The sequence below is a fragment of the Pedococcus bigeumensis genome, from assembly GCF_039531795.1.
GTDB lineage: Bacteria > Actinomycetota > Actinomycetes > Actinomycetales > Dermatophilaceae > Pedococcus > Pedococcus bigeumensis.
In genome coordinates this window covers 56,191-283,586 of sequence record NZ_BAAAQS010000001.1, presented here as the reverse complement: position 1 = coordinate 283,586, position 227,396 = coordinate 56,191, and the positions used below count along the sequence as shown (strand labels likewise).

Below are 227,396 nucleotides of genomic sequence, written 5' to 3'. Positions count from 1 at the left end.
CGCGGACGAGCTCGATCACGGCCATGGGGGCGTTGTCACCCTTGCGGGCGCCGATCTTGGTGATGCGGGTGTAGCCGCCGGGACGCTCGGCCATGTCGGGCGCGATCTCGGTGAAGAGACGGTGCACGACGCCCTTGTCGGAGATGACCGACAGGACGCGACGACGGGCGTGGAGGTCACCGCGCTTCGCGAACGTCACGAGACGCTCGGCCAGCGGGCGCAGGCGCTTGGCCTTGGCCTCGGTGGTGGTGATCGAGTCGTGCTCGAACAGCGAGCTGGCCAGGTTGGCCAGGATCAGGCGCTCGTGAGCCGGACCGCCGCCGAGACGGGGACCCTTGGTGGGGGTAGGCATGGTTCAGGTTCTCCTTGGTGTGTGACCTGCCGGCACCGCGGACGGTGCCGGCTGGTCAGCGGCGGTTGGTCAGAGCTGCTCGTCTTCGGCCAGGGCGCGGCCGTCGTCAGCGAAGTCGTCGTCGTAGTCGCCGTAGTTGTCGGCGATCGCGGACGGGTCGAACCCGGGCGGGCTGTCCTTGAGGGCCAGGCCCATGCCGACGAGCTTGGCCTTGACCTCGTCGATCGACTTCGCACCGAAGTTGCGGATGTCGAGCAGGTCGGCCTCGCTGCGCCCGACGAGCTCACCCACGGTGTGGATGCCCTCGCGCTTGAGGCAGTTGTAGGACCGGACGGTGAGGTCGAGGTCCTCGATCGGCAGCGCCAGGTCGGCGGCCAGGGCGGCGTCGGTCGGCGACGGGCCCATGTCGATGCCCTCGGCCTCGACGTTGAGCTCGCGGGCCAGGCCGAACAGCTCGACCAGGGTCTTGCCGGCCGAGGCCATCGCGTCACGGGGGGCCATCGAGTTCTTGGTCTCGACGTCGACGATCAGCTTGTCGAAGTCGGTGCGCTGCTCGACACGGGTCGCCTCGACCTTGTAGGTCACGGCGAGCACCGGCGAGTAGATGGAGTCGACCGGGATGCGGCCGATCTCCTGGTCACCGGACTTGTTCTGGTTGGCCGAGACGTAGCCGCGACCGCGCTCGACGGTCAGCTCCATCTCGATCTTGCCCTTGCCGTTGAGCGTGGCGATGTGCAGGTCGGGGTTGTGCACCTCGACACCCGCCGGCGGAGCGATGTCCGCGGCGGTGACGGCGCCCGCACCCTGCTTGCGCAGGTACATGACAACCGGCTCGTCGTGCTCCGAGGAGACGACCAGGCCCTTGATGTTGAGGATGATCTCGGTGACGTCCTCCTTGACCCCGGGGATCGTGGAGAACTCGTGCAGCACACCGTCGATGCGGATGCTGGTCACGGCTGCGCCGGGGATGCTCGAGAGGAGCGTGCGGCGCATGGAGTTGCCGAGCGTGTAGCCGAAGCCGGGCTCGAGGGGCTCGATGACGAAGCGGCTGCGGTTGTCCGCAACGACCTCTTCGCTGAGGGAGGGGCGCTGTGCAATGAGCACGGGTGTTTCCTTTCTCTTCGGCGACCGCTATATGACGCCGATGAATGTCGGACCAGTTGGTCCAGGCCGTACGTCGCCTCTGTCTGCGACCACGGCCGAAAGCGGGGTATGCCGCGTGGTCACCCACGCGGCATACCCGCTGCCGTCAGTTCTTCGAGTAGAGCTCGACGATCAGCTGCTCCGTGAGGATCGTGTCGATCTGCGCACGCTCCGGGAGCTGGTGGATCATGATCTGCAGCGTGCCCGGGACGACCTGGAGCCAGGCCGGGGTGGGGCGCTCGCCGAAGGTCTGGCGAGCCAGCTCGATCGGGAACGTGTTCACGGACTGCTTGCGAACGGTGATGATGTCGTACTGCTCGACGCGGTAGGACGGGACGTCCACGCGCACGCCGTTGACCTCGAAGTGGCCGTGCGTGACGAGCTGGCGGGCCGCACGACGGGTGCGGGCCAGGCCGGCGCGGTAGACCACGTTGTCCAGGCGGGACTCGAGGATCTGCAGCAGGGTCTCACCGGTCTTGCCAGAGCGGCGCGAGGCCTCCTGGTAGTAGCCGCGGAACTGCTTCTCCATGACGCCGTAGGTGAAGCGGGCCTTCTGCTTCTCCTGCAGCTGGGTGAGGTACTCCTTCTCCTGCATCCGGCGACGGCCGTGCTGGCCGGGCGGGAAGGGACGGAGCTCGAAGTTCTTGTCGCCGCCGACGAGGTCGACCTTGAGGCGACGCGACTTCTTGGTGATGGGGCCGGTGTAACGAGCCATGAGTTTTCTCTATCTCCCTGTTCTTTACCGACGGCTCAGACGCGACGGCGCTTGGGCGGACGGACACCGTTGTGCGGCGAGGGGGTGACGTCGCTGATGGCGCCGACCTCCAGGCCGGTCGCGGTCAGGGAACGGATGGCGGTCTCACGACCGGAGCCGGGGCCCTTGACGAAGACATCGACCTTGCGCATGCCGTGCTCCATCGCGCGACGGGCGGCAGCCTCGGCGGCCATCTGCGCGGCGAACGGGGTGGACTTGCGCGAACCCTTGAAGCCCACCTGGCCGGCAGAGGCCCAGGCGATGACGGCACCAGCGGGGTCCGTGATCGAGATGATCGTGTTGTTGAAGGTGCTCTTGATGTGAGCGTGCCCGTGGGCGATGTTCTTCTTTTCCTTGCGGCGCACCTTCTTGGCGCCGGCAGTGCGAGCCTTGGGAGGCATTACTTACCAACCTTCTTCTTGCCGGCGACGGTGCGCTTGGGGCCCTTGCGGGTGCGCGCGTTGGTCTTGGTGCGCTGACCGCGCACGGGCAGGCCACGGCGGTGGCGCAGGCCCTCGTAGGAGCCGATCTCGACCTTGCGGCGGATGTCGGCGGCGATCTCGCGACGGAGGTCACCCTCGATCTTGACGTTCGTCTCGAGGTAGTCGCGCAGCGCGACGAGCTCGGTGTCGGACAGGTCGCGGACGCGCGTGTTCGGGTTGACACCCGTCGCGGCCAAGGCCTGCTGGGAGCGGGTACGACCCACTCCGAAGATGTAGGTGAGAGCGATCTCGACGCGCTTTTCGCGCGGGAGATCAACACCGACAAGACGTGCCATCTTGTGTGTTTCCTTTGTTTCACCGGAGGTCTGGAGCAGTACCGTTCCGGGCTGCTTCCCGAAGCTTTCCTCGGGGCACCGGTCCTCGGCCTCCGGGCCGGGGGTGACGTCCTGGGCTGCGTCGACGACGCTGCTCTCAGGGGCCGGGTACTGCGGTCGATTCACTTGTCTGCGCTTCTCGAAGAGATGCGAGTCGTGCTGGGCGAGTCCCGCGTGGGGGCTCAGGTGGAGCTGGTCAGCCCTGGCGCTGCTTGTGGCGCAGGTTCTCGCAGATCACCATGACCCGGCCGTGACGGCGGATCACCTTGCACTTGTCGCAGATCTTCTTGACGCTCGGCTGAACCTTCATAGCCTCTGCTTCAGTCGATCTGGCACTGTCGATCCGGGCGGACCGGCAGGTCTAACGGGGTGGTGCTGGGTGCTGGTCGTGCAGATCAGCGGTAGCGGAAGACGATCCGGCCACGGGTCAGGTCGTACGGGCTGAGCTCCACCACCACGCGGTCCTCGGGGAGGATCCGGATGTAGTGCTGACGCATCTTGCCCGAGATGTGAGCGAGAACCTTGTGACCGTTCGTGAGCTCGACCCTGAACATCGCGTTCGGGAGAGCCTCGACGATCGTGCCCTCGATCTCGATGACACCGTCCTTCTTGGCCATGTCCTCCACAATCTGTCGTCGTGGCACCCCCGGCTGGGGCGCACACACGAATACGGCACGCGAGGTCGCGCACCGACAGACCAGTCTACGCCAGGACTGCCTGAGCACGAAATCGTGCTCCATGGGGCTGGCCGGACAGGGATGCGACCGGTCGGGGACGTGCTCAGGCGAGGGGGGCGTATGCCGCGCCGGCGGCTGCCAGCCGCTCCCGGCCGCCGTCGAGGGCGGTCAGCACCCACAACCCGGCGTCGGTGACGGCCACGGTGTTCTCCCAGTGGGCCGCCCTGGACCGGTCGTTGGTCACGACCGTCCAGTCGTCCTCCAGCACGGTCGTGTCGGCGCTGCCGAGGGTCACCATCGGCTCGATCGCCACGGTCACCCCCGAGCGCACGGTCGGACCCCGGTCGCGGACGCGATAGTTGGGCACCTGCGGGTCCATGTGCATCTCGGTGCCGATGCCGTGGCCGACGTAGTCCTCGATGATCCCGTAGTCGTGGCCGTCGCGCTCGCCCGAGGCGACGATGCTGTCCTCGACACCGGCGCCCACGGCATACAGCGACTCCCCCACGCTGAGCGCGGCGATGCCGGCCCACATGGAGTCCTCGGTGGCGTCGATCAGCGCGAGGTCCTCGGGACGGCCCGCGTCGCGGCCGCCCACGATCACGGAGATGGCGGCGTCGCCGTGCCAGCCGTCGACGATGGCGCCGCAGTCGATCGAGATCAGGTCACCCTCGGCCAGCACCCGCGGGCCGGGGATGCCATGGACGACCTCGTCGTTGACCGACGTGCAGAGCGAGCCGGTGAAGCCGTGGTAGCCGAGGAACGACGGCGTCGCCCCGCAGCCGCGGATGTGCTCCTCCGCGAGCTCGTCGAGCTGCTTGGTGGTCATCCCCGGACGGACCGTCTGGGCCATCAGCTGGAGGGTCTGACCGACCACCAGGCCAGCCTTGCGCATGCGCAGGATCTGGTCGGGGGTCTTGGTCTCGATGCGGGACCTGCCGAACATCAGGATCGAGCAACCCCTTCGAGGGCCGCGGAGATGCGGGTGAAGACGTCGTCGACCGACCCCATGCCGTCGACCTGCACCAGCAGGCCGCGGGCGGAGTAGACCTCGGTCAGCGGAGCCGTCTCGCGACGGTAGATCGCCTGACGCTCGCGGATCACCGCTTCGGTGTCGTCCTCGCGTCCCTCGATCTCGGCCCGCTTGAGCAGCCGCTGCACCACCGCCTCGCTGTCGACGGTGAGCTCGAGGACCGCCTCGAGCGCGTGGCCGTGCTCGGCCAGGATCGCGTCGAGCGTCTCGACCTGGGCGGCCGTGCGCGGGAAGCCGTCGAGCAGGAACCCCTGCTCGGCGTCGTCCTCGAACAGCCGGTCGCGCACGATCGCGTTGGTGATCTCGTCGGTGACGTAGCCACCGGACGCGAGCACCTCCTTGACCTGCAGGCCGAGGGGGGTCTCGTTCTTGATGTTGGCGCGGAAGATGTCGCCCGTCGAGATCGCGGGGATGCCGAACTTCTCGGCGATCTTGGCCGCCTGGGTGCCCTTACCTGCACCGGGCGGCCCGAGGATGATCAGACGCATTACCGAAGGAACCCTTCGTAGTGCCGCTGCTGCAGCTGCGACTCGATCTGCTTCACCGTCTCGAGGCCGACGCCGACGATGATGAGGATGGAGGTGCCACCGAACGGGAAGTTCTGGTTGGCCCCGACGAGTACCAGTGCGATGAGCGGGATCAGCGAGACGAGACCGAGGTAGATGGCCCCTGGAACGGTGATGCGGGTGAGCACGTAGTCGAGGTACTCGGCCGTGGGTCGCCCGGCGCGGATACCTGGGATGAAGCCGCCGTAGCGCTTCATGTTGTCGGCCACCTCCACCGGGTTGAACGTGATCGACACGTAGAAGAACGTGAAGAACAGGATCAACGCGATGTAGATGACCATGTAGATCGGGTGGTCACCACGGACCAGGTGGGCATCCACCCAGTTCACCCAGCCCGCCGAGGTTCCGTCCGACTTACGGTTGAACTGTGCCAGCAAAGAGGGCAGTGCGAGCAGCGACGAGGCGAAGATCACGGGGATGACGCCGGCCATGTTGACCTTGAGCGGGATGTAGGTCGAGGTCCCGCCGTACATCTGGCGCCCGACCTGGCGCTTGGCGTACTGCACCGGGATGCGGCGCTGGCTCTGCTCGACGAAGACGACGAGCGCGATGATGAGGAAGCCGAGCAGGATCACGCCGATGAAGACGTCCCAGCGGCCGTCCTGCTGCTGGATCGCCCAGAGCGAGCTCGGGAACGAGCTGGCGATCGAGGTGAAGATCAGCAGGGACATGCCGTTGCCGATGCCCTTGTCGGTGACCAGCTCACCGAGCCACATGACGACACCGGTGCCGGCGGTCATGGTGAGCACCATGATGACCAGGGTCGGGATCGACTCGTCGGGCAGGATGCTCGTGCAGTTCGGGCCGAACAGCGCCGAGGGGTTCTGGGCGAAGGTGATCAGCGTGGAGGACTGCAGCACGGCCAGACCGATGGTCAGGTACCGGGTGTACTGGGTCATCTTCGTCTGACCCTGCTGGCCCTCCTTCTTGAGGGCCTCGAACCGCGGGATGACCACGGTGAGGAGCTGCACGATGATGCTCGCCGTGATGTAGGGCATGATCCCGAGCGCGAAGATCGACAGCTGGAGGAGCGCCCCGCCACTGAAGAGGTTGGCCAGGCCGAGCACACCCGTGGTCGAGTCGGCGCCCTTGATGCACGCCTGGACGGCCGTGTAGCTCACGCCCGGGACGGGCACGTGCGAGCCGAGCCGGAAGATGACGACGATCGCGAGGGTGAACAGCAGCTTCCTGCGCAGGTCCGGCGTCTTGAACGCACGGGTGAAGGCGGTGAGCACAGGTCCTCCTGGTGACGCGGGCCGGTGGGGGCCCGCGGTGATGACGGTCAGGCAATCCTACGAAGGCTACCCCGACAGAAGGTCGGGGACAGCAAACGGGGTATGCCGCGCGCTCACCTTGAGCGGTGAGCCCGCGGCATACCCTGTCGTTCTGGCTTGGTCAGGCGGAGGTGACCGAGCCGCCGGCGGCTTCGATCTTCTCCTTGGCGGTCGCCGAGAACTTGTCAGCGGTCACGTTGACCTTGACGGTGATCTCGCCGGTGCCGAGAACCTTGACCGGGGAGTTGTCGCGGACCGCACCCTTGGCCACGAGGTCGGCGATGGTCACATCGCCACCCTCGGGGAACAGGGCGGACAGCTTGTCCAGGTTGACGACCTGGAACTCCACGCGGAAGGGGTTCTTGAAGCCACGCAGCTTCGGCAGACGCATGTGGAGCGGCATGGCGCCACCCTCGAAGCGCTCCGGAACCTGGTAGCGGGCCTTGGTGCCCTTGGTGCCACGGCCTGCGGTCTTGCCCTTGGAGCCCTCACCGCGGCCCACGCGGGTCTTGGCGGTCTTGGCACCCGGGGCGGGACGCAGGTGGTGCACCTTGAGGGCAGTGCCCTCAGGCGCGGCAGCGGCCTTGGCGGCCTTCTTGTCTGCCATGGTCAGTCAACCTCCTCGACAGCGACCAGGTGGGTCACCGTCTTGACCATCCCGCGGATCTCGGGACGGTCCTCCTTGACGACGACGTCGCCAATGCGCTTCAGACCGAGGCTGCGCAGCGTGTCACGCTGGTTCTGCTTGCCACCGATCTCGGAACGGGTCTGGGTCACCTTGAGACGCATCAGGCACCTGCCTTCGCAGCTTCGCGACCGGCAGCCTGCGCGCGCAGCATGGCGGCCGGGGCGACCTGGTCGACCGGGAGGCCGCGGCGGGCAGCCACTTCCTCCGGACGCTCGAGACCCCGGAGGGCCGCGACGGTCGCGTGGACGACGTTGATGGCGTTGTCCGAGCCGAGCGACTTGCTCAGCACGTCGTGGATGCCGGCGCACTCCAGGACCGCGCGCACCGGACCACCGGCGATGACACCGGTACCGGGAGCGGCGGGACGGAGCATGACGACACCGGCAGCGGCCTCACCCTGCACGGGGTGCGGGATGGTGCCCTGGATGCGCGGGACCTTGAAGAACTCCTTCTTGGCCTCCTCGACACCCTTGGCGATCGCCGCGGGGACTTCCTTGGCCTTGCCGTAGCCGACGCCGACGGTGCCGTCGCCGTCGCCCACGACCACGAGGGCGGTGAAGCTGAAGCGACGACCACCCTTGACGACCTTGGACACGCGGTTGATGGTCACGACGCGCTCGACGTAGGCGCTCTTCTCGGCCTGGTCACGGCCACCGTCGCGACGGTTGTCGCGGCCACCACGGCGGTCGCCGCGCTCGCCACGAGCGTTGTCGCCGCCAGCAGCGGCACCAGTGCCTCGACGCTGGGGTCCGGGCATCAGATGTTCCTCATCTCAATAACAGTTTCGGTCACGGTGCTCACAGGGCCAGTCCACCCTCGCGGGCGCCCTCGGCGATGGCCGCGACGCGGCCGTGGTACTTGTTGCCACCACGGTCGAACACGACGGCCTCGACGCCGGCGCTCTTGGCGCGCTCGGCGAGCAGCTCGCCCACCTTGCGGGCCTTGGCGGTCTTGTCACCCTCGAACGAGCGCAGGTCCGCCTCCATGGTGGAGGCCGACGCCACGGTCTTGCCGATGGTGTCGTCGACGATCTGCACGAAGACGTGGCGCGTGGAGCGCGACACGACCAGGCGCGGACGCACGGTCGTACCGGTCACCTTCTTGCGCAGGCGCAGGTGGCGGCGTCCGCGTGCAGCGGACTTGCCCTTGGCGCGCTTGACGATCATTGCCATGGCTTACTTACCGGCCTTTCCGACCTTGCGACGGATGTGCTCGCCCGCGTAGCGAACGCCCTTGCCCTTGTACGGGTCGGGCTTGCGCAGCTTGCGGATGTTTGCAGCAACCTCGCCAACGAGCTGCTTGTCGATGCCCTGGACCGCGAAGCGGGTCGGGTTCTCGACGGCGAAGGAGATGCCCTCGGGGGCCTTGACGGTGATCGAGTGGCTGTAGCCGAGCGCGAACTCGAGGTCGCCGCCCTTGTTGGCCACGCGGTAACCCGTGCCGTGGATCTCCATCTTCTTCTCATAGCCCTCGGTCACACCGAGCACCATGTTGTTGATGAGCGAGCGGGTCAGGCCGTGCAGGGCACGGGACTGGCGCTCGTCGTTGGGGCGCTTGACCTCGAGGTCAGCGTCGCCCTTCTCGACCGTGATCGGCTCGGCCACGATGTGGCTGAGCTCGCCCTTGGGGCCCTTCACCTTGACGGTCTGGCCGTCGATGGTGACCTCGACACCGCTAGGGATGGAGACCGGGAGTCGTCCGATACGCGACATGTCGAATCCCCTTACCAGACGTAGGCGAGGACTTCCCCGCCCACACCCTTGGTCGCGGCCTGGCGGTCCGTGAGGAGACCAGACGAGGTGGAAATGATGGCCACACCGAGGCCGCCGAGCACCTTGGGCAGGTTCGTCGACTTGGCGTAGACGCGCAGACCGGGCTTGGAGACACGGCGCACGCCAGCGATGGAACGCTCACGGTTGGGGCCGTACTTCAGCTCGATGGTCAGCGTCTTGCCGACCTCGGCGTCCTCGACCTTCCAGGAGGCGATGTAGCCCTCGGCCTGGAGGATCTCGGCGATGTGGGACTTCAGCTTGGAAAACGGCATGGAGACTGCGTCGTGGTGCGCCGAGTTGGCGTTCCGGACGCGGGTCAACATGTCCGCAATCGGGTCAGTCATGGTCATGGGCTTCTCCGGCCCTCTCTCACCGTGGTTTCACTGCGTCTGCAGCGACCTGCGATGTAAGGATGAAAACGGTGGGGTATTACCAGGAGCTCTTGGTGACGCCGGGCAGCTCGCCGCGGTGTGCCATCTCGCGAAGGCAGATGCGGCAGAGCCCGAACTTGCGGTAGACCGAGTGCGGTCGGCCGCAGCGCTGGCAACGGGTGTAGCCACGCACCTTGAACTTCGGCTTCTTGTTGGCCTTGTTGACCAGGGCGGTCTTCGCCATGTCAGTTCTCCTTGAAGGGGAAGCCGAGCGCCTTGAGCAGTGCGCGGCCCTCGTCGTCGTTGGTGGCAGTCGTCACGACGGTGATGTCCATGCCACGCACGCGGTCGATCCGGTCCTGGTCGATCTCGTGGAACATCGACTGCTCCGTGAGGCCGAAGGTGTAGTTGCCCTTGCCGTCGAACTGCTTGGGCGACAGGCCGCGGAAGTCACGGATACGGGGCAGGCCCACCGACACGAGACGGTCGAGGAACTCCCACATGCGGTCGCCGCGCAGCGTGGTGTGCGCACCGATCGGCATACCCTCGCGCAGCTTGAACTGCGCGATCGACTTGCGGGCCTTGGTGACCAGAGGCTTCTGGCCGGTGATGGCCGAGAGGTCCCTGATCGCGCCCTCGATGAGCTTGGCGTCCTTGGCGGCGTCACCAACACCCATGTTGACGACGACCTTGACCACGCCAGGCACCTGCATGACGTTCTCGTAGCCGAACTGCTTGAACAGCTCGCCCTTGATCTCGTCCGCGTAGCGCTGCTTGAGCCGCGGGGTCACCGCTGCGGAAACTTCGGTACGGGTTTCTGTTTCGGTCATGTCTCTCACAGGTCCTTGCCCGAGCGCACCGCGACACGGGTGCGGACGGTCTTGGTGCGGCCATCGCGCTCGACGGTCTCGACGCGGGTCTTGATCCGGGTGCCGACCTTCTTGTCGTCCGGGTCGACGACCGCGACGTTGCTGACGTGGATCGCAGCTTCCTGGACGACCAGGCCACCGGTGCGGCTGCCGCGAGCGGTCTGGCCGGCCTTGGTGTGGCGGGTCACGCGGTTGACACCCTCGACGAGCACGCGCTCGGTCTCGGGGTAGACAGCGATGACCTTGCCGATGCTGTTGCGGTCCTTGCCGGTGAGCACCTTGACGGTGTCACCCTTCTTGATCTTCATCTTCTTCTTGTCAGCCATGGGTCAGAGCACCTCCGGCGCCAACGAGATGATCTTCATGAACTTCTTCTCACGCAGCTCGCGACCCACCGGGCCGAAGATGCGGGTGCCACGGGGGTCCCCGTCGGCCTTGAGGATGACGGCGGCGTTCTCGTCGAACTTGATGTACGACCCGTCACCGCGACGGCGCTCCTTGGTGGTGCGCACGATGACGGCCTTGACGACGTCGCCCTTCTTGACGTTGCCGCCAGGGATGGCGTCCTTGACTGCGGCGACGATGACGTCACCGATGCCGGCGTAACGACGACCCGAGCCACCGAGGACACGGATGCAGAGGATTTCCTTTGCACCAGTGTTGTCGGCGACGCGCAGTCGCGACTCCTGCTGGATCACTTCTAACTCCTACTCGTCGTGCTGGTTCTCACCCGTGCGGGCGAGCCTGGCCGAACTTGACTGTCTGATGACAGATGGGCTTGCCGAGGTGGCAGGTGGCTTACTTGGCCTTCTCGAGGATCTCCACCACGCGCCAGCGCTTGGTGGCCGAGAGGGGACGGGTCTCCATGATCGCGACGCGGTCGCCGATACCGGCAGCGTTGTCCTCGTCGTGGGCCTTGACCTTGCTCGAGCGCCGCAGGACCTTGCCGTAGAGCGCGTGCTTCACGCGGTCCTCGACCTCGACCACGACGGTCTTGTCCATCTTGTCGCTCACCACGTAACCCTGGCGGGTCTTGCGGTAGTTGCGGTCCTGAGCCGTCACGGCGTCATCCACGGTCTTGTCCTTGGTGTTCTTGGTCATGCCGACTCCTCCTTGGCCGGTGCACTCGGGCTCTGCCCGATACCCAGCTCACGCTCACGGAGCTCGGTGTAGATGCGGGCGATGTCCTTGCGGACGGCGCGCAGGCGGCCGTGGTTGTCCAGCTGGCCGGTGGCCGACTGGAAACGGAGGTTGAACAGCTCCTCCTTGGCCTTGCGGAGCTCGTCGACCAGACGGTCGTCGTCGAGACCACGCAGGTTCTCGGACACCAGGTCCTTGGATCCGACTGCCATCAGATGTCACCACCCTCACGCCGAACGAAGCGGCACTTCATGGGGAGCTTGTGCATCGCCAGACGCATGGCCTCACGGGCGACCTCTTCGGACACACCGGACACCTCGAACATCACGCGACCAGGCTTGATGTTGGCGATCCACCACTCGGGGGAGCCCTTACCGGAACCCATGCGGGTCTCGGCAGGCTTCTTGGTCAGCGGGCGGTCGGGGTAGATGTTGATCCACACCTTTCCACCACGCTTCATGTAACGCGTCATCGCAATACGAGCGGACTCGATCTGACGGTTGGTGACGTAGGCGGGCTCGAGGGCCTGGATGCCGTAGTCGCCGAACGCGATCTTGGTGCCACCCTTCGCAGCGCCCGAGCGACCCGGGTGGTGCTGCTTGCGGTGCTTGACTCGACGAGGAATCAACATGTCAGGACTGCTCTCCCTCAGTGCTGGCCGCGGTCGCCTCGGGGGCGGGAGCCTCAGCAGCGGTCTCGGTGGCGGCGGCCTCCGGACGCTCGCGACGAGCGCGGGCCGGACGGTCGGCGCCGTCACGACGGGGGCCACGGCTCGGGCGCGGCGCAGCAGCCTGCTGCTGGGCCAGCTCACGAGCGGTGACGTCACCCTTGTAGATCCACACCTTGACGCCGATGCGACCAAAGGTGGTGCGGGCCTCGTAGAAGCCGTAGTCGATCTGCGCACGCAGCGTGTGCAGCGGGACGCGACCCTCGCGGTAGAACTCGGTGCGAGACATCTCGGCGCCGCCGAGGCGACCGGAGACCTGGACACGGATGCCCTTGGCGCCGGCGCGGGTGGCGGACTGCATGCCCTTGCGCATCGCGCGACGGAACGACACGCGAGCAGAGAGCTGCTCGGCGATGCCCTGCGCGACGAGCTGGCTGTCGACCTCGGGGTTCTTGACCTCGAGGATGTTCAGCTGGACCTGCTTGCCGGTGAGCTTCTCGAGCTCGCCACGGATGCGGTCGGCCTCGGCGCCGCGGCGACCGATGACGATGCCGGGACGCGCGGTGTGGATGTCCACACGGACGCGGTCACGGGTGCGCTCGATCTCGACGCGGGAGATGCCGGCCCGCTCCATGCCCTCGGACATGAGCTTGCGGATGGCGACGTCTTCCTTGACGTAGTCGCGGTACCGCTGACCCTCCTTGGTGGAGTCAGCGAACCAGCGGCTCTTGTGCTCGGTGGTGATACCGAGGCGGAAGCCGTGCGGGTTGACCTTCTGACCCATTAGCGGGTGCCTCCCTTGGTGGTCTTCGGCGTGACGACCACGGTGATGTGGCTGGTCCGCTTGTTGATGCGTGCGGCGCGGCCCTGGGCCCGCGGGCGGAAACGCTTCATGGTCGGACCCTCGTCGACGAAGGCGGCGCTGATGACCAGGTCGCGCTCGTCGAAGGCCTCGGAGGCCTTGTCAGCCTTGACCCGTGCGTTGGCGATGGCGCTCTCGAGCACCTTCTGGACCGGGTCGGATGCGGACTGCGGGGCGAACCGCAGCACGGCAATCGCCTCGACGGCCTGCTTCCCGCGGATCAGGTCCACGATGCGGCGGGCCTTCTGGGGCGTGACGCGGACGTTGCGCCCGCTCGCCTTGGCTTCCATCACGTTGTCCTTGTTGTCGGTGGAGGCAGCCATCAGCGACGCCGCCCCTTCTTGTCGTCCTTCACGTGACCCTTGAACGTGCGGGTCGGCGCGAACTCACCGAGCTTGTGGCCGACCATCGACTCGGTGACGAACACCGGGACGTGCTTGCGGCCGTCGTGCACGGCGAGGGTGTGACCCAGCATGTCCGGGCTCACGACCGAACGACGTGACCAGGTCTTGATGACGTTCTTGGTGCCCGCTTCGTTCTGGACGTCGACCTTCTTCTGAAGGTGGCCGTCGATGAAGGGGCCCTTCTTCAAGCTACGAGGCATGGTTTCTCAGGCTCCTTCTCAGCGCTTCTTGCCAGTACGGCGGCGGCGAACGATCATCTTGTCGCTCGGCTTGCCGGGGCGACGGGTGCGGCCCTCGGCCTGACCCCAGGGGCTGACGGGGTGACGTCCACCGGACGTCTTGCCCTCGCCACCACCGTGCGGGTGGTCGACCGGGTTCATGGCGACACCACGGACGGTCGGGCGCTTGCCCTTCCAGCGCATGCGGCCGGCCTTGCCCCAGTTGATGTTGGACTGCTCGGCGTTGCCCACCTCGCCGACCGTGGCGCGGCAGCGCAGGTCGACGTTGCGGATCTCACCGGACGGCATACGCAGCTGGGCGTAGGGGCCGTCCTTGGCGACGAGCTGCACGCGCACACCGGCCGAACGGGCGATCTTCGCGCCACCGCCGGGCTTGAGCTCGACGGCGTGGATGACCGTACCGGTCGGGATGTTGCGCAGCGGCAGGCTGTTGCCGGGCTTGATGTCGGCCGAGGGGCCGTTCTCGATGTTGGCGCCCTGCTCCAGGCCCTTGGGGGCCAGGATGTAGCGCTTCTCACCATCGGCGTAGTGCAGCAGCGCGATGCGCGCCGTGCGGTTGGGGTCGTACTCGATGTGAGCGACCTTGGCCGGCACGCCGTCCTTGTCATGACGACGGAAGTCGATGACGCGGTAGGCGCGCTTGTGTCCACCACCGATGTGACGGGTGGTGATCCGGCCGTTGCTGTTGCGGCCACCGGACTTCGTGAGGGGGCGCACCAGCGACTTCTCAGGCGTGGAGCGCGTGACCTCGACGAAGTCGGCGACGCTGGAGCCTCGGCGGCCAGGCGTGGTCGGCTTGTACTTGCGGATACCCATTGTTCGTAATCCCTTACGTCTCTTCAGCGATTCCGTCAGGCGCCGGCACCGAAGATGTCGATCGAGCCCTCGCGGAGGGTGACGATCGCACGCTTGGTGTCCTTGCGCTTGCCGATGCCGAACCGGGTGCGGCGGGTCTTGCCGACACGGTTGAGGGTGTGGACGGAGTCAACCTTGACGTTGAAGACGCGCTCGACGGCGATCTTGATCTCCGTCTTGTTCGCCCGCGGGTCGACGATGAAGGTGTACTTGCCCTGGTCGAGCAGCGAGTACGACTTCTCGGAAACGACCGGTGCGATCAGGATGTCGCGCGGGTCCTTGCCTGCAGCGAGGGTGCTCACTTGGTCTCCTCCTCGTCCGCGCTGGCCTTGGCGGCCTTGGCCGTCTTGGCGGCCTTCGCGGGCTTGTCGGCCTTCTCAGCCTTCTCGGGCTTCTCAGCCTTGGCGGGCTTCTCGGCCTTGTCGGCGGTCTTGTCGGCCTTCGCCGGCTTGTCGGCCTTCGCAGCCTTGGCCGGCTTCTCGGCCGGGGCGGCCTCGACAGCCGTCTCGTCGACGAGCTTGACCTCGACGCCACCCACCGGCTGGGCCTTGGAGACGAAAGCCTCCAGGGCGGCCTTGGTGAAGACGACATCGTCCGAGCACAGCACGTCGTACGTGTTGAGCTGGTCGGCGGCGAGCACGTGCACGCCCTCGAGGTTGCGGACCGACTTCAGCGACACGAGGTCGCTGCGGTCGAGCACGACGAGCAGGTTGGGACGGTCGGTCAGACCGGCGAGCAGGGCGAGCGCGTCCTTGGTGGACGGGGCGGTGCCCGTCACCAGCGACTCGACGACGTGCACGCGGTCGTGGCGGGCCCGGTCGGAGAGGGCACCACGCAGGGCGGCGGCCTTCATCTTCTTGGGGGTCCGCTGGGCGTAGTCACGCGGCTGCGGGCCGTGGACGACGCCACCACCGGCGAACTGCGGGGCGCGGGTCGAGCCCTGACGGGCGCGGCCGGTGCCCTTCTGGCGGTAGGGCTTGCGGCCACCACCGCGGACTTCGCCGCGGGTCTTGGTGGAGTGCGTGCCCTGACGCGCAGCAGCCAGCTGGGCCACGACGACCTGGTGGATCAGCGGGACGTTGACCTGGACGTCGAAGATCTCGGCGGGCAGGTCGGCAACGACAGTCTTGGTAGCCATGTGGGTCAGGCTCCCTTCGCGGCCGTGCGGACGAGGACCGTGCCGTTGCGGGGGCCGGGAACGGCACCCTTCACGAGCAGCAGGCCCCGCTCCACGTCCACGGCGTGGATCGTGAGGTTCTGGGTGGTCTGACGCACGCCGCCCATCCGGCCGGCCATGCGCATGCCCTTGAAGACGCGACCCGGGGTGGCGCAGCCACCGATCGAGCCCGGCTTGCGGTGGTTCTTGTGGGAACCGTGGGAGGAGCTGACGCCGTGGAAGCCGTGACGCTTCATGACGCCGGCGAAGCCCTTGCCCTTGGTGGTCCCGGTGACGTCGATGTCCTGGCCGGCCTCGAAGGTCTCGACCGTGACTTCCTGGCCGAGCGTGTACTCGGCGGCGTCAGCGGTACGGAGCTCCACGAGGTGGCGACGCGGGGTCACGCCGGCCTTCTCGAAGTGTCCGGTCAGGGGCTTGGTCACCTTGCGGGGGTCGATGGCGCCGAACGCGATCTGGACGGCGTCGTAGCCGTCCGTCGCGGCGTCGCGCACCTGCGTGACGACGCAGGGGCCCGCCTCGATGACGGTGACGGGGATGAGCCGGTTCTCGGCATCCCACACCTGGGTCATGCCGAGCTTCTTGCCCAGCACACCCTTCACGGTCTTGGTAGCAGTGGTGGTCATTTCGCCAGCCTCAGAGCTTGATCTCGATGTTGACGTCAGCCGGCAGGTCGAGACGCATCAGCGAGTCGACGGCCTTCGGCGTCGGGTCGATGATGTCGATCAAGCGCTTGTGGGTGCGCATCTCGAAGTGCTCGCGGCTGTCCTTGTACTTGTGGGGCGAACGGATGACCACGAAGACGTTCTTCTCCGTGGGCAGCGGCACAGGGCCGACCACCGTCGCGCCAGCACGGGTCACCGTGTCGACAATCTTGCGCGCCGAGTTGTCGATGACCTCGTGGTCATACGACTTCAAGCGGATGCGGATCTTCTGTCCCGCCATCTCCGTTACGTCTCTCTCTCGCCGAACATCTAGCTTGGCCGGCTCTTGGCCATCTCCGACCCCCGCGGTCGGGTGTGTCGCACCCGCTTCGCGGCCGGACGACACGCGTTTTCACGCAGTCGTGCGGATCGGATTGACCGGCAGAGCCGGGGCTTGCGCTTCCCTGGAGTGTCGCCCCGTGCTGAAGCACGGTTCGAGGTGTGTCACCGGGGGTGGCGGCGTCGACATGGGTCAACGGCGCGCGTCAAGCAACCGGTCCAGTGTGCCAGAGCGGGCGGCGACCTACCAAATCGAGGCCGTGGCACCCGGCATACCCGCACTGGTGGCGCGTCGCCCCCGGCGTCCACGCGAGCCAAGACCGAGCCTCCACGCGAGCCTCCACCCGAGCCTCCACCCGAGCCGCCCCCGGGCGCCGGGGCGACCGTGGTGGTGCGCAGCGATGCACGCCGGCCATCCGCGCTGCCGGGAGTGGGCCCGGTGTTCACCGCCACGGCGGTCGGGCGAATGGCAGGATCGAGCCCATGCCGGCCACCTCCGAAGTCCCACCCGCCGAAGGCCCCGGCCGCACCCGTCAGGGGCTGGTCTACCGCGCCGGTGTGCTCGGCCACCGGCCGACCGTGCCCACCGACTCCGCCGAGCTCGAGCGGCGTGCCCAGGCCGCCATGTCGCCCCGCGCGTGGGCCTACGTCGCGGGCGCCGCCGGCGAGGGCGCCACCGCCCGCGCCAACCGGGCGGCGTTCGACCGGCACCGGATCGTCCCCCGGATGCTGCCCGGGCGAGCCAGCCGCGACCTGTCCACCGAGCTGCTCGGGCGCCGGCTGCCCGCGCCCGTGCTGCTGGCACCGGTGGGCGCGGTCGGGTTGGTCCGCCGCGACAGCGACCTCGAGATCGGCGCTGCGGCAGCCGAGCTGGGGCTGCCCTACATCCTGTCGAACCAGGGCTGCTCCCCCATGGAGGACGTCGCGGCGGCGATGGGCTCGGCTCCACGCTGGTTCCAGCTCTACTGGTCGACGGACGAGCTGCTGGTCGACAGCCTGCTGGCCCGGGCCGAGGCCAGCGGCGCCGAGGCGGTGGTGGTCACGCTGGACACCACGATGCTCGGCTGGCGACCGCAGGACCTCAACCTGGGGTCGCTGCCGTTCTCGCAGGGGATCGGGATCGCGCAGTACACCTCGGACCCCCGTTTCCAGCAGGTCGTCGCCGAGCGGGTGGCGGCCCGGGCCGAGCAGGGCTCCGACGACGTCAAGGTCACCCTCGGGGCGCTGCGCTCCCTGCTGTCGATCAGCCGTGAGCACCCCGGCGACCTGCGCGCCAACCTGCGCTCCCCCACTCCCCGCGCTGCCGTCGAGACCTTCCTCGACATCTACTCCAACCCGGGCCTCACGTGGGAGCAGCTCGCGACCCTGCGCGACCGCACCTCGCTGCCGTTCCTCGTCAAGGGCGTCCTCCACCCCGACGACGCCCGGCGGGCCGTGCAGGTCGGGGCGAGCGGCATCGTGGTCAGCAACCACGGCGGACGCCAGGTCGACGGCGCCATCGCCTCCCTCGACGCGCTGCCCGCCGTCCGGGCTGCGGTCGGGCCCGAGCTGCCCCTCGTGCTCGACAGCGGTGTCCGCACCGGGAGCGACGTCGTGAAGGCGATCGCCCTCGGCGCCGACGCCGTGGCCGTCGGTCGCCCCTACGTCTACGGGTTGGCCCTGGGGGGCCGCGACGGGGTGCGTGACGTGCTGTCCAACATCGTCGCCGAGCTCGACCTGACGATGGGCCTGTCCGGGGTGGGGTCGGTCGCGGAGATCGGGCCGGGGCTGCTGGCGGCTGCGCCCTGATGGCGCGGCCGCACCTGACGACGACCCGGCTCGGGCTCAGACCCCTCACTGCCGACGACAACGCCCTGCTCGTCGAGCTCGACGGCGACCCGGCCGTCATGGAGTACCTCACGGGTCGGGCCACGGCCCCGGATGAGGTGATCGAGATCTGGATGCCCCAGCGCACCGATCCGGCGCACGACGAGCTCGGGCTCGGCTACTGGTCGGGCTACGAGCGCGGCGAGTTCGTCGGGTGGTTCTGCCTGACCCCGACCGGTGACGGCGCTGCCGAGCTGGGCTACCGGCTGCGCCAGCGGGCCTGGGGGCGCGGGCTCGCCAGCGAGGGCGCGGCCTGCCTCGTGGAGCACGGCTTCGTCACCGTGGGTCTGCGGCGGATCTGGGCCGAGACGATGGCGGTGAACACGCGTTCCCGAGCCGTCCTCGAGCGGCTCGGCCTGCGCCACCTGCGCACCGAGGTGCGCACGTGGGACGACCCGCTCCCGGGAGCGGAGCTCGGCGAGGTGGTCTACGAGCTGACGGCGCAGGAGTACGAGCAGGCGAGGGGCGGCCCGGTCAGGGCGCCGGGACTGCCCTGAGGTCGTCGACCGAGACCGTGACCGGCGCGTTGGTCGCGCTGCCCGACAGGTAGAGGAAGAGGCCGACCCCACCCGTCGCCTGGAAGCCTGCGGTCGAGTCCGTCACCGTCTTCTGCCACGTCGTCGGCTCGGTGGTCCCGGCCTTCCACACCCGCGCGCGGATGGTCGTCGGCGAGGTGCCGGTGACCTGGACGCGCGCAAGCAGCTGCTGGCCGGCCGCCATCGTGATCCCCGAGACCTGCGACTCGGCCACCAGGGCGGTCTCGGTGTTCGCAGCGGTGGCCCGCTGCAGCGACAGCCACACCGCACCGTTGGAGGTGTAGTGCACCTTGGCGCGGTAGTCACCGACACCGGCCACCCGCCGGCCGTTCAGCGAGATGTAGGCGCCGCTGCCGGTGGGCACCTTGTCGAGGGCGATGGTGGCGACGAGGTCGGTCGCAGAGGAGGACACCCCGGCCAGCGCGAGCCACGGCCCCGAGCCCGCGGCGAGGCGCACCTGGCCGACACCCGAGCCGACGGACAGGGCCGTCGCCGAGCCGCTGAAGGTCCATGGCCCGCCGGTGTCGGCACTCCCCCAGCCCGAGGCGACGGTGCGGCCGAAGGCGTCCGACGCCAGGACCGTCACCTGGGGGGCGGTGACCGTGACCGAGGTCGTCGTGGTCCCGGTGGCGCCGTCGTCGTCGGTCACGGTGAGCCGGACCGTGTAGGTGCCGGCCGCGGCATACGTGTGGTTGGGCGTGGCGCCACTGCCGTTGGCCGTGCCGTCCCCCCAGTTCCACGCATAGGACGCGATGGTGCCGTCGGGGTCGCTGGAGCCCGCGCCGTTGAAGGTGCAGGCGAGGTCGGTGCAGCTGTTCGTGAAGCTCGCCGTCGGGGGCTGGTTGGGAGTCGGTGCCACGGTGACCGACTGCGTGGTGGTGTCGGTGGCGCCGCCGTCGTCGGTCACGGTGAGGGTGATCGTGTAGGTGCCCGCCGCGGCATACGTCCGGCTCGACGTGACGCCGGTGCCGGTGCTGCCGTCACCGAACTGCCAGGCGTAGGAGCTGATCGTGCCGTCGGGGTCGCTGCTGGCCGCGGCGTCCACGGTGCAGGCGAGCTGCGTGCAGGTCGGTGTGAAGGCGGCCACCGGCGGCTGGTTGGCCGGTGGGGCGCCGCGCGTGATGGTGAAGGCGTCGGTGAAGCTGCCGCCCGAGGCCCGGCGGAAGTTCGCCGTGAGCACGTCGGCCGTGGCGGAGATGTCGAGCACGCCGAAGGTGCTGTTGATGTTGGCCCCCGCGTAGGCGGCGAAGTAGCCGGCTTCGGGGTCGGTCGTGTTGACGTCGCGCTGGTTGATCCCGCCGGTGCCGACCGTGGCGAAGACGGTGCCCGCTCCGGCGGCGAGGTCGTTGTCGGAGTCCACGACGCACGAGGCGTTGAACGTGCCGGGGACGAGCTGGGTGCACCCGGTGCGGGTGGTGAGCTGCTTGGTGCGCTGGTAGAGGTGCTCGTGGCCGCCGAGGACGAGGTCGACCTTCTTGGTCAGCAGCAGGTTGGCCAGGTCGGAGCCCATCTCGCAGGCGTACTGCCCCAGGCTCAGGCACGGTGTGTGGTTGCCGACGACGACCCACGGGATGCCGGCCGTGCGGGCGGAGTCGATCGCCGCCGCGGTCCAGGTGTACTGCGGGGTGCCCACCGCATAGCTCAGGGTGCCCGTGGTGAACGGGATGCCTGCCGAGACCGCGATGTAGCGCACCAGGGGGGCCGACGCGGGCACGTCGACGTAGTACTGGCGCCCGTAGGTGCCCCGCAGGCCGGGCAGCTGGTTGGGCAGGCACGCCGAGAAGTCGTTGATGTTCCCGTTCTGGCCGTTGCTCTCATGGTTGCCCGAGACCAGCTCGAAGGGATAGCCCTCTCCCACTCCGGCCTTGACCGCGCTGCACCAGGCCTCCTCGGCGCCCGCGGTGCCGTAGGACATGTCACCGAGGGCGGCGTGGAAGTCGTTGTCGAGCGAGCCGATCAGGTTGAACACGCTGGTCGCGGCGGTCGACGCCGAGAAGTCCCCGGCGGCACTGAACCGCACCGTCGGGTCGCCCGGCGCGGAGGCCACCGGGCCCGCGAGCACGGTGAGCAGTACCGCAGTTGCCAGGGCCACGCGACGGAACCGACCGGTCATGGCCTCGAAACTAGCCGCGCCCGGCCACGCCCACCTCCCCCACGAGCCGTACCCGGGAACCGGGCAGATCCGGCATACCAGAGCAAAGCCCCCAGGCGGCTGGCGTTGTCGCCGGGGACAGCAGAGGACCCCGCAGCCGAAGCTGCGGGCCCCTCTGGAGGTGCTGGTGCGTCAGATCGCGCGAACTACTTCGTGATCTTGGTGACGCGGCCGGCGCCGACGGTACGGCCGCCCTCGCGGATGGCGAAGCGCAGGCCCTCCTCCATGGCGATCGGCTGGATGAGCTCGACGTTCATCTCCGTGTTGTCACCGGGCATGACCATCTCGGTGCCCTCGGGGAGGTGCACGACGCCGGTCACGTCGGTGGTACGGAAGTAGAACTGCGGGCGGTAGTTGTCGTAGAACGGCGTGTGACGGCCGCCCTCGTCCTTCGAGAGGATGTAGACGTTCGCCTCGAAGTCCGTGTGCGGGGTGATCGAGCCCGGCTTGCAGATGACCTGCCCGCGCTCGACGTCCTCGCGCTTGGTGCCACGCAGCAGCAGGCCGACGTTCTCGCCCGCACGACCCTCGTCGAGGAGCTTGCGGAACATCTCGATGCCGGTGACCGTGGTCTTGGTGGGCGGACCCTCGTGGATGCCGACGATCTCGATCTCCTCGTTGACGTTGAGGATGCCGCGCTCGATACGACCGGTGACGACGGTGCCACGACCGGTGATCGTGAAGACGTCCTCGACGGGCATGAGGAACGGCTTGTCGACCTCGCGCTCCGGCTCCGGGATGGCGCTGTCAACGGCGTCCATCAGCTCCAGGACCGACTTGCCCCACTCAGCGTCGCCCTCGAGCGCCTTCAGCGCCGAGACCTTGACGACCGGCAGGTCGTCGCCCGGGAACTCGTAGTCGGACAGCAGCTCACGGACCTCCATCTCGACGAGCTCGAGGATCTCCTCGTCGTCGACCATGTCGGCCTTGTTGAGCGCCACGACGATGTAGGGGACGCCGACCTGGCGGGCCAGGAGGACGTGCTCCTTCGTCTGGGGCATCGGACCGTCGGTGGCCGCGACAACCAGGATCGCACCGTCCATCTGCGCCGCACCCGTGATCATGTTCTTCACGTAGTCAGCGTGTCCGGGGCAGTCGACGTGGGCGTAGTGACGGCTCTCCGTCTGGTACTCGATGTGCGCGATCGAGATCGTGATACCGCGCTGCTTCTCTTCGGGTGCCTTGTCGATGTCGTCGAACGCGAACTGCGGGTTCAGGTCCGGGTACTTGTCGTGCAGGACCTTGGAAATCGCAGCCGTCAGCGTCGTCTTACCGTGGTCGATGTGACCAATGGTGCCGATGTTGACGTGCGGCTTAGTCCGCTCGAACTTTGCCTTCGCCACTTGATGTCCTCCTCAGGACTCTTCTTTGGTTGAACGCCGTGTTCCCAGGCGGGACGTGGCGCGGATTGGGGGTTGTGGAGCTCTGCAGTCCGTGGTGCGACCGGTAATGCTACCGGTCACTCACCACGGGTCTTCTTGATGATCTCCTCGGCAACAGCCTTGGGGACCTCGGCGTAGGAGTCAAACTCCATCGAGTAGTTCGCCCGACCCTGGGTCTTGGAACGCAGGTCTCCGACGTAGCCGAACATCTCCGACAGCGGGACCAGGCCGCGAACGACCTTGGCACCACTGATGTCCTCCATGGCCTGGATCTGGCCACGGCGGGAGTTGATGTCACCGATGACGTCGCCCATGTAGTCCTCGGGCGTGCGCACCTCGACGGCCATCATCGGCTCGAGGAGCACGGGGTCGGCCTTGCGGACGGCCTCCTTCAGCGCCATGGAGCCGGCGATCTTGAACGCCATCTCGGAGGAGTCGACGTCGTGGTAGGCGCCATCGAGCAGCGTCGCCTTGATGCCGACCAGCGGGTACCCCGCGAGCACGCCGTACTGCATGGCGTCCTGGATACCGGCGTCGACCGAGGGGATGTACTCGCGCGGGACGCGGCCACCGGTGACCTTGTTCTCGAACTCGTACAGCTCGCCGGACTCGGTGGTGTCGAGGGGCTCGATGCTGATCTGGATCTTGGCGAACTGGCCGGAGCCACCCGTCTGCTTCTTGTGGGTGTAGTCGAACTTCTCCACGGTGCGGCGGATGGTCTCGCGGTAGGCCACCTGCGGCTTGCCGACGTTGGCCTCGACCTTGAACTCGCGCTTCATCCGGTCCACGAGGATGTCGAGGTGGAGCTCGCCCATCCCGGCGATGATCGTCTGGCCGGTCTCCTCGTCGTGGTGGACCTGGAAGGTCGGGTCCTCGGCGGAGAGCTTCTGGATGGCGGTGGAGAGCTTCTCCTGGTCACCCTTGGTCTTGGGCTCGATGGCCACCTGGATGACCGGGTCCGGGAACGTCATCGACTCCAGCACGATCTGGTCGTTCGGGTCGCTGAGGGTGTCACCGGTCGTGGTGTCCTTCAGGCCGATCGCCGCGTAGATGTGACCCGCGAGGGCCTCGTCCACGGGGTTCTCCTTGTTGGCGTGCATCTGGAAGAGCTTGCCGATGCGCTCCTTGCGGCCCTTGGTCGTGTTGACGACCGCGGAGCCGGAGGAGATCTGGCCGGAGTAGACCCGGATGAAGGTCAGCGTGCCGAAGAACGGGTGCGTGGCGACCTTGAAGGCCAGCGCCGAGAACGGCTCGCTGGTGTCGGGCTTGCGCGTCATCTCGACCTCCTCGTGGTTCGGCTTGTGGCCGACCATCGGGGGGACGTCGAGCGGCGACGGCAGGTAGTCGACGACTGCGTCGAGCATCGGCTGCACACCGCGGTTCTTGAACGCGGAGCCACACAGGATCGGGTAGAGCTCGGAGTTGACCGTGAGCTTGCGGATCGCGCCCTTGATCTCCTCGGGCGTCAGCTCCTCGCCACCGAGGTACTTCTCCATGAGGACGTCGTCGGACTCGGCGACGCGCTCGACGAGGGCGTGGCGGTACTCCTCCACCTTCTCGAGCATGTCGGCCGGGATCTCCTGGATCTCGTACTTGGCACCCATGGTGACGTCACCCTTGGCGTCACCGGGCCACACGAGGGCGCGACGGTAGATGAGGTCGACGACTCCGACGAACTCGCTCTCGGAGCCGATCGGCAGCTGGAGCACGAGGGGCTCCGCACCGAGGCGGTCCTTGATGGTGTCGACGGTGAAGTAGAAGTCCGCGCCGAGCTTGTCCATCTTGTTGACGAACGCGATGCGGGGGACGTCGTACTTGTCGGCCTGACGCCACACGGTCTCCGACTGGGGCTCGACGCCCTCCTTGCCGTCGAACACGGCGACGGCACCGTCGAGGACGCGCAGCGAGCGCTCCACCTCGACCGTGAAGTCCACGTGACCGGGGGTGTCGATGATGTTGATCTGGGTGCCCTCCCAGAAGGAGGTCACGGCGGCAGACGTGATCGTGATGCCGCGCTCCTTCTCCTGCTCCATCCAGTCGGTGGTCGACGCACCGTCGTGGGTCTCACCGATCTTGTGGTTGACACCGGTGTAGAAGAGGATGCGCTCAGTCGTCGTCGTCTTGCCGGCGTCGATGTGCGCCATGATCCCGATGTTGCGGACCTTGGTCAGGTCCGTCAGGACGTCGAGTGCCAATGTGATCGTCTCATCTCGCTCGTTAGAAAAAGTTCGTGGTGGTGCGTGGTGGGCGGGGCCGCGACCACGCACCCCCGGTATGCCGCGTGCACGCGGTGGCCCGCGGCATACCGGTCGCTGTTACCAGCGGTAGTGCGCGAAGGCCTTGTTGGACTCGGCCATCTTGTGGGTGTCCTCGCGACGCTTCACTGCGGCGCCGAGGCCGTTGGACGCGTCGAGGATCTCGTTCATCAGCCGCTCGGTCATGGTCTTCTCACGACGCTGCCGCGAGTAGCCGACCATCCAGCGCAGGGCGAGGGTGGTCGCGCGGTTGGGCTTGACCTCGATCGGCACCTGGTAGGTGGCGCCACCGACACGACGCGACTTGACCTCGAGCGTCGGACGGATGTTGTCCAGCGCGCGCTTGAGGGTCACGACGGGGTCGGAGCCGGTCTTCTCCTTGACGCCCTCGAGGGCGCCGTAGACGATCGTCTCGGCGATGGACTTCTTGCCATCGAGGAGGATCTTGTTGACCAGCTGGGTCACCAACGGGGAGTTGTGGACCGGGTCGACGACGAGGGGGCGCTTGGGCGCGGGTCCCTTGCGAGGCATTACTTCTTCTCCATCTTCGCGCCGTAACGGGAGCGGGCCTGCTTGCGGTTCTTGACACCCTGGGTGTCGAGCGAGCCGCGCACGATCTTGTAACGGACACCCGGGAGGTCCTTCACACGACCGCCACGCACGAGCACGATCGAGTGCTCCTGCAGGTTGTGGCCGACGCCCGGGATGTAGGCCGTGACCTCGATGCCGCTGGTGAGGCGCACACGGGCGACCTTGCGCAGGGCAGAGTTCGGCTTCTTGGGGGTGGTGGTGTACACACGCGTGCACACGCCACGGCGCTGGGGCGAGCCCTTGAGGGCAGGAGTCTTGGTCTTGGTGACCTTGTCCTGACGCCCCTTGCGCACAAGCTGGTTGATCGTAGGCAACCTGTTCTCCGTACGTAGTTGATGTTCTGTGCCGCCGGGCCGCGGCTGCGGTCCTGCTGGCACTCCTTGGTGTGGTGCCTTGCCCGACCCCCGCACTCGGGTGTGTCGTGCTCGGCGCTCTCCCCTGCACCCTCCACGCACGAACCATGGCGGTTCGGTTGCGGAGTGCCCGGCGAGAGGGGTGCTGGCCCAGCGGCCGACAGTGGTCACGGTGTTGGTCGTGAGGTGGTCGGCACCGACTCCAGCGCATGACTGAGGCAGACCTCAGGCACAGTGTTCAAAGATACCGCCTGCGTGGTACCCGACCAAATCGGTTACCCGACCTCCGGCCCCGATGGCCGCCGCCACTTCACGCTGCGGCGACTTGATGCGCGCAGATCGTCACCGAACCCTCAAATCGGGGGCCTCGTGACCACCAGCCGGCAACAAGGCCGGGGACTCGCCGACTTGTTGCGCGCAGATCGTCACCGAACCCTCAAATCGGGGGCCTCGTGACCACCAGCCGGCAACAAGTCCCGGGCCGGCAAGGCAAAGCGCGGGTATGCCGCGTGGTGACCACGCGGCATACGGTCCAACGCGGGCGACCAGCCGTGGTGCCGCGGGCTGCCCCGGGGACCACCCCGGACCCCTCCCCCCACTGCTGGCCCCCTGTGGGGCACCAGACCCGCCAGACCGGGGTCACGTGCAGCACCCCACCCCTGGCCAGCAGCGCGGGGGCGGGACGCCGGGAGTCGCCCGACCCGTGCACGCAAGGACCGAGGGGGTCGGCCCGGAGAAACCGGGCCGACCCCCTCGGGTCGTGCAGTGAATCGAGCCCAGGGCTCAGTCGAGACCGAGCTCGGCGTCGTCGAGCCGGATGGCCTCGCCGGAGCCGGGGCCGAACACCGGGTAGTCGTACTCGTAGCTGGGCATCGAGTACATCGCAGCCTTGGCCTCTTCCGTGGCTTCGACCTTGACGTTCCGGTAGCGCGGGAGACCCGTGCCGGCCGGGATGAGCTTTCCGAGGATGACGTTCTCCTTCAGACCCAGCAGCGGGTCCGACTTGGCGTTCATCGCGGCCTCGGTGAGCACGCGGGTCGTCTCCTGGAAGGAGGCGGCCGAGAGCCAGGAGTCCGTGGCCAGCGACGCCTTGGTGATACCCATGAGCTCGGGGCGACCCGAGGCCGGGCGGCCACCTTCGGCGACGACGCGACGGTTCTCGGTCTCGAACCGACCACGCTCGGCCAGCTCACCGGGGAGCAGGTCGGCGTCGGCGGACTCGATGATCGTGATCCGGCGCAGCATCTGGCGGACGATGACCTCGATGTGCTTGTCGTGGATCGACACACCCTGCTGGCGGTAGACGTGCTGCACCTCGTCGACGAGGTGCATCTGCACCGCACGCGGGCCGAGGATGCGAAGGACCTGCTTGGGGTCGATCGAACCCTGCGTCATCCGGTGGCCGACCTCGACGTGGTCGCCGTCGGCGATCAGCAGACGCGCTCGCTTGCTCACCGGGTAGGCGTGCTCCTCGGAGCCGTCATCCGGGGTGAGCATGATGCGACGGGTCTTGTCGGTGTCCTCGATGGAGACCCGACCGGACGCCTCGGCGATCGGGGCGACACCCTTGGGGGTGCGCGCCTCGAACAGCTCGACGACACGGGGCAGACCCTGCGTGATGTCGTCACCAGCCACACCACCGGTGTGGAAGGTACGCATCGTCAGCTGGGTGCCGGGCTCACCGATCGACTGGGCCGCGATGATGCCGACGGCCTCGCCGATGTCGACCAGCTTGCCGGTCGCGAGCGACCGGCCGTAGCAGGCGGCACAGGTGCCGACGTGCGACTCGCAGGTGAGGACCGAGCGGACCTTGACCTCCTCGACGCCAGCGGCGACGAGGGCGTCGATGACCACGTCACCGAGGTCGATACCGGCCTCGGCGAGGACGGAACCGTCCTTCTCGACGTCGGCGGCGAGCGTCCGCGCGTAGACCGAGGTCTCCACGTCGTCGTGCTCGACCAGGGCGCCGGCCGCGTTCTTCTGCGCGATCGGCATGGTCAGGCCACGCTCGGTGCCACAGTCGTCCTCGCGGATGATGACGTCCTGCGACACGTCCACCAGACGACGGGTCAGGTAACCCGAGTCGGCGGTGCGCAGCGCGGTGTCGGCAAGACCCTTACGCGAACCGTGCGTGGAGATGAAGAACTCGAGCACGGACAGGCCCTCGCGGAAGTTCGCGCGGATCGGTCGCGGGATGATGTCGCCCTTCGGGTTGGACACCAGACCACGCATACCGGCGATCTGCCGCAGCTGCATCCAGTTACCACGCGCACCCGACGACACCATCTTGTAGATGGTGTTGGTCTTCGGGAGGTTGGCCTCCATCTCCTTGGCGACCTCGTTGGTGGCCTGGGTCCAGATCTCGATGAGCTCCTGGCGACGCTCGTCGTCGGTGATCAGACCGCGCTCGTACTGGACCTGGACCTTGGTGGCCTTGGTCTCGTAGCCCTCGAGGATCTCGAGCTTGCGCGGCGGGGTCACGACGTCGGAGATGGCCACCGTGGTGCCCGAGCGGGTCGCCCAGTGGAAGCCGTACTCCTTGAGCGCGTCGAGGGACGCAGCCACCTGGACCTTGCTGTAGCGCTCGGCCAGGTCGTTGACGATGGTCGAGAGGCGCTTCTTGTCGACGACCGCGTCCACGAACGGGTAGTCGACCGGCAGGGTCTGGTTGAACAGCGCCCGCCCGAGGCTGGTCTCGACGGTGAGCGAGGCCACCTGGCCCAGCTCGTTCGGCTCGACACCCTCGCCCAGCTCCGTGCCGGGGATCGGCACGACGTCGAGCAGGCGGATCTTGACCTTGCTGCCGAGCTCCAGCTCGCCGGCGTCGAACGCCATGCGGGCCTCGGAGACCGACGAGAACGCGCGGCCGGAGCCCTTGCCGTTCTCCACCTCGGAGGTGAGGTGGTAGAGCCCGATGATCATGTCCTGGGTGGGCATGGTCACCGGACGGCCGTCGGCCGGCTTGAGGATGTTGTTGCTCGAGAGCATGAGGATGCGGGCCTCGGCCTGCGCCTCGGTGCTCAGCGGCACGTGCACGGCCATCTGGTCACCGTCGAAGTCGGCGTTGAAGGCCGAGCAGACGAGCGGGTGGATCTGGATGGCCTTGCCCTCGACCAGCTGGGGCTCGAAGGCCTGGATGCCGAGGCGGTGCAGGGTGGGTGCGCGGTTGAGCAGCACGGGGTGCTCGGTGATGACCTCTTCGAGGACGTCCCACACCACCGGACGAGCCCGCTCCACCATGCGCTTGGCCGACTTGATGTTCTGGGCGTGGTCGAGGTCGACCAGACGCTTCATCACGAACGGCTTGAAGAGCTCGAGCGCCATCTGCTTGGGCAGACCACACTGGTGCAGCTTGAGCTGCGGGCCGACGACGATGACCGAACGGCCGGAGTAGTCGACGCGCTTGCCGAGCAGGTTCTGGCGGAACCGGCCCTGCTTGCCCTTGAGCATGTCGGACAGGGACTTGAGCGGACGGTTGCCGGGGCCCGTGACCGGGCGGCCACGACGGCCGTTGTCGAAGAGGCTGTCGACAGCCTCCTGGAGCATCCGCTTCTCGTTGTTGACGATGATCTCCGGCGCACCGAGGTCGAGCAGGCGCTTGAGCCGGTTGTTGCGGTTGATCACCCGGCGGTAGAGGTCGTTCAGGTCGGAGGTCGCGAAGCGGCCACCGTCGAGCTGCACCATCGGGCGCAGGTCCGGCGGGATGACCGGGACGGCGTCGAGGACCATGCCGGACGGCTTGTTGGTCGTCGCCTGGAAGGCGGTCACGACCTTGAGCCGCTTCAGCGCACGGGTCTTCTTCTGGCCCTTGCCGGTGGCGATGATCTCGCGCAGCAGCTCGGCCTCGGCGACCAGGTCGAAGTCCTCGAGGCGCTTCTGGATCGCCGCGGCGCCCATGCCACCCTCGAAGTACAGACCGAAGCGGTCACGCATCTCGCGGTAGAGGATCTCGTCGCCCTCGAGGTCCTGGACCTTGAGGTTCTTGAACCGGTCCCAGACCTGCTCGATGCGCTCGATCTGCATGTCGGCGCGCTTGCGGATCTGGTTCATCTCGCGCTCGGCGGACTCGCGGACCTTGCGGCGGGCGTCAGCCTTGGCGCCCTCGGCCTCGAGCTCGGCGATGTCGGACTCGAGCCGCTTGGCACGGGTGTCGACCTCGGAGTCGCGCTTGTTCTCGTACTCCTTCTTCTCCACCTCGATCTGTGCCTCGAGCGAGGGCAGGTCCTTGTGACGCTGCTCCTCGTCGACGGACGTGATCATGTAGGCCGCGAAGTAGATGACCTTCTCGAGGTCCTTCGGGGCGAGGTCGAGCAGGTAGCCCAGCCGCGACGGGACGCCCTTGAAGTACCAGATGTGGGTGACGGGTGCGGCGAGCTCGATGTGGCCCATCCGCTCGCGACGCACCTTGGCGCGGGTGACCTCGACGCCGCAGCGCTCACAGATGATGCCCTTGAAGCGGACCCGCTTGTACTTGCCGCAGTTGCACTCCCAGTCCCGGGTGGGGCCGAAGATGCGCTCGCAGAACAGGCCCTCCTTCTCGGGCTTGAGCGTGCGGTAGTTGATCGTCTCGGGCTTCTTCACCTCGCCGTGGCTCCACTGGCGGATGTCGTCCGCCGTGGCCAGGCCGATGCGCAGTTCGTCAAAGAAGTTGACGTCGAGCACGTGGTTCCTTCTTCCGTGTCTCTTGCTTGAAACTAGGGGGTTGGTCGTGAGGGGAGGTAGGCCGCGTGGTCACCGTGGCGGTGACCACGCGGCATACCGTCAGACCTCTTCGACCGAACTGGGCTCGCGCCGGGACAGGTCGATGCCGAGCTCCTCCGCCGCGCGGAAGACGTCCTCGTCGGACTCCTTCAGCTCGATGGAGGTGCCTTCGCTGTTGAGCACCTCGACGTTCAGGCACAGCGACTGCATCTCCTTGATGAGCACCTTGAAGGACTCGGGGATGCCGGGCTCCGGGATGTTGTCGCCCTTGACGATGGCCTCGTAGACCTTCACGCGGCCCTGGACGTCGTCGGACTTGATCGTGAGCAGCTCCTGCAGCGCGTAGGCGGCGCCGTAGGCCTCGAGTGCCCACACCTCCATCTCACCGAAGCGCTGGCCACCGAACTGAGCCTTACCACCCAGCGGCTGCTGCGTGATCATGCTGTAGGGGCCGGTGCTGCGGGCGTGGATCTTGTCGTCCACGAGGTGGTGCAGCTTGAGGATGTACATGTAGCCCACGGACACCGGCTCGGGGAACGGCTCGCCGGAGCGACCGTCGAAGAGCCGGGACTTGCCGGAGCCGTCGATGAGCCGGACGTCGTCGCGGGTCTTGGTCGTGGAGTCGAGCAGACCCACGATCTCGTCCTCGCGCACACCGTCGAACACCGGCGAGGCGACCCGCGTGCCGGCCGGGGCCGAACGGGCGTCCTCGGGGATGAGCTTGGCCCAGTCCGGGTTGCCCGCGATCTCCCAACCACGGGAGGCGGCCCAGCCGAGGTGCAGCTCGAGGATCTGTCCGACGTTCATTCGACCGGGGACGCCGAGCGGGTTGAGCACGACGTCGACGGGGGTGCCGTCCTCGAGGAACGGCATGTCCTCGACGGGCAGGATCTTGGAGATGACGCCCTTGTTGCCGTGGCGGCCGGCGAGCTTGTCACCGTCGGTGATCTTGCGCTTGTTGGCGACGTAGACGCGGACGAGCTGGTTGACGCCCGGGGGCAGGTCGTCGCCTTCGTCCTTGTCGAACACCTTGACGCCGATGACCGTGCCGGTCTCGCCGTGGGGCACCTTGAGCGACGTGTCGCGGACCTCGCGAGCCTTCTCACCGAAGATGGCGCGCAGCAGGCGCTCCTCCGGGGTCAGCTCGGTCTCACCCTTGGGCGTGACCTTGCCGACGAGCAGGTCGCCGTCGCGGACCTCGGCGCCGATGCGGATGATGCCGCGCTCGTCGAGGTCGGCCAGGACCTCCTCGGAGACGTTCGGGATGTCCCGGGTGATCTCCTCCGGCCCGAGCTTGGTGTCGCGGGCGTCGACCTCGTGCTCCTCGATGTGGATCGAGGAGAGGACGTCGTCCTGCACCAGACGCTGGCTGAGGATGATCGCGTCCTCGTAGTTGTGGCCCTCCCACGGCATGAACGCCACGAGCAGGTTGCGGCCCAGGGCCATCTCGCCACCGTCGGTCGCGGGACCGTCGGCGATGACGCCGCCGGCCTCGACCCGGTCACCCTCGTTGACGACGACGACCTGGTTGTAGGACGTGCCCTGGTTGGAGCGCGCGAACTTGGCGATCCGGTAGGTGCGCGTCGAGCCGTCGTCACCGGCGACGGTGACGAGGTCGGCGGACACCTCGGTGACCACACCGGCGGTCTCGGCCCGGACGACGTCGCCCGAGTCGAGGGCGGCGCGGTACTCCATGCCGGTGCCGACGAGCGGCGCCTCGGACTTGACCAGCGGCACCGCCTGGCGCTGCATGTTCGAGCCCATCAGGGCGCGGTTGGCGTCGTCGTGCTCGAGGAACGGGATCAGGGCGGTCGCGGCAGACACCATCTGGCGCGGCGAGACGTCCATGTAGTCGACGTCGGCGCCGGGGATGTAGTCGACCTCGCCGCCCTTGGTGCGGACGAGGACGCGGTCCTCGGTGAACAGTCCCTCGGCGTTGATGACGGCGTTGGCCTGCGCGATGACGTGACGGTCCTCCTCGTCGGCGGACAGGTAGTGGATCTCGTCCGTGACCGTGCCGTTGACGACCTTGCGGTACGGCGTCTCGATGAAGCCGAACGCGTTGATCCGCCCGTAGGACGCGAGCGAGCCGATCAGGCCGATGTTCGGGCCCTCAGGGGTCTCGATCGGGCACATGCGGCCGTAGTGCGACGGGTGGACGTCACGGACCTCCATGCCGGCGCGGTCACGGGACAGACCACCCGGGCCGAGGGCCGACAGGCGCCGCTTGTGCGTCAGGCCCGCGAGCGGGTTGTTCTGGTCCATGAACTGCGACAGCTGGGAGGTGCCGAAGAACTCCTTGATCGAGGCCACCACGGGGCGGATGTTGATCAGGGTCTGCGGCGTGATCGCCTCGACGTCCTGCGTGGTCATGCGCTCGCGGACGACGCGCTCCATGCGGGACAGGCCGGTGCGTACCTGGTTCTGGATCAGCTCACCCACGTTGCGCAGGCGACGGTTGCCGAAGTGGTCGATGTCGTCGACCTCGACGGGCACCTCGTCGCCGTTCTTGCCGGCCAGGGTGGACTCGCCGGCGTGCAGCGCGACGATGTACTTGATCGTGGCGACGATGTCGTCCACGGACAGCACGGACGCACTGAGGTCGGCGGCGACGCCCAGCTTGCGGTCGATCTTGTAGCGACCGACCTTGGCCAGGTCGTAGCGCTTGGGGTTGAAGTAGAGGTTGTCCAGGAGGGTCTGGGCAGCCTCACGGGTCGGCGGTTCGCCCGGGCGCAGCTTGCGGTAGATGTCGAGCAGCGCGTCGTCCTGGCCGGCCGTGTGGTCCTTCTCCAGGGTGAGCCGCATCGACTCGAAGTCGCCGAACTCCTCGAGGATGTCGGCCTCGGACATGCCGAGGGCCTTCAGGAGCACCGTGACCGACTGCTTGCGCTTGCGGTCGACGCGGACGCCGACCATGTCGCGCTTGTCGATCTCGAACTCCAGCCAGGCACCGCGGCTCGGGATGACCTTGGCGGTGTAGATGTCCTTGTCGGACGTCTTGTCGGGCGTGCGCTCGAAGTAGACGCCCGGGCTGCGGACCAGCTGCGACACGACGACACGCTCGGTGCCGTTGATCACGAAGGTGCCGCGCTCGGTCATGAGCGGGAAGTCGCCCATGAAGACCGTCTGGCTCTTGATCTCGCCAGTCGTGGTGTTCATGAACTCCGCGGTGACGAACAGGGGCGCCGAGTAGGTCTGGTCGCGCTCCTTGCAGTCCTCGATGGAGTACTTGACCTCCTCGAAGCGGTGGTCACGGAACGACAGCGACATCGAGCCGCTGAAGTCCTCGATGGGCGAGATTTCCTCGAAGATCTCCTCGAGGCCGGAGCGATCCGGCACATCCCCACGGCCTTCGGCCTTGGCCTCTGCGACACGGGCCTGCCAGCGCTCGTTACCGAGCAGCCAGTCGAAGCTTTCCGTTTGCAGCGCCAGGAGGTCTGGGACCTCGAGGGGTTCGCGGATCTTCGCGAACGACAGACGGCCGGAAGCCGTCCGTGCGGTGGACACAGTCTGAGTCGCGTTGCGCGAGGCAGCCAAGGAGGGGTCCTTCCACGGGCCTTGTCTTAAAACTGATGGTTCGAAACCGGTGCAGCGCCGGCCGCCATCCGGACCACGCAGGAGACTGGGCCACGAATCCGTGCCGCAGGGCACGACGAAGGGCTGAGGTCTGAGGTGAGGTCAGGAAGAGGGCAGCGCAAAGGGTTACCATACACGAAAGAGGGCAGCCTCGTCCAACCGTGTCCAGCGGGCTCGCGCCACGATCTGTCGACGGGGGTCAGGCCCGGGCCACAAGCCACGGGCTGATCCGACGCAGACGAGGATGACGCGCCAAACCGCCCACGTCAAGACAATCTCGGCGCGCGTCGCCGAACGGACGACGGCGATGCACCCCGGATGGGGTGCATCGCCGCAGGTCAGGAGGACCGTCCGGGGGCCCGTCCAGGCTCCGGCGGGTCGCCGTCAGAGGTGCCCTGGACGGCCTCGGGGATGCTCTAGAACGCCTCGACCTTGCTGATCAGCCACCGGTCGCCGACCTTCGACATCGTCGCGATGACGCGGTTCTGGTCGACCACGGGCTGCTTCTGGTCGGTGCCGACCCGCGCCTGGTTGACGAACGCCAGCACCTTGACGGTGGTGGCGGAGGAGCTCATGACGCCGATGTCGGAGACCTTGGCCTGCACGACGGTCTGGTTCTTGACCGCGAGCGGGATGATGTCCTTGGCCATGGCGGCGCTGAACTCGCCCTTGAACGGCCCGGTCAGCAGGGCCTCGATCTGGGCCGCCTGGGCGTCGATGGTCTTGTAGTTGTAGCTGAGCATCTGCTCGATCGAAGTGCGGGCCTGGCTGGCCGCCGCCCGGTCGGTGCGCGCCTGCGCGGCGGGGTTGCGCAGGCTGACGCCGGCGACCGTGCCCAGGAGGGCGAGCACCACCACCAGCGCGACGACCGGCACCAGCCAGCGTCGACGGCCGGCCGGGCCCGACCCGGTGGAGACGGTCGTGCGACCGGCGGGGCCGACCCGGTCAGGTGCGAACCGGACCGTGGGGGACGCGCTGGGCGCACCGGAGGCTGTGGGGGTGGCCGTCGCGCCGCCGGTGACCCGGCGAGGGCGCGGCGGGCTGGCCACCTGGCTGGCGGGAGCACTGGTGCTGCGGGACCGAGCCCGCTCCCCCGCGACCGGGCGACGGGTCTTGCTAGCCGACGAACTCAAGGTTCTCCACCTTCCACGCGTCGCCAACCATCCGCAGGTCAAGCCGCATCCGGTAGGTCTTGGTCTCGCCGTTCGGGACGGCGGTGTTCTTGGTCGGCGCGACCACCCCGACGAGGGCGACCGCCGAGTCCTGGTCACCCGAGACCAGGGCGGCCTCCGTGCGCGCGACGGTCGAGACCGTCTTGTTCGCGACCAGCACCTTGCTGAGGTCGGCGGCCGAGGTCGAGTAGCTCTTGAGGAACTCCCCCGTCGCACCCGCCTTCACCCGAGCCACGTCCGCGTCGACCTTGGTGTAGTCGACGGTGACGAAGTTGATGGCCAGCTGCTTGGCGGCGGCCACGGCGGCCGCGTTGGCCGCCTCGGTCTGCCGCGCGGCATACCAGTCGCGGCCACGGGTCGCGCCCAGCGCCAGGCTGGCCACGAGGGCCACCGCCACCACGGCCCACACCATGCGTGGGGTGAGGCGCAGGGCCTTGACGCGGTCGCCCCGCGTGAGGGGCGCCGACATCGGGTCGGCGGTGGTGGTGATGGTGCTCATCGAGCAGCCTCCTTCATGATCCACAACCACGAGGACTCGCTGCTCTCACCTCCGGACGGAGGCAGGGGCACCGACACCTGTGGCGTTGTCATGCCCAACGAGGCAGCCATGCCCGGGGATACGGGTTGGTCGCCGAAAGCGAACGGAACGGTCGAGTTCGTGCTGGACGACGGCCCGGGGGCGTTCTGCGCGCCACGCACGCTGGTGGCCGAGCCGCGGGGTGCGCTGCACCGGGCGGCGGTGTTCGCCTTGGTGTCGGTGGTGACGCTCGGGCTGCGCCGCTTGGTGCCCTGGTAGCCCTGGGTGCACACCGGCGGGTCCTGCGCGAGCGCCAGCCCGAAGTGCGCGGAGCCGTCGCCGGGCACGACCGTGTAGCCGCCCGCGACGACGTCGGGATAGGTGACCAGCAGCTGCTGGATCCCGTCGACCCGCGAGGTCGTCACCTGGCCGATGGTGATCAGGTTGGCGAGCAGGGCGGCGAGGTTGCCCCGGTTGTCCCTGACCAGGGTGTCGAGCTCCTTGGAGGCCACCGCACCCCGGTCGAGGATCAGCCGCAGGTCGCCGTCGGAGGCCTTGAGGGTCTCGGACAGGTCGGCGAAGTTGCTCGCGAACACCTTGACGTCGCCGGCCGTGTCGCGCTGGGTGTCCAGCACGATCCGGCCGTCGTCGATCAGCTTGATGGTCTCGGGCAGCGCCTCGGTGGCCGACTTGGTCAGGGCGTCGCCGCTGTCCAGCAGGCGCTGGAGGTCCTCGCCACCGTCGGCGAAGCCCTTGCCCAGCTCGTCGACGACGGTCGACAGGTCCTGCTTGTCCACCGAGTTCACGGTCTGGTCGAGGTCCAGGAGGAGCGTGTCCACCCGCAACGGGTATGCCGTGTCCTTGCGCGGGATCGCGTCGCCGTCGGCGAGGTCGGGTCCCCGGTCGCTGCGCGGCTGGAAGTCGAGGTACTGCTCCCCGACCGCCGAGCGGTTCTCCACCACCACCTTGGTGTCCTTGGGGATCTTCACCCCGCGCTCGATCTTCGCGTCGACGATGACGCCGTCCTTCGACAGCCGCAGGTCGTCGACGCGCCCCACCGTGACGCCGCGGTAGGAGACCTCGGACCCGACGAAGATGCCGCCGGACTGCTCGAAGTCAGCCGTCACGTGGAACTGGCCACCGGCGACCCGGTCGTACAGGCCGACGTAGCGCGCCGACAGGAGCGAGACGGTGAACAGGGTGATCAGCAGGAACGCGGCCAGCTGCACCTTCACGCCGCGGCGGATCATGCCGTCCCTCCGTAGAGCGTGCGCCAGGACTGGTCGGATCCCGCGGACCCCGACTGCTGGGCCGGAGCGCCCAGCGGGCAGCCGATGACCGGCGGACAGCTGGTGCTGCTGCTCGACGTGCTGGTGGGCACGGGCAGGCCGGGCAGGGACGGGACTGGCGGCAGGGTGGGCAGGGTCGGCAGCGACGGCAGGCTGGGGGTGGTGGTCGGCAGGCCGCCGCCACCGGGCGGCGTGGTCGGCACGCCGAGGTTGCCGGCGAGGTTCGTCAGGTTCAGGTCGAGGTCGGCCGACAGGTTGGTGAAGTCGCCCTTCATCGCCCCGGTCGTCGCGTCGGAGAACGGGTAGGTGAGCAGCAGCTGGAGCGACTTGGGCAGGTCGTCGCCCGCCTTGGTGAGCTGGGCCAGGATCGGGGCGAGGGCCTTGAGGTTCGCCGCCGTGTCGGCCTTGCTCTGCTGGATGACCTGGGTGCCGACGGCGCCGAGCCGGCTGAGCGCCTGGAGCATCTGGACCAGCTGGGTGCGCTGGTCGGCCAGCACCTTCAGCCCCTGCGGCAGCGCCTCGAGGGCGGCGGCGATGTCGTCCTTCTGGGCCGCGAGCTTGCCGGCGAGCTTGTCGATGTTGTCGATCGCGCGCACGATCTCGGCCTTCTGGTCGTCCAGCCCACCGACGAAGACGTCGAGCTGCTTGATGACGTCCTTGATCTGCGCCTGGTTGCCCCGCATGGCGTTGTTGAGCTCGGACTCGATCACCTTGAGCTGCGCGACCCCGCCCCCGTTGAGCAGCAGCGAGAGCGCGCTCAGGACCTCCTCGACCTCGGGGTTGCGGCCGGTGCGCGCGAGGGGGATGTTGTCGCCGTCGCCGAGGTGGCCCTCGGGCGCCGTCGAGGGAGGCGGCGAGAGCTGGACGTACTTCTCGCCGAGCAGCGAGGTCTGCTTGAGCTCGGCGACCGCGTTGTCCGGGAGGTCGACGTTCTTGGGCAGCCGCAGCGTCACCCGTGCCGTCCAGCCGTTCAGCTCGATCTTCTCGACCGACCCGACCGTCACCTGGTCGACCTTGACCGACGACTGGGGCACGAGGTCGAGCACGTCGGCGAACTCCGCCGTGACGCGGAAGATGTCGCCACGGTTCGCGGCCCCGCCGGGCAGCGGGAGGTCGAAGGCGCCCTGGCAGCCGGAGACCCCGAGGAGCGTCGCGAGCACGACCACGGCGGACAGCAGGCGGCGGGCCCGCGGCATACCGCGAGCTCCGAGAGCTCCGAGAGCTCCGGCGTCGCGGCTGGTCGGGCTCGTCATCAGGGTCCTCATCGGGTGCTTCCCTCCAGCAGACCGCCGAGCGTGGGGTCGGCGCCGCGCATCAGCACCGTGCCCGCCCCGGCGTCCGTGGTCATCGAGGTGGTCGAGGTGGTCGTCGAGCTGGTCGAGCTGGTCGACGCCGTGCCGGCCGGCGACTGCGGCAGCGCCGACAGCAGGTCGAGCGGCAGCTTCACGCCGAGCTTGTCGGCCTGGGCGAGCAGGTCCTCGATCGGCTTGAGCGCGCCGTTGACCGTCTTGCACAGGGTCGCCGGCTGGCCACCCGCGGTGATCAGGCCGCACAGCAGGTTCCGGAGCTTGAGGTTCTCGTTGACGTTGGCGCGGGTGTCGAGGGTGCCCGTGTCGGGGTTGTAGGCGTTCTGCAGGTTGCTGACGGCGACCGGGGCGTTGGTCAGGGTCTCGGCGAGCGCGTCACGCTGCTCGGCGATCGTGCCGGTCACCGCCGCGAGCTGCTTGAGGTTCGTGGTCAGGCCGGCGCGGTTGTCGTGGACGAACGAGCTGACCTCGCTCAGCGCGACCGCCAGGTTCTTCAGGGCTGCCGCGAGGTCGTCGCGCTCCCCGTCGAGCTGCTCGGAGACGTTCGCGAGGTGGCTGTTGAGGCGGCGCACCTGGTCGTCGTTGGTGGCGAGCATCGTCGTGAAGGCCTGGAGGTTCTTCACCGTGCCGAACAGGTCGTTGCGGCCTCCCGAGAGGGTCTCCAGGGCCTTGGACAGGTCACGGTTGGTGTCGTGCAGCTTCTGGCCCTGGCCGTCGAGGTTCTTGGCGCCGGTGTCGAGGACGTCGGCGAAGGCGCCGTCCTTGTTGGCGCCGGTCGGGCCGAGGGCGACCAGCAGGTCGTCGAGGCTCGAGGAGATGCGGTCCAGCTCCACCGGCACGGCGGTGTGGTCGAGGCCGATCGTGGCGTTGTCCTTCAGCACCGGACCCGACGTGTATGCCGGGAGGAGCTGGACGTAGCGGTCGCTCACCAGCGAGGGGGCCACGACGGCCGCCTTCGCGTCCGCCGGCACCTTGTACTTGCGGTCGAACTGGAACTTCACCTCGACCTTGTCGCCCTGCGGGGTCACCTCGGTGACCTTGCCGACGGCGACGCCGAGGATGCGGACGTCGGAGCCGGGGAACAGGCCGACCGCGCGGGTGAACTCCCCGGTGACGTGGACTGCGTCCTGTCGCGGCCAGAAGGCGTAGGCCCCGGCAGCGAGGGCGACCACGACCAGGGCGCTGACGACCTTGGGGATGAGCCCGAGACGGGGCATGGCGGGCAGTCGCTTCATCAGTTGCCTCCCGCGGAGACGGGGGTCGTGAGGTTGGCGATGTAGGTGTCGAACCAGCGGCCGTTGCCCAGCACGTTGGAGAACAGCCGGGTGAACGGCGCCATCGCGGCGATCGTGGCGCTGAGGTCCTTGTCGTGCTTCTGGAGCACGGCCAGCACCTTGGTCAGCTGGTCGAGCGCCGGCTTCAGCTCGGCGCGGTTGTCGCGCACCAGCCCGGTGATCTGCTGGGCCATCGCCGAGGTGTTGGTGAACAGCGTGTGGATCGCGTCGCGCCGCGCGTCGAGCTCGACCATCAGCAGGTCGGCGTTCTTGATGATCGACTCGACCGCCTTGTTGCGCTGCGCGATCGTGCCGCTGACGTTGTTGGCCGAGGCCAGCAGCTGCCGCAGCTCGTCGTCCCGCGACGCGATCGTGTTCGAGAGGCGGCTGAGTCCGTCCAGCGCGGCCTTCACGTCCGGCGGGCTGTCCTTGAACTCGGTCGCGAGGGTCGTCAGCGACTTCGCCAGCTGGTCGGTGTCGATCTCCTCCGACGTCGTGGCGAGGTCGGTGAAGGCGTTGACGATGTCGTAGGACGAGACGGTCCGGTCGAGCGGGATCTCGCTGTCCTCCTTCAGCTGGCCGCCACCGGCCGGCTCGAGGGCGAGGTACTTGGCACCGAGCAGGGTCTTCATCCGCACGCTGGCGCCGGTGCGGGTGCCGAACGCCACGGGCTCGGTGACCTTGAAGTCGACCAGGACGTGGTCGCCGGTGAGGTCGACCTTCTCGACCTTGCCCACCTTGACCCCGGCGATCCGGACGTCGTCGCCCTTGATCAGGCCACCTGCCTCGGTGAAGGCCGCACGGTAGTGGTCGCCGCCGCCCACGAACGGGATGCTCTGGATGTTGAACGCGAGGAAGAGCACCAGCCCGATGGCCAGCAGGCCGGCGGCGCCGATCGGCACCGGGTTGCGCTCGCGGAAGGGGATGCTCATGAGGAGCACCTCGCCCCGGACAGGCCGGCGGGCTTGTCCACCGGGATCTTCACGGCAGGCGCTCCCTTGACCGGCGACGGCACGACGATGGTGCCGCTGAAGTCGCAGAGGTAGAAGTTGAACCACGAGCCGTAGGTGGCCGTGCGGGTGATCGTGTTGATCTTGCCCGGCGACGTCGACAGGAACTTCTCGAAGGTCGCGGTGTTCGACGGCTTGTTGAGGTTCGCGCTGAGGTCGTGCAGGTGCGCGATGTCCGCCTTGATCGAGGGCCGGGTCACCTTGAGCAGGTCCGCGGTCTCGGCGGTCAGCGAGTTGATGTTCGTCAGGGAGGCGCCGATCGTCGTCCGGTCGGCGGCCAGGCCGGAGATGAACCGCTGGAGCTGGTCGATCAGCTCCTTGAGGGCGGCGTCGTGGGCGTCCACGGTGCCCAGCACGGTGTTGAGGTTGGTGATCGTGCGACCGATGACCTCGTCACGGTCGGCGAGGGTGGAGGTCAGCGACGCGGTCTTCGACAGCAGCGAGTTGATGTTGCCGCCCTCGCCCTGCAGGACGCTGATGATGTTGGTCGACAGCTCGTTCACGTCCTTGGGCGAGAGCGCCGCGAAGAGCGGCTTGAACCCGTTGAACAGCACCGTCAGGTCGAGGGCCGACTGCGTGTGGTCGAGGCCGAGGGTCGCGCCGTCCTTGAGGGGGGTCGCGCCACCGACGTCCTGGGTGAGGGCGATGTAGCGCTCCCCCACCAGGTTGCGGTACTTGATCGTGGCCCTGGTGCCCTGGGTGAGGACGCTGGTCTTCAGCACGTTGAACTCGACCGTCGCGTGCACCCGGTCGGAGGCCACCGCGATCGACCTGACCTCACCGACCCGGACGCCGGCGATGCGCACCTCCTGCCCGGCCGCGAGACCGGTGACGTCCTTGAAGACCGCGCGGTAGGTCGCCTTGTCGCCGAACTGGGTGTTGGCGATCGTCGCCGCCAGGGTGCCCGTGGCGAGCAGGGTCGCGACCACGAAGACGACGAACTTCACGAGGCTGGCACGGGTGCTCATCGTTGGTTCACCACCGTTCCGCGCAGCATCGGACCCGCGAGCAGGGTGGTGATGGCCGAGCGCTTCCCGTCCGGGGAGAGGAGGGCCGCCACGACGGCCTGCTCACCCTCGGTGCCGGCCAGTCCGGAGTCGACGCCGACGATGCGCTGCCCCGAGAGGCCGGAGAACATCGACGGGAGTGCGCTGCCGGCCGAGGAGCCCGGACGGTTGGTGCCGTCGTCGAAGTGGTTGCCGGTCCAGGGGTGCTCCTGGGTGCCGAAGCGACCCGGCAGGCCCTGGCAGCTCGGTCCGCGCTTCTCACCCCAGCGCGGTTCCTCGCCGGGCTGGTAGCCGGAGCGCTGCTGGGTGACCTCGAGGGTGATGTGGAAGGTCTTGTCACGCCAGGCCTCGTCGATCCGGGGGATCCAGTTGGTCATGGCGGTGGCGATGCACGGGTACTGGGGCGAGTACTTCGCGAACACCTCGACCGTCGGTCGCTGCACCGCCCCCACCCGGATGATCCGCTGACCGTTGGCGTCGAGGAAGTCCGCGGTGGTGTTGGCGAACCCGGCCGTTCCGGCCAGGAATCCGGACAGGGCGTCCTTCTTCTCCACGATCGTCGTCGAGGTGGTGATCAGCGCCTTGGCCGCGCGGACGAGGTCCGGCGCCGCCACGGCATACGTGCTGGCGAGGTCGGCGAGGCCACTGATGTCGGCCTTGATCACGGGGAGCTTGGGGTTGATCTGCTTGAAGTAGGAGTCGACGAGCACGAGGTTCTGGCCCAGCTGGGTGCCTCGGCCCTCGAGCGCGGTGGCCAGGGCGTTGAGCGTGGCGGAGAGCTTCTCGGGCTGGACGGTGCGCAGCAGCGGCAGCAGGTCGTCGAACACCCGCTCCAGCTCGATCGCCACCGACGTCCGGTCCTGTCCGATCGTGTCGCCCTTGGCGATGTGCCGCCCGCTCGCCTCGGCGGGGGCCACCAGGTCGACGAACCGCTCACCGAAGAGCGTCTTGGGGAGCAGCCGGGCCGACACGTTCGCCGGGATCAGGTCGACCATCTCCGGCTTCAGGGCGAGCCGCAGCCGGGCGCCCTTGCCGGTCGTCTCGATGGACCGGACCTCGCCCACGATCAGCCCGCGGATCTTGACGTCGGAGGAGGTCTGCAGCTGCGACCCGATCCGGTCGGTCAGCAGGTTGACCATGACGACCGAGGTGAACCGCTTCTGGAACGACGCCACCGACAGCCCGACGAGCAGGCCGACGACGAGGATGAAGCCCACGCCGTAGGCGCGGTTGCCCAGGCGTGACAGTGCTCCGGTGGATGTGTCAGCCATGGTTCAACCCGCGATCCGGACGGTCGTGGTGGCGCCCCACACCGCGAGCGAGAAGAAGAAGTCGACGATGTTGATGGCCACGATCGAGGTCCGGACGGCCTTGCCGACGGCCACGCCCACACCGGCCGGTCCCCCGGACGCGTTGTAGCCGTAGTAGCAGTGGATGAGGATGATCACGACCGCGAACACCATCACCTTGAGGAACGAGAAGAGCACGTCGATCGGTGGCAGGAACAGGTGGAAGTAGTGGTCGTAGGTGCCGGCCGACTGCCCGAAGTAGTGCACGACGATGAAGCGCGTCGCGCCGTAGGACGACAGCAGCCCGAGCACGTAGAGCGGCACGACGGCGACGAAGCCCGCGATCATGCGGGTGGTCACGAGGAACGGCAGGGACGGCACGCCCATCACCTCGAGGGCGTCGACCTCCTCGGAGATCCGCATCGCGCCGAGCTGAGCGGTGAAGCCGCAGCCGACCGTGGCCGCCAGGGCGAGGCCGGCGACCAGGGGCGCGATCTCGCGGGTGTTGAGGTAGGCCGAGACGAAGCCGGTGAAGGCCCCGGTGCCGAGCTGGTTGAGCGAGGAGTAGCCCTGCAGGCCGACCTGGCTGCCGGTGAAGAAGGCGAGGAAGGCGATGACGCCGACGGTGCCACCGATCACCGAGAGGGCGCCCGAGCCGAGGGAGACCTCGGCCAGGAGGCGCAGCACCTCCTTCTTGTAGCGGCGCAGCGTGCGCGGGCTCCAGGCGAGCGAGCGGATGTAGAACCGCATCTGCTCGCCGAGGCTGTCGAGCGCCTCGACCGGTCGACCGGCCAGGTCCAGGACCTTGCTCATGGTGTCTGCACCTCCTTCAGATCTTCTGGGGGACGACTTGGAAGTACACGGCGCTCGCCACGAAGTTCACGACGAACAGGAACATGAAGGTGATGACGACGCTCTGGTTGACCGCGTCGCCGACACCCTTGGGGCCGCCGCCGGCCGTGAGGCCCTTGTAGGACGCGACCACCGCGGCGATGAAGCCGAAGATGACCGCCTTGATCTCACTGGTCCACAGGTCGGCGAGCTGGGCGAGCGCGGTGAACGAGGCGATGTAGGCGCCCGGCGTGCCGCCCTGGATGATCACGTTGAAGAAGTAGCCGCCCGCGACGCCGACGACGGACACCAGCCCGTTGAGCAGGAGCGCTACGAGCATCGCCGCGAGCACCCGCGGCACGACGAGGCGCTGGATCGGGCTGATGCCGAGCACCTCCATCGCGTCGATCTCCTCGCGGATCTTGCGCGAGCCGAGGTCGGCGCAGATGGCCGAGCCACCGGCCCCGGCGATCAGCAACGCGGTGACGATCGGCGAGGCCTCCCGGATGACGGCGAGCACCGACGCCGCGCCCGTGAACGACTGGGCACCGAGCTGACGGGTCAGCGTGCCGAGCTGGAGCGCGATGACCGCGCCGAAGGGGATCGAGACCAGCGCGGTCGGCACGATCGTGACCGAGGCGATGAACCAGCACTGCTGGATGAACTCCTTGGTCTGGAACGGCCGCTTCGGCAGCGACCGGATGACGTCGAGCACCAGCGCGAAGAGCGACCCGCTCTGGCGCAGCGCACCGATGGCCGGGTTGCTCACGACGAGACCGCCTCGGTGACGACGGCCGGCTCGGTGGGCTCGATGTGACGCACCCCGGGCACCCCGGCGTTGTGTGACTGGAACGAGCCGGGCGGCGGGGTGATGCCGTTGTCGCGGCACCACTGGCCGGCGGGGCGCTCGCCGCGCCGGGGCGCACCGTCGCTGGTGCCCAGCTGCAGCGGGATGGGGGGCAGCGGCGGCAGCTCCTGGCCGGACCGCGCCTCGGCCGCGAGCTCGTCGGCGTCCTTCTCCTCCGACATGCCGATCGGCCCGATGGTCTGCGCGTTGAGGAACTGGCGCACCACCGGCTCCTCCGAGCTCAGCAGCATCTCGCGCGGTCCGAACATCGCGAGGTGCTTGTGGTAGAGCAGGCCGATGTTGTCCGGCACGGTGCGGGTGGAGTTGATGTCGTGCGTGACGATCAGGAAGGTCGCGTCGATCTGGGCGTTCAGGTCGATGAAGAGCTGGTTGATGTAGGACGTGCGCACGGGGTCGAGACCCGAGTCCGGCTCGTCGATGAGCAGGATCTCCGGGTCGAGCACCAGGGCGCGGGCGAGCCCCGCGCGCTTGCGCATCCCGCCGGAGATCTCGCCGGGCAGCTTGGTCTCGGCGCCGGTGAGGCCGACCAGGTCCATCTTCTCCATCACGATGCTGCGGACCTCGGACTCCGACTTGCGGGTGTGCTCGCGCAGCGGGAACGCGACGTTGTCGTAGAGGTTCATCGAGCCGAAGAGCGCCCCGTCCTGGAACAGCACCCCGAACAGCTTGCGGATCTCGTAGAGGTCGTGCTCACGCAGCCGGGTCAGGTCACGGCCCTCGATCATGATCGAGCCGGCGTCGGGCTTGAGCAGGCCCACCAGGGTCTTGAGGAAGACCGACTTGCCGGTGCCCGAGGGTCCGAGCATCACGGAGATCTCCCCTGCGGGGAGGGTGAGGGACACGTCGTTCCAGATGACCTGCGACCCAAATCGCTTGGTCAGGCCCTCGACCTTGATCTCAACGCCCACAGCTCACCTCGTCGTGAAGTCCACGCCCGTCACTGCTGACAGGCCCCGGTTCGCATGGCTCAACGAGGAAGGCGGGGCGAAGTTACGGCCCGGTATGCCGTGGCGGTGCGGGAGGGGACGCGGAAGCGGGCCCGACCTGGTGGTCGGACCCGCTTCGCAGCAGTGCTGGTGCTCCCCGAGGGGAGCTCAGATCACTTGAGGGTGACGGTGGCCCCGGCGCCCTCGAGGGCCTCCTTGGCCTTGTCGGCCGCAGCCTTGTCAACCTTCTCGAGGACGGGCTTGGGAGCGCCGTCGACGAGGTCCTTGGCCTCCTTGAGACCGAGGGAGGTCAGCGCGCGGACCTCCTTGATGACCTGGATCTTCTTGTCACCAGCGGACTCGAGGATGACGTCGAACTCGTCCTGCTCCTCGACCTCGGCGGCGCCGCCGCCAGCCGGGGCGCCGGCCGCGGCAACGGCCACGGGGGCAGCAGCGGTGACGTTGAAGGTGTCCTCGAACTGCTTCACGAACTCAGAGAGCTCGATGAGGGTCATTTCCTTGAAAGCCTCAAGGAGCTCGTCGGTGGAGAGCTTCGCCATGATGGGCGTCCTTTCTATTTCTTCGTATGCCGTGAGTGGCGGTTTGGTGGGCGAGCTGGGTCCCGGAGGACTCAGCTCTCGTCGCCACCCTCGGCGACGTCTGCGGTTGCCTCGGCCACGGGGGCCTCGGCGGACGCCTCGGCTGCGGGAGCCTCGGCGGTGTCTTCGTCAGCCTCAGCGGCCTCGGCAGCGGGAGCGGCGGCAGCAGCCACCGGGCCCTCGGCCTCGACCTTGGCGCGCAGCGCGTCGACGACCCGAGCGGTCTGCGACAACGGTGCGGCGAAGAGGTAGACAGCCTGGCTGAGCGACGCCTGAAGGGCACCGGCCAGCTTGGCCAGGAGAACCTCGCGGGACTCGAGGTCCGCGAGCTTCGTGATCTCCGCGGGAGTCAGGGTTTTGCCGTCGAGGACGCCGCCCTTGATCACGAGGAGGGGGTTCGCCTTGGCGAAGTCACGCAGGCCCTTTGCGGCCTCGACCGGGTCACCATCGACGAACGCGATGGCGGACGGTCCGACGAGCTGGCCGTCGAACGCCGTGACTCCGGCGTCCTTGGCAGCAAGCTCGGTGAGCGTGTTCTTCACGACGGCGAAGGTGGCGTTTCCGCGCAGCGAGTTGCGCAGGGTGGTGATCTGCTTCACCGAAAGCCCGCGGTACTCGGTCAGCACGGCCGCGCCGGAGTTGCGGAACTTGTCCGACAGCTCGGCGATGGCGGCAGCCTTGTCAGCCTTGGCCATGGGGCCTCCCTTCCGTGTGTGCGACCGGCCGGAGGTGAGGGCCCCACATGGAAGAAGCCCCGTGCACAGGGCACGGGGCTCGCACGCGGGCAGGCTCTGGGAGCCGGCACTGCGGGTGAATCGTGGCCTGCGCTGGACGTCCACCACGGTGGAACCTTCGGTCACGTGCTGCCTATTGCGGTGGCGCGTGACAACCGAGCGGTCTTTGGTCAGGTCCCAGAGTACGGGCCGGTGGCCTCCCCACCAAATCGGGTCGGCAGGCCACCGGACAGCGGTGTCAGCAGCTCAGTGGTGTCCGCGGCTCAGGGGCTGGGCATCTCGAAGGGGCCGACCTGGTCGGCCGGGGGCGCCGTGATGGCCACCGGCTTGCCCCAGTCCCCGAACGTGATCTTCAGCTGCTGGCCCTGCACGTCGACGGTCATCAGGGTGGGCCGGTGGTCGGCGTCGAGGGTGTAGCGCGCCTTGACCGGCTCGGTGGCCGGCGCCACCGAGGCCGCCGCACCCCCGAGGAGGGCCTTCGGGTCGATCGTCACGTCGTAGGTGCTGGCGTCGGCCGAGGAGCTCACCACCGTGGCCTTCGAGCCCTCGAGGGCCTTGGCGAGCTGGCGCGGGTCACCCATGTCACCGGCCAGCCCCGCGAACATCTGGCTCACCGGGTCGTCGGCCTTGGGGTCGATCCGCACCCACGGCTTCTTCGATCCGGGCAGGCCCTTCATGTAGATGATCCCGCCCGTGGAGACCAGCTCCATGGTCTGCCCCTCGATCGGCATGGTCATCTGCTGCTCCATGGCCCCGCCCTTCATCGAGAAGGAGCCGGTGGCCTTGCCCTCGGTGCCGAGGTCCATCGAGATGGTGCCCGACCCCGCCTTGACCATCGCGTCGGTCATCTTCGCGGCGAGGTCGCCGCCGTCGACGGTGGCGCCGGCCCGCAGGCCCGAGGCGGCGGAGCTCGACGACCCGGCGGACGTCCTGGCCCCGGAGCCGGCCCCGGTGTCGCGCTCGGCGTCGCCACAGGCGCTCAGCCCGAGCGCGGCGGCCAGCGCCAGTGCGGCGAGCGAGGTGGTCTTGGTCACGAGATCTCCCCCATCGGTGGTGGGCGACCGGCGTCGGTCGCGTCCCTCGATGGTAACCGCGGCCGCTGGGAGGGACGGCGAGAGCCCGCCACCCCCGGGGGGTGACGGGCTCTGCGCGGGTGCGTGCCCGGTGGTGCGGGGACTCAGGCGGTGGCCTCGTCCTCGACCAGCAGGTTGCGGGTGCGGGTGTAGTCCAGCGGGATGCCGGGGCCCATCGACGTCGACAGGGTGGCCTTCTCGATGTAGCGGCCCTTGGAGGAGGACGGCTTGAGTCGGAGGATCTCGTCGAGCGCGGTGGCGTAGTTCTCGACGAGCGACTTCTCGTCGAAGGACGCCTTGCCGATGATGAAGTGGAGGTTCGCGTGCTTGTCGACGCGGAACTCGATCTTGCCGCCCTTGATGTCGGTCACGGCCTTGGCCGTGTCCATCGTGACCGTGCCGGTCTTCGGGTTGGGCATGAGGCCACGCGGGCCCAGGACCTTGCCGAGACGACCGACCTTGCCCATCATGTCCGGCGTCGCGACGACGGCGTCGAAGTCGAGCCAGCCCCCGGCCACCTTCTCGAGCAGCTCGTCGGAGCCGACGTGGTCGGCGCCGGCCTCACGGGCGGCCTCGGCCTTGTCGCCGTTGGCGAAGACCAGGACGCGGGACACCTTGCCGGTGCCGTGCGGGAGGTTGACGGTGCCACGGACCATCTGGTCGGCCTTGCGCGGGTCGACGCCGAGTCGCATGGCGACCTCGACGGTCTCGTCGTACTTGGCCTTCGCCGACGCCTTCGCGAGGCGGACGGCCTCGAGGGGGGCGTAGCTCTTGGTCACGTCGATCTTGTCCGCTGCCTCGCGGTAAGCCTTGCTGCGCTTCATTTCTGCTCCTGTGTCGGGTGTTGCGGTGGAGTTGTGGTCGGTACGGACCAGCGCGGTCCTGCCACGTGCCCCGGTATGCCGCGTGGGCGGCATACCGGGCGGGTCACCATCCTCGTCAGAGGGTGGTGTCGATGCCCATCGAGCGGGCGGTGCCGGCGATGATCTTCATCGCCTGGTCGATGTCGTTGGCGTTCAGGTCTTCCATCTTCTGCTCGGCGATGGCGCGGACCTGGTCGGCCGACAGCTTGGCGACCTTGGTCTTGTGCGGCTCACCGGAGCCCTTGGGCACCCCGGCGGCCTTCTTGATCAGCTCGGCGGCCGGCGGCGTCTTGGTGATGAAGGTGAAGGACCGGTCTTCGTAGACCGTGATCTCCACGGGGATGACGTTGCCGCGCTGGGACTCCGTCGCAGCGTTGTACGCCTTGACGAACTCCATGATGTTGACGCCGTGCTGACCGAGGGCGGGGCCCACGGGCGGCGCGGGCGTGGCCGCACCGGCCTGGATCTGCAGCTTGATGAAGCCGGAGATCTTCTTGCTCTTGGGAGGCATTGCTGTGTTCCTTCGGTTGAGGTGGGCCTACGCCGTGGGCGATGACCCGGTTGCATGCTCCCGGGGTGCCGGGAACAGGTGCTGACGTGCGCTCAGATCTTGGCGACCTGGTTGAACGACAGCTCGACCGGGGTCTCCCGGCCGAAGATGGAGACGAGCACCTTGAGCTTCTGGGTGTCGGGGTTGATCTCGGAGATCGTGGCGGGAAGGGTCTCGAAGGGCCCTTCCATGACGGTGACGGACTCGCCCACCTCGAAGTCGACGACGGCGACCTCCTTGGGCTTGCCCGAGGCGCCGCCCGCGGCACCGGCCGTGGCCGGGCTCTCGAGGTCGGCGGGGGCCAGCATCGTGAAGACCTCGTCGAGGCTCAGCGGCACCGGCTGGTGGGCGTTGCCGACGAAGCCGGTGACGCCCGGCGTGTGGCGCACGGCGCCCCACGACTCGTCGGTGAGGTCCATGCGGACGAGCACGTATCCGGGCATCCGGACGCGGCGCACCAGCTTCTTCTGGCCGTTCTTGATCTCGGTGACCTCTTCCATGGGCACCTCGGCCTCGAAGATGTAGTCCTCCATGTTGAGCGAGGTCGTACGGTTCTCGAGGTTGGCCTTCACGCGGTTCTCGTAGCCTGCGTAGGAGTGGACGACGTACCAGTCGCCGTACTTGGCGGCCAGCGCGTCCTTGAACTCCTGGACCGGGTCGCCGGGCGTGGCCTCGATGTCGGAGTCCGCGTCGGAGTCCGCGTCGGTGTCCGCGTGGGCGTCCTCGTCGTCGGAGTCGAGCACGGCTGTCTCGTCGTCGGAGAAGGTCAGCGTCGACACCTGCGGATGGTGGACCTGCTCGTCGTCGACGTCGTGGCTGTCGTCCCGCTCGACCTCGTCGACGACGGCCTCGTCGGCGTCGCTGTCGGCCTCGTCGGTGACGGCGGCCTCGTCGGTGACGGCGTCGTCCTCGTCGGTGTCAGCGTCGACGGCCGCCTCGGTCTCGGAGTCCGTCTCGTCGTCGGCCTGGATGTCGCTGGTCTCGAGCTCGGCGGCAGCACCGTCGACCGTGACCTCTTCGGTCCCGGGCTCGGCGTTGTCGGTGGTCCTCTGGTCGGACACGCTGATGACCTACTTCCTTCTGGTATTCGCCGGGTGACCCCGGGATGACTGCGGCAGGGCGGCGGTCAGCCGCCGAAGACCCACAGGACGAGCTTGGTGAAACCGAAGTCCACGGACGAGACGAGCGCCATCACGAAGGTCACGAACACGATCACGACGATCGTGTAGTTGACCAGCTCGGAGCGGGTGGGCCGCACGACCTTGCGCAGCTCGTCGAGGATCTGGCTGACGAAGAGGGACATCGAGCGGAAGAACCGCGAGATGGGGTTGCCGCCCTTGTCACTCTTGCGGCCGGTGCGACCAGAGCCGCGGGTGTCCGCGCTCACGTCCGTCACGATGCCTCTGCTTTCACTCATCTGTGCCGCGACCGGGTCCGGTCACAGGTCCTGCTACGCAGGGCAGGAGGGACTCGAACCCCCAACCGCCGGTTTTGGAGACCGGAGCTCTACCAATTGAGCCACTGCCCTACGGAACTCACCGCGGGGGCGGAGGGTTCCGGGAGGCTGAGCCGACCTGCGCCCGGGCACGCCGAAAGCATGGTCAAGTCAACCGAGGAAGAAGCATACGTGAGGCGGTGGGCCGAACGCGAACTCGTCGCCGAGCGCGCCTACACGAGCCCGAGCTCGGAGGCCCGGCGCACCACCTCGCGCCGCGTCCCGAGGCCGAGCTTGGTGAGCACGGCGGACACGTGGTGGTCGGCGGTGCGCGGAGAGATGTAGAGCTTCTGGGCCAGCTCGGCGTTGGTCAGCCCGAGGGCCACCAGCCGGGCGACGTCGAGCTGGCGGGAGGTGAGTCCGGACGGGTTGGCGACGGTGGTCGCGCGGCGACGAGCCGGCACCCTGGACAGGCCGCGCTCGCGCAGGACTCCCCGGGCGCGGTCCGCGGCCGCCCAGGCCCCCATCGCCTCGAGGTCGCCGAGGGCGGCGACGGCCACCTGCTCGTCCGGCGAGCCGACCCGCGCGAGGGCGGCCTCGTAGGGCGCCCCCAGGGCGCGCCAGTGCTGAGCCGCCTCGTCGAACCGACCGGCCAGCTCGAGCGCACAGGGCTCGGCCACCTCGGGCGCCGACGCGTCGTGGCGGGCCTCGCCGTTGCGGGGCAGCACTTCGGGCGCCGCGTCCCCGAGCCGGCTCAACCAGACCGCGAGGCGGCCGGTGGACCATTGCACGCCGGGCAGCCCGCCCACCTCGTGCAGCAACGCGCGGGCGCCCGCCAGCCGGGGGTCGGGCAGGTCGAGCAACCAGGCGCGCTCCGCGCACGCCGCCATCACCGCCAGCCGGGCCAGCGGCTCCCCCATCTGCTCGGCCAGCTGCCACGCGTGCTGGAGGTGGTCGTCCGCACCCCTGTCCGCCTCGCCACGCCGCAGGGCCACCAGCCCCGCGACCAGGTGCGGCCAGAGGCTGGCGATCGGCGCCCCGCCGTCGAGGACGGTCCTGGCGTCCTCGAGACCGGCCTCCCACCTGCCCCGCTCGAACTGGAGCCGCGAGCGCACCCCGGTCTGCCACTGCTCGCAGATCGGGATGTCGCGGTCGACGGTGAAGGGCAGCGACTGCTCCAGCAGGCTCTCGGCGTCGCGGAACCGGCGCTGCTCCACGTCGATGGCGGCCAGCTGGGACCAGCCGGTCGAAGCCGTCTCGTCGAAGAGCCGGGCCGCTGCGTCGTGCACCAGGGTGAGCAGCCGGTCCCGCGCGGCCAGGTCGTCGCCCATCAGGACGTCACCGGCGGTACCGAGGATCTCCGAGCGGACGAGCAGCTCGTCGTCGGACCGCTCCCGGGCCAGCGACCGGGTCACCGTCCGGCCCTGCGCGGTGGCCTCGGCGTCATTGCGGCGGAATGCCAGCAGCATCTCCAGGGACCGTGCCGCGCCGTAGGCCGGGGCGTCCCGGTGGTCCAGGGCCAGCGCGATGTGCCGCTCGGCCGCGGACCTGCGGGCGGAGTAGTACTCGATGAGCGCCCGCCTGCTGTGCGCCGCGGCGAGGCCGTCGTCGTCGCGGGCCTCGGCCCACAGCCGGGTGGCCTCGGAGATCGACTCGACGGCCTCGGGCAGTCGGCTCACCATGTACTGCTGGAAGCTCAGCCGCTCGAGCAGCGCGGCCCGGTGGGCCTGGTCGCTCCCGGGGACGGCCAGCGCCAGCTCCAGGAAGGCGACCGCCTCGCGGTGCGACCCGGCCAGGGTGGCCTCCGCCGCCGCCCGGTCGGCATACTCCCGGGTGCGCTCGTGGTCGCCGGCGGCGTGGGCGTGGTGGGCGAGCACGGCGGGATCGGCGCCCACGCTCTCCAGGGCCTCGAGGATGCGGGCGTGCAGTCGGGGCGCCACCCCGGCCGGGATGGAGTCCTCGACGGCCCTGCGGGCCAGCTCGTGGCGGTAGCCGACCCCACGACGCGAGCGCGTCAGCAGGCCGGTGGCCTCGAGCCTGCGCAGCTGCGGCACGTCGATGGCCAGGGCGGGAAGCAGCCGGTCGTCGAGGCCGTCGGGCGCCGAGGCGATCACCTGCAGGACCTCGAGGTCGGCCGCACCGACCGCGCTCGTGCTGGCGAGGACCGCGTCGCGGACCGAGGCGGGCAAGGCCTCCGCGGGGTGCCGGGCGATCTCGGTGACGAAGAACGGGTTCCCGCCGGTCAGGGCGAGCACCGACGCCGCGTCGATGCCGGTGCCCTCCAGGACAGTGCGGATGGCGCCGATGGACAGGCCCTTGAGTGCGATGGTGCTCCCCGCGTCGAGCCGGGCGACGTCACCGAGCAGGGGACGCAGGACGTGGTCGGGTCCGATCTCGCCGTCACGGTAGGTGACCAGGACGACCAGGGGCACGGTCTCGACGCGACGGGCGACGAACCGCAGCACCTCCACGGACGCCTCGTCGACCCACTGGGCGTCCTCGACGACGAGGGTGGTCGGCTCGCCGCCGACCGCCTCCAGCAGGCGCTCGGCCAGGGGCACCGGCGCACCGGGGTCGGCCCCGACCCGGACCCCGAGGTCGGCCAACAGGTCGCGTACCGGCCCGAGGGGTCTCGGCGTCTCCAGCGGGTCGCACAGCCCACGGGCCACCCGGGTCCACTCCTGACCGGTCGTGGCCGCCCGCACCAGGGTGGACTTGCCCGCGCCCGCCTCGCCGGACACGGCGACCAGGCACCCCTGGGTGCGGCTGCGCTCCAAGGCGGCGCGGAGGTGTTCCAGCTGCGGCTCCCGCTCCACGAGCTCCACCCCGACAGGGTACGAGCCGCCCGCAGCCTCCCGGAAGAGTCGGGCGCCGGCGAGGTCACGCACGACGGGCCCTCCCGGTGCGGATGACGCCGACCGGGGACGGACGGGCTGGCAGCCCGCTCCGCCCCCGGTGACGGCGCCACGACGGTCGGGGCGACCGTCGTGGCGGAGGTGGGTCACCGCGACTCGGCCCGGCGGCGACGACGGACGTCGAGGACGATCCGGCGTGCGCTGCGCGGCCCGACCGGCCGCTCCGCTCCGCGACGGCCACCCGCGACCGTCTCGGTGAGGAAGACGTGCATCTGGGCGTCGATCATGCTGTCGCCGCCGCCCGTTCACTCTCGACCTCGGCCGCGGTGTGCGGACCGAACTCGGCGACCACCTCGGCCACGACCTCGCACGGGAACCCGCCGCGGCGGGCGTGCTCGCGGATGGTCTCGGCGTCGGCGGCCTCGTGGAGGCAGTAGATCTTGTCGCCCGCGACGTAGCTGGTCACCCAGGTGTAGGGCACTCCCAGCGAGTCGACGGCCGCGTTGGACGTGCGCGCGATCTCGGCGAGCTGCTCGCTCGTGAGCTCACTCGCACCCGGGATCTCCCGCTCGATCAGAAAACGCTTCATGGGGGTTGTTCCTTCTTCTCGTGGTCGCGACGGCCGACTGCCGCCGCCCTCCAAGAGTCCGGCCGCGGGTGGGTGCCGGACATCGGTGCCCACTGCCCATCTGCGCACCCGCACACCTGCCCAGCTGCCCACCCGTCCACCTGCCGATCCACGCTCCCCGACCGGCCTGTCCACCCGGCCACGGACCGCCCCGTGACCGGGCTGCGGACGGTGACTTCGCGGCATACCGGGGCTCTGGGAGCATGGAGCCCGTGACCGAGCCGACCGCCACCACCACCCCCCTCGCCGAGCGCTCCGCGCAGGAGCTCGACGCCTTCGCCCAGGAGCAGCAGGAGGCGTATGCCGCGCTGAAGGCGCGCGGCCTGTCGCTCGACCTCACGCGCGGCAAGCCCGCCGCGGCCCAGCTCGACCTCTCGGACGACCTGCTCCGGCTGCCCAAGGGCTTCAAGGACGCCACCGGAGTCGACACCCGCAACTACGGCGGGCTCGAGGGCATCAAGGAGCTGCGCGAGATGTTCGCCGAGCTCCTGTCGGTCGAGCCCGGCCAGGTCGTCGCGGGCGGCAACTCCAGCCTCGTGATGATGCGCGAGGTGCTCGTGGACCTCTGGCTGCACGGCGGGGTCGACAGCGAGCGCCCGTGGGGCCGGGAGGAGAAGGTCACGTTCATCTGCCCGGTGCCCGGGTACGACCGACACTTCACCCTGCTCGAGTGGTTCGGCATCGACATGGTGACCGTGCCCATGCACGACGACGGCCCCGACATGGACGCGGTCGAGCGGCTGGCCGCGAGCGACCCGAGCATCAAGGGGATGTGGCTGGTGCCGACCTACGCCAACCCCACCGGCTCGGTCGTGACGCAGGAGGTCGCCGCACGGCTGGCCTCGATGCCCACGGCGGCGCCCGACTTCAAGATCTTCTGGGACAACGCCTACGCGTTCCACCACCTCACCGAGCACGAGGCGAAGAGCGCCGACATCCTCACCCTGGCGGCCGCGTCGGGACACCCGCACCGGCCGATCATGTTCGCGTCGACGTCGAAGATCACCCTCGCGGGCGCGGGCGTCGCGTTCCTGGCCGGGTCGGTCGAGACGGTCAAGTGGTACACGCGCCACCTCGGCAAGGGCGCCATCGGGCCCGACAAGGTCAACCAGCTGCGCCACGCGCAGTTCTTCGGCTCCCCCCAGGGCGTGCGCGACCACATGGTCAAGCACCGCGCGATCATCGCCCCGAAGTTCGCCGAGGTCGAGCGCGTCCTCAGCGAGCGCCTCGGCGGCCTCGGGGTCGCCACGTGGACGAAGCCGACGGGCGGCTACTTCGTGAGCCTCGACGTCCTCGACGGCACCGCCTCGCGGGTCGTCGAGCTGGCCAAGGAGGCCGGCATCGCCCTCACGCCCGCGGGCGCCTCCTTCCCGCACGGCGACGACCCGCGCGACCGCAACATCCGCCTGGCCCCCACCTTCCCGCCACTCGAGCAGGTCAGCGAGGCGATGGAGGCCGTGGCGACGTGCGTCCTGCTCGCGGCCGCCGAGAAGCTCAGCGCCGCCTGACGCCTGCCCCTTCTCCCCCGACCGGCAAGGTATGCCGCGTGCTCCCCTTGCGGGGGCACCGCGCGTCACGCAGGGTGGAGCCATGAGCGACCAACCCGGCACGGAGAGCTTCGAGGACGACCTCGGCAGCATCAGCATCGACGACGCGACCGACTCGGGCAGCGGGCAGGACGACCTGCTCGACGCCAGCGAAGGTGACAACGAGCCCTGGTCGCCCCCCGACCTCCAGCCGCGCAACACCGAGTGGGGCACCACCGCCTGGGAGCAGAGCCAGGAGGAGACCATCGAGCAACGGATCCGGCAGGAGGAGCCCGACCCCGACTCCGCGTACGGCGCGCCCGACGACGAGGGCGGGCTGGACTCCGGCGACGCGGACGACGGCCCCGGGCAGCGGGCGTCCGACGACGACGAGCCCGACCCCTCGACCGAGGTCGTCGACGACGGCGAGGTCGGCGGTGCCGAGGCCGGGGTCGGCAGCCCCGAGTCGGCGGCGATGCACGTCGTGGAAGACTGAGGCGGGAGTCGGCGCCGACCCTGAGACGTAGCGGCGCAGACCCGGCGCCGACCCTGGGACCGACCGGCGCCGACCCTGAGACGTAGCGGCGCAGACCCGGCGCCGACCCTGGGACCGACCGGCGCCGATCTGCGCGAACACCCGCCCACCTCCGGACGCCGTTCGTAGACTGGCCGCACCGCGCACGGACCCGCGCGGGCACCAGGGGGCGCTCGTGTACCTCGCCGACCGGCACCGCCCGGCTCCACCGGGGGCGCCAGCCACCCGCGGTGCGCAGGGCCGGCCCGTGCGGGTCGCGCGGACGGTCGTCCTGCTGGGCCTGGTCAGCCTCGCCACCGACATCTCGTCCGAGTCCGCAGCGGCCGTGCTGCCGCTCTACCTCACGGCCGGTCTGGGTCTGTCACCGCTGGCCTACGGGCTGGTCGACGGGCTGTACTCGGCGGCCTCGGTGGTCGTGCGCTACCTCGGCGGGTGGCTCGCCGACCGGCTGGACCGACCGAAGCAGGTGGCGCTGGCCGGCTACACCCTCTCCGCCCTGGCCCGCACCGTCCTGCTGTGGACCCCGGGGGCCGCGGTGGTCGCCGGGGTGCTGGGCGTGGACCGCCTCGGCAAGGGCCTGCGCACCGCCCCCCGCGACGTCCTCATCGCCACCTCCAGCGACCCGGGGTCGCTGGGCCGCTCGTTCGGGGTGCACCGGGCGCTGGACACCACCGGTGCGATGCTCGGACCGCTGCTGGCCTTCCTCGCCCTGTGGGCGGTCCCGGAGGACTACCGGCTGGTCTTCGTGATCTCGCTGGCCGCGGCGGTGGTCGGGGTGGCGCTGCTCGCCCTGCTGGTGCCCGACCTGCGACCGGCCCGCGAGGCCAGGGCCGCGGAGCCGAGCCGGCCGCTCACCGTCGGGGCCAGCGCGGCGAGCCCCGACGCCCGGCGTCCCACCGTGCGGATGCTGGCCGAGCCGGGGTTCGCCCGGCTCGTGGGCGCCGCCGGCCTGCTCGGCCTGTTGACCCTCAGCGACGCGTTCATCTACCTGGTGCTCCAGGACCGCAACGACCTGGCGGCCCTGTGGTTCCCGCTGCTGTTCGTCGGGACCAACCTCGCCTACCTCGCGCTCGCCGTCCCCTTCGGCCGCATCGCCGACCGGCTCGGCCGGGCCCGCGTGATGGTCCTGGGCCACCTCTTCCTCGTGGGCGCCTACGTCTGCGCCTCGGGACCGGTCGGGTCGCTCGTCGTCGGGGTGGGTTGCCTGCTCCTGCTGGGCGCCTTCTACGCCTCCACCGACGGGGTGCTGGCTGCCGCGGCGGCCTCGGTGGTGCGGCCGGAGGTGCGCGGCAGCGCGATCGCCACGGCGCAGTCGGCCGTCGCCCTCACCCGGCTCGCCGCGGCGGTCGTCTTCGGCTGGACCTGGACCTTGTTGGGTCCGGGACACGCGGCCCTGCTGATGGCGGCGGTGCTCGCCGTGGTCATCCCGGTGGCGTGGCTCATCCTGCGCCCGGCGGCCGTGCACGGAGCCCGGCGATGAGCCCGGCGATGAGCCAGCGTGCGCGCGTCGTGGCGTTCGCGGTGGTCGTCGTGCTGTCGGTCGCAGCGGTCGTCGGCTATGCGCTGCTGAGCCGACCGGCGCCCACCGCCCGCACACCGACGAGCGCCCCCACCATCGGCAGGGCCGAGCTCGCGCAGGTCGAGGCCGTCCCGCACCTCGTCTACCGGTCGACCGCCCTGGGCCCCGACTTCGGCAAGGTGGCGATGTCCACGCTGGCCGACCCCGGCGGCCCCCGCGCCGTCACCGACGACGCCTGCGAACGCGTCGACCAGCGCGGGGGGACGACGCTGTGCCTGCGCTCGCGACCCGGCGTGGTGCTGGGCAGCTCCGTCACCGCCTGGGACCGCTCCGGCCACGTGACCTACCGGCGCAACCTGCCCGGCGTACCGAGTCGCGCACGCCTCTCCCCCGACGGCACGCTGGCCGCCACCACGGCCTTCGTGACCGGCGACTCCTACCTGAGCGCCGGCTTCGCGACCCGCACCTACGTGCACGACCTCGCGGCAGGCACCGCGGTCCACCTCGAGGACCTCACCCTCTCCCACGAGGGCCGTGTGATCAGGCCGGTCGACCGCAACTACTGGGGCGTGACCTTCGTGGACGACGACACCTTCTACGTCACCGTGGCCTTCGACGGCCGGCCGTGGCTCGCGAGGGGAAGCCTCTCGCGGCGATCGGTCACCACGGTGCGCAGCGGCGCCGAGTGCCCCGCGGTGTCGCCGGACGGGCGCCGGGTCGCCTACAAGAAGCTGCAGCCGTCGTCGCGCGGGTGGCGGATCGCGGTGCTCGACCTGGCCGCCGGCACCGAGCGGCTGCTGGCCGAGACCCGCAGCGTCGACGACCAGGTGCAGTGGCTCGATGACGCGACCGTCCTCTACGGCCTCCCGCTGACCGGCGCGCGTGGCGGCGAGACCGACCTCTGGGTAGTGGCCGCCGACGGGACCGGCGCACCGCGGCTCCTCGTGCCACAGGCGTGGTCGGCCTCGGTCGTGCGCTGACCGGGGGGCCCCGCACCCGCCCGACCCGGGTGGATGCCAGACTGCCTCGCATGCCGCGCCCGGTGACCGACCTGCCCAAGGCGCACCTGCACCTCCACTTCACCGGCTCGATGCGCGTCGAGACCGTGCGCGAGCTGGCGCAGAAGCACCGCCTCCACCTCCCCGAGGCCCTCACCACGGAGTGGCCGCCGCGGCTGAGCGCGCGCGACGAGCGCGGGTGGTTCCGGTTCCAGCGGTTGTACGACGCGGCCCGGGCCTGTGTGCGCGACGAGTCGGACCTGCGCCGCATCGTCCGGGAGGCAGCCCTGGACGACGCGAGCGAGGGGTCCCGCTGGCTCGAGATCCAGGTCGACCCGACCTCCTACGCCCCCTTCGTCGGTGGCATCACGCCGGCCCTCGAGATCGTGCTCGACGAGGCCGCCGCCGCGTCCCGCGAGGGGTCGACCCAGGTCGCCGTCGTCGTGGCGGCCAGCCGCATCCGCCACCCGCTCGACGCCCGCACCCTCGCCCGGCTGGCCGCCCAGCATGCCGGCGAGAGCGCCGGGACGGTGGTGGGTTTCGGGCTCAGCAACGACGAGCGCCGCGGCCAGACCGCCGACTTCGCCCCGGCCTTCGCCATCGCGCGGCGGGCCGGCCTGGCGCTCGTCCCGCACGCCGGGGAGCTGCTCGGCCCCACCGCCGTGGAGGAGACGCTCGAGGCGATCCGCCCCGACCGCATCGGCCACGGGGTTCGCAGCGTCGAGGACCCCCGGGTGCTCGACCTCGTCGCGGAGTTCGACGTGGCCCTCGAGGTGTGTCCCCGGAGCAACGTCGCCCTCGGGGTCTACGGCAGCAACGGCGAGGTGCCGCTGCGCGCGATCGTCGACCACGGCATACCGGTGGCGCTCGGGGCCGACGACCCACTGCTGTTCGGGTCGCGGCTGGCCGACCAGTACCAGCTGGCCCGCGACGCGCTCGGCTTCACGGACGAGGAGCTGGCCACCCTCGCCCGGGGCTCGGTCAAGGCGTCCCGGGCGCCGCACGAGCTGCAGAAGTCGGCGCTGGCCGACATCGACGCCTGGCTGGCGACCTGACCTACCGGACCTCGGGCCCGACCCCGGGGTTCACAGCTCGTGCCCCACGAACACCGGCTCGTTGACGAGGGTCACGCCGAAGGCGTCGCGGACTCCGGCCTGCAGGTGCCGCGCGAGCTCCGCGACCTCGGCCGCCGTCGCGTCACCGCGGTTGGTGATGGCCAGGGTGTGCTTGGTCGACAGGGCCGCACCACTGCCCGCGAGGGCGAAGCCCTTCTCGAAACCCGCCTTGTCGATCAGCCACGCGGCACTCGTCTTGACGTTCCCGTCGGGGTCGGAGAACCGCGGCGGGGTCGACCCGTCGGGTCCCGGGCGAGTGGCCGCTCGCGACTCCAGGGCCGCGAACCGCGGGGCCGACAGGATCGGGTTGGTGAAGAACGAGCCGCACGACCAGGTGTCGTGGTCGGCCTCGTCGAGCACCATGCCGCGGTTGCGGCGCTGCCGCAGGACGGCCTCGCGGGCGTCGGCCAACGGCACCCGCTCGCCCACCTCGACCCCGAGCTGTCGGGCCAGATCGGCGTAGCCCACCGGTCGGCTGAGGTCGCTGGGGACGAGCTGGAAGAGCACGTCGAGCACGACGTGGCGCGAGGACGCCTTGAAGACCGAGTGCCGGTAGGTGAAGGCGCAGTCCAGCGAGCTGATCGTGCGCACCTGCTGCTGGGCGCGGTCCCAGACCCGGACCGAGGCGATCGTCTGGGCCACCTCCTGGCCGTAGGCCCCGACGTTCTGCACCGGCGTGGCCCCCGTCGAGCCGGGGATGCCGGAGAGCGCCTCGATGCCGGACCAGCCCTCGGCGACGGCGCGGGCCACGAACTCGTCCCAGACGACACCGGCGGCGACCCGGACCAGGACCCCGTCGCTCCCGTCGACCGACTCGACGGCGACCCCGTCGGTGGCCACCCGCACCACGCTGCCGGGGAAGCCCGCGTCGGCGATGACCAGGTTGGAGCCGCCCCCGAGGACCAGCAGCGGCTCGTCGGCGTCGTCGACCTCACGCACGGCGTCGACGACGTCGTCGATGGTCTCGGCCGTGACCAGCCGGGCGGCGGGTCCGCCGACGCGCATCGTCGTCAGGGACGCCAGTGGGACGTCGTGCTCGTCATGCATGCGCGGCCCGGTCAGTCGAGCTGGACGACGGCGATGCAGCGCCCGAGCACCTTTGCGCCCTCGCTGGTGGCGGTCAGCTCGACGGTGGCGCGCCGGGTGTCCTCGTCGACGGCCTTGACCACCCCGGAGACCTCGACCTCGCCGCCCCCCTGCGGGACGACCACGGGCTTGGTGAAGCGGGTGCCGAACTCGACGACCCGGCCGCCGTCACCGGCCCACTCCTCGACGACGGAGCCGACGGCGCCCATCGTCCACATGCCGTGCGCGATGACGTCGGGCAGCCCCACGGACTTCGCGAAGTCCTCGTCCTGGTGGATCGGGTTGTGGTCGCCGGAGGCGTTCGCGTAGGCCACCAGGGCCTCGCGGGTCACGGCGAGCGTGACCGGTCCGATGGTGTCGCCGGCCGTGGTCTGGGCCAGGGTGCGTGCGGTCACGGTCAGTCCCCTCCCCGGATGACGATGGTCGAGGTGGAGGTGCACAGCGCCGCGCCGTCCTCGGTGGTGAGCTCGGTGCGGGTGGTGACCATCGCGTGACCGCCCGCCTCGCGCACCGTGTCGACGGTGAGGGTGCCCAGCACCGAGTCGCCGGCCGTGATGGGACGGTGGTGGACGAAGCGCTGCTCGCCGTGGACCACCCGGCTGTAGTCGATGCCGGCCTCGGGGTCCTGGACGAACACCGCGTCGCACTGCTGGGCGATCGTCACGGCGAAGGTCGGCGGCGCGATCACGTCGCGGTAGCCGGCTGCCTGCGCGGCCTCGCTCGAGGTGTGCACGGGGTCCTGCGAACCCACCGCGGCGGCGAACGCCGCAAGCATCGCCGCGTCGACGGCATACGGGCCACTGGGCGGGTAGCTGCGCCCTGCGAAGTCTGCGTTGACGGCCATGCTCCCCACCCTATTGCGCACCGGTCCGACCATGACAAAGCCGCCCTGGACCGGGGTCCGGGGCGGCTGTCGACAACGCGTCAGGTCAGCGGGTCTCGCGGTGCACCGTGTGCTTGCCGTCGCGAGGGCAGAACTTCTTCATCTCCAGGCGGTCGGGGTTGTTCCGACGGTTCTTCTTGGTGATGTAGTTGCGCTCCTTGCAATCCACGCACGCCAAGGTGATCTTGGGGCGGACGTCTGCGCTCTTGCTAGCCACGGGGCAACCTGCTCTCGGAACTGACTGGGTGTGAAAACGAGTGGGCCGCGCGCTGTGAGGCGCGACGACGCATCAGAATACGCGAATCCAGGGTCAATCCTGAAATCGCGGCTGTAGCGGGAGCGGGGCTCGATCCCGCGACCTCACGATTATGAGTCGTGCGCTCTAACCAGCTGAGCTACCCCGCCATGGGGCGTGCGCCTTGCGGCGCCCTTCCCAGAGCCCCCTGTCGGAATCGAACCGACGACCTTTTCCTTACCATGGAAACGCTCTACCGACTGAGCTAAGGGGGCGGGCACGAACCTCGCGGGCAGGACCCGCGCGGAAGTGCGACGGTGAGACTACACGGTCTTGAGCCTCCACCGAAAATCGAGGGTATGCCGCGTGGCCGGGTCCGCGCGACGGCTTTCCGGGCCGCCCTCGGGACACCCCACCGCGCGGCCCTAGCGGAAGGCCTGCTGACCCGTCATCGCCTGCCCGACCACGAGGGTGTGCATCTCGACGGTGCCCTCGTAGGTGAGCACCGACTCGAGGTTGTTCATGTGCCGGATGATCGGGTACTCGAGGCTGATCCCGTTGGCCCCCAAGATGGTTCGCGACGTCCGACAGATGTCGATCGCCTCGCGGATGTTGTTGAGCTTGCCCAGGCTGACCTGCTCGGGGCGCAGCGTGCCGGCGTCCTTGCGACGGCCCAGGTGCAGCGCGAGGAGCTGGCCCTTGACCAGCTCCAGCGCCATGTCGGCGAGCTTCTGCTGGGTCAGCTGGAAGCCGGCGAGCGGGCGGCCGAACTGCTCGCGCTCGATGGAGTAGCGACGGGCCGTGTCGAGGCTCGACCGGGCCGCCCCGAGCGAGCCCCACACGATCCCGTAGCGGGCCTCGGACAGGCACGACAGCGGACCCTTCAGACCGCGCACCTCGGGGAACACCGCGTCGGCCGGCAGCCGTACGCCGTCGAGCACCAGCTCGCTGGTCACCGAGGCCCGCAGCGAGAGCTTGTGCTTGATCTCGGGGGCCGAGAAGCCCGGGCTGTCGGTGGGCACCACGAAGCCGCGGATCCCGCCGTGCTCCTCCCCCGCGTTGGCCCAGACCACCGCGACGTCGGCCACCGAGCCGTTGGTGATCCACATCTTCGAGCCGTCGAGCACCCAGTCGGCACCGTCGCGCCTGGCCCTCGTGCGCATCGACGCAGGGTCGGAGCCGTGGTCGGGCTCGGTCAAGCCGAAGCAGCCGATCGCCTCGCCGGCCGCCATCGGGGGCAGCCACCGCTGCTTCTGCTCCTCGGTGCCCCAGCGGTGGATCGCGAACATCGCCAGCGAACCCTGCACCGACACCAGGCTCCGCACCCCGGAGTCGGTGGCCTCGAGCTCGAGGCAGGCCAGCCCGTAGTCGACGGCGCTCATCCCGGCGCAGCCGTAGCCCTCGAGGTGCATGCCCAGCAGGCCGAGGGCGCCGAGCTCCCGGGTCAGGCCGCGGAGGTCGTCGATCTCACCGCGCTCGAACCAGTCGGCGACGAACGGCTCCACCCGCTTGTCGAGGAAGGCGCGGACGGTGCCGCGGATCGCCTTCTCCTCGTCGGAGAGCAGGTCGTCGATCCCTGCGAGGTCCATCGGGTCGAGCGGCGGCAGCGGGGTCATCCCGGCAGTCTGGCAGGGGCGCGCGCTCGCCGGTGGTCAGTGCCGGTGGTCAGTGCCGGTGGTCGACGAGCTCGGAGATCCGGGCGATCGCGTAGGCGTAGCCGCTGGGGCCGCAGCCGGTGATGACCCCGTTGGACACCGCGGACAGGTAGGAGTGGTGCCGGAACTCCTCGCGCTGGTGCACGTTGCTGAGGTGCACCTCGAAGACGGGGAAGCTGACCGCGGCCAGCGCGTCACGCAGGGCGATCGAGGTGTGCGTGTAGGCGCCGGCGTTGATGACCAGGCCCACGGCCGACTTGCGGACCTCGTGGATGGCGTCGATGAGTGCGCCCTCGTGGTTGCTCTGGCGGAAGTCGATCTCCAGCCCGGCCAGGCCGGCCGCCTTGCGGCACAGCGCCTCGATCTCGGCGAGGGTGTCGGACCCGTAGATCTCCGGCTCGCGCTCGCCGAGCAGGTTCAGGTTCGGTCCGTTGAGGACGACGACGGTCTGCTGGCTCATCGTGGCGTGCTCCTGTGCTGGCAGGGTGCCGCGTGGCCCGCGGCGTGGGGGTGGCGCTGGGGATGGTGCTGGGGTGGCGCGGTGGGTGGAGCTGGTGGCTGGGCTCACCCTTCCACGCCCGCCGCCACTTTCAGGGTAGGTCACCGCAGGACGACATGACCGGATGATCCCGTCCTCATCCGTTTGGGCGGGTCGATGGCCACTGGCGGTGGGCTGCCGGGCACGGGTGTGCCGCGTGGGCTAGCCGCTCATCGCCCGCCAGATGACGATCACCGCGACGGCAACGGCTGCCCCCACGGCGATCTGCTTGCCGTAGGACCGCAGCAGGATCGGCAGCACGGTCGAGCCGAGGTCGAGCGCGTCCTGCTCCTTCGGGGCGGCTGCTGCTGGCGGAGCGGCCGGAGCGGTGGGAGCCGAGGTGGGCACCTCCGCCGTCGGGGCAGGGACCTCCGCCGCGGTCGTCGCCGCCACGGCAGGTGCGGCCACCTCGGTCGCCTCGGTGGCGGGGGGACCCTCGGCTGCAGCGACGGGGTTGGCGGCCCCGATCTTGCCCTCGATGCAGGCGATGAACTGCCCGAGCAGCTTGTCGGACACGTCCTGCATCACCCCCCGGCCGAACTGGGCGGGCTTGCCCGTCACGGCCAGGTCGGTCTGCACGTCGGCCCGCGTCGAGCCGTCGCCGACGTCGGCGAGCTGGATCGTCACCGTGGCCCCTGCGGTGCCGTTGCCCCGCTTGTCCTTGCCCTTGGCCTCGATCACCGCCCGGTGGGTCTCGTCGTCCCGCGCGACGAAGGCTCCCGTGCCGGCATACACCAGCGCGATGGGGCCGAGCTTGACCTTCACCGTGCCCGCGAACCCCTCGTCGGTCACCTCGGTGACGGTGGCGCCCGGGAAGCACGCCCCGACCAGGGGCAGGTCCATGAAGGTCGCCCACGCCTGGTCGACCGTCGCGGGCACGGTGAAGGAGTGGCTCAGCTCCACGGGCTCACGCTCCTGCCGCGGCCAGGACGGCCCGTCGGGCCAGGACGGTGGCGAGGTGCTTGCGGTAGTCGCTGTCGCCGTTGAGGTCGGACGGCGGGTTGGTGCCGTCCGCGGCCGCGGCACAGGCCTCCCGCACCGCCTCGTCGGTGGCGGCCCTGCCCACGAGCGCCTGCTCCACGGCGGTGGCCCGCAGTGGCGTCGACCCCATGTTCGTCAGCCCGACCCTCGCCTCGGCGATCGTGCCGCCGTCGACGCGGACGGTCGCCGCGACGGCGACGATCGACCACTGGTGGGAGACCCGCACGAACTTCTCGTAGCGGTGGCCCCAGCCGGTGTGCTTCGGGATGCGGATGGCGGTGAGCAGCTCGCCCTCCCCCACCGCCGTCTCGAACAGGTCCCGGAAGAAGTCGGCGGCCGCGACGGTCCGCTCCCCGCCGCTCCCGGCGATGACGAACTCGGTGTCGAGCGCGAGCGCCGGGGCACCCACGTCACCGGCCGGGTCGGCGTGCACGAGCGCGCCACCGACCGTGCCCCGGTGCCTGATCTGCGGGTCCGCCACCTCGGTGATCGCATCGGTGAGCAGCCCCGCGTGCTGGCGCACGAGGTCGCTCGCCAGCACGTCGGCATACGTGGTCATCGCACCGATCACCACGTGGTCGCCGTCCTCGGACACACCCTTGAGCTCGTCGATCCGGCCGAGGTCGACCACCTTCTCCGGCGCGTTGAGCCGCATCCGGAGGATGGGCAACAGGCTCTGGCCACCGGCGAGCACCTTGGCGTCGTCACCGGCCTCGGCCAGCGCCGCGAGGGCGTCGGCGACCGACGTGGGGGCGACGTAGTCGAACGATGCGGGGATCACTGGCCTGCTCCGTCTGTCGTGGTGGATGTCTGTCCAGGGAGGTCGCCCGGGTCGTCCTGGTTGGGGGCGCCGGCGTCGAAGTGTGGCTGGGCGTCGGCGGTGGTGGCGTCGGCCTGGTTGGCGCCGGCCGACTGGATGGCCTTCCAGACCCGCTCCGGCGTGCACGGCATCTGGATGTCGTTGATGCCCAGCGGGCGCAGGGCATCCACCACGGCGTTGACGACGGCCGGCGTCGAGGCGATCGCGCCCGCCTCGCCGACACCCTTGGTCCCGAGGGTGTTGGTCGTGGACGGCGACGTGGTGGTCTCGGTGACGAAGCTGATCGTGTCGGCGGTGGTCGGCAGCGTGTAGTCGACGAACGAGCCGGAGACGAGGGTGCCCTGGTCGTCGAAGACGGCCTCTTCCCACAAGGCCTGCGCGATGCCCTGCACGATGCCTCCGTGCACCTGCCCCTCGACGATCAGGGGGTTGATGATCTGGCCGACGTCGTCGACGCAGACGTACTTGCGCATCGTCACCTGGCCGGTCTCGGTGTCGACCTCCATGGCGCACAGGTGGGTCCCATGCGGGAAGGAGAAGTCGTCGGGGTCGAAGGTGGCGTCGGCGTCGATGCCCGGCTCGAACCCGTCGGGGAGGTTGTGCGAGGTGAACTGCGCCGTGGCGATCTCGGTGATGCCGATCCCGTTGTCGGTGCCCCGCACGGTGAACCGCCCGTGCGCGAACTCCACGTCGTCGATGCTGGCCTCGAGGAGGTGCGCGGCGACGACCTTGGCCTTCTCGACGACCTTGTCGGCGGCCCGCACGACGGCCTCGCCCCCGACCACGAGCGAGCGCGAGCCGTAGGTGTCCAGGCCACGCGGCGATATCTGCGTGTCGCCGTGGAGCACCTCGATGTCCTCGAAGGGGACGCCCAGCCGGTCGGCGGCGATCTGGCTCCAGGCTGTCTCGTGACCCTGGCCGTGGGGCGACGTGCCGGTGATCACCTCGACCTTGCCGGTGGGCAGCATCCGGATCGAGGCGTGCTCCCACCCGCCGGCCCCGTAGTTGAGGCTGCCCAGGACGCGCGAGGGCGCCAGGCCGCACATCTCCGTGAAGGTGGAGACCCCGATCCCCAGCTGGACCGGGTCCTTGCTGGCCCGGCGCTCCTGCTGCTCCCGGCGCAGACCGTCGTAGTCGAACAGCTCCTTGGCGCGGGCCGTGGCCACCTCGTAGTTGCCCGAGTCGTAGGTCATGCCCGCGACCGAGGCGAACGGGAACTCCTCGTGCGTGATCCAGTTCTTCTCCCGGATCTCGAGCGGGTCGACGCCGACCTCCTGCGCCAGCTCGTCCATGAGCCGTTCGATCGCGTAGGTCGCCTCCGGGCGGCCGGCGCCGCGGTAGGCGTCCACCCAGGTGGTGTTGGTCAGGACGGTCTGGACCGTGAACCGGTAGGCGCGGAACTTGTAGATGGCGTTGTACATCCAGGCCCCGAGGACCGGCACACCTCCCCCGACCAGTCCGACGTAGGCACCCAGGTTCGCGACGAGGTCGACCTTGAGGGCGGTCACCGTGCCGTCCTTGGTCGCGGCCAGGGTCAGCGTCTGGTACTGGTCGCGCCCGTGGTGGCCCGAGACCAGCGACTCCGAGCGCGTCTCGGTGTACTTCACCGGCTTGCCCACGTGACGCGCGGCGGCCAGGGTCGCGAACTCCTCGGCCGTGGTCTGCAGCTTGCCGCCGAAACCACCACCGACGTCAGGGGCGATGACCCTGACCTTCGACTCCGGTATGCCGGTCGTGGCGGCGATGAGGAAGCGCAGGATGTGGGGAACCTGGGTGGACGTCCACACCGTGATCTGCTCCCCCGTCGGGTCGACGACGGTCGAGCGGGGCTCCATGAAGGCCGGGATGAGCCGCTGCTGGCGGTACTCGCGCTCGATCACGATGCCGTCCGCACGGGCCTTGGCGATCTCCTCGTCGACGTCGCCCCCGCTGCCCTGCTCGCCGGAGTCGAGCCGCCACAGGGCTGACTTGTTGGTCCCCAGGTCGGGATGGGCCAGCACGGTGTCCTGCACCGCCTCCTTGGCGTCGAGGACGGCCGGGAGCTCGTCGTAGTCGACCTCCACGAGCTCGGCGGCGTCGCGAGCCTGCGCTGCGGTGCGAGCCACCACGAGGGCGACGATCTCCCCCGCGCAGGCGACGCGGTCGACGGCGACCGGCAGGTGGGCAGCCGCCTTCTGGTCGGTGGTGATCGGCCACGCGTTGGCGACGACCCCTTGGGTGTCCTTGATGTCGGCGCCGGTCAGGACGGCGACCACCCCGGGCGCCTGCTTGGCCGCCGCGGTGTCGATGGCGGTGATCCGGGCGTGCGCGAAGGGGCTCCGGACCATGGCCAGGTGCTGCATCCCCGTGAGCTGGAGGTTGTCGGTCCACTTGGTCCGGCCGGTGATGAGGCGCTGGTCCTCCTTGCGCTTGCGCGCCGCGCCGATCTCGGTCTTCGGGCGGTCCTCGACGGCGGTCATGACCCAGCTCCTTCCGACGCGCCGGCGCCGGCCCCGGCCGCCTGCTGCACGGCCTTGACGATGTTGTGGTAGCCGGTGCAGCGACAGAGGTTGCCCTCGAGCCCGTCGCGGATCTCCTGCTCGCTCGGGTGCGGGTTGTCGTTGAGGACGTCGATGGCCTGCATGATCATCCCCGGCGTGCAGTAGCCGCACTGCAGCGCGTGGCAGTCGTGGAAGGCCTGCTGCACGGGGTGCAGCGCGCCGTCCTTCGCCACACCCTCGATCGTGGTCACGTCGTGCCCGTCCGCCTGCACCGCCAGCACGTTGCAGGACTTCACGCTGCGACCGTCGAGGTGCACCGTGCACGCCCCACAGTTGCTCGTGTCGCACCCGACGACGGTCCCGGTCTTGCCCAGCTGCTCTCTCAGGTAGTGGACGAGGAGCGTGCGCGGCTCCACCTCGTCGGTGTAGTCGACGCCGTCGACCGTGACGCTGATGCGGGTCATTCGATCACCTCTCTGTGACACAGTGCTTGCTGGCTACGGTGCGTGCTGGACAAGCTGGCCGGCCGCCCCCACCCGGTCCGGCCCTTCGGATCCTGCTCTGTCCGCAGGGCGGGGACAACGGTCAATCCGGATGGTTTGCGGTGGCCTCCTCGGGGGCTGGGGTCGCGGTCACGAGCCCGGGTGCGTGGTGGTGGATCGGGCCGTCGCGGTGGCCCAGGCGCTCGCCCCGGCCACCCCACTGCAGGGCGATGATCTCCGCCGCGATGCTCACGGCGGTCTCCTCGGGGGTGCGGGCGCCGAGGTCCAGCCCCACCGGGCTCGACAGGCGGGCCAGCTCGGCCTCGGTGAGACCGGCCTCGCGCAGCCGCGCCATCCGGTCGTCGTGGGTGCGACGCGAGCCCATCGCGCCGACGTAGGCCACCTCGGGCAACCGCAGGGCCACCTCCAGGACCGGCACGTCGAACTTGGGGTCGTGGGTGAGCACGCAGATCACGGTGCGCGAGTCGATGCGCCCCGCGTCGCGCTCGGCCTCGAGGTAGCGGTGCGGCCAGGTCACGACGACCTCGTCGGCCGAGGGGAAGCGCGAGCTGGTGGCGAAGACGGGTCGCGCGTCGCAGACGGTCACGTGGAAGCCGAGGAAGTGCCCCTGGTGAGCCACCGCCGCGGCGAAGTCGATCGCGCCGAAGACCAGCATCCGGGGCTTGGGGGCGAACGAGGAGACGAAGACCCGCAGGCCCTCGCCACGGCGCTCCCCGTCCGGCCCGTAGGTCAGCGTCTCGGTGCGCCCCGACGCGAGCAGGCCGCGGGCGTCGTCGGTGACGGCGTCGTCAGCCCGGCGCGAGCCCAGCGAGCCCGCCGACGCACCGGCGCCGCTGTCCTGCTCGGGTCGCACGACCAGCCGGCGCCCCAGCCAGGACGGGTCGGGGTGCTCGATGACGGTGGCCACGGCGACCGGACGGCCCGCCTCGATGTCCTGCGCCACCTCCTCCAGCTCGGGAAACGTCTGCCGGCTCACCGGCTCGACGAAGACGTCGAGGATGCCCCCACAGGTCAGCCCCACGGCATACGCGTCGTCGTCACTGACGCCGTAGCGCTGCAGGACCGGGACGCCGTCCGACACGACCGACTGGGCGAGCTCGTAGACGGCACCCTCGACGCAACCGCCGCTCACGGAGCCGACCGCCTCTCCGCCGGGGCCGACCAGCATCGCCGCACCCGCAGGTCTGGGCGCCGAGCGCCAGGTGGCCACCACCGTGCCCACGCCCACCGTGGCGCCGGCGCGCCACCAGCGCAGCAGCTCGGGCAGCACCTCACGCACGGCCGACCACCTCCACCAGCTCCTCGAAGGCGGCCATCGAGTGACCCGCCACGAAGTCGTCGACGTGCGGCAGGGCCGCCACGATGCCCTGCTGCACGGGCAGGTAGCCGGGCTTGCCGCGGTGCGGGTTGACCCACACGACCCGGTGGGCCAGCGCCTTCAGGCGCCGCATCTGCTCCCCCAGCGCCTCCGGCGCGCCGCGTTCCCAGCCGTCGCTGAAGACCACCACGACGGCACCCCGCGCCATCCCGCGCCGGCCCCACCTGTCGAGGAACGCGCGGATCCCCTCGGCCAGCCGGGTGCCCCCCGACCAGTCGGGCACGCTCTCGCCACACGCGACCAGGGCCCGCTCGGGGTCGCGCTGCCGCAGGGGCCTGGTCACGTGGGTCAGCCGGGTGCCGAGGGTGAAGACCTCGACCGGCAGCCCGGTGGCGGCGTAGGTGTGGGCCAGCCGAAGCAGGGCGTCGGCGTAGGCACTCATCGACCCCGAGACGTCGACCAACAGGACCACCCGACGCGCCCGGGTCCCCTTGTGGCGCCAGGCGATCGGGCCGGGCTCACCCATCCGGCGCAGCTGCTCCCGGAGCGTCTTGCGCGCGTCCACGACACCACGGCGGGCAGGCGTCAGGCGATGCGCCGGCCGGCGTGGGGCCCGCGGGCGGAGCGCCGCGAACATCGCCGCGAGCCGAGCCCGCTCGGCGCTGCTGAGCGTGGCGACGTCGCGGTGCCGCAGCACCTCGACCGCGCTCGCCTGGGCGCGCACCTCGTCCTCCGGCGACTCCTGGCCGTCGGTGCTGCCGCTGCCCGTGTCGAGCGAGGCCTGCGCCACCGTGTGGGTCGAGTCGCGGCGCCGTCGGGTGCCCGCGCGTTCGAGGCCGAACCACGCGGCATACACCTGGTCGTAGCGCTCGAGGTCGGCCGGGGAGGCGCACAGCGTCGCGCGGCCGGCCCAGTAGGCCGCCGACTGGTCGTCGGCACCCACGGCCTCGACCGCCTCGAGGTAGGTCCGCTCGCGGTCGGCCGTGACGTTGACGCCGGCGGCCCGCAGGGCGCGTGCGAAACCCAGGAGGACCTCGTCCGCGGCGTGCGCCGGCGCGGCGGTCATCGCGCCAGGATCCGGTCGAGGGCGGCTCGCACGCGTTCCGCGTCCTCGCGGTACTTGACCGCCACGCCCAGGCTCGCGGCCGCCGTGTCGAGGTCGAGCTCGGAGGCTCCGAGCTCGGTGAGCGCGCGGGCCCAGTCGAGCGTCTCGGCGACACCCGGCGGCTTGATGAGGTCGTGCTCGTTGCGCAGGTGCTGCACCGCCGAGACGACCTGTGCCGCAAGGGACTCCGAGACCTGCGGCGCCCGCGAGCGGACGATCTGCAGCTCGCGCTCCAGGCTGGGGTGGTCGATCCAGTGGTAGAGGCAGCGGCGCTTGAGCGCGTCGTGGAGCTCGCGGGTGCGGTTGGAGGTGAGCACCACGATCGGGGGCGTGGCCGCCGTCACGGTGCCCAGCTCGGGGATGGTCACCTGCCAGGTCGAGAGCACCTCGAGCAGGAACGCCTCGAACTCGTCGTCGGCGCGGTCGATCTCGTCGACGAGCAGGACCACTGGCGACTCCCGCAGCGCCCGCAGCACCGGGCGGGCGAGCAGGAAGCGCTGGTCGAAGAGCTGGTCCTCGACCGCCGCGAGGTCCTGACCGTCGGGCGACACCGCCTCGACCGCGCGCAGGTGCAGGATCTGGCGCGGGAAGTCCCAGTCGTAGAGCGCCTGCGTGGCATCGATGCCTTCGTAGCACTGGAGCCGGATGAGCGGCAGGTCGAGGGCCGCGGCGATGGCCTCGGCGAGCGCGGTCTTGCCGGTGCCGGGCTCCCCCTCGAGCAACAGCGGCCGCTCGAGCCGGAGCGCGAGCCAGGCCACCGTGGCGAGGGCGTCGTCGGCCAGGTAACCCGTGTCGGCAAGCCCCTGCGTCAGTGCCCCCGCGGACGAGAACGCCTCGCGTGGCTCCATGTCCACAGCATCACTCATCGGAGCGTGTAATTGAAGGGGCAAGATTCTCGGTCCCCTGCGGAGCTGCCGCAGGCCCGCGGTCAGAGGCTCGCGGTCAGAGGGTCCGCGGTCAGAGGTCTGCGGGGGTGTCGACGTCGCGACCGGTGGCGAGGTCGCCGCACTCCACCAGCAGGTGCCGGTGGGTGGCGAGGTAGTCGCGGGCACCCGTGTCGCCGCTCGCGACCTCGAGGACTTCCGGCCAGTGGTCCCGCCCGATCACGACGGGGTGACCCGGCACACCTGCGTATGCCGCCCGCGCGAGCCCTCCGCGCCCCTCGCCGGCCGCGGCGGCCTCGGCGGCCAGGACGCGCTGGAGGACGGCCGCACCCACGTCGGGGAGGTCGACGAGCAGGATGCACGCGACGTCGGCCTCGACGTCCTGGAGGGTCGAGAGGCCGGCTCGGAGTGAGGCGCTCTGCCCCTGCTCCCAGTCCGGGGCCTCCACGACGAGGTCGGCGCCCGCCTCGATCGCCAGGGCCCTCGCCCGTGCCACCTCGGCGCCGACCACGACGATCACGGGCGAGCACCCCCCGTCACGCAGGACCCGCACCCCGCGCTCGACGAACGAACCGCCGGCGGGGTGGTCGACGAGGGCCTTGGGGGTGCCCATCCGACGACCTCCCCCGGCAGCGAGGAGCAGCCCGGCGGGTTTCACCCGGCCAGCCTGCCACGGCGGGTCGGGTCAGCGCGGCGGCTCGGCCCGGTGCGCGTCCTCCACGTAGCGGTGCCCGTGGCTGAGCCGCTCGGCGACGGTCTCGACCCAGCGCGGCGGCTGCTCACCGATCCCCCTCGCGGCGAGGCCCGCGGTCAGGTCGGCTCGCAGGTCGGCCGGGTCGCGGCCCTCCCCGTCGAGGGCAAGGGCGTCGATGACCTCCTGGATCACCGACTGGACGACCTGGTGCCGGTCGACGTCGGCGTCGTCCATCGAGGCGAGGTCACGGTCCTGCTCACTCATGGTTCCTCCGGTGGGTGGGAGAAGGGTGGTCGCCCCCACTCCTACCCACAGCGCCCCGGAGCATGCACCGGCCCGGTCAGGACCGCCGGGCCAGCCCTGCCTCGATGGCCGCGATGATCCTCGGCCGGAGCTCGTGCGGGTCGATCACGGCGTCGACTGACCCGACGCTGACGGCCCGGTGGATGCTGTGGACCCCGTCGAACTCCGAGGCGACCTCCCCGAGCTTCTCGCTGCGCACCGCCGTGCGCAGGTCGGCCAGCTCGGTCGCGATGCGCGCCCGCTCGGCGCCGGTCGCCGCACCCAGCCGGGACTCGGCGTCCTTGACCCTCGGGTCGGCAGCGGTGCGGGCGTCGACGTCGCGGGAGAAGACCACCGCGGCGGCCGGGGCGCCACCGATCACCGACGCGAACGACCCCTCGACGGCGAGCACCGTCATCTCGGGGTTGAGCGCCTTGGAGAACACCACGAACGCACCACCGTGGTAGCGGCTGACCACGCAGAAGACGATCGGGCCCTCGAAGTTGACGATGGCCCTGCCGATCTCCGCGCCGTACTCGAGCTGCAGGCTGCGCATCGACTCCGGCGACCCATCGAAGCCGGAGAGGTTGGCGAGCACCACGAGGGGACGGTTGCCGCTGGCGGCGTTGATCGCCCGGGCGGCCTTCTTCGACGACCGCGGGAAGAGGGTGCCGGCCGTGTAGGTGTCGGGTCCGTCGGTGGGCGGGAACCCGCGGCGCGCGACCGTCTTCGACTCGATGCCGAGGAGGCAGACCGGGATGCCGCCGAGGTGGGCGTCCTGGACCACCGCGGTCTCCGCGTCGGCCATGCCGGCCCAGCGCTCGAGGGTGGGGTGGTCCTGGTCGGCGAGTGCCGCCATCAGGATCCGGATGTCGAACGCCTTCTTGCGGTCGGGGTTCGTGGCCGTGGAGAAGATGTCGCCCACGGTGGTGAACGTCGAGTCGGGGATGACGTGGGGGTATGCCGTGACGTCGCGGTCCACGGCGTCCGTCGTCTTCGCGCGGCGCGGGCCCGGCTCGCCGGGGTGGACGTAGGTGTGCTCGTAGTGCGCCATCAGCACGTCACGCGCGCCAGCGAGGTCGGGCGCCCAGTACTGCGCCTGCCCGTTCGGGCCCATCACGCGGTCGTAGCCACCGATCCCGAAGTTGTCCTCGGCGGAGACCCCACCCGAGAAGTCCAGTGACTGCTTGCCGGTCAGCACCATCGCGCTGTCCGGGGTCATGACGAGGATTCCCTTGGTGTGCATGAGCATCGTCGCCTCGGCGTTCCAGTAGGGCTGGGCGCCGACGTTGATCCCCGCGACCACGATGTTGATCTCGCCGCCGGACTGGGTGAACTCGATGATCCGCTTGAGGGCCTTCGCGACCCAGTCCATGTTCTCGGTGCCCGAGTCCATCGAGATCCGCGCACCGGCGGACAACGCGAACCACTCGACCGGCACCTGCATCTGCTCGGCGAGGTCGAGGGCGGCGATGATCCGCGTGCACTCCGCCTCGGCCACGGCACCGAGGGCCTTGAGCGGGTCGCCACACAACAGCACCCGGGTCATGCCCTCGGGGTAGCGCTCGGTGGGCGTCGTGATGAGCCCGGCGATGATCCCCGCCTTGTTGAGGCCGTAGGGACGGTCGACCGGCGCGAGCGCGCCGGTGTCGTCGAGGTCGTACTCGGTGGCCGTGCCACCCGGCCCGGCGATCATGGCCTGCAGCTCGTACGGGTAGACGACACCGCGACGCCGCGCGCGGACGACCTTCTGCGCGTAGTCGTCGAGGGGCTTGAGCCGCGTGGTGGGCGGTTCCTGCACCGAGGTCACGACTCCCGAGCCGGGCTGGAAGTGGAACCGGGCGGCCAGGGGTGCGATGGCACCGTCCGCCGTGGCGATCCGGCCCTGCACCAGGACCTCCTCGATGCCCGCGCCGGCCGTGAGCGGCGCGATCTTGGCCTGCAGTGACGTCAGCTGGTCGAGGTCGGCCTCGATCGGGGGCCAGATGTGCACCCAGACGTGGTTCATGTCGAGCCCGGCGCCCGCGGCCCCGCGCGCCGCGCGGGCCCGGCGGATCGCCTCGAGGCAGTTGGCGATGGCCCGCTCCGCGTGGGGCAGGGCGGTGACCCGGCCGCGGTCGTCGCGGACCACGACGAGCTGGCGCACCTGCGCCAGGGCCACGAGGCGCTGGTCGGCTTCGTTGCCGGGCGCGGTGCAGAGGTACAGCAGCACGTCCTCGGGGGCGTCGAGGCGGGTGACGTCGAAGTCGCGCAGCCGCCAGAGGTTGAGCCGCCGCCCGACCATGGGGTGCACCCCGCGCACGAGCCGGTCCTCCACCATGGCGCCGGCCCCGTCGGGACGGAAGGTGAAGTAGGCCACCGGGCGCCCGCCGCCCGGGCAGACCGCGATCGCGACGCGGCGGAGCCGGTGCGCGAACGGCAGGGCGGCGAGGAGCTCGCCCAGCCGGGCGGAGGCGTCCTCGGGCGATGCGGGCTCGTCGGGCCAGGACAGGTAGAGGTCGACGACCCCTTCCAGGCCCTCGGCCGCCTCGTCGAGCTGGGCCGACACGGCCTTCTCGAGCTCGCCGCCGGGGGCGAGCTCGTCGACCCTGCCGACGCTCGTCACGAGGTGCGTCGGGCGCCCGTCGAGCGTGTAGTCGGCCACGGCGAACGGACGGTCGCCGACCGCGAGCTCGCGCAGGCCGGTGAGGTCGTGCTCGCGGTAGTGCCGCTTGATGAGGACCGCGAGCATCGGCTCACGCTGGGGCACACCGGCTTCGAGTCGCTCGGCCAGGAACTGCACGATCTGCTCGGGGATGGCGGCCAGGGCGTCGATACGGCGCGCCCGCTCCTCGCCACCCGGCATACCCTCCAGGGCGGTGAGCTCGTCGCTCACGCCACCCAGCACGCTCGCGCGGTCGGCGTCGACCAGCGGCTGGTCGAACCACCGGAACCGCACGCTCCGCGCGAGGTCGCCGACGACGGGGAAGCGCAGCTGGGTCGCGACCACGAGGCGGTCGAGCACCTCGCGGGCGGCCGCGTCGAGCGGCGGCTCGGGGCACGGCTCGACCATCCAGCGCTGCAGCAGCGAGGTGGCCAGCGCGACGTCGGGGGCGGAGCGCTGCTGGGACAGGAAGACCCGGAACACCGCCTGCTCGAGCTCGGCGGTGCGGTCGAGGCTGTCGAGGCCGTAGTGGCGCAGGACGTTGGCCAGCTTGCTGCGGAACTGCTCCGGCAGCGCCCCACGGTCGGGGTCGAGGCTCTGCAGGTAGGTGTGGAAGTGCTCGCGGGGGCTGTGCACCCGGTGCTCGACGTGCGCCTCCTCGCCGGCCGGACGGTTGCGGCTCAGCTCGGCGAGGTCGGCGAACACCTCGAGGACGTCCACCTCGGCGCGGATCTGCGAGTGGCCCTGGGCGGTCAGCTCGTCGCGGGCGGACAGGTAGCTCGTGAGGGTGCTGCCCTCATCCCGCTGGTCGAGGTCGTAGCCGAGCAGCATGGCCGCGAGCGCGTCGCGGGCGTGGTCGGCGGTGGCGGCGGCGCCGTCACCCGACCGTGCGTCCTCGGGCAGGTCGAGGTCGATCGGCTCGTCGGTGGCGCCGTCGCCTGCGGCCTCGTCGCCGTCACCCACGGGCTCGAGCCGCACCAGCGGCGTGCCGGTCTCGACCTGGCTGCCCGCGGAGACCAGCAGCTCCTTGACGCGCCCGGCGAAGGGCGCCGGCAGGACGGTCTCCATCTTCATCGACTCGAGCACGAGGACCGGCGCACCCGCAGCCACCTCCGCCCCGAGCGCGACCGGGGTCGCGACGACGAGAGCCGGTGCGGGAGAACGCAGCACGCCACCCTCGTCACGGCTCACGCGGTGGGTGACCCCGTCGACCTCGACCAGCTGGATCGGGCCGTGGGTCGCGGTGATGAGGCGGTGCGTGCGCCCGGCGATGGTGATCCGGCTCGCGTGCTCGTCGAGGCGGTCGAGGTCGGCGTCGACGGTCTGCTCGGTCGCCCCGGCGGCGATCGCCACCCGGAACCGGTGCGGTCCGATCCGCCACACCGTGACCTTGTATGCCGTGCCGCGGAGCTTGAGGTCGATGGCGCGGCCGGTGCGGTGCTGCACCTGGGGCCGGCCGCCTCGCGAGGTCTCCAGCAGCCGGGTGCGCTCGAGCGCCTCCTCGTCCTCGTAGCCCTCGATGCCGGCGGCGACGAGCGCGACCCCCGAGTGACGGTGCGACACCAGTCGACCCTCGGCGCGGACCCGGTCGATCCACCCGGTGTCGGCGCTGCCGTCGATCACCTCGGGCTGGTCGAGCAGGTCGAGGATGAAGCTCTTGTTGGTGGCACCGCCCTCGATGACGACGGTCGTCTCGCCCATCGCGCGCCGCAGCCGGGCCAGGGCCTCGTCGCGGTCGCGCCCGACGGCGATGATCTTGGCGATCATCGAGTCGAAGTCGGCGGGGATCGAGTCGCCCTCGCCCACGCCGGTGTCGACCCGGATCCCGGGGCCCGACGGCAGGTTGAGGAGGCTGATCCGGCCCGGAGACGGCGCGAAGTCGCGGTCGGGGTCCTCGGCGTTGAGCCGGGCCTCGACGGCGTGCCCCTCCTCCGTCGGGCGGTCGCCCTCGAGGCGGCCGCCGGAGGCCACGTGGATCTGCAGCTTGACCAGGTCGGTGTCGGTCGTGACCTCGGTGATGGGGTGCTCCACCTGCAGGCGGGTGTTGACCTCGAGGAAGGCGAAGAACTTCTCCCCGGGGTGGTAGAGGAACTCCACGGTGCCGGCACCCGCATACCCGACCGCGACGGCGAGCCGCTCGGCACTGGCCTTGACCTCGGCGACCTGATCCGGCGCGAGGACGGGCGAGGCGGACTCCTCGATGACCTTCTGGTTGCGGCGCTGGACGGAGCAGTCGCGCACGCCGATCGCCCAGGCGGTGCCCTGGCCGTCGGCGATGACCTGCACCTCGACGTGCCGGGCGCCGGTCACGAGCCGCTCGAGGAAGACCACGCCGGAGCCGAACGCCCGCTGTGCCTCGTCACGGGTGCGCTCGTAGGCGTCGGTGAGGTCGGCGTCGCTGGCGACCATCCGGATGCCGCGCCCGCCACCGCCGGCAGTTGCCTTCAGCATCAGCGGGTAGCCGATGCGGGCCGCCGCCGCCTTGGCGTCCTCGAGGCTGTCGACGCCCCCGCCGCTCCACGGGGCCACGGGGACCCCGACCTCCTCCGCGATGATCTTCGACCCGATCTTGTCGCCCAGCTTGCGCATGGCCTCAGGGCTCGGGCCGATGAAGGTGACCCCGATCCGGGCGCACACCTCGGCGAAGCCCGGGTCCTCGGCGACGAAGCCCCAGCCGACCCAGGCCGCGTCGGCCCCGGTCTCGCGCAGGGCCTTCTCCAGCACGGCGTAGTCGAGGTAGGGGCGGTTGGCCGCCGGTCCGAGGTTGTAGGCGTGGTCGGCCTCGCGCACGAACATGGCCCGCTTCTCGCCCTCGGTGTGCAGCGCGATGGTCTCGATGTGGTGCCCGTCGGCCCCCGCCTGCGCGTTGAGGTCGCGCACCGCGTGGATGAGCCGCATGGCGGCCTCGCCGCGGTTGACGATGGCGATGCGCGAGAACATCGGGTGGGCCTCCCAGCGACGGCGGACAGCGGAACGCTGCCGAGCCTGCCACCGATCACGGGTGACTCGCGAGTAATGCGGCGCCGCGTCTCCCACTTCCGGCCAGCCGTGCCGCACCCGCGCCGCACCCGCGCCGTGTTCGGCGGCGGTCGTGCGGCCCGGTGGCCCGGGGCGCCGGCTCGGGCTACGAGGCGGGTGGCGCCGATGCGGCATACCGTGGGTGCCACAGGCGTGCTTGCCAACACCTGACGGCACCTGCGAGACTATTACAGACCGTTCGGTCAGTTAATCCCACCGCGGAGGGTTGCATGACGGACACCACCACGGCCCCGTCCGGGACCGACGAGGGCGACCTGCTGGCCCGGTTCGAGGCCACCATCGCCCGCAACGACCGGATCGAACCCCGCGACTGGATGCCCGACGGCTACCGCAAGACCCTGGTCCGCCAGGTCGCCCAGCACGCGCACTCCGAGATCATCGGCATGCAGCCCGAGGGCAACTGGATCGGCCGCGCCCCGTCCCTGCGCCGCAAGGCGATCCTGCTGGCCAAGGTCCAGGACGAAGCCGGACACGGGCTCTACCTCTACTCCGCGTGCGAGACCCTCGGCGTGAGCCGGGGCCAGCTCACCGAGATGCTCATCGAGGGCCGCCAGAAGTACTCCTCGATCTTCAACTACCCGACCCTGTCGTACGCCGATGTCGGCACCATCGGCTGGCTCGTCGACGGCGCGGCGATCTGCAACCAGGTGCCGCTCTGCCGCACCTCGTTCGGGCCCTACGGCCGCGCGATGATCCGCATCTGCAAGGAGGAGTCCTTCCACCAGCGGCAGGGCTACGAGCTGCTCATGACGATGATGCGGGGCACCGACGAGCAGCGCGCCATGGTGCAGGAGTCGGTCAACCGGTTCTGGTGGCCGGCGCTGATGATGTTCGGGCCGCCCGACGACGAGTCGCCCAACTCGGCACAGTCGATGGCGTGGGGCATCAAGCGCAACACCAACGACGACCTGCGCCAGCGGTTCGTCGACATGTCCGTGCCGCAGGCCGAGGCGCTCGGCGTCACCTTCCCCGACCCCGACCTGCGGTGGAACGAGGAACGCCAGGCGTACGACTTCGGCCAGCCCGACTGGGACGAGTTCATGCAGGTCGTCAAGGGCAACGGCCCGTGCAACACCCAGCGCATCGCCCACCGGCGCGCGGCACACGAGGACGGCGCGTGGGTGCGCGAGGCCGCGACCGCGTATGCCGCGCAGCAGGAGTCGCTGAAGGGCGCCGCCCTCGAGTCCCAGGAAGGCACCGCATGACCGACGCACCGTCTCCCGACCAGCGGGTGCGCGCCGAGTGGCCGCTGTACGAGGTCTTCGTCCGTGGCAAGCGCGGGCTGAACCACGTGCACGTCGGCTCGCTGCACGCAGCCGACGACGAGATGGCCCTACGGCACGCGCGCGACGTCTACACCCGCCGCAACGAGGGCGTGAGCATCTGGGTGGTGCAGTCGAAGGACATCGCCGCGTCCAGTCCCGACGAGAAGGACCCGCTCTTCGCCCCCAGCGGCGACAAGGTCTACCGGCACCCCACGTTCTACGAGATCCCCGACAACGTCCCCCACATGTGAGCTGCCGACCCATGCCAGACCCCACAGAGCGACCCGACGAGCTGGACGCGATCCAGTCGGTGGCCGACGACGTCGCCCACCAGGCGTCGCACCCTGCCCCCGACCCCAACGACGCCCACGGTTCCGTCTACGACGGGCTGCTCGGCGGCGACCCGTCGCACTGGGCCTTCGGCACCGATTTCGAGGACCCGCTGGCCGGGATCGACACGACGATCCCCGACGGGGTCGACGCGAGCGACCTCGGCACCTACTGCCTGATGCTGGCCGACGACGCCCTCGTGGCCTCGCAACGGCTGTCCGAGTGGACCAGCCGCGCCCCCGACCTCGAGGACGACATCGCCCTCTCCAACATCGCGCTCGACCTGTTGGGACAGGCCCGGCTGCTGCTCGCCCGGGCTGCCGCGGCCGACCCCGGACTGGTGCCGGCTCTTCCGGAGGGGTCTCCGGTGCCGCCCGAGGACGCCCTCGCGTTCTTCCGGAGCGACCGGGACTTCCGCAACGTGCGGCTGGTCGAGCTCGACAACGGCGACTTCGCGGTGACCATCGTCAAGCTGCTGCTCTTCTCGAGCGCGCGCATCGCGGTCTTCGAGCAGCTCGTCGACAGCCGCGACCACGTGCTCGCCGCCGTGGCTGCCAAGGGCGTCAAGGAGCTGACCTACCACCGCGACTACGCGGGTCGCTGGTTCCTCACGCTGGCTCGTGGCACCCAGGAGTCCCGACGTCGCCTCGACGCGGCGCTGACGACGGTGTGGCCGCTGCACGCCGAGCAGCTCGCGACCCACGAGGTCGAGGCCCGCGTCGCCGCGGCCGGCGTCGGCGTCGACCCGGCGACGGTCGCCGACGCGGTCGCGGTCGTCCTCGCCCAGGTCTTCGCCCTCAGCGGCGTGGAGCAGCCCACGGTCGCGCCGATGGCCACCGTCCAGGGTCGCCAAGGTCGCGACGGGATGCACACCGAGGCACTGAGCCGGATCCTCGGCGAGCTGCAGGTCGTGGCCCGCGCCCACCCGATGGGTCGGTGGTGACGGTGGCCCCCACGACCACGACCACGACCACGACCCGACCGCGGACGCTCGGCCACGGTGACCTGGCTGCCCTGCGCGAGCGCGCCCTGACCGCGGCGCGGTCCGTCACCGACCCTGAGATGCCGATGCTGACCCTCGACGACCTCGGCGTGCTCCGCGCGGTCGAGGTGTCGGACACCGGGGCCGTGACCGTGGCGATCACGCCGACCTACACGGGGTGCCCTGCGATGGCGACCATGCGTGACGACCTCGTCCGCGTGCTCGGCGAGGCCGGCTTCGCCGACGCGACCATCCGGGTGGCCCTGTCCCCCGCCTGGTCGAGCGACTGGATCACCGAGCGCGGCCGCCGGGCGCTGGCCGACCACGGCCTGTCGGCGCCGGGTCGCGTGCCGGCCCGCTCGGGGCCGGTCGCCCTGTCGCTGCTGCCCACCCGTCGTGCGCTGCACTGCCCCCGGTGCGGCTCGGACGCCGTCGAGCTGACCTCCGAGTTCGGACCGACCGCCTGCAAGGCGCTCTATCGCTGCGCGAGCTGCCTCGAGCCGTTCGAGCACGTGAAGGAGATCTAGGTCGTGACCACCTCCACCTCCACGTCCTCCGCCACGTCCTCCGCCACGTCCTCCGCCGCGTCCTCCCCCGCGTCCTCTGCCGCGTCCTCCGCGGCGTCCCCCGCCACCGGCTCCTTGCTGCTGCCGAGGAAGACCCGCACCGCCCCCGTCTTCCACACCCTCACCGTCCACTCGGTCGAGAAGCTCACCGACGACGCCGTCGCGGTGAGCTTCGACGTCCCCGCCGAGCTCGCCGCGGCATATGACTTCGCCGCGGGGCAGTCACTGACGCTCCGCCGACGCATCGACGGCCAGGAGCACCGCCGCACCTACTCGATCTGCGCGGCCGTCGGCGAGCGACCCCGCATCGGCGTGCGCGAGATCCCGGGCGGCCTCTTCTCGCAGTGGCTCGTGCACGAGGTCACCCCCGGCACCGAGATCGAGGTGCAGACGCCGTCGGGCAGCTTCCGGGCCGATCCGACGACCGCTGGCCGGCACCTGTGCATCGCGGCCGGCTCGGGCATCACGCCCATGTTGTCCATCGCCGCCACGATGCTCGCCAACCCCGAGTCCGAGGTGACCCTCATCTACGGCAACCGCACCACCGGGTCGGTGATGTTCGCCGAGGAGCTGGCCGACCTGAAGAACCGCCACGGCGCGCGGCTGCAGCTGATCCACGTGCTGTCCCGAGAGCCCCGCGACGTCGAGCTGTTCTCCGGCCGGATCGACGCTGCGAGGCTCCGCCGGCTGCTCGACCTGCTGGTGCCGGTGCAGGATGTCGACGACGTCTGGCTGTGTGGGCCGTTCGCGATGATCGGTGCGGCCCGCGAGGTGCTGGCGGAGGTCGGGGTCGCCGAGGAGCGGATCCACTTCGAGCTCTTCTACGTCGACGAGCCGCCCCCCGAGCTGCACCGCGCCGACGCCGTGGTCGAGGGCGAGACCAGCGACGTGACCGTGGTGCTCGACGGCTCGAGCTCCACCGCCCCCATGCCGCGTGGCCAGTCGATCCTCGACGCGGCGCAGGCGACCCGCACCGACCTGCCGTTCGCCTGCAAGGGCGGGGTCTGCGGCACCTGCCGCGCACTCGTGCGCGAGGGCGAGGTCGACATGCGTCGCAACTACGCGCTCGAGAAGGGCGAGGTCGAGCAGGGCTTCGTCCTCACCTGCCAGTCCTACCCCGTCAGCGACGCCGTCACCGTCGACTTCGACGCCTGAACCCCCGACCAAGGAGCAGAGCGTGACCGAGGCCTTCATCGTCGACGGCGTCCGCACCCCCATCGGCCGGTATGCCGGTGGGCTGGCCTCCGTGCGCCCCGACGACCTCGCGGCCCTCGTGGTCCGCGAGGTCGTCGCGCGGTCGGGCATCGACCCGGAGCTGGTCAACGAGGTGGTGCTCGGAGCTGCCAACCAGGCGGGTGAGGACAACCGAAACGTCGCCCGGATGGCGCTGCTGCTCGCCGGCCTCCCCCGGTCGGTGCCGGGCTTCACGGTGAACCGGCTGTGCGCTTCCGGGCTCACGGCCATCGCCACCGCGCGACAGATGATCGCGGCCGGCGATGCCGACGTCGTGGTCGCAGGTGGCGTCGAGTCCATGACGCGCGCGCCATGGGTGACCGAGAAGCCGACCAAGGCGTTTGCCCGACCGGGAGCGACGTTCGACACCTCGATCGGCTGGCGCTTCGCCAACCCACGCTTCGACGCGGACACCACGCTGACCATGCCGCAGACCGCGGAACGCGTTGCGCAGCAATGGAAGCTGACGCGCGACGAGCTCGACGCGTTCGCGCTGCGCTCGCACGAGCGCGCCCTCGACGCGATCAAGAGCGGGCGCTTCGAGGCCGAGACGGTCGCCGTGCCCCTGCGCGACGGGGAGTTCGCCGTGGACGAGGGGCCGCGCGCGGACACCAGCCTCGAACGGCTGGCCGCCCTGCGCCCCCTGCACGGACCTGACGGCCTGGTCACGGCCGGCAACTCCAGCGCCCTCAACGACGGCGCGGCGGCCGTCGTGGTGGCCAGCGAGCGGTTCATCGACGAGCACGGACTCACGCCGCGGGCCCGGGTCGTGTCGGCGGCCAGCGCCGGGGTGGCCCCCGAGATCATGGGCATCGGTCCGGTGCCGGCGACGCTCAAGGCCCTGGCCCGGGCCGGGTGGACCGTCGACGACCTCGACGCCGTCGAGCTCAACGAGGCGTTCGCCTCCCAGTCGATCGCCTGCATCCGCGACCTCGGGCTGGACCCCGAGCTCGTCAACGCCGACGGCGGGGCGATCGCGCTGGGTCACCCGCTCGGGTGCTCCGGCACCCGGATCGTCGTCACGCTGCTGGGCCGGCTCGAGCGGGCCGGGGCCCAGCGCGGCCTGGCCACCATGTGCGTCGGCGTCGGACAGGGCAGTGCGCTGCTCCTCGAGCGCCCCTGACCTCGAGGGCCCTGTGCCCTGTGCCCTGATCCAGATGTCGTTGCCCCGCAACCTATTCCCGCAGTCCACGCCCATCCGGACCTCTCGAACGGAGCACCCATGACCGACTCCACTGCCCTGCCCCAGCGCGTCCTCGTCTACGGCGGGGGCCGGATGGGGGCGGGGATCGCGCACGCCTTCGTCGCAGCCGGATCCTCGGTCGAGGTCGTCGAGAGGGACAGCGCGTCGGCGTCGGCCGCGGTCGAGCGAGTGGGGGGCAGCCTGCGCAAGGCGGCCGACAAGGGCACCCTGACCGAGGACCCGGACACCGTGCTGCGTCGCCTCACGGTCAGCACCAGCGCCCACCCCGAACACGGCGACGTCGAGCTGGCCATCGAAGCCGTCCCGGAGGACCTGGAGCTCAAGCGCTCGGTCTTCCAGCGCCTCGAAGAGGCCCTGCCGCACGCGGTCCTGGCCACCAACACCAGCTCGCTGTCGATCGACTCGATCGCCTCGGGCCTCAAGGCCCCCGAACGCTTCATCGGCCTGCACTTCTTCAACCCGGTGCCCACGAGTGACCTCGTCGAGGTGGTCCTGGGCGCACGCACGTCCGCGGGCCTGGCGGAGGACGCCCGTGGCTGGGTGGCCGCCCTGGGCAAGACGGCCATCGTGGTCCGGGACTCACCGGGCTTCGCGAGCAGTCGGCTGGGCGTGGCCATCGCCCTGGAGGCGATGCGGATGGTGCAGGAGGGCGTGGCCTCCGCGGCCGACATCGACACCGCGATGACGCTCGGCTACCGCCATCCGGTCGGGCCGCTGCGCACGACCGACCTGGTGGGGCTCGACGTCCGGCTGGCCATCGCCGAGCACCTCGCCCGCGAGCTGGGTCCGCGGTTCGAGCCGCCCCAGCTGTTGCGCGACAAGGTGGCCGCCGGTGAGCTGGGTCGCAAGACCGGGCAGGGGTTCTACGCCTGGTGAGGTGGGCCGAGCGCGAGCCCGTCGAACACGATGGTCGTGATCGCCTCGGAGAGCTGCTCGCCATCGACACCGCCACCGGCGCGGTGCCACTCGACGAGTGAGTTGACCATGCCGAACAGCAACCGGCTCACCAGGGCCGGGGGCACGTCGGAGCGCAGGGACCCCTCGTCGATGGCCTCCTTCACGAGCGCGGCGAGCCGGGCGTCGATGTCGCGGCGTCGCCGCAACGCGGCCCGCTCCACCTCGCTGTTGCCGCGCACCCGCAGCAGCAGCGTGACCGCGGGCTGGTGCTCGACCAGCACCTCCACACTGCGGTGCACCGCCTGGCGCAGCCGCGCGTAGGCCGTGCGGCCGGCCACGTCGTGGCTCGCCTCCTCGATGACCCGGGTCAGCCCGTCGAGGGCCTCGTCGAGGGCGAGCGACAGCAGGTGGGTCTTGCTCGGGACGTGGTGGTAGATCGCCGACTTGCTGAACCCGAGCTCGCGGGCGAGGTCACCCATGCTGGTGCCGTCGAAGCCCTGCTCGTTGAAGAGCTCGATGGCCCTGCGCAGCACCGTCTCCTGGTCGTACCCCGGACGCCCGCGCCGTGGTGAGCCCGGAGGCACAGGTGCTGGTTCGCTCACGTCGGCCAGACTCTCACAACGGGCCGGCCCAGCGACCGCGGTTCCCCTCAGCCGAGCACTCCCTCGAGAAACGCGTTCCCGAACTTGCGCCCCGGGTCAAGCTGGTCGCGCAGTCGCCGGAAGTCGTCCCACCGCGGGTACAGGGGCGCGAGCTCGCTGGCCCTGGCGACGAAGCACTTGCCCCAGTGCGGCCGGGCGCCGAGCGGCAGGAGCGCCGCCTCGATGGCTGGCAGCACGGCATACACGCGCGGTTCGTCGAGGAGCCAGGTGAAGTGGAAGGCGACGACATCGGTGTCGTAGGAGCTGCTCAGCCACAGCGGGTCGCGGGCGACCGTGCGGATCTCGGCGACCTGGAGCACCGGTGCCATGACGCCGGCAAGCCGGCGGAGCTCGTCCATGGCCGAGCGCCCGGCTGAGCGGGGCACGAGGTACTCGCTCTGCAGCTCGGCGCCGCGGCTCGGGGTGGACGCCATCCGAAAGTGCGGGAGCCGGTCGAGCCACGGTCCGGGCACGCCGGACTGGTCGGTGACCGACTCGGTCGGCGCGTCCTCCAGCATGTGCAGCGGTCCGGTCGCCGGCGCAGCGCCGAAGGTCTGGCTGGGACCGTCGGCCGCGCGGCTCTTGAACCAGGCCTGCCGGATGCCGCCTTCGTCGAACCGGGTGAACATGCTGGTGCTGTGTGCGGTCGAGGTGATCGCGTCGAAGTGCTGCTCGACCGACTCCCACGACAGCCCGGTGAACACGTCCTGGCGGACCCGGTAGGTGGGCTCGACGTCGAGGGTCACCCGCGTGACGATGCCCAGGGCACCGAGGGCGACGACGCTCCCGTCGAAGTCGGGGTCGTCGCGGCGCAGCGCCCGCACCTCGCCCTGGGGGTCGAGGTACTCGATCGCCGCGACCGCCGAGGCCAGCGAGCCGGTCGAGTCCCCCGACCCGTGGGTGCCCGTGGCCACCGCCCCTGCCACGCTGATGTGCGGGAGCGAGGCCAGCGTGGCCAGGGCCCAGCCCTGTCGCTCCAGCTCCGCCGCCACCGCCCCGTATGCCGCGCCGGCACCCACGGTGGCCGTGCCCACGTGCGGGTCGACGACCACCGTGCCCACGTCGGGCAGCCCGGCCAGGAACACGAGCAAGCCCTCGGTGTCGGAGATCGCCGTGAAGGAGTGGCGCGAGCCCAGCGCCCTGACCCGCTCCGCCCCGGCCACGAGCTCCTGGAGCTCGTCCAGCGTGCGCGGCGTCACCAACGCCCGCGCAGCGTAGGTGAGGTTCCCGGCCCAGTTCCGCTCGTCCATGGCAGCAGTCTGTCGGGGAGCAGGGGGTTGCTGCGCGGGCCGGGCGCCGATGGACGACACTCGTGCCATGACGGTCTTCTCGGCATCCAAGCGCTCGACTGCTGTCGTGCCGCACCCCCGCGATGCGGTCTGGGGGGTGCTGAGCGACGCCGGACTGGTCGCCAAGCTGACCCCGATGGTGCGGTCGATCGTCGACCACGGCAGCACCTGGCTGTGGAAGCTCGCCCCGATCGAGGTGCTCGGAAAGAGCATCGGGCTCTCGTTCACCGAGCACATGGAGTTCACCCCGCAGGAACGAATCGTCTACTCCCACGCCCAGAAGGACGGCGAGCGGGCCGGCGTCGAGGGCACCTACCAGCTGGCCGACAGCGGCGCCGGGACCCGACTCACGATCGACCTCGGGGTCGACGTCGACCTGCCGTTCCCGAAGCTGGCCAAGCCCGCCGTCCAGGCCTCGATGCACGCCGTGATCGCAGCCATGGGGGTCGGTTTCGCACGCAACCTCGAACGCGAGCTGGCTCGCGGCGGGCACTGAGCAGGCCAGCAGGCACTGAGCAGGCCAAGCAGGCGCGGGGCAGGCAGGGGGCAGGCGCAGGGCGTCCGGCGAGCCGGGGTCAGGAGGACAGCGAGCCCGTCCAGGCCGCGTCCGAGCTCAGTGGTCCGATGACGTCGCGCTCGGCATCCGGGATCGAGGCGTCGGGGACCGCGAGCGCCCGGTCGAGCGCCTCGGCGACCGGGGTGAGGGCGTGACCCGGCGGCATCAGCTGGACCAGGAAGTCCTGGCGGCCACACACCATGTCGTGGTGCAGGCTCTCGACGAGCGACTGCACGGTGGAGGCCGGCGCGCGGGTGAGCGCGGGAGCGAGCCGTGACACCAGGGCGGTCGGCAGGCCCGGCACGCTCACCTGCACCCTGCGCAGGCCGGCACGGTCGGCGTAGAGCCGCAGCAACGCGGCATACGGCATCCGCTCACCGCTGCCGAGGTCGAACGGCCGGCTCACCGCCGGGGCGGCGAGGGCACCGACCAGCGCGGTGACGACGTCGGTGACGGCGACGGGCTCGACCAGGCTGTCCATCCAGCGGGGCAGCACCTGGATCGGCAGCCGCTCGCTCATCTGGCGCATGATCTCGAAGGAGGTGGACCCGCTCCCGACCACCATGGCCGCCCGCAGGGCCAGGGTCTGGATCCCCGAGTCGGTGAGCACCTCCTCGACCTCGAGCCGCGACCTCAGGTGGGGTGACAGGTCACCGTCCGGGACGTCGGGGAGCAGCCCGCCGAGGTAGACGATCCGACCGAGGCCGGCCCGGACCGCTGCGTGGGCGGCGTTGTAGGCGCCCTCGCGGTCGCTGGTCGCGAAGTCGTCGCCACCCAGTCCGTGGACGAGGTAGTAGAGCGCGTCGGCCCCGGTCAGGGCAGCCCGCACCGCGGGCCGGTCGAGGACGTCGACCTCGAGGACCGCGACCTGCTCGGCCCACCAGAACCGCCCGGCCGACGCCGCCTTGGTGAAGGTGGCCGTCACGTCGTGGCCGGCCGCGAGCAGGGCCGGCACCAGGCGGCTGCCGACATAGCCGCCCGCACCCATGACGACGACTCGCACCAACGACTCCCGGGGTTCGGCCGTGGCCACTGGCGGCGCCCACGAAGGACTCGAACCTATCTCGCGGGTGCGGTGAGCCCGCCGGGGACCTCGGCGGGCGAGGGCTGCGACGTGGTGACGGGTGACCACACGACGGAACGCAGGGCCAGCATGCGTGCCTGCGTGACCGTCGCGCGGATCGCGGCGGCCTCCTCGCGGGTGGCCGGGCCGACCGTCTCGGTGTGCTGCCAGCCCGGGCCGCGGACCGTCACGGTGAGCGCCACGGTGTGCGCGGCTGCGTCGGCCGATGCAGCCCGGGGCAGGGCACGTCGCCACCCCAGGCTCCGTGGCGACGCCGCCTCCTTCACCGTCCATCGGGCCTCGTTGACCGGCGCGCTGCCGGAGGGGGTCAGCACGGTGCGACTGGTCGCGGAGATCTCCCCGATCCGAAGGACGAGCCGTTCCGTTCCACGCGCCTGCACTGCTTCCATGGGGTCCTCACTCTGACGAGGCCGGGTCGCGAACCCGGCGCCTGCAACGGCGCCAGAGCGTGGCGCCTCGTCCGAAATGAGTCCGCACCCTGCTCGTCGTGACGCGCGCGGCGCCGGATTCCCGATCTCGTGCGCCCCGTGGCCGGCCCTAGTGCCGCCGGCCTCGTCGACCGAGCCCGGTGAGCAGCACGCCCGAGCCCAGGAGGACCGCTGCCGCCCCGGCCAGCTGAAGGGTGTCGATCCCGGTGAAGGCGAGGGTCGTGTCGTCCGTCATGGCCAGGGCACCGGCCGCGGTGCCGGTGCCCGTGGACCCGCCCGTGGTGTGGGTCGCGTGGATGGTGCTGGTGTCGGTCGTGTCAGGTGCCGTGACCGTCCCCGTGCCCGTGGCGGTCGTGCTCGGGGACGTGGTCGAGCTGGTCGACGACGACGTGCCGGTCGTCGGCGCGGTCGAGGTGCTGGTCGTCGGCGCGGTCGAGGTGCTGGTCGTCGGCGCGGTCGAGGTGCTGGTCGTCGGCGCGGTCGAGGTGGCGGACGTGGTCGTGGATGGCGACGGCGTGCCCTCGCCGTCACCGCCTGCCGCACTGTGCCGGACCGTGTCGTGGACCGGCATGGTGCGACCGTCCATGACCACTGAGCCGTCGTTGCCGTAGGCCGCGAGCGAGGGGTCGGTGACGTCGGCGTGCACCCACAGCTCCGCATACTCCCCTGCCGGGACGTCCGACCACGTGACCGCGAGCCCCTGGGTCGTGCACGAGACGTCGGGCACGTAGCGCGCGTCGTCGCGGGGGCTGGTGACGTCACCGTGGGCATCGAGGACCTTGCCGATGGTGGCCCTGAGCGTGGCGCAGTCGAGCGCGAGGCCCGGGCCGGGCGTGTCCGTGATGATCACGTCGGTGGTCTCCGAGGTCGTGGCCGGCGCCCGGACCACCGACTGGGTCGTGGTCTGGGCGGCGTCGTCCCACCACATGTACTTGCTGGGCTCCGTGCGGTCGACGGCGCAGTCCGCGGTGCAGGACCCCACCGTGGGCAGGTCGACCCGCACCACCTCGTCGCCGACCGTGAAGTCCAGGTGGACGGTCTCGTCCGTGGTCCGGGCGGTGTACTGGGTCGAGAAGTGACAGGTGCCGTGCAGGTCGACGGGATGGGTGAGCACGTAGCCCGTCAGGGTGAACACGACGGCGCCGCTCGCGTCGGCATGGGCGTGCGCCACCGGCTGGCCGTCCGGGGCCGCGAGGTCGAAGTCCGCCGAGCCGAACCACCGCAGCTGCGGTGGGAGCCCGAGGCTGAAGGTGTCTCCGGGCGACGAGCCGTCGGGGACGGCCCAGGTGCAGGCGAAGTCGACGCGGTTCCCCTGAGCCGTGCTCGTCGCGGTCGTCGTGATCGAGGTGATGGCGCCGTCGATGGCGGCGGCGCGTGCCGTCCCTGCACCCAGCAGTGTCGCGCCGAGCACCACCAGGCAGGCGGCCAGTGCGGCGAGCCACCTGCCGACCCCCGGCAGTCGGAGGAGCGTGGCCCCCGACCGCTCGTGTCCACCGTGTCCTTCGTGTCCACGGCGTCCTTCGTGTCCAACGTCAGCGTTCGTCATGTGCCCCACCCCAAGGAAAGTCGGTATCCGTCCAAGCAGCCGTGAGCGGCCCCCTTCTGACCGAGACGTGGCCGACCTTGATGTGTGACGTGGGGTGGCCGGACTCCCGGGGACGCCGCTGGCGTGGGACCGACGCGTCACGGAAGGGGCACCGGACCGTCTCAGCGGCGGGGACGCGATGAGGGGGCTGTGAGGGCCTTGGCGGCGGACCGCACCCGACGCCGAGGCCCTCACGTATCGGGGCTGCGTCACCAAAGGTGTCGGAGTTCGTCCTGCAGGTGAAGCCACGTCCTCCAGGTGGCGGATCGACGGGGGACGGCGTCGGCCGACCAGACCCGTGCGTCCCTCGTCCAGTCGACCCGCGTCCAGTCGACCCGCGTCCAGTCGACCCGCGTCCAGTCGACCACCGACCGAAAGGGGACCTCGGAATGAGCTCGACGAGCAACGACGCTCCGGAGCCGGGCGAGGGCCCGGAGCCGGAAGCCGACGGCGCGATCGGCCGGTGGCCGTTCGGACTCGAGGCCGAGGGGGTGGAGGGTCCACACGTCGTCGTGACCCTTGACACGCGCACCGGTGGCGCGACCTTCTCGGGCCCCTACCGCACGGCGCTCGGCGCCTTGTGCGCTGCGGACGTGGAGTACCAGGTGGACCGGGACCAGGGCGGCAGGGGCGAGCTCACCTTCCACGTGGCCGCGCTGCACGCCCCGATCGGCTCCGACGACCCGGACACCCCCTTCCAGTGGGCCGGAGCCAGCCGCGGTGGTCACGACTCACGCCCACTGGCGCAGGTCCGGACCCTGTTGGCCGCGGTCGCGGAACGCACCCTGCGGCGCCGGTCGCGGGTGGTGGCAGGCACCGTCGCCGTCAGCGCGGCAGCCTGTGCGTCCGGCGCGGGCGAGGGCTGGAGCCGGCGTGGACGCACGCCTCGCTACCGCCACCTGCTCGGGCGCGACCCGCGGTGAGTGGCGACCCGCTGGCCAACGACCTGGACCTGGTCGAACAAGCGCGCGACGGATCGCAGGAGGCCGTCGTCGAGCTGTGGGTGCGGCACTACCCCGCCGCCCTCGCAGCGGCCCGCCGGACGTCCCGCCAACAGCGCGATGCGGAGGAGCTCGCCTCCGACGCCTTCTCCAACATGCTGGGCGCCTTCGCCTCCGGCGGTGGCCCCACCGGTTCCGTGCGCGCCTACCTGCTCACCTCCGTGCGCAACCTCGCGGTCACCCGTTCGCGGCGCTCGTCGGCCTCGGAGGTCCTCAGCGACGACGTCGCGGTCTTCGAGGACGGCTCACGCGGTCCCGGCGACCCGATGTCCCGGCAGACCGAGGTCTCCATGATCCGCCAGGCCTTTGCGGCGTTGCCCCGCCGCTGGCAGGTCATCCTGTGGCGCACGGCGGTCGACCACGACCGCAACATCGAGATCGGCCACGACCTGGGCATCTCACCCAACGCCGTCGCTGCCCTCGCCAAGCGTGCCCGGCGCGGACTGCGGCAGGCCTACCTCCAGACCCACCTCAGCACCAACGGGCTGGATCCGGGTTGCGAACCCTTCGTGCGCCGGCTGCCGATGCTGGCCGTGGACGGGTCCGTTGCCACCGACGACCTGGCCCGCCACCTGGCCAGCTGCCCCACCTGTCCCGGTCGGCTGGCCGAGCTGCAGCGCGTGGAGCAGCAGCTGGGAGCCCTGTTGGGGCCGGCGGTGCTGCTCACGGCACCGGGGTTCCTCACTCCCGCGTGGGCGAGCGCCGCCGGCGCCACCGCGGCGGCAGGCACGTCGGCTGCCGCAGCAGGGGCGCCGGCGGTCGGCGGCGCAGCGGGGACCAGCGCACCAGCGGCCGCAGCAGGTGTCGGAGCACCCGCCGCCGCAGCGGGGACCAGCGCACCAGCGGCGGCAGCAGGTGTCGGAGCACCCGCCGCCGGCGGGTCGGGGGCGTCCGGCGCCACCTCGTCCCTGGTTGCCAAGCTCACCGTCGGCAAGGTCGTCGCCACCGCCGTGGGTGCCGCGGCGGCAGTGGCCACCGCCGTGCTCCTCCCGCCGGACGACCCGTCAGGCAGTCCGCGCTCGGCACTGGTCGTCCCGACCACCACGCCGCGGGTCCCGTCGCCCGCTTCGCCGAAACCTTCCCCGACCGTCACGTCGATCCCGCCCACCTCGGTGGTTGCCGCGCCGCGGACCTCCCCGGCACCATCTCCGACCCCCTCGGTGAGCGCGTCGAGCCCGTCGGCCCCTCGGGCGTCCACACCGTCGAGCGCCTCGTCGCCGACCACCGCGCCGACCACCGCGCCCACCACCACGCCCACCACCACCCCGGCCATCACGCCGACCGCGACCCCGTCGACCACCGTGGCGACGACCCCACTGCGCGTCGGGATGGGGATCTCCGGGCCTGTCGACGCGACCAGGATCGGGGTCGACGCGCAGGCGCAAGGCACGACGCAGGCAGCTCGGCTGACCCTGGGGGTGCCCGCCGGTGTCCAGCTGCGCAGCGCTTCCGGCGACTGGCGCTCGTGCACCCAGAGTGGTGCGGTGATCTCGTGCACGGCCACCTCAGGGGCAGGGCGCTGGGCGGGGACCATCGTCACGGCCTGGGCCGAGGACGCGTCGGGCCCCGTCACCGTCGAGGTGGGAGCGACCTACCGCAACGGCGGTCAGGTGAGCGCCTCGGCCTCCGCCATGTGGCCGCCGTAGGTCCGCCTCACGTTCGACGGCCCATCCCCCGGCCCAGCGGCTCAGATCACCCAGACGTTGGTCCCTGCCCGAGCGTCCGAGCATCGACGATCGTGGAACCAGGCCCCCACCGGCTGCGGCGGCCAGGTCCGGGGACTCGGGACGAGGTGACGGCCATGAGCACCATTGCACCGCTGACCACAGGCTCAGCCCACCGTGACGAGGAGCGCTCGGCGCTCGTTAGATGGTCGTGGGCGATGGTCGGGGCGTTCGTCGTCCTCTGGTTCGTCGTCGGGCTGGTCACCTTCGCGTCCCTCGGGTGGTTCGGGCTCGTCGAGGGAGACCTGGTCCTGATGGCCCACTCCTGGGCCGCCTGGCTCTGGTTCGTGGCGTCTTGGGCGGTCGTGGCAGCGGCCCCTGCGGCCGGGATCGTGCTCGCCACGATGGCGATGCGGCGTGGGGCTCGGTGGCGGGCCCGAGCCAGCCTCGTCACCAACGGGCTGGTCGCCCTGCTCGTGGCGTACCAGGTGTTCGACGAGATCCGGATGTCGTACTTCCCGGCCTGGTCCTGGCCCTTCTGAGACCCGGAGCCCTTCTGAGACGGTGCCCATCTGGGCGGCATACCGGTCACCCCCGTGAGCGCTGCCCGGAGATGGGGCCAGGCGTTGGTCGTCAGCCGGCCGGGCCACCCACGGCGGCCAACGCCAAGGACCTCCGTCCCTAGTGACCCGGGTCGCCGCCGCACACACTCCTCGGTATGTCGTACGCGCCAGCTGGGGGGCCAGCCGTGAACGAGGACACGGGCGGGGTGTCGTCAGGCACGGCCGGGTCGCGGGGCGGAGCGATGCTGGAGGCGGCCCACCTCACCCGGCGGTTCGGCGACCGGGTGGCCGTCGACGACGTGTCCTTCCGGGTCGCGGTCGGCGAGACCTACGGCCTGCTCGGACCCAACGGAGCCGGCAAGACCACGACCATCCGCCTGGTGTGCGGCCTGTTGTCGCCGGATGGCGGTGAGGTCACGGTGTCCGGGACACCGGTCAGCCCGTCGACCACGGCGGCGAAGGCGCAGATCGGGTACGTGCCGCAGGATGTGTCCCTCTATCCAGACCTGACGGCCAGGGAGAACCTGACCTTCTTCGGACGGCTCTACCGGCTCGGCGGTTCGGCCCTTCGCAAGCGGGTCGACGAGGTCCTCGACCTGATCGACCTGACGGACCGGGGTGACGACCGCGTCGAGTCGTTCAGCGGCGGCATGAGACGACGGCTGAACATCGGCGCCAGCCTCCTGCACCAGCCTCGCCTCCTGGTGCTGGACGAGCCGACGGTGGGGGTCGACCCGCAGAGCCGTCACGCCATCCTCGAGAGCATCCAGACCCTGGGCTCGGCAGGGCTGGCGGTGCTGTACACCACGCACTACATGGAGGAGGCCGAGCGGCTCTGCGACCGCGTCGGCATCATCGACCACGGCCGCCTCGTGGCCGAGGGGACCAGCCGTGAGCTCGTCTCCCAAGTGGGTGAGAAGGACCGGATCACCCTGGCTGCCAGCGGTTCCCTTGCTGCCTTCGCGGAAGCCTGTCGATCCCTGGAGGGGATCGACAGGGCCGACGTGGACAGCTCCTCGGTCCAGATCCTGGCGCGGGACGGCAGACGGCGGTTGCCCCAGGTCTTCGAGGCCGCGACCCGCACCGGCACCTCGGTCCGCTCCGTCGAGGTCCACGAGCCGGACCTCGAGGCCGTCTTCCTCCACCTCACCGGCACCGCGCTGCGGGAGTGAGGCCGACCCGACATGAGCCCTGTCGTCGCGATCGCCCTGAAGGACCTGCGCCAGCGACTGCGTGACCGGTCTGCCCTGGTCCTGGGCTTCATCGCGCCGGTGGCCGTGGCGGCACTGATCAGCGTGGCCTTCGGCTCAGCCGGCTCGTTCCACGCCGACGTGGCGGTGGTCGACCTCGACCGGGGCCCGGTGGCCGCCGGGTTCACCTCGTTCGTCAAGGACCCTGACCTGGCCGACCTCCTCACGGTCAAGCCGGTGACCGGGGAGGCAGACGCCCGGTCTGCGGTCGCCGAGGGCCGCCTCGACACGGCCTTCGTCATCCCGCCGGGCTTCTCCGCGGCGGTCACCTCCGGCCGGCTCCCGGCGATCACCGTCCTGTCCAGCACCGACGCGCCGATCGCGGAACAGGTGGCGCGCTCGTTGGCCGAGTCCTTCACCGCACGGCTCCAGGCCGTCCAGCTGTCGGTGCAGTCGGCGTTGCGGGCGGGCGCACCCCATGCCTCGGCACAAGCGCTCGCCGCCGAGGCCTCTGCCATGCAGCCTCCCGAGCAGACGGTGACGCAGCCGGCCGGGACCCGGGCCCTCACCGGCACGAGCTACTACGCGCCCGCGATGGGGATCTTCTTCATGTTCTTCGCGATCGGGTTCGGAGCCCGCGGCTACTTCCTCGAGCGCACCGGAGGGACGCTGGACCGGCTCGCGGTCGCGCCCATCGGACCGGGCGCCATCCTGGCCGGCAAGTCGCTGGCGACCTTCGTCTACGCGGCGGCGAGTCTCGGAACCGTCGCGGTCATCACGTCCTTGGCGTTCGACGCCCAGTGGGGACCCCCGGCGGTGGTGCTGGCCCTGGTCCTGGCGCTCGCCCTGACCATGGTGGGGCTGACTGCCCTGGTCATCACGGTGGCCAGGACCGAGCGGCAGGCCGATGGGTTCGCCTCCCTGCTGACCTTCGGCCTGGTCCTGCTCGGCGGCAACTTCGTGTTCATCGGCGGCGCGCCCCCACTGGTTCGGACCCTGGCCCTGCTGACCCCCAACGGCTGGGCCCTGCGCGCGCTCACCGACCTCGCCGGCGGTGCCGCCTGGACGGCGGCGCTGGTCCCCCTCATGGCCATCGTGGCCTTCGCGCTCTGCACCGCAGGGGTGGCCTTCGTGCTGCGTCGACGGGTCGTGGTCCGATGACCACCCCGCCCGCCGTGGCTCTGGCTGCTGCTGAGCTCAAGCGGGTCACTCGCGACCGGACGTTCCTGTTCTTCCTCGTCGTGCTCCCCATCCTCGTCATCCTGCTGGTCGGGGTGACGACTGCGGGGATCACGAGCATCCGGGTCGCCCTGGTGCAGGCCGGGTCAGCCCCGTTGGCGGACCAGCTCCTGCAGGACCTCGAGGCCACCCCGGCGTTGGAGACGCAACGGCTTCGCACCCGCACGGAGGGCGTCGACGCCCTGCGCCGCGGCGAGGTCGAGGCAGTGGTCCTCATCCCTCCCACCCTCGACGCGGACCTCGAGGCGGCGACCACCACACGGATCCCGGTCCTGGTCACCGGCGACGTCCAGTCGAGCCAGGCAGCGGTGACCGCGGTGAGCTCGGTCGTCGCGCGCCACGGCGCCACGGTCCAGGCCGCGCAGTTCGCCACAGCGCACTCGAACCGCAGCTTCGAGCAGAACCTGACCACCACCCGCGCGCTCCAGCGGGAGACACCGGCGACGCCGGTCCGCACGGACGTCGTGAACAGGAAGAGCAACTACCTACCCCTGGGCTACAACTACAGCGCGCCCACCATGTTGGTGCTGTTCGTCTTTGTCAACGCGCTGGCCGGCGGCGCGGCGATGATCCAGACCCGCAGGTACGGCATCTTCTCGCGTGCCCTCGCGGCCCCGGTCCGACCTCGCGACCTGGTGCTCGGTCAGACGCTCTGCTACCTGACGCTCGCGCTGGGTCAGGCGCTGCTCATCGTCCTGGTCGGCGCCGTGTTCTTCGGAGTGAGCTGGGGCGATCCCGTGGCCGCGGCCGCCCTCATCGGGCTCTGGGCCCTGCTGGGGACCGGAGCCGGCATGGTCAGCGGCACCCTGTTCCGCACCCCCGAGCAGGCGACCGCGATCGGCCCGGCAGTGGGCATCGCGTTCGGCATGCTCGGCGGGTGCATGTGGCCGTTGGAGATCGTGCCCGAGCCGGTGCGCCTGATCGGGCACCTCAGCCCGCACGCCTGGGCGGTGGATGCGTGGGTGACGTTGCTGTCGCGGGGAGGCGGCGTGGCCGAGATCGCCGGTTACCTCGCCATCCTCGCGGGGTATGCCGTGGTGCTGCTCTCGATCGCTTCCCTGCGGCTGCGCCGCTCGCTGGTGACGCCCTGAACCCAGCAGCCACGCGCCCGAGCCGGCACCGCGGCATACAGGACCCGGCGGCCCGGCGCACGGGTGGGTCGGGTCGGGACCTTTGGCCCCTGCCGGCTCCGCACGCGCGCACGACCCTGAGGGGAGGCGCATCGGCGGGAGCGCGCGGCACGAGCTGCACTGCACGAGACCCAGCTCGGGGGTGGACCATGGGACGTCTGCGCACAGGCGCATCACTCGCTGCCGCACTGTGCCTCATCTCCGGCTGCACGCAGACCGGCGCGGACCAGGGCAGCAAGTCGACGCCGTCGTCCAGGACCCTCGCCGGTAGGCCGCTGGTGGCGTGCACCATCAAGGGCGAGTCGCCGGTGAAGGCGCAGGCGCAGGCCCTCTGCGGTGCGCTGCCGGTGCGGGAGGACAGGTCGGGCACCGGCGGACGCACCGTCGAGCTGCGGGTCGCCGTCGTCCCCGCCGTCGCTGCCGGCCGTGACGCCGTTCCCCTGTTCCTCCTGGCCGGGGGACCCGGCGAGGCCGCGACGCAGTTCTTCGCGTGGTTGCCGTCGGTGTTCAAGGAAGTCCACGCCAGGCGCGACATCGTCCTGGTCGACCAACGCGGCACCGGCGACTCCAACCGGCTGACACTGCCCGAGATGCCGGACCCGACCGGGCTGTCGACACGAGCTGCCGACGCGCGCCTGTCCCGTTGGTCCCGCGACGCTCTCGGGTCGATCGACGCCGATCCCCGCTTCTACACGACGGCGGCGGCGGCCGACGACCTCGACGACGTGCGGGAGGCGCTCGGCTACCGCCAGGTCGACCTGTACGGAACGTCCTACGGCGGGACCGTGGCCCAGTACTACCTGCGTCAGCACGAGGGACGGGTCCGGGCGGTCGTCCTCGACGGGTCGAGCCCCGTCGACGTGCCCGTCCTGGAGCTGCTGGGGCACAGCAGCCAAGCAGCTCTCGACCTGCTGTTCCGCCGGTGCGCCGATGACGCGGCCTGCCATCGGGCGTTCCCCCACCTGGCCACTGAGTGGCAGTCGTTGCTCGCTCGGTTGGCGACCCCACTCACGATCACCGACCCCGCTTCCCACGAGACGGCCGTCATCGACCGGGTCAAGCTCGCCGACGCCGTGCACTCCGCCCTCCTGACCGAGGCCAGCGCAGCGCGGGTCCCGCTGGCCCTGCACCTCGCCGCCCGCGGCCAGTGGGTCCCGGCTGCCCAGCTCATCGGCACCCCGCCGTCCGGCGGTCCCACCTTGGTGATGGCCGACGAGATCCTGTGCTCGGAGGCGTGGGCCAGGTTCACCCCCGCAGGGGTGAACCGCCTCAGTGCCGGCAGCTACGCACTGCCGCGTGAGCTGGCGGCTGCCGGCCGGCGAGAAGCCATGTGCAGGCGCCTCCCGACGGGCCTCGTCCCGGCGGACGACGCGGCTGCGGTCCACACGACGCTTCCGGTCCTCTGGCTCGTCGCCGACGGCGACCCCCAGGACCCGCCGGCCAACCTGGTGGAGGTGCCGGCCCAGCAGCCGAACAGCCGCGTCGTCGTGGTGCCCACCCAGCAGCACGTCGTCGGCCAACTGGGGTGCCTGCCCTCCCTCGTCGCGGCGTTCCTCGACGCCGGCAGCGCCAAGGACCTGGACGTGTCGTGTGCGCGGACGGCACGGCCGCTGCCCTTCCGCCTGTCGTGATCAGGCCACTCGGCGCGCTGGATTGTCATGCGGCGGCGGGGGGCCGAAGACGGAGCCAGGTAGCCACGCAGCCACCCCACTGGGCAACGCGCAGCCAGCCCACTGGGCACGCGAGCCAGCCAACAGGGCACGCGAGCCGGCCCACTGGGCACGCAGGGACCTGCGAGGCGATTTCCCTTCGCCGGCATTGTCCGGATCAGGTTGTGGGGGTCGCCAGCTGGTCTTAACCGTGCTGGCCTCTCAGCCTTCGGCTCCCTCGCCCGTCTCGCAGGCCACTTCCCATGGTGCGCGTGGCCCGGGGCTGCGGGCAGGGACCTTGGTCCTGTCCCGGGTCCGGTCCCTCCCTGACCCCGGGTTCGGTCCCTCCCTGACCTCGACCTACGGGCGCGGTTCAGCCCGCTCGGTGACGATGCCGTACTGCCCGTCGTACCGCAGGTAGATGACCCGTCCTTCGCCGGTCGCCTCGTCCAGGTAGAACACGAAGGGCTCGTCATCCGCGTCGAGCCTGGCCCGCGCCTCGTCATCGGTCAGGATGGGCGGAGCAGGCTCCTGGACGATGGTGGCCCTCGGGGTCGACCCGGGCTGCGGTGCCGCACCCTGTATGCCGTAGCCGCCGCTGTCGAGCCGGTGGACCAGGGCGGGCTTCCCGGTGTCCACGTCCGTGTAGACGAAGAAGTCGTGGTCCAGCAGGTCCATCTCGTAGGCCGCCTCGTCGACGGTCATCGGCGCGCTGGTGAAGGACTTGCGCCGGACGACCTCCCGGCTCTCGGCCGGCCGCGGGAAGTGCGCCGCCCGACGGCGCGGCAGGTCGCCATGGCGCCACTCGTGCTCCGAGGCCAGCGCCGTCCAACGGTGCCGGGTGCGCGTGCGGCCCTCGAGCTGGACCAGCTGGCGGCGCAGGCGGCCCTCGAGGTCGTCGACCGCTTCGACCATGGTGGGAGCCACCGAGGTCGCCCGCACGATGGTGCCGTCGACGTCGACCGTCGCCTCGGCCAGGGCAGGTCGCTCGATGGCCGGGTCGCGACGCCATTCCAGCACGACGTGGGCGTGCGTCATCGGCTCACGACCCAGACCCAGCGCCCGCTGGATCTTCTTGCGGGCGTAGGGCACGGTGCCACTGCCGACGTTGCCCCTTCGGGTCACCTGCACCGGGACCGACCTCGTCGTGACGCTCATCAGTCCTCCTCCTTCGACGATGGACCTGGGCCACTGAGGGCCGAGTCCATGCAACCAAGGCACGACCCGCGACGGCAGTGGCCAAGGTCCCCACTCCGGTGAAGGCACGTCGTCCGCCGCTCACCGCCTACTCGGAGGGTCCAGCGTCGGAGGGTTCAGCTCGGTGGAGGGTTCAGCTCGGTGGAGGGTTCAGCTCGGTGGAGGCGGCCCGGTCGCTGTGGACCGGGACCACCTCCACCACGGATGGTTCGTGCTGTGTGTCAGGCAACCACCTCCTGGTCAGTCCATGGTCTTGGTTCGCTGGTCGCGAGCCTTCGTCCGCTGGTCGTGAGCCCGCGTGCGCGTCGGGGGCGAGCGTTGCCGACTCCACCCGTCGGTCCCGGGATGGTGGGGCCGACGCGGGGTCGTCGGGCCCGCGCGCGTCAGCCGAGGCCCACTCGGCCGCGAGCTGTCGCCTGAGGACTCGGCCGGGAGGTCGGTCGGAGGGGAACTGTCCGGCCACTCCTCGGCGATGATGGCGTCGAACTCAGCCTGCAAAAGCTCCTCGTCCGCGCACATCAGCTCGAGGAACTGCTCATCCAGGCCGAGCAGGGCGCCGTCGCGCGCAGCACAGCCGTCGGCTCCGCTCACAGGGATGGCGAGCATGGCCACACCACCTCGGATCAGGCGGTGATGGCGCGCTGGCCCTCGTTCCGGCTGCTGATCTCGATCTTGCGCGGCTTAGCGTGATCAGCGACCGGGATCTGCAGGGTGAGCACTCCCGCGTCGTAGCTGGCCTGGATCCGTTCGGTGTCGAGGTTGTCCCCGAGCACGAGCTGCCGGCTGAACACCCCGCGTGGGCGCTCCGCGGCGATCAGCTCCGCGTCGCTGGCCCGGTCCGGCCGCTCAGCCTTGACGGTGACCACGTTGCGTTCCACGTCGATGTCGATCGAGTCCTGGCTGACACCGGGCAGGTCGAACTCGACGTGGAACACGTCGCCGTCACGCCAGGCATCCATCAGCATCGTCGATGGCCTGGCGAGGGTGCCAAAGGCCTGTTGGGTGAGCCGGTCCAGCTCGCGGAAGGGGTCGGTGCGCATCAGCATCGTCTTCACCTCCATCGTGTCGTCCTGATGCTCCCGAGCATCGCCAGATCCGTTGCAGATCTATGGCGAGCGCTATAGGTTTTATGTAGCACTAAGTGCATAGCAACGCAAGGCCCGGCCCGAGATGGAGGTTCGACCATGAGCCACAGTCGTGACGACGACGCGAGCACGGAGATCCCGGGCACGGACCGGCTCGAACAGGAACGGGCGGCTGACCCGGGAGCCGACCAGGAACCGGAGTGGCCGGCCTCGGAAGCCCCGGACGCGGACGAGGGCGACCGCCTGGAGCAGGCCCAGGCGGTGCTCGACGATCCCGACGAGGAGTACGCACCCGACGCGCGATGACCGACGACCGCCGCGTCCGACACGGCTGCTCCGACGACGCTGTGAGCCTCCCCAGTGGATCGCCGGTCAGCCGAGCGTGGCGGAGTGGTCCGGCACGTAGGTCGTCTGCTCCCGCGGCGGCCGCTCATAGCCGGTCGGCGCGGGACGCTTGGGCAGCGTCAGGGTCGGCGGTGGCACGTCGACGTACGGGATGGTCGAGAGGAGGTGGGCGATCATGTTGAGCCGGGCGCGCTTCTTGGAGTCGGACTCCACGACGTACCAGGGCGCCTCGGGGATGTCGGTGTGCACCATCATCTCGTCCTTGGCGCGGGAGTATGCCTCCCAGCGGGTGATCGACTCGAGGTCCATCGGGGAGAGCTTCCACTGCCGCATCGGGTCGCTGAGCCGGGACTTGAAGCGTCGCTGCTGCTCGGAGTCGCTGACCGAGAACCAGTACTTGCGCAGCAGGATCCCGTCCTCGACGAGGAGCCGCTCGAAGATCGGGCACTGGTGCAGGAACCGCCGGTGCTCCTGCGGTGTGCAGTAGCCCATCACCCTCTCGACCCCCGCACGGTTGTACCAGGACCGGTCGAACAGGGTGATCTCACCCGCTGCCGGCAGGTACTCGATGTAGCGCTGAAAGTACCACTGGGACCTCTCGCGCTCCGTCGGCGTCGGCAATGCCGCGATCCGCACGTTGCGGGGGCTGAGGTACTCGGTGATCCGCTTGATCGTGCCGCCCTTGCCGGCAGCGTCTCGACCCTCGAAGACGACCACGACTCGCTGCTTCTCGGCCTTGACCCACTCCTGGACCTTGACCAGCTCCGCCTGGAGCCGGAACAGCTCCACCTCGAACACGTCGGTCCTGGTCGACCGTCCCCCGGGTCCCGCTGCCATGCACCGATCGTAAGGGCGCGCCGGAGCCGCCGGGACCCACCGACCCAGCGATCAGCCACCGTCGCCACCGCCCGAGACTGCCGAATGAGCCCACTCGAGCCCGTGCAGGTGGCCAGCCCCGAGCGCCCACCGAGTCGTCCCACCATGCGGCACGCATTTCTTGACCTACGAGCGATCTCCCCGCAAACTCCCCCATGACAACGTTGTCATCCCGGAGGTTCGTCCATGTCTGTCCGTACTCGTTCACCTTTGCGCCGGCCGCTCGCCGTCGTCCCGTTGGTCCTCGCGGTCCTCGCCGCCCTCGGTGCGGCGCCCGCGGTGGCGGACACACCGCAACACCGCCCCGCGTACCATTTCAGCCCGTCGAAGAACTGGATGAACGACCCGAACGGGCTCATCTTCTCCAAGGGCGTCTACCACCTCTTCTTCCAGCACAACCCGCTCGGCAATGTCTGGGGCAACATGTCCTGGGGCCATGCGACGAGCACGGACCTCGTCCACTGGGAGGAGCAACCGGTCGCCATCCCGTTCGACGCCAACGAGGGAGTGTTCTCCGGCTCGGTCGTCATCGACAAGACCAACAGTTCGGGCTTCGGCACGGTGACGAACCCCCCACTCGTGGCGATGTACACCAGCGCCTACACGGCCGCCAGCGGCCGCGATGGGATCCAGGCACAGTCATTGGCGTACTCGAACGACGACGGTCAGACGTGGACCAAGTACTCGGGCAACCCGGTCATCGACATCGGGTCGCGCGAGTTCCGCGACCCCAAGGTCTTCTGGTACGCGCCCGCCAAGGAGTGGCGGATGGTGTCGGTGATCGCCAACGAGCACAAGGTCCTGATCTGGCGCTCCGCCGACCTCAAGCAGTGGACCCGGCTCTCCGCATTCGGCCCCCGCGACGCCATCGGCGGCGCGTGGGAGTGCCCGGACCTCTTCCCGCTGGCCCTGGACGGCGACCCGGGCAACGTCAAGTGGGTCATGATCGTCAGCCTCAACCCAGGCGGGATCGCCGGCGGCTCGGGCACCCAGTACTTCGTTGGCGACTTCGACGGAACGACGTTCACGCCGGACGGGCCCGCCAGCTACCAGCCTCCCGCCGGCACGCTCCTCCAGGGATTCGAGAACGGGTATGCCGGGTGGACCCCGACCGGGACCGCGTTCGGGTCTCAGCCCGCATCCGGCACCCTGCCGGGCCAGCAGCCCGTCTCCGGCTACGTGGGCGAGCACCTCGCGAACAGCTTCATCGACTTCGACGGCGCCCAGGGCGAGCTGACCTCCCCGAAGTTCACGATCGACCAGAGGTACCTCAACTTCCTCATCGGCGGTGGCCACCACGAGGCAGTCGCCGGCGCGACCCAGGGCGACCCTGGCGGCGAGGTCTTCACCGACTTCGAGGACCTCGACCCGGCGACGCACCTGCCCGCCGGGTGGAGCGCCACGGGGGACTTCGTCGGCTTCGGCGCGACCACCTCGGGCCTGCCCTACCACCAGGGTGACAAGGTGCTCGACACGTGCGTGGTGCCGGACAAGTGCGACCTCGCCGTGGGCACCTTCGTGTCGCCCGAGTTCACCGTGACCAAGGGTTACGTCAACCTCCTCGTCGCAGGAGGCACACACCCGGCCGGGACGAGTGGCCCAACCGTCGTCGAGCTCGTCTCGGGCGGACAGGTCGTCGGGTCGGTGACCGGCAACAACTCCGGTGAGATGGACTGGCGCCACCTCGACGCCAGGGCACTGGTGGGCAAGCAGGCCCGGATCGTGGTCCGGGACGACCACAGCGGCGGCGACTGGGGACACCTCATGGTGGACGACATCCGGTTCTCCGACACGGCAGCCGGCCCGCGCGACACCCAGACGACGGTCAACCTCGTCGTCGGCGGCGAGGTCGTGCGATCCAGCACGGGGTCCGACAGCGAGGCCCTCGACTGGGCCGCGTGGGACCTCAGTGACCTGCAGGGCAGGACTGCACAGATCACGGTCGTCGACCACAGCTCCGGCGGGTGGGGCCACATCCTCGCCGACCAGTTCATGCTCGCGGCGGCACCGGCCAAGAGCGGGACCGACCGTGCCAGCTGGGTCGACTTCGGACGCGACAACTACGCCGGCGTGACCTTCAACGGGCTGCCCGACAACCAGCGCACCACCATCAGCTGGATGAACAACTGGCAGTACGCCGGTGACGTGCCCACCGACACGTGGCGCGGCCAGATGACGATGCCCCGCAGGCTGTCCCTCGTCACGACCGAGGCGGGACCGCGCCTCCGCCAGACACCGGTCCCGGGGGTCGATGCGGTCACCGTCAACCGAGACAAGCAACAGGCCAAGCAGCGTTCGGTCGCGGCCGGGGTGACGCCGACCGGGCTCGCCGCGACGGTGGCCCGGGTCGAGGTCCGCGTCGCCCTGGGCTCGGCGTCCGAGGCAGGCGTCGTGCTGCGGCGCAGCGCTGACGGCGCCGTGGGCACCAGGATCGGGGTCCGTCGCGACGGCACGCTGGTCGTCGACCGGACCCGCAGCGGCAACGTCTCGTTCAACCCGCTCTTCCCCAGCGTGGAGGAGGCGCCGGTGACGGTGCGCGACGGTGAGGTGACCTTCACGGCATACCTCGATCGCAGCTCGGTCGAGGTCCTGGCCGAGGACGGTCAGATCTCTGTCACCGACCTCATCTACCCGCCTAGCGCGGCGACGGGTGTCGCTGCCTACGCGGTGGGCGGGACTGCCAAGGCAGTCGACATCAAGGTGACACCCATCCGCCCCTGACCGGTTCGAGGCGGCCAGTGCATTTCCAGCCGCTGCACTGGCCGCCCCTCCCGTCCATGACGCATCGGGAGGCAGTGACCGACGAGAGTCGGGGCCATCGGTACGGCGAGGCGGGGGTGGGCAGCTGGAACCTCGAGCTCGGCGACGTCGATCCAGTCCTTTCGCTCCTGGACACCGCGACCGAGTCCGTCGTCGTCCGTATGCCGCGTTTCGACACCCCTGACGGCGCGGCCGCCGACCTCCCTCGGGGCGTACCGGTGCGCCGCGTCGAAGGTCACCTGGTCACCACCGTCTACGACCTGCTCCTCGCGCAGTACGGGGTCGGCCGGTCGCACCAGGGCCAGGCCCTTCCGGGGGTCTGGCCAACCGGTGACAACAGGGGTTACGACGACGCACAGTCGCCGTACACGCCCGCCTGGCAAGAGGCCATCACGGGAGTGCCGGCCGCCACTGCCGCTCGGATCGGGCGCGAGTTCGCCCAGAACGCCGAGGAGTCCAAGGGCCGGTCCATGATCGTCATGGGCGCCGGCACGAACCACTGGTTCCACTCCGACACGATCTACCGCGCCTTCCTCACCCTCACCAACCTCACCGGCTGCCAAGGTGTCAACGGCGGCGGCTGGGCCCACTACGTCGGTCAGGAGAAGGTTCGCCCGATCACCGGCTACTCGCCGCGGCCAGCTCACCGCGGTCGATGGCGCGCACAGCGTCGCCAGCGAGGTTGATCGCCCGCTCGTGCTCAGCGATGTAGTCCCGGATCAAAGGCATCTCTCGACACCCGCAGTAGTGGCACATGGCTCAATCCCTCCACGGGTCGGACCCGTTTCCCCGACCCTAGGGGACGTCGACCCGCAGACGACGGGCCCGGGACGCCCCACCCCCACCGGTCCGTGCAGGTCACCGGCGCAGGTGTCCGCGCGCTCAACCGCGCGTGCCGTGTTTCCGCAGGTCAGAGGCCTGGCGAAATGGCCGCAGATCTTCCTGCGCCAGATATCCCTGCCGGGAAACAACAGAGGGCGGCGGATCCCCCAACCGGTACAGGCAGAGGGCCCCCGACCTGCGTTTCCGCGGGTCAGACGCCCTCTGGTGCACTGGGTGGCAGGTGAAGGATTCGAACCTTCGAAGCTTTCTCGATGGATTTACAGACCGACGTATGCCGTCCGCTCACCTGCCGCTTCACGGCTCGTCGGCGGACTTCGCCGCGATTTCCCCACAGACACTCGACGCCAGACGTCGTCTTTCGAGCACACCCGGACCATCACCGCCTGATCGCCGCGCTCACTGGCTGTCGCCATCACGGTCGCTCATGTTCGTGTTAGTTGATGCGAGATGGCGGTGCGGTTGACTCTCTGACTATCAGGGAAGTGTGCAGCTTCTGGTGGGGGTGGCGGGCATTGCCGCGGATGGCGCTGACGAGGAAGTCGGCGGCGACGCGGCCCTTGGCCTCGATGGGCTGCCGCACGGTCGTCAGTCGAGGCCGGAGCCAGACCGCCTCCGGCTGGTCGTCGTACCCGGCGACCGATACCTGGGACGGCACATCGAGGCCGAGTTCGTACGCGGCGTCGAGCACTCCCGCGGCGAGGATGTCCGACAGGGCGAAGACGACCGTCGGGCGGTTCTGCTCGTCCAGGATGCGCAGACCTGCCTTGTAACCTTCGCGCCGAGTGCAAGGTGCTTCGACGATCTGGAGCCCGACGTCGTCGCTGCTGAGGCCGGCAGCCGCCAGTGCATCGTCGATGCCAGCCATCCGACGCCCCAGCGGACCTCGGAAGCCCCCGGGGCCCCGGTCGTGGCCGGCATCGGGCCCTGCGTCGAAGGCGAGCACGGTGATGCGGCGGTGCCCCAGCTCGATGAGGTGCACCATCATGGCGGCGGCGCCCGTCCGGTCGTCCACCTCCACGCTCGGGAGGTTCTCGGTGCTCTCGCTGTCGACCAGCACGAACGGCACCCCGCGACGCTCCAGCTCCGCGACCTCGCCGCGGTCGCGCTCGAGCCCCGCCACGATGAAACCGTCGACCGCGGCATACGGGATGGCCTCGAGCATCGAGTTGCGAAGCGGCGGGGCGAGCAGAAGGGTGTAGCCCTCCTCGTTGCACACCTGCCCCACTCCAATGAGGAACTGGGCGTAGTAGGGATTCTCCATGGCTTGCGAGATGTCTTGCGGCAGAAGGATTCCCAACGAGTGGGTGCGCCCGTTGACGAGCATCCGCGCCAGCGGGTCCGGACGATACCCGACCTCGGCAGCAATGCGCAGGATCTTGTCCCTAGTCGCCTCGGACAGCCGCGACGGGTCGTTGAACGCGAAGGACACCGAGGTGCGGGAGACTCCAGCCGCCTCGGCGACCTCCTTCGACGTGGCCCGCTTGGGTCCCTCAGTCGAGCCGGACAACCGACACCCCCATTCCAGGCACCCGGATGGCGTCGCACGACACCCGTTGGCCCGTCAGTAGATCTACTCCCCCGCGACCGGCGTGGCCTTGGATCGCAATGCAGTCTTCAGTCCTCGCGCGGTTCGCCACGACAAGCACGTCACCATTCTCGTGGTGCCGAAGCCTCACGATGGTGTTCTCCGTCGCCTGGAGCGTCGACTCAATGCCACGCCGCAGCGCGACGTTCTCGCGACGCAGGCGGGCAAGGGTGGTCAGCCACTGGAGCAGCCCGAAGTCCCAGTCCAGTTCGTCCCACAGCATCGCACCGCGGCAGTCGGGGTCGTTGAAGCCGGTCATCCCCACCTCGTCGCCGTAGTAGACCATCGGGGCGCCCTCGGCAGTGAACAACAGGGCGTAGGCGAGCTTGGCCGCGGCCACGTCGCCACCGACGTGGGTCAGGACCCGCTCTGTGTCGTGGCTGCCCAGGAGGTTGAGCATGAGCCCCTTGCGCTCGGCCGGGATCTCGGTGTCGATGGCCGCGAGCTCGGCGGCGAAGGCCTCACCACCGCCGCGCCACTCCGACACGAACGACAGGATGGCGTCGCGCAGCCGGTAGTTCATCGCGGCGTCGGACGTGGCACCGGTCGTCCACTCGCTGGCCTTCTCCCACACCTCGGCGACGATGTACTGGGACGGGTCGTGGGCCTTGACGACGGCCCGGAACTGCTCCCAGAACGGCTCGTTCTCGAGCATGTAGGGGACGTCGAGGCGCCAGCCGTCAATCCCCGAGTTCATCCACTTCTGAACAGCGCCGAAGAGGTGCTCTCGGACCTGCGGGTTCTGCACGTTGAGCTTGGGCAGGTACCAACAGCCCGAACAGGTCTGGTAGTTCGGGACCGGGTGGGGGCTGACCGGGAAGTCCTGGACGAGGAACCAGTTGATGTAATCCGACTGGCCCTCCTTGGCGACGACATCCTGGAAGAACGGGTGGTCGTAGCCACAGTGGTGGAATACCGCGTCGAGCAGGACGCGGATGTCCTTCTCGTGAGCGGCGTCGAGGAAGGTGCCAAAGGCCTCCTGCCCACCGAGTCGCGGGTCGATCGAGTAGTAGTCGGTGGCGTCGTAGCGGTGATTGGTCGACGAGCTGAACACCGGCGTCAGGTAGAGCGCAGTAACCCCCATCGCCTCGAGGTGGCCGAGCCTGCGTGTGATGCCCGGGAGGTCACCGCCCATCACGTTGTCGCGAGTGGGTGCACTTCCCCACGGGACGACCCCCTCGGGATCCGTTGCGGGGTCTGCGTTGTCGAAGCGCTCCGGGAAGATCTGGTAGAACACGGCATCGCGGACCCAGTCGGGACCAGGGGTAGAAGGCAGGGGCATCGGGCTGTTCACTCCTTGACTCCGGTCGCGGCAAGTCCGCGGACCAGGCTTCGCTGCAGGTAGAGGAAGATGACGATGGCCGGGGCGGCCGCGATGACCGTCCCCGCCATCAAGTAGTGGGGATACGGGCCGTACTTGCTCGTGAACGCGGCGAGGCCGAGCTGGATGGTGCGGTACTGGTCGTCACTCGTCACCAGCAGCGGCCAGAGGAAGTCGTTCCAGGCGAAGAGGAAGCTGAAGACCGCAACGCTGGCGAGGGCAGGCTTGCACAACGGCAGGAGCACTTTCGTGAGCACCTGGATCCGGTTGGCGCCATCGATCCGCGCCGCCTCGTCCAGCTCGCGCGGAAGAGACATGAGGTAACTGCGCAGCACGACGATCCCGAACACGTCGGCCAGCCTCGGCACGATCAGCGCGGCGTAGGTGTTGAACCAACCGAAACGGATGACCAGGTCGAACGCCGGCAGAATCGTGAGAAACGTCGGCACGAGCATGGTGGCCACGAGGCCGAGGAAGACAGCGTTGCGACCGGGGAACCGCAACCGAGACAAGGCGTAGGCGGCGAGCGTGTCGAGCACCAGATGGCCGACGACGATGCCGCCCGCCATCACGACGGAGTTGAGGTAGTAGCGGGCGAACGGGGCGGCGGCGAGAGCTTGGGGGAAGTTTCCCCACTCGAACTGCGCGGGAATGAAGTACGGCGCCACGTTGACCTTGTCGACGGTCTTGAGGCTGGTCGTCAGCATCCATGCGAAGGGGGCCACCACCGCCAGGCTGATGACCAACAGCACCAGGTGTCGGCCGGCCAGCCTCAATGGCGCCCTCATGACTCACCCCGTCCACCGAGTCGCCACTGGATCCAGGTGAGGGCGAAGACGAGGGCGAACCCGGCATACGCGATGGTCGCGCCGTAGCCGAACTGGCCGGTGACGAACGCCGTCCGGTAGACGAGGAAGCCCACCACCTCGGTGCCGCCCAACGGCCCACCGGCGGTGAGCTGGTAGACGAGGTCGAAGCTCTGGAACGTCGTCACCAGCGCCTGGACGACGACGAAGAACGTCATCGGCGCGAGAAGGGGGACGGTGATGTGCCGCATCCGTTGCCACGCGCTGGCGCCATCCAGGGAGGCCGCCTCGTAGACCTGGGCAGGAATGGTCTGCAGCGCAGTCAGGTAGAGGACGGTGTTGAGCCCCAGCTGCTTCCAGACCGTGAGGAGGGTCAAGCTCACCAAGGCCAGGTGCGGGTCACCCAGCCAGCTCGGCGACCCCAGGCCCAGCGCCGAGAGCCCGGCGTTCACCGGACCGGAGACGTCGAAGAGGTAGCGCCACACCGCGGCCGCCGCGATCGACGAGGTGACCACGGGGAGGAAGAACGCGGTCCGGTAGACGGCCCGGCCGCGGAACGCCCCGTTCAGCAGGGTTGCGCCGCCGATGCCAGTGAGGACACTCAGCGCGCACACCCCCAGGCCGTAGAGGACCGTGACGAGCATCGAGTTTCGGAACGACGCGTCCCCGGCCAGCTTGATGTAGTTGTCGAGGCCCACGAAGGGCTTGTCGGGGGTGAGTCCGTCCCAATCCGTCAGGGACAGCAGGCCGGTCGAGATGAGCGGGTAGACGACGAACAGCCCGATGACCACCAGTGCGGGCGCCAGGCACAGCGCCGCGGTGAGCACCTCACCGCGGTTGTAGCGCGTGCGGGTGCGGAGGCGCTTCGGCGTCTCGGCGTGGCTGGCCTCGTCTGACTGGCTCGCGGAGGACGGAGGCGTGGTGGGCAGGCCGACGGCGTCTCCAGGGGGCGGAGACTTCACCATCGACGTGCCCACCACGCGGCCCGTCACTTGCCGGCGAGGATCGTGTTGACCTCGGACTCGGCGTCCGCGAGGGCGGACTCGACCGACTTGCCGTGCAGGGCCTGCTCGATCTGCTTGGCGAAGGCGAGGGACACCTGCGGGTAAAGCGGCGTGGCCGGACGAGCCTTCGCCGTGGGCAGGGCGTCCACGAACGGCTGCAGCTCGGGAAGGGTGGTCTTGACGAACTCCTTGTATGCCGCCGAGTCCGCGACGGACTTGCGCACGGGCAGGAAGCCGGTCTTCTCGCTCCACGAGAGGTTCTGCGCCGGGTCGACGAACCAGGTCAGGAAGTCAGCAGCGGCCTTCTGCTCGGCCTTGTCCGGAGCGAACACGACAGCCTGCTCGCCACCCATGTTCGTGGCCGGCTGGCCGTCCGACGGGCTGGGGATCTGGGCCACTCCGAAGTCGAACGGGGGCTTGGGCTTCCAGATGCCTGCCATCCACGAACCCTCCTGGGCCGAGGACGCCTTGCCCTTCTCGAACTCACCCCACGGAGCAAGGGGGCTGTCCTTGCTCTTCACCAGGTCGACCCAGTACTGCAGCGCCTTCTTGCCCGACGCCGAGTTGAAAGCAGCCTTGGTGTTGTCGGCGTTGAGGAACTCCCCGCCCGCCTGCCACAGCGACACCTGGAAGTTCCAGGTCACGCCCTCACCGTCGGTGCCGGGAGTGGTGAAGAGCTCGAAGCCTGGCTTGCCGGTCTTGGCGCGGATCTTCGCCGACGCGGCCTGCACCTCCTCCCACGTCTTGGGCGGGTTGGCGGGGTCGAGTCCGGCCTTGGTGAAGTCGGTCTTGTTGTACATCCAGGCCAACGTGTTCGATGACACCGGGATGGAGACCTGCTTTCCGTCCTTGCTGCCGAACTTGAGCATCTCGGGGTAGACATCCGACCAGGTGGACGCGGGCACCAGGCCCTTGAGGTCGACGGCCTTGCCGGTCTGGGCCATCCGCGGCACCGTGACGAGGTCGCCGATGACCACATCCGGCAGAGTGCGCGACTGAGCCGCGGCCTGCAGCTTGGTCAACAGGTCCGCACCGGGGACGTTGACGAGCTTGATCGTGGTGGTCGGGTGCGCTGCTTCGTAGGTCTTGGCCATCGACGCGAAGGTGTCCGCGTTGTTGCCGTCCCAATAGTGCCAGACAGTGAGCTCCGCCTTGCCGCCGGACTTGGAAGCGGCATCGCTGGCGGGCGTGCCGCCGCACGCTGCAGTGGCCAGGACGCCCACCATGGCCGCGAGCGCGATGCCAACTCGGACAGACTTCGTTGTCATGTGATCCTCCGGTTAGTAACACGTGTTAGTTGCCGAAACCATGGACCTGTCCGGACCGTTTGTCAAGGGTTGTCCGGCTCTTCGCGAGAACAGCTTGGTCGTCGTGGCCGAGACCGCCCGGCCTTCTGGCTGACGCGGCCCGAAGCCGCCGCTCCTCCTCGTTCGGGGGCGGTGTGACGCCCTGGGAGCGGAGCACCTATTGCGCCTGCTTCGTTTATTGCGAATAATGGTAGTACTCACATTAGGAGCATCGACCCATGAGCGCCTTGGCCCTTTCGCCTGTCCAACCCGACGACTCTGACATGACCAATGCCGTCGAGGCCCTGCCTCATGTGAGGGCCTACCTCGCGGCTCACACGGACAGGGCGATTCGGCTCGAGGTTGCCGGGGAGTCGGAGACGCTCGTCGTCCCGCGCGGCGCGGTCGAGCTCCTGGCTCGGATCCTTGCCCACATGGCGGCAGGCGAAGGCGTGTCGGTCGTGCCGTCGCATGCAGAACTGACGACCCAGCAGGCTGCGGAGCTGCTCAATGTGAGCCGGCCGTTCCTGATCGGACTGCTCGAAGACGGCAAGATCGAGCACCGCAAGGTGGGTAAGCACCGACGGGTCAAGGCGGCTTCCCTGATGGCCTACATCGCTCGCGATGACCAGCAGGGTCGCGATGCCGCAGACGAGCTGACGCGGATCAGCCAAGAGATGGGCCTGCTCTGACGTGGGGTTCGTCGTCGTCTACGACGCCAACGTGCTATACCCGAGCACCCTTCGCGACCTCCTCATACGGATCGCCCAAACCGGTCTGGTGCAGGCCAAGTGGACCGACCAGATCCTCGACGAGGTGTTCACCAACCTGCGCGCGAATAGGCCTGACCTCGACCCGGCCAGACTGGACCGCACCCGCGACCTGATGAACCGCGCTGTCCGAGACTGCCGCGTCACCGGCTACGAGTCACTGATCGAGGGCCTGCCATTGCCTGACCCGGATGACCGCCACGTTCTTGCCGCAGCCATCCGGGCCCGTGCCCAGGTGATTGTCACCAACAACCTGGCCGACTTCCCCGCGGACGCCTTGCAGACCTGGGACATCGAAGCCAAGTCACCCGACGATTTCGTCCTCGACCAGCTCGACCTCAACCGCGACGCGGTCTACGGCGCTGTGCAACGCATCGCCGATTCATGGACGAACCCACCGGGAACCGTGGCCGACATCATCGCTGCCCTCGAGCGGGACGGGCTCGTCCAGTCCGCGGCCGCCTTGCGGCGATAGCTTCCCCCGCGGCAGCAAGAACCGCCATGGTGCGAAACTCCATCGCGATTGCATACCCCCACCCCGCGGGTTCATGCAGGTCACCGGCGCGGGAGTCCGACTGTCACGGCCGTTGACACCCAGATTTCCCCGCGCATTCCCCGCGGGGCCAAACCGGCGCCGCGTTTCCGCAGGTCAGAGGCCTGCAGTCTCGGCTGTAAATGCTCCTGCCTCACATACCCCTACTGGGTAATAGCAGAGGGCATCTGATCCGCGTTTCCGCAGGTCAGATGCCCTCTCGTGCACGTGGTGGCAGGTGAAGGATTCGAACCTTCGAAGCTTTCGCGATGGATTTACAGTCCACTCCCATTGGCCGCTCGGGCAACCTGCCTTGGTGCGCGTGGAAGGATAGCAAGGACAACCACGAATGCCGAAACCGGTGGCCACCCGACCGGGTGACTGCCGCGTGACGCCCAGGAAGGACACGCCACCATGGCCGACAGCTCGTTCGACATCGTCAGCAAGATCGACCACCAGGAGGTCGCCAACGCCCTCAACAGCGCAGCGCGCGAGGTGGCCACCCGCTACGACTTCAAGAACGTCGGCGCGTCCATCGAGGCCAGCGGCGAGGACAAGGTCGTCATCAAGGCGAACACCGAGGAGCGCGCCAACGCCGTCCTCGACGTGTTCCAGACCTGGCTGGTCAAGCGCAAGGTCTCGCTCAAGCACCTCGACGTGCCCGAGCGCGGTCCACAGCTGTCCGGCAAGGAGTACCGGCTCGAGGTCGGCCTGCAGGAAGGCATCTCGCAGGAGAACGCCAAGAAGGTCGGCAAGATCATCCGTGACGAGGGCCCGAAGTCGGTGAAGTCGCAGATCCAGGGCGACGAGCTGCGCGTCACGAGCAAGTCGCGCGACGACCTGCAGGCCGTCCAGGCGCTGCTCAAGAGCAAGGACGACCTCGACTTCGCGATCCAGTTCACCAACTACCGCTGACCGCGGCGCCGAGGGCGCTCACGGCGCTCCACCCGGGAAAGGGCGGCTTCCCCCCGAGAACGTTCCGGGGTGCAGCCGCCCTTTGCCCCAAGACCCGATGAGGGTGAGGTATCCCGCCGCGGTCAGGCGGTGCCGGGCGCTGCGCCGTCCGTCCCGGTCTCCATGGCCATCGTCGGGCCCCCGAGGTCGGGGAAGCGGATGACCGAGCCGTCGGTGTCGGGTGAGTCGTCCTCGAGCCAGCTGTCGAGCGTCCGAGCCAGGCCGAGGGCGAGCCCGGCCAGCTCGTGGTCACCGAGGCCGACGCGGGAGGCGACCTCGCGGGCGTTCGCGGGCCGGTCCGCAGGATCCTTCGAGAGACAGTCCGTGACGAGGGATGCCAGGTCCTCCGGGACGCCGTCCGGGAGCGGCGGCGGGGGTTCGTTGACGTGGCTCAGCGCCGTCGCGATCGGGGTGCCCCGGTCGAAGGGCTTGCGGCCGGAGAGCATCTCGTGCGCCACGACACCCAGTGAGTAGAGGTCGCTCGCGCCGGTTGCGCCCTCGCCGAGGGCCTGTTCGGGACTGATGTAGTCGGGGGTGCCCAGCATCTCGCCGGCCCGCGTGTGACCGGCCGCGTCGAGGGCACGGGCGATGCCGAAGTCGGTCAGCTTCACCAGCCCGTCGGGGCGGACGAGGATGTTGGCGGGTTTGATGTCGCGGTGGATCACGCGGGCCTCGTGGGCCACGCCCAGCGCCAGGGCGGCCTGCCCGATGAGCGAGCGCACCTCCGCCGGGTCGAGGGGCCCGCGGCGCTTGAGCAGGAGGGACAGCGGCTCGCCCTTGACCAGCTCCATCACGAGGTAGGCCAGGCCGTCGTCCTCGCCGTAGTCGAACACGGTGGCGATGTTCGTGTGCAGGAGCGCGGCCGAGTGCACGGCCTCGTCACGGAACCGGAGGGCGAAGAGCTCCTCGTGCCCGGTGTCGGGACGCATCACCTTGACGGCCACGGAGCGCTGCAGGACCTCGTCGGTGCCGGCCCAGACGTCGGCCATACCTCCGGAGGCGATCCGGGCTCCGAGCAGGTACCGCTCGCCGAGCACGAAGCCTTCAGTCAGTCGATTCATCGAGTGCTACCCATCCAGACCTCCGTTAGACGGAGCTGAACGTCAACTGACATCCCTGGGGCCACGCCAGGGGCAACGATACCCCCAAATGGGCGGCAAACCACCCCAACGACCTCCCTTGCGGCCCGCTGACCTGCACGGACGTGGCCGAGGTGACGCCGACGGGGGTTCGAGGTGGCACAGGCCTCAGCCGAAGATGGCTCGCGAGCGCAGCGCCTCGCGCAGCTGCGACTCGGCGTCGACCATCGACCGGCGCACCCCGGCGCTGAGCCCGCCCCCGCCGAGCGCGGCCTCGCTGCGCTCGACCGTGGCTTCCTCGACCACCCGGCCGGGGTAGGCCAGGGTCGCGACGCGGGCCATGGCGTCCTCCCCCACCCACTCGGTCATGGCCGGCACGTCGGTGAAGTAGCGCTCGGCATACGGGCGCACGACGGCGAGGTCGTCGGCCAGCCAGAACCCCTGGGCCAGCGCATTCAGCTCGTAGTTCGACCGTGATCGGTTGTCGGTGAGCTCGGTCCACGCCCACGCCTTGGCGTCCGCACTGGGCATCGCGGCGCGGGCCATGAGCGCGTTGAGGCGGCCCTGGAGAGTGTCGTCGTCGGAGCGGCGACCCTCGACGAAGTCCTCGTCGACCAGTCCCCTGGCGGCCAGGTTGCGCACCGCGATCCACCCGAAGTCGGAGTCCTCCTCCAGCCCGGCAGGACGGTCCTTGGCCGCCGCCCACGCCCGCAGGAGCGTCTCGTCGCTGGAGGCGCGCGCCACCGTCCTCGCCGCCACCAGGGCGCGGGTCGAGCCGGGCGGTGCCGCGGCGAGGACCTGCTCGGCGCAGGCCGCCACGACCCCTTCGGCCCAGCCCTGCTCGGCCGGCGGGAGGAAGGTCGGGATGATCCGGCCCAGCAGGGCCAGCGACGTGCGGCTGAGCACCGAGTCGTTGTCCTCGACCGGCCACGCGTGGCCGAAGGTCCGGACGAGCACCCGCGGGTCCACCGTGCCGAGGCAGACCCCGTCGACCAGCGCGATCCACACCACGGCCCGGGCCTGCACGTCGGGCACCGTGGCCAAGGCAGTCGGGACGGCCGCCACCGACTCGGGGTCGAGGGTCACGGTGGCCCAGGTGAGGTCGGCCGCGTTGGGGACGACGAGGTCGGCGGCCGGAGCGTCGCGCAGGGCCTCGACCACCGTGCGGTCCGCGGTGATCGTCACGGGCACCCGGAACACCTCGGCGCCGCCGGTGAACCCGGCGACATCCATCGTGTGCGGTCGGTCGGCCGGGAACCGGGCGGGCACGGTGCGCTCCACCGCACCGTCGGCGCGGTCGACGGAGATCACGTCCACCCCGGCGGTCAGCAGCCACGCGGCGCTCCAGTCGGTCAGCGACTGCCCGCTCGCCCGCTCCATGAAGCCCATGAAGTCGGCCAGCGTCCCGTTGCCGTAGGAGTGCCGGCGCAGGTAGTCGCCGACCCCGGCGATGAAGGCGTCGTCACCGATGTGCGCGATGAGCTGGCGCAGCGTCGCGGCCCCCTTCGCGTAGGAGATGCCGTCGAAGTCCTGCAGCGCCGCCTGCGCGTCGGGCGCCGCTGAGCCGGCCACCGGGTGCGTCGACGGGGTGCGCTCCGCGGCATACCCCCACGCCTTGCGGGCCACGGTCGAGTCGACCCACGCGTCGGTGAACTCGGTCGCCGCGACGCAGGTGCGGTGGGCCATGTACTCGGCGAAGGACTCGTTGAGCCACAGGTCGTCCCACCACTGCATCGTGACCAGGTCGCCGAACCACATGTGGGCCATCTCGTGGGCGATGGTGTTGGTGCGGGCGAGCACCTCGTCGCGGGCGGCCGCGCCCCGGAACACCATGGTGTCGCGGAACGTGACGCAGCCGGGGTTCTCCATCGCGCCGGCGTTGAACTCGGGCACGAACACCTGGTGGTACTCCCCGAACGGGTACCGGATCCCGAACAGCGAGTGGTAGTAGTCGAAGCTCGCGCGGGTCACCTCGAGCATCTGGCCGGCCTCGCGCTCGAGGTGGGTCCGCAACGAGGCGCGCGCGTGGATGCCGAGGGGTATGCCGTCGTGCTCGTCGAGCACGGACGCGTAGGGGCCGGCGCAGACGGTGACGAAGTACGTGGCCAGCGGCCGGGTCTGCGCGAGCTCCCAGCGACCGGGCGAGACCTTGGTGGCCGCGCCGTTGCCGAGGACCAGCCATCCCTCGGGTGCCGCCACGGTCACCGCGTAGGGGGCCTTGAGGTCGGGCTGGTCGAAGCACGCGAAGACGCGTGGAGCGGCGTCGAGGAACAGGTGTCCGTAGACGTAGTGCTCACCGTCGGCCGGGTCGACCGCGCGGTGCAGCCCCTGCCCGTCGCGGCTGTAGGCCATCGTCGCCTCGACCTCGAGGACGTTGGTCGCCTCGAGGTCGGCCAGCTCCACGCGGCCGTCCACCAGCGCGGCGGCGTCGAGGGCCCGGCCGTTGAGCACCACGGCGGTGAGCTCGACCGGCAGGACGTCGACGAAGGTGGTGGCGCCGGGCTCCGCGCAGTCGAAGGAGATCCTCGACCGGGAGCCGAAGGTCTGCTCGCCCTGGTCGAGGTCGAGGTCCACCGCCATGCTCGTCACGGTCAGGAGCTCGGAACGTCGATGTGCTTCGGTCCGGGTCAGCGAGGGCATGCGACCGATTCAACCAGCCGTGGCTGGGGAAGACGCCGAAGCCCCCGGCCGATGACGGCCGGGGGCTTCGAACTGTGGTTCAGAGGGTGGGGCAGGTCAGATGACCGTGACCTTCTCCGCCTGGGGACCCTTCGGGCCCTGCGTGATGTCGAACTCGACACGCTGCGCCTCGTCGAGCGAGCGGTAGCCGCCGGACTCGATCGCGGAGTAGTGCACGAAGACGTCGGCGCCGCCGCCGTCCTGCTCGATGAAGCCGAAGCCCTTCTCAGCGTTGAACCACTTAACTGTTCCCTGTGCCATGGGATAACTCTTTTCCTAATTGGCCGATGTGGCCGCGGATGCGGACCACCAGCTGCGAAATCACCACGACACGGAATACACCGCTTACGGAAAAGGCCCGCACACTGGCGGGCCCACTCACACGAGGAACTGCAACTGCTCCAACCATAACGTGAATCCGCCGGACTTTCATTCCCGGGCCCTGGCGAGTCGTCTGCGGGGGTCTCGCCAGGGCCCGCGAATGGGGCAGAACGGGACGGAGCGGCCGCGGGTCAGCGCTGGCGGAAGCCGTAGGCCTGCTGCTCGAGACGGGCGATGCGCTCGGTCATCGGCGGGTGCGTCGAGAAGAACCGCGACACGTCCTGCGGCCGGAAGGGGTTGGCGATCATCATGTGGGCGGAGTTCTGGATCGCGGGGGTCGGCTGCAGGGGCGCCCGGGCGACTCCCACCTCGAGCTTGCGCAGCGCCGACGCGAGCGCCAGCGGGTCGCCGGTGAGCTTCGCGCCGTCCTCGTCCGCGTCGTACTCGCGGGTGCGGCTGATCGCCATCTGGATCATCATCGCGGCGAACGGCGCCAGCAGCGCCATGGCCAGCAGGGCGATCGGGTTGGGGCGGTCCTCGTCGTTGCCCCCGCCGCCGAACATGCCTGCGAACATGAGCATCTGGGCCACGGACGTGATCACGCCGGCCACGGCCGCGGCCACCGAGCCGGTCAGGATGTCGCGGTTGTAGACGTGCATCAGCTCGTGGCCGAGGACCCCGCGCAGCTCACGCTCGTCGAGCAGGCCGAGGATCCCCTCGGTGCAGCAGACGGCGGCGTTCTCCGGGTTGCGACCGGTCGCGAACGCGTTGGGTGCCGCGGTCGGGCTGACGAAGAGCTTGGGCATCGGCTTGCCGGCGGCGGTCGAGAGCTCGCGGACGATGCGGTACATCGCCGGGGCCTGCGCCTCGCTGACGGGGTAGGCGTGCATCGCCTTGATGGCGAGCTTGTCGGAGTTCCAGTAGCCGTAGGCGGTCATGCCGACGCCGAAGAGGGCGAAGAGCCAGATGAACGCCGAGCTGCCCGTCGAGGCCGAGATGACTCCACCGATGGCGAGCAGGAGGGCGAAGATCCCGCCGAAGAGGGCTGCGGTCTTGAGCCCGTTGAAGTGGTTGTGCATGTCTGCCACAACGCTTGTTTCCGTGCTGGCGTTCCCCGCGAACCGGCTCCAGCGGGTGCTCAGCCGAGCAGGCCGAGGAGCAGCTGGGGCATCACACTGGTCGCCACGAGCGCCGTCCCGCTGAGGACGAGCGCGGCCAGCGCCGACCGCGGGATGCGCCGGATGACGGCGCGCGCCGGCCCCTCGTCGGGGTCGCGCAGCAGCACCGCGAACCACCGCAGGTAGACCGCCACCCCGATCACCGCGTTGAGCACCGCCACCGCCACGAGCAGCCACTGTCCCTCGCCGACGACGGGGCGCAGCGCCACGACCTTGGCCACCAGGCCGATCACCCCCGGAGGCAGCCCGGCGAGCGAGAGCAGGGCCAGCCCCAGCGCCCCGCCCAGCAGCGGGTGGGCCCGCAGCAGCCCCGTGTATGCCGCGAGCGTGCGGCCCTGGTCGGCCACCCCCCGGCGCCGTGGCGTGGCCGTCACGACGTGCACCACGGTGAAGGCGACCAGGGTCGCCACGACGTAGGCGAGCAGGTACCCGCCGGAGGCGGCGGCCGACTCGTCGTCGAGCGCCGAGAGCGGCAGCACCACCCACCCCGCCTGGGCGACGGTGGACCACGCGAGCAGCCGCACCGGGTCGTCCTGCACCAGCGCCATGACGTTGCCGAGCGTCATGGAGACGGCGGCCAGGATGCCGATGCCTACGAGCACCGGGGCACCGCCCCCGACGAGTGGCTGGACCACGACGAGCAGGGCGGCCAGCGCGGCGATCTTCGAGGTCGCGGCGAGGAAGGCGGCGACCGGCTCGGTGGCGCCGGCGTAGGCCTGCGGGGTCCAGACGTGGAACGGGACGAGGCTGAGCTTGAAACCCAGCCCGGCGAGCAGCAGCAGCGCCCCGAGCAGGAGCACGACCCGGCGCTGCGGGTCGCCGAGGGCGTCCTGCACCCCACCGGCCGCGAAGACCGCCGCGCCGGTGGACAGCAGCCACAGGGCCGCGCCCAGCACGACCATCGCGAACGACACCAGTGACGTGGTCAGGAGCGCCAGCGCGCCGCGCCCGGCCGGCCCGTCGCCGCGCAGGGCGACCAGGGCGATGGCCGGCAGGGTGGCGAGCTCGAGGCAGACCAGCCACGAGCCCAGGTCGTGGGCTGCCGCGACACCCGCTCCTCCCGCGGTCGCCGCGAGCACGAGGGACACGATGACCGCCGGGCCACCGCGCAGGTGGTCGCGGGGATCGGCCCCCGGCCAGCTCAGCAGGAGGACGACTAGCGCGGAGGCGAGCGCCCCGAGCTGCAGGGCGCTCGCGAGCGGGCCCGCTTCGTAGAGGCAGGCGCCGTCGGGGGCGGGCAGGCAGAGCGTGCGCAGCGGGTCGGAGGCCGAGCGCAGGGCCCCGGGCACCGCGAGGGCGATGCCCGCAGCCAGGGCGAGCACACCGACGGCGGCGTGCAGCCGGACCAGTCGGGGTGCGAGGGCGTCGACGACCAGGACGAGCACGGCGCCCAGCGCGGGGACCGCCACAGGGGCCAGGGCCAGCCAGTCGAACGTGACCAGCGCGGTGGCCGTCGGCGCGCTCACGGCGCGGCTCCGATGATGGTCGTCACGGTGTCGTCGGTGAGGGCGAGCAGCGGGCCGGGCGCGATGCCCAGCAGCAGCACGGCCAGCACCAGCACGGCGATGACGTCCCACTCACTGTCGCGGCTGTCCTCGATCCGTGGCTGGGCGCGGTCACCGGCCCACACCGTCCGCAGGACCCGCAGGGCGTAGGCGGCGGCCAGGACGGTGCCCAGGGCCCCCACGACGGCCAGGGCGCGGAAGAGGCCCTCGGGACGGTCGGCGGCGGGTGACCAGGCGGCATACACGCTGAGGAACTCACCCCAGAACCCCGCCAGCCCGGGCAGCCCCAGGGAGGCGGCGAAGCCGACGACGAGGGCGAACCCGAGGCGCGGGGTGACCTCGCGGAGCGCGGCCCGCGCCGTCGCCAGGTCGGCGCTCCCCCACCGCTCCTTGAGACCACCCACGACGACGAAGAGCAGGGCCGAGACCACGCCGTGCGCGACGTTCGCGAACAACGCGGCCTGCAGGCCGGTGCGGGTGCCACTGGACAGGCCGAGGACGACGAAACCCATGTGGGCCACCGAGGAGTACGCGACGAGCCGCTTGAGGTCGCGCTCGACGAGGCAGGCGAGCCCTCCCCAGATGATGCCGACCGCGCCGAACACCGCGAGCACCGGCGCGACCTTGCCGAAGCCGTCTGGCAGCGAGGCCAGCGGCAGCCGGACGAGGCCGTAGGTGCCCATCTTGAGCAGCACGGCGGCCAGCAGCACCGACCCGGCCGTGGGTGCGGTGGTGTGGGCCGGCGGCAGCCAGGTGTGCAGTGGAAAGACCGGCACCTTGACGGCCAGCCCTCCGACGAGCAGCGCCGCGATGAGGGTCTGCGTGCCGACCGGGATGCCGTGGCCGCCGCCCTGGGCGAGGACGTCGAGGTCGGAGGTGCCCGCCTTCGCCACGAGGGCGAGGATGCCGACGAGCATCAGCGTCGAGCCGAACGCGGTGTAGAGGACGAACCGCCCGCCGGCGTCGGACCGCGCGGCCTGGTCGTGGGGGTCACCGAAGCGGGTGATGAGCACCCACATGGGCACGAGCACCAGCTCGAAGGCGACGAAGAACAGCACCGCGTCGCGCGCGTAGAAGGTGGCCAGGGCGCCGAACTCGACCAGGAGCAGGCAGGCGTGGAAGGCGGCCGTCGTGCCGCCCTGCGGCGGCCGGTCGAGGGTGTGCAGGACAACCCCGACGCCGAGGATCGCGGTGAGCAACAGCAGGGGCGCGCTGATCCCGTCGACGGCCAGCTGCCACCTCAGCCCGAGCGACGGGACCCACGCCCGGTCGACGGTGGGGCGGGTGATCACGGCGAAGAGGACGCCGGCGAGGGTCACCACGCTGGCCGCGCTGGCGAGCAGGTTGGCGGCGCGGTGGGAGACGCCGCGGCCACCCGTGAGCAGCCACACGGCGACTGCCGCGGGCACGACGAGGCTGGCGAGGATCACCACGGCATCTCCCTCACCACAGCGCGACCCCTGCGAGCGCGACGGCCACGACCCCGGCGACCACCCAGGCCAGACCCGAGGCGGCCACCTCGGACCGGTGGGCCCGCTGCCCACCCAGGCCGCCGAGCCGGGCCGCTGCAGCCGCCCCACGGACGTAGGCGTCGACGACCTCCCGGTCGAGGAACACCACCACGTGGGCGAGGGCGAGGACGGGTCGCGCGACGAGCGCGACGTAGAGGCGGTCGACGCCGAACCCTGCGTCGAACGACGGCATCCGCGCGCCGACGACCCGGATCGCAGGGTCCTCGCCGGCGGCGACCGAGCGGACAGCGAGGCCGGCTCCGACGATGAGCAGGACGCTGAGCAGCGCGACGAGCCACGCGATGTGGCCGCCGAGGTGGAGCAGCGGGGTCACGACGACGAGCCCGCCGACGACGGTGAGGACGGCCAGGACCGACACGACGACCCGCACGCCGAGCGTCGCGGTGTCGGTGTCGTGGCGCTCGACGTCGGCCGCGCCCAGGTCGTCGAGGACGACCCACGCGCGCATGCAGTAGGCCGCGGTGAGGACGACCGTCAGCAACCCGGCCAGGAGGACGACCCACGCGCGGGCCTGGCCGTCGGCGATGCCCGCCTCCGCCGCGGAGAGCACGTGCTCCTTGGAGACGAAACCGACCAGTGGCGGGACCCCTGCGAGGGAGAGCAGGCCGACGAACATGGCCGGCCTGATGAACAGGTGGCCGCGCACACCGCCGCGCATCGTGGCTGCGGCCGTGCCGCCGACCGTCACGCTGAGCCACCCGATCGCGAGGAACAGCAGGGCCTTGAAGAAGGCGTGGGAGTAGAGGTGGAGCACGCCGGCGCCGGGCCCCTCGTCGGCCGGGGCCACCGCGAGCGCGGACAGCATCAGGGCGACCTGGCTCAGGGTGGAGTAGGCGAGCAGCCGCTTCAGGTCGCTCTGCCCGAAGGCCAGCACCGCGGCATACACCATCGTCACGGCGGTGCTCACCGCGAGCAGCCAGCGCGCACCGTCGGCGACGACGAGGACGTCGAACAGCTGGCCGAGCACGAAGGTGCCGGCCGCGACCATCGTCGCGGCGTGGATGAGCGCGGACGCGGGCGTCGGGCCCTCCATGGCGTCGGGCAGCCAGTCGTGGAAGGGCACCATGCCCGACTTGCCGAGGATGCCGATCACGAGGAGCGCCATCGCCGCGTTGCGGAGGGTGGCGCTGGGGCCGATGCACGCGCCGGCGTCGTTGCAGCCGGCGCCCGCCCAGGCCTGCACCACCTGCCGGTATGCCGTGGAGCCGGCGCCCGCGGCGAGGACCACCACCCCGAGGACGAAGCCGACGTCGGCGAGGCGGGTGACGAGGAAGGCCTTCAGGGCGGCGCGACGGGCGGACTCCTTGCGGCTCCAGTGGCCGATCAGCAGGTAGGAGCACCACCCCATCACCTCCCAGCCGACGAGGGTCAGGACGAGGTCGGCGGACTGGACGACGAGGAGCATGCCGGCCGTGAACAGCGAGACGGTGGCGGCGAAGATGCCGTAGCGGTCGTCCGCACGCAGGTACCACCCGGCGAAGACCTGGACGGCCCAGCCGACGACGGCGACGACCAGGGCGATGGTCGCGGTGGCCGTGGTGGCCTGCAGCTGCAACGGGATCCGCAGCTCCCCGGCGGCGAGGGCGGGGATCGACGACACGGTGCGGGCACCCGACGAGCCGTGCACCCCGATGACCTCGGCGACCGCGAGCACCATCGCGACGACGGACGCCCCGATGGCCAGGGCACGCGGGGCGCGCGGGTCGGTGCGGCGCGCCACCAGCAGGCCCAGGAGGGCCGCCACGGCGGGGACGAGGACGACCAGGCGGGCGGCGGTGCCGCTCATGACCGCACCTCGTCCGACCGCTCGCCGACCGGCTCGCTGAGGTCGTCGCCGACCGGCTCGCTGAGGTCGACGTCGCCACGGAGCCGGAAGACGGCCAGCACCACGGCCAGCGCGACCACGACCTCGGCGGCGGCGATGGTGATGACGAAGAGGGTGAGGACGTTGCCTGCGGCCCAGCGGTCGCCGCCGGCCGCGCCAACGGAGACGAGCAGGAGGTTGCCCGCGTTGAGGACCAGCTCGACCCCGATGAGCACGAGCACGGCGTTGCGGCGCGCGAGCACGCCGTAGGTGCCGAGACCCGCGAGCACCGCGGCGAGCAGGTAGGGGCCGGCGAGGTGGATCATCCGCCCTCCCCCTCGTGGGCCGCCGCAGCCTCTGCCGCGCCCTCTGCCGCGCTGGGCCGGGTCATCCGCGACACCGCCATGGCGGCCACCAGCGCGACGAGCAGGAGGACGGAAAGGACCTCGAAGGGCCACACCCAGGTGCCGAACAGCTGCTCGGCGAGCTGGGCGGTGGAGGTGTCGCGGCGCTCGACGGCCGGACCGGCGAGGGGCAGCAGCGCCGCCGCCAGCAGGGCCGTCACGCCGGCGCCCAGGACGCCGGCCAGCACGCGGTGCAGCCGACCGGTGCTGATGTCGGGGTTCGCGCCGATGGGGGCCCGGGTCAGCATCAGCGCGAAGAGCACCAGCACGACGATCGCCCCGACGTAGACGAGGAGCTGCACCAGCGCGACGAACTCGGCCCCGAGCACGAGGTAGCAGCCGGCCACGGCGCCGAGGCAGACCACCAGCCACAGCGCCGCGTGCACCACGTGGCGGGTCGTCACCGCGAGCAGGCCGCTGGCCGCGGTCACCAGGCCGACCGCGGCGAAGGCCACGTCCAGTGCCGTCATTCCCCGGGCTCCGGGGCGGGCTCCGATGCGGGCTTCGGGGCGGGCTCCGATGCGGGCTTCGGGGCGGGCTCCGATGCGGGCTCGGGGGTCGCAGGCGGCGGCTCCTGCCCGGTCGGGGTGGCGCGGGTCGGCGCCGGGCGAGCCGGGGTGCTGCGGACCAGCCGGCCGGGCCGCGTCGTCGCGCCGATCTCGGCGGGCTCGGCGGAGTGCTCGTCCAGCGCGGGCGGCGGCGGCACGGTCGGCATCCACTGGCCGAGCCGGTCCTTCTCGTGGAGCAGGTCGCGGATGTCGAGCTCGGAGTACTCGAACTCCGGGCTCCAGTGCAGCGCGTCGAACGGGCAGACCTCGATGCAGATGCCGCAGTACATGCAGAGGCTGAAGTCGATCGCGAACCGGTCGAGGACGTTGCGCTGCCGCTCACGCCCACCCGGAGTCGTGGCGGGGATCGTCTCCTTGTGGGAGTCGATGTAGATGCACCAGTCGGGGCACTCCCGGGCGCAGAGCATGCAGGAGGTGCAGTTCTCCTCCAGGAGCGCGATGACCCCGCGGCTGCGGGGTGGCAGGTGCGGCTGCGCGTCGGGGTACTCCGCGGTGTGCGTCGGCTTCGCCATCGTCCGCGCCGTCGTGGCCAGCCCCTTGAGGATCCCGGGTATGCCGATGGCTCCGGGCTTCTTCGTCTCTTCACTCATGCCGTGACCACCACCGCGACACCGGTCAGCGCCAGCTGGGCGAGCGCGAGGGGCACGAGCACGAGCCAGGCCAGTCGCTGCAGCTGGTCCTCGCGCAGCCGCGGCCACGCCACCCGGAGCCAGATGACGACGACCGCGATGCAGAAGCCCTTGAGCAGGGTCCAGAGCCAGCCGAGCTGGTCGCTGGCCAGGCCGTGCCAGCCACCGAGGTAGAGGACGGCGAACAACAGGGACATCACGACGATGCCGGCGTACTCGCTGAGCAGGAAGAACGCGAACCTCAGCCCGGTGTACTCGGTGTAGGCGCCGAACACGATCTCGGAGTCGGCGACCGGCATGTCGAACGGCGGTCGCTGGAGCTCCGCCACGGCGGACACGAGGAACACGATGGCCCCCGGCAGCTGGAGGACCAGCCACCACGGCGACCACGCGGCGACGATGCCGGACAGCGAGAGCGAGCCGGCGGCGAGGCACACGCTCGCGACCGCGAGCACCAACGGCAGCTCGTAGGAGAGCAGCTGGGCCGCGGCGCGCATGGCGCCGAGCAGGGAGTACTTGTTGGCGCTCGCCCACCCGGCCATCAGGGTGCCGAGGATGCCGACGGCGGTCACCGCGAGGACGAACACCGCTGACGCCGGCAGGTCGGCGGCCACCACGTCCGGGCTGAGCGGGATGACCGCCATCGCCACGAGGTAGGGCACCAGCGCGACGGCCGGGGCGAACCGGAAGACCCGCTGGTCGGCGGCAGCCGGGGTGATGTCCTCCTTCTGGACGAACTTGACCCCGTCGGCGACCAGCTGGGCCCACCCGTGGAAGCCACCGGCATACATCGGGCCGAGGCGTCCTTGCATGTGGGCCATCACCTTGTGCTCGGTCTGGCCCACCAGCAGCGGGAGGACCAGGAAGGCCGCGAGCACGCCGACGGCGCGCAGCGTCACCTCGACCGCGTCGTTCACCGTGGCCCCCACTCGGGGTCGGGCACACCCGGCGCCGACACCCGGCGCCGACCGGTCGGCTTCGCGTGCTCGGACTCCCCCGGCTCCTTCGCGCCCGGCCACGGCTTGGAGGCACGTGCCGCGAGGACGAACGACTTGCGCAGGGGCGTGCCCTCGAACCCGTCGGGCAGGAGCAACGGGCGCAGTCCCAGCCCGGTGCCGTCGTCGAAGCCGTCGAAGTCGAGGCCGAACATCTCGTGGGTCTCGCGCTCGTGCCACGCCACACCGCGGAACACCGAGGTCAGGCTGGCGAGGTGGGCACCAGCAGGGACCCGCGTGCGGAAGAGCTTGCGACGCAACGCGGTCGGCGTCGACCCGTCCATCAGGTGGCAGACGACGTCGAGCCCGGGGGCCTGCTCGTCGTCGAGCTGGTCGACCGCCGTCAGCCAGTCGAAGAAGGTGTAGCCCGCACTCCGGGCGGCCGCGATCGTCTCGACCCAGTCGGCTGGGTCGACCTCGGCCCGGGTGAGGGCGCTCGGGTCGCTCACGGCACGTCCTTGACGGGGGGTCGCACGAGCGGCCGGTTGACCTCACCCGCTGAGGCGATGCGGTGTCCGGCGTACTTCGCGCGGATTCCCTTGGTGGTCAACGTCTCCGCGGCGATCTTCTCCTGCAGCTTGAGGATGCCCTGGAGCAGCGACTCGGGGCGCGGCGGGCACCCCGGCACGTAGACGTCGACGGGGATGATCGTGTCGACGCCCTTGGTGACGGAGTAGGAGTCCCAGTAGGGGCCGCCCGAGTTGGAGCAGGCGCCGAAGGAGATGACGTACTTGGGCTCGGGCATCTGGTCGTAGAGCCGGCGCACGGCCGGCGCCATCTTGTCGGTCACCGTGCCGGACACGACCATCAGGTCGGCCTGGCGCGGGCCGGGCGCGAAGGGGATCACGCCGAGGCGGATGAAGTCGTGCCGGGCCATCGACGCCGCGATGAACTCGATCGCACAGCAGGCCAGCCCGAAGTTGAAGACCCACAGCGAGTACCGGCGGCCCCAGTTGAGCACGACCCGGATCGGCTGGGGCGCGAGGTCGGTGGCCGGCCCCACCCGGGGCATCGGCAGCGGGGTCGGCCGGCTCGTCGGCTGGCCGGTCGACTGGGGCACCGGTGGGGTCGGCTGGGCGGTGGTCATCAGAGCCACCTCAGCAGACCGCGGCGCGCGGCGTGCACCAGTCCGACCAGCAGGATGCCGACGAAGACCGCGATCTCGACCAGGGAGGCAGCCCCGAGGTTGCTGCGGACGACGAGCGCCCAGGGAAACAGGTAGACGGCGTCGACGGCGAAGATGACGTAGAGGAAGGCGTAGACGAAGTAGCGGACCTGGGTCTGGGCCCAGTCGCGCCCCACGGGGTCGACGCCCGACTCGTACGTCGTGAGCTTGGCGCGTGTCGGGGCCTTCGGGGCGAGCAGTGCCCGGGCGCCCATCGCGGCCACGAAGAGCAGCAGGCCGACTGCGACCACTGCGGCGATGACGACGTAGGGCGACACGGTTGGCAGCCTAGTGGGACGGCACCGCACAGGGGTGTTGCGCCGACGCGGAGGGCCCTAGCGTGAGGGGGTGGCCCGGCTCCCCCTGTTCCCCCTCGGCACCGTGCTCGTGCCCGGGGCGACGTTGCCGCTGCAGCTCTTCGAGCCGCGCTACATCGAGCTGCTCAGTGACCTGGCCAACGCCCCGGAGGCGCCCGAGTTCGGGGTGGTCGCGATCCGGCAGGGCCACGAGGTGGGTCCCGACGCGGCCCGCGACCTGCACGAGATCGGGTGCGTGGCCCGGGTGCTCCAGGCGGCCGCCGTCAGCGACGGTCGCTACCTGGTCTTCTCCGCCGGGGTGCGCCGGTTCCGGCTGGACGCGCTCGTGACCGGTGCCGGCACGGCATATCTCGTCGGGGAGGTGACCCTCCTCGAGGAGCGCACCGGGGACGCCGACGCGGTGGTCGACCTGGTCGGCCGGCTGCGCTCGGCGCTGCACGACTTCGCCACCACCCTCGGGGCCGAGGAGCCGCAGTGGCCGGCAGACGCCGACGAGCTCTCGTATGCCGTGGGCACGGCAGTCGGTCTCGACCTCGGCGACCGACAGCGGCTGCTGGCCGCCCACGACACCGAGACCCGGCTGCGGCTCGGGCTCTCGCTGGTGCGGCGCGAGCGGCAGCTGGCGGCGACGCTCGGCGTGGTGCCGCCGGCTCCCGAGCACGGGTTCAACCCCAACTAGCCGGCCGAGGGCGCTGGACGCGCGCACCCCGGTGCTGCCGGACCACCCGATGACCCGAGCAGACTGGTGCTGCCGGAGAATCCAGTGGCGCGGGGCCGGTCGGTGCGACAGGGTCGGCCCATGACGCGAACCGACACCCCCGCGGCCTGGGACGAACGGACCACCCTGCTCACCATGCTCCAGTACACGCGCGACACCGCTGCCGAGAAGTGCCGCGACCTCGCCGACGAGTACGTGGGTGCGGCGCCGCTGCCCGGGTCGCCGCTGATGAGCCTGGGCGGGGTGGTCAACCACCTGCGCTGGGTCGAGCACTCGTGGATCGAGAACCGTTTCGTCGGCGGGCCCGACCTGGGCCCATGGACCGACGAGGAGCCCGACCGCGAGTTCAGCCTCGGGGCCACGACGCCGCTGGAGCAGACCCTGGCGGAGTACGTCGAGCAGGCCGAGCGCACCGACGCCATCATCGCCCGGCTGGACCTCGACGACCGGTCGGTGACGCCGTTCCGGTCGGGCGAGCACCCGACCCTGCGCTGGGTGATCCTGCACCTCATCGAGGAGAACGCCCGCCACAACGGCCACCTCGACATCCTGCGCGAGCTCGCCGACGGCCGGACCGGCGACTGAGCCACCACCCCTCCAGACCCGCCTGCGACTCGGCGGGGCTAGGGGTCGAGTCGCTCGAAGGCGGGGGCGTAGCGGAACGCGCCGCGCAGGCCGTCGCCCCACCCGCCGAGGGTGCGCAGCATGAAGAAGGCCGTCCCCCAGTCCTGCGGTGGCGTGATCCCGTGGTCGACGGCCGGCCCGAACCCGAACCGCGGGTAGTAGGTCGGGTGGCCGAGCAGGACCACGCCGCGCACCCCCAGGGTGTCCGCCGCCGCGAGCGTCGCGTGCACCAGCGCCGAGCCGACCCCGGCACCCTGGCGCTCCGGAAGCACCCCGAGGGGGCCCAGTGCGGCCAGGGCCGCCGGTCGGTCGTCGAGGAGCGCACGGCTCATCGCGACGTGCCCGACGACGAGCCCCTCTTCGACCGCGACGAGGCACAGCTGTGGGAGGAGGTCGCCCTCGGCCCGCAGCTCGTCGACGAGGTTCGCCTCCAGCGAGCCGTCGGTGGCCGGGGCGTCCGGCGTGGCCGGCTTCGCGAAGGCGCGCCGGTGCACCTCACGGATCGCGTCCGCGTCGGCCGGCTGCTCCTGGCGGATGAACATGCTCGCGACCCTAGGCGGCGCGACCGAGCGGGCGCTCGGCATTTACCGGCCGACCCGCCCGGTGCGGCATGCCGCGTGGCCCACTCGGCCGCGCGGCATACCCGCGGCTCGGGTCAGCGGGCGACGAGGTAGCCGTCGGCGTCGAGGGTGACCGGGATGGGGTCGGTGATCTCGAAGCCGTCGAGGCCCTGGGGCTCGAGGTTGCGGAAGCCGATGAGCACCCACGACCCGTCCCGCTGCTGCACCAGGGGTGCGGCGAAGAGGTGCGGATCGCTGGTGAACGGTCGAGCGGCGTCGATGTCCCACGGCCCGAGCGGCCCGGCTCCGGGCACCGACCACGTGCAGTACTCGCCGGTGCGAGCGATGCGCTCGGCCGTCATCTCCTGCGGGTGGCAGGTGAACACGAGCACCCAACGACCGTCGATCTGCTTGTCCTGCAACACTTCCAGCTGGCCGAACCCGGCTCCCGGCTCGCAGAGTGGCGGCCCCAGCGTCCAGGTCTGCAGGTCGGGACTCGTGGCGTGCGCGACGACCCCGTCGTCGTTGCGGGCGGCGTCGCGAGCCCGTGCGCTGATCAACATGTGCCAGCCGTCGCCGTCGGGGTCGGCGAAGACGAGCGGGTCGCGCCAGGTCTCGCTCGAGCCCTCCAGGTCTGGGCCCTCGGTGGGCGCAGGGGTGTTCGCGAGGTTCTTGTACCAGCGACCGTCGACACCCACGACCGGGTCCGCGCCGCGCTGCCAGTGCTGCAGGTCGTCGGAGACCGCTGAGCCGACCCGCTGGTCGTAGACGTGGTGGCCGCGGTTGGACACGGCCGTGTAGTACATCCGCCACCGCGCGCCGTCGTTGACCACCGAGCCGGTCCAGATCGAGAGGTCGTCGAACCGTGGCGCACCACTGCGATCGGGGCCGAAGCACTCGCCGAGGTAGGTCCAGCTGACGAGGTCGGGCGACGTGGCGTGACCCACCGTCGCGGCGGTGTGCCGCTTGCCCGGGTCCTCGAGCGCCCGCGGCGCCTGGAGGAAGAACAGGTGGTAGAGGTCGCCGTCGTCAGCCACCCAGGAGTCCCAGACCCAGAGGTCATCCAGCCTCAGCATGAGGAGAGTCTGGCAGGGCGGAGGACACCGCACCCCCCGAACCGAACCGTGGGACGAGCCCGACCGTTCCGAGCCGGGGTGCCCGGTCGGGGAGACTGGGCGCATGAAGCCGCCTCTCGCCGCAGCCCTCGACCTCGAGCCCCACCCAGAGGGCGGGTGGTACCGGCAGACGTGGGCTTCGCCGGACACCGTCGAGCTCGCCGACGGCCGCATCCGCTCGGCGGCGACCCTGATCTACTTCCTGCTGCCGGCCGGCGCCGAGTCGGCCTGGCACCGGGTGGCGTCCGACGAGATGTGGCTCGCCCACACCGGCGTCGTGACGCTCGAGCTGGGCGGCGCTGGCGCGACACCGGCGCCGGCGGACCAGTGCCGGCGCCACACCCTGGAGGTCTCGGGCGACGCGCAGGTCCTCGTCCCGGCCGGCTGCTGGCAGCGGACCGTGGCATCGGTCGAGGACGCGCTGGTGAGCTGCCTCGTCTCGCCGGGGTTCGACTTCGCCGACTTCGAGCTGGCGCCCGGTCACGCCACCTAGGTCCCGATCGTGCCGCCGGCCCGCCAGTAGCGCCCGTCGCGGCGCTCGAGGAATCCTTCCTCGACCAGGTAGCGGCGCAGTGCCGCGACGTCGTCGTGCCAGGCCCGGAGCGAGCTGTTGACCTGTGTCTCGTCGTAGGTCTCACCGACCTCGAACGCCTGGGCCATCTCGTTGAGCACGACGAGCCGTTTGCGGATGCGCGTCGGGATGGCGGAGAGGCTGCCGTCGGGCCGGACGAAGGCACGCAGGACGGCCTCTCGGTCGGCGAGGGCGTCGTCGAGGGCTGGGCGGTCCATGCCTCGAACCTAGCTGGCAAACCCGTGTCGTCCCAACGGTTTTCACCCGGCACCCGGTCGGTCCGCTGTCGTCGCTCCCCACCTGCGAGGTGCGGTGCGTTGTCAGTGGTGGACACTAGGTTGGACACATGTTCGAGAGCGTGTCAGCAGTGCAGGTGGCCGAGCCGGCCGCGCTTGCTGGTGCGCTCTTCGCGCTGGCTGACGACGAGATCGCCGACCTCCCGGCCGAGCAGGCTGAGGCGCTGGTGCTGGCGGCGCAGCGGGTGGTGAGTGCGGTGACGGCGCGGCAGCGGTCGGCGATGGAGACCGTCGCTCGGCGGTGTGACGAGCGGGCCGAGCTGGACGCCGCTGATGCGTTCGCTGCGGGCGTGGTGGGGGGTGGGCGGCGTCAGCGGTTGTCGGGTCACGCGGTGGCGGCGGGGTCGTTGGCGGCGTTGTTGCACGTGTCGCCGCGGACCATGTCGACCCGCATCGACCACGCCCGTCGGGTCGTCTGCGCCCTGCCGCGGGTGCGGGCGCTCGCGTGGGCGGGCGACCTCGAGCCCTACCGCGTCGACGCCGTGGTCGCCGAGTCCGGCGCCGCGCCGCCCGACCGGCTGCACGAGTTCGAGGCCCGCGTCCTCGACGGTGGCATCACCGCGACCAGCTGTGCCGCCCTCCGTCGCCGCGCGCGGCGCAGCGCCGACCGGTGTGCGCCGGATGACGCCGTCCGCCTCGACGCACTCGCGCGCGGGCGCAGCGACGTCCGGGTGCGGCTGGGTGAGCGCACCGGTATGACTCGGCTGGTCGCCGACCTGCCCACTCCCGTGGCGCTGCGCGTGTGGCACGCCGTGGACGGCTTGGCAGCCGAGTACGCGCGAGCCCAGCCCGGGCTCGCGATGGGCGTGGCGAGGGCGGATGCCTTGTCCGACCTCGTCGAGGCCAATGCCACGATCAGCACGACGATCGAGCTCGTGGCACCCGTCGACCGCGAGCGCAGCACCCGGCTTCGCGGAGGTGTCGGCGCGCAGTGCCTCCTCGACCCTCGCGACGAGGAGGACGACCCGACCGCCGAGGGGGTGTCGCCCTCCGGCAAGGGCGTCTACGACGACCTCGGCGGCTGCGAAGAGCTCGACGACGGCGTCCTCCACGACCACTGTGGTTCGTGTCCTCGCACACCGAGGTCCCCGTGGTCGGGTCGCTGCTGCCCGAGGACGTCGTCGCACTCCTCAACGACCCTGATGTCACGGTGCGACTGGCCCGCAGCCACCCCGAGACCGGAGCCGTCGGCTGGCAGGACCCGAAGACCTACCGGCCGGGTGCGGCCACCGCTCGAGCAGTCCGGTCCCGAGACGGGACGTGCCGGTTCCCCGGATGTGCCACCGCCGCCAGGCGGTGCCAGCTCGACCACGTGGTGCGACATCCGGATGGCCCGACCTCGGTCGACAACCTGCAGGCCCTGTGCGCGACGCATCACGGGTTCAAGCACCATGCCGGCTGGCAGGTCGAGATGGACTTGCGGGGCGTCTGCACCTGGACGGCGCCTGACGGTCGCACGCACACCACGTGGCCGCTCGACCGCCACGGCCACCGCGCTGCCTGACCGAGCTCGTGGCAGCAGCCGTCTGTGCGGTGGGCAGCAAGGGTGGAATGGCAGGCTGGGAGCGTGATCCTCCCGGACGTCCGTGACCCGCGACTGGTGACGATCCGTCGCGGTGGGACGCTCACCGACGGCGACCACCACCTCCTGGCACTGTGGGCCGCCACCTGCGCCGAGCACGTCCTGCCCCTGTTCGAACGGGTGGCACCATCCGATCGCCGCCCTCGGGAGGCGATCGACGCGGCCCGAGCGTGGGCGCACGGCGAGCTGCCGATGATGGCCGCCCGGTCCCGGGGTGGCCACGCGATGAGCGCGGCTCGACCGCTTCGCGGGGCCGCGCGACTCGCCGCCCATGCCGCGGGCCAGGCCGCCTGCGTGGGGCACGTCGCCGAGCACGACCTCGGGGCAGCTGCCTATGCGATCAAGGCCGTCCACGCAGCGAACCCGCACGACCTCGACGCCGGACGACGTGAGCGTGACTGGCAGCGCGATCAGCTCCCCGAGGAGATCCGCGCGCTCGTGCTGGAGGACCAGGTGCGCCGCAACGCCATCTGCTGGTCCGTCTTCGACGACTGACAAGGAGAGCTCTCCAACTCACCCGCGCCGGGTCGGCTCAGCGAAGGGTGGCGAAGCCGCCGAGCAGCTCGAGCAGCAGACCAGCGACGCGGTCCGGCTCGACGAGGTGCGTGAGGTGGTGTCCGCGCTCCCGACGCACCACCCAGCCGAGCTCTTCGGCGAGGGCGAGCTCCGCGGCATACGTGTCACCGAACCCGAGGTATGCCGCGGGCCGCGCCTCCCAGCCGGACGGCACCGGGAGGGGCGTCGTGAAGTACTCGGGCGGAAGGCGGGGGGCCTCCCGGGTCACCCGGTCGAGCCACTCGTCGTCGGGGAAGAGCGCCGCGACGTCGGAGCGGTCCCACCACGACGGCCAGGGTGGGAGCAGCCCGTCGGTCAAGGGGAGGGTCGCGATGAGCTCCGCGAAGGCCGCAGGTGCCAGAAGGGTCTCGCCGACGCCCGTGGCGGGGAGCGCCGCATCCACGAACACGACCGGCAGGTCCAACGACTCGGCCAGCACCGGGGCGTAGTAGCCGGCGTTGCTGTGGGCGACGAGCACCGTGGGCTGATGGTGCTCGGCCACGGCGCCGAACAGGTCGAGGACGGCGCTGGGCATGACGTCGCCGGCAGGCACGGATGCCACCAGGGTCGGGACCTCCCTCTCCCTCAGGGTCTCGGCCAGGGGCAGGTAGCTGGCTGGCCCGAGCAACGGGCTCGGCAGCATGACGACGCGCGGGGACGGGGCAGCGCGCGTGGACACCCCACGACGCTAGCGCTGGCGGAGAGGAAATCCGCGCGTAACACTGCCTTGGTCTACTGGCCCTGCCCGACCACGCCGAGGAGGCCGCGATGCACCTGTCCCCTGCGGACACCGAGAAGCTCCTGCTGTCGGTGGCCGGCATGGTCGCCCGCGACCGCCTGTCGCGCGGCGTGCGGCTCAACCACCCCGAGTCGGTGGCCCTCCTGTCGACCTGGGTCATCGAGCGAGCCAGGGAGGGGGCCCTCGTGGCCGACCTGATGGAGGAGGGCCGGACGGTGCTCAGCCGAGAACAGGTCATGGACGGCGTGCCCGAGATGATCGCCGACGTCCAGGTCGAGGCGACCTTCCCCGACGGGCGCAAGCTCGTGACCCTCCACCACCCGATCGCCTGACCGATGCGACGGACAGGCGTGCCCAGCAACTCCCAGCCACAGGAGGAAGACCGGTGAGCAGCAACACCTCCGGCCCCGGCGCGATCAGGGTCAGGCCGGGCACCGTCACCATCAACGCCGACCGCACCGACGCCGAACGGCGCACCCTCGTCATCGTCAACACCGGCGACCGCCCGGTGCAGATCGGCTCCCACCTCCACCTTCCCGACAGCAACAGCGCCCTCGACTTCGACCGCGCCGCCGCGCACGGCTTCCGGCTCGACATCCCCAGCGGCACGTCGGTCAGGTTCGAGCCCGGGGTGAGCCGCGAGGTCGAGGCGGTCGCGTTCCGCGGTCGCCGACGGGTCCCCGGACTCCAGCTCCCAGCTACCACGGGTCGCAACCCGGAAGGCGACCTCGATGGCTGACCTCGACCGCGAGCGCTACGCCGCGATCTACGGCCCGACGACCGGCGACCAGGTTCGGCTCGGTGACACCGACCTGTGGGTCGAGGTCGAGGACGACCTCACCTTCGGGGGTGAGGAGGCCGTCTTCGGCGGCGGCAAGTCGATCCGTGAGTCGATGGCCCAGGGCACCCGCAGCAGCGCGGAGGGCGCCCTGGACACCGTCATCACCAATGCGGTCGTGCTCGACCACTGGGGCGTCGTGCGCGCGGACGTGGGTGTCCGCGCGGGTCGGATCGTGGCCCTCGGCCGCAGCGGCAACCCCGACATCGCCGACGGCGTCCACCCCGACCTCGAGATCGGCCCCGGCACCGACGTCATCGCGGGCGAGGGACGCATCCTCACCGCCGGTGGGGTCGACCTGCACGTGCACTTCCTCTCGACCAGCCAGGTCCACGAGGCCCTGGCCGCCGGGCTGACCACCCTGGGCGGCGGCGGCACCGGCCCGTCGGAGGGGTCCAAGGCGACCACCGTGACCCCGGGGCCGTGGCACCTCCAGTCCGTGCTCCGGGGCCTCGACCACCTCCCGGTCAACCTCCTGCTCATGGGCAAGGGCAACACGGTCAGCGCCGCCGGACTGCGCGAGCAGGCGCTCGGTGGCGCGGCGGCCTACAAGGTCCACGAGGACTGGGGCAGCACCCCGGCCGCGATCGACGCGGCCCTGCGGGCGGCCGACGAGCTCGGCCTCCAGGTGACGCTGCACAGCGACAGCCTCAACGAGGCCGGCTTCGTCGAGTCGACCCTGCGCGCGATCGACGGGCGCAGCATCCACGCCTTCCACACCGAGGGCGCCGGCGGTGGCCACGCGCCCGACATCATCACCATCGCCGGACACGCCAACGTGCTGCCCGGGTCGACCAACCCGACCCTCCCCCACACGGTCAACACGGTGGCCGAGCACCTCGACATGCTGATGGTCTGCCACCACCTCAACCCCTCGGTCCCCGAGGACCTCGCCTTCGCCGAGAGCCGGATCCGGGCGACCACCATCGCGGCCGAGGACATCCTCCACGACCTCGGCGCCCTCTCGATGACGAGCAGCGACGCCCAGGCCATGGGGCGCATCGGCGAGGTCATCACCCGCACCTGGCAGGTCGCCCACGTGATGAAGGCCCGGCTGGGCGCCCTCGGCGGGGGCCTGCCGGCCGACAACGAGCGCGCCCGCCGCTACGTCGCGAAGTACACGATCAACCCCGCCATCGCCCACGGCGTCGACCACGAGATCGGGTCGGTCGAGGCCGGCAAGCTCGCCGACCTGGTGCTGTGGGACCCGAAGCTCTTCGGGTGGCGCCCCGACCTCGTGATCAAGGGGGGCGCGATCGTGTATGCCGCGATCGGAGACCCGAACGCGTCGATCCCCACGCCGCAGCCCGTCCTGATGCGGCCGGCGCTCGTCGGCGAGGGTGGAGCCGGCGCCGACCACTCGCTCACCTTCGTGGCCCCCGCCGCGCTCGACGACGGCCTCGCGGGGCGGCTCGGCCTGCGCCGCCGGCTGGCGGGGGTGCGTCCGACCCGGGAGGTGACCAAGGCCGACATGGTCAACAACGACGCCCTGCCGAGGATCGAGGTCGACCCGGAGTCGTTCGAGATCCGCATCGACGGCGAGCGCGTCGAACCAGCTCCGGCGACGGAGCTCCCACTTGCCCAACGCTACTCGTTGTTCTGAGCCAGCGACCGAGACCGAGACCCGAGACCCGAGACCCCCATGCTCCCCCACCCCGAGTTCGCCTCGATGCTGTTGGCCGACGGCCGGCTCCCGGTCGGCGGCCACACCCAGTCCTCCGGCCTCGAGCCGGCCCTCCTCGGCGGTCTCGAGCGGCGCGACGTCCCGGCACTGGTGGCCACCCGGCTGCGGACCGTCGTGCTGGTCGATGCGGCCACCGCCGTCGTGGCCCGTCACCTCACCCTGGCCGGGCTGCCCCTCGACGACCTCCAGCTGGCCTGGGCCGCCCGCACCCCCAGCGAGGTGGTGCGGGCCGCGTCGGTCGCGGTCGGGCGGGGTCAGCGCCGGCTCGCGCAACGGCTGTGGCCGGGCAGCGCAGCCGCCTCCGCCCTGGCGCCGTTGACCGCCCCGGCCCGGCCCGTGGCCGTCGGGGCGATGGCTGCCACCGCCGGTCTCGACGGCGCGCGCACGGCCCGCCTGGTGGCCTACGACGACGTGCAGTCCCTCTGTGCCGCGGCCCTCAAGCTCTGCCCGCTCGACCCGGTCGAGACCACCGAGTGGCTCCTGCACGCCGGTCCCGGGATCGAGCACGTGGTGGCGCAGGTCGCCCACCTGACCGAGCCGGACGGCATACCGGCTCCGTCCGCCCCGCTGCTCGAGCAGTGGCAGCATGCCCACCCCACCCACCCACGGAGGTTGTTCAGTGCCTGAGACCACGCCAGAGGTTCCGCGCGCGTTCCGGCTCGGCGTCGCGGGACCGGTCGGCACCGGCAAGTCCTCGCTGATCGCCATGGTCTGTCGCGAGCTCGGCGACGAGCTGCGCCTCGGGGTCGTCACCAACGACATCTACACCGACGAGGACGCGCGGATGCTGCGCGCCGCCGGCGTCCTCGACCCCGATCGTATCCGGGCGGTGGAGACGGGTGCGTGCCCACACACCGCGATCCGCGACGACGTGAGCGCCAACCTGCTCGCGGTGGAGGACCTCGAGGCCGACTTCGCACCACTCGACCTCGTGCTGGTCGAGTCGGGCGGTGACAACCTCACCGCGACCTTCTCGCCGGCCCTGGTCGACGCCCAGGTCTTCGTCCTCGACGTGGCCGGGGGCGGCGACGTGGTGCGCAAGGGCGGCCCCGGCATCTCCCGCGCCGACCTCCTGGTCGTCAACAAGACCGACCTCGCGCCCCACGTGGGCGTCGACGCCGACCTCATGCAGGCGCAGGGCAGGGAGGCCCGCGACGGGCGCCCCGTCATCGGCCTGTCACGCACCGACCCGGCCTCGGTCGCCGAGCTGCGGGCGTGGGTGCTCGCGATGGTGGGCGCCCACCGGGCCGGTGCCCACGTGCCGGTCGACCCCGGCCCGATGGCCCCGCACAGCCACGGCCACGACCACGACGACGGCCACGACCACGACCACGGCCACCGCCACGGCGGTGCGGGTGTCCACTGACACTGAGGTCCGCACCGCCCGGGTCGAGCTCTGGCCCGGAGCGGACAACAGCAGACTGGTGCTGGCCGCCGGTCTGGTCACGCCGCGGGTGGTCCGGCACGACGGGTCCTTCGCCGAGGTCGCCCTCCTCGCCACGACCGCCACCCTCCTGGGCGGTGACACCCTCAGGCTGGCGGTGGAGGTCGGTCCCGGGATGCGCCTCGAGCTGCGCGACGTCGCCGGCACGGTCGCCTACCACGGCCGCGGGCTCGGCTGCGTGGTCGACGCCGCACTGCGCGTGCACGGCGGCGCCAGCCTCACCTGGGCCGGCGAACCCCTCGTCGTCGCCGACGGCTCCGCCGTCACCCGCCACCTGCGGGCCGACGTCGACCCGGGCGGGCGCCTCCTCCTGCGCGACCGGGTCGCCCTCGGCCGCAGCGGCCAGGACGGTGGTCGCCTCGACTGCCACACGACCCTGACGTATGCCGGCCGGCCGGCCCTGGTGGAGCACCTCGAGGTGCGGGCCGGGCTGGGGCCGGGCGCCCTCGGGACGGCCCGGGTCGTCGACACCGTGACCGCGCTCGGGTGGCGGCCGGAGGCCGTCGCCGACCACCCGGCATACCGGCTGCACGAACCGGGCAGCGTCGCGCGAGAGCTGCTCGACGAGGCGCACACCTCCGGCCTGCCCGCGGTCTGGGCCGCGTGGAAGGCCGGGCTCCCACCAATTTGACGGAGCCTGAGCGAGGTGGCCACGGCGTAGGTTGGCGAGACCACCAACCGAGAGGGAGTCGCCATGGCCCAGTTCATGGATGTGCACACCAACATGCCGGGGGTGACCGCCGAGGCGCTGCTCGAGGCTCACCGGGCCGACCTCGCGATCCAGGGCGAGGAGTCCGTGGACTTCAAGAGCGCCTGGGGAGACCCGGTCACCGGTCACGTCTTCTGTCTCTCGGAGGGGCCGGACAAGGACGCCATCCAGCGCATCCACCAGCGCGCCGGCCACCCCTACGACGAGATCCACGAGATCACCGTCACGGCCTGACCGCACGCCCACCGCTGCTCCCCCGACGGGTGCGCGGGCGGTCCCTCGCACCGCTGTCCGTCCTGCCCCGACACGGTCTCCCGCACCCACCAGCGTCGGTCCCTACCGTCCGAAATGCGGGTTGCCCGCATGCCCCTCCTGCGGCCGTCCTACCATGGAAGAACGCCCGCAGGAGGCGCGTGGCGCGCACGAACCAGCAGATGAACAGGTGGCGGGAACACGCAGTGACGCAGACACAGCCGAGCGGCAAGAGCGTCCAACGCCTCGATCGGGTCGTGATCCGGTTCGCCGGCGACTCGGGCGACGGCATGCAGCTGACCGGAGACCGGTTCACGTCGGAGACCGCCGCACTGGGCAACGACCTCTCGACGCTGCCCAACTTCCCCGCTGAGATCCGGGCGCCCCAGGGCACCCTGCCCGGGGTCTCCAGCTTCCAGCTGCACTTCGCCGACCACGACGTGCTCACGCCGGGCGACGCCCCCGACGTGCTGGTCGCGATGAACCCCGCGGCCCTCAAGGCCAACCTGCGCGACCTGCCGCGCGGCGCGACGATCATCGCCAACACCGACGAGTTCTCCAAGCGCAACCTCGCCAAGGTCGGCTACGCCGCCAACCCGCTCGAGGACGGCAGCCTCGAGTCGTGGCACGTCCACCCGGTGGCGCTCACCTCGATCACCGTCGAGGCACTGGCCGCGTTCGACTCCTTGTCCCGCAAGGACAAGGAGCGCGCCAAGAACATGTTCGCGCTCGGGCTGCTGTCCTGGATGTACCACCGTCCGACGACGGGCACCGAGTCGTTCCTGGAGAAGAAGTTCGGCTCCAAGCCCGACATCCTGGCTGCGAACCTCACGGCGCTGAAGGCCGGCCTCAACTACGGCGAGACCACCGAGGACTTCGCCGTCTCCTACGAGATCGCGCCCGCGAAGATGGCCCCGGGCACCTACCGCAACATCACCGGCAACGCCGCGCTCGCGCTGGGCCTGGTCACGGCGTCGCACCGGGCCGGCATCCGGCTGGTGCTGGGCTCCTACCCGATCACCCCCGCGTCCGACATCCTCCACACCCTCTCGGGGCTCAAGCGCTACGGCGTGACCACCCTGCAGGCCGAGGACGAGATCGCCGGCATCGGCGCCGCCCTCGGGGCCTCCTTCGGCGGCGCCATCGGGGTGACCACCACGTCCGGCCCGGGGGTCGCGCTCAAGTCCGAGACGATCGGTCTCGGTGTCTCGCTCGAGCTCCCCCTGGTCATCGTCGACGTGCAGCGCGGTGGGCCCTCGACGGGTCTGCCGACCAAGACCGAGCAGTCCGACCTGCTGCAGGCGATGTTCGGGCGCAACGGCGAGTCCCCGGTGCCGATCGTGGCTCCGCAGTCGCCGGCCGACTGCTTCGACGCCGCGCTGGAGGCGGTGCGCATCGCCACCACCTACCGCACCCCGGTGTTCCTGCTCTCCGACGGCTACCTCGCCAACGGCTCCGAGCCGTGGGCGATCCCGTCGGTGTCCGAGCTGCCCGACCTCACCGTCGAGTTCGCGACCGAGCCCAACGACACCGACGGCCAGGGCGAACCGGTCTTCCACCCCTACCTGCGCGACGAGACCACGCTGGCCCGACCGTGGGCGATCCCCGGGACGCCCGGCCTGGAGCACCGCATCGGCGGCATCGAGAAGGCCAACATCACCGGCAACATCTCCTACGACCCCGACAACCACGACCTGATGACCCGCCTGCGGGCGGCCAAGGTCGAGCGGATCGCCGACACGATCGGTGACCTCGAGGTCGACGACCCGAGCGGCGAGGCCACCGTGCTGGTCCTCGGCTGGGGCTCGACCTACGGACCGATCGCCGCCGCGGCGCGCAGCGTCCGCAACACCGGCGCCAAGGTGGCCCGGGCCCACCTGCGCCACCTCAACCCGTTCCCCGCCAACACCGGCGAGGTGCTGCGGCGCTACGACCGGGTGCTCGTCCCCGAGATGAACATGGGCCAGCTCGCGATGCTGCTGCGCGCCAAGTTCCTCGTCGACGTGCACTCGTTCACCCAGGTGCGCGGGCTGCCGTTCACCACCGTCGAGCTCGCCGACGCCATCGTGTCGCTCGCCTCCGGCGACGACGCCATGGCTCCCGACAGCAGGACCACCGACGCCACCGACCAGGTGGCCGCCAAGGGAGGACACGCATGACCACCGAGCTGGGTATGCCGGGCAGCGCCCCTCCCAGCGGCACCGCGGGTGTCCCCCGCCTCGCCGAGGACGCGACGCGCCAGACCAAGAAGGAGTTCACCTCCGACCAGGAGGTGCGCTGGTGCCCCGGGTGTGGCGACTACGCCATCCTGGCCGCCGTGCAGGGCTTCCTGCCCGAGCTCGGCCTCAAGCGCGAGAACACCGTGTTCGTCTCGGGCATCGGCTGCTCGTCACGGTTCCCCTACTACCTCGACACCTACGGCATGCACTCGATCCACGGGCGCGCGCCGGCGATCGCGACCGGCCTGGCCACGAGCCGCCCCGACCTGTCGGTCTGGGTCGTGACCGGCGACGGCGACGCGCTGTCGATCGGTGGCAACCACCTCATCCATGCGCTGCGCCGCAACGTGAACCTCACGATCCTGTTGTTCAACAACCAGATCTACGGCCTGACCAAGGGGCAGTACTCCCCCACCTCGGAGGTCGGCAAGGTCACCAAGTCGACCCCGATGGGCTCGGTCGACCACCCGTTCAACCCGGTTTCCCTGGCGCTGGGGGCCGAGGCGACCTTCGTGGCCCGCACGACCGACACCGACCGCAAGCACCTCACCGAGATCCTCCGCTCCGCGGCCGAGCACCGGGGCACGTCCCTGGTCGAGATCTACCAGAACTGCCCGATCTTCAACGACGGCGCCTTCGACCTGATCAAGGACCGCTCCGAGCAGGAGGCCAGGATCGTCCACCTCACCGACGGCGAACCGGTGGCCGTCGGGCCCGAGGACGACCGACAGGTGCTGGTGCGCGGCGCGGGCGGCACGATGGAGTTCGTGCCACGGGCCGAGGCCGAGGGCCGCGACGTGGTCGTCCACGACGCCGGTGCCGCCGACCCCACGCAGGCCTTCGCGCTGTCGCGGCTGGACTCGCCGCAGATGACGCACGTGCCGATGGGCATCTTCCGCAGTGTCTCCCGGCCGACCTACGACGACATGGTGCGCGCCCAGGTCGACGCTGCGATCGACACCGCGGGCGGCCGCCCCACCGACGCCGACCTCGATGCGCTGATCCACGGTCGCGACACGTGGACAGTGGCGTGACCCCCGACCGCACGACCCCGCTCCGGATCGAGAGTGCACGACGCGCTGACGGATCCACGTCGACCCCAGCGAGTCGCGCACTCTCGATCTCCCCGACCAGCACCACCGCCTGAGGTGCCGCCGGACGAAGGTCGGCGCGGCGCGGTATACGGGTTCATCGCGTACGCGATCTGGGGCGCCTTCCCGCTCTACTTCGCGGCACTGAAGCCGGCCGGCGCGTGGGAGATCCTGTCGCACCGCATCCTGTGGACCCTGCTGCTGTGTGCCCTCGTGCTGGTCGTGCGACGCGACCTCGCCTGGGCGCGCCAGCTCTGGCAGCGGCCCAGACTGGGCCTGGGCGTGACCGCCGCGGCGCTGCTCATCGCCGCCAACTGGGTGATCTACGTCGCGGCGGTGCTCGGGGGGCGCACCACCGAGGCGGCACTCGGCTACTTCCTCAACCCCATCGTCACGGTCGCGCTCGGGGTGGTCGTGCTGCGCGAGCGGCTGCGTCCACTGCAGTGGGTCGCGGTGGGCATCGGGGCGTTCGCGGGCCTCTACCTGAGCCTGGCCGCCGGCTCGGTCCCCGTCGTGGCGCTGAGCCTGGCGATGTCGTTCGGGCTCTACGGCCTGGTCAAGAAGAAGGTCGGCGCCTCCCTGGAGGCCATGCACTCGCTGGCCGCCGAGACCGCCGTGCTGGCACCGATCGCCATCGTCATGCTCGCCGTGCTGACCAGCCGGGGCGACACCACCTTCACGACCGAGGGTGGGTGGCACACCACGCTGCTCGTGGCCGCCGGGGTGGCCACCGCCACCCCGCTGCTGCTGTTCGCGGCGGCTGCCCGACGGGTGCCGCTGGTCACGGTCGGCCTGCTGCAGTTCATCACCCCGGTGCTCCAGCTCCTGTGTGGGGTCCTGCTGCTCGACGAGCACATGTCGCGCACCCGGTGGGTCGGCTTCGGCATCGTGTGGATCGCGTTGGCGGTGTTGAGCTTCGACTCCCTGCGCAACCTGCCGCGACGGGGCCGCCCCGACCCGCAGCCGGAGCCGGTCCTGCCCTGACGCCGGCCAGGCGTCACATGGTGGCCCGTGCCGCCGTCGATGAGCTCGCGCAGGATGTCGGTGTGCCCTCCGCTCACCGGCCCAGGACGTGGTCGAGGTGGGCGTTGGCGAACCGGCGCCCCGGGTCGAGCTGGTGGCGCACCTCGAGGAAGTCGTCGAACCGGGGGTAGAGCTCGTGCAGCTCCTCCACGCCCAGCGTGTGCAGCTTGCCCCAGTGCGGACGACCGGCGTGCTCGGCCACGATCGCTTCGAAGGCCGCGAACGCGCCGTAGTCGTCCATCCGGTGGTACTGGTGGATCGCGATGTAGGCGTTCTGGCGTTCGTACGCCGTGGACAGCCAGATGTCGTCCGCGCCGGTGAACCGCAGCTCAAGGGGGAAGGTGAGCGGCGCGCGGTGCCGCTCCAGCCAGCTCCGCACCTGCATCACGACGTCGGCCACGGCGGCCCGTGGCACGGCGTACTCGCTCTCGCGGAAGCGGACCTTGCGCTCGGCGACGAAGACGCGCCACGAGTCGTCGGTGTACTCGCGGGCGCCCAGCAGCCGCGCGCTGACCGAGTTGAGCCGCGGCACGATCGCCGGGGCGGCGGTCGCCGCGCGGTTGGTGACCTCGAACAGCCGGTTGGACAACAGCTGGTCGTCCAGCAGCGCGCGCCACCGCGGCAGCGGGGCGCCGCGGTGGTCATCGTCGACCCGGTCGTTGTGCTTCACCAGCACCCGGTCGGTGAGCGGGAACCAGTGCATGTCGACGTGGTCGTGCGCCTCGACGTCGTCCTGCACGCGCTCGAGCACCTCGTGCAGGTCGGCGCTGAACTCCTTGGCGTGCAATCGGAACGCCGGCACGCACTGGAGCTCGACCTCGGTGATGACACCCAGCGCACCCAGGCCCACCCGGGCCGCCTGGAAGACGCGCGGCTCGACGTCGGCGGAGCACTCCAGCAGGCTGCCGTCGGCGAGCGCGAGCACCAGCCCGGAGACGGCGGCGGCGATGCCCTGCAGCCGGATGCCGGTGCCGTGCGTGCCGGTCGAGATCGCCCCCGCCAGTGACTGCCGGTCGATGTCGCCGAGGTTGGGCAGCGCGAGGCCGAGGGCGTGGAGGGCTGGGTTCAGCACGTGCAGCGGGGTCCCCGCCAGCACGCGGACCCGGCCGCGCTCGCGGTCGACGCCGGTGATGCCGGTCAGCTGGTCGAGGCGCAGCTGCAGCCCGTCGGTGGCCGCGATCGCCGTGAAGGAGTGCCCGGCCCCGACCACCTTGACGGGTATGCCGCGGGTCCCCGCGCGCAGGATCGCCGCCGAGACCTCGTCGGGGCGGCGCGGGGTCGCCACCTCCACGGGGTGGCTGGTCTGGTTGCCGGCCCAGTTGGTCCACGTGGTCATCCGAAGTTCTTCCCCTCACCCCGGTAGGTCGGCACCGTCTCCACCAGGCGGTCGCCGCTCACCAGGTGGAGGGCGTCGAACCGCTCGCACATCTCCCCCGCCTTGGCGTAGCGGAACCACACCTTGTCACCCAGGCCCAGACTGCGGACTCCGTTGCCCTGCAACGGGGTCTGCACCTCGCCCACGCCCTCCGACCTGACCAGCCGGACCTCGGCACGGCCGAACGGAGAGGGCACGCGGGACCACCCTGGCGGCCCCGACGCGACGTACCCGCCACCGAAGGCGGTGACGAACCCCGGGCCGGGGTGTCGCACGACCGGGAGCGCGAAGGCTGCCGCCGGCTGCGGGGTGAAGTCGTCGTAACCGTCGAAGAGGGTCGGACCGTAGAGCCCGGACCCGGCCGCGAGCTCGGTCACGGCGGGGTCCGGACCGGTCACGTGGAGGGAGCCGGTCCCCCCACCGTTGACGAACTCCAGCTCGGTGACCTCGCGCACGGCCCGGACCACCTCTCCCCGCCGCCGCGCCAGCGAGTCGGACGAGCGCTTCTTCACCATGCGCACGGCCGGCGAGGAGTCGGGCAGCCCGGCGATCTGGGCGTCGTAGAACATCAGGCCGACGACCGAGAGCCCGGCTGCCGCGGCGGCGCGGGCCAGGGCCACCGCGTCGGCGGGCTCGCGCAACGGTGACCGGCGCACCCCGAGGTGCAGCCGACCCAGGCGCAGCGAGGCGTCCACGTCGAGGGCCACCCGCAGTCCGTGCGGCCGGACGAGGGCGGCCAGGAGCTCGACGTGCTCGAGCGAGTCGACGGTCAGGGTCACCTGGGCTGCCTGAGCCGGGTCCGCGGCGAGGTCAGCCAGCGCAGGCCGGTCGACGCTGGGATAGGCCACGAACACGTCCTCGAAGCCGGAGGCGACGAGCCAGCGGGCTTCGGGCACGGCATACGCCATCACGCCGGAGAACCCGGGGCGCGACAGGGCCCGCGACAGCAGGGCGCGGCAGCGCACCGACTTGGAGGCCACCCGGATCGGTTTGCCGGACGCCCTCCGCACGAGGTCGGCGGCGTTCGCGTCGAAGGCGTCGAGATCGACGACGGCGAACGGAGGCTGCACGGTGGCGGTCGCACGATCCCAGTGGAGGGTCACACGCCCGACCCTACAGACGGCGCACGGCCTGTTCACCGCAAGTCACCCGACGTTCATCTCGGCGCCGCCGCCAGGAGGGCGTGCGGTTCCTAGGTTTGGAGCTGACCGCGTCCCGCAGCGCAACCCCTGACCTGGAGGAACCTCAATGTCCACACCATCATCCGAGCGCACGCCCCTCCCCCTGCTCACCGTCCACCAGGGTGGCCGGAGTGCGATGACCTGCCACTTCAAGTGCCACGACGCCTGCAGCAAGCCGGTCCCGAACCAGACCGACCACGGTTACTTCGGCGATCTCGTCGCCTCCGGGGCCTCCCGGCGCGCGGTCCTCAAGGGGGGCGGCCTGGTCGCGGCCGTCGTCGGCCTCGGCACCCTGGGCGGCGGACAGTCCGCAGCCGCCGCGCCCACGTCGGCGCGCTCGGGTGTCCCGGCCGCCTCGGGAGCACCGGTCGCGCCCGGAGGCAGGAAGTCGCCGTTCGGGTTCACCGCCATCGCACCCCAGCCCGCGGGCACCGACCGGGTCGTCGTCCCCGACGGCTTCGCGTGGTCGACGATCATCGCGTGGGGTGACCCCATCCTGGCCGACGCGCCCGCCTTCGACTTCGAGCACCAGAGCGCGGCCGCCCAAGAGGGGCAGTTCGGCTACAACAACGACTACACGACCCTGGTGCGCGGCCGCGACGAGCGGCACGCGACCCTGGTGTGCAACAACGAGTACACCAACGACGAGCTGATGTTCCGGGGTTACACGGGGTCGGCGTCGCTCACGCCCGAGCAGATCCGGATCACGATGGCCGCGCACGGCATGTCCGTGGTCGAGCTCCGGCGCAGGAACGCGACCGCGCCCTGGAGGTACCTGCAGGGTGCTCCTGCGAACCGGCGGGTCACGGCCACCACACCGTTCGCGTTCGACGGCCCGGCTGCAGGCCACCAGCTGCTGAGGACGGGCGCCGACCCGTCCGGCACCCGCGTGCTCGGCACGTTCGGCAACTGCTCCGGCGGCCTCACCCCGTGGGGCACCGTCCTGTCGGGTGAGGAGAACTTCAACGGCTACTTCTCCGCCGCGACGGCTCCCGCCGACCAGGCCGACGCCTACAAGCGCTACGGCCTGACCGGCTCCAAGGGTCGCGGCTGGGAGCGGGTCGACCGCCGCTTCGACGCGACGCAGGAACCCAATGAGGTCAACAGGTTCGGCTGGATCGTCGAGCTCGACCCCTCGGACCCGTCCTCGACGCCCGTCAAGCACACGGCGCTCGGTCGGCTCAAGCACGAGGGAGCCAACGTCACGGTGGCGCCCGACGGTCGCGTGGTCGCCTACCTCGGTGACGACGAACGGTTCGACTACCTCTACAAGTTCGTCTCGCACGGCCGCTTCCGCCCCGGACGCTCGGCGCGGGCGCGCGCGCACAACCTGACGCTGCTGAGCTCGGGCGACCTCTACGTCGCGAAGTTCACCGGCGACGGGTTCGAGGACGGCATCAGCGACGGCTCCGGCGAGTGGCTTCCGCTCGTCGTCGACCACGAGAGCAAGGTGGCCGGCTTCACCCAGGAAGAGGTGCTCATCTGGACGCGCCTCGCCGCCGACAAGGTCGGTCCCACCAGGATGGACCGGCCCGAGGACGTCGAGCCCAACCTCGTCAACGGGCGCACCTACGTCGTCTGCACCAACAACACCAGCCGCCAGCCCAGCCAGATCGACGAGGCCAACCCCCGCGCCAACAACAAGCACGGGCACATCATCGAGATCACCCCGACCGCGGGCGACGACACGGCAACCACCTTCACCTGGAAGATCGTCCTGGTCGCGGGAGACCCGAACGACCCGACGACCTACTTCAACGGCTACGACCGCTCCGAGGTCTCGCCGATCTCGTGTCCCGACAACATCGCCTTCGACCACGACGGCAACATGTGGATCGCCACCGACGGCAACGCGCTGGGCGCCTGCGACGGCATGTACCTCTTCCCGCTGTCGGGCCCGCACCGGGGTCACCTCCAGCAGTTCCTGTCGGTGCCCGCCTACTCCGAGTGCTGCGGTCCCCTGGTCACCTGGGACCAGAAGACGGTGCTGGCTGCCGTGCAGCACCCCGGCGAGACGACCGGAGCCTCACCGGCCACGCCGCAGAGCCAGTTCCCCTACCTCGGGGACGGCCAGCCCCGCCCGGCAGTCATCCAGATCTCCCGCGCCTGACCGCCACGACAAAGGAGGTATGCCGCGGGCTCACCCCCGCGGCATACCTCCTTTGTCGCGGGGGCCTGGTCAGCCGACGCGGGTGACGACGCTGGTCGCCAGGGCGCGCAGGGCGGCCTTCGCCTCGCCGTCGGGCAGCGGGTCGAGGACGTCCTGCGCCGCGGTCGCGACCGCGGACGTGTGCTCGCGGGCGCGCTCCATGGCCGGGTGAGCGCGCAGCAGGCCGAGCGTCTCGTCGAGCAGCGCCTGGTCGCGCAGGTCGGACTGCAGGAGCTCGCGCAGCCGGGCGTCGGCGGGATCGGCGGAGGCCAGCGCGTAGAGGACGGGCAGGGTGCGCTTGCCCTCCCGCAGGTCGGTGCCCGGGGTCTTGCCGAGGTCGTCGGCCTCCGACGAGACGTCGATCAGGTCGTCGGCGAGCTGGAAGGCCATGCCGAGCCGTTCGCCGTACTCGCGCATGATCTCGACCGTGGCCGCGTCGCAGCCCGAGAACATCGCGCCGTAGCGGGCGGCGGTCGCGATCAGGACACCGGTCTTGTCGGCCAGCACCCCGAGGTAGTAGTCGACCGGGTCCTCGCCGCTCGGGCCCGGGCGGTCGTCGCGGATCTGCCCCGCGCACAGCCGCACGAAGGTCTGCGCCTGGATCTTGACGGCCTCGGGACCGAGGTCGGCGATGATCGAGGACGCGGTGCCGAACAGCATGTCGCCGACGAGGATCGCGGTGGAGTTGCCGTACTTCGCGTTGGCGCTGGGCGCTCCGCGCCGCACGTCGGCCTCGTCCATCACGTCGTCGTGGCACAGCGACGCGACGTGGGTCAGCTCGACGCCGGCGGCGGCCGCCACCACGTCGGCGTTGACCCCGCTGCCCAGCTCGGAGGCGAGGAGGGTCAGCAGCGGCCGGAACCGCTTGCCCCCCGCCTCGATCAGGTGGTTGTTGGCCTCGGCGATGAACGCGTCGTCGTGGTCGACCTCCCGGCGCAGCAGCGCGTCGACCGCGGCCAGCCCCTCCTGCAGGCGCTCGGACAGCTCGTCCGAGACGTCGGGCAGGACCAGGACTGGTGGGGTCGTGCTCACCTGGCAGTCCGCGTCGTCACGACCGAGGTCACTTCACCAGGAACTGCGAGGAGCGCTCGGCCAGGTCGAGGACCTGGGCCGGGAGCACCCCGAGGACGAGCGTCACGAGGGTGCCGATGGTGATGGCCACCGTGGTGAACGGCGACGCGGTCTCCGCCACGACGACCTCACCGGCCGGGGGCTCGGTGAAGTACATCAGCACGATCAGCCGGACGTAGACGAACGCCGTGATGACGCTGCACAGCACGCCGATGATGACCAGGGCCACCCCGGACCGGCCGCCGAACGAGATGGCCGGCGAGAACGCGGCATACTTCGCGGCGAAGCCGGACGTCAGGGGGATGCCCGCGAAGGCCAACAGCAGGAAGGCGAAGACGCCGGCCACGACGGGGTGGTTGCGCCCGAGGCCGGCCCACTGGGACAGGTGCGAGGCCTCGGACCCGCCCTGGCGCACGAGGGACACCACGGCGAAGGCCGCGATCGTCATGAAGCCGTAGGCGACGAGGTAGAACATCGTGCCCGAGACCCCGGTGCGGTCGAAGGCCAGCACCGCGACGAGGATGAACCCCGCGTGCGCGATGGACGAGTAGGCGAGCAGCCGCTTCACGTCGGTCTGGGTCACCGAAAGCACCGCACCGACGACCATGGTCAGGGCGGCCACCGCGATGACGCCACCACGCCAGTCCCAGCGGTTGGCCTCGACGCCGACGTAGACGACGCGCAGGATCGCCCCGAAGGCGGCGACCTTGGTGCAGGCGGCCATGAAGCCGGTCACGGGGGTGGGGGCACCCTGGTAGACGTCGGGCGTCCAGGAGTGGAACGGGACGGCGCCGACCTTGAAGAGCAGGCCGACCAGGACCAGCACGACACCGGGCAGCAGCAGCCCCTCGAGGGCTCCGTTGGCCGCCCGCACCGCCGTGGCGATGTCGGCGATGTAGAGCGACCCCGCGTAGCCGTAGAGCAGGGCGGCGCCGAAGAGGAAGAACGCCGAGCTGAACGCGCCGAGCAGGAAGTACTTGAGCGACGCCTCCTGCGACAGGAGACGGCGACGACGCGCGAGACCACACAGCAGGTAGAGCGGCAGGGACAGCACCTCGAGGGCGACGAACATGGTCAGCAGGTCACCCGCGGCGGGGAACAGCAGCATGCCGACGACCGAGAACAGCGTCAGCGGGAAGACCTCGCTGGTCGCCAGGCCGGCCCGCAGGGCGGCGGCCTCGTGGGGCGAGCCGGGGACGGCCGCACCCATCGGGGTGAAGGCGTCCGCGCCCTGGCCGCCGAACTTCTCGGCCATGGTCAGCACGCCGAGCGCTGCCATCAGCAGGATCGCGCCCTGCAGGAAGAGGGCGGGGCCGTCGACGATGACCGCCTGGGCGAGCGTGCCACCCCGGTGCGCCTCCTCGGCGGACACCGTCACGAGGACCACGAACGCGGCGACGAGCGACACCAGGGCCAGGGAGACCTGGATGACGTGGCGGTGGCGCCGGGGCGCGAAGGCCTCGACCAGCACCCCGATGAGGGCGCCGGCGATGACGATCAGCATGGGGGCGATCGCGCCGTAGTCGACGTCGGCCTGCTTGAAGGCGGTGGCCAGCGCAGGGGCGGACAGAACCGTCATGGCGGGCATTACTTCGTGCTCCCGTCAGCAGCGGAGGTGGGGGCCGGGTCGGTGACGCCGACGAAGTGCAGCGTCTTCGACACCGCCGGGTTGAGCATGTCCAGGGCCGGCTTGGGGTAGAACCCGAGCACGAGGAAGGCCGCGATCAGCGGGGCCACGACGAGCTTCTCGCGACGGGTGATGTCGCGCACCGGCGTGGTCAGCTCGGGCTTGGGCCCGGTCATCATCCGCTTGTACATCAGCAGGATGTAGAGGGCCGCCAGGACGATGCCGGCGGTGGCGATGACCGCCGCTGCCGGGTAGCGCTGGAACGTGCCCACCAGCACCATGATCTCGGAGATGAACGAGCTCAGGCCGGGCAGCGCCAGACCCGACAGGCCGGCCACCAGGAACACGCCGGCGAGCCCGGGCGTCACGCGCTGCCAGCCGCCGAAGTCGGGGATCCGCTTGCTGCCCCGTCGCGCGACCAGCATGGCGCCGATGAGGAACAGCGCCGCGGTGGAGAACCCGTGGTTGAGCATGTAGAGGGTCGAGCCCGCACCACCGGTCGTCGTCAGCGCGAAGATGCCCAGCACGATGAAGCCGAAGTGGCTCACCGACGTGTAGGCGATCAGCCGCATGATGTCGGTCTGGCCGATGGCGAGCAGCGCGCCGTAGAGGATCGAGATGACCGCGAGGACCAGCACGACCGGCGTGGCCCACTTCGAGGCCTCCGGGAAGAGCTGCAGGCAGAACCGGATCATCCCGTAGGTGCCGACCTTGTCGAGCACGCCGACGAGCAGCACGGCCGTGGCCGGGCGCGCCTCGGTGGCGGCGTCGGGCAGCCAGGTGTGCACCGGCCACATCGGCGCCTTCACCGCGAAGGCGAAGAAGAACGCCACGAACATCAGCCGCTCGGGCGTCGCACCGAGGTCGAGCCCGGTCAGCTTGGCGACGAGGAACCCGTCGGCCCCGCCCGGACCGTAGTGGTAGAGGGCGATCACGCCGACGAGCATGACCAGCCCACCCGCGAGCGAGAAGAGCAGGAACTTCACCGCGGCATACTGCCGACGCGGGCCGCCGAAGGAGCCGATCAGGAAGTAGACCGGGATCAGCATCGCCTCGAAGAAGACGTAGAACAGGAACACGTCGGTGGCGGCGAAGACGCCGACCATGAACGTGACCAGCACGAGCATCAGCGCGAAGTAGTACTTCTCGCGCTTGCCGCCCTCGGGCACGTCACGCCACGCGGCGAGGATGCACACCGGCGTCAGCAGCAGGGCCATCAGGATCATCACCAGCGCGATGCCGTCGACACCCAGCGCGTAGGACACCCCGAACTGCGGGATCCACTCGTGCTGCTCGGTGAGCTGGAACTGCTGGTCGGAGGTGTTCTCGAACTGCAGGGCAGCGGCGATGCCGAAGACCAGCGTCACCAGCGAGAAGCCGAGGGCGACGTGCTTGGCGCGGTCGGTCAGGCCCGCGGGCAGCCCCGCCACGACGGCAGCGCCGATCAGCGGGATGACCCCGATCACGGTCAGCCAGGGGAAGTTCGTCATCACTGGATCACCCACATGGCACCGAGGATCGCGACGACGCCGGCGAGCATCGTCAGGGCGTACGAGCGGGCGAAACCGTTCTGGAGGCGACGCAGTCGACTTGACGTGCCACCGACGAGGGCGGCGAGTCCGCCGACCCCGCCGTCGACACCCCGGGTGTCGGCGAACACCAGTGCTCGGGTCAGGTGGAGACCTGGCCGCATGAAGACTCCCTCGTTGACGTCGTCCTGGTAGAGGTCACGGCGTGCGGCACGGGTGGCCAGCGAACCGGTGGGCTGCACCTGGGGCACCTCGTCGCGCCAGTAGCGCATCCACGCGAGCGCGACACCACCGGCGACCAGCAGCAGCGTCAGCGTCATGAGCAGCCACACCGGCAGGACCGGGTGCTCGCCCTCCTCGTGGCCACCGACGACCGGCTCGAGCCAGTGCGTGAAGGTGCCGCCGATGGACAGGACGAGGCCGAGCAGGCCGGAGCCGACCGCGAGCACCATCATCGGGATGGTCATGGTGCGCGGTGACTCGTGCGGGTGGACCTCCTCGGTCCAGCGCTTCTTGCCGTGGAAGGTCATGAAGAACAGGCGCGACATGTAGAACGCCGTGATGCCGGCGCCGATCAGCGCGGCGCCGCCGAAGACCCACGGACGCCAGCCCTCACCGATGAAGGCGGCCTCGATGATCTTGTCCTTGGACCAGAAGCCGGAGAACGGCGGCACCCCGAGGATGGCGAGCCAGCCCAGGCCGAAGGTGATCCAGGTGATCTTCATGGCGCCCGACAGGCCACCGAAGCGGCGCATGTCGACCTGGTCGTCCATGCCGTGCATGACCGAGCCCGCACCGAGGAACATCCCGGCCTTGAAGAAGCCGTGGGTCAGCAGGTGGAAGATCGCGAAGGCGTAGCCGACCGGGCCGAGGCCCGCCGCCAGCATCATGTAGCCGATCTGCGACATCGTCGAGGCGGCCAGTGCCTTCTTGATGTCGTCCTTCGCGCACCCGACGACGGCCCCGAAGACCAGCGTGATCGCGCCGACGATGACGACGCACAGCTGCGCGTTGGGCGCGTGGTCGAAGACGAAGCTGCTCCGCACCACCAGGTAGACCCCGGCGGTGACCATCGTCGCGGCGTGGATGAGCGCGGAGACCGGGGTCGGACCGGCCATGGCGTCGCCGAGCCAGCTCTGCAGCGGGAACTGCGCCGACTTGCCGCACGCGCCGAGCAGGAGCATCAGCCCGATCGCGGTGAGGACGCCCTCGCCCGCACCGCCCTCGGCGGCCTGCTGCACGCCCGCGAAGGTGACCGTGCCGAAGGCGGCGAACATGATCATGATGCCGACCGACAGGCCGAAGTCACCGACACGGTTGACGACGAACGCCTTGTTGGCGGCCGTGGCGTAGGCGGGGTTGTGGTTCCAGAACCCGATGAGCAGGTACGACGCGAGACCCACGCCCTCCCAGCCGACGTAGAGCAGCAGGTAGGAGTCGGCCAGCACCAGCAGCAGCATCGCCGCGACGAACAGGTTGAGGTAGGCGAAGAACCGGCGCTTGTCCGGGTCGTGCTCCATGTACCCGATCGAGTAGACGTGGATGAGCGACCCGACGAAGGTCACCAGCAGCACGAACGTCACCGACAGCTGGTCGACGAGCATGCCGGCGTCGAGGTTGAACGAGCCGGCGGGCACCCAGTTGAACAGGTGCAGGTGCGCAGCGCGGTTCTCGCCGTCGCGGCCGAGCATGGCCATCCACACGACGAAGCCGACGACGAAGGCCGCCCAGGACATGGCGGTGGCGAACAGCGGCCCCCACTTGTCGGTGGCGCGTCCGCCGAGCAGCAGCACGGCGGCGCCGAGGAGCGGCAGCGCCACGAGCAGCCACGCGTATGCCGTGACGCCGGTGGCCGCGGTGGCGGCGGGTTCCGACGTGGCGGCGGTGGCGAGGTGGGCGAGGGAGGTCACCTGGTGGCTCCTTCTACAGCTTCAGCAGGTTGGCGTCGTCGACCGAGGCCGACCGGCGGGCACGGAAGATGGCCATGATGATGGCCAGTCCCACGACGACCTCGGCAGCGGCGACCACCATGACGAACAGGGCGATCACCTGGCCATCGAGGTTGCCGCGCATCCGGGAGAACGTCACGAACATCAGGTTGGTGGCGTTGAGCATCAGCTCGACACCCATGAACACGATGATGGCGTTGCGGCGCATGAGGACGGCCGCGCCACCGATCGCGAACAGCAGGGTCGCGAGGTAGATGTAGTTGACGAGGTTCATCGCTGCGACCCCTCCTCGATCTCGTGCTCGATGTCGTGCTCGGACTCGATGTGGCGCGCAGGCGCGACGTTCTGCTCACGGGCGGTGAGCACGCGCGAGACGGACAACGCGCTCGGGGAGCCGTCGGGCAGCAGGGCCGGGGTGTCGACCGCATTGCTGCGGGCGTAGACACCTGGGGCCGGGAGCCCGGCGACGTTGCGGTTCTCGAGGACGCGGCGCTCGGACCAGGAGCGCTGGCTCGGCTTGGTGCCGATCCGCTCGCGGTGGGCCAGCACCATCGCGCCGAGGGCGGCGGTGATGAGCAGCGCCGAGGTGATCTCGAAGACCCAGACGTACTTGCCGAAGATCAGGTTGGCGACCCCCGAGACGTTGCCGGTGCTCGCGTTGACGCCGGCCAGACCCTTCATCGGGCCGAACTGGGCCCGGCCGATGGCGGTGAACAGCAGCGCGGCCAGGCCGAGGGCGAGCAGTGCGCTCGCCCACTTCTGGCCCTTGAGCGTCTCGACCAGCGAGTCGGACGAGTCGACGCCCACCAGCATGAGGACGAAGAGGAACAGCATCATGACCGCGCCGGTGTAGACGAAGATCTGGATGATGCCGAGGAAGTCGGCCTCCTGCGCGATGTAGAAGATCCCGAGGTTGATCATCACCAGGGCCATGCCCAGGGCGGCGTGCACCGCCTTCTTGGCGAAGATCAGGCCGAGCGCACCGAGCACGCTGATCGGCGCGAGGATCCAGAACATGACCTGCTCGCCCACGCCGGTCATCGACGCACCGCCTCGGTCGTGTCGCGGCCGGCTTGTCGGGTGGTCACGGTGTCCACTCCTTCGACGGGGTCGCCGCTGGGCGCGAGACCGTCCTTGGGCTGGGTGTCGTGCTGCTTCACCCAGGCCTCCTGCTCGGGCGTCGCACGGGCGACCTTGCCCTGGTAGTAGTCGCGCTCCTCGAGGCCGTCGACCATCGGGTGCGGCGCGGGCAGCATCCCCTCCTGGAGCGGCGCGAGCAGCTGCTCCTTCGTGAAGATCAGGTCGGCGCGGTTGTTGTCGGCCAGCTCGTAGAAGTTCGTCATGGTCAGGGCCCGCGTCGGGCAGGCCTCGATGCACAGGCCGCAGAAGATGCAGCGCAGGTAGTTGATCTGGTAGACGCGGCCGTAGCGCTCACCGGGCGAGAACCGGCCGGTGCCACCGTCGGAGTCGTCGTTCGACGCCCCCTCGACGAGGATCGCGTCGGCAGGGCAGGCCCAGGCGCAGAGCTCGCACCCGACGCACTTCTCGAGGCCGTCGGGGTGCCGGTTGAGCTGGTGACGGCCGTGGTAGCGCGGCTGGGTCGGCCGCTTCTCCTCGGGGTACTCCTCGGTCTCCAGCTTGCGGAACATCGTGGCGAACGTGACACCGAAGCCACCGACGGGGGCGAAGAGGTCGGCGAGGAAGCTCGGCTTCTTCTGGTCGGCTCTGCGTCCTGCGGAGCCAGCCGGGCGGTCAGCTGGGCGGGCAGCTCCTGAGTCAGCCACGAGTGGCCTCCTTGTCCGTTGCGGTGTCGTGGGCGCCGATCGCCAGGGACGGCTCCTTGAGCCGCTGGCCGGGCAGCGGAGGCACCGGGTAGCCGCCGGCGAAGGGGTCGATCTCCTCCGGGGGCGGCATGTTGCGGATGGCGTCCTGCTCGATCTTGCGGTTGTCGCGCAGCCAGGCGATCACGAGCACGGCACCGGCGAGCACGACGACGAAGGCGATGCTCACGAGCGGGAACTCGCGCCCGTTGAAGGTCACGCTGGGCCCGGCGATGTAGCCGAGCTGGCTCGCCTTCATGAACGCGGCGACCACGACCCAGGCCAGCGTGACCGGGATGAGGAACTTCCAGCCGAAGCGCATGAACTGGTCGTAACGCACACGCGGCAGCGACCCACGCAGCCAGACGAAGAAGAACATGAACAGCCAGAGCTTGATGACGAACCAGAGCAGGCCCCACCAGCCGTGGTTGAACATGCCGTCGTTGATCGCCGCGATGCCGGGAGGGGCCATCCAGCCACCGAGGAACATCGTCGTGGCCAGGGCCGAGACGGTGAACATGTTGACGTACTCACCGAGGAAGAACATCGCGAACTTCAGCGACGAGTACTCGGTGTGGAAGCCACCGGTCAGCTCGCCCTCGCCCTCCGCGAGGTCGAAGGGCAGCCGGTTGGTCTCACCGACCATGGTGACGACGTAGACGAGGAAGCTGGGGACCAGCGGCAGGATGTACCAGAGGTCCTTCTGGGCACCGACGATCTGCGAGGTCGACATCGACCCGGAGTAGAGGAAGACCGCCACCAGCGACAGGCCCATGGCGATCTCGTAGGAGATCACCTGGGCGGTCGAGCGCAGGCCACCGAGCAGCGGGTAGGTCGAGCCGGACGACCAGCCGGCCAGGACGATGCCGTAGACACCGACGCCGGCGACCGCGAGCACGAGCAGGACGGCGACGGGGATGTCGGTGAGCTGCAACGGGGTGCGGTGGCCGAACATCGAGACGGTCGGTCCCAGGGGGATGATCGCGAACGACACGAACGCCATGGCACCGGCGATGGCCGGAGCCAGCGCGAAGACCACCTTGTCGGCGTTCTTCGGCGTGAGGTCCTCCTTGAGGGCCAGCTTGATGCCGTCGGCCAGCGTCTGCAGCAGGCCGAACGGGCCGGTGCGGTTGGGGCCGGGACGCTGCTGCATCCGGCCGATCACCCGACGTTCGAACCAGATCACGACCAGCGTGTTCACGAGCAGGAACACGAAGACGAACAGCGCCTTGACCAGGTGCAGCCACCACGGGGTGTCGCTGAAGTCGGTGCTCGGGTTGTCGGCGAACGGCGCCTGGGCCAGAGCCTGGGTCGCATACGTCATGGTGCTCACTGGGCGCCTCCCTTCGTGACGGTCACGACGTCACCGGAGACCGCCCCCAGCGAGGCGCGGACGGTGCAGCCGTCGGAGTTCGTCGGGAGCCAGACGACGTGGTCGACCATGCCCTCGGTGACCGCGACGCGGGCGGACACCGCACCGCGGCGGTTGGAGACCGTGACGGTGTCGCCGTCCGCGAGGCCGAAGAGCTCGGCCGTGGCTGTGGACACCCGCGCACGGGCCTTGGCCGCGGTGCCGGCCAGGAACGGCTCGCCGTCCTGCAGCGACCCCCGGTCGAGCAGGTGGTGCCAGGTGGCCAGCACGAGCTGACCCTCACCGGCGCTCGGGACCTCGGCCACCGGGACCGCGGGGGCGCCGGGGCGCTCGCCGGTCCAGGGCCCGAGGGCGGTCATCTCGCGCCGGATCTCGGCCAGCGTGCGGGTGCCGAGGAAGGCGCCCATCTCGTTGGCCAGCATGTCGAGGACGCGGTAGTCGGACAGGGCCGCGGTGTCGAGGGCCGGCTCGAAGGACCGCGGGCGGCCCTCCCAGTCGACGTACGTGCCGCCCTTCTCGGCCTGCGGGGCCACCGGCAGCACGACATCGGCGACCGCGGTCACCGACGAGGGCCGGAAGTCCAGCGACACGACGAAGGTCTTGGCCAGGGCTTCCTCGGCGCGCGGGTCGGCGAGGTCGGCGGCGTCGACGCCACCGACGACCAGGGCGTTGATCGAACCGGTCGTGGCAGCGCGGACGATGCCGGCGCCGTCGCGACCGGGCACGTCGGGCAGACCGACGACGTCCCAGGCCTCGGCGACCTGTTGGCGCGCGGCCGGGTCGGCGACCGGACGGCCGCCGGGCAGCATCGTGGCGAGCGCACCGGCCTCGAGGGCTCCCCGCTCCCCGGCACGACGCGGCACCCAGGCCACGCGGGCCCCGGCGGACGCGGCGAGGGCGGCGGCGGCCGACAGGGCGCCCGGCACGGTGGCCAGCCGCTCGCCGACGAGCACGATCGCACCCGGGGTCTCGAGGGCCTGGGCGGCCTTGGCCGCCGCACCGTCACCGGTCACACCGTCGGCCAGGGCGCGCAGCACCTCGGCCTCGGTACCGGGGGCGGACGGGATGAGGGTGCCGTTCAGCTTGGTGAGGCCGCGCGTCTCGAACGGCGCCACGGCATACACGGCGGTCTTGCCGCGGCGCGCGGACTTGCGCAGCCGCAGGAAGACGATCGGGCTCTCCTCCTCGGGCTCGAAGCCCACGAGGACGACCGTCGCGGCCTGCTCGAGGTCGGCATACGTCACCGCCCCTGCGCCTGCTCCGTCACCCGAAGGTCCGGTCGCCACCACCGAGGCAGCCAGGAAGTCGGCCTCCTCTGCGGAGTGCGGGCGCGCGCGGAAGTCGATGTCGTTGGTCGCGAGGACGGCGCGGGCGAACTTGCCGTAGGCGTAGGCGTCCTCGACGGACACCCGGCCGCCGGTCAGGACGCCGACGCCCTTGGCCGCCGCGAGACCGCGCGCCGCCACCTCGAGGGCCTCGGGCCACGACGCGACCTGGAGCTCGCCGGACTCGTCACGCACCAGCGGGTACTCGAAACGGTCACCGGTCGAGGCGTACTGGAAGGCCCAGCGGCCCTTGTCGCAGTTCCACTCCTCGTTGACCAGCGGGTCGTTGACGGCCATCCGCCGCAGGACGGCGCCGCGACGGTGGTCGGTGCGGATGGAGCAGCCGGAGGCGCAGTGCTCGCACACGCTCTTGGTCGACACGAGGTCGAACGGGCGGCTGCGGAAGCGGTAGGCCGCACCGGTGAGCGCGCCCACCGGGCAGATCTGCACCGTGTTGCCGGAGAAGTAGGACTCGAACGGCTGCTCCTCGTAGATGCCGACCTGCTGGAGGGCGCCACGCTCGACCAGCGCGATGAACGGGTCACCGGCGATCTGGTCGGAGAAGCGGGTGCAGCGGGCGCACAGGACGCAGCGCTCGCGGTCGAGCAGCACCTGCGAGGAGATGTTGATCGGCTTGGGATAGGTGCGCTTGACGTCCTCGAAGCGGGACTTCGCGCGCCCGTTGCTCATCGCCTGGTTCTGGAGGGGGCACTCGCCGCCCTTGTCGCAGACCGGGCAGTCGAGCGGGTGGTTGATGAGCAGGAACTCCATCTGCCCCTGCTGCGCCTTGTCAGCGACCTTGGAGGTCTGCTGTGTCTTGACCTCCATGCCCTCGGTCACCGTGATGGTGCACGAAGCCTGCGGCTTCGGCATCGGCCGCAGCTGTCCGTCGGGGCCGGGGGTGGCGACCTCGACGAGGCACTGGCGGCAGGCGCCGACCGGCTCGAGCAGCGGGTGGTCGCAGAACCGCGGGATCTGCACGCCGACCGCTTCGGCGGCGCGGATCACCAAGGTGTTCTTGGGGACGGCCACCGGCACGCCGTCGATGGTGAGGTTCACCTCGTCGACGGGCGGCGGAGTCGAGGCATCGCCTCCGGAACTGACGGCGTTGCCTCCGGAGGCGGGGCTGGTCGTGACGCTCATGCGGATACCGAATCCTTGGCGAACAGGGTGGAGTCTCGACGGTTGAACGGGCAGCCCCCGCGAGTGAGGTGCTCGAGGTACTCCTCACGGAAGTACTGGATGCTGCTCGTGATCGGGCTGGTGGCACCGTCACCGAGCGCGCAGAACGCCCGGCCGAGGATGTTGTCACAGATGTCGACCAGCTTCTCGAGGTCCTCCTCGGACCCCTGCCCGTGCTCGAGCCGGCCGAGGATCTGCTTGAGCCACCAGGTGCCCTCACGACACGGCGTGCACTTGCCGCAGGACTCGTGCTTGTAGAAGTCGGTCCAGCGGTCGACGGCGCGCACCACGCACGTGGTCTCGTCGAAGATCTGCAGCGCCCGGGTGCCGAGCATCGAGCCGGCCGCGGCCACCGACTCGAAGTCGAGCGGGACGTCGAGGTGCTGGTCGGTGAAGATCGGCGTCGAGGACCCGCCCGGCGTCCAGAACTTGAGCTTCTTGTTGGGGTCGCGCATGCCGCCGGCCATGTCGAGCAGCTCGCGCAGCGTGATGCCGAGCGGTGCTTCGTACTGGCCGGGACGCTTGACGTGTCCCGAGAGGCTGAAGATGCCGAAGCCCTGCGACTTCTCGGTGCCCATGCCGGAGAACCAGTCGGCGCCGTGCAGCAGGATCGGCGGGACCGACGCGATCGACTCGACGTTGTTCACGACGGTCGGGCGGGCGTAGAGCCCGGCCACGGCGGGGAACGGCGGCTTGAGGCGCGGTTGGCCGCGACGGCCCTCGAGGCTGTCGAGCAGCGCGGTCTCCTCGCCACAGATGTAGGCGCCGGCGCCCGCGTGCACGGTGATGTCGAGGTCGAAGCCCGAGCCGTGGATGTTCTTGCCGAGGTGGCCCGCGGCATACGCCTCCTCCACCGCGCGCAGCAGGCGGCGGTAGACGTGCACGACCTCACCACGCAGGTAGATGAAGGCGTGGTTGCAGCCGATCGCGAAGGACGTGATGACACAGCCCTCGATGAGGAACTGCGGCGCCGCCATCATCAGCGGGATGTCCTTGCAGGTGCCCGGCTCGGACTCGTCGGCGTTGACGACGAGGTAGCGGGGGCCGCCGTCCGGCGGGGGCAGGAAGCCCCACTTCATGCCGGTCGGGAAGCCGGCGCCACCACGACCGCGCAGGCCGGAGTCCTTGGTCATCTGCACGAGGTCGGCGGGGTTCATCGCCAGCGCCTTCTTCAGCGCCTGGTAGCCCTCGTTGCGCTCGTACGTCTCGAGCGTCCACGACTGCGGGTCGTCCCAGAACTTCGTGAGGATCGGGGTCAGCGTGGTGCTCATGACTCGTCCTTCCCGGTGGACTTGTCGCCGCCCTTGTCGTTGTTCTCGTCGAAGAGCGTGGCCGGCTTGTCGTCGACCGCCTCACCGGGCGCGTTGGCCGCGCTGTCGGTGGAGGTATGCCGCCCGGGCGCCGTCTCGTCGGACGTCGCCTCGGGCTGCTGGTCGGCGTTGGCCGTCTCGCCGGCCTTGCCGTCCGGGGCGGTCCAGCCGCGCTCGTGGGCGAGCTTCAGACCCTCCAGGCTCGCGTGACCGGCGCCGACACCCTCGTCGGCCAGGCCGTCGTGGAAGCCGGCCAGCACGCGCGAGACCTGCTTGAAGGTGCACACCTTCGAAGGGCCGCGGCTGGGCTTGACGTCCTTGCCCGCGCGCAGGTCGTCGACGAGCTGCTTGGTCGAGTCGGGCGTCTGGTTGTCGAAGAACTCCCAGTTGGCCATCACCACGGGGGCGAAGTCGCACGCGGCGTTGCACTCGACCCGCTCGAGGGTCACCTTGCCGTCGGGGGTGGTCTCGTCGTGGCCGATGCCGAGGTGCTCGGAGACCTCGTCCCAGATCTGGTCGCCACCCATGATCGCGCAGAGGGTGTTGGTGCAGATGCCGACGGTGTACTCGCCGTTGGGGTGGCGCTTGTACTGCGTGTAGAACGTCGCGACGCCCGAGACCTCGGCGGTCGTCAGGTCGAGCACGTCGGCGCAGAAGTCGATGCCCCGGCCGGTGACGTAGCCGTCGACCGACTGCACGAGGTGCAGCAGCGGCAGCAGCGCGGACCGCTTCTGCGGGTACTTCGCGACGACCTGGGCGGCGTCCTCGTGCAGCGCCGCCAGGACGTCCGCGGCATACGGCTCCTTGGACTCGGCAGCCACCGTGAGGTGACCCGCTGCGGTCTGCAATCCGTAGTGCTCCATCAGCGGTCCACGCCTCCCATGACGGGGTCGATCGAGGCGACGGCGACGATGACGTCAGCGATCTGGCCGCCCTCGCACATCGCAGCCGTGGCCTGCAGGTTGTTGAACGACGGGTCACGGAAGTGCGCGCGGTAGGGGCGCGTGCCGCCGTCGGACACCGCGTGGCAGCCGAGCTCGCCCTTGGGGCTCTCCACGGCGACGTAGGCCTGGCCCGGAGGCACCCGGAAGCCCTCGGTGACCAGCTTGAAGTGGTGGATCAGGGACTCCATCGAGGTGCCCATGATCTCGCGGATGTGGTCGAGGCTGTTGCCCATGCCGTCGCCGCCGATCGCCAGCTGCGCCGGCCAGGCGATCTTCTTGTCCTCGACCATGACCGGGCCGGGGTTGGCCTGGAGGCGGTCGATGCACTGCTCGGCGATCTTGAGCGACTCGTACATCTCGTCGATGCGGATCCGCAGCCGGGCGTAGGCGTCGGACTCGGTGCGGGTGATGACGTCGAAGTCGTAGGTCTCGTAGCCGCAGTAGGGGTCGAGCTTGCGCAGGTCGTGGGGCAGGCCGGTCGAGCGCAGCACCGGACCGGTGATGCCCAGCGCCATGCAGCCCGAGAGGTCGAGGTAGCCGACGTCGACGGTGCGTCCCTTGAGGATCGGGTTCTCGTTGAGGAGCAGCTCGAGCTCACCGAGTCCCTTGCGCACCAACGGGATCGTGTCGCGGACCTTGTCGATCGCGCCGGGCGGGAGGTCCTGGGCGACACCACCGGGGCGGATGAACGCGTTGTTCATGCGCAGCCCGGTGACCATCTCGAAGATCGCCAGGATGCGCTCGCGCTCGCGGAAGCCGACCGTCATGACGGTCGTGGCGCCCATCTCCATGCCACCGGTCGCGAGGGCGACGAGGTGGGAGGTGATCCGGTTGAGCTCCATCAGCAGCACGCGGATCGTGCTGGCCCGCTCGGGGATCTGGTCGGTGATGCCGAGCAGCTTCTCGACCGAGAGGCAGAAGACGGCCTCGTTGAAGAACGGCGTGAGGTAGTCCATCCGGGTGCAGAAGGTCACGCCCTGCGTCCAGGTGCGGAACTCCATGTTCTTCTCGATGCCGGTGTGGAGGTAGCCGATGCCCGCACGGGTCTCGGTCACCGTCTCGCCGTCGAGCTCGAGGATGAGGCGGAGCACGCCGTGCGTCGACGGGTGCTGCGGACCCATGTTGACGACGATCCGCTCCTCGTGGAGGGCAGCCGCCTCGTCGACGAGCTGGTCCCAGTCACCGCCGGTGGCGTTGAAGACGTGCGCACCCTGCGCGGCGGCCGTGTCGGCCCCCGAGGTGGCGTAGATGTCGGTGTTGGTCGAGTTGGTCGTCATCAGCTGTAAGACCTCCGCTGGTCCGGCGGCGGGACGGTGGCGCCCTTGTACTCGACGGGGATGCCGCCGAGGGGGTAGTCCTTCCGCTGCGGGTGGCCCGGCCAGTCGTCGGGCATGAGGATGCGGGTGAGCGACGGGTGGCCGTCGAACTCGATGCCGAACATGTCCCACGTCTCGCGCTCGTGCCAGTCGTTCGCCGGGTAGATCTCGACGATCGACGGGATGTGCGGGTCGGAGTCGGGGCAGGTGACCTCGACGCGGACTCGGCGACCGCCGTGGGTGATCGACAGGAAGTGGTAGACGGCGTGCAGCTCGCGGTCCGCCTCGTGGGGGTAGTGGACGCCGGAGACGCCGGTGCACATCTCGAAGCGGAGGGCAGGGTCGTCACGCAGCGCGCGGGCGACGGCCGGCAGGTGCTCGCGCCGCACGAACAACGTCATCTCGCCGCGGTCGACCACGACGCGCTCGACGGCTTCGGCGTAGGAGGCCGAGCCGCCCGCGAGGCCGCGCTCGAGCTGGTCGGCGACCTCGTCGAAGTAGCCGCCGTAGGGGCGGACCGCCGCACCGGGAAACAGGATCGGGCTGACCATGCCGCCGTAGCCGCTGGTGTCACCGGTGTCGGTCACGCCGAACATGCCACGTCGCTCACCCACGACCACGGGGTCGGGTGCGGTGCCGGGGGCGGCCGGGAGGCGCTCGTCGGTGTCGCGGTCGACGACCTCACCCGGCTGGACGCCGATGGTCGACGCAGCGGCGACGGGCGCCGGCTGCTCGGGGCCGTCGCCCTGGTCGACCGCCGCGTCGTCGCTCTTGGTGCCGTCGACGTTGCTGTTGGCCGTGGCCTTCGTGGGGTCCTCGGCGGGGGCGTCCTTGCTCTCGTCGGCTGCGTCGTTGGTCGCTTCGCTCATGCCACACCACCGTGTGCCACATCGGTGCCGTGCAGGTGGCCGTGCGCATGGGTGGTGCTGCTGCCGGCCCCCTGGGCGAGCAGGCCGGTCATCTGGTGGGTGGGGGTGGCGGCCAGGGCGGCGGCCTCCGCGGCCCGCGCGGCGGCGACCCGGTTGACCCCCAGCTTGGAGTTCTGGATCTGCTCGTGCAGCGTGATGATCGCGTTGAGCAGCATCTCGGGGCGGGGCGGACAGCCGGGCAGGTAGACGTCGACCGGGATGATGTGGTCGACGCCCTGGACGATGGCGTAGTTGTTGAACATGCCGCCGGAGCTGGCGCAGACACCCATCGAGATGACCCACTTGGGCTCGGGCATCTGGTCGTAGACCTGGCGGACGACGGGCGCCATCTTCTGGCTGACCCGGCCGGCCACGATCATCAGGTCGGCCTGGCGCGGGGTCGCGGAGAACCGCTCCATCCCGAACCGGGCGATGTCGTAGTCGGGCGTGCCGACGGCCATCATCTCGATGGCGCAGCAGGCGAGGCCGAACGTCGCCGGCCAGACCGAGCTCTTGCGCATGTAGCCGGCGACCTGCTCGACCGTGGTCAGCAGGAAGCCCGCGGGCAGCTTCTCTTCGATTCCCATATTGGTTCCTAGTCCCTCGTCAGTCCCACTCGAGGCCGCCGCGGCGCCACACGTAGGCGTAGGCCACGAACACGGTCAGGATGAACAGCACCATCTCCACCAGCGCGAAGAGGCCGAGCTGGTTGAAGGCCACCGCGAAGGGATAGAGGAACACCGACTCGATGTCGAAGATGATGAAGAGCATGGCGGTCAGGTAGTACTTGATCGGCACGCGGCCACCGCCAGCCGCCTGCGGCGTCGGCTCGATGCCGCACTCATAGGCGTCGAGCTTGGCGCGGTTGTAGCGCTTGGGGCCCGAGACCGCGGCGGCGCCGACCGAGAAGACGGCGAACCCGCCACCGATGGCCAACAGGAAAAGCAACGGGACGTAGGGGTTGCTCATCGCCGTGCCACTCCCTTTCTGTCGTCGCTGCGGTTGTCAGGTGTGTCGCCGGTCACACGCCTGCGGTGCGGCCCAATCCTAGGGGCGCCGCCAGAGAATGCACGCCGGGTCATGCGTCCGGCGCCATCTTCGACAGGGCGGTGATGAGGCGGTCGGACGCGTCGCCTCCGTGGGGCTCGGCGAGGTTGGCCATCACCTTGAGGAGGAACTTCATCAGGGTCGTGCGCGGCAGGCCGTACTTGGTCGCCAACCGCATGACCTCGGGGTTGCCGATCATCTTCGCGAAGTAGCGACCGAGCGTGTAGTAGCCACCGAGCGCGTCGGCCATCACCGTGGGGTAGGACTGCAGGACACGCTCGCGCTGGGCGTCGGTGCCGCGGGCGAACGCCTGGGCGATCACCTCGGCGGCGAGGCGTCCGGACTCCATCGCGTAGGCGATGCCCTCGCCGTTGAACGGGTTGACCATGCCACCCGCGTCGCCGACCAGGAGCAGGCCGTCGGCGTAGTGCGGCTGCCGGTTGAAGCCCATCGGCAGCGCCGCGCCCCGGATCGGGCCGACCATGGTCTCCTCGTTGTACGTCCACTCCTCGGGCATGGTCGCGACCCAGCGACGCATGACGTCCTTGTAGTCGGTCTTGCCGAAGGCGCTGGAGGTGTTGAGGATGCCCAGGCCGACGTTGGAGGTGCCGTCGCCGACACCGAAGATCCAGCCGTAGCCGGGCAGGAGGACCTTCTTGCCGTGGTCGTCGGTGGACCACAGCTCGAGCCAGGACTCGAGGTAGTCGTCGTCGTGGCGGGGGCTCGTGTAGTAGGTGCGCACGGCCACCCCCATGGGGCGGTCCTCACGCTTCTCCCGGCCCATCGAGAGGGACAGCCTCGAGGAGTTGCCGTCCGCGGCGACGACCAGCGGCGCGGCATACCGCAGCTCGGGGCCGGTCGAGCGGCCCTTCTCGTCCACCGCCTTGGCGGTGACGCCGACGATGGAGCCCTTGGCGTCGAGGATGGGGCCGGTCACGTTGGTGGACTCGCGCAGGCGCGCGCCGTGCTTGACCGCGTGCTTGGCCAGGATGTCGTCGAAGTCCTGGCGGGTGCGGACCAGGCCGTAGGGCGGGAAGCTCGCGAGGTCGGGCCACGGGAGGGACAGCCGCATTCCGCCGCCGATGATCCGCAGGCCGTGGTTCTTGATCCAGCCGTCGTCCTCGGGCGTGGGGATGCCCAGGGTGATGAGCTCCTTCACGGCGCGCGGGGTCAACCCGTCGCCGCAGACCTTCTCGCGCGGGAAGGCGGTCTTCTCCAGCACCAGGACGTCCAGCCCCGCCATGGCGAGGTACGCCGCGGTGGCCGTCCCCGCGGGGCCGGCACCGACGACGATCACGTCGGCGGTCTCGGTGGGTGCGCCGGCTGCGGGAGTGCCTCCCGTGGCCTCGCTGATGGTGTCTGTCACGCCTGCCTCACACGCTTGTGAACGTCTTCACGAACTACCGAGTGGGGAGTCTATTCCCGACCCGGCTCCAGGTCACCAGTGAGGGGTGCCTTACCCGGCCTCAGGCGAGCGGTCCGGTCGCCCGGTGCAGGGCCACGATGCCCCCGGTCAGGTTGCGCCAGCCCACCTCGCCCCAGCCGGCAGCGGCGATCCGCTCCCCCAGCTCGCGCTGCGCCGGCCAGGCCTGGATCGACTCGGCCAGGTAGACGTAGGACTCGGGGTTGCTGCTGACCTTGCGGGCGATCGGGGGCAGCGAGCGCATGAGGTACTCGGTGTAGACCTTGCGGAACGCCCCGTTGACCGGCTGGCTGAACTCGCAGACCACGAGCCGCCCACCCGGCCTGGTCACGCGCAGGAACTCGCCGAGCGCCTGCTCGACACTCGCGACGTTGCGCAGCCCGAACGACATCGTCACCGCGTCGAAGCTGTCGTCCGCGAACGGCAGCCGCATCGCGTCGGCGGCGGTGAACCCGAGGTCGGGGCGGCGGCGGTTGCCCACGCGGAGCATCCCGAGCGAGAAGTCGGCCGGCACCACGTTGACTCCCCGGTCGGCGAACGGCTCACTGCTCGTGCCGGTGCCAGCGGCGATGTCGAGCACCGTCTCGCCCGGCTGGGCGTCGACCGCCTTGAGGACCGCCCGGCGCCACAACCGGTCCTGCCCCAGGGACAGGACGTCGTTGGTCAGGTCGTACTTGCCGGCCACGTCGTCGAACATCGCGGCGACGTCACGGGGGTCCTTGTCGAGGCTGGCGCGGGTCATGGCGTCATCCTCCCATCCGCCCGGTCGGCCACCTCTCGCGGCCGCCCGCAGCTCGCGCCGTAGGCTTTCCCCGACATGACCAGCCTTCCCACGCCCCAGCAGGCGGGCCGACCCGCGGGTTCGCCCGTCGTCGCCCGCACCGTGGCCCTGCACGACCCCGGCACCCTCTTGGGCCTGCTCCCTGACCGGGCCGATCCCACCGAGCTGGTCAGCTGGGTGCGGCGCGGCGAGGGCCTGGTCGGCTGGGGACGCGCGCTGGAGTTCACCGCCCACGGACCCGACCGGTTCGAGCAGGCCGAGGCGTGGTGGCGTGACGTGGTCGACGGCGCCGTCGTGCGCAACGACGTTGCCCTCCCCGGCACCGGTCCCGTCGCCTTCGGCTCGATCTCGTATGCCGCGGACTCACCCGCGGGGGCGACCCTCGTCGTCCCCGAGGTCGTGGTGGGCGCCCGCGACGGCCAGTGGTGGGTGACCACCATCGGCACGGGCGCGGAGTTGCCGACCCCGGTGGTGCCGCAGCAGTCGGAGCCGCGCGAGCCGTCCGGTGTGCGCTTCGCCGACGGGGCGCTCCCACCGGCCGCGTGGGCCGGCGCGGTCGGCCGTGCGGTGGACCGGATCACCGCTGGCGGCCTCGACAAGGTGGTGCTCGCGCGTGACCTGCGGGTGAGTGCGGACTCGCCCATCGATGCCCGCTGGCTCCTGGCCCGGCTCGCCGAGCGCTACGACACCACCTGGGTCTTCGCCGTGGACGGCCTCGTGGGGGCCACCCCCGAGATGCTGGTGCGGCTCGAGAAGGGGCTGGTCACCTCACGGGTGCTCGCCGGCACCATCCGCCGGACCGGCGACGACGAGCACGACCTGGCGCTGGCCGCCTCGCTGGCCCGGTCGAGCAAGGACCTCGAGGAGCACGAGTACGCCGTGCGCTCCGTGGCCGACGCACTGCGCCCGCACTGCTCGTCGACCAACGTCCCCGAGGCGCCGTTCGTCCTGCACCTGTCCAACGTCATGCACCTGGCGACCGACGTCGCCGGGGTGCTGGCCGACCGCACCACGTCGCTGACCCTCGCCGCCTCCCTCCACCCGAGCGCAGCCGTCTGTGGCACACCGTCGTCCGTCGCCGACGAGGTGATCAGCGAGCTCGAGGGCATGGACCGCGGACGCTACGCCGGACCGGTGGGCTGGATGGACGCCAGTGGTGACGGCGAGTGGGGGATCGCGTTGCGGTGCGGGGCCTTCGAGCCCACGGACCCGTCGGCCATGCGGCTCTTCGCCGGCTGCGGGATCGTTGCCGGGTCGGACCCCGAGTCCGAGGTCGCCGAGTCCGACGCGAAGCTCGTGCCGATGCGTGACGCCCTGACGGTGCGCTGACCATGACGGACGGCCTCGGTCCCCGGCCCGCCGACGCCGTCGTCTTCGACCTCGGCAACGTCCTGATCACCTGGGACCCGGCGGCGGCCGTCGCGGTCGCAGTCGGCCCCGAGCGGGCCCGGGCCTTCGTGACCGACCCCGACTTCGACTTCGCCGCCTGGAACCGCGCCAACGACGCGGGGCGCGGGCTCGACGAGGCCGAGCGGGTCGCGCTCGCCTCGCACCCGCACTACGCGCAGGAGATCGTCGCCTACCGCGAGCACTTCGGCGCCTCGCTGGTCGGCGAGGTGGAGGGGAGCGTCGAGATCCTGCGCGAGCTGCACGCCGCCGACGTGCCGCTCTTCGCGCTGACGAACTGGTCGGCCGACCTCTTCCCGGTGGCGCTCGACCGGTTCGACTTCCTCGACCTGTTCGAGGACATCATCGTCTCGGGCGAGGAGGGCGTGGCCAAGCCCGACCCCGAGATCTTCGAGGTGCTCGAGGAGCGCGTCAGCCATCGGGCCGGTCTCGACGACTGCATCTTCATTGACGACAGCCCGGCCAACGTCTCCGCCGCCGCCGAGACGGGGTTGGACGCGGTCCACTTCACCGGTCCCGAGCACCTGCGCGAGGACCTCATCGCCCGCGGTATGCCGCTGCGTCGCCACCCCTGAGGGGCCGGCGCCACCTTCGAGGAAGCGGCGGGCCGAGGTAGCGGTCAGGGCCGAAGGGCCGCTGCCGCGCGTTCGCGCAGTCGGGCGTGCTGGTCGCGGTGAGCGGCGCGGTCGACCGGCACCTCGAGGACGGTCAGGCCGGACGGCGCTTTCGCGAGCCCTGCGAGGAGCTCGGCCCGGGTCGCGATGGTGTGGTGCGTGACGTGGTGGGCCGCGCACAGGGCGGCCAGGTCGGCGCCGGTCGGGGTGCCGAACAGCCGCTCGAACTCGGCGGACCGGTCGGGCTCCCCCGGCTCGAGGAGGGTGAAGATCCCCCCGCCGTCGTCGTTGGTGACGACCACGGTGAGGTCGGGGCGGCGCTCCAGCGGACCGACCAGGAGCCCGTTGGAGTCGTGCAGGAAGGTGAGGTCGCCCATCAAGGCGTAGGTCGGGGACGCCCCGGCCAGCGCCAGCCCGACGGCGGTCGACACGCAGCCGTCGATGCCCGCGAGGCCGCGGCTCGCGACCACCCGCAGCGCCTCCCGTCGGGGTGCCGCGAGGTCGACGTCGCGGACCGAGCTCGACGAGCCGAGGAAGAGGGTGGCGCCTTCCGGCAGGCCCGTCAGCACCGCGTCGGCCACGGCCGCCCCACTGGGCCACAGCGGCGCCGGCTCCCGCAGCGCGTCGGCCACCCGGTCGCCGGCCGCCGCCCAGGCCTCTGCCCAGCCGTCCTCGCCGGACACCGCGTCGCCGTCCAGACCCTCGCCGTCGACGGGCAGGTCGAGCACCGAGGTCGGGTGGACGGCCTGGACCTCGGGGCGCGACACGATCCACGCGTGGGTCCCCACCGCCTCGACCCGCACGCCGGGTCGGCGCAGGAGGGCCGCGACCGGACGCGACAGGGTCAGCCGACCGACCGCGATCACGCGGTCAGGGGCGTGCTCGTCCAGCCATGACGGGTCGGACAGGACCAGTGGCCCGTGCGCCACGACCGCACCTCGCGGATGGGTGCCGCAGGGCTCGGCGAGCACCGGCCACCCCCTGGCGGTGGCCCACCGGACGGCCCGGTCGAACTGGTCGGGCTCGGGCAGGTCGCCCACCACCACGAGCGTCCGGGCCGGCTCCCGCGACACGTCGCGGACCGCGGGCGCCCCCGCCGCGACTGCGGGTGCGGGTGCAGGTGCGGCTTCGGTCGCACCCTCGGTCGGGCCCCCGGGACCACCCACGTCCAGGGGCTCGAGCCAGGGCGCGTCGTCGGTCGGGACGAGCGGCTCGCGCAGCTGGACGTTGACGTGGACCGGTCCCGGCTCCCCGGGGCCGGCCCCACCCGTGGCGTGCCGGACGGCGTCCGCGCCGATCGCACGCCAGCGGGCGACCTCGCCCGCGACCGGCTGCGGAGCAGCGACGTCGACCGACCAGCGCACGGCGTCGGCGAAGAGGCCGGGCTGGACCGTGGTCTGGTTGGCGCCCGTCCCCCGCAGCTCGACCGGACGGTCGGCCGAGAGCACCAGCAGCGGCACCACCCCGTGGTGCGCCTCGAGCACTGCCGGGTGGAGGTTCGCGACGGCCGTCCCCGACGTCGTCACCACCACGGCCGGCACCCGGGTGAGCTTGGCCAGGCCCAGCGCGAGGAACCCGGCCGACCGCTCGTCGACGCGCACGTGCAGCTCGATCCGGCCGGCCCGCTCCGCCTCGCGCAGGGCATAGGCCAAGGGAGCCGAACGCGAGCCCGGGCAGAGCACCGCGTGGCGCACCCCTCGGCGGACCAGCTCGTCCACCAGGACCGTCGCGAGCGCGGTGGACGGGTTCACGGGTCGGATTGTGCCACCACCGTCGCGACGACCGGCTCACGGCCGGACCCGCCTGACGAGGTAGTCGCGGATCACCGGCTCGCCGTGGGTCGCCCCGTCGAAGAACGGCGCAGTGGTCGCCCGCCAGCTCTCCACCGAGGGATCGGTGGAGTCGTCGACCAGGCCGGCGGTCTCGACGTAGGCGTCCAGGTCGTGGGCCCGGCTCGCTCGCGCGGCCGCCTCGGCGCCTTCGGCACCGTGGTCGTGGACGTCGCGGGTCACGGTCACCCACGTCGCCCGGTCGGGGTTGCGCTCACCGTCGAGCCGGGGAACGGGGTCACGGGTGTGCTCCAGGGAGAGGACCTGGGTGGAGGTCGGCACCGGCATCCGCGCCACCGGAGCACCCAGCGTCACGACGTGCGTGACCCGGTGCTCCGCCGCGAACCTCGGGGACGCGGCCAGTCCGGCAGCGGCGATCCCGCCGAGGCTGTGCCCGACCAGCATCACCGCGTCACCGCGCGCCGCGGAGCTGCTCGGGGAAGGCCCCGCGGAGTCGGCCTGGGCGCGGGCGAGGGCCTGCTGGACGCCGTCGGCGAGGACGGTGGACGCCTGGGCCATCGAGCGCACGTCGGTGGTGAGGTCGAACGGGGAGCCGCCGGCCCGCAGGCCCCAGTCCTGGGTGCCGCTGACCTCCACCACCCACACCGACCCGCCGGGCTGAGGGACCTCGATGACGCGCACGTGGCCCGGGTAGCCCTCGCCGTCGCCGACGTTGCCCTGGTCGGCGGCGAGGTCGCGCAGGTCTCGCGGCGCGCGGCCGCCGGCTCGCGGCACCGGCTCGACCGTGACCTGCGCCCGGCCGCGGTCGTCGAGCAGCCCCCACAGCGCAGCCGAGTCGGCGAGGGTCTGCACCGCACGCTCGTAGTCGCGGTCCGCCCCGCCGGCACCCAGCGGCGGGGCCGGGCCGACCGAGCCGACCGAGCCGACCGAGCCGACCGAGCTGACCGGACCCGCCGAGCCGACCGGGCCACCGACCGCCGGTGCTCCACGGACCGGCACCAGGGGTGCGGTGAGGGGGTTCGACCGCAGGCCCAGCACCAGTCCTTCCGCCCCACCGGCGAGGTCCGCGACCAGCGGGTGGTCGAAGGCGGTCCGGTCGAGGAGACCCGGCACATCCACCCCCAGGGCGTCGAGCGCCAGGACCCCGACGAGCAGGTCAGGAGCCATCCGGCCGGCGGCGAACAACACGGCGTCCTGGGCGCGCTCGACCGTGGCGAGAGCCGCCGCCTCGGCGCCGCGGTAGGCGGCGACTGCGGCTCGCACCGTGGCGGCCAGCGCCAGCACGGCAGCCAGCTCGCCTCCGAGCCCGAGCGGGCCGACCACCTCGGCCAGGGCCGCCTCGGCCACCGCCGCGGTCGCCGGGCTGAGCAGGGCACCAGCCACCACGTCGGGATCGGCTGCGGCCCGGGCCACCAGGCCGACCACCACGGCGGCCTCCTCGGCGACGTCGGCCAGAGCCCGGGCCGCCTGGTCGAGTGCGTCGAGCCCCACGGCCACCCCGCCGCTGCCACCTCGCACGTGGAGCCCAGCGACGCGACTGCTCACCCCCGCCCTGCCGCTCGCGCACCCGGCCCCGCGCCGAGCCCGGCACCCAGCCCCGCACCCAGCCCAGTGCGGAGCCCCGCGCCCCGTGCGACGACCCGGGCGAGCTCCGACCGCGCCACCGACACGGCGTGGGCGTGGACCTCGACCAGCCGGGCCGCCGTCTCGAGGTCGACCGCGCACCGCCGCAGCCCGTGGGCTCGTTCGGCCACCCGTGAGTGGAACAGGCTCGCCGTGGGCGAGCGCCAGGCGACGTCGCCTGCCCCGACGACCCGCCGCGCAAGCCACCGCACCCGCTCGGCCTCGTCTCCCAGCCGGGTGGCCACCAGCCAGATCTGTTCCGGGTCCCCCACCATGCCGCAAGGCTGTCGCGCTCCGCGGCCGCCACCCAGTCCCCGACAGCGCGGCTGTGGAGCACGGATCCGGCTCCGGCAGGGTGTGGACGAGCTACCGCGTCACGCCTCCGCGCGGGGGTCGCGCCCTGTACAGCAGTACTCCCGGCCGGCCGGGTCGCGCAGCACGACCCAGCCGTCACCCGGCCCGACCTCGGTGGCCCCCAAGCCGACGTGCCGCGCCACCTCGGCGTCCTGATCGGCACAGGCCAGGTCGACGTGACCCCGCACCGGACCCGACTCCTCGTCGAGTCGCTGCAGCAGGAAGCGCACCGGGAGCCCGCGCTGCCACTCCAGCCGTTCGAACTCCGGCGAGTCGACCTCCTGCACCCGCCACCCGGTGAGGGCGGACCAGAACCCCGCCTCGTCGGCATACCGGTCGCGTGGGATGTCGAGGCAGACCTGGTCGAGGAGGCTCGGCGGCCCCTCCCGCACCTGCCGCCCGGCCCGGGCGGACGGCGACCAGCGGGTCAGGCAGAACACGAACCCACCGGGCGAACGGCAGACGACCACCTCGAGGGCACCGGTGTCGTCGAGCACCTCCGCGAGGACGTCCGCGCCCAGCGACAGCGCCCGATCGCGGGCCTCGTCGAGCGGCACGTCGACGTCTAGGTCGACGTGCAGACCGCCCGGCCCGCCGACCCGCTGCACCTTCACCCACGGGTCGCCCTGCGCAGGCAGCAGGGTCGCGAACTGCTGCCGGTCTCCGCGCCACGGGGACACGGTCGTCCTCGTGACCGCCTTCCAGAACTCCACGAGCTCGTCGCACCCGTCCTCGGGCAGGTCGAGGAAGGCCCACACCCAGCGGACCTTCACAGGCTCGCTCCGGGCACCTCGGGCGTCTCGGTCTCCTCGGGCGTCTCTGTCGCCTCGACGACCCGGTCCTCCAGCAGGCCACCGAGGTCGGCGAGGAAGAGCGCCTGGGTGAGCGCCGTCCTGCGCAGCTCCTCGGGGTCGACGCTCTCGCCCGGCGCGTGGATGCGCGACGCCGGCTCCTCGACACCCAGCAGCATGATCTCCGCGGACGGCACCAGCTCGGCGAGGGCCGTGGCCAGCGGGATCGAGCCACCCTGGCCGGTCGCCACCGCGTCGCGACCGAAGGCGGTGCGCATCGCCCGGCGCATCGCCGCGTAGGCAGGGCCGTCGGTGCGCGCGCGGAAGCCGTGGCCCAGGGACACGGGCCTGATCTCGACCTGCGCGCCGTAGGGCGTGTGGGCCCGCAGGTGCGCGATGAGGAGCTGCTGGGCAGCAGCCGCGTCGGTGTCCGCAGGCACCCGGAGGTTGACCACGGCGCGCGCCTCCCCCTGCACCGCCGCCGTCACCTGTGAGACGGGTGGGCAGTCGATGGCCAGCACGGTGGCAGCGGGACGAGCCCAGAGCAGGTCGGCGACGGCGCCCGTGCCGGTCAGCGGCTCGACGCCTGCCAGCAGGCCCGCGTCGTCGCGAAACCGGTTGGTGTCGAAAGGCGCTCCGTCCCACACCCCGTCGTGGGACAGACCGTCGATGGTGGTCTCGCCGTGGGCGTCGCGCAGGCTGGCGAGAGCGGTGAGCAGTGCCTGGAGGGCGTCCGGAGCCGGGCCGCCGTACATCCCGGAGTGGGCCGGATGGGTCATCGTGCGCACCGTCATCAGCACGCTGCCGGTGCCACGCAACGAGGTGGTCAGGGTCGGCAGGCCGACCTCGACGTTGCCGGTGTCGGCGAGGAGCAGCGCGTCGCACGCGACGAGCTCCGGACGCGAGCGGGCCAGTGCCTCCATCCCGCCGCTGGACTGCTCCTCGGAGCCCTCGCAGACCACCGCGACCTCCACCGGCCAGCCGCCCAGCACCTCCCGGAGCGCCCGGAGGGCAAGCAGGCTGGCGACGAGGTTGCCCTTGCAGTCGGCGGATCCTCTTCCGTACCAACGGCCGTCGAGCTCGGTCAGCTCCCAGGGCGGCGTCCGCCACCCATCCGGGTCACCGACCGGCACGACGTCGTAGTGCGAGTAGAGCAGCACCGTCGGCGCCCCAGCTGGGCCGGCGGTGCGGCCGACCACCGCGAGCGACCCGTCGGGTGTGGGGTGCGCCTGTATGCCGTCCACGCCGGCCTGCGCGTACAGCTCACCGACCAGCTCCGCCGCTGCCACGCACTCGCTCCGCGGCTCGATCGCCGGGTTGGCGACCGAGCGCAGCGCGACGAGGCGCGCGAGGTCGTCGCGAGCGGCCGGCATACCGGCCTCGACGGCGGCCGCGAGGCGCTCGCGGAGAGAACCCTCCGTCACGGCACCAGGTCGTCGAGGTAGAGGGGCAGCATCTCCCACCACGTCGGCCAGTCGTGGTCGTAACGATCACCCCAGTCGTCGACGCGGTTGGGAATCCCCTTGCGCCCCAGGGCATCCGCAACAGCCCACGACTCGCCCACGTCCTCCCATCGACCACTGCCGGAGGCCAGCACGACGTAGCGGTGGCGCAGCATCTCCAGTGCCGGCCCCTCGAGCCCGGGCAGGAACTGCAGGGGCGAGGAGAAGTACCAGTCCTCGCTGGTGTCACCGCCGATGAACTGCTCGACGTGGTAGGTGCCGCTCATGCAGATCGCCGCACTGAACAGGTGCGGGTAGCGGCAGATCATGGCCAGGGAGTTGAAGGCGCCGATCGAGGCACCGGCCAGCACCACCGCCTGCGGCGAGCTGTCGGCGTGGATCGCCGGCACGACCTCGTGGGCCACGGCCTGGTGGTACTGGTTGAACAGCCACATCCGGTGCTCCGGTGAGCCCTCGTTGCGCTGCAGCGCCTGCCCGGCGGCGCTGTCGCACGAGTAGACCTTGATCCGGCCGGCTTCGATCATCGGCGCGAGGGTGCCGACCAGTCGGTGGCGCTCGACCTCCTCGGCGTCACCGCCCGCGGTCGGGAAGAGCAGCACCGGCACCCCGTAGTGGCCCCAGCGGACCAGCGAGATGTCCCGCCCCATCCGCTCCGAGTGCCAGCGTTCGGTGACCTTCATGCCGTCCTCCATCTGGTCGGGTGCATCTACTCGTACACGAACTTCTGGGGTCCGGGGAACAGCCATGACAACCCGTCGCGCTGGCGGTCGCGCCAGTCCTCCCAGTTGTGGCCGTCGCGGGCCTCGACGTACTTCACCGTCATGCCTGCGGCACGGAAGACCGGCACCATCGACCGGTTGGGGGTGATCAGCGGCTCGTAGGTGCCACAGCTCATGAAGAGCCGCTCGACCGGCGCCGTCGGCTTCGCGCGGTAGCGGTTGACGAACTTCACCACCGGGTCGAACGCCGGTCCGCCGCCGTGGTCGGTGCCGATGTCGGTGAAGACCAGCGACGCCGACTGCAGGAACAGCGACCCGAAGACCCCGGGGTAGCGCACCGCCGTGGAGAGCGAGGCGACCCCGCCGAAGCTCGACCCCATCAGGCAGCGCGCCTCGGGGGCGTCGACCAGGGGCAGGCGCTCGGCCAGCGTCGGCAGCAGCTCGCGCGCGATGAACCGGGCGTGCGGCGCGTGGTTCGGGTACTCCCGCAGCCGGTCGCGAGGGGGGACGAACGCCGCGATGAGCGGGGCCACGTCGAGGCGGTGGATGAGGTTGTCCAGCACCGTCTTCATCGCCGCGTAGTTGAGGTAGTCGTCGCCGTCGTGGACGACCAGCAGCGGGTAGCGCAGAGCGGGGTTGTACCGCGCGGGCAGGTAGAGCTTGACCGGCTGCTCGCGGCGTAGCGCCTTCGACCGCAGGGTGTCCTCGACGATCTCGCCCGGCCGGGCCTCCGGGTCGTGGTGCACCCAGTCGGGCACTTCGTAGCCCGTGGCGGCGCACACCGAGCTCGACCCCATCGGCGAGTGCGCCACCCGGGGGTTCAGGGGGTCGTTGAAGGTGTCGTAGCGGTCGCCGTTGCGGGTCTCGAGCTGGTACTCGACCCGCGACCCGCTGGGCAGCACCGTCGTCGCCGCCCACAGGTCGGTGTCGGGGAGCCGTCTCATGGGGAGGGGGTCGGGGAGGCCCACGACGCGGTGCCGCACGCGCACCTCGTCGGCCTCCCCGCGGAACAGGAAGGTGGCCCGCTCCCCCTCGACGATGGGTGCCCCGTGCCGCGCGACGAAGCGGTCGATCACGGCACCGTCGGCGGGCAGGCGCTCGCGGAGCCGGTTGATCACCAGGCGTGACTCGCTCACGACCCGGCCCCCCGGCTGTCCATGACCTGGTGCGCGCCGGCCGCCGGGTCCACGGCCTTCGACCCGTTCGCCGCACCGAGCTCGTGGACCGCGCCGTCGAGACCGAGGATGCGCGCGCCCCGGGGCAGACCGCCATCCTTGGTGAGCTCGAGCGCCGTGCCGTCGTCGAGCAGGACGCAGTGCTGGTCGGTGAACCGCCGGGCCATGACGGCACAGCGGTCACGGTCGTCGAGCCGCAGCCGGCGCCGGGCGTGCGGCAGGGCCACGATCCCCTTCACCCGCCCCAGGCCGCGGTCGAAGACCTCGGCCTCGGTGTTCCCCTCCGGTCCGTGGTCGTGGAACAGCACGACCCGCTCGGTCAGCGCCATCGCCCCGGCCGACCAGGCGATCACCGGCACGTCGTCGGGGATCGTGATCGCGAACAGCCGCAACGCCCGCAACAGGGTGCCGACGTGGCCACCGGTGAGCACGACGGCCGCCGACTGACCCAACAGGTCGGCCAGCTCACCGCGGTGCCAGCCGATCACCCCGCTGGAGTCGATCGGCGACGCCGCGTCGAGCTCGGCGTAGAGCCCCTTGAGCTGGGTGGCGTACCACCGGTCGACGTGCCGGACGACCTCGATCGAGTCGTCGAGGGCCGCGTATGCCGTGGCCTCGCCCCGGGCGCGCCCCTCCCCCTCGCGGGTGCGCCGCTGCACGGCATACACCCCGTCCATGGCGTTCTGGAGGCGCAGCCGGTAGAGGGACAGGAGCGCGTCGTGGCGGTCGCGGAAGGCCAGCGCCGCCGTGCCGAACACCTCGTCCTTGGTGATCACGTCGAGGCTGCGGTGGTAGAGGCGCAGGTGCCGGGTGTCGCCGCCGAGGACGGTGTCGAGCTCGTCGACGACGTCCTCGCGCTCTTCCCAGCCGGCGTTGATCGTCGCGACGGGTCCGTCGACACCGAGCGAACGCAGGGCGGTGCCGGCCGTGGTCATGAACCGTTGCGGCCCGAGGAGGACGGTGCGCATCAGGGCTCGGGACTAGCCCGCGTGGACGTGGATGGTGCGGCCCACGTCGTCGAGCATCCCGCGCAGGGTGTCGTAGTCGGGGTGCCGCATCCGCACGTACGCGTTGGCCATGTAGCCCGCCTCGACGGGCTGGGTGTGGTGGCCCACCGGCGGGAAGTGGCCGTCGATGATCCACTCGCCGTGCCGGCCCTGGATCTCGTCGATGCCGCTGTAGCCGGTGATGTGGCCGTCGGCATCAGGGCGCAGGGCGACGATGCCGGCGGCGTAGGGGCGGCGCATCGGCGACTCGGGGACGCCGTGCGTGATGATGTGCGCCCACTCGCGGTAGACGTCGACGTCGTTGCTCGCGGAGTAGAGGTCCCAGCAGCCGACCCCTGGAGGACGGCAGCCGATCTCGGAGAACTTCAGGCCCTTGGGCCCGTGGAACCACTCCATGTGGGTCGCGCTGGTCCCGATGCCCAGGGCCTCGATGACCTTGGCGCCCATCGCGGCCACCTCGGCGTAGAACGGGGAGTCGGCGATCCGGTTGGTGGTGGCGAACTGGGGGGAGATCCAGCGGCTGCGCATCGCCTCGAGGACGTTGGGGTAGTAGTGCGTGGTCCAGTCGTGGACGACGCGCCCGTCCTTGGCGATGGTGTCGTAGAAGCCTTCATGGCCCTCGACGAACTCCTCGATGGCGATCGAGGTGGCGCCGTGCGAGCCGAACTCGGTGAGCGCGTGGGCCAGCTCGGTGTCGTTGTCGACGCGCATGGTGTCCTTGGCGCCGGCGCCGTCCCGTGGCTTGAGGATGAGCGGGTAGCCGATCGCCTCGGCGAAGGCCCAGGCCTCGTGGGCGTGGTCGATGGCGGCGGAGGCAGCCGTGGGGACGCCCACCTCGCGCAGCGCCTGCTTCATCGACGGCTTGTCGCGGCAGAGCCAGGTGGTGCGCACCGACGTGCCCGGGATGCCGGTCGCCTCCCGCACCTGCGCCGCCACCATGGTGTGCGCCTCGACGGTGGCCTCGAGCGCGTCGACCCAGACCTTCGACTGGATGAACTGGACCGCCTCGGTCATCGCCCGCAGGTCGGTCACCGACCCGACCTTGTAGTAGCCGGTCATCGCGCCGCGGAGCTCGTCGTCGAGGGCGTACTCGTCGGACTCCCCGATGCCGATGACGTTGGCCCCGACCGACGCGAGCGCGAGGGCGAACCGGCGCTGGTTGGCAGGGAACCCCGGCTCCACGAAGACGATGTTCACGGGCCCGACTCTAGCCACGCACGGCGAGCCGTGCGCGGGCCCGGTGCCGCAGCAGGCGCTGCGACCACGGCGCAGAGCTGCCCCCGCTCCTCAGGCCAGGACGGCCCAGGAGTCGCGCACCCGCTGGGTCCACCACGCGACCCGGTCCGCAGGGGCCGCCCAGCGCGCGAGCAGTGCCTCGTCCGGGGCCACCCGGCCGACGGGGAGCACGCCCGCCCGGGGCAGCAGCGGCACCCGCGCCACGTCCCCCTCGAGCAGGGCGACCGTGCCCAGCCCGCAGGCGAACGGCAGCTCGGGCAAGGCCGCAGCCAGCGCGACCCCTGCGGCCATGCCGACCGACGTGTCGAGGGCGGAGGAGACCACGGCGGGCAGCCCGCACTCGGCCACCACGTCCAGCGCTCGGGACACCCCACCCAGCGGCGCCACCTTGACGACGACCAGGTCGGCAGCCTCCTCGCGCGCCACCCGCACCGGGTCCTCGGCCTTGCGGATCGACTCGTCGGCGGCCACCAGCACCTCGGTGCCCCGGCGGGCGAGGGCGAGGCGCAGCTCGCGCAGCTCGCTCACCTGCGCGCACGGCTGCTCCGCATACTCCAGCCGGTAGGCCGCGAGCCGGCCCAGCGCGTCGGTCGCCTCGGCCACCGACCACCCGCCGTTGGCGTCCAACCGGATCCGGCCCCCGGGCCCCATCACGTCGCGCACGGCGGCCACCCGGTCCAGGTCGTCCTCGAGCCGTTGGCCCCGCTCGGCGACCTTGACCTTGGCCGTCGTCGCGCCGTCGAACCGGGCCAGCACACCCGGCACGTCTGCCGCGGCCACGGCCGGGACGGTCGCGTTGACCGCGACGACGCCGCGCCGCGGCTCCGGCCACCGCCCCCACCCAGCCTCCACCGCGGCAGCCAGCCAGCGCGCGGACTCGGCCGGCCCGTACTCGAGGAAGGGGGCGAACTCCGCCCAGCCCGAAGGGCCGCGCAGCAGCGCCGCCTCGCGCACCGTGACGCCGCGGAAGCGGACCCGCATCGGGATCGCAACGACCCGCAGGCCCGCCAGCAGGTCCGCGAGCGCAGGCAGCTCCGGTGGGGTCGGCGACGTCATGCGCCCATTGCAGCAGACGCGCCCGGACCGGTGGCTGCGGCCCGGGCGCGACCCTGCGGTCAGTGGTCCTCGTGGGCGCTCAGCTGGTTGCGGATCTCACCCGCCGGGTAGAGCGTGCTGTGGACGTTGGCGTAGGTGGAGTCGGCCCGGATCGCGGCGAGCAGCTCGGAGAACTGGCCTGCCGTGATGCCCTGGGCGGCGGGACCGATGACGTCCGAGGAGTCGAGCACGCCGCTCACCTCACCCGGGTTGGTGGTCGGGCAGGCTGGGGTGCCGGCCGGCCCGTTGCTGAGGTTGCTGCACAGGAACACGCTGACCCCACCCGTCTGCGACGGTGACCCGAAGTGGATGTGGGACTGGGTGACCGCGCCCTCGAGGTTGGCGTACCGGACCGTGTAGGCGATCGTGCCGGCCTGCGGGTCGATGCGCAGCCGGATGGAGCCCTGCCCACTCGTGGACAGGGCCAGCGGGGTCTCGTGGAAACCGCTGAGTCGCTCGGTGATGGTGAAGGGCTTCGAGCCGCCCCCACCGCCGTCGGCCGAGGCCGCGACCGCGAACGCCGCGACGCCCACCGCGCCGAGGCTGGCGGCGGTGGCGAGCACGCCCCACTGCTTGAGTCTGTTCATGCAGTCCTCCTGACAGTTTGCGGGGGCACGGCTGCCCCGTCAGGTGGAGACGAGCCAGCGCGTCGCGCGGTTCAGGCCGCACCCCGCGGGCGGCGTCACCAGCGGACGATCCATGCCAAGGTGCTGGGAATAGGGACGATCAGGAATCCGCTGCACGAGCAGGTCCGAATGCTCATCAGCAGGTCGATTCGCCCTGCCTCCCGACACGAAAGGCGCCCCCGTGCCGACCCTCTCCGACTTCACCGCGACCACCCTGACCGGTGAGGAGCAGCCCCTGTCCGCGTATGCCGGCAAGGTCGCCCTCGTCGTCAACACCGCCAGCGAGTGCGGCTTCACGCCCCAGTTCGAGGGACTCGAGAAGCTGTACAGCGAGTACGCGGAGCAGGGACTCGTCGTGCTCGGCTTCCCCTGCAACCAGTTCGGCGGCCAGGAGCCCGGCGACGAGGCCGCGATCGGTGAGTTCTGCCAGCGCAACTTCGGGGTCAGCTTCCCGATGTTCGCCAAGGTCGACGTGAACGGTGACGACGCCCACCCGGTCTTCGACTGGCTGAAGTCGGAGAAGGGGGGCCTGCTCGGCAGCAAGATCAAGTGGAACTTCACCAAGTTCCTGGTCGGCCGCGACGGCACCGTCCTCAAGCGCTACGGGTCGACCACCAAGCCCGAGGACCTCACCAAGGACCTCGAGGAAGCCCTCGCCGCCTGACCCCACCCGTCCCACCTTTGTCGGGGCCACGACACCGAGGCGAGGTATGCCGCGGGGCCGACCACGCGGCATACCGCACCGTCCGCGCGGCTAGGCTCGCGCAGGTGAGCGAGCAGCCTGTGGTGAGCCAGCCCTTCGACCCCGACATGTGGGACGCGGTCGAGGGGTTCGAGCTCACCGACATCACCTACCACCGGGCGCGGGGGGTGGGCGCGGTGCGGATCGCGTTCGACCGGCCCGAGGTGCTCAACGCGTTCCGGCCGCACACGGTCGACGAGCTCTACCAGGCGCTCGACCACGCCCGGCGCACCCCCGACGTGGGGGTCGTCCTGATCACCGGCAACGGCCCCGGCCCGGAGGGGTCCGGCAGCGCCGGCCAGTGGGCCTTCTGCTCCGGGGGTGACCAGCGGATCCGGGGCCGGTCGGGCTACCAGTACGCGGAAGGCGACACCGCCGAGACGGTCGACCAGCGGCGGGTGAAGGCCGAGGGCGGGAGGCTGCACATCCTCGAGGTGCAGCGGCTGATCCGCACCATGCCGAAGGTCGTCATCGCGGTGGTCGGCGGCTGGGCTGCCGGTGGCGGGCACTCCCTGCACGTCGTGTGCGACCTCACCATCGCCAGCCGCGAGTGCGCGCGGTTCAAGCAGACCGACGCCGACGTGGGCTCGTTCGACGGCGGGTACGGCTCGGCCTACCTCGCCAAGATGGTCGGCCAGAAGTTCGCCCGCGAGATCTTCTTCCTCGGCCGCACCTACAGCGCCGACGACATGCACCGGATGGGCGCGGTGAACCTCGTCAGCGCGCACGCCGAGCTGGAGTCGGACGCGCTGCAGGTCGCGCGCGAGATCATGGGCAAGAGCCCGCAGGCCCAGCGGATGCTGAAGTTCGCCTTCAACCTGCTCGACGACGGCCTGATGGGGCAGCAGGTGTTCGCTGGCGAGGCGACCCGCCTGGCCTACATGACCGACGAGGCTGTGGAGGGTCGCGACCAGTTCCTGGAGAAGCGCGACCCCGACTGGTCGCCGTACCCCTGGTACTTCTGAGCGGCCCAGCCTTGGACAGCTCGCAGTACGCCGCGCTGGTCGGCACACCGCCCGGAGTCCTCTACGGGCTGTTCGCACGGTATGCCGCGGCGGCGTCGGAGGCCGCGTACGAGCACGCCTGGCAGCGGGACCGCGCGCTCCTCGAGGCCGTCGACCGCGGCCTCGCAGAGGCGACCGGGGGCACAGGGGGCCCGGGCGCCGCGGGCGAGGGCACGGCCCCGAAGCCGCGCTGGCTGGACGGCCTCGTCGCGCGCGAGCTCCGGCAGGCCTCCACGACCTTCTGGTCCCGCGAAGGGTTCGTCCGGGTGCGGCTGCTGGAGCGGCTCGGGCTGGTCGAGCTGGACCCCGACGACACCTACGTCCTGGCCATGGTCAGCTCGCTCGGGCCCGGCAAGGCCGAGGCGCTGAGATCGGATCCCGACCTGGTCGACCGCGCACTGTGGCGGGTGTTCGAGGTGGAGGGTGGCGGCGAGGTCAGCCTCACCAACGTCGACCGGTTCGGCGGCGACGAGTGGCGCACGGCGTTCCTCGAGCTGGGCGCCGACGGCACCCTCGAACGCTCCCGGCTGCTGTCCGCGTGCCTGGCGGCCCTGGGCAGGGACTTCGCTGCCTACCGGGCCGGCTGGTACTCCGCCACCTACCTCGCGCTGGAGCCCACCGACGACGAGGTCGTCGCGTCACAGGAAGGGTTACGGCGACTGCTCGGCGCAGCCGTGCCGGCGACGGTCTCCTTCGCGGTCAAGGGGCTGGTCCGGGTGCAGAGGGCCGGACGGCTCGACGCCGTCGAGACCCTCGAGCTGTTGCCGGCGGCGACCCTGGTCAAGGCCAAGGGCACGGCGCTCGACGCCCTACGACTGGCCCGGGCCTGCGCGACGGAGCATCCCGTCGCGGTCGCCACCGTGGCGCACGCCGCACTCGGGCACCCCCACCCCGACGTGCAGCGCGCAGCGGCCACGCTCCTCGCCGACTGCGGACGGGGCGACGTGGTCAGTGCGGCAGCCGACGACCTCACCCCCGGCGTGCGCCACGAGCTCGGCCTCGACGTCGACGCCGTGGGTCCCGCCGCGACAACCGCGACCGGTGGGACCGCCGCGACCGGGACGAACGCCGCCACCGGGACGAACGGGGCGACTGGTGGGACCGGGGCACCGACGGGGGCCCGACCGGTGCAGCGACTGGCGGGGCGGCCCGCCCCCGTCGCCGCGCCCGACCTCGCCGAGCGGGTGGCGGCACTGCTCGAGGACGCGTCCGACGCAGCCGAGCTCGAGGCTGTCATGGCGGCGCTCGTCGCGCCCGACGTCGGCGAGTCGCTCGTGCCCCTGCGCAAGCGGGCGAAGGCAGTCGTTGTGCGCGGCCCGCGGACCGACCTCGGTGACTCCTGGCTGCCGGGTCAGGTGGCCCGCGTCGTCCTCCGGCTCGTCGGCGAGCCGGCCCCGGCGGCAGCCCCCTCGCTCCCCGCCCAGCGCTTCGTCGTGCAGCGCCTCGGCGAGCTCCGCGAGTCAGCCGGTCCGCTGCTCGCCACGCCGGACCTCCCCGGCGGGTGGGTGAGCGCAGCGGCCCTGGTCGACGGACTGGCGCAGCAGGCCACTGCCCCACGTCACCACGACCTGGTCGCTGCGCTGCTCCGCCTGCACCCCGACGGGCGGGAGGCGGCGGTGGCGGGAGACGTCGACCTCCCCGCGGCCGTGCGCTTCGCCCTCGACGGGGCGGAGCCCGCGCGACGGCTGCTCCGCACTGGACGGGCCGGGCCGCAGGCCTGGTGGCGGGCGGCCGAACGGTCGCGCGCGGCATACCCGCCCGACGTGGCGCCGCGCCTGAGCGGCGACGTGCGGACGCACACCTGGACCGAGCACGGCCGCGAGCGCACGTCCCGGTACGCGAGGTTCGCGGTGACCACGTCGACGGCGCGGCAGCCGGCCGACGACCAGCCCACCGAGCTCGTGGCCGCGACCGCGGACCAGTGGGGCAGCGGCGGGGTGAGCCGCCACCTGGGCGACTGGATTCCCGCACTGGCCGCGATCTGGCCCCACGACGCGGAGCACTTCCTCGCGCTGACCTGCGTGCCGGTCCTGGAGTCGCCGAGCTGGACCGAGACGGCGCACGACGTGCCACGGACCCTCGACGCGCTGGCGCAGCACCCCGGCCGGCTGGGCTCGTTGGCGGCTGCCACGCTCGCCGCCGGCCTCTCCGCGACGCAGCGCGTGCACCGGCTCCACGCGGTCGACGCGTTCCTCGACCTCGCGGCGTCGGGCCGCATCCCGCTCCCCGAGGTCGCCACGGCCCTGGCGCGCTACGCCCCCGCCTGGCCGGCGAACCGGTGGGCCGAGTCGCTGACGTCAGCGGCTCAGGCCCCCGGCGGCGCCGACGCCACCGTCGGCCTGCTCACCCACCTCCTGCCGCAGCTGCCGTCCGACCACCGCGGGCTGGGCCGGCTCCTCGACCTGCTCCGCGACCAGCTGCTCCGCCTCGACCAGCACGCCACCGATCCGGCACTGCGGCAGTGGCTCGGCAGCCTCTCCGGCAGTTCCTCCGCAGCCAGGACCGCACGGCTGCTGCTCGGCTAGGTTCTCGGCATGGCGGGGACCGCGCAGGAGCAGACCTACAGCTACGTCCGCCCGTCGGCGCTGACCTTCGCGGACGGACGGGCCGACCTGCTGCTCGCCACCAGCGGCGGACGCACGGCCGCCGGCCCGGCCGCCCACCCGGTCTTCTTCGACGGCTTCCTCGGCCACCCCGAGCAGGCCGCCGCGGCACTGCTGGCGGTCGCCAAGGTCGCTCGCACCCGCTTCTACCTGCCGCCCGGCATGGTCGCGGCGATCCTGCGCGCGGCCGACCCGGTCGTCACCAGCAACGGCGACCGGCTGCGGTTCGAGAGCTTCTCCGCCTGCTGCGGCGTCTACGCCCGTTACGACGCGCTGCCGGGCAGCCTCGACGGCAGCGTGCTCGACGCCGGGACGACCAACGTCGACTTCAATCCACCGATGCGCGACGCACTCGCCCGCGTCGGGGGCTTGGAGCCCCTGCACCTGCAGGTCGGCGAGGACGTCGTGGTCAGCACGCTCGACGGTGCGGTGACCGAGAAGAAGGTGCCGCTGCCCGAGCGGTGGCTCAAGGGGTTCGCCGAGGTGCAGCTCGCCTCGGCCACCGTCGCCCCGGTCTTCGAGGTCCCCGCGTCCGAGGCGCGGCGGTTCGTCCGGAGCATGCCCAGCTCGGGCAGCCGCAAGCCGGTCTGGGTCGTCCCGGCGGGGCGCGGCCTGCGGCTCACGACGCGACCCACGCCCGAGGGCGTCTCACTTTCGGGCCCGGACCGGCTCAAGCCGCTCGAACCGTTGCTGCGGTTCGCGCGTTCGCTGCGCGGGTATGCCGCGCCGCACGACCCGCACGGAGCGACCGGTCTCTGGGAGCTCGAGCTCGACGACGCCAGGCTGGTCCTGGTGCTCAGCCCGGAGTCGAGCCGGGGGTTCTCCGGCGAGGGCGGCGTGCTCTGGGACCTGGCCGGCGAGGAGTCCGCCGACGATGCCGACCTCGTCTCCGCCCTCCTCGCCTTCGAACCGCGGATCGACATCGCCACGTTGGCCGCCGACGCCGGACTGCCCGAGGACCGCATCACCCGCGCGCTCGGCCGGCTCGGCGCCGCGGGACGGGTCGGCTTCGATGCGGCAGAGGGTGCCTACTTCCATCGCGAGCTGCCCTACGACCCCGACCGGCTCGCGGCGATGCACCCCCGTCTCCGCGACGCCCAGGCCCTCCTGGACGCCGACGCGGTGCGGCTCGACGGCGGCTCGGTCGCCCATGTGCGCAGTGGGGAGGTGGAGCACGTCGTCCGCCGCACCGAGAGCGGCGACCGCTGCACCTGCCAGTGGTTCGCCAAGCACCAGGCCAGTCGCGGACCGTGCAAACACATCCTGGCTGCCGACCTCGCCCGGAGCCGCGCGGGATGGACGCCGACGAGCTGACCGACCTGCTCCAGCGCAGGGATCACGGTGCCGCGCCGGGCCCGACCCGAGCTTGCGGATGCAGGTCGGCCGGCTGTCCGAGCTCCGAGCCCGACTGCGCACCGCACCCTCCTGGCTAGCGCCAGGAGGCCATCACCCGGTAGGCGCCCAGGAACCGGTCCTGCGCGACCGGCTCATCCAGCAGCACCCACGAGAGGTTGTCCACCGCCACGGCGTGGCACAGCGCCCGGGCGAGCCCGAGGTCGAGCTCCGCGAGGTCGACCAGCTGGTCGAGCCTGCGGCGCAGGGCCCGGTCGGGGTCGCCGGTCGCGACCGCGTCCTCCCACCGGTTGCGCATCGGGGCGATGACCTCGGCCTCGGCCGGACCGAGCATCGGCAGCGGGTCGATCACCCGCCAGCCGGGGTCGGCTGCTCCCTCGCGGGTGTGCAGGATGTTGCAGTAGTGCAGGTCGCCGTGCATCGCCGGCCACGGCCCACCCGCGTCGAGGTCGGCCGCCACCGTCGTCAGCGTGTCGAGGGCGGCGTCGAAGTCACTGCGGGTGAGGCCGTCGACGGCGAGGTCACGCCGCCGCAGCACGTGGCCGTGGATGCGCCGGAGCTCGTCGGTGAAGGGCGGCACGCCGTCCGGTGCACTGGCCGTCCTGAGATCCGCGATGAAGCCACCCACGACAGCCGTCGCCTCCGTCTCGTCGGGCACGCTCTCGAGGTCCCGAGCCGGGTCCAGCGCCTCGAGCAGGAGCGCGCCGGTGGCCGGGTCGTGGCGCACCACCTCGACCGCCCCGCGCCCCTGCCAGGCCAGCAGCACGGCCCCCTCGGCATGGTTGCGCGGGTCGTCCTCCCCGACCTTGAGCACCCACTGCTCGCCGCCCGGGCCGCGCACCGGCCACACGACCGACACGTAGCCCCACATCGGCGGGCCGGCCGGCTCGAGCGACCACTCCTGTGCCAGACCAGCGGCAACCCCGGACAAGGAGCGCGCCCACTGCCGCTGCAGCTCGTCGGCGCGGCTGGCGACGAACGGCTCGGGCACGGTCCACGGGGGCACGGTCATGGGAGGCCACCCTGCCCCAGGCAGCGCCCCCACCTCCACCGACTTGTTGCCACCTGCTCCTCACCAAGCGCCGATCCCACCCCTCCGTGACGACCTGGGAGCAACAGGTCGAGCCGCTGGGCGACTTGTTGCCACCTGCTCCTCACCAAGCGCCGATGCCGGCCCTCCGTGACGACCTGGGAGCAACAGGTCGCGCGGCCACACCGGCCCTCGTCAACCGGAGCCGCCGAGGTCCACCTCGTACGCCTCGTAGACCAGGTCGGCGCCGATCTGCCGGTGCCGCACCAGCTGCCCCATCAGGGTGGTGACCTCCTCGCGGAAGGCCGGCAGGTCGGCGATCGTGCCACCGTGCTCCAGCACCGCGAGGTAGCCGTCGATGTCCTCGGCGTACCGGACGTGCTCGCCGGTCAGCCGGTCGACGGCGGAGATCAGCCGGGGAGCGCCGTGCCGGACCCCGTCGTAGATCCCGCCCGGTCGCTCGGTCAGGTCGATGTGGTCCCGGAAGTCGTGCGACAGCTCGGCCAGCGCCGCCCGCACCCGCTCGCGCCACGCGCCACCACGGGCGATCGGGGAGGCCAGCGCCTCGTCGACGGCCGCGACCGAGTCCCGCAGCTCGCCGCGGTGGGCGCGCACCCGCTCGATGTAGGCCGCGAAGTCGGCGTCCATGGCACCTCCCGGACCCATGGTCCCGCCCCGAGTGGGTGCCGTCCACCTGACGGCTAGCCTGAGCGGGTGACCTCGCTGCGACCGCTGGCCATCGCTGCCGGCCCGGACGCCGTGGCCGCCCTCCCCGCCCTGCGCAGGGCGCTGGACGGCGAGTTCGCCGCCCTCCCGTATGCCGCGTCGGCACCGTCGCCGCCCACGCCCGCCGGAGCCGTCCCCGACGAGGGCACGGCGCTGGTCGTGGGCACCTCCGGCTCGACCGGCAGCCCCAAGCTCGCGATGCTCCCGGCCGCCGCCCTGGCCGCGAGCGTCGCGGCGAGCCACGAGCGGCTCGGCGGCGCCGGCGCCTGGTTGCTCGCGATGCCGCCGCACCACATCGCGGGGGTGCAGGTGCTCCTGCGGTGCGTCGCCGCGGGGACCCTGCCCGGGTTCGTCGACCTGTCCGACGGGTTCACCCCAGAGGCCTTCACGCGCGCAGCCACGGCGTTCGCGCGGTCGGGCGCGCGAACCCGGCGCTACACCGCCCTCGTGCCCACGCAGCTCGTCCGCCTCCTCGCCGACGAACAGGCGACCGCCGCCCTGGCCGAGCTCGACGCCGTCCTCGTCGGCGGCGCCGCCAGCCCGCCGGCCCTGCTCGCGCGGGCTCGCGCGGCTGGAGTCCGCGCCGTGACGACCTACGGCATGAGCGAGACGTGCGGCGGCTGCGTCTATGACGGCGACCCGCTCACCGGCACCGTGGTCCGGGCCGACCCCGACGGTCGGCTGCTGCTCGGCGGTCCGACGCTGGCCACCGGCTACCTCGGCCGCCCCGACCTGACCGCCGCGGCCTTCAGCACCGACGAGGACGGCGCCCGGTGGTTCCGCACCGACGACGTCGGGCACCGCGACGACGACGGGCGCTGGCACGTCGACGGCCGGGTCGACGACCTGATCACCACCGGCGGCCTCAAGGTCGCGCCGCGACTGGTCGAGGAGGCCCTGACCGCACTCCCCGGCATCGCCGAGGCGGTCGTCGTCGGCACCCCCGACGACCAGTGGGGCCAGGTCGTCAGCGCCGCGGTCGTGCCGCACCCCGGTGCGGCGGGCGGTGGCTCCGCGACACCCACGGTGACGGCTCTGCGCGAGCAGCTGCGCGGCATACTCCCGTCGCACGCGCTGCCGCGACGGCTGCTGGTGCTGACCGCGATCCCGCTGCGCGGGCCGGGCAAGCCGGACCGGCTGGCGGTCGCTGATCGGTTCGCCAGCGACGCGTGACACCATGGCCTCATGATCCGGCTGCTGCCCTGGCTGTTGACGGTCGCGGTGACCGTCTATGCCGTGGTCGACTGCATCCAGACCGACGACGCGCACGTCAGGGGCCTGCCCAAGTTGTTGTGGCTGCTGCTGATCCTGCTCTTCCCGGTCGTGGGGGCGATCGCCTGGTTCATCGCCGGGCGCCCGCAGCGTGGCACGGCCGGCCGAGGGCCGGGTGGCGGACCGCGTGGGCCATCTCACCGCCCGCCTCCCCCGCGTGGCCCCGACGACGACCCCGACTTCCTCCGTAGGCTCTGAGGCAACCCCTCGTCCCACCGCTGCACCTGCCCGCACCACCGTCCGCCACAGATCACCGCGAGTGAGAACACCACCTCCATGGCCACCCTGAACCAGTGGATCGCCGGCGCCCGCCCGCGCACCCTCCCCGCCGCCATCGCCCCCGTCGTCGTGGGGACCGCCGCCGCCGTCCCGCTGGACCGCGCCGACCTCGGGCTCGGGCTGTTGGCCCTGCTGGTGTCGGTCGGGCTGCAGATCGGGGTCAACTACGCCAACGACTACTCCGACGGCATCCGCGGCACCGACGGCGAGCGGGTGGGTCCGGTGCGCCTCGTCGGTCAGCACCTCGCCGACCCCGGGAACGTCAAGCTGATGGCGTTCGCGTTCTTCGGGTTCGCGGCGCTCGTGGGCCTGGCCCTCGTGGCGCTCAGCGAGGCCTGGGTGATGATCCCGCTCGGCGCCCTCGCGGTCCTCGCGGCCTGGAAGTACACCGGCGGCGACAACCCCTACGGCTACCGGGGGCTCGGCGAGGTCTACGTCTTCCTGTTCTTCGGGCTGATGGCCACCCTCGGCACGCTCTACACGCAGGCCAAGGAGGTCACCGGGGTCGGCGTCGCCGGCGCGGTCGGGGTGGGCGCCATCGCCTCGGCGATCCTCGTGGTCAACAACCTGCGCGACATCCCCACCGACCGCGAGAGCGGCAAGCTGACCCTGGCGGTCCGGCTGGGCGACCAGGGCACCCGATGGTTCTACGCCTTGTTGGTCCTCATCGCCGTGGCCATGGTCGTCGTCGTGGCCCGCCAGCACCCGCTGGCCCTGGCCGCCCTGCTGTCGCTCGTGCTGCTCAGGAAGCCCCTGCAGGCCCTGCGGACCGGCGCCACCGGGCGCGACCTCGTGCCGGTGCTCGCCGCGACCGGCCTCTTCGAGGTCGGGTATGCCGTGCTGCTCGCCGCGGGGATCGCCCTCAGCTGACAGCGGGTCGGGTCAGCGGTACTCGACCGGTCCGCCGCGCTCGTCCTCGGCGTCCTCGGCCTCCTCGTCGAGACCCGTGACCGCCGGCTCGCCCGCCTGCTTGGCCGCGGTGCGTCGCTCGATCCGCCGGGCCAGCTCGGCCGTGCTCTCCTCACGGAAGCGGGCGAGCACGAAGAAGGACAGCACCATCGAGATCAGCGCGCTGAGGACGAGCAGCATCCAGCGCTGACCGGGGTCGCGCAGCCCCACCAACCAGAGCAGCGACAGCACCCCGAAGAAGACCAGCAGCCGCAGGACCGAGTAACGCAGCATCTACAGCCCCGAGTAGGAGTGCTGGCCGACGAAGAACACGTTCACGACGGCGAAGTTGACGATGATGCAGGCGTAGCCGGCCAGCGCGATGTAGCTCACGGTCTGGCGGCTGATGCCGCTGGTCGCCCGCGAGTGCAGGTATGCCGCGTAGACGACCCAGATGACGAACGTCCAGACCTCCTTCGGGTCCCAGTTCCAGTAGGACGCCCAGGCCTGGCGTGCCCAGATGGCCCCGGCGATCAGGGTGAAGGTCCACAGCGGGAAGGCGACGATGTGCAGGCTGTAGGCGGTGCGCTCGATCGCCGGGGTCTCCGGGAACCGGTCGAGGATGCTGGCCCGCCCGGATCGTTCGAACGCGTCCTTGAGGAGGTAGACGACGCTCAGCGCGGCCCCGATCGTGAAGACCGCGGTGGCGAGCGTGGCGACCGTGACGTGGATGACCAGCCAGTAGCTGCGCAGCGACGGCATCAGCTCGGAGGCCTCGGTGTACCAGACGGCGACGGCCATGCCGAGGACGAGCAGCACCGGGCCGGTGATGAACAGCCCCAGCCAGCGCAGGTCGCGCCGGGTCGACCAGACCGAGTAGGCCAGCACGGTGAACATCGAGCCCATGACCGCGAACTCGAACATGTTGCCCAGCGGCCAGCGGTGCACGGCGACCCCGCGCAGGACCACCGACATCAGCAGCAGGAAGCCGCCCAGCCAGGTCGTCGTCGAGGCGATCCCGGCCGCCTTGGCGGCGCGGGAGGACAGCTCGGGACGGGCCGGCGCCTCGACGGGCACGGGAGCCCCGGCACCGACCAGCTCACGGTCGACCGCACCGGCCCGGAGCCGGTCGCGTGCGGGGAGCAGGGCTGCGAGGTACACGGCGTGGCAGACCATCGCGATCGTGAAGACCGCCATCGCCGAGTAGAGGCTCAGGTTGGCGTAGCCGGCCAGGCTCTCGTTGGTCATCCTCGTGCGTCCAATCTGCTGTCCAGCTCGGGCTGGGGGTCGGGCTCGGGCTCGGTCCGGGGGTGCGACTCGGGCTCTGGCTCGGGGTCTGGCTGGGGCGCGGTGTCGAACCGGGTCCGCAGGTCGGCGACCAGCCGGTCCACCAGCTCCTGGAGCCCGTCGTCGTCGCCCTTGGCGAGGCCGCCGACGGCTACCACGGTACGACCCGGTGCCACGGCGGGGGAAACCCGCAGGAAGACCCGGCGGCGCCGGACCACCAGCGAGCAGATCAGCCCGGTGAGGGCGAGGAGCGCGGCGAACAAGGTGACGAACTTGCCCGGGTCGTGGCGGATCGACAACCCGGCGAACCGCTCCACGCCGTCGAAGCTGATGCTGCCCCGGCCGCCCGGGAGCTGGTAGGTCTGCCCGGGCTCGAGCCAGATCCGCAGCGGGTCACCCTTGGCGCTCTTGAGCTGGGTCATCTTGGCCGTGTCGAGGAGGTAGACCGACTGCGGCCGGCCGCCGGGGAAGAGCTCACCCTCGTAGACCGTGAGGGCCAGGGCCGGCTTCTTGGCGTCCGGGAAGACCGAGATCGGGCCGAGCTCCTTGTCGATGGTGGCCGTCGGCAGGAACAACCCGGAGAAGCCGAGCTGCTGCGGCTGGGCGCCGGTCACCTTCACGACCCCGACGGACTTGTAGTTGTTGTCCTGGGCCAGGAACGGCGTGGGCGCGCTGTAGACCCTGTCGCCCTTGGCGTCACGGACCGTGATGACCGGGGCGTAGCCGTTGCCGAGCAGGAAGACCCCCGCGCCGTCCATCTCGAGGGGGTGGTTGACCTTGATGGTCGACTGCAGGGCCGGCGACGACGGCGTCGCCTTGGTCGTGACGTGTGCCGTGAAGTCGCGGGGCGACCCGAACTGGCCCCGGCCCGTGACGTTCTCCTCGAAGGTGGCGTCGAGCTGGTCCACCGTGAGCTCGAACGGCGAGAGGCTGTCGGCGTCGACCCACGGCCCCGGGCTGAACGTGTCGTAGCGCGCGAGGGTGTTCGCGAAGGACTGGCCGACCGGGATGATCACGTCGCCCTTCCACCCGAACAGGTGGCCGATCGCGACCCCGACGATGACGAAGATCAGCGACAGGTGGAAGACCAGGTTACCGGTCTCCTTCAGGTAGCCCTTCTCCGCGCTCACGGAGCCGCCGTCGTGCGAGACGAGACGGAACCGCTTGGCGCGCAACAGCTCCCGCGACGCGGTCACGACCTCGTCCTCGGTCGCAGCCACCTCGACGGTGCCCCCGGCAGGCAGTCGGGCGGGCCGGGCGGGCGCCTTCGGCGGAGCGGACCGCATCGCCTTCCAGTGCACCTTGCTCCGGGGCAGGACGCAGCCGACGAGCGAGATGAACAGCAGCAGGTAGATGGCTGCGAACCACGGGGAGGCGTAGACCTCGAAGAAGCCGAGGCGGTCGAGCCACGGACCGGCCTTCGGGTGGTTGGCGATGTAGTCGGCGGTGCGCGCGGCGTCGATGCTGCGCTGCGGCCAGATCGACCCCGGCACGGCGCCGACCGCGAGCAGCAGCAGGAGGAAGAGCGCGGTGCGCATGCTGGTCAGCTGGCGCCACATCCAGCGCAGCCAGCCGATCGGGCCCAGGGTGGGCTGGGTGATGGTCTCGGCCATGTCAGATCACCGTCTGGAAGCCGTTGACGAGCGTGGTCTGCACGTGGCGGGTGAGCGAGTCCCAGAGCCCCGAGACGAGCAGGACCCCGACGACGAAGAGCAGCGCCCCACCGAACAGCTGGATGCCGCGCTGCCGGCTCCGCAGGAACGCCGAGACCCGGCCGAACCGTTCGTAGCCCGCCGCGATCAGCAGGAAGGGCACCCCGAGCCCGAGCGAGTAGAGCAGCGCGAGCACGACCCCGCGGGTCACCGCCGAGTCGTCCCCGGAGGCGGTCGCCAGCACCTGCACCGCGCCCAGGGTGGGGCCGGTGCAGGGCGCCCAGCCGAGGCCGAAGACGGCTCCGAGCAAGGGGGCCCCGGCCAGCCCGGAGGCCGGGCGGCGGTGCAGCTTGAACTCGCGCTGCGACCCAGTGCCGATGAAGACCAGCGCCATCAGGATCACCACGACCCCACCGACCCGCATCAGCACCTCGCGGTGCTGGATCAGGGCCGAGCCCACCCCGGCGATGATCACCGTGGTGGTCATGAAGACCACCGTGAAGCCGAGCACGAAGAGCAGCGCCCCGACGACCATCCGGTGGCGCTTGCGCTCGACCAAAGACTCGTCGGACAGCCCGGTGACGTAGCCGAGGAAGCCCGGGACGAGCGGGAGCACGCACGGCGAGGCGAACGACACGAGCCCGGCGACCAGGGCCACGGCCATCGCCACCGGCAGGGCACCGGAGGTCACCGTGTTCGCGGCATCAGCAGTCATCGGGTCGCGTTCTACTGCTCGGCCAGGACGTCGTCGACCAGGCCGGTGAGCGTCGACGTGGTGACGGCCCCGCTGACGCGGGCGGCGATCCGGCCCTGCCGGTCGAGCACGAGGGTCGTGGGCGGGGAGGTCACCTTGCCCTGCAGGGCGAGGATGGTCGTGCCGGCCGGGTCGTCGAGCGACGGGAACGGGATGCCCCACCGGGCTGCGGTCGCCCGGCCGGAGTCGGGGTTGTCGCGGTAGTTGATGCCCATGAAGACGACCGGCTTGTCGGCCGCGGTCAGGGTCTCGGCGGCCTTCTTGAGGTCGGGCGCCTCGGTCTCGCACGGCGGGCACCACGAGGCCCACAGGTTGAGCACCGCGACCTTGCCGATCGCCTCCTGCGACGACCACTGCTTGTCGTCGAGGGTCGTGCCGGTCAGGGCCACCGGCTTCTTGCGGTCGCCGGCCGCGATCGTCTCGATGTTGCCGTCGCCGGAGATGTAGCCCTGGCGGTTGCCCGACTTGGCCTGCGCCGCAATGGAGTTGGGGTCGTCACTGCACCCGGACAACGCCACGAGGAGGAGCGGCGCCACGAGCAGCGCGGCTGCGCGCGGGAGACGTCGTGCGCGGCTCACCCGGTGCCTCCGTGGGACTGGGCGAGGAGCGACGCGGCGGGCTCGGAGTAGGTGAGCGACTCGAGGTCGTCGCCGACGTAGGTGAGGGTCGTCAGCGAGGCGAGGCGGCACTCACGCTTGCGCGGGTCGTGCCAGAGCCGCTTGCCCAGCAACGCGTTGCGGATGGTCCAGATGGGCAGCTGGTGGGAGACGATCACGGCCTCGTGGCCACGGGCCGCACTGCGGGCGTCGGCGATGGCCGCCGTCATCCGCTGGGCGATCTCGGCGTAGGCCTCGCCCCACGAGGGACGGAAGGGGTTGACCAGCTTGGACCAGTGGGACGGGTGGGCGAAGTCGAGGGGGTTCATGCCACCGACCAGGTGACCCTCGAAGTCGTTGGCGGCCTCGATCACCCGGTCGTCGGTGGTGATCGGGACACCGTGCGCCTCGGCGACCGGTGTGGCGGTCTCCTGGGCGCGCAGCAGCGACGACGCGACGACGTGGGTCACGTCGTGGTCGGCGAGGTGGTCGGCGACCCTGCGGGCCATCTCGTGACCGAGGTCGGACAGGTGGTAGCCGTCGAGGCGTCCGTAGAGGACGCCCTCGGGGTTGTGCACCTCGCCGTGGCGCATGAGGTGCACCACGGTGCGGTCGGCTTGGCTGGTCACGAGTCGATTGTCGCAAACGCCTCGGCCGCCGCCGACGCCGCGCCGGGCAGCGCCGCGAGCACCCGGTCGACCGCCGCCCCGTCGTGCGCCCCGCTGACGAACCACGACTCGAACGCGCTCGGGGGCAGGTAGACCCCTTGACTCAGCATCGAGTGGAAGAACGCGGCGTAGGCCGGCACGTGCTGGGCCCTGGCCTCGTCGTAGTCCCGCACCGCGCCGTCGCGGAAGAAGACGCTGAACATGCTGCCGGCCCGCTGGATGACGTGCGGGACCCCGGCCGCGCCGAGGTGCTCGTCCAGCCCCGCGGTGAGGGCGTCCGCGACCTCGTCCAGCCGCGCGTAGAGGGCGGGCGTGCAGAGCTGGAGGGTGGCCAGCCCGGCGGCCGTCGCGACCGGGTTCCCCGACAGCGTGCCCGCCTGGTAGACCGGCCCGAGCGGGGCCAGGAGGGCCATCACGTCGGCGCGCCCCCCAAAGGCGGCGGCGGGGAACCCGCCACCCATCACCTTGCCGAAGGTGAACAGGTCGGGCGCCCCCGCGGCATACGGGCCCTCGAGGCCGAACCACCCCGCCTCGCTGCAGCGGAAGCCGGTCATCACCTCGTCGGAGATGAGGAGAGCGCCGTGGGCGGCGGTGATGCGGCGCAGTCCCTCGGTGAAGCCCGGCGCGGGCGGCACGACCCCCATGTTGCCGGGCGAGGCCTCCGTGATGAGCGCGGCGATCTCGCTGCCCCGCTCGGCGAACGCGGCCTCCACGGCATCGAGGTCGTTGAACGGCAGCACGATGGTCTCTGCCGCCATCTCCTTGGGCACCCCGGCGGAGTCCGGGAGCGCGAACGTCGCCACCCCGGAGCCGGCCTGGGCCAGGAGGGAGTCGACGTGCCCGTGGTAGCAGCCGGCGAACTTCACGACGAGGGAGCGGCCGGTGTAGCCGCGGGCCAGCCTGATGGCGCTCATGGTGGCCTCGGTGCCGCTGGACACGAGCCGCACCTGCTCGACCGGCTCCACCCGGCGCACGATCTCCTCGGCGAGGGCCACCTCGTTCTCGCTCGGCGTGCCGAAGGAGAAGCCCCGGGCGGCGGCGTCCGACACCGCGCGCTGCACCTGCGGGTGGCCGTGCCCGAGGATCATCGGACCCCACGAGCAGACCAGGTCGACGTACTCGCGACCGTCGGCGTCGGTGAGGTAGGGACCGTCGCCGGACACCATGAACCGTGGCGTCCCGCCGACGGCGCGGAAGGCACGCACGGGTGAGTTCACGCCCCCGGGCGTCACCGCGAGGGCTCGCTCGAGGAGGGCCTGCGAGGCCGGTGCGTCGAAGGGGTATGCCGTGGGGGCGCCAGTCATGGCGCCATTGTCCCAGCCGGGCCTGAGTGCGACCGCAGGGGGCAGTTCGGGGGGATCAGGGCCGGCCGTGCGCGACGCCGGCCTCGTGGGCTCGGGCCTCACGGGCCACCGCGGGGTGGTCGCCGTGGTCGCCGCCGGGGGCGAGGGCGCCCCGGATGAGGTCCATGGCCTCGCCCAGCGCCGCGAACAGCGGCGCGGGCACGGGGTCGATGACGGCGCGCCGGACGCTGGCGACGTGCACCCGCGCCATGTCCTGGACGGCCTGCCAGCCACGCTCGGTGAGGACCAGCTCGACCCCGCGCTTGTCGTCGAGGCAGGACTCGCGCACCACCCAGCCGCGCTTCTCGAGCCGGGTGGCGGTGTGCGTGAGCCGGCTGCGGGACTGCACCACCAGGTCGGCCAGGCTCGACATGCGCAGCCGGCGCCCCGGGCTCTCGGACAGCATCGAGATGATCTCGTACTCGGTCAGCTGGACGCCGTGCGACTGCAGGTCACGGTCGAGGGCCTCCTCGATCAGCCGGCTCCCGCGCAGGTAGGCACGCCAGGCCCGCTGTTGGTCCTCGCTGAGCCACTGCGGCTCACCCGGTGGGGTGCTCATGACCAGGAAGTATGACAGGTGGGCGGTTAGTTGAAATATAAATGAAGTCTGCTACGTTCGAAGAGATGAAGCGGATGGGACAGTCCCGACCGCAGACCCCCCTACAGGAGATTCTCATGGCAAGCATCAACGACCTCCCCGCCGGCACCTGGACCGTCGACGCCGCACACAGCGAGATCGGCTTCGTGGCCCGTCACCTCATGGTCACCAAGGTCCGCGGACAGTTCAAGGAGTTCGAGGGCACCGTCAAGGTCGGCGACGACATCACCGACTCCCAGGTCACCGCCGTGGCCAAGATCGCCTCCGTCGACACCGGCTCCGCCGACCGCGACACCCACCTGCGGTCCGCGGACTTCTTCGACGCCGAGACCAACCCCACCATGAGCTTCACCTCAACCGAGGTCACCGCCGACTCCCTGACCGGCGACCTGACCATCAAGGGCGTCACCAAGCCGGTGACCTTCGACCTGGAGTTCACCGGCCTGGCGACCGACCCGTGGGGCAACGAGAAGGCCGGCTTCGAGGCCACCGCCGACATCAACCGCAAGGACTGGGACCTCGGCTGGAACGTCGCCCTCGAGGGTGGCGGCGTGCTCGTGTCCGAGAAGGTCAAGCTCAACCTGGACATCCAGCTCACCAAGGCTGCCTGACCCAGCACCACAGACTGACGGAGGGCCGGTTCGGGGGAACCGGCCCTTCGTCATGCCTCCACCTGTTGCTCACAGGTGGTCACCAGGGGCCCAGATCCGGCGGCCCGTGACCACCAGGACGCAACAAGTCCCACCGCTCCCGCACTTGGTGCGCTGGGATCGTCACCAGGGGCCCAGATCGGGCGGCCCGTGACCACCAGGACGCACCACGTGCGGGCAGGGGTATGCCGCGGGCGCGAGCACCCGGGTCAGGGGCGCAGGAGTCGGGCTGCCTCGACGGCGTAGTAGGTCAGGATGATCTGCGCACCGGCGCGACGGATGTTGAGCAGCGACTCCAGCACCGCCCGCTCCCGGTCGATCCAGCCGTTGGCCGCAGCGGCCTCGATCATCGAGTACTCCCCCGAGATCTGGTAGGCCGCCACCGGCACCGTCGAGACCGCAGCGGCGGCGGCGACGATGTCGAGGTGGGGCATGGCGGGCTTGACCATGACGATGTCGGCACCCTCGGCGATGTCGAGCTCGAGCTCGCGCAGCGCCTCGGTCGCGTTCGCCGGGTCCTGCTGGTAGGTCGCCCGGTCGCCCTCGAGCGAGGACTGCACCGCCTCGCGGAACGGGCCGTAGAGACCCGAGGTGTACTTCGCGGCATACGCGAGGATCACCGTGTCGGTGAAGCCCTCGGCGTCGAGGGCGTCGCGCACGTGGGCGACCTGGCCGTCCATCATCCCGGAGAGCCCGAGCACGTGGGCCCCGGCGCGGGCCTGGGCGAGGCCCATCGCGGCATACCGTTCGAGGGTCGCGTCGTTGTCCACCCGCCCGGAGGCGTCGAGGACGCCGCAGTGGCCGTGGTCGGTGAACTCGTCGAGGCACAGGTCGGCCATCACGACCAGCCGGTCACCGACGGCGTCGGCGACGGCGCGCAGGGCGACGTTGAGGATGCCGTCGGGGTCGTCGGCCCCGGAGCCCAGCGCGTCCTTGGCGACGGGCACCCCGAACAGCATGATCCCGCCGATCCCCGCGTCGGCTGCCTCGCGGGCAGCCGCCACCAAGGACTCGAGAGTGTGCTGGACGACCCCCGGCATGGCCGAGATGGCCTGCGGCGCGTCGATGCCCTCGCGCACGAAGACCGGGAGCACCAGCTCGGCGGGGTCGAGCCGGGTCTCGGCGACGAGCCGGCGCAGGGCCACCGACTGGCGCAGCCGGCGCGGCCGGATCGCCGGCCCCGCCGGCTGCGTGTGGTCAGCCATCCGGGCTACTTGGCCCGACGCCGCGACGCGGACTTCTTGGCGCTGGGGCGCACGACCGGCTCGCCGGCCTCCGCCGCAGCCGCCGCGAGGCCCAGGCCGTAGTCGGCGAGCGCGTCGACCAGGGAGTCGGACGACGCCTCCGGGGCGAGCACGTCGACCCGCAGCCCGTGCTCCTCGGCGGTCTTGGCCGTGGCCGGGCCGATGCACGCGATCACCGTCGACGGGTGCGGCTTGCCGGCGATGCCGACCAGGTTGCGCACCGTCGAGGACGACGTGAACACGGCCGCGTCGAACTGCCCGCCCTTGATGGCCTCGCGGATGTGGGCGGCCGGCGGCGCGGCGCGCACGGTGCGGTATGCCGTGACGTCGTCCACCTCCCAGCCCATCTCCTGGAGACCGGCGACGAGGGTGTCGGTGGCGATGTCGGCCCGCGGCAGGAAGACCCGGTTGATGGGGTCGAGCACCTCGTCGAACGGCGGCCAGTCCTCGAGCAGGCCGTTCGCCGACATCTCACCGGACGGCACGAGGTCGGGCACGATGCCCCACTCGCGCAGGGCGGCAGCCGTGACCCCGCCGACGGCGGCGATCTTCAGGCCGGCGAACGCACGCGCGTCGAGACCGAACTCCTCGAACTTCTCGCGCACCGCCTTCACGGCGTTGACCGAGGTGAACCCGATCCACTCGTAGCGACCGGTGACCAGCCCCTTGACGGCGCGCTCCATCTGCTGGGGCGTGCGCGGCGGCTCGACCGAGATCGTCGGGACGACCTCCGCGGTCGCGCCGAAGGACTCGAGCCGGGCGATGGTCGAGCCGGACTGCTCCTTGGTGCGGGGCACCAGGACGTTCCAGCCGAACAGCGGCTTGGTCTCGAACCACGAGAGGTTCTCGCGCAGGGCCACGGTCGAGCCGATCACGGCCAGGGCCGGGAACTCCAGGGTCTTCATGACCTTGGCGAACTCGCCCAGCGTGGTGACCCGGGTGGACTGGCGGATCGTGGTGCCGCGCTCGGTCAGGGCGACCGGGCTGTCCGCGGGACGACCCGCAGCCAGGAGCTTCCCGAGTGCGGTGGCGAGGTCCTCGGGCTGACCGAGGAGGACGACCGTGACCGACTCGGCCACCGAGGCGGCCCAGTCGACGTGCCGGTCGTTCGCCGCGATGACGTGCACGGCGGGCGAGCTGCTCGACGTCAGCGGGATGCCGGCATACGCGGGCACCGCCGAGACGGCGCTGACGCCGGGGACGATGTCGAACCCGATACCGGCCTTCTGGCAGGCGAGGGCTTCCTCGGCGAGGCCGTTGAAGGTGCCGGGGTCACCATCCATGAGCCGGACGACGAGGCCGCCCGAGACGGACTTGGCGGCCTTGACGACCAGCTTGGCCCGCATCGCGTGGGTCAGCGGCTGACCGTGGTCGCCGTGGCCGGCGTCGATGATCTCGACACCCTCCCGGCAGTAGCGCGTGACGACGTCCTCCCGGGCGACCTGGTCGATGACGACCACGTCGGCGGCGGCGAGGAACTCCAGCGAGCGCACCGTCATGAGTCCGGAGTCGCCGGGGCCGGCGCCGACGAAGGCGACGCGTCCCGGGACCCGGCTCTGGCGAGCGGGCGAGCTGGGGGTAGAGGTGGTGGTGGTCGAGCGCGTGGGGCTCACAGTGCACGCTCCGTGCTGTCGTGTTCGGGTTTGCGGTCGGTGCTGCTGTCGGGGCCGGCGAGCGGATCGGGTCCGGTCGCCCCGGGTGGGTCTGGGGGCGGCGCCCCGGGGTGGCTTGCCGGGCCGTCACCGCTCGAGGTCTGCGGGGCGGGTGGGGCCGGTGGTCGCTCCTCGGGTCCGCGCAGCAGGTCGCCGCCGTCCTCGAGCAGGACCGCCGCGAGCCGCCGGCCCAGGGCCTCGCCGTCGCCGGCGCTGCCGACGAGCGAGCGACGCAGGTCGAACGAGCCGTCGACCGCGCCGACGAAGGCGCGCAGCGACAGCTCGAGGCCGTCCTCGCCCTCGACGACCTCGGCGAGCGCCCCCACCGGTGCGGAGCAGCCGGCTTCGAGCGCGGCGAGGACGGCACGTTCGGCGGTGACGCAGGTGCGGGTGTCAGGGTCGTCGAGGACCTCGAGCGCAGCCAGCGTCGCGGAGTCGTCGGCACGGCACTCGACCGCCAGCGCACCCTGCCCGGGGGCGGGCAGCATCTGCAGCGGGTCGATCGCCTCGGCGACCTCGTCGAGCCGGCCCAGCCGGGCGAGGCCGGCGCGGGCCAGCACGACACCGTCGAGGGCGCCGTCCTTGACGAGCGCGATGCGGGTGTCGACGTTGCCGCGGATGTCCTTGACGGACAGCCCGAGGCCGAGGGCCGCGAGCTGGGCGACCCGGCGCGGCGAACCGGTGCCGACGACAGCCCCCTCGCCGAGCTCACCCAGCGTGCGCCCGCCGGACGACACGAGCACGTCCCGCGGGTCCTCCCGGACCGGGACGGCAGCGATCACGAGCCCGGGCTCGGGCGTGGTGGGCAGGTCCTTGAGGGAGTGCACGGCGAAGTCGACCTCACCCTCGAGCAGCGCCCGGCGCAGGGCCGCCGCAAACACCCCGGTGCCGCCGAGGGAGGCCAGCGACGCGGTGGAGGTGTCTCCCTCGGTGACGATCTCGACGAGCTCGACGGAGTGGCCCCGCGCGCGCAGCAGGTCGGCCACCCAGGTGGACTGCGTGGTCGCGAGCGCACTGCGCCGGGTGCCCAGGCGCAGGGTCAACGCGGCGGTGGGGGGCGTGCTCACGGCATACCTCCCCGCTGGGGCGGCGGGACGGACGCGGTGGCGGCCTCGCCGGGGCGCAGGTCGAACAGCTCACGCAGCGCCTCGGCGTAGTCGGCGCCCTGACCCCCCACGGCCCGCTCCTTCACCCTGACGGTCGGGGTGTGCAGGAGCTTCTCGACGATGCGGTGCACCGCGAGCTGCACCTCGGCGCGAGCCACCTCGTCGAGGTCGGGCAGCCGCTGGTCGAGGCGGGTCAGCTCGCCCGCGACGACGTCGGCGGCGTGGGAGCGCAGCGCGGCGACGGTCGGCGCGACGCTCTCCGCGGCGCGCGAGGTCAGGTATGCCGCGACCTCACCGATGACCAGGTCGGCCACCTCGCTCACCTGCGGCGGGGTCTGCCCACCGGACAGCTCCTCCCCCAGCGCGGCCAGCCCGGCGAGGGTCACCCCGCTCAGCGAGGCGACCTCGGGGGCCACGTCGTGGGGCAGGGCGAGGTCGATGTAGGCCTGCGGGCGACCGCCCCGGGCCACCTGCGCGTCGCCTGCGGTCGCGAGGTCGACCACCACGCCGGTGGAGCCGGTGCAGGAGATCACCACGTCGGCCACCGCGAGGGCGGCGGAGAGGTCGTCGAGGGGTCGCGCGGTGGCGCCCGTGCGCTCGGCCAGTCGCACCGCCTTCGCGAACGTGCGGTTGACGATGGAGAGCCCGGCGGCGCCCCGCCGCGCCACCGTGGTCGCGGCCAGCGAGCTCATGCCCCCGGCGCCGACGACGAGCACCTGGAGGCCGGCCAGCGGGCCCAGCTCGCGCTCGGCCCGGGCCAGCCCCGCCTCGACGAGCGAGACGCTGACGGCGTCGATCCCGGTCTCGGTGTGGGCTCGCTTGCCGACCCGCAGCGCCTGCTGGAAGAGGGTGTTGAGGGCCGGTCCGGCGTGGCCGGCCTTCTGCGACTCGCGCAGCGCCGTGCGCATCTGGCCGAGGATCTGGGCCTCGCCCACCGCCATCGAGTCGAGCCCGCAGGCGACCGTGAAGGCGTGCGCGATGGCGCGGTCCTCGTAGTGGACGTAGAGGTGCTCGCGCAGCTCGTCACGGCTGACCCCGGTGACCTCGGTGAGCGCGTCGGCGATGTCGGTGACGGCACCGTGGAAGGTCGCCGACTCGGCGTAGACCTCGGTGCGGTTGCAGGTGGACACCACGATCGCCTCGGTGAGGTTCTCGCGCCCGGTCAGGCTCGCGGACAGGGTCCGGCGGCCCGCGGCGTCGAGGGTCATGGCCTCGAGGAGGGGCAGCGGTGCGGTGTGGTGGGACAGGCCCAGGATCACGAGGCTCATCGGCCCACCACGTCGTCGACGGGCTCGAGCGAGACGCGGTCGAGCGCACCCCCGGCGGCGAGCGCCTTGCGCTGCTCGTGGAAGGCGAGGATCTGGAGCTCGGTGGACAGGTCGACCTTGCGCACGTCGACGTCGTCGGGCACGACCAGCACGCACGGCGCGAAGTTGAGGATCGAGCGGACGCCGGCGGCGACGAGCTGGTCGCAGACGCCCTGCGCGGACGCTGCCGGCGTGGCGATGACGCCGATGGCCAGGCCCTGCTCGGCGACGAGCTCGTCGAGCACGGTCATCGGCTGCACGGTGATGCCGGCGATCTCCTGGCCGAGCAGCCCGGCGTCCTGGTCGAGCAGGGCCACCACCCGGAACCCGCGCGTCGCGAACCCGCTGTAGGCCGCCAGCGCGTGGCCGAGGTTGCCCATCCCGACGATGGCGACCGGCCAGTCCTGGGTGAGGCCGAGCTCCCGGGAGATCTGGTAGGCGAGGTGGTCGACCTCGTAGCCGACACCACGCACGCCGTAGGAGCCGAGGTGCGAGAGGTCCTTGCGCAGCTTGGCGCTGCGGACGCCTGCGGCGGAGGCCAGCTCCTCGGAGGACACCGACGTGATCCCGCGTTCCGCCAAGCCGGTCAGGGCGCGGAGGTACTCCGGTAGCCGTGCCACCGTGGCGTCGGGAATACCCCGACGGGCGCTCGGGTCGGCAGACACAGTCTTTTCCGGCTCCTTCTCATCACTGGCAGTCCGCGCCTGGCTGGGGCGGACGGGAGCCTCTGCAGATTACGCTTTTGTGAACCGATGCACAAAGTCACAAGCGACCGCCCCGTCGGGGGCGTGAGCCGCGTCACTTCGTGCTCGATCCGCCGGTCGCCCCGACCGCTCCGCTCAGCGCGCGAGGGCGGACCTGAGCCGCGTTTCGTCGACCCGCCAGTAGTCGTGCTGCCGCCCGTCGACGAAGGTCACCGGGATCTGCTCCCAGTACTGCTCCTTGAGTGCGGGGTCGTCCTCGATCGACCGCTCCACCCAGCCCACCCCCAGGTCGGCGGCCACCCGGCCGATGACCTCGCGGGCCGTGTCGCACAGGTGGCAGCCGGGCTTGCTCACCAGCGTGATGCGCACCTCGGCGGGCGCCGGGCCCTCAGGGGGCTCGGCGGGGGGGGCGGTTCCGGACACCCCCCGAGCGTATGCCGCGCGGCCGCCACGGCGGGCGCGGCCCGGCCCCGGGGCCGGTGACCTCGCCCACCGCCCTAGGCTGGCTGCCATGAGCGAGCGGCCGAGCGAGCTGGACCAGGCGCTCCTGACCCCGGCCGACCCCACTGCCGCCGCGTTCTTCGACGTCGACAACACCGTCCTGCGGGGCGCCAGCATCTGGCTGCTCGCGCTCGGGCTCTGGCGCCGCGGCTTCTTCACCGTTCGCGACGTCAGCGCGATGGCATGGAAGCAGCTGCGCTACGCCGCCCTCGGGGAGAGCCTCGACCACGTCGCGAAGATCCGCGAGCAGGCGCTCGGCTTCATCGCGGGCCACTCGGTGGCCGAGATCGGCGCCATCGGCGAGGAGATCTTCGACGAGGCGATGCAGGACAAGATCTGGCCCGGGACGCAGGCCCTGACGCGCATGCACCTCGACGAGGGCCAGGAGGTCTGGCTCGTCACCGCGACGCCGGTGGAGGTCGCCCGGGTGATCGCCGACCGGCTCGGGCTCACCGGGGCGCTCGGCACCGTGGCCGAGTCCGTCGACGGCATCTACACCGGGCGCCTCGCCGGGGAGCCGCTGCACGGTGCGGCGAAGGCCACCGCGATCGAGGCGCTCGCCGCTGAGCGCGGCTTCGACCTCAGGCGGTGCTCGGCCTACTCGGACTCGGCCAACGACATCCCGATGCTCTCCCTCGTCGGGCACCCGTGCGCGATCAACCCCGACGGCGCGTTGCGGGACCACGCCCGGGCGCACGGCTGGACCATCCGTGACTACCGGACCGGGCGGCGCGCCGCCAAGTTCGGGGTCCAGGCCGTCGGGGCCACCGCCCTCGCCGGCGCCCTGGCCGCCGCGGCCCGGCGCCGCTCCCGCTAGCGACGACCGCGGCATACCCCTGTTTGCGTCCGGATGCGGACGTTGGCCTGTGTCCCGCCGCCCTGGGTGACGGGTGTGGCGCAGGTCTCCTGACAATCCGCCCGATATCGGGGAAACTGTCCCGGTCAGGAGGCCCCCATCCGGATCCGAGCACGTCGCAGCGCCGCGAGCCGACTCGCGGTGCTCCGTCCTGCCCGCAGCGCTCCGGTCTGGGCAACGAGCACCCCGGCGATCGGTCACGCAGCCGGCGACCACGGGATGGGTCCGGCGACCGCGGACTTCCTCGCCGGCCTCCGGGCCATGCTCACCATCGCGGGTGACGCCGGCACGCTGTCGGGAGGCGGGTCCAGCCACGGGGGCAGCGCAGCCAGTGCGGGGTTCGGTCCGGGCGAGGCACCCCAGGACTTCGAGCGCATCTCGGCGCTGGTCGAGCTCGCGCAGCGCGGTGACAGCGAGGCGTTCGGCCTGCTCTACGAGCGCTACGTCGACGTGGTCTACCGCTACGTCTACGTGCGAGTGGGTGGCCGGCAGCTCGCCGAGGACATCACCTCCGAGACCTTCCTGCGCGCCCTGCGCCGGATGGACTCCTTCTCCTGGCAGGGCCGGGACATCGCGGCCTGGTTCATCACCATCGCCCGCAACCTGATCACCGACAACGCCAAGTCGGCGCGCTTCCGCATGGAGGTCTCGACCGCCGACATGCTCGACGCCGACCCCCGGGTGGAGGCTGCGCCCGACCACGAGGTGCTCGACCGGCTGCGCGACGAGCGACTCCTCGAGGCCGTGAAGGGCCTCAAGCCCGAGCAGGCCGAGTGCGTGGTGCTGCGCTTCCTCCAGGGGCTCACCCTCGCCGAGACGGCCAAGGTGCTCGGCAAGTCGGAGGGAGCGGTCAAGCAGCTCCAGCTCCGCGCCGTGCGGGCCCTGCACAGGGAGCTCGCCGATGTCGACATCTGAGGCGGTCGAGGTGCGTGCGGTTCTCGCCGGCTCGGGCCCGGCTTGCGGCGGGTTTCGCTACGTCTCGGCGCGTAACTTCCGGGGGAGTCGCTCGTTCTCAGCGCGAGAGACCGTCATCGACACGGCCGCGTGGATCACCTCGATCCCCGCACGGGTCGCAGCAGGGCTGGGGAGGGAGGTGTCGGCATGCCAGTGCTGAACCGCGCGGCAGACCGTTTCCAGCGCGCCCTCGAAGGCGAGCGCGTCACCGACCAAGGCCTGGCCGAGCTCGTCGAGACCAGCCGCCACCTCGTGGGGCTGACCTCTGCCGTCCCTGCTGCCGACGCGGCGTTCGTGGCCACCCTGCGCGACCGGCTGATGGCCGAGGCGGCCCGGATGCCGGCGCCGAGCCCCGGCGCCGCCAAGGCGGCCGCTGCCCGCCGTGCCGCGTCGCGCACCACCCCCGTCGTCGTCGTGGTCGGCCGCGGGCTGCCCAGACTGCTGGCCGGCGCCGCCGCGTCCGTGCTCCTGGTCGGGGGAGTCGTCGGCGTCGCCTCCCGCACCGCCGTTCCCGGCCAGGCGCTCTACCCCGTGAAGGGCTGGCTCGACGGGGTCGCCGTCCGCCTCGCTGACAACGACCTCGAGCGCGGCCAGACCTACCTGTCGCAGGCGCAGGGCCACGTCTCGGACGCCCGCACCCTGTCCGAGGGCAGCCGGCAGGTCACCGACGTCGACACGGCCCTGACGGCCGCGGCCGACTCGGTGCGCAAGGGCCGGCAGGCGCTCGACACCTCCTACGCCAGCACCGGCAACCCCCAGGCGCTGCTCGCGATGCGCGACTTCACCGCGCGCACCCTCCCCCAGCTCGAGGCCCTGCGCACCGAGGTGCCGGCCGAGTCGCTGCCGCAGCTGGCCGTCCTGGAGTCGCTGCTGCGCGACACCGAGCAGATCACGGCCCGTCGGCTCGCCGCCTGCGGGAGCGCCTGCAGCGGGGTCGCCTCCTCGACCCTCGGGCCCGCGTCGCTGCCCGGGTCCGTGACCACGGCACCCTCGGGCTCCCCCACGGCGTCCGGCTCGGGTGGTGTCACCGTGCCCGACACCGCGGTCACCGTGCCCGGCGGCGTGCCTGTGCCCGGCGGGTCGAGCACGTCGGGTCCTGTCGTCGGCGGCGGCGGTGGTGGCTCGAGCGTGGGCACGACCGGCGCCAGCGTGGGCCTTCCGACGCTCAGCGTCTCGGTGCCGGTCGTCCCGTCCGTGACGGCCACGGTGCCGCTCCCCACGGTGAGCCTCGGCACGAGCAGCGTGGCTGCGACCGTCCCCAGCAGCACGCTCGGACCGGTCACGCTGCCCGGCGTGACGCTGACCCTCCCCTGACCGTCCTGGCCGCGCTCGGCAGACGGCTGACCCAGGCTCGGCTGGACCACGCGGGTGGCCGGAGCCGGGTCGGAAGAAGATGGGTCAGAAGAAGACGGAGCGCCGCTGCATCAGCAGCGAGTAGAGCGTCTGCTGGATCGTCTCGCGGACCTGGTCGGTGAGGTCGAAGACCAGCATCGGGTCATCGGCGGCGTTGGGGCCGAGGTCGGCCGTCTCCACGGGTGACCCGAACTCGATGATCCACTTGCTGGGCAACGGGATCAGCCCCAGCGGACCGAGCAACGGCCAGGTGGGCGTGATCGGCGCGTAGGGAGCCCCCAGCAGCCGGGCGACCGTCTTCATGTTGCCGATGATCGGGTAGATCTCCTCGGCACCGACGATCGAGCAGGGGATGATCGGCACGCCGGTGCGCAGCGCGGCCGAGACGAACCCGCCCCGCCCGAACCGCTGGAGCTTGTAGCGCTCGCTGAACGGCTTGCCCACACCCTTGAAGCCTTCGGGCCACACGCCGCAGAGCTCGCCGCTGGACAGCAGCCGCTCGGCGTCGGGGTTGGCGGCGAGGGTCGAGCCGGACTTGCGGGCGACCTGCCCCACCACGGGGGTCTGGAAGACGAGGTCGGCGCCGAGCATCCGCAGGTGCCGGTGCGCCGGGTGCTCGTCGTGGACGGCCACCTGGGTCATCAGCGAGTCCATCGCGATGGTGCCCGAGTGGTTGGCCACCACCAGCCCACCGCCCTCGGCCGGGATGTTCTCGATGCCGCGCACCTCGACCCGGAACCACGACCGGTAGAGCGGGCGCAGCACCGGGAGGTAGAAGTGCCGGGTGAAGTCCTCGTCGAACCCGAACTCGTCGACGGTGTAGTCGCCGGTCACCCGCCGCCGCACGAACGACAGCAGCGACGCGATGTGGCGCTCGACGTCGTCGGGCGAGATGCCCGCGGCCTCGGCCGCCACGCGCACGGCAGCGATCCCGGCTGTCAGCAGCTCCTCGACACCGGGGGCCACGCTGCGCGAGCCCGAGCCCGCGGCGGAGTCGATGGCCTCGGGAAGGACGACCTCGTCGGTGACCGCCTTGAGCACCCGCACCTTCGGCGCCTGGGTATGCCGCGCGGCCGGCTTCGCGGCGCCGGTCGCCTCCCGGGCGGCTCCGGTGGGCACGGTCGACCTGGCCGCCCTGGCCGCGCGGGCGCCGGAGCGCGCCACTGCCTTGCGGGTCGGCACCGCCTTGGCCACCGGACGAGGTCGGTGCTTCCCGCTCGAGGTCGGCTCGACCGGGCCGTCCTTCGTCGCGTCGCCGCCGGCAGCCGGCTCAGCGGCCCGCCGGACGGTGACGGCGTCCGAGGTGTCCGAGGCGTCGCGGTCGGCCGTCGTGCCGGTCGTGGACCGCGTCGTGGACCGGGTCGTGGGTTGGGCGCTGGACCCGGGCGCGGTCTCGGGCGCGGCCGCGTCGACCGCCGCGAGGAGGGGCGTGCTGCGGCGCTTGGCCCGCTCCCCCGAGGCGCGGGCGGCTCCCGCCGCCAGCGCCCCCTTGCGGGCGGTCGGCTTCTTCGACGCCTTGGCGCCGGAGGTCGAGGCCATCAGTCGTTCCTCCCTGCAGCCCACACATGGCTGATCGCGCTGGCGGCACTCCCCGCAGCACCGGTGACGGCGGCACCGAGCATCCCCACGCCCGGGATCACCGAACCGACGCCGTCGGCATAGTCCTGGAAGGCGGCGCGCGTCGTGTAGGCGGGCTCGAAGCCCATCACCTCGCGCATCCGCCGGGTGTCCAGCCCGCGGCCGTAGGCCAGGAACTGGATCTGGTCGCTGCTGAAGTCGGCGAGCCCCGAGCGCTTGACGAGGTTGCCGAAGATCCCCGCCGCGGGCATCGGCACCGGCACGATCGGGCGTCGGGCCATCCCCGCGGCCTGGGCCACGGTGATCACGCCGTCGCCGGCGATGTTGGTGATGCCGCTGCTCGGGCCGGTCGTGGCCATGAGGAGCGAGGCGATGGCGTCGGTCTCGTGGACGAACTGCAACCGGGCGTCGTAGCCGAACGGCACGGGCACGACCGGGAGGGCGAAGTAGTCGGTCAGCGAGGTGCGGATGCCGCGGCCGATGATGTTGGCGAAGCGGAGCATGGAGATCTCGACGTCGGGGCGACGGCGCGAGAAGCCCCGCACGTAGCCCTCGACCTCGACCGAGTCCTTGCCGAACCCCGCGCGGGGCAACGACTTCGGGCCCATGTCCTCGGTGAACATCGCGGGGTCGCGGGGGCTGGACCCGTAGACGGCGGCCGACGACTTCACGACCAGGCGCTTGATGCTCGTGGCCTTCTGGCACGCAGCGAGCAGCTGCATGGTGCCGATGACGTTGATCTCCTTCTGGGAGGTCCGCCCGCCGGCGTGGGTCGGGGTGGCGATGACGTTCATGTGCACGACGGTGTCGACCTCGGACTGGGCGATGATCTTGCCGATCATCGGGTTCCGGATGTCGGCGCGCACGAACTCGGCCCGGCCGATGTCGCCGGGCGGCGGGATCACGTCGACGCCGATCACGCGCTGGACCGACGGGTCGGCCGTGAGGGCGCGCGCGAACTGCCCCCCGAGATACCTCGAGACGCCCGTCACGAGTACGACGTCAGCCACAGTGCAGACCCTACCGACCGGGCCCGCCGGCGCGAGCCTGACGTCCATGCCCGGAGGGTGACGTCCATCCCAGCGACCGGGAGGGACAGAGCGAAGGCCCCCGCAGTGCGGGGGCCTTCGGTCACTTCTTGTTGCGTCGCTGGTGGCGCGTCTTGCGAAGCAGCTTGCGGTGCTTCTTCTTCGCCATGCGCTTGCGGCGCTTCTTGATGACAGAGCCCATGATGTCCTCTTGGTCGTGGTCGTGTTGCCGGACGGGGCAACGAACGCACCACGCCGAACTGTGGACGTCACTCTAGCGGCCCGCGACCCCACGACCCAAACCCGCCGCCCGGGAGCCGGACGCCGGGCGCCGATGGCGGGGATCCGTCACACACCGGTCGCGAGCCCGACAGAACTCGCCAGTAACCCCCTGCCGCCCGGTGTCGTTGTCATCTCACCCGGGCCGGTGAGAGCCCGCAGAGCGCAGGAGACGTCGACCATGTCCCGTAAGCACCCCGCTGTCAGACCACTGGGAATCGGGGTGTGCCTGCTGACTGCGGCCGCCACCGCCCTGCCCCTCTCCACGGCCTCGGCCGCCCTGCCCGCCGCCCCGGTGCTCCCCGCCCTCGGCGACACCGTCGACGCCTTGACCAAGACCCTGGACACGCGGGCGGTGAAGGACGCCGTGGCTCCGACGACGGCGGCGCGCGCGGCTGCATCGGCGCTGCTGGCCAAGGCCGGCAACGGCACCCGCGCCACCTGGGACGAGCGGTTCGGCACGCTGCGTTCGGTCCGCACCGACGGCTACCTCACCGCGGCGACGGCCGGGTCGGCCGTGACCGTGGCGCGCACCTGGCTGCGCGGCAACGCCGCCGCCTTCGGGCTGAGCACCGCCCAGGTCGACTCGCTCGCCGTGGTCCGCGACCACACGCTGCCCACGACCGGCACACACGTCGTGGACTTCGTCCAGACCACCGACGGCGTCGCCGCTGCCCGCGGCGGTCGCCTGAACGTCGCCGTCACGCGCGACGGCAAGGTGCTGTCGTATGCCGGTGACCCCACGCCCGGAGCGAACCTCAGCGGCGGGTGGGTGCTCGGGGAAGCAGCCGCGCTGCTCAAGGTCGCCGGCGGCCTCGCGCCCGGCGTCGCCTACGCCCCCAAGGCGACTGGCACCCAGGCCGGCTACACCACCTACGCGAGGGGACCGTTCGGCGGTCCGTCCTACGTGAAGAAGGTGACCTTCGGGACCAAGGCCGGCCCCGTGGCGGCCTACAAGGTGTACTTCCTCAAGAGCCCGCAGGAGGCCTGGGAGGTCGTCGTCGACGGCACCACCGGACGCACCCTCTACCGGACCTCGGTCGTCGACTTCGAGAGCGACCCGCAGGGCACCGTCTACGACAACTACCCGGGAGCCGCCAAGGGCGGCCAGCCGCGCCAGCAGTCCTTCGGCCCGACCGCACAGTCCCCCAAGGGCTGGGTCGACCCGACCGGGCTGGTGGGGACCGGGGTCACGACGTACGGCAACAACGCCGACACCTACGCCAACTGGTCCAACTACATCGGCCCCGTGGACAACGCCCCCCGCCCGGTCTCCCCCACCGGCAACTTCAGCTACTCGTACACGAACCAGTGGGCGGCCACCAAGGGCCAGACCGTCCCGCCGTCCTACGCCCAGGACCTCGACCCGGCCGCGACCAACCTGTTCTTCCAGCACAACCGGATCCACGACGAGTACTACGCCCTCGGGTTCACCGAGACGGCCGGCAACTTCCAGCTGGACAACGGCGGCAACGGCGGCTCCGGCGGTGACCCGGTGCGCGGGCTGGTGCAGGCCGGCGCCGCCTCCGGTGGCAGCCCGACCTACACCGGGCGGGACAACGCCTACATGCTCACCCTGGACGACGGTATCCCGCCGTGGAGCGGCATGTTCCTCTGGGAGCCCATCGACGACGCCTTCGAGGGTCCCTACCGCGACGGCTCGTTCGATATGAGCGTGATCCAGCACGAGTACACGCACGGGCTGTCGACCCGCTACGTCGCCGGCGGCAGCGCGCTCGGCTCGCAGCAGGCGGGGTCGATGGGTGAGGGCTGGTCCGACTGGTACGCCCTCAACCACGGCTTCGAGGCCGGGCTGCTCAGCAAGCCCGTCGTCGGTGACTACGTCACCGGCAACCCCACCCGGGGCATCCGCAACTGGAACTACGACCAGAACCCGACGACGTTCGGCGACATCGGCTACGACCTGACCGGTCCGGAGGTGCACGCCGACGGCGAGATCTGGACCGCGACGCTGTGGGACCTGCGCAAGGCCCTGGTGGCGCGCTACGGGGCCGCCCAGGGCGCGGAGGTGGCCGCGCGCCTGATCACGGACGGGATGCCCCTGACCGCCCCGGACCCGAGCTTCCTCGACGCCCGTGACGGCATCCTCTCGGCCGACCTCGACCGCTACCACGGTGACGACACCGACCTGATCTGGTCGGTCTTCGCCAAGCGGGGCGCAGGCGCCAGCGCCCACTCCGACACCGGCGACGACACCGACCCGACCCCCGGCTTCGACCACCCGGTCGCCGCGAAGAACGGCACGGCCGCACTGACCCTCGTCAACGCGACCACGGGCCAGCCGGTCAGCAACGCCAAGGTCATCCTCGGCCGCTTCGAGGCGCGGGTCACCCCCCTCGTCCGGACCGGCTCGTTCGGCGGCGCCAGCATCAAGGCGCTCGCCGGCACCTACCCGCTGACCATCCAGGCACCGGGGTTCGGCGTCCAGACCATCGACGCGTTCGTGGTGACGGCCGGCCGCAACACGGCCAGGACGATCAAGCTCGCCCCCAACCTGGCCTCCACCGCGGCCGGCGCCCGGGTCGTCAGCGTCTCCAGCGAGGACGACGGCGCCCCCGCGAAGTTCGCCTTCGACGACACCGCCGCGTCGGTGTGGTCCACCAAGGCCGGCGCCACGGCATACAACGCCGGCCCGGACCAGCGCGTCACGGTGCAGCTGGCGGCGCCCGCGACGGTGAGCAGCCTGCGCGTCAGCGCGTTCAAGGCCACCAACGCCTCACGGTTCGAGGCGCTGAAGGACTTCACCGTGCAGACCTCGACCGACGGCGTCAGCTGGACCACGGTCCGCACCGGTGGCTTCGCGTATGCCGCGCCGCGGCCGACCGCGCCCGACCTGAACTTCGCGACGTTCGCGCTGGCCAAGCCGGTCAAGGCCGCATACGTGCGGTTCTTCGTCGACTCCGTGCAGGGCGACACGACGACGTCGGCGCAGGTCGCGGACATCGAGGTCTTCGGGTCGGGGGCGACCGTCGCCAACGGCTCGGTCACGCCGGACCCGGCGTACACCGACTCGGGCACGATCGTCGCGCCCAACCCCGCAGCCGGTGACCCGACCGGCCTGCAGAACGTGTTCGGCGTGACCGGCACCGAGATGAACACCGCGTGCACGTTCCCGCCGGCCAGCCAGGGCGCCGACGGCTGGGTCACGAAGTTCCCGCTCGGGTTCTCCGACGGGCTGCACTCGGTCTCCGTCAAGGGCACCGGCGACTCCGATGCGACCGTGGGCCACGACCTGGACCTGTACTTCCTGGACAGTGCCTGCCAGCTCACCGGATCGGTGGCCACCGCGGCCGCCGACGAGTCGGCGGTCATCCCGCCCGGCTCGGTCTACCTGCTGACCCAGCTCTACACCGGAGCGAACGTCTCGGTGGCGGTCACGGCCGTCGACAACCGCTGACCCGGGGCTGCCGAGCCCCGCAACGGACAGGGTGGGCCGGGACTGTCGTCCCGGCCCACCCTGTCGTCGTGCGGCCAGCACCAATCAGGCGGTGTCGACGTAGGACGTTCGCAGGTACTTGTGCACGGCGTCCTCCGGGACCCGGAAGGACCGCCCCACGCGAATGGCGGGAAGCTCGCCTGCGTGCACCATGCGGTACACCGTCATCTTCGACACGCGCATGATCGAGGCCACCTCGGCAACGGTCAGGAACCGCACCTCGGCGAGCTGTCGCTCGTTGGACATGTGTTACCTCGATCTTCTACACGCGCGCATCGCCGGCTTCCCTTCCGGCGGACCTCTACTCGCGTGCAGAAGGAACTGTAGGGGCTGATGTGACTCGTGGGGAAGCCAATGGAAAAACTTCTTCCCGCTTGTCCAGTCGACACGCCGCAGGGCCCCGATGAATCACACGGGTGTCACTCCTGCGCCGCCCGGTGGTCAGTCGAACCAGGCGTCCAGCCCGTGCAGGGCGAAGACCGCCTGCCGGGTGGCCATGATGGACCGGTCGACCTCGTCGTGGGGGTTGTAGCCCATGTCCCAGGGCTGGTGCCAGATCGGGCCGGCGGCCGGGTCGAGGTCGCCCATCCGGCGCGGCCCCTCGCGACCGAAGGCCTGCCGCACGTGGTCGAGCCAGTCCTGCGGCACGGGCTCGGTCAGCGCGATCGGCTGGTGCGCCGCGATGGCGGTCAGGTGGGTCCAGGTCCTCGGCACGACCTGCACCAGCTCGTAGCCCCCGCCGCCCAGCGCCACCCAGCGGCCGTCGCAGACCTCGTGCGACAGCCGGTGCAGCGCGTCGGCGGCCATCCGCTGGGCGTCCACCGACATCGCCAGGTGCGCGAGCGGGTCCTGCGCATGGGTGTCGCAGCCGTGCTGGGTGACGAGCACGTCAGGCTTGAAGGCGCGCACCAGCGGCAGGGCGGTCGAGTACAGCGCCCGCAGCCAGGCCGAGTCGCCGGTGCCCGGGGGCAGGGCGACGTTGACGGCATCCCCCTGCGCCTTCGGGCCGCCGATGTCGCCGGCGAAGCCGGTGCCGGGGAAGAGCGCGCGACCCGACTCGTGCATCGACACGGTGAGCACCCGCGGGTCGTCCCAGAAGATCCGTTCGACGCCGTCGCCGTGGTGGACGTCGACGTCGACGTAGGCCACCCGCTTGGCGCCGTGGTCGAGCAGCCACTGGATGCCGACGGCGATGTCGTTGTAGATGCAGAACCCTGCGGCGTTGCCCGCCATCGCGTGGTGCAGCCCGCCGCAGAAGTTGACGCCGTGCTGCGCCCGGCCCTCCCAGACGTCGGCGCACACCTGCCGAGTGCCCTCGACCACGCGGGCGCTCGCGTCGTGCATGCCGGCGAACCCCGGGTCGTCCTCGGTGCCCAGCCCGTACGCCGGGTCGGCAGCTCCCGGGTCCTCGGACGCGGCACGCACCGCGGCGACGTAGTCCGCGGTGTGGACCGTGGTCAGCACGTCGTCGTCGGGCACCGGGGGCGAGAAGACCTCGACCCCCTCGTGGTCGAACACCCCCATCGCCTCACAGAGCCGGGCGGTCAGGTCGAGCCGGACCGGGCTCATGGGATGACCCGGTCCGAAGTCATAGGCGGTGAAGCCGGGGTCCCAGACCACCCGCACCTGTGAGGGCATGGCCCGACGCTACCCGTCGCGCGACGATTCCCGACAGCGCGGTCCCACCTGCAGGGACGCGCTAGCGTGGGAGGTCTCACCATTCCCGATGCCGCGGAGGGCCGCAGTGGCGAAGAAGCTCTACGAGGACGACGTCCTCGTCATCGGTCTCGGCCGGTTCGGCGGTGCGGTGGCGATCGAGCTGCAGCGTCTCGGCCACCACGTGGTGGCCGTCGAGCGCGACCCCCAGCTCGCAGAGTCGTTCCTGGGCAGGGTGACCCGCATCGTGCAGGCCGACGCGGCCCAGCCGCAGGCGCTCGCCAACCTCAAGGCGCGCAGCTTCCAGATCGCGGTGGTCGGCATCGGCTCGTCGGTGGAGGCCTCGGTGCTCTGCGCGATGAACCTCGTCGACGCCGGCATCCCCACGATCTGGGCCAAGGCCCTGTCGCCGGAGCACGCACGCATCCTCGACCGGATCGGGGTGCACCACGTCATCTCCCCCGAGGTCGACAGCGGACGCCGCGTCGCCCACCTGCTCAACGGCAAGCTGATGGACTATATCGAGTTCGACGACGGCTTCGCGATCGTCAAGATGAAGCCGCCGCAGGAAGCCATCGGGTTCACGTTGAAGCAGAGCGCGATTCGCAGCAAGTACGGGGTGACCGTCGTGGGCGTGAAGTCACCCCACAGCGACTTCACGTATGCCGTGCCCGAGACCAAGGTGACCGCGCACGACACCCTGATCGTCAGCGGGCCGACCGACCTGCTCGACCGGCTCGCCTCCCGCCCGTAGCCCTCGGACGTCGGGGACGCCGCAGTCCTGGCTGGGCGGCATACCCGCGTCGCACATGGCGAGTGGCTCAGAGGTTCGGGACGCCGCGGTCCTCGCCGAGCGGCAGCACCATGGCCACCTCGTCCTCGTCGCCGTCGTCGGCGCCCTTGACCCGCATGGGTCGACGACTGTCGGTCGGCCGGAAACCGAACCCGCTCGCGAACGCCACGGCACGACCGTTGTCGGCTCCGACCCAGTAGGCGAGGTGGCTGCGGCCCTGCCTGCGGGCGGCATCGGCGCCGGCCTGCACGAGCTGGCTGGCGACTCCCGTGCCCCGCGCGGCGGGCGTGACCCAGAGGCCGAAGAGCTCGGCCACCTTCGCGTTCTCCTTCTCACCCTCCTGGCGGGCCTGGCCCAGGCTGGCGACACCGACGGGGGCACCGTCCTGCTCGGCGAGCAGCCGCTGGCTGCGCCGCATCCGGGTGCGCCAGAAGTCCTCGTCGTAGGCGCGTTCCTCGTCGGCGGTGGCCACGAAGGCCTCGGGCGATTCCTCGAGAGCGTTCAGCCGCACCGATCGGTACTGCTCCCACTCGTCCTCACCCAGGGCACGCACGGTGATGTCGCTCATGACCCCACTGTCGCACGATCACCGGGTCCATCGGCACTGGAGCTGCCGAGTGTTCACCCAGAGCCGACCGGCAGCTCGCCCAGCACCAGCTCCATCTCGAACTCCGTCACCGAGGGCTGGTGGGGCAGCTCGCCCGTGCGTCCCGTGCGGGTGAACCCGACCCGCTCGTAGAAGCCGATCGCCCGCTCGTTGTCGTCGGCCACGTCGAGCAGGACCCGCCGCCGGCCGGCGCGACGAGCGTGGTCGAGCAGGGCCCGCACGAGCTGGTCGGCCACGCCGCGACCCCGCGCGTGGGACGCCACCCACATCGCCACCAGGTAGGTCTCGTCGTCAGCCTGGCCGGGTGCGTGGAAGGACGTCACCGCCCCCACCGGGAGCTCACCCTCGAAGGCCAGCCAACCGTCGCTGTCGGCCATCCGCTCGACCCAGAGCTCGTCGGGAAAGGCGATCTCGCGCGCGAAGCTGCTGCCGTAGGCGAGCGGGGTGTCGAGCAGCATGGCCAGCCGCACCGCGCGGTAGACCTGCCAGACCGAGGGCTCGACCGGCCTGATGGTCAGGGCAGGGGCGGGAGCAACGTCCGGGCCAGGGCTCGGCCCGACCGCCGGGGCAGGGCTCGACCCGGCGCCCGGGTCAGTCATTCCCCGACGCCAGCTCGTGCGAGCGGTTGGCCGCCGCCTCCATCGCCGTGATGAACGCGGCCCGGACCTTGTGGTCGTCGAGCTGGCGCAGCGCCGCGGCGGTGGTCCCGCCGGGTGAGGTGACCTGCTCGCGCAGCACGGTCGGGTGCTGACCGGTCTCCCGCATCATCGTCGCGGCGCCGAAGAGGGTCTGGACCACGAGCTCGGTCGCGGTGGGCCGGGGCAGGCCGAGCACCACGCCCGCCTCGATCATCGCCTCGACCACGTAGAAGATGTAGGCCGGCCCGCTGCCGCTGATCGCGGTCACCGCGTCCTGGTGCTTCTCCGCGACCTGGACCACCCGGCCACAGGACCGCAGCAGCTCGGCCGCCTCCTCCAGGTGCACGGCGTCGGCGCTGCGCCCCGGGCTCACCGCAGCCATCCCCTGGTCGACCAGGGCCGGCGTGTTGGGCATGACCCGGACGACGGCCACCCCAGCCGGCAGCCGGCTCTCGAGGTACTGCGTGGGGATGCCGGCGGCCAGGCTCACGACGAGGTTGCCCGCGGACACGTGGTCACCGATCTCCTCGACCAGGCCGCCCATGTCCTGCGGCTTCACGACGAGGACCAGGGTGTCGGCGGCCTCGGCCGCCTCGATGTTGGACATCGCCCGCACGCCGTACCGCTGGGCCAGCTCTTCGGCGCGATCGGCCCGGCGAGCGGTCACGATCAGCTCGTCAGCGCTGCGCCCTGACCGGATCAGTCCCGACAACAGCGTCTCGCCCATCACCCCGGCGCCGAGTATTGCCACAGTTCCCATGCCGACAGTCTTCCAGTCGTCGTGGTGCCGGCGCGCGGCCTTTGCGCGCGACCGTCAGTTCTTGGTGGCCAGGCCGCGCAGGAAGAACATCGTGTTGGCGGGACGCTCGGCCATCCGGCGCATGAGGTAGCCGTACCACTCCTCGCCGTAGGGGATGTAGACCCGCATCTGGTTGCCACGGTCCGCGATCCGCTTCTGCTCCTCGGGACGGATGCCGTAGAGCATCTGGTACTCGTAGCTGTCGGCGTCGCGCCCGTGGTGGGCGGCCAGGGCCCCGGCGATCTCGACCAGCCGGGGGTCGTGGCTGGCGACCATCGGGTAACCCTCGCCGGCCATCAGGATCTTGAGGCAGCGCACGTAGTTCTGGTCGACGTCGGAGCTGCTCTGGAAGGCCACCGACTCGGGCTCCTTGTAGGCCCCCTTGCACAGCCGGACCCGGCTGCCCTCGTGGGCCAGGTCGCGGCAGTCGCCCTCGCTGCGGCGCAGGTAGGACTGGATCACGGCGCCCACCCACGGGAAGTCCTGGCGCAGCTCTCGCAGCGACTCCAGGGTGGCGTCGGTGGTGGTGTGGTCCTCCATGTCGAGGGTCACCGTGGTCCCGGCGTTCGCGGCGGCCTGGCAGATCTCGCGGGCGTGCTCGAGCGCGATCTTGTCGCCGTCGCCGGGCAGGTACTGACCGAGCGCCGACAGCTTCAGGCTCACCTCGCCCATGCCGTGCTGCGACAGGTCGGCGTCGGCGAGCGCCTTCAGCAGGTCGATGTAGTGGTCACGGGTGCGGATGGCCTGGGTGAGGTCGGTGGTGTCCTCGCCGAGGTAGTCGATGGTGGCCAGGCGGTTGGTCGACCGCAGCTCCGCCGTCGCGGACACGGCGTCCTCGGTGCGTTCCCCGGGCACGAACCGCCGGACCACGCTGCGGCTCACGGGCGCCTTCTCGATCGTCTGTCGCACAGCACCGCTCCTGGAGAGCTGGAGCAGGCTGTTGCGCAGCAGGTCACTGGCGTCCACGGGTGTCCTTCCGACCTTTCGCCGCGGATCTCGCGGCGGCGTCAAGGCTAACCGCCGCGAGCCCGGACCGCCGCGTGGGTGGCCCCACGCGGCGGATCGGGCTCAGGCAGTGCGGACGGCTCCGGCGCCGGTCCGCGGCGTCACGGTGCCGCGGCCGAGAAGGACGGCAGCGAGATGGTGATCGGCCCGTTGGTGGCCGAGGCCGACAGGTAGGCGTAGACCCCCACCGCCCCGGGCGCCTGGAGGGAGGCGGTGGCATCGGTGGTGGTCGTCGTCCAACCCGCCGGCTCGGCGGTTCCTGACGGCCAGACCTTCGCGCTGAGCGTCGTGGGCCCGGTCCCGGAGATGAGGAGCCGCAGGTTCAGCGTGCTGCCCGCCGAGACGACGACCCCGGGCAACGGGACCGTCGTGAGGAGGGTCTCGGTGCCACTCACGGTCCGGATGAGGAAGGCCGTGGTGCCGGTCGCGGTGGCCCGTACCTTCACCCGGTAGTCGGACGTGCCGGCGCGACGACCGACCAGCGAGGCGTAGATGCCACCCCCCGTGCCGGGCTTGTCGAACGAGAACGACGTCCGCAGGTCGGCGTTCAGCGCCGAGGTGCTGGACAGGTACGCCGAGGGGCCGGTGCCGGCCACCATCTGCATCCGGCCGGACCCGCCGTTGACGTTGAAGTTCGAGGCGGCGGTCGTCGTGGCCCAGGCCCCGCCCGTCTGGGCGCTGCCCCAGCCACCCGTGACGATGCGCTCGAAGTCGTCCGCGGCGATGGCCCCGGGCACCGGTGCCGAGACCGTGACCTGTCGTGTCGTCGTGCCGGTGAGGCCCTGGTTGTCGGTCACGGTGAGCTGCACCGAGTACGTGCCGGCCGCGGCATACAGGTGGCTCGGGGTGACCCCGGTGCCGGTGCTGCCGTCGCCGAAGCTCCACGCGTAGCCGGTCACGGCCCCGTCGGGGTCGCTCGACCCCGACGCGTCGAAGGACGCGGTGAGCCCGGTGGCGCTCGACGTGAAGGAGGCCGTCGGCGGCTGGTTGGGGCCGCCGCCACCGTTGCGCAGGGCGTACTGCGCCTGGATCGTGGCCTGCGAGAGGGCGGTCGGGTAGACGGCCACCTCGTCCACGCCGCCGGCGAAGTTGCGGGTCGTGGGCGTGTTCGGCCAGCCGGAGAGCACGTCGCCACCGAGCCGCCAGTAGCCGAGGTAGGGCTCGGCCACGGTCGTGTCGGTGCGGGAGCCCACGAGGGCACCGTCGACGTACAGGCGCATCCCTGCGCTGCTCATCGTGGCGGTGAGCATGTGCCACTGGTTGTTGTTGTATGCCGCGCTGCTGTTCACGGTGCGGGCCTGGCTGTTGCTCAGCGCCCGGACCCCGAAGAAGATCCGCCCGGCGTTGTCCATGTAGAGCATGCGGTCGCGGTGGGCCGTGTCGCCCTGCTGGAGGTCGCCGAAGCCGAGGATCCTGCCGCCCCGGGTGGTGGCCGTCCTGATCCAGGCCTGGATGGTGAAGGTGTCCTGGCCGAACTCGCTACCGGTCGAGTACGTACGGCTGGCGTCGTTGTCGCCGAGGACCGCCGCGGAGTCACCGAGGATGGCGCCCGGCTGGTTCCAGGCCACGCCCGTTCCGGCGACGCCGTCGGTCACCCCGATGTTCGTGCTCGACGCGGTGCCGGCAGCGCGGTCCGTGACGGTGGGGCCGGCCGAGTCGTTCATCGGCCAGTAGATGCGGGCGCCGTTGGCTCGCACCGACTGGGAGTAGCCGTTCGGCTGCGCCGACGAGCCGGGCATGGTGACCGTCGCGGACGTGCCGTAGACCGTGTTGCCGCTCGGGTCGACGGCCACGAGCTGGTAGCGGTAGGTCGCGCCGGGCGTCAGCCCGGTGTCGACGAAGCCCACCGTCGGCAACGACCACCATGTCGAGTTGGCGGTGGTCGTGAGCCGTGGGGCGCCGAAGTTGCCGTCGCGGATCACCCGGTAGGTCAGCGTGTAGTCGTCCCGGTCGTAGCCGGCCAGCCAGCTCACCCGCAGGGTGGAGGACGACGTCGGCACGAGCCGGGGCACGAAGCTGCCGCCGGTGAAGATCGGCCCCTGCTTGTTCGGCGCCAGGGCCCTTCGGGCGAAGCGCACGAGTCCCTGCTGGCCGACCCCGTTGACGGTCGGGAACTCGCCGCCGTAGACGACGTAGTCGTTGTTGCCCTCGATGCTCCAGCCGGCCTGGTAGATGCCGGTGTAGGTGCCGATCGTCATGACCGGGTTCCAGGCGACCAGCGCCGGCGCGTTGGCCAGGCCGTGCCAGTTGGTGTGGTTCAGCTGGTCGCTCATGATCTCGCCGCCGACGGCGTCGGTCCACGCCTGGGAGTGCTGGTACCGCCAGGCCGGGTACTGCGGGAAGCCGCCACCCATGTCACCGCAGTAGTGCGCGTGACCCGCCGTGAAGACCACACCACCGGTCATGAAGATCGAGTAGTTGTCGCCGTGGCACGCGGTGATCCACTCGGCCGTGGAGTTGGCCACGGGGATCTTGAAGGCGCCCTCGAGGTTGCCGCCCGCGCCGTAGGTCCAGGACGTGCCGTAGACGAACGCCCCCAGGACCTTCAGGCTGCTGATGCCCGTGTCCGGCCCGGCGTTCCGCACGATCGGCTTCCAGGTGGTGTCGAGGACGCCGGTGGTCGCGTTGATCTTCGCCAGCCCGTAGGCGGACTGCCCGCCGATGTACTGGAAGGACCCGCCGGCGAAGAGCCACTGCCCGTCGGTCGAGACCGTGACCGCCCAGACGGTGTAGTCCGCAGTCGGGTTCCAGGGCAGGACCGCGCCGTCCGAAGCACGGAAGGCCGCAAGGTTCGGGCGCGGGGTGCCGTTGCCGAGGTTGTTGAAGCCACCGCCGACGTAGACGGCGCTGGCCGTCGCGGCGACGGACCGCACCTGTCCGCCCACCCCCGTGGCGGCGAAGGCCGTGACCAGCGCGCCGGTCACGGGGTCGAGCGCTGCGACCTTGTTGCGGGCCTGGCCGTTGACCGCGCTGAAGTCCCCGCCGATGTAGATCCGGCTGCCGTCGGGCGCCGCGGCGATCGACAGCACCTGGGCGTTCACCTGGGGCGCGAACGAGCCGATCAGGACGCCGGTGGTGATGTCGTAGGCGAGCACGTTGCTGCGCGCCACGAGGTTGGTGCCCGGAGCCGCACCCGCCGGCCGCGCGTTGCTGAACGAACCCGCGGCGTAGACGGTGTTGCCGACCACCACCTGCGACCAGACCACCCCGTTGATCTGCACGGTCGGCAGGGCGTCGGCGCTGATCCCGCTCGACGTCACCGGCACCACCGGTGGCACCGCCGCCGATGCGGACGTGGCCGCGCCGACCAGCGCGGCTGCACACAGCGCCACCACCCCCACGGCGCTGGTCACGGACTTCAGAACGTTGCTTCGCGACATGGCGCACCCCGACCACCACAGGTGACGGACGAGCGGGGTGTACGGGTGGGTTTCCGTCACGAGTCACACGGTCGCGGGCACGACGCACCGCCACCGGCCCGGCAAACCACCTCGGCCACATAGCGCCCCCCTGCAGGAGCCCCTCTGTCGGGCGGTTTCACCGTAACGCCGACCGCATCGTCCGAGGTCAGCCGAAGGGCGTAGACGAGCTACGGCGTGCGGTCAGGGGGTCCGGCGTCGCAGGGTGAGGCTGCCGAGCACCAGGGCCACGAGCACCCAGAGCGCGATCACGGCGGCGTCGCCGGCCACCTCGGTGCCCGGGCTGGCACTGCCGGTGACGGCCTTCATCGCGTCGACGGCATACGAGAGGGGCAGCACGTCGGAGGCCCAGTGCAGCACGTCGGGCAGGCGGTCCCGGGCGACGAGCAGTCCGCACAGGAGGAACTGCGGCAGCACCAGGGCCGGCATGAACTGGACCGCCTGGAACTCGGTGCGGGCGAACCCACTGGCGAGCAGGCCCAGCGCCGTCCCGAGCAGCGCGTCGAGCACCGCCACGCAGACGAGCTGCCACAGCGGCCCGGCCACGTCGAGCCCGCACACGTACACGGCGAAGGCGGTGGCGAGCACCGCCTGGAGCACCGCCATCACGCCGAACGCGAGCGCGTAGCCGAACATGAAGTCGCCCTTGCCCATCGGCGTGGTCAGGAGCCGTTCGAGCGTGCCGGACGTGCGCTCACGGAGGGTGGCGATGCTGGTTACGATGAACATCACGACGAAGGGGAAGACACCCAGCAGCGCGGCGCCGATGCCGTCGAACACCGGCGTGCCGTTGAAGATCCAGGCCAACAGCCCGATCAGGACGCAGGGCACCACCAGCATCAGGCCGATGGTGCGGTGGTCGGCCCGCAGCTGGGCGAGGACCCGTCCGGCGGTGACGAGGGTGCGGTGGGCGTTCATCGGGCCTCCTGGGCAGCGCGGTCGATCAGGGCGAGGAACGCCTGCTCGGCGTCGTCGGTGCCGGTGCGCTCGAGCAGGCCCGGCAGGGTGTCGTCGGCGAGGATCTCGCCCTCGCGGAGCAGCAACAACCGGTCGCAGCGACTCGCCTCGTCCATCACGTGGCTGGACACGAGCAGCGAACGCCCTTGTGCCGCAAGGCGGTTGAAGAGCCCCCACAGGTCGCGTCGCAGCACGGGGTCGAGCCCGACGGTCGGCTCGTCGAGCACGAGCAGCTCAGGGTCACCGACGAGCGCGGCCGCGAGCGAGACCCGCGAGCGCTGGCCGCCGGAGAGCTTGCCCACGAGCACGTCGGCGTGGCTCGTGAGGTCGACCGCCTCGATCGCCTCGTCGGCGGCCGCCGACCGGACTCCCAGGATGCTGGCGAAGTAGCGGACGTTGGCCCGCACGGACAGGTCGTCGTAGACGCTGGGGTCCTGGGTGACGTAGCCGATGCGGTCACGCAGCGACGGCGACCCGGCGGGCTCCCCGAGCACCGTGATCTCGCCCGACTCGACCACCTGGACACCGACCACGGCCCGGATCAGGGTGGACTTGCCGCTCCCACTGGGGCCGAGCAGGCCGACGACCCGGCCTGCCGGGACCGTGACGGACAGGTCGGGCAGCACCTCGCGCCCCCCACGCACCACGCGGAGGTTGGCGATCTCGATGACGT

At 71.1% G+C, this 227,396-nt stretch carries 223 protein-coding genes, 4 tRNA genes and 2 pseudogenes (2 of these 229 only partly in view); 59 read left to right on the top strand and 170 right to left on the bottom strand.

The features are described 5' to 3' along the window. The 31 genes from rplQ to rpsJ all read right to left on the bottom strand — a co-directional run. Positions 1-352 carry the beginning of a 50S ribosomal protein L17, sunset domain variant gene (gene rplQ, locus ABD262_RS01425; RefSeq protein WP_344130022.1) on the bottom strand. Its footprint begins 371 nt before the window's first position, so only the first 352 of its 723 coding nucleotides appear in the window; the start codon lies at positions 350-352; its stop codon lies beyond the left edge, outside the window. A gap of 69 nt (positions 353-421) precedes the next feature. After that, positions 422-1,456, bottom strand: coding sequence for a DNA-directed RNA polymerase subunit alpha (locus ABD262_RS01420; protein WP_344130019.1), 1,035 nt, complete (start codon positions 1,454-1,456; stop codon positions 422-424). Positions 1,457-1,601: 145 nt separating this feature from the next. After that, positions 1,602-2,210, bottom strand: coding sequence for a 30S ribosomal protein S4 (gene rpsD / locus ABD262_RS01415; protein ID WP_056923979.1), 609 nt, complete (start codon positions 2,208-2,210; stop codon positions 1,602-1,604). 35 nt (positions 2,211-2,245) lie between these two features. Continuing rightward, positions 2,246-2,650 (bottom strand): 30S ribosomal protein S11, encoded by a 405-nt coding sequence (rpsK, locus tag ABD262_RS01410; RefSeq protein WP_140743564.1) that lies wholly within the window; start codon positions 2,648-2,650, stop codon positions 2,246-2,248. Then, positions 2,650-3,027, bottom strand: coding sequence for a 30S ribosomal protein S13 (gene rpsM / locus ABD262_RS01405; RefSeq protein ID WP_344130009.1), 378 nt, complete (start codon positions 3,025-3,027; stop codon positions 2,650-2,652). Before rpsM ends, rpsK begins: the two co-directional genes overlap by 1 nt. Before the next feature lie 235 nt (positions 3,028-3,262). Beyond that, positions 3,263-3,376 (bottom strand): 50S ribosomal protein L36, encoded by a 114-nt coding sequence (gene rpmJ / locus ABD262_RS01400; RefSeq protein WP_010148647.1) that lies wholly within the window; start codon positions 3,374-3,376, stop codon positions 3,263-3,265. 85 nt (positions 3,377-3,461) lie between these two features. Beyond that, a complete protein-coding gene (gene infA, locus ABD262_RS01395; RefSeq protein WP_006946284.1) occupies positions 3,462-3,683 on the bottom strand; it encodes a translation initiation factor IF-1 in 222 nt (73 codons plus the stop codon). A 163-nt stretch (positions 3,684-3,846) separates the two neighbouring features. Then, entirely contained in the window at positions 3,847-4,689 is an 843-nt protein-coding gene (gene map, locus ABD262_RS01390; RefSeq protein WP_344130007.1) for a type I methionyl aminopeptidase, read from the bottom strand. Further along, on the bottom strand, positions 4,689-5,264 hold the full coding sequence (locus ABD262_RS01385) for an adenylate kinase (protein ID WP_344130004.1): 576 nt from the start codon (positions 5,262-5,264) through the stop codon (positions 4,689-4,691). The genes map and ABD262_RS01385 overlap by 1 nt, the downstream gene beginning before the upstream one ends. Beyond that, entirely contained in the window at positions 5,264-6,577 is a 1,314-nt protein-coding gene (secY, locus tag ABD262_RS01380; protein ID WP_344130002.1) for a preprotein translocase subunit SecY, read from the bottom strand. Before secY ends, ABD262_RS01385 begins: the two co-directional genes overlap by 1 nt. 160 nt (positions 6,578-6,737) lie before the next feature. Further along, complete coding sequence (gene rplO / locus ABD262_RS01375; protein ID WP_344129999.1) at positions 6,738-7,223, bottom strand: 50S ribosomal protein L15; 486 nt, start codon at positions 7,221-7,223, stop codon at positions 6,738-6,740. A gap of 2 nt (positions 7,224-7,225) precedes the next feature. Continuing rightward, positions 7,226-7,408 carry a 50S ribosomal protein L30 gene (rpmD, locus tag ABD262_RS01370; protein ID WP_056924254.1) on the bottom strand — a complete coding sequence of 61 codons (183 nt, stop codon included), beginning with the start codon at positions 7,406-7,408 and terminating at the stop codon, positions 7,226-7,228. Continuing rightward, positions 7,405-8,061: a 30S ribosomal protein S5 gene (gene rpsE / locus ABD262_RS01365; protein WP_344129996.1), complete on the bottom strand. Its 657-nt coding sequence runs from the start codon at positions 8,059-8,061 to the stop codon at positions 7,405-7,407. Before rpsE ends, rpmD begins: the two co-directional genes overlap by 4 nt. Positions 8,062-8,101: 40 nt before the next feature. Next, positions 8,102-8,476 carry a 50S ribosomal protein L18 gene (rplR, locus tag ABD262_RS01360; protein ID WP_344129993.1) on the bottom strand — a complete coding sequence of 125 codons (375 nt, stop codon included), beginning with the start codon at positions 8,474-8,476 and terminating at the stop codon, positions 8,102-8,104. A gap of 3 nt (positions 8,477-8,479) precedes the next feature. Continuing rightward, positions 8,480-9,016, bottom strand: coding sequence for a 50S ribosomal protein L6 (rplF, locus tag ABD262_RS01355; protein WP_344129990.1), 537 nt, complete (start codon positions 9,014-9,016; stop codon positions 8,480-8,482). An 11-nt stretch (positions 9,017-9,027) separates the two neighbouring features. Next, positions 9,028-9,426 carry a 30S ribosomal protein S8 gene (gene rpsH, locus ABD262_RS01350; RefSeq protein ID WP_344129987.1) on the bottom strand — a complete coding sequence of 133 codons (399 nt, stop codon included), beginning with the start codon at positions 9,424-9,426 and terminating at the stop codon, positions 9,028-9,030. A 79-nt stretch (positions 9,427-9,505) separates the two neighbouring features. Further along, positions 9,506-9,691, bottom strand: a complete 186-nt coding sequence (locus ABD262_RS01345) for a type Z 30S ribosomal protein S14 (RefSeq protein ID WP_035902511.1) — start codon at positions 9,689-9,691, stop codon at positions 9,506-9,508. A gap of 1 nt (position 9,692) precedes the next feature. Beyond that, on the bottom strand, positions 9,693-10,277 hold the full coding sequence (gene rplE / locus ABD262_RS01340; RefSeq protein ID WP_344129981.1) for a 50S ribosomal protein L5: 585 nt from the start codon (positions 10,275-10,277) through the stop codon (positions 9,693-9,695). Between the two features lie 5 nt (positions 10,278-10,282). Next, positions 10,283-10,642 (bottom strand): 50S ribosomal protein L24, encoded by a 360-nt coding sequence (rplX, locus tag ABD262_RS01335; protein ID WP_344129978.1) that lies wholly within the window; start codon positions 10,640-10,642, stop codon positions 10,283-10,285. Positions 10,643-10,645: 3 nt separating this feature from the next. After that, a complete protein-coding gene (gene rplN / locus ABD262_RS01330; RefSeq protein ID WP_056923992.1) occupies positions 10,646-11,014 on the bottom strand; it encodes a 50S ribosomal protein L14 in 369 nt (122 codons plus the stop codon). Positions 11,015-11,114: 100 nt separating this feature from the next. Further along, positions 11,115-11,417 carry a 30S ribosomal protein S17 gene (rpsQ, locus tag ABD262_RS01325; protein ID WP_344129973.1) on the bottom strand — a complete coding sequence of 101 codons (303 nt, stop codon included), beginning with the start codon at positions 11,415-11,417 and terminating at the stop codon, positions 11,115-11,117. Beyond that, a complete protein-coding gene (gene rpmC, locus ABD262_RS01320) occupies positions 11,414-11,668 on the bottom strand; it encodes a 50S ribosomal protein L29 (protein WP_425564788.1) in 255 nt (84 codons plus the stop codon). Before rpmC ends, rpsQ begins: the two co-directional genes overlap by 4 nt. Then, the gene (gene rplP, locus ABD262_RS01315) at positions 11,668-12,087 is read right to left on the bottom strand and encodes a 50S ribosomal protein L16 (protein ID WP_056883301.1); all 420 of its coding nucleotides are present in this window, start codon (positions 12,085-12,087) and stop codon (positions 11,668-11,670) included. Before rplP ends, rpmC begins: the two co-directional genes overlap by 1 nt. Position 12,088: 1 nt before the next feature. Then, on the bottom strand, positions 12,089-12,907 hold the full coding sequence (gene rpsC / locus ABD262_RS01310) for a 30S ribosomal protein S3 (protein WP_344129969.1): 819 nt from the start codon (positions 12,905-12,907) through the stop codon (positions 12,089-12,091). Further along, on the bottom strand, positions 12,907-13,275 hold the full coding sequence (gene rplV, locus ABD262_RS01305; protein WP_344134485.1) for a 50S ribosomal protein L22: 369 nt from the start codon (positions 13,273-13,275) through the stop codon (positions 12,907-12,909). The genes rpsC and rplV overlap by 1 nt, the downstream gene beginning before the upstream one ends. A gap of 32 nt (positions 13,276-13,307) precedes the next feature. Then, on the bottom strand, positions 13,308-13,589 hold the full coding sequence (rpsS, locus tag ABD262_RS01300; protein WP_056923996.1) for a 30S ribosomal protein S19: 282 nt from the start codon (positions 13,587-13,589) through the stop codon (positions 13,308-13,310). 18 nt (positions 13,590-13,607) lie between these two features. Then, positions 13,608-14,444, bottom strand: a complete 837-nt coding sequence (gene rplB, locus ABD262_RS01295) for a 50S ribosomal protein L2 (protein WP_056923997.1) — start codon at positions 14,442-14,444, stop codon at positions 13,608-13,610. A gap of 35 nt (positions 14,445-14,479) precedes the next feature. Further along, positions 14,480-14,785 carry a 50S ribosomal protein L23 gene (gene rplW, locus ABD262_RS01290; protein WP_056923998.1) on the bottom strand — a complete coding sequence of 102 codons (306 nt, stop codon included), beginning with the start codon at positions 14,783-14,785 and terminating at the stop codon, positions 14,480-14,482. Further along, entirely contained in the window at positions 14,782-15,621 is an 840-nt protein-coding gene (rplD, locus tag ABD262_RS01285; RefSeq protein ID WP_486352068.1) for a 50S ribosomal protein L4, sunset domain variant, read from the bottom strand. The genes rplW and rplD overlap by 4 nt, the downstream gene beginning before the upstream one ends. Positions 15,622-15,626: 5 nt before the next feature. Then, on the bottom strand, positions 15,627-16,283 hold the full coding sequence (rplC, locus tag ABD262_RS01280; protein WP_344129960.1) for a 50S ribosomal protein L3: 657 nt from the start codon (positions 16,281-16,283) through the stop codon (positions 15,627-15,629). Positions 16,284-16,293: 10 nt separating this feature from the next. Further along, positions 16,294-16,602 (bottom strand): 30S ribosomal protein S10, encoded by a 309-nt coding sequence (gene rpsJ, locus ABD262_RS01275; RefSeq protein WP_009775966.1) that lies wholly within the window; start codon positions 16,600-16,602, stop codon positions 16,294-16,296. Positions 16,603-17,123: 521 nt separating this feature from the next. On the opposite strand from rpsJ, the gene ABD262_RS01270 reads away from it, so the two are divergent. Together ABD262_RS01270 and ABD262_RS01265 are read left to right on the top strand one after the other, a co-directional pair. Then, entirely contained in the window at positions 17,124-18,428 is a 1,305-nt protein-coding gene (locus ABD262_RS01270) for an alpha-hydroxy-acid oxidizing protein (protein WP_344129957.1), read from the top strand. Next, on the top strand, positions 18,428-19,003 hold the full coding sequence (locus ABD262_RS01265; protein WP_344129954.1) for a GNAT family N-acetyltransferase: 576 nt from the start codon (positions 18,428-18,430) through the stop codon (positions 19,001-19,003). The genes ABD262_RS01270 and ABD262_RS01265 overlap by 1 nt, the downstream gene beginning before the upstream one ends. Here ABD262_RS01265 and ABD262_RS01260 read toward each other — a convergent pair. The 29 genes from ABD262_RS01260 to ABD262_RS01120 form a co-directional block, all read right to left on the bottom strand. Next, positions 18,981-21,155, bottom strand: coding sequence for a PKD domain-containing protein (locus ABD262_RS01260; RefSeq protein WP_344129951.1), 2,175 nt, complete (start codon positions 21,153-21,155; stop codon positions 18,981-18,983). The two genes, ABD262_RS01265 and ABD262_RS01260, sit on opposite strands and share 23 nt — an antisense overlap. Positions 21,156-21,340: 185 nt before the next feature. Next, positions 21,341-22,537 carry an elongation factor Tu gene (gene tuf, locus ABD262_RS01255; RefSeq protein WP_344129948.1) on the bottom strand — a complete coding sequence of 399 codons (1,197 nt, stop codon included), beginning with the start codon at positions 22,535-22,537 and terminating at the stop codon, positions 21,341-21,343. Positions 22,538-22,653: 116 nt separating this feature from the next. Beyond that, complete coding sequence (fusA, locus tag ABD262_RS01250; RefSeq protein ID WP_344129945.1) at positions 22,654-24,771, bottom strand: elongation factor G; 2,118 nt, start codon at positions 24,769-24,771, stop codon at positions 22,654-22,656. Positions 24,772-24,891: 120 nt separating this feature from the next. Further along, complete coding sequence (gene rpsG, locus ABD262_RS01245; protein WP_056915473.1) at positions 24,892-25,362, bottom strand: 30S ribosomal protein S7; 471 nt, start codon at positions 25,360-25,362, stop codon at positions 24,892-24,894. Then, the gene (gene rpsL, locus ABD262_RS01240) at positions 25,362-25,736 is read right to left on the bottom strand and encodes a 30S ribosomal protein S12 (protein WP_056883290.1); all 375 of its coding nucleotides are present in this window, start codon (positions 25,734-25,736) and stop codon (positions 25,362-25,364) included. The genes rpsG and rpsL overlap by 1 nt, the downstream gene beginning before the upstream one ends. Before the next feature lie 822 nt (positions 25,737-26,558). Next, complete coding sequence (locus ABD262_RS01235) at positions 26,559-30,437, bottom strand: DNA-directed RNA polymerase subunit beta' (protein WP_344129937.1); 3,879 nt, start codon at positions 30,435-30,437, stop codon at positions 26,559-26,561. Positions 30,438-30,536: 99 nt separating this feature from the next. Next, a complete protein-coding gene (gene rpoB / locus ABD262_RS01230; RefSeq protein WP_344129935.1) occupies positions 30,537-34,013 on the bottom strand; it encodes a DNA-directed RNA polymerase subunit beta in 3,477 nt (1,158 codons plus the stop codon). Between the two features lie 455 nt (positions 34,014-34,468). Beyond that, positions 34,469-35,185, bottom strand: coding sequence for a hypothetical protein (locus ABD262_RS01225; RefSeq protein ID WP_344129932.1), 717 nt, complete (start codon positions 35,183-35,185; stop codon positions 34,469-34,471). Continuing rightward, positions 35,169-35,723 (bottom strand): hypothetical protein, encoded by a 555-nt coding sequence (locus ABD262_RS01220; protein ID WP_344129929.1) that lies wholly within the window; start codon positions 35,721-35,723, stop codon positions 35,169-35,171. Before ABD262_RS01220 ends, ABD262_RS01225 begins: the two co-directional genes overlap by 17 nt. Further along, on the bottom strand, positions 35,720-36,991 hold the full coding sequence (locus tag ABD262_RS01215) for an MlaD family protein (protein ID WP_344129926.1): 1,272 nt from the start codon (positions 36,989-36,991) through the stop codon (positions 35,720-35,722). The genes ABD262_RS01220 and ABD262_RS01215 overlap by 4 nt, the downstream gene beginning before the upstream one ends. After that, complete coding sequence (locus tag ABD262_RS01210; protein ID WP_344129923.1) at positions 36,988-38,283, bottom strand: MCE family protein; 1,296 nt, start codon at positions 38,281-38,283, stop codon at positions 36,988-36,990. The genes ABD262_RS01215 and ABD262_RS01210 overlap by 4 nt, the downstream gene beginning before the upstream one ends. An 8-nt stretch (positions 38,284-38,291) precedes the next feature. Beyond that, a complete protein-coding gene (locus tag ABD262_RS01205) occupies positions 38,292-39,572 on the bottom strand; it encodes an MCE family protein (RefSeq protein WP_344129921.1) in 1,281 nt (426 codons plus the stop codon). Then, positions 39,572-40,543, bottom strand: coding sequence for an MCE family protein (locus ABD262_RS01200; RefSeq protein ID WP_344129918.1), 972 nt, complete (start codon positions 40,541-40,543; stop codon positions 39,572-39,574). Before ABD262_RS01200 ends, ABD262_RS01205 begins: the two co-directional genes overlap by 1 nt. Then, positions 40,540-41,589 carry an MCE family protein gene (locus tag ABD262_RS01195; RefSeq protein ID WP_344129914.1) on the bottom strand — a complete coding sequence of 350 codons (1,050 nt, stop codon included), beginning with the start codon at positions 41,587-41,589 and terminating at the stop codon, positions 40,540-40,542. Before ABD262_RS01195 ends, ABD262_RS01200 begins: the two co-directional genes overlap by 4 nt. Next, positions 41,586-42,899, bottom strand: coding sequence for an MCE family protein (locus tag ABD262_RS01190; protein ID WP_344129911.1), 1,314 nt, complete (start codon positions 42,897-42,899; stop codon positions 41,586-41,588). Before ABD262_RS01190 ends, ABD262_RS01195 begins: the two co-directional genes overlap by 4 nt. Positions 42,900-42,902: 3 nt before the next feature. After that, positions 42,903-43,730, bottom strand: coding sequence for an MlaE family ABC transporter permease (locus ABD262_RS01185; RefSeq protein ID WP_344129908.1), 828 nt, complete (start codon positions 43,728-43,730; stop codon positions 42,903-42,905). A gap of 16 nt (positions 43,731-43,746) precedes the next feature. Beyond that, positions 43,747-44,517 carry an MlaE family ABC transporter permease gene (locus tag ABD262_RS01180; protein WP_056924016.1) on the bottom strand — a complete coding sequence of 257 codons (771 nt, stop codon included), beginning with the start codon at positions 44,515-44,517 and terminating at the stop codon, positions 43,747-43,749. Beyond that, positions 44,514-45,524, bottom strand: coding sequence for an ABC transporter ATP-binding protein (locus ABD262_RS01175; protein WP_344129905.1), 1,011 nt, complete (start codon positions 45,522-45,524; stop codon positions 44,514-44,516). Before ABD262_RS01175 ends, ABD262_RS01180 begins: the two co-directional genes overlap by 4 nt. 191 nt (positions 45,525-45,715) lie before the next feature. Beyond that, positions 45,716-46,102, bottom strand: a complete 387-nt coding sequence (gene rplL, locus ABD262_RS01170) for a 50S ribosomal protein L7/L12 (RefSeq protein ID WP_344129902.1) — start codon at positions 46,100-46,102, stop codon at positions 45,716-45,718. A 71-nt stretch (positions 46,103-46,173) separates the two neighbouring features. After that, positions 46,174-46,836 (bottom strand): 50S ribosomal protein L10, encoded by a 663-nt coding sequence (rplJ, locus tag ABD262_RS01165; protein ID WP_344129899.1) that lies wholly within the window; start codon positions 46,834-46,836, stop codon positions 46,174-46,176. 302 nt (positions 46,837-47,138) lie between these two features. Then, the gene (locus ABD262_RS01160; protein ID WP_344129896.1) at positions 47,139-47,909 is read right to left on the bottom strand and encodes a hypothetical protein; all 771 of its coding nucleotides are present in this window, start codon (positions 47,907-47,909) and stop codon (positions 47,139-47,141) included. Between the two features lie 143 nt (positions 47,910-48,052). After that, on the bottom strand, positions 48,053-48,772 hold the full coding sequence (gene rplA / locus ABD262_RS01155) for a 50S ribosomal protein L1 (protein WP_056924020.1): 720 nt from the start codon (positions 48,770-48,772) through the stop codon (positions 48,053-48,055). Positions 48,773-48,887: 115 nt separating this feature from the next. Beyond that, positions 48,888-49,322, bottom strand: coding sequence for a 50S ribosomal protein L11 (gene rplK / locus ABD262_RS01150; RefSeq protein ID WP_056924021.1), 435 nt, complete (start codon positions 49,320-49,322; stop codon positions 48,888-48,890). A 92-nt stretch (positions 49,323-49,414) separates the two neighbouring features. After that, positions 49,415-50,422, bottom strand: coding sequence for a transcription termination/antitermination protein NusG (gene nusG / locus ABD262_RS01145; RefSeq protein ID WP_425564787.1), 1,008 nt, complete (start codon positions 50,420-50,422; stop codon positions 49,415-49,417). A 65-nt stretch (positions 50,423-50,487) separates the two neighbouring features. Next, the gene (gene secE / locus ABD262_RS01140) at positions 50,488-50,757 is read right to left on the bottom strand and encodes a preprotein translocase subunit SecE (RefSeq protein ID WP_344129888.1); all 270 of its coding nucleotides are present in this window, start codon (positions 50,755-50,757) and stop codon (positions 50,488-50,490) included. A 59-nt stretch (positions 50,758-50,816) separates the two neighbouring features. Continuing rightward, positions 50,817-50,889 (bottom strand) — tRNA-Trp (locus ABD262_RS01135). 140 nt (positions 50,890-51,029) lie between these two features. Then, the gene (locus ABD262_RS01130; RefSeq protein ID WP_344129884.1) at positions 51,030-53,621 is read right to left on the bottom strand and encodes an ATP-binding protein; all 2,592 of its coding nucleotides are present in this window, start codon (positions 53,619-53,621) and stop codon (positions 51,030-51,032) included. Between the two features lie 176 nt (positions 53,622-53,797). After that, positions 53,798-53,938: a hypothetical protein gene (locus tag ABD262_RS01125; RefSeq protein ID WP_344129881.1), complete on the bottom strand. Its 141-nt coding sequence runs from the start codon at positions 53,936-53,938 to the stop codon at positions 53,798-53,800. Continuing rightward, entirely contained in the window at positions 53,935-54,240 is a 306-nt protein-coding gene (locus tag ABD262_RS01120) for a DUF4242 domain-containing protein (protein WP_344129878.1), read from the bottom strand. The genes ABD262_RS01125 and ABD262_RS01120 overlap by 4 nt, the downstream gene beginning before the upstream one ends. Positions 54,241-54,482: 242 nt before the next feature. Between ABD262_RS01120 and ABD262_RS01115 the strand changes: the two genes are divergently transcribed. From ABD262_RS01115 to ABD262_RS01095, 5 genes are all read left to right on the top strand, one after another. After that, positions 54,483-55,787 (top strand): aspartate aminotransferase type Ic, encoded by a 1,305-nt coding sequence (locus tag ABD262_RS01115; protein WP_425564786.1) that lies wholly within the window; start codon positions 54,483-54,485, stop codon positions 55,785-55,787. Positions 55,788-55,869: 82 nt separating this feature from the next. After that, positions 55,870-56,301: an adenosine deaminase gene (locus tag ABD262_RS01110; protein ID WP_344129872.1), complete on the top strand. Its 432-nt coding sequence runs from the start codon at positions 55,870-55,872 to the stop codon at positions 56,299-56,301. A gap of 214 nt (positions 56,302-56,515) precedes the next feature. Continuing rightward, positions 56,516-57,820: an MFS transporter gene (locus tag ABD262_RS01105; protein WP_344129870.1), complete on the top strand. Its 1,305-nt coding sequence runs from the start codon at positions 56,516-56,518 to the stop codon at positions 57,818-57,820. Positions 57,821-57,828: 8 nt separating this feature from the next. Continuing rightward, positions 57,829-58,839, top strand: a complete 1,011-nt coding sequence (locus tag ABD262_RS01100; protein WP_344129867.1) for a TolB family protein — start codon at positions 57,829-57,831, stop codon at positions 58,837-58,839. 50 nt (positions 58,840-58,889) lie between these two features. Then, complete coding sequence (locus ABD262_RS01095) at positions 58,890-59,912, top strand: adenosine deaminase (protein WP_344129864.1); 1,023 nt, start codon at positions 58,890-58,892, stop codon at positions 59,910-59,912. A 30-nt stretch (positions 59,913-59,942) separates the two neighbouring features. Here ABD262_RS01095 and ABD262_RS01090 read toward each other — a convergent pair whose 3' ends face one another. The 18 genes from ABD262_RS01090 to ABD262_RS01005 form a co-directional block, all read right to left on the bottom strand. Next, complete coding sequence (locus ABD262_RS01090) at positions 59,943-61,019, bottom strand: UDP-N-acetylmuramate dehydrogenase (RefSeq protein ID WP_344129861.1); 1,077 nt, start codon at positions 61,017-61,019, stop codon at positions 59,943-59,945. 11 nt (positions 61,020-61,030) lie between these two features. After that, positions 61,031-61,459: a MaoC family dehydratase gene (locus ABD262_RS01085; RefSeq protein ID WP_344134479.1), complete on the bottom strand. Its 429-nt coding sequence runs from the start codon at positions 61,457-61,459 to the stop codon at positions 61,031-61,033. Further along, positions 61,456-61,902: an FAS1-like dehydratase domain-containing protein gene (locus tag ABD262_RS01080; RefSeq protein ID WP_344129858.1), complete on the bottom strand. Its 447-nt coding sequence runs from the start codon at positions 61,900-61,902 to the stop codon at positions 61,456-61,458. The genes ABD262_RS01085 and ABD262_RS01080 overlap by 4 nt, the downstream gene beginning before the upstream one ends. Before the next feature lie 85 nt (positions 61,903-61,987). Continuing rightward, positions 61,988-62,158, bottom strand: a complete 171-nt coding sequence (gene rpmG, locus ABD262_RS01075; protein ID WP_056882210.1) for a 50S ribosomal protein L33 — start codon at positions 62,156-62,158, stop codon at positions 61,988-61,990. Positions 62,159-62,272: 114 nt separating this feature from the next. Further along, positions 62,273-62,346 (bottom strand) — tRNA-Met (locus ABD262_RS01070). A gap of 32 nt (positions 62,347-62,378) precedes the next feature. Then, positions 62,379-62,451: transfer RNA gene (locus ABD262_RS01065), tRNA-Thr, on the bottom strand. Positions 62,452-62,601: 150 nt separating this feature from the next. After that, positions 62,602-63,792, bottom strand: a complete 1,191-nt coding sequence (locus ABD262_RS01060) for an acyl-CoA dehydrogenase family protein (protein ID WP_344129851.1) — start codon at positions 63,790-63,792, stop codon at positions 62,602-62,604. A gap of 49 nt (positions 63,793-63,841) precedes the next feature. Next, positions 63,842-64,291 (bottom strand): type II 3-dehydroquinate dehydratase, encoded by a 450-nt coding sequence (gene aroQ / locus ABD262_RS01055; RefSeq protein ID WP_344129848.1) that lies wholly within the window; start codon positions 64,289-64,291, stop codon positions 63,842-63,844. Positions 64,292-64,531: 240 nt separating this feature from the next. Continuing rightward, positions 64,532-65,272, bottom strand: coding sequence for an SRPBCC family protein (locus ABD262_RS01050; RefSeq protein WP_344129845.1), 741 nt, complete (start codon positions 65,270-65,272; stop codon positions 64,532-64,534). A gap of 4 nt (positions 65,273-65,276) precedes the next feature. Next, on the bottom strand, positions 65,277-66,131 hold the full coding sequence (locus tag ABD262_RS01045) for an FAD binding domain-containing protein (protein WP_344129842.1): 855 nt from the start codon (positions 66,129-66,131) through the stop codon (positions 65,277-65,279). Beyond that, positions 66,128-68,629, bottom strand: a complete 2,502-nt coding sequence (locus ABD262_RS01040; protein ID WP_344129839.1) for a xanthine dehydrogenase family protein molybdopterin-binding subunit — start codon at positions 68,627-68,629, stop codon at positions 66,128-66,130. The genes ABD262_RS01045 and ABD262_RS01040 overlap by 4 nt, the downstream gene beginning before the upstream one ends. Next, positions 68,626-69,114, bottom strand: a complete 489-nt coding sequence (locus ABD262_RS01035) for a (2Fe-2S)-binding protein (protein ID WP_344129836.1) — start codon at positions 69,112-69,114, stop codon at positions 68,626-68,628. Before ABD262_RS01035 ends, ABD262_RS01040 begins: the two co-directional genes overlap by 4 nt. Before the next feature lie 121 nt (positions 69,115-69,235). Then, on the bottom strand, positions 69,236-70,432 hold the full coding sequence (locus ABD262_RS01030) for an XdhC family protein (protein ID WP_344129833.1): 1,197 nt from the start codon (positions 70,430-70,432) through the stop codon (positions 69,236-69,238). Beyond that, positions 70,425-71,537, bottom strand: coding sequence for a vWA domain-containing protein (locus tag ABD262_RS01025; RefSeq protein WP_344129831.1), 1,113 nt, complete (start codon positions 71,535-71,537; stop codon positions 70,425-70,427). The genes ABD262_RS01030 and ABD262_RS01025 overlap by 8 nt, the downstream gene beginning before the upstream one ends. Then, a complete protein-coding gene (locus ABD262_RS01020) occupies positions 71,534-72,424 on the bottom strand; it encodes an AAA family ATPase (protein ID WP_344129828.1) in 891 nt (296 codons plus the stop codon). The genes ABD262_RS01025 and ABD262_RS01020 overlap by 4 nt, the downstream gene beginning before the upstream one ends. Before the next feature lie 109 nt (positions 72,425-72,533). Continuing rightward, positions 72,534-73,118, bottom strand: a complete 585-nt coding sequence (locus tag ABD262_RS01015; RefSeq protein ID WP_344129825.1) for a nucleotidyltransferase family protein — start codon at positions 73,116-73,118, stop codon at positions 72,534-72,536. Positions 73,119-73,145: 27 nt separating this feature from the next. Continuing rightward, positions 73,146-73,418: a hypothetical protein gene (locus tag ABD262_RS01010; RefSeq protein ID WP_344129822.1), complete on the bottom strand. Its 273-nt coding sequence runs from the start codon at positions 73,416-73,418 to the stop codon at positions 73,146-73,148. A gap of 76 nt (positions 73,419-73,494) precedes the next feature. Continuing rightward, positions 73,495-79,020 (bottom strand): ATP-binding protein, encoded by a 5,526-nt coding sequence (locus ABD262_RS01005; protein WP_344129820.1) that lies wholly within the window; start codon positions 79,018-79,020, stop codon positions 73,495-73,497. 308 nt (positions 79,021-79,328) lie between these two features. On the opposite strand from ABD262_RS01005, the gene paaA reads away from it, so the two are divergent. From paaA to ABD262_RS00970, 7 genes are all read left to right on the top strand, one after another. Then, positions 79,329-80,324: a 1,2-phenylacetyl-CoA epoxidase subunit PaaA gene (gene paaA / locus ABD262_RS01000; RefSeq protein WP_344129817.1), complete on the top strand. Its 996-nt coding sequence runs from the start codon at positions 79,329-79,331 to the stop codon at positions 80,322-80,324. After that, positions 80,321-80,635: a 1,2-phenylacetyl-CoA epoxidase subunit PaaB gene (gene paaB, locus ABD262_RS00995; RefSeq protein WP_344129814.1), complete on the top strand. Its 315-nt coding sequence runs from the start codon at positions 80,321-80,323 to the stop codon at positions 80,633-80,635. The genes paaA and paaB overlap by 4 nt, the downstream gene beginning before the upstream one ends. 11 nt (positions 80,636-80,646) lie before the next feature. After that, on the top strand, positions 80,647-81,657 hold the full coding sequence (paaC, locus tag ABD262_RS00990) for a 1,2-phenylacetyl-CoA epoxidase subunit PaaC (protein WP_344129811.1): 1,011 nt from the start codon (positions 80,647-80,649) through the stop codon (positions 81,655-81,657). Further along, complete coding sequence (gene paaD, locus ABD262_RS00985; RefSeq protein WP_344129808.1) at positions 81,654-82,223, top strand: 1,2-phenylacetyl-CoA epoxidase subunit PaaD; 570 nt, start codon at positions 81,654-81,656, stop codon at positions 82,221-82,223. Before paaC ends, paaD begins: the two co-directional genes overlap by 4 nt. A gap of 3 nt (positions 82,224-82,226) precedes the next feature. Further along, a complete protein-coding gene (paaE, locus tag ABD262_RS00980; RefSeq protein WP_425564785.1) occupies positions 82,227-83,417 on the top strand; it encodes a 1,2-phenylacetyl-CoA epoxidase subunit PaaE in 1,191 nt (396 codons plus the stop codon). A gap of 22 nt (positions 83,418-83,439) precedes the next feature. Then, positions 83,440-84,618, top strand: a complete 1,179-nt coding sequence (locus ABD262_RS00975; RefSeq protein WP_344129805.1) for a thiolase family protein — start codon at positions 83,440-83,442, stop codon at positions 84,616-84,618. Between the two features lie 99 nt (positions 84,619-84,717). Further along, on the top strand, positions 84,718-85,575 hold the full coding sequence (locus ABD262_RS00970) for a 3-hydroxyacyl-CoA dehydrogenase family protein (protein WP_344129802.1): 858 nt from the start codon (positions 84,718-84,720) through the stop codon (positions 85,573-85,575). On the opposite strand, the gene ABD262_RS00965 is transcribed toward ABD262_RS00970, so the two are convergent. Further along, complete coding sequence (locus tag ABD262_RS00965) at positions 85,563-86,198, bottom strand: TetR/AcrR family transcriptional regulator (protein ID WP_344129799.1); 636 nt, start codon at positions 86,196-86,198, stop codon at positions 85,563-85,565. The two genes, ABD262_RS00970 and ABD262_RS00965, sit on opposite strands and share 13 nt — an antisense overlap. A 47-nt stretch (positions 86,199-86,245) precedes the next feature. Next, on the bottom strand, positions 86,246-87,487 hold the full coding sequence (locus tag ABD262_RS00960) for a D-arabinono-1,4-lactone oxidase (RefSeq protein WP_344129796.1): 1,242 nt from the start codon (positions 87,485-87,487) through the stop codon (positions 86,246-86,248). A 67-nt stretch (positions 87,488-87,554) separates the two neighbouring features. On the opposite strand from ABD262_RS00960, the gene ABD262_RS00955 reads away from it, so the two are divergent. After that, positions 87,555-88,022 (top strand): SRPBCC family protein, encoded by a 468-nt coding sequence (locus ABD262_RS00955; RefSeq protein WP_344129793.1) that lies wholly within the window; start codon positions 87,555-87,557, stop codon positions 88,020-88,022. A gap of 79 nt (positions 88,023-88,101) precedes the next feature. On the opposite strand, the gene ABD262_RS00950 is transcribed toward ABD262_RS00955, so the two are convergent. From ABD262_RS00950 to ABD262_RS00940, 3 genes are all read right to left on the bottom strand, one after another. Continuing rightward, positions 88,102-89,085, bottom strand: coding sequence for an NAD(P)H-binding protein (locus ABD262_RS00950; RefSeq protein WP_344129790.1), 984 nt, complete (start codon positions 89,083-89,085; stop codon positions 88,102-88,104). Between the two features lie 56 nt (positions 89,086-89,141). Then, positions 89,142-89,555 (bottom strand): hypothetical protein, encoded by a 414-nt coding sequence (locus ABD262_RS00945; RefSeq protein ID WP_344129788.1) that lies wholly within the window; start codon positions 89,553-89,555, stop codon positions 89,142-89,144. A gap of 148 nt (positions 89,556-89,703) precedes the next feature. Then, positions 89,704-91,140 (bottom strand): Ig-like domain-containing protein, encoded by a 1,437-nt coding sequence (locus tag ABD262_RS00940; protein ID WP_344129785.1) that lies wholly within the window; start codon positions 91,138-91,140, stop codon positions 89,704-89,706. A gap of 428 nt (positions 91,141-91,568) precedes the next feature. Here ABD262_RS00940 and ABD262_RS00935 point away from each other — a divergent pair, with 428 nt between their 5' ends. The 7 genes from ABD262_RS00935 to ABD262_RS00905 all read left to right on the top strand — a co-directional run bounded on the left by ABD262_RS00935 (position 91,569) and on the right by ABD262_RS00905 (position 99,597). After that, positions 91,569-92,102: a hypothetical protein gene (locus tag ABD262_RS00935; protein WP_344129782.1), complete on the top strand. Its 534-nt coding sequence runs from the start codon at positions 91,569-91,571 to the stop codon at positions 92,100-92,102. Continuing rightward, positions 92,099-93,826 (top strand): RNA polymerase sigma factor, encoded by a 1,728-nt coding sequence (locus tag ABD262_RS00930; RefSeq protein WP_344129779.1) that lies wholly within the window; start codon positions 92,099-92,101, stop codon positions 93,824-93,826. The genes ABD262_RS00935 and ABD262_RS00930 overlap by 4 nt, the downstream gene beginning before the upstream one ends. Before the next feature lie 155 nt (positions 93,827-93,981). After that, a complete protein-coding gene (locus ABD262_RS00925; protein ID WP_344129776.1) occupies positions 93,982-94,386 on the top strand; it encodes a hypothetical protein in 405 nt (134 codons plus the stop codon). Positions 94,387-94,592: 206 nt separating this feature from the next. Next, the gene (locus ABD262_RS00920) at positions 94,593-95,579 is read left to right on the top strand and encodes an ABC transporter ATP-binding protein (RefSeq protein WP_344129773.1); all 987 of its coding nucleotides are present in this window, start codon (positions 94,593-94,595) and stop codon (positions 95,577-95,579) included. Positions 95,580-95,591: 12 nt separating this feature from the next. Beyond that, on the top strand, positions 95,592-96,758 hold the full coding sequence (locus tag ABD262_RS00915; RefSeq protein WP_344129770.1) for an ABC transporter permease: 1,167 nt from the start codon (positions 95,592-95,594) through the stop codon (positions 96,756-96,758). Continuing rightward, complete coding sequence (locus tag ABD262_RS00910; protein WP_344129767.1) at positions 96,755-97,927, top strand: ABC transporter permease; 1,173 nt, start codon at positions 96,755-96,757, stop codon at positions 97,925-97,927. The genes ABD262_RS00915 and ABD262_RS00910 overlap by 4 nt, the downstream gene beginning before the upstream one ends. 188 nt (positions 97,928-98,115) lie before the next feature. Next, entirely contained in the window at positions 98,116-99,597 is a 1,482-nt protein-coding gene (locus tag ABD262_RS00905) for an alpha/beta hydrolase (protein WP_344129764.1), read from the top strand. 378 nt (positions 99,598-99,975) lie between these two features. Here the strand turns inward: ABD262_RS00905 and ABD262_RS00900 are convergent, their stop codons facing one another. Both ABD262_RS00900 and ABD262_RS00895 read right to left on the bottom strand, forming a co-directional pair. Beyond that, positions 99,976-100,773: a ribosome hibernation promotion factor gene (locus tag ABD262_RS00900; RefSeq protein WP_344129761.1), complete on the bottom strand. Its 798-nt coding sequence runs from the start codon at positions 100,771-100,773 to the stop codon at positions 99,976-99,978. Between the two features lie 662 nt (positions 100,774-101,435). Beyond that, positions 101,436-101,858, bottom strand: coding sequence for an Hsp20/alpha crystallin family protein (locus ABD262_RS00895; RefSeq protein WP_344134473.1), 423 nt, complete (start codon positions 101,856-101,858; stop codon positions 101,436-101,438). 138 nt (positions 101,859-101,996) lie between these two features. Between ABD262_RS00895 and ABD262_RS00890 the strand changes: the two genes are divergently transcribed. After that, complete coding sequence (locus ABD262_RS00890; protein ID WP_344129758.1) at positions 101,997-102,203, top strand: hypothetical protein; 207 nt, start codon at positions 101,997-101,999, stop codon at positions 102,201-102,203. Positions 102,204-102,269: 66 nt separating this feature from the next. Here ABD262_RS00890 and ppk2 read toward each other — a convergent pair whose 3' ends face one another. After that, positions 102,270-103,079 (bottom strand): polyphosphate kinase 2, encoded by an 810-nt coding sequence (gene ppk2 / locus ABD262_RS00885; RefSeq protein ID WP_344129755.1) that lies wholly within the window; start codon positions 103,077-103,079, stop codon positions 102,270-102,272. A 225-nt stretch (positions 103,080-103,304) separates the two neighbouring features. On the opposite strand from ppk2, the gene ABD262_RS00880 reads away from it, so the two are divergent. Next, on the top strand, positions 103,305-105,839 hold the full coding sequence (locus ABD262_RS00880; protein WP_344129752.1) for a glycoside hydrolase family 32 protein: 2,535 nt from the start codon (positions 103,305-103,307) through the stop codon (positions 105,837-105,839). A 74-nt stretch (positions 105,840-105,913) separates the two neighbouring features. Then, positions 105,914-106,510: pseudogene (locus tag ABD262_RS00875) on the top strand (molybdopterin-dependent oxidoreductase); the annotation flags it as partial. Positions 106,511-106,935: 425 nt separating this feature from the next. On the opposite strand, the pseudogene ABD262_RS00870 reads toward ABD262_RS00875, so the two are convergent. The 6 genes and pseudogenes from ABD262_RS00870 to ABD262_RS00845 form a co-directional block, all read right to left on the bottom strand. After that, a pseudogene (locus tag ABD262_RS00870) lies at positions 106,936-107,012 on the bottom strand. Positions 107,013-107,154: 142 nt separating this feature from the next. Next, positions 107,155-108,228: a LacI family DNA-binding transcriptional regulator gene (locus ABD262_RS00865; protein ID WP_344129749.1), complete on the bottom strand. Its 1,074-nt coding sequence runs from the start codon at positions 108,226-108,228 to the stop codon at positions 107,155-107,157. Beyond that, complete coding sequence (locus ABD262_RS00860) at positions 108,212-109,588, bottom strand: glycoside hydrolase family 13 protein (RefSeq protein ID WP_344129746.1); 1,377 nt, start codon at positions 109,586-109,588, stop codon at positions 108,212-108,214. The genes ABD262_RS00865 and ABD262_RS00860 overlap by 17 nt, the downstream gene beginning before the upstream one ends. An 8-nt stretch (positions 109,589-109,596) precedes the next feature. Beyond that, positions 109,597-110,379, bottom strand: a complete 783-nt coding sequence (locus ABD262_RS00855; RefSeq protein ID WP_344134470.1) for a carbohydrate ABC transporter permease — start codon at positions 110,377-110,379, stop codon at positions 109,597-109,599. 32 nt (positions 110,380-110,411) lie between these two features. Next, positions 110,412-111,425 carry a carbohydrate ABC transporter permease gene (locus ABD262_RS00850; RefSeq protein WP_344129743.1) on the bottom strand — a complete coding sequence of 338 codons (1,014 nt, stop codon included), beginning with the start codon at positions 111,423-111,425 and terminating at the stop codon, positions 110,412-110,414. Continuing rightward, positions 111,422-112,705: an ABC transporter substrate-binding protein gene (locus tag ABD262_RS00845; RefSeq protein ID WP_344129740.1), complete on the bottom strand. Its 1,284-nt coding sequence runs from the start codon at positions 112,703-112,705 to the stop codon at positions 111,422-111,424. The genes ABD262_RS00850 and ABD262_RS00845 overlap by 4 nt, the downstream gene beginning before the upstream one ends. Before the next feature lie 257 nt (positions 112,706-112,962). Between ABD262_RS00845 and ABD262_RS00840 the strand changes: the two genes are divergently transcribed. Continuing rightward, entirely contained in the window at positions 112,963-113,415 is a 453-nt protein-coding gene (locus ABD262_RS00840) for a helix-turn-helix domain-containing protein (protein WP_344129737.1), read from the top strand. 1 nt (position 113,416) lies between these two features. Then, positions 113,417-113,968, top strand: coding sequence for a VapC50 family PIN domain-containing toxin (locus ABD262_RS00835; protein WP_344129734.1), 552 nt, complete (start codon positions 113,417-113,419; stop codon positions 113,966-113,968). Between the two features lie 286 nt (positions 113,969-114,254). Here ABD262_RS00835 and ABD262_RS00830 read toward each other — a convergent pair. Next, positions 114,255-114,338: transfer RNA gene (locus ABD262_RS00830), tRNA-Tyr, on the bottom strand. A gap of 101 nt (positions 114,339-114,439) precedes the next feature. On the opposite strand from ABD262_RS00830, the gene ABD262_RS00825 reads away from it, so the two are divergent. Continuing rightward, positions 114,440-114,940, top strand: coding sequence for a YajQ family cyclic di-GMP-binding protein (locus tag ABD262_RS00825; RefSeq protein ID WP_344129731.1), 501 nt, complete (start codon positions 114,440-114,442; stop codon positions 114,938-114,940). 122 nt (positions 114,941-115,062) lie between these two features. Here ABD262_RS00825 and ABD262_RS00820 read toward each other — a convergent pair whose 3' ends face one another. The 14 genes from ABD262_RS00820 to ABD262_RS00755 all read right to left on the bottom strand — a co-directional run bounded on the left by ABD262_RS00820 (position 115,063) and on the right by ABD262_RS00755 (position 129,117). Beyond that, on the bottom strand, positions 115,063-116,040 hold the full coding sequence (locus tag ABD262_RS00820) for a serine/threonine-protein kinase (RefSeq protein WP_344129728.1): 978 nt from the start codon (positions 116,038-116,040) through the stop codon (positions 115,063-115,065). Positions 116,041-116,226: 186 nt separating this feature from the next. Beyond that, positions 116,227-118,698: an aminopeptidase N gene (gene pepN / locus ABD262_RS00815; protein ID WP_344129725.1), complete on the bottom strand. Its 2,472-nt coding sequence runs from the start codon at positions 118,696-118,698 to the stop codon at positions 116,227-116,229. A gap of 96 nt (positions 118,699-118,794) precedes the next feature. Further along, complete coding sequence (locus tag ABD262_RS00810; protein WP_056924211.1) at positions 118,795-118,998, bottom strand: cold-shock protein; 204 nt, start codon at positions 118,996-118,998, stop codon at positions 118,795-118,797. A gap of 251 nt (positions 118,999-119,249) precedes the next feature. After that, a complete protein-coding gene (htpX, locus tag ABD262_RS00805) occupies positions 119,250-120,137 on the bottom strand; it encodes a zinc metalloprotease HtpX (protein WP_344129719.1) in 888 nt (295 codons plus the stop codon). A gap of 59 nt (positions 120,138-120,196) precedes the next feature. Then, entirely contained in the window at positions 120,197-121,702 is a 1,506-nt protein-coding gene (locus tag ABD262_RS00800; protein ID WP_344129716.1) for an NADH-quinone oxidoreductase subunit N, read from the bottom strand. Continuing rightward, entirely contained in the window at positions 121,699-123,174 is a 1,476-nt protein-coding gene (locus ABD262_RS00795) for a complex I subunit 4 family protein (protein WP_344129713.1), read from the bottom strand. The genes ABD262_RS00800 and ABD262_RS00795 overlap by 4 nt, the downstream gene beginning before the upstream one ends. 10 nt (positions 123,175-123,184) lie before the next feature. Beyond that, complete coding sequence (locus ABD262_RS00790; protein ID WP_344129711.1) at positions 123,185-125,059, bottom strand: NADH-quinone oxidoreductase subunit 5 family protein; 1,875 nt, start codon at positions 125,057-125,059, stop codon at positions 123,185-123,187. Further along, on the bottom strand, positions 125,056-125,403 hold the full coding sequence (nuoK, locus tag ABD262_RS00785; RefSeq protein ID WP_344129708.1) for an NADH-quinone oxidoreductase subunit NuoK: 348 nt from the start codon (positions 125,401-125,403) through the stop codon (positions 125,056-125,058). Before nuoK (ABD262_RS00785) ends, ABD262_RS00790 begins: the two co-directional genes overlap by 4 nt. Then, positions 125,400-125,951, bottom strand: a complete 552-nt coding sequence (locus tag ABD262_RS00780; protein ID WP_344129705.1) for an NADH-quinone oxidoreductase subunit J family protein — start codon at positions 125,949-125,951, stop codon at positions 125,400-125,402. Before ABD262_RS00780 ends, nuoK (ABD262_RS00785) begins: the two co-directional genes overlap by 4 nt. Next, positions 125,948-126,640 carry a NuoI/complex I 23 kDa subunit family protein gene (locus ABD262_RS00775; RefSeq protein WP_344129702.1) on the bottom strand — a complete coding sequence of 231 codons (693 nt, stop codon included), beginning with the start codon at positions 126,638-126,640 and terminating at the stop codon, positions 125,948-125,950. Before ABD262_RS00775 ends, ABD262_RS00780 begins: the two co-directional genes overlap by 4 nt. Beyond that, positions 126,637-127,596, bottom strand: a complete 960-nt coding sequence (gene nuoH, locus ABD262_RS00770) for an NADH-quinone oxidoreductase subunit NuoH (protein ID WP_344129699.1) — start codon at positions 127,594-127,596, stop codon at positions 126,637-126,639. Before nuoH (ABD262_RS00770) ends, ABD262_RS00775 begins: the two co-directional genes overlap by 4 nt. Next, positions 127,593-128,123, bottom strand: coding sequence for an NADH-quinone oxidoreductase subunit C (locus tag ABD262_RS00765; protein WP_344129696.1), 531 nt, complete (start codon positions 128,121-128,123; stop codon positions 127,593-127,595). Before ABD262_RS00765 ends, nuoH (ABD262_RS00770) begins: the two co-directional genes overlap by 4 nt. After that, positions 128,120-128,686 (bottom strand): NADH-quinone oxidoreductase subunit B, encoded by a 567-nt coding sequence (locus ABD262_RS00760; protein WP_344134467.1) that lies wholly within the window; start codon positions 128,684-128,686, stop codon positions 128,120-128,122. The genes ABD262_RS00765 and ABD262_RS00760 overlap by 4 nt, the downstream gene beginning before the upstream one ends. A gap of 74 nt (positions 128,687-128,760) precedes the next feature. Beyond that, the gene (locus tag ABD262_RS00755) at positions 128,761-129,117 is read right to left on the bottom strand and encodes an NADH-quinone oxidoreductase subunit A (protein ID WP_344129693.1); all 357 of its coding nucleotides are present in this window, start codon (positions 129,115-129,117) and stop codon (positions 128,761-128,763) included. 70 nt (positions 129,118-129,187) lie between these two features. On the opposite strand from ABD262_RS00755, the gene ABD262_RS00750 reads away from it, so the two are divergent. Continuing rightward, entirely contained in the window at positions 129,188-129,835 is a 648-nt protein-coding gene (locus tag ABD262_RS00750) for an LON peptidase substrate-binding domain-containing protein (protein ID WP_344129689.1), read from the top strand. A gap of 120 nt (positions 129,836-129,955) precedes the next feature. Continuing rightward, positions 129,956-130,459: a DinB family protein gene (locus tag ABD262_RS00745; protein ID WP_344129686.1), complete on the top strand. Its 504-nt coding sequence runs from the start codon at positions 129,956-129,958 to the stop codon at positions 130,457-130,459. A 38-nt stretch (positions 130,460-130,497) separates the two neighbouring features. Here the strand turns inward: ABD262_RS00745 and ABD262_RS00740 are convergent, their stop codons facing one another. Together ABD262_RS00740 and ABD262_RS00735 are read right to left on the bottom strand one after the other, a co-directional pair. Further along, on the bottom strand, positions 130,498-131,040 hold the full coding sequence (locus tag ABD262_RS00740; protein ID WP_344129683.1) for a GNAT family N-acetyltransferase: 543 nt from the start codon (positions 131,038-131,040) through the stop codon (positions 130,498-130,500). Positions 131,041-131,153: 113 nt separating this feature from the next. After that, a complete protein-coding gene (locus ABD262_RS00735) occupies positions 131,154-132,134 on the bottom strand; it encodes a glycoside hydrolase family protein (RefSeq protein ID WP_344129679.1) in 981 nt (326 codons plus the stop codon). A gap of 103 nt (positions 132,135-132,237) precedes the next feature. Between ABD262_RS00735 and ABD262_RS00730 the strand changes: the two genes are divergently transcribed. Continuing rightward, positions 132,238-132,666 carry a cupin domain-containing protein gene (locus tag ABD262_RS00730; protein ID WP_344129676.1) on the top strand — a complete coding sequence of 143 codons (429 nt, stop codon included), beginning with the start codon at positions 132,238-132,240 and terminating at the stop codon, positions 132,664-132,666. Here the strand turns inward: ABD262_RS00730 and ABD262_RS00725 are convergent. Together ABD262_RS00725 and ABD262_RS00720 are read right to left on the bottom strand one after the other, a co-directional pair. Further along, positions 132,663-132,962, bottom strand: coding sequence for a DUF2087 domain-containing protein (locus ABD262_RS00725; protein ID WP_344129673.1), 300 nt, complete (start codon positions 132,960-132,962; stop codon positions 132,663-132,665). The genes ABD262_RS00730 and ABD262_RS00725 overlap by 4 nt on opposite strands. 143 nt (positions 132,963-133,105) lie before the next feature. Continuing rightward, positions 133,106-134,092 (bottom strand): hypothetical protein, encoded by a 987-nt coding sequence (locus ABD262_RS00720; RefSeq protein ID WP_344129670.1) that lies wholly within the window; start codon positions 134,090-134,092, stop codon positions 133,106-133,108. A 14-nt stretch (positions 134,093-134,106) separates the two neighbouring features. On the opposite strand from ABD262_RS00720, the gene ABD262_RS00715 reads away from it, so the two are divergent. Together ABD262_RS00715 and ABD262_RS00710 are read left to right on the top strand one after the other, a co-directional pair. After that, on the top strand, positions 134,107-134,544 hold the full coding sequence (locus ABD262_RS00715; protein ID WP_344129667.1) for an HNH endonuclease signature motif containing protein: 438 nt from the start codon (positions 134,107-134,109) through the stop codon (positions 134,542-134,544). 63 nt (positions 134,545-134,607) lie between these two features. Further along, positions 134,608-135,117 (top strand): putative immunity protein, encoded by a 510-nt coding sequence (locus ABD262_RS00710; protein ID WP_344129665.1) that lies wholly within the window; start codon positions 134,608-134,610, stop codon positions 135,115-135,117. Positions 135,118-135,154: 37 nt separating this feature from the next. Here ABD262_RS00710 and ABD262_RS00705 read toward each other — a convergent pair whose 3' ends face one another. Further along, the gene (locus tag ABD262_RS00705) at positions 135,155-135,856 is read right to left on the bottom strand and encodes a hypothetical protein (protein WP_344129662.1); all 702 of its coding nucleotides are present in this window, start codon (positions 135,854-135,856) and stop codon (positions 135,155-135,157) included. A gap of 89 nt (positions 135,857-135,945) precedes the next feature. Here ABD262_RS00705 and ABD262_RS00700 point away from each other — a divergent pair, with 89 nt between their 5' ends. The 10 genes from ABD262_RS00700 (at position 135,946) to rarD (ending at position 145,137) form a co-directional block, all read left to right on the top strand. Further along, positions 135,946-136,248, top strand: coding sequence for an urease subunit gamma (locus tag ABD262_RS00700; RefSeq protein ID WP_344129659.1), 303 nt, complete (start codon positions 135,946-135,948; stop codon positions 136,246-136,248). A gap of 53 nt (positions 136,249-136,301) precedes the next feature. Further along, a complete protein-coding gene (ureB, locus tag ABD262_RS00695) occupies positions 136,302-136,655 on the top strand; it encodes an urease subunit beta (protein ID WP_344129656.1) in 354 nt (117 codons plus the stop codon). Then, positions 136,648-138,357, top strand: coding sequence for an urease subunit alpha (locus tag ABD262_RS00690; protein ID WP_344129653.1), 1,710 nt, complete (start codon positions 136,648-136,650; stop codon positions 138,355-138,357). Before ureB ends, ABD262_RS00690 begins: the two co-directional genes overlap by 8 nt. A gap of 39 nt (positions 138,358-138,396) precedes the next feature. Beyond that, positions 138,397-139,065, top strand: a complete 669-nt coding sequence (locus ABD262_RS00685) for an urease accessory protein UreF (RefSeq protein ID WP_344129651.1) — start codon at positions 138,397-138,399, stop codon at positions 139,063-139,065. Beyond that, positions 139,025-139,804 (top strand): urease accessory protein UreG, encoded by a 780-nt coding sequence (ureG, locus tag ABD262_RS00680; RefSeq protein ID WP_425564784.1) that lies wholly within the window; start codon positions 139,025-139,027, stop codon positions 139,802-139,804. The genes ABD262_RS00685 and ureG overlap by 41 nt, the downstream gene beginning before the upstream one ends. Continuing rightward, on the top strand, positions 139,794-140,513 hold the full coding sequence (locus ABD262_RS00675) for an urease accessory protein UreD (protein WP_344129645.1): 720 nt from the start codon (positions 139,794-139,796) through the stop codon (positions 140,511-140,513). Before ureG ends, ABD262_RS00675 begins: the two co-directional genes overlap by 11 nt. 63 nt (positions 140,514-140,576) lie before the next feature. Continuing rightward, positions 140,577-140,825, top strand: a complete 249-nt coding sequence (locus ABD262_RS00670) for an SCO4226 family nickel-binding protein (protein WP_344129642.1) — start codon at positions 140,577-140,579, stop codon at positions 140,823-140,825. Positions 140,826-141,049: 224 nt separating this feature from the next. Further along, a complete protein-coding gene (locus ABD262_RS00665; RefSeq protein ID WP_344129639.1) occupies positions 141,050-143,002 on the top strand; it encodes a 2-oxoacid:acceptor oxidoreductase subunit alpha in 1,953 nt (650 codons plus the stop codon). Beyond that, entirely contained in the window at positions 142,999-144,096 is a 1,098-nt protein-coding gene (locus ABD262_RS00660; RefSeq protein ID WP_344129636.1) for a 2-oxoacid:ferredoxin oxidoreductase subunit beta, read from the top strand. Before ABD262_RS00665 ends, ABD262_RS00660 begins: the two co-directional genes overlap by 4 nt. Positions 144,097-144,210: 114 nt before the next feature. Continuing rightward, complete coding sequence (gene rarD / locus ABD262_RS00655) at positions 144,211-145,137, top strand: EamA family transporter RarD (protein ID WP_344129633.1); 927 nt, start codon at positions 144,211-144,213, stop codon at positions 145,135-145,137. 73 nt (positions 145,138-145,210) lie between these two features. Here rarD and ABD262_RS00650 read toward each other — a convergent pair whose 3' ends face one another. Further along, positions 145,211-146,512 carry a D-arabinono-1,4-lactone oxidase gene (locus tag ABD262_RS00650; RefSeq protein ID WP_344129630.1) on the bottom strand — a complete coding sequence of 434 codons (1,302 nt, stop codon included), beginning with the start codon at positions 146,510-146,512 and terminating at the stop codon, positions 145,211-145,213. Next, complete coding sequence (locus tag ABD262_RS00645) at positions 146,509-147,654, bottom strand: amino acid deaminase/aldolase (RefSeq protein ID WP_344129628.1); 1,146 nt, start codon at positions 147,652-147,654, stop codon at positions 146,509-146,511. The genes ABD262_RS00650 and ABD262_RS00645 overlap by 4 nt, the downstream gene beginning before the upstream one ends. Before the next feature lie 145 nt (positions 147,655-147,799). Here ABD262_RS00645 and ABD262_RS00640 point away from each other — a divergent pair, with 145 nt between their 5' ends. Beyond that, the gene (locus ABD262_RS00640) at positions 147,800-149,842 is read left to right on the top strand and encodes a PhoX family protein (RefSeq protein ID WP_344129626.1); all 2,043 of its coding nucleotides are present in this window, start codon (positions 147,800-147,802) and stop codon (positions 149,840-149,842) included. 69 nt (positions 149,843-149,911) lie between these two features. On the opposite strand, the gene ABD262_RS00635 is transcribed toward ABD262_RS00640, so the two are convergent. The 17 genes from ABD262_RS00635 to ABD262_RS00555 form a co-directional block, all read right to left on the bottom strand. After that, on the bottom strand, positions 149,912-150,913 hold the full coding sequence (locus ABD262_RS00635) for a polyprenyl synthetase family protein (protein WP_344129623.1): 1,002 nt from the start codon (positions 150,911-150,913) through the stop codon (positions 149,912-149,914). Positions 150,914-150,941: 28 nt separating this feature from the next. Then, positions 150,942-152,531, bottom strand: coding sequence for an NADH-quinone oxidoreductase subunit NuoN (gene nuoN, locus ABD262_RS00630; protein WP_425564783.1), 1,590 nt, complete (start codon positions 152,529-152,531; stop codon positions 150,942-150,944). An 8-nt stretch (positions 152,532-152,539) separates the two neighbouring features. After that, on the bottom strand, positions 152,540-154,069 hold the full coding sequence (locus ABD262_RS00625; RefSeq protein ID WP_344129617.1) for an NADH-quinone oxidoreductase subunit M: 1,530 nt from the start codon (positions 154,067-154,069) through the stop codon (positions 152,540-152,542). Then, positions 154,069-156,018 (bottom strand): NADH-quinone oxidoreductase subunit L, encoded by a 1,950-nt coding sequence (gene nuoL, locus ABD262_RS00620; RefSeq protein WP_344129614.1) that lies wholly within the window; start codon positions 156,016-156,018, stop codon positions 154,069-154,071. Before nuoL ends, ABD262_RS00625 begins: the two co-directional genes overlap by 1 nt. A gap of 13 nt (positions 156,019-156,031) precedes the next feature. After that, a complete protein-coding gene (gene nuoK / locus ABD262_RS00615; protein ID WP_344129611.1) occupies positions 156,032-156,331 on the bottom strand; it encodes an NADH-quinone oxidoreductase subunit NuoK in 300 nt (99 codons plus the stop codon). Continuing rightward, positions 156,328-157,098, bottom strand: a complete 771-nt coding sequence (locus ABD262_RS00610; RefSeq protein WP_344129608.1) for an NADH-quinone oxidoreductase subunit J — start codon at positions 157,096-157,098, stop codon at positions 156,328-156,330. The genes nuoK (ABD262_RS00615) and ABD262_RS00610 overlap by 4 nt, the downstream gene beginning before the upstream one ends. Continuing rightward, positions 157,095-157,841, bottom strand: coding sequence for an NADH-quinone oxidoreductase subunit NuoI (gene nuoI, locus ABD262_RS00605; RefSeq protein WP_344129605.1), 747 nt, complete (start codon positions 157,839-157,841; stop codon positions 157,095-157,097). The genes ABD262_RS00610 and nuoI overlap by 4 nt, the downstream gene beginning before the upstream one ends. Then, a complete protein-coding gene (gene nuoH, locus ABD262_RS00600; protein WP_344134464.1) occupies positions 157,834-159,201 on the bottom strand; it encodes an NADH-quinone oxidoreductase subunit NuoH in 1,368 nt (455 codons plus the stop codon). The genes nuoI and nuoH (ABD262_RS00600) overlap by 8 nt, the downstream gene beginning before the upstream one ends. Before the next feature lie 5 nt (positions 159,202-159,206). Further along, positions 159,207-161,717 carry an NADH-quinone oxidoreductase subunit G gene (locus ABD262_RS00595; protein ID WP_344129602.1) on the bottom strand — a complete coding sequence of 837 codons (2,511 nt, stop codon included), beginning with the start codon at positions 161,715-161,717 and terminating at the stop codon, positions 159,207-159,209. Next, positions 161,714-163,027, bottom strand: coding sequence for an NADH-quinone oxidoreductase subunit NuoF (gene nuoF / locus ABD262_RS00590; RefSeq protein WP_344129599.1), 1,314 nt, complete (start codon positions 163,025-163,027; stop codon positions 161,714-161,716). Before nuoF ends, ABD262_RS00595 begins: the two co-directional genes overlap by 4 nt. Further along, positions 163,024-163,929, bottom strand: coding sequence for an NADH-quinone oxidoreductase subunit NuoE (nuoE, locus tag ABD262_RS00585; protein ID WP_344129597.1), 906 nt, complete (start codon positions 163,927-163,929; stop codon positions 163,024-163,026). Before nuoE ends, nuoF begins: the two co-directional genes overlap by 4 nt. Further along, positions 163,929-165,287, bottom strand: coding sequence for an NADH-quinone oxidoreductase subunit D (locus ABD262_RS00580; RefSeq protein ID WP_344129594.1), 1,359 nt, complete (start codon positions 165,285-165,287; stop codon positions 163,929-163,931). Before ABD262_RS00580 ends, nuoE begins: the two co-directional genes overlap by 1 nt. Beyond that, a complete protein-coding gene (locus ABD262_RS00575) occupies positions 165,287-166,195 on the bottom strand; it encodes an NADH-quinone oxidoreductase subunit C (RefSeq protein WP_344129591.1) in 909 nt (302 codons plus the stop codon). Before ABD262_RS00575 ends, ABD262_RS00580 begins: the two co-directional genes overlap by 1 nt. Continuing rightward, positions 166,192-166,821, bottom strand: a complete 630-nt coding sequence (locus ABD262_RS00570; RefSeq protein WP_344129589.1) for a NuoB/complex I 20 kDa subunit family protein — start codon at positions 166,819-166,821, stop codon at positions 166,192-166,194. The genes ABD262_RS00575 and ABD262_RS00570 overlap by 4 nt, the downstream gene beginning before the upstream one ends. A gap of 19 nt (positions 166,822-166,840) precedes the next feature. Beyond that, positions 166,841-167,203 (bottom strand): NADH-quinone oxidoreductase subunit A, encoded by a 363-nt coding sequence (locus ABD262_RS00565; protein ID WP_056924312.1) that lies wholly within the window; start codon positions 167,201-167,203, stop codon positions 166,841-166,843. A 109-nt stretch (positions 167,204-167,312) separates the two neighbouring features. After that, complete coding sequence (locus ABD262_RS00560) at positions 167,313-168,647, bottom strand: geranylgeranyl reductase family protein (RefSeq protein WP_344129584.1); 1,335 nt, start codon at positions 168,645-168,647, stop codon at positions 167,313-167,315. A gap of 100 nt (positions 168,648-168,747) precedes the next feature. Then, on the bottom strand, positions 168,748-169,446 hold the full coding sequence (locus ABD262_RS00555; RefSeq protein WP_344129581.1) for a demethylmenaquinone methyltransferase: 699 nt from the start codon (positions 169,444-169,446) through the stop codon (positions 168,748-168,750). 75 nt (positions 169,447-169,521) lie between these two features. Between ABD262_RS00555 and ABD262_RS00550 the strand changes: the two genes are divergently transcribed. Both ABD262_RS00550 and ABD262_RS00545 read left to right on the top strand, forming a co-directional pair. Continuing rightward, positions 169,522-170,814 carry an isochorismate synthase gene (locus ABD262_RS00550; RefSeq protein WP_344129578.1) on the top strand — a complete coding sequence of 431 codons (1,293 nt, stop codon included), beginning with the start codon at positions 169,522-169,524 and terminating at the stop codon, positions 170,812-170,814. A 2-nt stretch (positions 170,815-170,816) separates the two neighbouring features. Next, positions 170,817-171,467: an HAD family hydrolase gene (locus ABD262_RS00545; protein ID WP_344129575.1), complete on the top strand. Its 651-nt coding sequence runs from the start codon at positions 170,817-170,819 to the stop codon at positions 171,465-171,467. 44 nt (positions 171,468-171,511) lie between these two features. Here ABD262_RS00545 and menD read toward each other — a convergent pair whose 3' ends face one another. The 11 genes from menD to ABD262_RS00490 form a co-directional block, all read right to left on the bottom strand. Then, positions 171,512-173,257, bottom strand: a complete 1,746-nt coding sequence (gene menD, locus ABD262_RS00540; protein ID WP_344129572.1) for a 2-succinyl-5-enolpyruvyl-6-hydroxy-3-cyclohexene-1-carboxylic-acid synthase — start codon at positions 173,255-173,257, stop codon at positions 171,512-171,514. A 36-nt stretch (positions 173,258-173,293) separates the two neighbouring features. Further along, the gene (locus ABD262_RS00535; RefSeq protein ID WP_344129569.1) at positions 173,294-174,841 is read right to left on the bottom strand and encodes a PGAP1-like alpha/beta domain-containing protein; all 1,548 of its coding nucleotides are present in this window, start codon (positions 174,839-174,841) and stop codon (positions 173,294-173,296) included. Beyond that, entirely contained in the window at positions 174,838-175,194 is a 357-nt protein-coding gene (locus ABD262_RS00530; RefSeq protein WP_344129566.1) for a hypothetical protein, read from the bottom strand. The genes ABD262_RS00535 and ABD262_RS00530 overlap by 4 nt, the downstream gene beginning before the upstream one ends. A 99-nt stretch (positions 175,195-175,293) precedes the next feature. Then, a complete protein-coding gene (locus ABD262_RS00525) occupies positions 175,294-176,046 on the bottom strand; it encodes a VOC family protein (RefSeq protein ID WP_344129563.1) in 753 nt (250 codons plus the stop codon). Next, positions 176,043-177,488, bottom strand: coding sequence for a M20/M25/M40 family metallo-hydrolase (locus tag ABD262_RS00520; protein WP_344129560.1), 1,446 nt, complete (start codon positions 177,486-177,488; stop codon positions 176,043-176,045). The genes ABD262_RS00525 and ABD262_RS00520 overlap by 4 nt, the downstream gene beginning before the upstream one ends. Continuing rightward, positions 177,485-178,207 carry an esterase family protein gene (locus tag ABD262_RS00515; RefSeq protein ID WP_344129557.1) on the bottom strand — a complete coding sequence of 241 codons (723 nt, stop codon included), beginning with the start codon at positions 178,205-178,207 and terminating at the stop codon, positions 177,485-177,487. The genes ABD262_RS00520 and ABD262_RS00515 overlap by 4 nt, the downstream gene beginning before the upstream one ends. 26 nt (positions 178,208-178,233) lie before the next feature. Further along, positions 178,234-179,382, bottom strand: a complete 1,149-nt coding sequence (locus ABD262_RS00510; RefSeq protein WP_344129554.1) for an alpha/beta hydrolase — start codon at positions 179,380-179,382, stop codon at positions 178,234-178,236. Further along, positions 179,379-180,389 (bottom strand): type 1 glutamine amidotransferase family protein, encoded by a 1,011-nt coding sequence (locus ABD262_RS00505; RefSeq protein WP_344129551.1) that lies wholly within the window; start codon positions 180,387-180,389, stop codon positions 179,379-179,381. The genes ABD262_RS00510 and ABD262_RS00505 overlap by 4 nt, the downstream gene beginning before the upstream one ends. A gap of 12 nt (positions 180,390-180,401) precedes the next feature. After that, positions 180,402-181,625 carry an ATP-grasp domain-containing protein gene (locus tag ABD262_RS00500; protein WP_344129548.1) on the bottom strand — a complete coding sequence of 408 codons (1,224 nt, stop codon included), beginning with the start codon at positions 181,623-181,625 and terminating at the stop codon, positions 180,402-180,404. Between the two features lie 90 nt (positions 181,626-181,715). Beyond that, positions 181,716-182,720 (bottom strand): o-succinylbenzoate synthase, encoded by a 1,005-nt coding sequence (locus ABD262_RS00495; RefSeq protein ID WP_344129545.1) that lies wholly within the window; start codon positions 182,718-182,720, stop codon positions 181,716-181,718. Positions 182,721-182,779: 59 nt separating this feature from the next. Next, positions 182,780-183,346 (bottom strand): CHRD domain-containing protein, encoded by a 567-nt coding sequence (locus tag ABD262_RS00490; RefSeq protein WP_344129542.1) that lies wholly within the window; start codon positions 183,344-183,346, stop codon positions 182,780-182,782. A 220-nt stretch (positions 183,347-183,566) separates the two neighbouring features. Here ABD262_RS00490 and ABD262_RS00485 point away from each other — a divergent pair, with 220 nt between their 5' ends. From ABD262_RS00485 to ABD262_RS00470, 4 genes are all read left to right on the top strand, one after another. Beyond that, the gene (locus tag ABD262_RS00485) at positions 183,567-184,049 is read left to right on the top strand and encodes a glutathione peroxidase (RefSeq protein WP_344129539.1); all 483 of its coding nucleotides are present in this window, start codon (positions 183,567-183,569) and stop codon (positions 184,047-184,049) included. Positions 184,050-184,153: 104 nt separating this feature from the next. Further along, positions 184,154-185,092, top strand: coding sequence for a 1,4-dihydroxy-2-naphthoyl-CoA synthase (locus ABD262_RS00480; RefSeq protein ID WP_344129536.1), 939 nt, complete (start codon positions 184,154-184,156; stop codon positions 185,090-185,092). Between the two features lie 11 nt (positions 185,093-185,103). Beyond that, on the top strand, positions 185,104-187,656 hold the full coding sequence (locus ABD262_RS00475; protein WP_344129533.1) for a DUF6493 family protein: 2,553 nt from the start codon (positions 185,104-185,106) through the stop codon (positions 187,654-187,656). A 9-nt stretch (positions 187,657-187,665) separates the two neighbouring features. After that, entirely contained in the window at positions 187,666-189,048 is a 1,383-nt protein-coding gene (locus tag ABD262_RS00470) for an SWIM zinc finger family protein (protein ID WP_344129530.1), read from the top strand. A 115-nt stretch (positions 189,049-189,163) separates the two neighbouring features. On the opposite strand, the gene ABD262_RS00465 is transcribed toward ABD262_RS00470, so the two are convergent. Further along, the gene (locus tag ABD262_RS00465) at positions 189,164-190,099 is read right to left on the bottom strand and encodes an aminoglycoside phosphotransferase family protein (protein ID WP_344129527.1); all 936 of its coding nucleotides are present in this window, start codon (positions 190,097-190,099) and stop codon (positions 189,164-189,166) included. A 213-nt stretch (positions 190,100-190,312) separates the two neighbouring features. Continuing rightward, positions 190,313-190,765, bottom strand: a complete 453-nt coding sequence (locus ABD262_RS00460; protein WP_344129524.1) for a hypothetical protein — start codon at positions 190,763-190,765, stop codon at positions 190,313-190,315. Between the two features lie 66 nt (positions 190,766-190,831). Here ABD262_RS00460 and menE point away from each other — a divergent pair, with 66 nt between their 5' ends. The 3 genes from menE (at position 190,832) to ABD262_RS00445 (ending at position 193,264) form a co-directional block, all read left to right on the top strand. After that, a complete protein-coding gene (gene menE, locus ABD262_RS00455) occupies positions 190,832-192,016 on the top strand; it encodes an o-succinylbenzoate--CoA ligase (RefSeq protein WP_344129521.1) in 1,185 nt (394 codons plus the stop codon). A 12-nt stretch (positions 192,017-192,028) separates the two neighbouring features. Then, positions 192,029-192,313, top strand: a complete 285-nt coding sequence (locus ABD262_RS00450; protein ID WP_344129518.1) for a PLDc N-terminal domain-containing protein — start codon at positions 192,029-192,031, stop codon at positions 192,311-192,313. 78 nt (positions 192,314-192,391) lie between these two features. Beyond that, entirely contained in the window at positions 192,392-193,264 is an 873-nt protein-coding gene (locus tag ABD262_RS00445) for a 1,4-dihydroxy-2-naphthoate polyprenyltransferase (protein ID WP_344129515.1), read from the top strand. A 12-nt stretch (positions 193,265-193,276) separates the two neighbouring features. On the opposite strand, the gene ABD262_RS00440 is transcribed toward ABD262_RS00445, so the two are convergent. From ABD262_RS00440 to ABD262_RS00405, 8 genes are read right to left on the bottom strand one after another with little or no spacing between them, the layout of a single operon-like run. Next, positions 193,277-193,576, bottom strand: a complete 300-nt coding sequence (locus ABD262_RS00440; protein ID WP_344129512.1) for a DUF4229 domain-containing protein — start codon at positions 193,574-193,576, stop codon at positions 193,277-193,279. Continuing rightward, entirely contained in the window at positions 193,577-194,530 is a 954-nt protein-coding gene (ccsB, locus tag ABD262_RS00435; RefSeq protein ID WP_344129509.1) for a c-type cytochrome biogenesis protein CcsB, read from the bottom strand. Next, the gene (gene resB / locus ABD262_RS00430) at positions 194,527-196,182 is read right to left on the bottom strand and encodes a cytochrome c biogenesis protein ResB (RefSeq protein WP_344129506.1); all 1,656 of its coding nucleotides are present in this window, start codon (positions 196,180-196,182) and stop codon (positions 194,527-194,529) included. Before resB ends, ccsB begins: the two co-directional genes overlap by 4 nt. Before the next feature lies 1 nt (position 196,183). Further along, on the bottom strand, positions 196,184-196,936 hold the full coding sequence (locus tag ABD262_RS00425; RefSeq protein WP_344129503.1) for a cytochrome c biogenesis CcdA family protein: 753 nt from the start codon (positions 196,934-196,936) through the stop codon (positions 196,184-196,186). A gap of 11 nt (positions 196,937-196,947) precedes the next feature. After that, entirely contained in the window at positions 196,948-197,553 is a 606-nt protein-coding gene (locus tag ABD262_RS00420; RefSeq protein WP_344129500.1) for a TlpA family protein disulfide reductase, read from the bottom strand. Next, positions 197,550-198,164 carry a histidine phosphatase family protein gene (locus tag ABD262_RS00415; protein WP_344134461.1) on the bottom strand — a complete coding sequence of 205 codons (615 nt, stop codon included), beginning with the start codon at positions 198,162-198,164 and terminating at the stop codon, positions 197,550-197,552. Before ABD262_RS00415 ends, ABD262_RS00420 begins: the two co-directional genes overlap by 4 nt. A 32-nt stretch (positions 198,165-198,196) precedes the next feature. Then, a complete protein-coding gene (hemL, locus tag ABD262_RS00410) occupies positions 198,197-199,543 on the bottom strand; it encodes a glutamate-1-semialdehyde 2,1-aminomutase (RefSeq protein ID WP_344129497.1) in 1,347 nt (448 codons plus the stop codon). 55 nt (positions 199,544-199,598) lie between these two features. Continuing rightward, positions 199,599-200,141 (bottom strand): MarR family winged helix-turn-helix transcriptional regulator, encoded by a 543-nt coding sequence (locus ABD262_RS00405; protein ID WP_344129494.1) that lies wholly within the window; start codon positions 200,139-200,141, stop codon positions 199,599-199,601. Positions 200,142-200,257: 116 nt separating this feature from the next. Between ABD262_RS00405 and ABD262_RS00400 the strand changes: the two genes are divergently transcribed. Next, complete coding sequence (locus ABD262_RS00400; RefSeq protein WP_344129491.1) at positions 200,258-200,791, top strand: YceI family protein; 534 nt, start codon at positions 200,258-200,260, stop codon at positions 200,789-200,791. Positions 200,792-201,039: 248 nt separating this feature from the next. On the opposite strand, the gene hemB is transcribed toward ABD262_RS00400, so the two are convergent. The 6 genes from hemB to ABD262_RS00370 all read right to left on the bottom strand — a co-directional run bounded on the left by hemB (position 201,040) and on the right by ABD262_RS00370 (position 207,266). After that, positions 201,040-202,035, bottom strand: a complete 996-nt coding sequence (hemB, locus tag ABD262_RS00395) for a porphobilinogen synthase (protein ID WP_344129489.1) — start codon at positions 202,033-202,035, stop codon at positions 201,040-201,042. A gap of 5 nt (positions 202,036-202,040) precedes the next feature. Then, positions 202,041-203,687 carry a bifunctional uroporphyrinogen-III C-methyltransferase/uroporphyrinogen-III synthase gene (locus tag ABD262_RS00390; RefSeq protein WP_344129486.1) on the bottom strand — a complete coding sequence of 549 codons (1,647 nt, stop codon included), beginning with the start codon at positions 203,685-203,687 and terminating at the stop codon, positions 202,041-202,043. Next, on the bottom strand, positions 203,684-204,793 hold the full coding sequence (gene hemC, locus ABD262_RS00385) for a hydroxymethylbilane synthase (protein WP_344129483.1): 1,110 nt from the start codon (positions 204,791-204,793) through the stop codon (positions 203,684-203,686). The genes ABD262_RS00390 and hemC overlap by 4 nt, the downstream gene beginning before the upstream one ends. After that, entirely contained in the window at positions 204,790-206,100 is a 1,311-nt protein-coding gene (locus tag ABD262_RS00380) for a glutamyl-tRNA reductase (protein WP_344129480.1), read from the bottom strand. The genes hemC and ABD262_RS00380 overlap by 4 nt, the downstream gene beginning before the upstream one ends. Next, a complete protein-coding gene (locus tag ABD262_RS00375) occupies positions 206,097-206,804 on the bottom strand; it encodes a redox-sensing transcriptional repressor Rex (protein ID WP_425564782.1) in 708 nt (235 codons plus the stop codon). The genes ABD262_RS00380 and ABD262_RS00375 overlap by 4 nt, the downstream gene beginning before the upstream one ends. A gap of 174 nt (positions 206,805-206,978) precedes the next feature. After that, positions 206,979-207,266, bottom strand: a complete 288-nt coding sequence (locus ABD262_RS00370) for a glutaredoxin family protein (RefSeq protein WP_344129477.1) — start codon at positions 207,264-207,266, stop codon at positions 206,979-206,981. A gap of 88 nt (positions 207,267-207,354) precedes the next feature. On the opposite strand from ABD262_RS00370, the gene ABD262_RS00365 reads away from it, so the two are divergent. From ABD262_RS00365 to ABD262_RS00355, 3 genes are all read left to right on the top strand, one after another. Then, on the top strand, positions 207,355-208,161 hold the full coding sequence (locus tag ABD262_RS00365) for an HAD family hydrolase (protein ID WP_344129474.1): 807 nt from the start codon (positions 207,355-207,357) through the stop codon (positions 208,159-208,161). A gap of 180 nt (positions 208,162-208,341) precedes the next feature. Beyond that, positions 208,342-209,115 carry a sigma-70 family RNA polymerase sigma factor gene (locus ABD262_RS00360; protein WP_344129471.1) on the top strand — a complete coding sequence of 258 codons (774 nt, stop codon included), beginning with the start codon at positions 208,342-208,344 and terminating at the stop codon, positions 209,113-209,115. 186 nt (positions 209,116-209,301) lie between these two features. Continuing rightward, positions 209,302-210,468 (top strand): hypothetical protein, encoded by a 1,167-nt coding sequence (locus tag ABD262_RS00355; protein WP_344129468.1) that lies wholly within the window; start codon positions 209,302-209,304, stop codon positions 210,466-210,468. Positions 210,469-210,552: 84 nt separating this feature from the next. Here ABD262_RS00355 and ABD262_RS00350 read toward each other — a convergent pair whose 3' ends face one another. From ABD262_RS00350 to ABD262_RS00340, 3 genes are all read right to left on the bottom strand, one after another. Next, positions 210,553-212,046, bottom strand: a complete 1,494-nt coding sequence (locus tag ABD262_RS00350) for a lysophospholipid acyltransferase family protein (protein ID WP_344129465.1) — start codon at positions 212,044-212,046, stop codon at positions 210,553-210,555. After that, positions 212,046-213,095 (bottom strand): NAD-dependent epimerase/dehydratase family protein, encoded by a 1,050-nt coding sequence (locus tag ABD262_RS00345; RefSeq protein ID WP_344129462.1) that lies wholly within the window; start codon positions 213,093-213,095, stop codon positions 212,046-212,048. The genes ABD262_RS00350 and ABD262_RS00345 overlap by 1 nt, the downstream gene beginning before the upstream one ends. 121 nt (positions 213,096-213,216) lie before the next feature. Beyond that, positions 213,217-213,315, bottom strand: a complete 99-nt coding sequence (locus ABD262_RS00340; protein ID WP_003792170.1) for a 30S ribosomal protein bS22 — start codon at positions 213,313-213,315, stop codon at positions 213,217-213,219. A 258-nt stretch (positions 213,316-213,573) separates the two neighbouring features. Here ABD262_RS00340 and ABD262_RS00335 point away from each other — a divergent pair, with 258 nt between their 5' ends. Then, a complete protein-coding gene (locus tag ABD262_RS00335; RefSeq protein WP_344129459.1) occupies positions 213,574-216,810 on the top strand; it encodes a M36 family metallopeptidase in 3,237 nt (1,078 codons plus the stop codon). 84 nt (positions 216,811-216,894) lie between these two features. Here the strand turns inward: ABD262_RS00335 and ABD262_RS00330 are convergent, their stop codons facing one another. Together ABD262_RS00330 and ABD262_RS00325 are read right to left on the bottom strand one after the other, a co-directional pair. After that, complete coding sequence (locus ABD262_RS00330; protein WP_056915613.1) at positions 216,895-217,095, bottom strand: helix-turn-helix domain-containing protein; 201 nt, start codon at positions 217,093-217,095, stop codon at positions 216,895-216,897. Between the two features lie 195 nt (positions 217,096-217,290). Next, a complete protein-coding gene (locus ABD262_RS00325; RefSeq protein ID WP_344129449.1) occupies positions 217,291-218,487 on the bottom strand; it encodes an acetoin utilization protein AcuC in 1,197 nt (398 codons plus the stop codon). An 88-nt stretch (positions 218,488-218,575) separates the two neighbouring features. Between ABD262_RS00325 and ABD262_RS00320 the strand changes: the two genes are divergently transcribed. Beyond that, on the top strand, positions 218,576-219,259 hold the full coding sequence (locus ABD262_RS00320) for a potassium channel family protein (RefSeq protein ID WP_425564781.1): 684 nt from the start codon (positions 218,576-218,578) through the stop codon (positions 219,257-219,259). Positions 219,260-219,326: 67 nt separating this feature from the next. Here the strand turns inward: ABD262_RS00320 and ABD262_RS00315 are convergent, their stop codons facing one another. From ABD262_RS00315 to ABD262_RS00285, 7 genes are all read right to left on the bottom strand, one after another. Beyond that, positions 219,327-219,866 carry a GNAT family N-acetyltransferase gene (locus ABD262_RS00315; RefSeq protein ID WP_344129443.1) on the bottom strand — a complete coding sequence of 180 codons (540 nt, stop codon included), beginning with the start codon at positions 219,864-219,866 and terminating at the stop codon, positions 219,327-219,329. Between the two features lie 53 nt (positions 219,867-219,919). Continuing rightward, the gene (locus ABD262_RS00310; RefSeq protein ID WP_344129440.1) at positions 219,920-220,504 is read right to left on the bottom strand and encodes a GNAT family N-acetyltransferase; all 585 of its coding nucleotides are present in this window, start codon (positions 220,502-220,504) and stop codon (positions 219,920-219,922) included. Continuing rightward, positions 220,497-221,303, bottom strand: a complete 807-nt coding sequence (gene proC / locus ABD262_RS00305) for a pyrroline-5-carboxylate reductase (protein WP_344129437.1) — start codon at positions 221,301-221,303, stop codon at positions 220,497-220,499. Before proC ends, ABD262_RS00310 begins: the two co-directional genes overlap by 8 nt. 54 nt (positions 221,304-221,357) lie before the next feature. Beyond that, positions 221,358-222,308, bottom strand: a complete 951-nt coding sequence (locus ABD262_RS00300) for a proline dehydrogenase family protein (protein WP_344129434.1) — start codon at positions 222,306-222,308, stop codon at positions 221,358-221,360. A 140-nt stretch (positions 222,309-222,448) separates the two neighbouring features. After that, entirely contained in the window at positions 222,449-225,700 is a 3,252-nt protein-coding gene (locus ABD262_RS00295; RefSeq protein WP_344129431.1) for a PKD domain-containing protein, read from the bottom strand. 249 nt (positions 225,701-225,949) lie between these two features. After that, entirely contained in the window at positions 225,950-226,684 is a 735-nt protein-coding gene (locus ABD262_RS00290) for an ABC transporter permease (RefSeq protein WP_344129428.1), read from the bottom strand. Further along, on the bottom strand, positions 226,681-227,396 hold the 3' portion of the coding sequence (locus tag ABD262_RS00285; protein WP_425564823.1) for an ABC transporter ATP-binding protein. It continues 7 nt past the right edge of the window; the window shows 716 of its 723 coding nt (coding positions 8-723); the start codon falls outside the window, past its right edge; the stop codon is at positions 226,681-226,683. The genes ABD262_RS00290 and ABD262_RS00285 overlap by 4 nt, the downstream gene beginning before the upstream one ends.

Bases quoted from the DNA above. Each gene is read 5' to 3' on its own strand.
- ABD262_RS00550 (WP_344129578.1), top strand. From the start codon at position 169,522: ATGACCAGCCTTCCCACGCCCCAGCAGGCGGGCCGACCCGCGGGTTCG.
- ABD262_RS00905 (WP_344129764.1), top strand. From the start codon at position 98,116: ATGGGACGTCTGCGCACAGGCGCATCACTCGCTGCCGCACTGTGCCTC.
- infA (WP_006946284.1), bottom strand. From the start codon at position 3,683: ATGGCCAAGAAGGACGGTGTCATCGAGATCGAGGGCACGATCGTCGAG.
- ABD262_RS00730 (WP_344129676.1), top strand. From the start codon at position 132,238: ATGAAGCCGCCTCTCGCCGCAGCCCTCGACCTCGAGCCCCACCCAGAG.
- rplC (WP_344129960.1), bottom strand. From the start codon at position 16,283: ATGACCACCACTGCTACCAAGACCGTGAAGGGTGTGCTGGGCAAGAAG.
- ABD262_RS01260 (WP_344129951.1), bottom strand. From the start codon at position 21,155: ATGACCGGTCGGTTCCGTCGCGTGGCCCTGGCAACTGCGGTACTGCTC.
- rpsM (WP_344130009.1), bottom strand. From the start codon at position 3,027: ATGGCACGTCTTGTCGGTGTTGATCTCCCGCGCGAAAAGCGCGTCGAG.
- ABD262_RS00490 (WP_344129542.1), bottom strand. From the start codon at position 183,346: ATGAACAGACTCAAGCAGTGGGGCGTGCTCGCCACCGCCGCCAGCCTC.
- ABD262_RS00530 (WP_344129566.1), bottom strand. From the start codon at position 175,194: ATGGTGGGGGACCCGGAACAGATCTGGCTGGTGGCCACCCGGCTGGGA.
- nuoH (WP_344134464.1), bottom strand. From the start codon at position 159,201: ATGACGTATGCGACCCAGGCTCTGGCCCAGGCGCCGTTCGCCGACAAC.
- ABD262_RS01040 (WP_344129839.1), bottom strand. From the start codon at position 68,629: ATGACCGCCGTCGAGGACCGCCCGAAGACCGAGATCGGCGCGGCGCGC.
- nuoE (WP_344129597.1), bottom strand. From the start codon at position 163,929: ATGGAGCACTACGGATTGCAGACCGCAGCGGGTCACCTCACGGTGGCT.
- ABD262_RS00335 (WP_344129459.1), top strand. From the start codon at position 213,574: ATGTCCCGTAAGCACCCCGCTGTCAGACCACTGGGAATCGGGGTGTGC.
- paaC (WP_344129811.1), top strand. From the start codon at position 80,647: ATGCCAGACCCCACAGAGCGACCCGACGAGCTGGACGCGATCCAGTCG.
- ABD262_RS00290 (WP_344129428.1), bottom strand. From the start codon at position 226,684: ATGAACGCCCACCGCACCCTCGTCACCGCCGGACGGGTCCTCGCCCAG.
- ABD262_RS01345 (WP_035902511.1), bottom strand. From the start codon at position 9,691: ATGGCGAAGACCGCCCTGGTCAACAAGGCCAACAAGAAGCCGAAGTTC.
- rplJ (WP_344129899.1), bottom strand. From the start codon at position 46,836: ATGGCCAAGGCTGACAAGGCTGCCGCCATCGCCGAGCTGTCGGACAAG.
- map (WP_344130007.1), bottom strand. From the start codon at position 4,689: ATGTTCGGCAGGTCCCGCATCGAGACCAAGACCCCCGACCAGATCCTG.
- ABD262_RS01220 (WP_344129929.1), bottom strand. From the start codon at position 35,723: ATGAGCACCATCACCACCACCGCCGACCCGATGTCGGCGCCCCTCACG.
- ABD262_RS00405 (WP_344129494.1), bottom strand. From the start codon at position 200,141: ATGAGCACCCCACCGGGTGAGCCGCAGTGGCTCAGCGAGGACCAACAG.
- rplD (WP_486352068.1), bottom strand. From the start codon at position 15,621: ATGGCTACCAAGACTGTCGTTGCCGACCTGCCCGCCGAGATCTTCGAC.
- ABD262_RS01185 (WP_344129908.1), bottom strand. From the start codon at position 43,730: ATGAGCAAGGTCCTGGACCTGGCCGGTCGACCGGTCGAGGCGCTCGAC.
- ABD262_RS00775 (WP_344129702.1), bottom strand. From the start codon at position 126,640: ATGAGTGAAGAGACGAAGAAGCCCGGAGCCATCGGCATACCCGGGATC.
- rpsQ (WP_344129973.1), bottom strand. From the start codon at position 11,417: ATGACCAAGAACACCAAGGACAAGACCGTGGATGACGCCGTGACGGCT.
- rplB (WP_056923997.1), bottom strand. From the start codon at position 14,444: ATGGGTATCCGCAAGTACAAGCCGACCACGCCTGGCCGCCGAGGCTCC.
- ABD262_RS00310 (WP_344129440.1), bottom strand. From the start codon at position 220,504: ATGACTGACCCGGGCGCCGGGTCGAGCCCTGCCCCGGCGGTCGGGCCG.
- ABD262_RS00740 (WP_344129683.1), bottom strand. From the start codon at position 131,040: ATGTTCATCCGCCAGGAGCAGCCGGCCGACGCGGACGCGATCCGTGAG.
- ABD262_RS00460 (WP_344129524.1), bottom strand. From the start codon at position 190,765: ATGGACGCCGACTTCGCGGCCTACATCGAGCGGGTGCGCGCCCACCGC.
- ABD262_RS00325 (WP_344129449.1), bottom strand. From the start codon at position 218,487: ATGCCCTCACAGGTGCGGGTGGTCTGGGACCCCGGCTTCACCGCCTAT.
- ABD262_RS00685 (WP_344129651.1), top strand. From the start codon at position 138,397: ATGCTCCCCCACCCCGAGTTCGCCTCGATGCTGTTGGCCGACGGCCGG.
- rplX (WP_344129978.1), bottom strand. From the start codon at position 10,642: ATGGCTGACAAGAAGAAGATGAAGATCAAGAAGGGTGACACCGTCAAG.
- rpsJ (WP_009775966.1), bottom strand. From the start codon at position 16,602: ATGGCGGGACAGAAGATCCGCATCCGCTTGAAGTCGTATGACCACGAG.
- ABD262_RS00555 (WP_344129581.1), bottom strand. From the start codon at position 169,446: ATGACCCGCGCCAGCCTCGACAAGGACCCCCGTGACGTCGCCGCGATG.
- rplR (WP_344129993.1), bottom strand. From the start codon at position 8,476: ATGGCAATGATCGTCAAGCGCGCCAAGGGCAAGTCCGCTGCACGCGGA.
- paaA (WP_344129817.1), top strand. From the start codon at position 79,329: ATGACGGACACCACCACGGCCCCGTCCGGGACCGACGAGGGCGACCTG.
- ABD262_RS00660 (WP_344129636.1), top strand. From the start codon at position 142,999: ATGACCACCGAGCTGGGTATGCCGGGCAGCGCCCCTCCCAGCGGCACC.
- ABD262_RS00915 (WP_344129770.1), top strand. From the start codon at position 95,592: ATGAGCCCTGTCGTCGCGATCGCCCTGAAGGACCTGCGCCAGCGACTG.
- ABD262_RS00595 (WP_344129602.1), bottom strand. From the start codon at position 161,717: ATGAGCGTCACGACCAGCCCCGCCTCCGGAGGCAACGCCGTCAGTTCC.
- ABD262_RS01215 (WP_344129926.1), bottom strand. From the start codon at position 36,991: ATGATCCGCCGCGGCGTGAAGGTGCAGCTGGCCGCGTTCCTGCTGATC.
- rplF (WP_344129990.1), bottom strand. From the start codon at position 9,016: ATGTCGCGTATCGGACGACTCCCGGTCTCCATCCCTAGCGGTGTCGAG.
- ABD262_RS00640 (WP_344129626.1), top strand. From the start codon at position 147,800: ATGTCCACACCATCATCCGAGCGCACGCCCCTCCCCCTGCTCACCGTC.
- ABD262_RS01200 (WP_344129918.1), bottom strand. From the start codon at position 40,543: ATGAGCATCCCCTTCCGCGAGCGCAACCCGGTGCCGATCGGCGCCGCC.
- hemL (WP_344129497.1), bottom strand. From the start codon at position 199,543: ATGACTGGCGCCCCCACGGCATACCCCTTCGACGCACCGGCCTCGCAG.
- aroQ (WP_344129848.1), bottom strand. From the start codon at position 64,291: ATGAGCCAGCAGACCGTCGTCGTCCTCAACGGACCGAACCTGAACCTG.
- nuoN (WP_425564783.1), bottom strand. From the start codon at position 152,531: ATGACGGTTCTGTCCGCCCCTGCGCTGGCCACCGCCTTCAAGCAGGCC.
- rplL (WP_344129902.1), bottom strand. From the start codon at position 46,102: ATGGCGAAGCTCTCCACCGACGAGCTCCTTGAGGCTTTCAAGGAAATG.
- ppk2 (WP_344129755.1), bottom strand. From the start codon at position 103,079: ATGGCAGCGGGACCCGGGGGACGGTCGACCAGGACCGACGTGTTCGAG.
- ABD262_RS00650 (WP_344129630.1), bottom strand. From the start codon at position 146,512: ATGACCACGTGGACCAACTGGGCCGGCAACCAGACCAGCCACCCCGTG.
- ABD262_RS00330 (WP_056915613.1), bottom strand. From the start codon at position 217,095: ATGTCCAACGAGCGACAGCTCGCCGAGGTGCGGTTCCTGACCGTTGCC.
- ABD262_RS00900 (WP_344129761.1), bottom strand. From the start codon at position 100,773: ATGAGCGTCACGACGAGGTCGGTCCCGGTGCAGGTGACCCGAAGGGGC.
- rpsD (WP_056923979.1), bottom strand. From the start codon at position 2,210: ATGGCTCGTTACACCGGCCCCATCACCAAGAAGTCGCGTCGCCTCAAG.
- ABD262_RS00565 (WP_056924312.1), bottom strand. From the start codon at position 167,203: ATGAGCAACCCCTACGTCCCGTTGCTTTTCCTGTTGGCCATCGGTGGC.
- ABD262_RS00365 (WP_344129474.1), top strand. From the start codon at position 207,355: ATGAGCGAGCGGCCGAGCGAGCTGGACCAGGCGCTCCTGACCCCGGCC.
- rplK (WP_056924021.1), bottom strand. From the start codon at position 49,322: ATGCCTCCCAAGAGCAAGAAGATCTCCGGCTTCATCAAGCTGCAGATC.
- ABD262_RS01265 (WP_344129954.1), top strand. From the start codon at position 18,428: ATGGCGCGGCCGCACCTGACGACGACCCGGCTCGGGCTCAGACCCCTC.
- ABD262_RS01205 (WP_344129921.1), bottom strand. From the start codon at position 39,572: ATGAAGCGACTGCCCGCCATGCCCCGTCTCGGGCTCATCCCCAAGGTC.
- ABD262_RS01010 (WP_344129822.1), bottom strand. From the start codon at position 73,418: ATGAGTGAGCAGGACCGTGACCTCGCCTCGATGGACGACGCCGACGTC.
- ABD262_RS00820 (WP_344129728.1), bottom strand. From the start codon at position 116,040: ATGAATCGACTGACTGAAGGCTTCGTGCTCGGCGAGCGGTACCTGCTC.
- ABD262_RS00425 (WP_344129503.1), bottom strand. From the start codon at position 196,936: ATGACTGCTGATGCCGCGAACACGGTGACCTCCGGTGCCCTGCCGGTG.
- pepN (WP_344129725.1), bottom strand. From the start codon at position 118,698: ATGCCCTCGCTGACCCGGACCGAAGCACATCGACGTTCCGAGCTCCTG.
- ABD262_RS00670 (WP_344129642.1), top strand. From the start codon at position 140,577: ATGGCCCAGTTCATGGATGTGCACACCAACATGCCGGGGGTGACCGCC.
- ABD262_RS01120 (WP_344129878.1), bottom strand. From the start codon at position 54,240: ATGAAGCGTTTTCTGATCGAGCGGGAGATCCCGGGTGCGAGTGAGCTC.
- ABD262_RS00880 (WP_344129752.1), top strand. From the start codon at position 103,305: ATGTCTGTCCGTACTCGTTCACCTTTGCGCCGGCCGCTCGCCGTCGTC.
- ABD262_RS00380 (WP_344129480.1), bottom strand. From the start codon at position 206,100: ATGAGCCTCGTGATCCTGGGCCTGTCCCACCACACCGCACCGCTGCCC.
- ABD262_RS00495 (WP_344129545.1), bottom strand. From the start codon at position 182,720: ATGACGTCGCCGACCCCACCGGAGCTGCCTGCGCTCGCGGACCTGCTG.
- rpsG (WP_056915473.1), bottom strand. From the start codon at position 25,362: ATGCCTCGCAAGGGACCCGCGCCCAAGCGCCCCCTCGTCGTCGACCCG.
- ABD262_RS00955 (WP_344129793.1), top strand. From the start codon at position 87,555: ATGACGGTCTTCTCGGCATCCAAGCGCTCGACTGCTGTCGTGCCGCAC.
- ABD262_RS00355 (WP_344129468.1), top strand. From the start codon at position 209,302: ATGCCAGTGCTGAACCGCGCGGCAGACCGTTTCCAGCGCGCCCTCGAA.
- ABD262_RS01035 (WP_344129836.1), bottom strand. From the start codon at position 69,114: ATGACCCGCATCAGCGTCACGGTCGACGGCGTCGACTACACCGACGAG.
- ABD262_RS01195 (WP_344129914.1), bottom strand. From the start codon at position 41,589: ATGAGCACCCGTGCCAGCCTCGTGAAGTTCGTCGTCTTCGTGGTCGCG.
- ABD262_RS01095 (WP_344129864.1), top strand. From the start codon at position 58,890: ATGCCGCGCCCGGTGACCGACCTGCCCAAGGCGCACCTGCACCTCCAC.
- ABD262_RS00700 (WP_344129659.1), top strand. From the start codon at position 135,946: ATGCACCTGTCCCCTGCGGACACCGAGAAGCTCCTGCTGTCGGTGGCC.
- ABD262_RS00440 (WP_344129512.1), bottom strand. From the start codon at position 193,576: ATGCTGCGTTACTCGGTCCTGCGGCTGCTGGTCTTCTTCGGGGTGCTG.
- ABD262_RS01005 (WP_344129820.1), bottom strand. From the start codon at position 79,020: ATGTTCTCGCGCATCGCCATCGTCAACCGCGGCGAGGCCGCCATGCGG.
- rplV (WP_344134485.1), bottom strand. From the start codon at position 13,275: ATGGAAGCCAAGGCGAGCGGGCGCAACGTCCGCGTCACGCCCCAGAAG.
- ABD262_RS01385 (WP_344130004.1), bottom strand. From the start codon at position 5,264: ATGCGTCTGATCATCCTCGGGCCGCCCGGTGCAGGTAAGGGCACCCAG.
- ABD262_RS01110 (WP_344129872.1), top strand. From the start codon at position 55,870: ATGAGCGACCAACCCGGCACGGAGAGCTTCGAGGACGACCTCGGCAGC.
- ABD262_RS00315 (WP_344129443.1), bottom strand. From the start codon at position 219,866: ATGAGCGACATCACCGTGCGTGCCCTGGGTGAGGACGAGTGGGAGCAG.
- rplE (WP_344129981.1), bottom strand. From the start codon at position 10,277: ATGACCGAAACAGAAACCCGTACCGAAGTTTCCGCAGCGGTGACCCCG.
- nuoK (WP_344129708.1), bottom strand. From the start codon at position 125,403: ATGATCCACCTCGCCGGCCCCTACCTGCTCGCCGCGGTGCTCGCGGGT.
- ABD262_RS00735 (WP_344129679.1), bottom strand. From the start codon at position 132,134: ATGCTGAGGCTGGATGACCTCTGGGTCTGGGACTCCTGGGTGGCTGAC.
- ABD262_RS00465 (WP_344129527.1), bottom strand. From the start codon at position 190,099: ATGACCGTGCCCCCGTGGACCGTGCCCGAGCCGTTCGTCGCCAGCCGC.
- ABD262_RS01270 (WP_344129957.1), top strand. From the start codon at position 17,124: ATGCCGGCCACCTCCGAAGTCCCACCCGCCGAAGGCCCCGGCCGCACC.
- ABD262_RS01060 (WP_344129851.1), bottom strand. From the start codon at position 63,792: ATGACCCCGCTGCCGCCGCTCGACCCGATGGACCTCGCAGGGATCGAC.
- ABD262_RS00845 (WP_344129740.1), bottom strand. From the start codon at position 112,705: ATGACAACGAAGTCTGTCCGAGTTGGCATCGCGCTCGCGGCCATGGTG.
- ABD262_RS00415 (WP_344134461.1), bottom strand. From the start codon at position 198,164: ATGCGCCACGGCGAGGTGCACAACCCCGAGGGCGTCCTCTACGGACGC.
- ABD262_RS00910 (WP_344129767.1), top strand. From the start codon at position 96,755: ATGACCACCCCGCCCGCCGTGGCTCTGGCTGCTGCTGAGCTCAAGCGG.
- ABD262_RS01080 (WP_344129858.1), bottom strand. From the start codon at position 61,902: ATGGCCGTCAACGCAGACTTCGCAGGGCGCAGCTACCCGCCCAGTGGC.
- ABD262_RS01115 (WP_425564786.1), top strand. From the start codon at position 54,483: ATGGAGCCCGTGACCGAGCCGACCGCCACCACCACCCCCCTCGCCGAG.
- ABD262_RS00470 (WP_344129530.1), top strand. From the start codon at position 187,666: ATGGCGGGGACCGCGCAGGAGCAGACCTACAGCTACGTCCGCCCGTCG.
- ABD262_RS00810 (WP_056924211.1), bottom strand. From the start codon at position 118,998: ATGGCACAGGGAACAGTTAAGTGGTTCAACGCTGAGAAGGGCTTCGGC.
- rpsH (WP_344129987.1), bottom strand. From the start codon at position 9,426: ATGACCATGACTGACCCGATTGCGGACATGTTGACCCGCGTCCGGAAC.
- ABD262_RS00575 (WP_344129591.1), bottom strand. From the start codon at position 166,195: ATGAGCGAAGCGACCAACGACGCAGCCGACGAGAGCAAGGACGCCCCC.
- ABD262_RS00960 (WP_344129796.1), bottom strand. From the start codon at position 87,487: ATGGACGAGCGGAACTGGGCCGGGAACCTCACCTACGCTGCGCGGGCG.
- nuoF (WP_344129599.1), bottom strand. From the start codon at position 163,027: ATGAGCACCACGCTGACCCCGATCCTCACGAAGTTCTGGGACGACCCG.
- ABD262_RS00895 (WP_344134473.1), bottom strand. From the start codon at position 101,858: ATGCTGATGCGCACCGACCCCTTCCGCGAGCTGGACCGGCTCACCCAA.
- ABD262_RS00725 (WP_344129673.1), bottom strand. From the start codon at position 132,962: ATGGACCGCCCAGCCCTCGACGACGCCCTCGCCGACCGAGAGGCCGTC.
- ABD262_RS00825 (WP_344129731.1), top strand. From the start codon at position 114,440: ATGGCCGACAGCTCGTTCGACATCGTCAGCAAGATCGACCACCAGGAG.
- hemB (WP_344129489.1), bottom strand. From the start codon at position 202,035: ATGGCTGACCACACGCAGCCGGCGGGGCCGGCGATCCGGCCGCGCCGG.
- ABD262_RS00340 (WP_003792170.1), bottom strand. From the start codon at position 213,315: ATGGGCTCTGTCATCAAGAAGCGCCGCAAGCGCATGGCGAAGAAGAAG.
- ccsB (WP_344129509.1), bottom strand. From the start codon at position 194,530: ATGACCAACGAGAGCCTGGCCGGCTACGCCAACCTGAGCCTCTACTCG.
- ABD262_RS00840 (WP_344129737.1), top strand. From the start codon at position 112,963: ATGAGCGCCTTGGCCCTTTCGCCTGTCCAACCCGACGACTCTGACATG.
- ABD262_RS00940 (WP_344129785.1), bottom strand. From the start codon at position 91,140: ATGACGAACGCTGACGTTGGACACGAAGGACGCCGTGGACACGAAGGA.
- ABD262_RS00505 (WP_344129551.1), bottom strand. From the start codon at position 180,389: ATGCGCACCGTCCTCCTCGGGCCGCAACGGTTCATGACCACGGCCGGC.
- rpmJ (WP_010148647.1), bottom strand. From the start codon at position 3,376: ATGAAGGTTCAGCCGAGCGTCAAGAAGATCTGCGACAAGTGCAAGGTG.
- ABD262_RS00970 (WP_344129802.1), top strand. From the start codon at position 84,718: ATGACCGACTCCACTGCCCTGCCCCAGCGCGTCCTCGTCTACGGCGGG.
- rplO (WP_344129999.1), bottom strand. From the start codon at position 7,223: ATGGCAGACAAGAAGGCCGCCAAGGCCGCTGCCGCGCCTGAGGGCACT.
- ABD262_RS00570 (WP_344129589.1), bottom strand. From the start codon at position 166,821: ATGGGAATCGAAGAGAAGCTGCCCGCGGGCTTCCTGCTGACCACGGTC.
- rpsE (WP_344129996.1), bottom strand. From the start codon at position 8,061: ATGCCCGGACCCCAGCGTCGAGGCACTGGTGCCGCTGCTGGCGGCGAC.
- ABD262_RS01025 (WP_344129831.1), bottom strand. From the start codon at position 71,537: ATGACCGCCGCGCCGGCGCACGCCGCGGACGAGGTCCTCCTGGGTTTC.
- resB (WP_344129506.1), bottom strand. From the start codon at position 196,182: ATGGCCGAGACCATCACCCAGCCCACCCTGGGCCCGATCGGCTGGCTG.
- ABD262_RS00890 (WP_344129758.1), top strand. From the start codon at position 101,997: ATGAGCCACAGTCGTGACGACGACGCGAGCACGGAGATCCCGGGCACG.
- ABD262_RS00780 (WP_344129705.1), bottom strand. From the start codon at position 125,951: ATGACGGCACTGGACGTGGCCTTCGCCGCGGTCGGCCTGGTGACCGCG.
- ABD262_RS00945 (WP_344129788.1), bottom strand. From the start codon at position 89,555: ATGGAAGCAGTGCAGGCGCGTGGAACGGAACGGCTCGTCCTTCGGATC.
- ABD262_RS01090 (WP_344129861.1), bottom strand. From the start codon at position 61,019: ATGCATGACGAGCACGACGTCCCACTGGCGTCCCTGACGACGATGCGC.
- ABD262_RS00935 (WP_344129782.1), top strand. From the start codon at position 91,569: ATGAGCTCGACGAGCAACGACGCTCCGGAGCCGGGCGAGGGCCCGGAG.
- ABD262_RS00860 (WP_344129746.1), bottom strand. From the start codon at position 109,588: ATGCCCCTGCCTTCTACCCCTGGTCCCGACTGGGTCCGCGATGCCGTG.
- ABD262_RS00790 (WP_344129711.1), bottom strand. From the start codon at position 125,059: ATGAGCGGCACCGCCGCCCGCCTGGTCGTCCTCGTCCCCGCCGTGGCG.
- ABD262_RS00625 (WP_344129617.1), bottom strand. From the start codon at position 154,069: ATGACGAACTTCCCCTGGCTGACCGTGATCGGGGTCATCCCGCTGATC.
- ABD262_RS00545 (WP_344129575.1), top strand. From the start codon at position 170,817: ATGACGGACGGCCTCGGTCCCCGGCCCGCCGACGCCGTCGTCTTCGAC.
- paaB (WP_344129814.1), top strand. From the start codon at position 80,321: ATGACCGACGCACCGTCTCCCGACCAGCGGGTGCGCGCCGAGTGGCCG.
- ABD262_RS00445 (WP_344129515.1), top strand. From the start codon at position 192,392: ATGGCCACCCTGAACCAGTGGATCGCCGGCGCCCGCCCGCGCACCCTC.
- ABD262_RS00745 (WP_344129686.1), top strand. From the start codon at position 129,956: ATGACGCGAACCGACACCCCCGCGGCCTGGGACGAACGGACCACCCTG.
- rpsS (WP_056923996.1), bottom strand. From the start codon at position 13,589: ATGCCTCGTAGCTTGAAGAAGGGCCCCTTCATCGACGGCCACCTTCAG.
- ABD262_RS00320 (WP_425564781.1), top strand. From the start codon at position 218,576: ATGCCGCGGAGGGCCGCAGTGGCGAAGAAGCTCTACGAGGACGACGTC.
- ABD262_RS00350 (WP_344129465.1), bottom strand. From the start codon at position 212,046: ATGGCCTCGACCTCCGGCGCCAAGGCGTCGAAGAAGCCGACCGCCCGC.
- rplA (WP_056924020.1), bottom strand. From the start codon at position 48,772: ATGAAGCGCAGCAAGGCTTACCGCGAGGCAGCGGACAAGATCGACGTG.
- ABD262_RS00400 (WP_344129491.1), top strand. From the start codon at position 200,258: ATGGCAAGCATCAACGACCTCCCCGCCGGCACCTGGACCGTCGACGCC.
- ABD262_RS00580 (WP_344129594.1), bottom strand. From the start codon at position 165,287: ATGACGACCAACTCGACCAACACCGACATCTACGCCACCTCGGGGGCC.
- ABD262_RS00515 (WP_344129557.1), bottom strand. From the start codon at position 178,207: ATGAAGGTCACCGAACGCTGGCACTCGGAGCGGATGGGGCGGGACATC.
- ABD262_RS00760 (WP_344134467.1), bottom strand. From the start codon at position 128,686: ATGCCCCGGGTGGGGCCGGCCACCGACCTCGCGCCCCAGCCGATCCGG.
- ABD262_RS00690 (WP_344129653.1), top strand. From the start codon at position 136,648: ATGGCTGACCTCGACCGCGAGCGCTACGCCGCGATCTACGGCCCGACG.
- rpsK (WP_140743564.1), bottom strand. From the start codon at position 2,650: ATGCCTCCCAAGGCTCGCACTGCCGGCGCCAAGAAGGTGCGCCGCAAG.
- htpX (WP_344129719.1), bottom strand. From the start codon at position 120,137: ATGCACAACCACTTCAACGGGCTCAAGACCGCAGCCCTCTTCGGCGGG.
- rpsC (WP_344129969.1), bottom strand. From the start codon at position 12,907: ATGGGTCAGAAGGTCAACCCGCACGGCTTCCGCCTCGGTATCACCACC.
- ureG (WP_425564784.1), top strand. From the start codon at position 139,025: ATGCCCACCCCACCCACCCACGGAGGTTGTTCAGTGCCTGAGACCACG.
- proC (WP_344129437.1), bottom strand. From the start codon at position 221,303: ATGGGAACTGTGGCAATACTCGGCGCCGGGGTGATGGGCGAGACGCTG.
- ABD262_RS00610 (WP_344129608.1), bottom strand. From the start codon at position 157,098: ATGACCGGCGTGGGCGAGCAGGTCATGTTCTGGATCCTCGCGCCGATC.
- rpmC (WP_425564788.1), bottom strand. From the start codon at position 11,668: ATGGCAGTCGGATCCAAGGACCTGGTGTCCGAGAACCTGCGTGGTCTC.
- ABD262_RS00925 (WP_344129776.1), top strand. From the start codon at position 93,982: ATGAGCACCATTGCACCGCTGACCACAGGCTCAGCCCACCGTGACGAG.
- ABD262_RS00450 (WP_344129518.1), top strand. From the start codon at position 192,029: ATGATCCGGCTGCTGCCCTGGCTGTTGACGGTCGCGGTGACCGTCTAT.
- ABD262_RS01100 (WP_344129867.1), top strand. From the start codon at position 57,829: ATGAGCCAGCGTGCGCGCGTCGTGGCGTTCGCGGTGGTCGTCGTGCTG.
- ABD262_RS01190 (WP_344129911.1), bottom strand. From the start codon at position 42,899: ATGGCTGACACATCCACCGGAGCACTGTCACGCCTGGGCAACCGCGCC.
- ABD262_RS01125 (WP_344129881.1), bottom strand. From the start codon at position 53,938: ATGATCGACGCCCAGATGCACGTCTTCCTCACCGAGACGGTCGCGGGT.
- ABD262_RS01020 (WP_344129828.1), bottom strand. From the start codon at position 72,424: ATGGAGCCACGCGAGGCGTTCTCGTCCGCGGGGGCACTGACGCAGGGG.
- ABD262_RS01210 (WP_344129923.1), bottom strand. From the start codon at position 38,283: ATGACGAGCCCGACCAGCCGCGACGCCGGAGCTCTCGGAGCTCTCGGA.
- rplP (WP_056883301.1), bottom strand. From the start codon at position 12,087: ATGTTGATTCCTCGTCGAGTCAAGCACCGCAAGCAGCACCACCCGGGT.
- nuoK (WP_344129611.1), bottom strand. From the start codon at position 156,331: ATGAACCTCGTCAACTACATCTACCTCGCGACCCTGCTGTTCGCGATC.